The 167,486-nt window shown below is 63.1% G+C and carries 155 protein-coding genes, 5 tRNA genes and 1 pseudogene (1 of these 161 cut by a window edge); 75 read left to right on the top strand and 86 right to left on the bottom strand.

The window, feature by feature from the left end:
* Together QQK18_RS25195 and QQK18_RS25200 are read right to left on the bottom strand one after the other, a co-directional pair.
* Positions 1-96 carry the beginning of a D-alanyl-D-alanine carboxypeptidase family protein gene (locus QQK18_RS25195; protein ID WP_284343148.1) on the bottom strand. It extends 1,059 nt beyond the left edge of the window, so only the first 96 of its 1,155 coding nucleotides appear in the window; it begins with the start codon at positions 94-96; the stop codon falls past the left edge of the window.
* Between the two features lie 65 nt (positions 97-161).
* A complete protein-coding gene (locus QQK18_RS25200) occupies positions 162-1,190 on the bottom strand; it encodes a septal ring lytic transglycosylase RlpA family protein (RefSeq protein WP_379995051.1) in 1,029 nt (342 codons plus the stop codon).
* 241 nt (positions 1,191-1,431) lie between these two features.
* On the opposite strand from QQK18_RS25200, the gene metH reads away from it, so the two are divergent.
* The 3 genes from metH to QQK18_RS25215 all read left to right on the top strand — a co-directional run bounded on the left by metH (position 1,432) and on the right by QQK18_RS25215 (position 6,073).
* Positions 1,432-5,202 carry a methionine synthase gene (gene metH / locus QQK18_RS25205; RefSeq protein WP_284343149.1) on the top strand — a complete coding sequence of 1,257 codons (3,771 nt, stop codon included), beginning with the start codon at positions 1,432-1,434 and terminating at the stop codon, positions 5,200-5,202.
* Positions 5,199-5,561, top strand: a complete 363-nt coding sequence (locus QQK18_RS25210) for a hypothetical protein (RefSeq protein WP_284343150.1) — start codon at positions 5,199-5,201, stop codon at positions 5,559-5,561. The genes metH and QQK18_RS25210 overlap by 4 nt, the downstream gene beginning before the upstream one ends.
* A 128-nt stretch (positions 5,562-5,689) precedes the next feature.
* Complete coding sequence (locus QQK18_RS25215) at positions 5,690-6,073, top strand: VOC family protein (RefSeq protein WP_284343151.1); 384 nt, start codon at positions 5,690-5,692, stop codon at positions 6,071-6,073.
* Positions 6,074-6,103: 30 nt separating this feature from the next.
* On the opposite strand, the gene folD is transcribed toward QQK18_RS25215, so the two are convergent.
* The gene (folD, locus tag QQK18_RS25220; protein ID WP_284343152.1) at positions 6,104-7,006 is read right to left on the bottom strand and encodes a bifunctional methylenetetrahydrofolate dehydrogenase/methenyltetrahydrofolate cyclohydrolase FolD; all 903 of its coding nucleotides are present in this window, start codon (positions 7,004-7,006) and stop codon (positions 6,104-6,106) included.
* A gap of 122 nt (positions 7,007-7,128) precedes the next feature.
* On the opposite strand from folD, the gene QQK18_RS25225 reads away from it, so the two are divergent.
* From QQK18_RS25225 to QQK18_RS25235, 3 genes are all read left to right on the top strand, one after another.
* Positions 7,129-7,731 (top strand): DUF1176 domain-containing protein, encoded by a 603-nt coding sequence (locus tag QQK18_RS25225; RefSeq protein ID WP_284343153.1) that lies wholly within the window; start codon positions 7,129-7,131, stop codon positions 7,729-7,731.
* A gap of 16 nt (positions 7,732-7,747) precedes the next feature.
* Complete coding sequence (locus tag QQK18_RS25230; RefSeq protein ID WP_284343154.1) at positions 7,748-8,179, top strand: DUF1801 domain-containing protein; 432 nt, start codon at positions 7,748-7,750, stop codon at positions 8,177-8,179.
* A 327-nt stretch (positions 8,180-8,506) separates the two neighbouring features.
* A complete protein-coding gene (locus QQK18_RS25235; RefSeq protein ID WP_284343155.1) occupies positions 8,507-9,982 on the top strand; it encodes an AMP nucleosidase in 1,476 nt (491 codons plus the stop codon).
* Here the strand turns inward: QQK18_RS25235 and QQK18_RS25240 are convergent.
* From QQK18_RS25240 to QQK18_RS25250, 3 genes are all read right to left on the bottom strand, one after another.
* Positions 9,951-10,952, bottom strand: coding sequence for an NAD(P)-dependent alcohol dehydrogenase (locus tag QQK18_RS25240; RefSeq protein WP_284343156.1), 1,002 nt, complete (start codon positions 10,950-10,952; stop codon positions 9,951-9,953). The genes QQK18_RS25235 and QQK18_RS25240 overlap by 32 nt on opposite strands.
* A 19-nt stretch (positions 10,953-10,971) precedes the next feature.
* Positions 10,972-12,249: a phosphopyruvate hydratase gene (eno, locus tag QQK18_RS25245; protein ID WP_284343157.1), complete on the bottom strand. Its 1,278-nt coding sequence runs from the start codon at positions 12,247-12,249 to the stop codon at positions 10,972-10,974.
* 101 nt (positions 12,250-12,350) lie between these two features.
* Positions 12,351-13,307 (bottom strand): NAD-dependent epimerase/dehydratase family protein, encoded by a 957-nt coding sequence (locus QQK18_RS25250; RefSeq protein WP_284343158.1) that lies wholly within the window; start codon positions 13,305-13,307, stop codon positions 12,351-12,353.
* A gap of 132 nt (positions 13,308-13,439) precedes the next feature.
* Here QQK18_RS25250 and QQK18_RS25255 point away from each other — a divergent pair, with 132 nt between their 5' ends.
* Both QQK18_RS25255 and QQK18_RS25260 read left to right on the top strand, forming a co-directional pair.
* Positions 13,440-13,871, top strand: a complete 432-nt coding sequence (locus QQK18_RS25255; protein ID WP_284343159.1) for a VOC family protein — start codon at positions 13,440-13,442, stop codon at positions 13,869-13,871.
* A gap of 78 nt (positions 13,872-13,949) precedes the next feature.
* Positions 13,950-14,879, top strand: a complete 930-nt coding sequence (locus QQK18_RS25260; protein WP_284343160.1) for an ornithine cyclodeaminase family protein — start codon at positions 13,950-13,952, stop codon at positions 14,877-14,879.
* 2 nt (positions 14,880-14,881) lie between these two features.
* Here QQK18_RS25260 and QQK18_RS25265 read toward each other — a convergent pair whose 3' ends face one another.
* Together QQK18_RS25265 and QQK18_RS25270 are read right to left on the bottom strand one after the other, a co-directional pair.
* Positions 14,882-15,058, bottom strand: coding sequence for a DUF4169 family protein (locus QQK18_RS25265; protein WP_284343161.1), 177 nt, complete (start codon positions 15,056-15,058; stop codon positions 14,882-14,884).
* Between the two features lie 30 nt (positions 15,059-15,088).
* The gene (locus tag QQK18_RS25270) at positions 15,089-16,024 is read right to left on the bottom strand and encodes a phytanoyl-CoA dioxygenase family protein (RefSeq protein WP_284343162.1); all 936 of its coding nucleotides are present in this window, start codon (positions 16,022-16,024) and stop codon (positions 15,089-15,091) included.
* A gap of 31 nt (positions 16,025-16,055) precedes the next feature.
* Here QQK18_RS25270 and QQK18_RS25275 point away from each other — a divergent pair, with 31 nt between their 5' ends.
* Positions 16,056-16,937 (top strand): helix-turn-helix domain-containing protein, encoded by an 882-nt coding sequence (locus QQK18_RS25275; protein WP_284343163.1) that lies wholly within the window; start codon positions 16,056-16,058, stop codon positions 16,935-16,937.
* Positions 16,938-17,076: 139 nt separating this feature from the next.
* On the opposite strand, the gene pyrG is transcribed toward QQK18_RS25275, so the two are convergent.
* From pyrG to tpiA, 3 genes are all read right to left on the bottom strand, one after another.
* Entirely contained in the window at positions 17,077-18,705 is a 1,629-nt protein-coding gene (gene pyrG / locus QQK18_RS25280; protein WP_284343164.1) for a CTP synthase, read from the bottom strand.
* 108 nt (positions 18,706-18,813) lie between these two features.
* On the bottom strand, positions 18,814-19,305 hold the full coding sequence (gene secG, locus QQK18_RS25285; RefSeq protein WP_284343165.1) for a preprotein translocase subunit SecG: 492 nt from the start codon (positions 19,303-19,305) through the stop codon (positions 18,814-18,816).
* Between the two features lie 115 nt (positions 19,306-19,420).
* Positions 19,421-20,176: a triose-phosphate isomerase gene (gene tpiA, locus QQK18_RS25290; protein WP_284343166.1), complete on the bottom strand. Its 756-nt coding sequence runs from the start codon at positions 20,174-20,176 to the stop codon at positions 19,421-19,423.
* Between the two features lie 143 nt (positions 20,177-20,319).
* Between tpiA and QQK18_RS25295 the strand changes: the two genes are divergently transcribed.
* The 8 genes from QQK18_RS25295 (at position 20,320) to lexA (ending at position 28,797) form a co-directional block, all read left to right on the top strand.
* Positions 20,320-22,194 carry a peptidylprolyl isomerase gene (locus tag QQK18_RS25295; protein ID WP_284343167.1) on the top strand — a complete coding sequence of 625 codons (1,875 nt, stop codon included), beginning with the start codon at positions 20,320-20,322 and terminating at the stop codon, positions 22,192-22,194.
* A gap of 18 nt (positions 22,195-22,212) precedes the next feature.
* Entirely contained in the window at positions 22,213-23,721 is a 1,509-nt protein-coding gene (gene trpE, locus QQK18_RS25300) for an anthranilate synthase component I (RefSeq protein ID WP_284343168.1), read from the top strand.
* 129 nt (positions 23,722-23,850) lie between these two features.
* Positions 23,851-24,450: an anthranilate synthase component II gene (locus tag QQK18_RS25305; RefSeq protein ID WP_284343169.1), complete on the top strand. Its 600-nt coding sequence runs from the start codon at positions 23,851-23,853 to the stop codon at positions 24,448-24,450.
* Complete coding sequence (trpD, locus tag QQK18_RS25310; RefSeq protein WP_284343170.1) at positions 24,447-25,460, top strand: anthranilate phosphoribosyltransferase; 1,014 nt, start codon at positions 24,447-24,449, stop codon at positions 25,458-25,460. The genes QQK18_RS25305 and trpD overlap by 4 nt, the downstream gene beginning before the upstream one ends.
* Positions 25,461-25,465: 5 nt before the next feature.
* The gene (gene trpC / locus QQK18_RS25315) at positions 25,466-26,275 is read left to right on the top strand and encodes an indole-3-glycerol phosphate synthase TrpC (RefSeq protein WP_284343171.1); all 810 of its coding nucleotides are present in this window, start codon (positions 25,466-25,468) and stop codon (positions 26,273-26,275) included.
* Positions 26,275-26,760 (top strand): cyclic pyranopterin monophosphate synthase MoaC, encoded by a 486-nt coding sequence (gene moaC / locus QQK18_RS25320; RefSeq protein WP_284343172.1) that lies wholly within the window; start codon positions 26,275-26,277, stop codon positions 26,758-26,760. Before trpC ends, moaC begins: the two co-directional genes overlap by 1 nt.
* Positions 26,757-27,965, top strand: coding sequence for a molybdopterin molybdotransferase MoeA (locus QQK18_RS25325; protein ID WP_284343173.1), 1,209 nt, complete (start codon positions 26,757-26,759; stop codon positions 27,963-27,965). Before moaC ends, QQK18_RS25325 begins: the two co-directional genes overlap by 4 nt.
* A gap of 112 nt (positions 27,966-28,077) precedes the next feature.
* Positions 28,078-28,797 (top strand): transcriptional repressor LexA, encoded by a 720-nt coding sequence (lexA, locus tag QQK18_RS25330; protein WP_284343174.1) that lies wholly within the window; start codon positions 28,078-28,080, stop codon positions 28,795-28,797.
* A 72-nt stretch (positions 28,798-28,869) separates the two neighbouring features.
* Here lexA and QQK18_RS25335 read toward each other — a convergent pair whose 3' ends face one another.
* Positions 28,870-30,699, bottom strand: a complete 1,830-nt coding sequence (locus QQK18_RS25335) for an IlvD/Edd family dehydratase (RefSeq protein ID WP_284343175.1) — start codon at positions 30,697-30,699, stop codon at positions 28,870-28,872.
* Between the two features lie 266 nt (positions 30,700-30,965).
* Here QQK18_RS25335 and QQK18_RS25340 point away from each other — a divergent pair, with 266 nt between their 5' ends.
* From QQK18_RS25340 to QQK18_RS25350, 3 genes are all read left to right on the top strand, one after another.
* Positions 30,966-31,895, top strand: coding sequence for a 2-dehydro-3-deoxygalactonokinase (locus QQK18_RS25340; protein WP_284343176.1), 930 nt, complete (start codon positions 30,966-30,968; stop codon positions 31,893-31,895).
* Between the two features lie 89 nt (positions 31,896-31,984).
* Positions 31,985-32,599: a 2-dehydro-3-deoxy-6-phosphogalactonate aldolase gene (locus QQK18_RS25345; RefSeq protein WP_284343177.1), complete on the top strand. Its 615-nt coding sequence runs from the start codon at positions 31,985-31,987 to the stop codon at positions 32,597-32,599.
* On the top strand, positions 32,596-33,471 hold the full coding sequence (locus QQK18_RS25350) for an SMP-30/gluconolactonase/LRE family protein (RefSeq protein WP_284343178.1): 876 nt from the start codon (positions 32,596-32,598) through the stop codon (positions 33,469-33,471). Before QQK18_RS25345 ends, QQK18_RS25350 begins: the two co-directional genes overlap by 4 nt.
* A 7-nt stretch (positions 33,472-33,478) precedes the next feature.
* Here QQK18_RS25350 and QQK18_RS25355 read toward each other — a convergent pair whose 3' ends face one another.
* On the bottom strand, positions 33,479-35,575 hold the full coding sequence (locus QQK18_RS25355) for a ComEC/Rec2 family competence protein (protein WP_284343179.1): 2,097 nt from the start codon (positions 35,573-35,575) through the stop codon (positions 33,479-33,481).
* A gap of 273 nt (positions 35,576-35,848) precedes the next feature.
* Between QQK18_RS25355 and gltX the strand changes: the two genes are divergently transcribed.
* Positions 35,849-37,267 (top strand): glutamate--tRNA ligase, encoded by a 1,419-nt coding sequence (gene gltX, locus QQK18_RS25360; protein WP_284343180.1) that lies wholly within the window; start codon positions 35,849-35,851, stop codon positions 37,265-37,267.
* Positions 37,268-37,428: 161 nt separating this feature from the next.
* Positions 37,429-38,718, top strand: coding sequence for a citrate synthase (locus QQK18_RS25365; protein ID WP_284343181.1), 1,290 nt, complete (start codon positions 37,429-37,431; stop codon positions 38,716-38,718).
* A 144-nt stretch (positions 38,719-38,862) separates the two neighbouring features.
* On the opposite strand, the gene QQK18_RS25370 is transcribed toward QQK18_RS25365, so the two are convergent.
* From QQK18_RS25370 to QQK18_RS25475, 22 genes are all read right to left on the bottom strand, one after another.
* Complete coding sequence (locus QQK18_RS25370) at positions 38,863-39,987, bottom strand: lipid-A-disaccharide synthase (protein WP_284343182.1); 1,125 nt, start codon at positions 39,985-39,987, stop codon at positions 38,863-38,865.
* Between the two features lie 6 nt (positions 39,988-39,993).
* Entirely contained in the window at positions 39,994-40,809 is an 816-nt protein-coding gene (lpxA, locus tag QQK18_RS25375) for an acyl-ACP--UDP-N-acetylglucosamine O-acyltransferase (protein ID WP_284343183.1), read from the bottom strand.
* Between the two features lies 1 nt (position 40,810).
* On the bottom strand, positions 40,811-41,293 hold the full coding sequence (fabZ, locus tag QQK18_RS25380; protein WP_284343184.1) for a 3-hydroxyacyl-ACP dehydratase FabZ: 483 nt from the start codon (positions 41,291-41,293) through the stop codon (positions 40,811-40,813).
* Positions 41,293-42,315, bottom strand: coding sequence for a UDP-3-O-(3-hydroxymyristoyl)glucosamine N-acyltransferase (gene lpxD, locus QQK18_RS25385; protein ID WP_284343185.1), 1,023 nt, complete (start codon positions 42,313-42,315; stop codon positions 41,293-41,295). The genes fabZ and lpxD overlap by 1 nt, the downstream gene beginning before the upstream one ends.
* 75 nt (positions 42,316-42,390) lie before the next feature.
* Positions 42,391-44,553, bottom strand: coding sequence for an outer membrane protein assembly factor BamA (bamA, locus tag QQK18_RS25390; protein ID WP_284343186.1), 2,163 nt, complete (start codon positions 44,551-44,553; stop codon positions 42,391-42,393).
* 183 nt (positions 44,554-44,736) lie between these two features.
* Positions 44,737-45,873: an RIP metalloprotease RseP gene (gene rseP / locus QQK18_RS25395; protein ID WP_284343187.1), complete on the bottom strand. Its 1,137-nt coding sequence runs from the start codon at positions 45,871-45,873 to the stop codon at positions 44,737-44,739.
* Between the two features lie 39 nt (positions 45,874-45,912).
* The gene (locus QQK18_RS25400) at positions 45,913-46,767 is read right to left on the bottom strand and encodes a phosphatidate cytidylyltransferase (RefSeq protein ID WP_284343188.1); all 855 of its coding nucleotides are present in this window, start codon (positions 46,765-46,767) and stop codon (positions 45,913-45,915) included.
* On the bottom strand, positions 46,764-47,525 hold the full coding sequence (gene uppS / locus QQK18_RS25405) for a polyprenyl diphosphate synthase (RefSeq protein ID WP_284343189.1): 762 nt from the start codon (positions 47,523-47,525) through the stop codon (positions 46,764-46,766). The genes QQK18_RS25400 and uppS overlap by 4 nt, the downstream gene beginning before the upstream one ends.
* A 35-nt stretch (positions 47,526-47,560) precedes the next feature.
* Complete coding sequence (frr, locus tag QQK18_RS25410; protein ID WP_284343190.1) at positions 47,561-48,121, bottom strand: ribosome recycling factor; 561 nt, start codon at positions 48,119-48,121, stop codon at positions 47,561-47,563.
* A 24-nt stretch (positions 48,122-48,145) separates the two neighbouring features.
* On the bottom strand, positions 48,146-48,856 hold the full coding sequence (pyrH, locus tag QQK18_RS25415; RefSeq protein WP_284343191.1) for a UMP kinase: 711 nt from the start codon (positions 48,854-48,856) through the stop codon (positions 48,146-48,148).
* 199 nt (positions 48,857-49,055) lie between these two features.
* On the bottom strand, positions 49,056-49,982 hold the full coding sequence (gene tsf / locus QQK18_RS25420) for a translation elongation factor Ts (protein ID WP_284343192.1): 927 nt from the start codon (positions 49,980-49,982) through the stop codon (positions 49,056-49,058).
* A 73-nt stretch (positions 49,983-50,055) separates the two neighbouring features.
* Entirely contained in the window at positions 50,056-50,838 is a 783-nt protein-coding gene (gene rpsB / locus QQK18_RS25425) for a 30S ribosomal protein S2 (RefSeq protein ID WP_284343193.1), read from the bottom strand.
* A 379-nt stretch (positions 50,839-51,217) separates the two neighbouring features.
* A complete protein-coding gene (gene dnaE / locus QQK18_RS25430) occupies positions 51,218-54,673 on the bottom strand; it encodes a DNA polymerase III subunit alpha (RefSeq protein ID WP_284343194.1) in 3,456 nt (1,151 codons plus the stop codon).
* Between the two features lie 434 nt (positions 54,674-55,107).
* Positions 55,108-56,259, bottom strand: coding sequence for a Gfo/Idh/MocA family protein (locus tag QQK18_RS25435; protein WP_284343195.1), 1,152 nt, complete (start codon positions 56,257-56,259; stop codon positions 55,108-55,110).
* Positions 56,252-56,752: a GyrI-like domain-containing protein gene (locus QQK18_RS25440; RefSeq protein WP_284343196.1), complete on the bottom strand. Its 501-nt coding sequence runs from the start codon at positions 56,750-56,752 to the stop codon at positions 56,252-56,254. Before QQK18_RS25440 ends, QQK18_RS25435 begins: the two co-directional genes overlap by 8 nt.
* Positions 56,753-56,763: 11 nt before the next feature.
* Complete coding sequence (locus QQK18_RS25445) at positions 56,764-57,819, bottom strand: sugar phosphate isomerase/epimerase family protein (RefSeq protein WP_284343197.1); 1,056 nt, start codon at positions 57,817-57,819, stop codon at positions 56,764-56,766.
* Between the two features lie 248 nt (positions 57,820-58,067).
* Positions 58,068-59,210, bottom strand: a complete 1,143-nt coding sequence (locus QQK18_RS25450) for a Gfo/Idh/MocA family protein (RefSeq protein WP_284343198.1) — start codon at positions 59,208-59,210, stop codon at positions 58,068-58,070.
* Between the two features lie 5 nt (positions 59,211-59,215).
* The gene (locus tag QQK18_RS25455; protein ID WP_284343199.1) at positions 59,216-59,962 is read right to left on the bottom strand and encodes a sugar phosphate isomerase/epimerase family protein; all 747 of its coding nucleotides are present in this window, start codon (positions 59,960-59,962) and stop codon (positions 59,216-59,218) included.
* Positions 59,963-60,068: 106 nt separating this feature from the next.
* Positions 60,069-61,163, bottom strand: coding sequence for an ABC transporter ATP-binding protein (locus tag QQK18_RS25460; protein WP_284343200.1), 1,095 nt, complete (start codon positions 61,161-61,163; stop codon positions 60,069-60,071).
* A gap of 4 nt (positions 61,164-61,167) precedes the next feature.
* Positions 61,168-62,103, bottom strand: coding sequence for a carbohydrate ABC transporter permease (locus tag QQK18_RS25465; RefSeq protein WP_284343201.1), 936 nt, complete (start codon positions 62,101-62,103; stop codon positions 61,168-61,170).
* Positions 62,100-63,032 carry a carbohydrate ABC transporter permease gene (locus QQK18_RS25470; RefSeq protein WP_284343323.1) on the bottom strand — a complete coding sequence of 311 codons (933 nt, stop codon included), beginning with the start codon at positions 63,030-63,032 and terminating at the stop codon, positions 62,100-62,102. The genes QQK18_RS25465 and QQK18_RS25470 overlap by 4 nt, the downstream gene beginning before the upstream one ends.
* Before the next feature lie 95 nt (positions 63,033-63,127).
* Positions 63,128-64,369 carry an ABC transporter substrate-binding protein gene (locus QQK18_RS25475; protein WP_284343202.1) on the bottom strand — a complete coding sequence of 414 codons (1,242 nt, stop codon included), beginning with the start codon at positions 64,367-64,369 and terminating at the stop codon, positions 63,128-63,130.
* Positions 64,370-64,592: 223 nt separating this feature from the next.
* Here QQK18_RS25475 and QQK18_RS25480 point away from each other — a divergent pair, with 223 nt between their 5' ends.
* The 5 genes from QQK18_RS25480 to QQK18_RS25500 all read left to right on the top strand — a co-directional run bounded on the left by QQK18_RS25480 (position 64,593) and on the right by QQK18_RS25500 (position 69,747).
* Complete coding sequence (locus QQK18_RS25480) at positions 64,593-65,657, top strand: LacI family DNA-binding transcriptional regulator (protein WP_284343203.1); 1,065 nt, start codon at positions 64,593-64,595, stop codon at positions 65,655-65,657.
* Between the two features lie 74 nt (positions 65,658-65,731).
* Positions 65,732-65,808 (top strand) — tRNA-Arg (locus QQK18_RS25485).
* Between the two features lie 786 nt (positions 65,809-66,594).
* Entirely contained in the window at positions 66,595-67,155 is a 561-nt protein-coding gene (locus QQK18_RS25490; protein ID WP_284343204.1) for a hypothetical protein, read from the top strand.
* A gap of 281 nt (positions 67,156-67,436) precedes the next feature.
* Entirely contained in the window at positions 67,437-67,580 is a 144-nt protein-coding gene (locus QQK18_RS25495) for a hypothetical protein (RefSeq protein ID WP_284343205.1), read from the top strand.
* A 1,009-nt stretch (positions 67,581-68,589) separates the two neighbouring features.
* Positions 68,590-69,747, top strand: a complete 1,158-nt coding sequence (locus QQK18_RS25500; protein ID WP_284343206.1) for an AI-2E family transporter — start codon at positions 68,590-68,592, stop codon at positions 69,745-69,747.
* Between the two features lie 166 nt (positions 69,748-69,913).
* Here the strand turns inward: QQK18_RS25500 and QQK18_RS25505 are convergent, their stop codons facing one another.
* The gene (locus tag QQK18_RS25505; protein WP_284343207.1) at positions 69,914-70,546 is read right to left on the bottom strand and encodes a tyrosine-type recombinase/integrase; all 633 of its coding nucleotides are present in this window, start codon (positions 70,544-70,546) and stop codon (positions 69,914-69,916) included.
* 277 nt (positions 70,547-70,823) lie between these two features.
* Between QQK18_RS25505 and QQK18_RS25510 the strand changes: the two genes are divergently transcribed.
* On the top strand, positions 70,824-70,934 hold the full coding sequence (locus tag QQK18_RS25510) for a hypothetical protein (RefSeq protein ID WP_284343208.1): 111 nt from the start codon (positions 70,824-70,826) through the stop codon (positions 70,932-70,934).
* 45 nt (positions 70,935-70,979) lie between these two features.
* On the opposite strand, the gene QQK18_RS25515 is transcribed toward QQK18_RS25510, so the two are convergent.
* The 3 genes from QQK18_RS25515 to QQK18_RS25525 form a co-directional block, all read right to left on the bottom strand.
* A complete protein-coding gene (locus QQK18_RS25515; RefSeq protein WP_284343209.1) occupies positions 70,980-71,294 on the bottom strand; it encodes a hypothetical protein in 315 nt (104 codons plus the stop codon).
* Between the two features lie 457 nt (positions 71,295-71,751).
* Positions 71,752-72,120, bottom strand: coding sequence for a response regulator (locus QQK18_RS25520; protein WP_284343210.1), 369 nt, complete (start codon positions 72,118-72,120; stop codon positions 71,752-71,754).
* Between the two features lie 176 nt (positions 72,121-72,296).
* Positions 72,297-73,445, bottom strand: a complete 1,149-nt coding sequence (locus QQK18_RS25525; protein WP_284343211.1) for a sensor histidine kinase — start codon at positions 73,443-73,445, stop codon at positions 72,297-72,299.
* A 953-nt stretch (positions 73,446-74,398) separates the two neighbouring features.
* Here QQK18_RS25525 and QQK18_RS25530 point away from each other — a divergent pair.
* The 4 genes from QQK18_RS25530 to QQK18_RS25545 all read left to right on the top strand — a co-directional run bounded on the left by QQK18_RS25530 (position 74,399) and on the right by QQK18_RS25545 (position 76,785).
* Complete coding sequence (locus QQK18_RS25530; protein ID WP_284343212.1) at positions 74,399-74,620, top strand: PilZ domain-containing protein; 222 nt, start codon at positions 74,399-74,401, stop codon at positions 74,618-74,620.
* A gap of 1,099 nt (positions 74,621-75,719) precedes the next feature.
* Positions 75,720-76,022, top strand: a complete 303-nt coding sequence (locus QQK18_RS25535; RefSeq protein ID WP_284343213.1) for a hypothetical protein — start codon at positions 75,720-75,722, stop codon at positions 76,020-76,022.
* Between the two features lie 99 nt (positions 76,023-76,121).
* A complete protein-coding gene (locus tag QQK18_RS25540) occupies positions 76,122-76,304 on the top strand; it encodes a CsbD family protein (RefSeq protein WP_284343214.1) in 183 nt (60 codons plus the stop codon).
* Positions 76,305-76,521: 217 nt separating this feature from the next.
* On the top strand, positions 76,522-76,785 hold the full coding sequence (locus QQK18_RS25545) for a DUF4287 domain-containing protein (protein WP_284343215.1): 264 nt from the start codon (positions 76,522-76,524) through the stop codon (positions 76,783-76,785).
* 70 nt (positions 76,786-76,855) lie between these two features.
* On the opposite strand, the gene QQK18_RS25550 is transcribed toward QQK18_RS25545, so the two are convergent.
* Together QQK18_RS25550 and QQK18_RS25555 are read right to left on the bottom strand one after the other, a co-directional pair.
* Positions 76,856-77,083: a hypothetical protein gene (locus tag QQK18_RS25550; protein WP_284343216.1), complete on the bottom strand. Its 228-nt coding sequence runs from the start codon at positions 77,081-77,083 to the stop codon at positions 76,856-76,858.
* Entirely contained in the window at positions 77,083-77,334 is a 252-nt protein-coding gene (locus tag QQK18_RS25555) for a hypothetical protein (protein ID WP_284343217.1), read from the bottom strand. The genes QQK18_RS25550 and QQK18_RS25555 overlap by 1 nt, the downstream gene beginning before the upstream one ends.
* A gap of 698 nt (positions 77,335-78,032) precedes the next feature.
* On the opposite strand from QQK18_RS25555, the gene QQK18_RS25560 reads away from it, so the two are divergent.
* From QQK18_RS25560 to QQK18_RS25580, 5 genes are all read left to right on the top strand, one after another.
* A complete protein-coding gene (locus QQK18_RS25560; protein ID WP_284343218.1) occupies positions 78,033-78,266 on the top strand; it encodes a BrnA antitoxin family protein in 234 nt (77 codons plus the stop codon).
* Positions 78,267-78,334: 68 nt separating this feature from the next.
* Positions 78,335-78,595, top strand: coding sequence for a GlsB/YeaQ/YmgE family stress response membrane protein (locus QQK18_RS25565; RefSeq protein ID WP_284343219.1), 261 nt, complete (start codon positions 78,335-78,337; stop codon positions 78,593-78,595).
* A gap of 78 nt (positions 78,596-78,673) precedes the next feature.
* A complete protein-coding gene (locus QQK18_RS25570; RefSeq protein ID WP_284343220.1) occupies positions 78,674-78,910 on the top strand; it encodes a hypothetical protein in 237 nt (78 codons plus the stop codon).
* Between the two features lie 152 nt (positions 78,911-79,062).
* Entirely contained in the window at positions 79,063-79,248 is a 186-nt protein-coding gene (locus QQK18_RS25575; protein WP_284343221.1) for an excalibur calcium-binding domain-containing protein, read from the top strand.
* Between the two features lie 76 nt (positions 79,249-79,324).
* A complete protein-coding gene (locus QQK18_RS25580) occupies positions 79,325-79,828 on the top strand; it encodes an SH3 domain-containing protein (RefSeq protein WP_284343222.1) in 504 nt (167 codons plus the stop codon).
* A gap of 119 nt (positions 79,829-79,947) precedes the next feature.
* Here the strand turns inward: QQK18_RS25580 and QQK18_RS25585 are convergent.
* From QQK18_RS25585 to QQK18_RS25610, 6 genes and pseudogenes are all read right to left on the bottom strand, one after another.
* A pseudogene (locus tag QQK18_RS25585) lies at positions 79,948-80,775 on the bottom strand (YHS domain-containing protein); the annotation flags it as partial.
* 141 nt (positions 80,776-80,916) lie between these two features.
* Positions 80,917-81,729: a FadR/GntR family transcriptional regulator gene (locus QQK18_RS25590; protein ID WP_284343223.1), complete on the bottom strand. Its 813-nt coding sequence runs from the start codon at positions 81,727-81,729 to the stop codon at positions 80,917-80,919.
* A gap of 5 nt (positions 81,730-81,734) precedes the next feature.
* Positions 81,735-82,541: an ATP-binding cassette domain-containing protein gene (locus tag QQK18_RS25595; RefSeq protein WP_284343224.1), complete on the bottom strand. Its 807-nt coding sequence runs from the start codon at positions 82,539-82,541 to the stop codon at positions 81,735-81,737.
* On the bottom strand, positions 82,538-84,331 hold the full coding sequence (locus QQK18_RS25600; protein WP_284343225.1) for a dipeptide/oligopeptide/nickel ABC transporter permease/ATP-binding protein: 1,794 nt from the start codon (positions 84,329-84,331) through the stop codon (positions 82,538-82,540). Before QQK18_RS25600 ends, QQK18_RS25595 begins: the two co-directional genes overlap by 4 nt.
* Positions 84,328-85,275 (bottom strand): ABC transporter permease, encoded by a 948-nt coding sequence (locus tag QQK18_RS25605; protein ID WP_284343227.1) that lies wholly within the window; start codon positions 85,273-85,275, stop codon positions 84,328-84,330. The genes QQK18_RS25600 and QQK18_RS25605 overlap by 4 nt, the downstream gene beginning before the upstream one ends.
* 76 nt (positions 85,276-85,351) lie before the next feature.
* The gene (locus QQK18_RS25610) at positions 85,352-86,917 is read right to left on the bottom strand and encodes an ABC transporter substrate-binding protein (protein ID WP_284343228.1); all 1,566 of its coding nucleotides are present in this window, start codon (positions 86,915-86,917) and stop codon (positions 85,352-85,354) included.
* 150 nt (positions 86,918-87,067) lie between these two features.
* Here QQK18_RS25610 and QQK18_RS25615 point away from each other — a divergent pair, with 150 nt between their 5' ends.
* On the top strand, positions 87,068-87,712 hold the full coding sequence (locus QQK18_RS25615) for a DUF1028 domain-containing protein (RefSeq protein WP_284343229.1): 645 nt from the start codon (positions 87,068-87,070) through the stop codon (positions 87,710-87,712).
* A 30-nt stretch (positions 87,713-87,742) separates the two neighbouring features.
* Here QQK18_RS25615 and QQK18_RS25620 read toward each other — a convergent pair whose 3' ends face one another.
* Together QQK18_RS25620 and QQK18_RS25625 are read right to left on the bottom strand one after the other, a co-directional pair.
* Positions 87,743-87,883, bottom strand: coding sequence for a hypothetical protein (locus QQK18_RS25620; protein WP_284343230.1), 141 nt, complete (start codon positions 87,881-87,883; stop codon positions 87,743-87,745).
* A gap of 169 nt (positions 87,884-88,052) precedes the next feature.
* Positions 88,053-88,406 (bottom strand): ArsR/SmtB family transcription factor, encoded by a 354-nt coding sequence (locus QQK18_RS25625; RefSeq protein ID WP_284343231.1) that lies wholly within the window; start codon positions 88,404-88,406, stop codon positions 88,053-88,055.
* A 194-nt stretch (positions 88,407-88,600) separates the two neighbouring features.
* Between QQK18_RS25625 and trhA the strand changes: the two genes are divergently transcribed.
* Complete coding sequence (gene trhA / locus QQK18_RS25630) at positions 88,601-89,290, top strand: PAQR family membrane homeostasis protein TrhA (protein WP_284343232.1); 690 nt, start codon at positions 88,601-88,603, stop codon at positions 89,288-89,290.
* Between the two features lie 3 nt (positions 89,291-89,293).
* On the opposite strand, the gene QQK18_RS25635 is transcribed toward trhA, so the two are convergent.
* On the bottom strand, positions 89,294-89,779 hold the full coding sequence (locus QQK18_RS25635) for a DUF192 domain-containing protein (protein ID WP_284343233.1): 486 nt from the start codon (positions 89,777-89,779) through the stop codon (positions 89,294-89,296).
* Positions 89,780-89,876: 97 nt separating this feature from the next.
* Entirely contained in the window at positions 89,877-90,491 is a 615-nt protein-coding gene (locus QQK18_RS25640) for a cold-shock protein (protein WP_284343234.1), read from the bottom strand.
* Between the two features lie 209 nt (positions 90,492-90,700).
* Between QQK18_RS25640 and QQK18_RS25645 the strand changes: the two genes are divergently transcribed.
* From QQK18_RS25645 to QQK18_RS25685, 9 genes are all read left to right on the top strand, one after another.
* Positions 90,701-91,117 carry a VOC family protein gene (locus QQK18_RS25645; protein WP_284343235.1) on the top strand — a complete coding sequence of 139 codons (417 nt, stop codon included), beginning with the start codon at positions 90,701-90,703 and terminating at the stop codon, positions 91,115-91,117.
* 182 nt (positions 91,118-91,299) lie between these two features.
* Positions 91,300-91,764 (top strand): YcbK family protein, encoded by a 465-nt coding sequence (locus QQK18_RS25650; RefSeq protein WP_284343236.1) that lies wholly within the window; start codon positions 91,300-91,302, stop codon positions 91,762-91,764.
* Between the two features lie 73 nt (positions 91,765-91,837).
* Positions 91,838-91,912 (top strand) — tRNA-Glu (locus tag QQK18_RS25655).
* A gap of 50 nt (positions 91,913-91,962) precedes the next feature.
* Positions 91,963-92,037: transfer RNA gene (locus QQK18_RS25660), tRNA-Glu, on the top strand.
* Positions 92,038-92,174: 137 nt separating this feature from the next.
* A complete protein-coding gene (locus QQK18_RS25665; RefSeq protein ID WP_284343237.1) occupies positions 92,175-92,546 on the top strand; it encodes a SpoIIAA family protein in 372 nt (123 codons plus the stop codon).
* 358 nt (positions 92,547-92,904) lie between these two features.
* Positions 92,905-94,521, top strand: coding sequence for an OpgD/OpgG family glucan biosynthesis protein (locus tag QQK18_RS25670; RefSeq protein WP_284343238.1), 1,617 nt, complete (start codon positions 92,905-92,907; stop codon positions 94,519-94,521).
* Positions 94,511-94,666: a hypothetical protein gene (locus QQK18_RS25675; RefSeq protein ID WP_284343239.1), complete on the top strand. Its 156-nt coding sequence runs from the start codon at positions 94,511-94,513 to the stop codon at positions 94,664-94,666. The genes QQK18_RS25670 and QQK18_RS25675 overlap by 11 nt, the downstream gene beginning before the upstream one ends.
* 30 nt (positions 94,667-94,696) lie before the next feature.
* Complete coding sequence (gene mdoH, locus QQK18_RS25680) at positions 94,697-96,406, top strand: glucans biosynthesis glucosyltransferase MdoH (RefSeq protein WP_284343240.1); 1,710 nt, start codon at positions 94,697-94,699, stop codon at positions 96,404-96,406.
* Between the two features lie 41 nt (positions 96,407-96,447).
* The gene (locus QQK18_RS25685; RefSeq protein ID WP_284343241.1) at positions 96,448-97,671 is read left to right on the top strand and encodes an OpgC family protein; all 1,224 of its coding nucleotides are present in this window, start codon (positions 96,448-96,450) and stop codon (positions 97,669-97,671) included.
* Here the strand turns inward: QQK18_RS25685 and QQK18_RS25690 are convergent.
* The gene (locus QQK18_RS25690; protein WP_284343242.1) at positions 97,668-99,608 is read right to left on the bottom strand and encodes a DUF5054 domain-containing protein; all 1,941 of its coding nucleotides are present in this window, start codon (positions 99,606-99,608) and stop codon (positions 97,668-97,670) included. The two genes, QQK18_RS25685 and QQK18_RS25690, sit on opposite strands and share 4 nt — an antisense overlap.
* The gene (locus QQK18_RS25695) at positions 99,605-100,660 is read right to left on the bottom strand and encodes a LacI family DNA-binding transcriptional regulator (protein WP_284343243.1); all 1,056 of its coding nucleotides are present in this window, start codon (positions 100,658-100,660) and stop codon (positions 99,605-99,607) included. Before QQK18_RS25695 ends, QQK18_RS25690 begins: the two co-directional genes overlap by 4 nt.
* A 281-nt stretch (positions 100,661-100,941) precedes the next feature.
* Between QQK18_RS25695 and QQK18_RS25700 the strand changes: the two genes are divergently transcribed.
* From QQK18_RS25700 to QQK18_RS25740, 9 genes are all read left to right on the top strand, one after another.
* Positions 100,942-102,276 (top strand): ABC transporter substrate-binding protein, encoded by a 1,335-nt coding sequence (locus QQK18_RS25700; RefSeq protein WP_284343244.1) that lies wholly within the window; start codon positions 100,942-100,944, stop codon positions 102,274-102,276.
* Between the two features lie 55 nt (positions 102,277-102,331).
* Positions 102,332-103,228 carry a carbohydrate ABC transporter permease gene (locus tag QQK18_RS25705; protein ID WP_284343245.1) on the top strand — a complete coding sequence of 299 codons (897 nt, stop codon included), beginning with the start codon at positions 102,332-102,334 and terminating at the stop codon, positions 103,226-103,228.
* 2 nt (positions 103,229-103,230) lie between these two features.
* Positions 103,231-104,076 (top strand): carbohydrate ABC transporter permease, encoded by an 846-nt coding sequence (locus QQK18_RS25710; RefSeq protein ID WP_284343246.1) that lies wholly within the window; start codon positions 103,231-103,233, stop codon positions 104,074-104,076.
* Positions 104,077-104,126: 50 nt separating this feature from the next.
* Positions 104,127-105,515 (top strand): CehA/McbA family metallohydrolase, encoded by a 1,389-nt coding sequence (locus QQK18_RS25715; protein ID WP_284343247.1) that lies wholly within the window; start codon positions 104,127-104,129, stop codon positions 105,513-105,515.
* A gap of 337 nt (positions 105,516-105,852) precedes the next feature.
* A complete protein-coding gene (locus tag QQK18_RS25720; protein ID WP_284343248.1) occupies positions 105,853-107,001 on the top strand; it encodes an extracellular solute-binding protein in 1,149 nt (382 codons plus the stop codon).
* A complete protein-coding gene (locus QQK18_RS25725) occupies positions 106,998-107,891 on the top strand; it encodes an ABC transporter permease (protein WP_284343249.1) in 894 nt (297 codons plus the stop codon). Before QQK18_RS25720 ends, QQK18_RS25725 begins: the two co-directional genes overlap by 4 nt.
* 2 nt (positions 107,892-107,893) lie before the next feature.
* Entirely contained in the window at positions 107,894-108,721 is an 828-nt protein-coding gene (locus tag QQK18_RS25730) for an ABC transporter permease (protein WP_284343250.1), read from the top strand.
* Positions 108,722-108,735: 14 nt separating this feature from the next.
* Entirely contained in the window at positions 108,736-109,827 is a 1,092-nt protein-coding gene (locus tag QQK18_RS25735; protein ID WP_284343251.1) for an ABC transporter ATP-binding protein, read from the top strand.
* Positions 109,820-110,683, top strand: a complete 864-nt coding sequence (locus QQK18_RS25740; protein ID WP_284343252.1) for a glycerophosphodiester phosphodiesterase — start codon at positions 109,820-109,822, stop codon at positions 110,681-110,683. Before QQK18_RS25735 ends, QQK18_RS25740 begins: the two co-directional genes overlap by 8 nt.
* Before the next feature lies 1 nt (position 110,684).
* On the opposite strand, the gene QQK18_RS25745 is transcribed toward QQK18_RS25740, so the two are convergent.
* The 8 genes from QQK18_RS25745 to QQK18_RS25780 all read right to left on the bottom strand — a co-directional run bounded on the left by QQK18_RS25745 (position 110,685) and on the right by QQK18_RS25780 (position 120,006).
* Entirely contained in the window at positions 110,685-111,497 is an 813-nt protein-coding gene (locus QQK18_RS25745; RefSeq protein ID WP_284343253.1) for an inositol monophosphatase family protein, read from the bottom strand.
* A 200-nt stretch (positions 111,498-111,697) separates the two neighbouring features.
* Positions 111,698-113,314 carry a threonine ammonia-lyase, biosynthetic gene (gene ilvA / locus QQK18_RS25750; protein ID WP_284343254.1) on the bottom strand — a complete coding sequence of 539 codons (1,617 nt, stop codon included), beginning with the start codon at positions 113,312-113,314 and terminating at the stop codon, positions 111,698-111,700.
* A complete protein-coding gene (locus QQK18_RS25755) occupies positions 113,241-114,965 on the bottom strand; it encodes an ABC transporter ATP-binding protein (RefSeq protein WP_284343255.1) in 1,725 nt (574 codons plus the stop codon). Before QQK18_RS25755 ends, ilvA begins: the two co-directional genes overlap by 74 nt.
* 95 nt (positions 114,966-115,060) lie before the next feature.
* On the bottom strand, positions 115,061-115,876 hold the full coding sequence (locus QQK18_RS25760; RefSeq protein ID WP_284343256.1) for an ABC transporter ATP-binding protein: 816 nt from the start codon (positions 115,874-115,876) through the stop codon (positions 115,061-115,063).
* Between the two features lie 24 nt (positions 115,877-115,900).
* Entirely contained in the window at positions 115,901-116,953 is a 1,053-nt protein-coding gene (locus QQK18_RS25765; RefSeq protein ID WP_284343257.1) for a FecCD family ABC transporter permease, read from the bottom strand.
* Positions 116,953-117,942 carry a FecCD family ABC transporter permease gene (locus tag QQK18_RS25770; protein WP_284343258.1) on the bottom strand — a complete coding sequence of 330 codons (990 nt, stop codon included), beginning with the start codon at positions 117,940-117,942 and terminating at the stop codon, positions 116,953-116,955. Before QQK18_RS25770 ends, QQK18_RS25765 begins: the two co-directional genes overlap by 1 nt.
* A 41-nt stretch (positions 117,943-117,983) precedes the next feature.
* Entirely contained in the window at positions 117,984-118,946 is a 963-nt protein-coding gene (locus QQK18_RS25775; RefSeq protein ID WP_284343259.1) for an ABC transporter substrate-binding protein, read from the bottom strand.
* 97 nt (positions 118,947-119,043) lie between these two features.
* Complete coding sequence (locus QQK18_RS25780) at positions 119,044-120,006, bottom strand: ABC transporter substrate-binding protein (RefSeq protein ID WP_284343260.1); 963 nt, start codon at positions 120,004-120,006, stop codon at positions 119,044-119,046.
* A 162-nt stretch (positions 120,007-120,168) separates the two neighbouring features.
* Between QQK18_RS25780 and QQK18_RS25785 the strand changes: the two genes are divergently transcribed.
* Together QQK18_RS25785 and QQK18_RS25790 are read left to right on the top strand one after the other, a co-directional pair.
* Positions 120,169-121,080, top strand: a complete 912-nt coding sequence (locus QQK18_RS25785) for an ABC transporter substrate-binding protein (protein ID WP_284343261.1) — start codon at positions 120,169-120,171, stop codon at positions 121,078-121,080.
* Positions 121,081-121,103: 23 nt separating this feature from the next.
* Positions 121,104-122,021 (top strand): ABC transporter substrate-binding protein, encoded by a 918-nt coding sequence (locus QQK18_RS25790; protein ID WP_284343262.1) that lies wholly within the window; start codon positions 121,104-121,106, stop codon positions 122,019-122,021.
* Positions 122,022-122,183: 162 nt separating this feature from the next.
* Here QQK18_RS25790 and QQK18_RS25795 read toward each other — a convergent pair whose 3' ends face one another.
* The 6 genes from QQK18_RS25795 to QQK18_RS25820 all read right to left on the bottom strand — a co-directional run bounded on the left by QQK18_RS25795 (position 122,184) and on the right by QQK18_RS25820 (position 130,390).
* A complete protein-coding gene (locus QQK18_RS25795) occupies positions 122,184-123,302 on the bottom strand; it encodes an SAM-dependent methyltransferase (protein WP_284343263.1) in 1,119 nt (372 codons plus the stop codon).
* 278 nt (positions 123,303-123,580) lie between these two features.
* Positions 123,581-125,368, bottom strand: a complete 1,788-nt coding sequence (gene recJ, locus QQK18_RS25800; RefSeq protein ID WP_284343264.1) for a single-stranded-DNA-specific exonuclease RecJ — start codon at positions 125,366-125,368, stop codon at positions 123,581-123,583.
* Between the two features lie 84 nt (positions 125,369-125,452).
* Positions 125,453-126,439 (bottom strand): class II fructose-bisphosphatase, encoded by a 987-nt coding sequence (gene glpX, locus QQK18_RS25805; RefSeq protein WP_284343265.1) that lies wholly within the window; start codon positions 126,437-126,439, stop codon positions 125,453-125,455.
* A gap of 61 nt (positions 126,440-126,500) precedes the next feature.
* Positions 126,501-127,841, bottom strand: coding sequence for a homoserine dehydrogenase (locus tag QQK18_RS25810; RefSeq protein WP_284343324.1), 1,341 nt, complete (start codon positions 127,839-127,841; stop codon positions 126,501-126,503).
* Positions 127,842-128,092: 251 nt separating this feature from the next.
* On the bottom strand, positions 128,093-129,067 hold the full coding sequence (locus QQK18_RS25815; RefSeq protein ID WP_284343266.1) for an iron-siderophore ABC transporter substrate-binding protein: 975 nt from the start codon (positions 129,065-129,067) through the stop codon (positions 128,093-128,095).
* Positions 129,068-129,169: 102 nt separating this feature from the next.
* Positions 129,170-130,390: an LL-diaminopimelate aminotransferase gene (locus tag QQK18_RS25820; RefSeq protein ID WP_284343267.1), complete on the bottom strand. Its 1,221-nt coding sequence runs from the start codon at positions 130,388-130,390 to the stop codon at positions 129,170-129,172.
* Between the two features lie 488 nt (positions 130,391-130,878).
* On the opposite strand from QQK18_RS25820, the gene QQK18_RS25825 reads away from it, so the two are divergent.
* The 4 genes from QQK18_RS25825 to xth all read left to right on the top strand — a co-directional run bounded on the left by QQK18_RS25825 (position 130,879) and on the right by xth (position 135,360).
* Complete coding sequence (locus tag QQK18_RS25825) at positions 130,879-132,213, top strand: glycosyltransferase (RefSeq protein WP_284343268.1); 1,335 nt, start codon at positions 130,879-130,881, stop codon at positions 132,211-132,213.
* Positions 132,214-132,280: 67 nt separating this feature from the next.
* On the top strand, positions 132,281-133,414 hold the full coding sequence (locus tag QQK18_RS25830) for a serine hydrolase domain-containing protein (protein ID WP_284343269.1): 1,134 nt from the start codon (positions 132,281-132,283) through the stop codon (positions 133,412-133,414).
* Positions 133,415-133,432: 18 nt separating this feature from the next.
* Complete coding sequence (locus tag QQK18_RS25835) at positions 133,433-134,551, top strand: serine hydrolase domain-containing protein (protein WP_284343270.1); 1,119 nt, start codon at positions 133,433-133,435, stop codon at positions 134,549-134,551.
* A 29-nt stretch (positions 134,552-134,580) separates the two neighbouring features.
* Positions 134,581-135,360 carry an exodeoxyribonuclease III gene (xth, locus tag QQK18_RS25840; RefSeq protein WP_284343271.1) on the top strand — a complete coding sequence of 260 codons (780 nt, stop codon included), beginning with the start codon at positions 134,581-134,583 and terminating at the stop codon, positions 135,358-135,360.
* Positions 135,361-135,378: 18 nt separating this feature from the next.
* Here xth and QQK18_RS25845 read toward each other — a convergent pair whose 3' ends face one another.
* The 6 genes from QQK18_RS25845 to QQK18_RS25870 all read right to left on the bottom strand — a co-directional run bounded on the left by QQK18_RS25845 (position 135,379) and on the right by QQK18_RS25870 (position 143,674).
* A complete protein-coding gene (locus QQK18_RS25845; protein ID WP_284343272.1) occupies positions 135,379-136,188 on the bottom strand; it encodes a tetratricopeptide repeat protein in 810 nt (269 codons plus the stop codon).
* A gap of 498 nt (positions 136,189-136,686) precedes the next feature.
* Positions 136,687-137,694, bottom strand: a complete 1,008-nt coding sequence (locus QQK18_RS25850) for a CorA family divalent cation transporter (protein ID WP_284343273.1) — start codon at positions 137,692-137,694, stop codon at positions 136,687-136,689.
* 115 nt (positions 137,695-137,809) lie between these two features.
* Positions 137,810-140,545: a valine--tRNA ligase gene (locus QQK18_RS25855; RefSeq protein WP_284343274.1), complete on the bottom strand. Its 2,736-nt coding sequence runs from the start codon at positions 140,543-140,545 to the stop codon at positions 137,810-137,812.
* A 116-nt stretch (positions 140,546-140,661) separates the two neighbouring features.
* Positions 140,662-141,351 carry a DUF2497 domain-containing protein gene (locus QQK18_RS25860; RefSeq protein ID WP_284343275.1) on the bottom strand — a complete coding sequence of 230 codons (690 nt, stop codon included), beginning with the start codon at positions 141,349-141,351 and terminating at the stop codon, positions 140,662-140,664.
* Between the two features lie 159 nt (positions 141,352-141,510).
* Entirely contained in the window at positions 141,511-142,881 is a 1,371-nt protein-coding gene (locus tag QQK18_RS25865) for a TolC family outer membrane protein (RefSeq protein ID WP_284343276.1), read from the bottom strand.
* A gap of 136 nt (positions 142,882-143,017) precedes the next feature.
* The gene (locus tag QQK18_RS25870) at positions 143,018-143,674 is read right to left on the bottom strand and encodes a protein-L-isoaspartate O-methyltransferase family protein (RefSeq protein WP_284343277.1); all 657 of its coding nucleotides are present in this window, start codon (positions 143,672-143,674) and stop codon (positions 143,018-143,020) included.
* A 195-nt stretch (positions 143,675-143,869) separates the two neighbouring features.
* Between QQK18_RS25870 and QQK18_RS25875 the strand changes: the two genes are divergently transcribed.
* A complete protein-coding gene (locus tag QQK18_RS25875; protein WP_284343278.1) occupies positions 143,870-144,316 on the top strand; it encodes a universal stress protein in 447 nt (148 codons plus the stop codon).
* 95 nt (positions 144,317-144,411) lie between these two features.
* Here QQK18_RS25875 and QQK18_RS25880 read toward each other — a convergent pair.
* Positions 144,412-144,485: transfer RNA gene (locus QQK18_RS25880), tRNA-Cys, on the bottom strand.
* A gap of 637 nt (positions 144,486-145,122) precedes the next feature.
* Here QQK18_RS25880 and QQK18_RS25885 point away from each other — a divergent pair.
* The 6 genes from QQK18_RS25885 to QQK18_RS25910 all read left to right on the top strand — a co-directional run bounded on the left by QQK18_RS25885 (position 145,123) and on the right by QQK18_RS25910 (position 149,884).
* The gene (locus tag QQK18_RS25885) at positions 145,123-145,860 is read left to right on the top strand and encodes a Crp/Fnr family transcriptional regulator (protein WP_284343279.1); all 738 of its coding nucleotides are present in this window, start codon (positions 145,123-145,125) and stop codon (positions 145,858-145,860) included.
* A gap of 109 nt (positions 145,861-145,969) precedes the next feature.
* The gene (locus tag QQK18_RS25890; RefSeq protein WP_284343280.1) at positions 145,970-147,190 is read left to right on the top strand and encodes a benzoate/H(+) symporter BenE family transporter; all 1,221 of its coding nucleotides are present in this window, start codon (positions 145,970-145,972) and stop codon (positions 147,188-147,190) included.
* A complete protein-coding gene (mobA, locus tag QQK18_RS25895; RefSeq protein ID WP_284343281.1) occupies positions 147,187-147,810 on the top strand; it encodes a molybdenum cofactor guanylyltransferase in 624 nt (207 codons plus the stop codon). Before QQK18_RS25890 ends, mobA begins: the two co-directional genes overlap by 4 nt.
* Before the next feature lie 96 nt (positions 147,811-147,906).
* Positions 147,907-147,982, top strand: a tRNA-Asn gene (locus QQK18_RS25900).
* Positions 147,983-148,193: 211 nt separating this feature from the next.
* Entirely contained in the window at positions 148,194-148,655 is a 462-nt protein-coding gene (locus tag QQK18_RS25905) for an SRPBCC family protein (RefSeq protein ID WP_284343282.1), read from the top strand.
* A gap of 179 nt (positions 148,656-148,834) precedes the next feature.
* Entirely contained in the window at positions 148,835-149,884 is a 1,050-nt protein-coding gene (locus QQK18_RS25910; RefSeq protein WP_284343283.1) for a cysteine synthase A, read from the top strand.
* Positions 149,885-150,150: 266 nt separating this feature from the next.
* Here QQK18_RS25910 and aroA read toward each other — a convergent pair whose 3' ends face one another.
* The 11 genes from aroA to QQK18_RS25965 form a co-directional block, all read right to left on the bottom strand.
* Entirely contained in the window at positions 150,151-151,428 is a 1,278-nt protein-coding gene (aroA, locus tag QQK18_RS25915; RefSeq protein ID WP_284343284.1) for a 3-phosphoshikimate 1-carboxyvinyltransferase, read from the bottom strand.
* 72 nt (positions 151,429-151,500) lie between these two features.
* Positions 151,501-151,893: a Fe-S cluster assembly scaffold SufA gene (gene sufA / locus QQK18_RS25920; RefSeq protein WP_284343285.1), complete on the bottom strand. Its 393-nt coding sequence runs from the start codon at positions 151,891-151,893 to the stop codon at positions 151,501-151,503.
* A 42-nt stretch (positions 151,894-151,935) separates the two neighbouring features.
* The gene (locus QQK18_RS25925) at positions 151,936-152,355 is read right to left on the bottom strand and encodes a VOC family protein (RefSeq protein ID WP_284343286.1); all 420 of its coding nucleotides are present in this window, start codon (positions 152,353-152,355) and stop codon (positions 151,936-151,938) included.
* Between the two features lie 2 nt (positions 152,356-152,357).
* Positions 152,358-152,759, bottom strand: a complete 402-nt coding sequence (locus QQK18_RS25930; protein ID WP_284343287.1) for an SUF system Fe-S cluster assembly protein — start codon at positions 152,757-152,759, stop codon at positions 152,358-152,360.
* A 15-nt stretch (positions 152,760-152,774) separates the two neighbouring features.
* Complete coding sequence (locus tag QQK18_RS25935; RefSeq protein ID WP_284343288.1) at positions 152,775-153,995, bottom strand: cysteine desulfurase; 1,221 nt, start codon at positions 153,993-153,995, stop codon at positions 152,775-152,777.
* 20 nt (positions 153,996-154,015) lie between these two features.
* On the bottom strand, positions 154,016-155,230 hold the full coding sequence (gene sufD, locus QQK18_RS25940; RefSeq protein ID WP_284343289.1) for a Fe-S cluster assembly protein SufD: 1,215 nt from the start codon (positions 155,228-155,230) through the stop codon (positions 154,016-154,018).
* A complete protein-coding gene (gene sufC, locus QQK18_RS25945) occupies positions 155,230-155,979 on the bottom strand; it encodes a Fe-S cluster assembly ATPase SufC (protein WP_284343325.1) in 750 nt (249 codons plus the stop codon). Before sufC ends, sufD begins: the two co-directional genes overlap by 1 nt.
* Positions 155,980-156,026: 47 nt before the next feature.
* Positions 156,027-156,530, bottom strand: coding sequence for a cupin domain-containing protein (locus QQK18_RS25950; protein ID WP_284343290.1), 504 nt, complete (start codon positions 156,528-156,530; stop codon positions 156,027-156,029).
* Positions 156,527-156,721, bottom strand: coding sequence for a hypothetical protein (locus QQK18_RS25955; protein ID WP_284343291.1), 195 nt, complete (start codon positions 156,719-156,721; stop codon positions 156,527-156,529). Before QQK18_RS25955 ends, QQK18_RS25950 begins: the two co-directional genes overlap by 4 nt.
* A 22-nt stretch (positions 156,722-156,743) precedes the next feature.
* Positions 156,744-158,276, bottom strand: a complete 1,533-nt coding sequence (gene sufB, locus QQK18_RS25960) for a Fe-S cluster assembly protein SufB (RefSeq protein ID WP_284343292.1) — start codon at positions 158,274-158,276, stop codon at positions 156,744-156,746.
* 60 nt (positions 158,277-158,336) lie between these two features.
* Complete coding sequence (locus tag QQK18_RS25965) at positions 158,337-159,491, bottom strand: cysteine desulfurase family protein (protein ID WP_284343293.1); 1,155 nt, start codon at positions 159,489-159,491, stop codon at positions 158,337-158,339.
* A 234-nt stretch (positions 159,492-159,725) separates the two neighbouring features.
* On the opposite strand from QQK18_RS25965, the gene QQK18_RS25970 reads away from it, so the two are divergent.
* Both QQK18_RS25970 and tyrS read left to right on the top strand, forming a co-directional pair.
* Positions 159,726-160,388 carry an alpha/beta hydrolase gene (locus tag QQK18_RS25970; RefSeq protein WP_284343294.1) on the top strand — a complete coding sequence of 221 codons (663 nt, stop codon included), beginning with the start codon at positions 159,726-159,728 and terminating at the stop codon, positions 160,386-160,388.
* A 120-nt stretch (positions 160,389-160,508) separates the two neighbouring features.
* Complete coding sequence (gene tyrS / locus QQK18_RS25975) at positions 160,509-161,759, top strand: tyrosine--tRNA ligase (RefSeq protein ID WP_284343295.1); 1,251 nt, start codon at positions 160,509-160,511, stop codon at positions 161,757-161,759.
* A gap of 56 nt (positions 161,760-161,815) precedes the next feature.
* On the opposite strand, the gene QQK18_RS25980 is transcribed toward tyrS, so the two are convergent.
* A complete protein-coding gene (locus tag QQK18_RS25980) occupies positions 161,816-165,235 on the bottom strand; it encodes an AsmA-like C-terminal domain-containing protein (protein ID WP_284343296.1) in 3,420 nt (1,139 codons plus the stop codon).
* 203 nt (positions 165,236-165,438) lie between these two features.
* On the opposite strand from QQK18_RS25980, the gene QQK18_RS25985 reads away from it, so the two are divergent.
* The 3 genes from QQK18_RS25985 to QQK18_RS25995 form a co-directional block, all read left to right on the top strand.
* The gene (locus tag QQK18_RS25985; RefSeq protein WP_284343297.1) at positions 165,439-165,915 is read left to right on the top strand and encodes a peroxiredoxin; all 477 of its coding nucleotides are present in this window, start codon (positions 165,439-165,441) and stop codon (positions 165,913-165,915) included.
* Between the two features lie 183 nt (positions 165,916-166,098).
* Positions 166,099-167,148 carry a M23 family metallopeptidase gene (locus tag QQK18_RS25990; protein WP_284343298.1) on the top strand — a complete coding sequence of 350 codons (1,050 nt, stop codon included), beginning with the start codon at positions 166,099-166,101 and terminating at the stop codon, positions 167,146-167,148.
* 200 nt (positions 167,149-167,348) lie between these two features.
* A partial coding sequence (locus QQK18_RS25995) for a helix-turn-helix domain-containing protein (RefSeq protein ID WP_284343326.1) occupies positions 167,349-167,486 on the top strand: 138 nt, incomplete at its 3' end.

Genomic DNA, 167,486 nt, shown 5'->3' on the forward strand with positions numbered 1-167,486 from the left:
TCTGGCGGCTGTCTCGAACTGCACCTGAGCCACCGCTTGGCCTGACACGCCGAACACGGCAACGAGTATCACCAGCACTTGCGACACGTATCGCATCAACCACCGTCCGGCGGGGAGCATGGTGGCCCTGCCCGCATCACCAACTACCGATAGGGCAGATATTACAGGCTGATGTCATTGAGGCCAAGGCCGCGGGCAAGGCCGAGAACATCGTCGCCGGCAACACCGGGCTTCAGATGTGTCAGCGTCAGACGCGTGGCTGGCGCACCGGCGATCTCCACCTGCTCCTCATCGACGGCGCCAAGAACCGCAAACGCCTCGGCGACGGCAACCGCCCCGTCGGGATTAGCGAAGACGCCGAGAGCAATGCCGACGGCACGGGCATCGGCATCGTAGGCCCGCATCGCCTCGCGCAGCTCGAACGCCTCACCGGCCATCGCATTGACCGCGGCATGGGCGCTGGTGATTGCGGCATCCTGCTCCTCGGGCGTCGTTTGCGCATAGGAGAAGAGATCGTTGATGAAGTTGGTCGTCATGCCGACGAGCGAACGGTCGCCGGCTGAGGCGACGCGCGTCGGGCCGGTCTCCTGATAAGCCGGTCCGGAATAGCTGGCGACGAGCATGCGGGTATCGTCGCCATTGAGCGGCGCCGGCCCGACATATTCAACCTGGACGTCCGTCGAACCGTTGCCGACATACCCCAGCATACTGGCGGCGCGGTAGGAGAGGTCGATGATGCGGCCGGGCATATAGGGCCCCCGGTCGTTGACGCGCACGACAAGCGAGCGGCCGTTGCGCTGGTTGGTTACGCGCACATAGGACGGGAGCGGCAAGGTCGGATGCGCGGCGGTGATGGCATTGGCCGAAAAGATTTCGCCATTGGCGGTGCGGCGGCCGTGGAAGTCGGCTCCGTACCAGGAGGCTTCGCCAGCGGCGGCGTAGTCGGAAGGGTTCTCTTGCGGGTGGTAGGTCTTGCCGCGGACCGTGTACGGTTTGCCAACGAGGTGGCGGCCGCCACCCTTAGGTGGGTTGGGATCGCGCGTAACGCGCGGCGAAACGGCGACGCCATATTCGGACGAAGAAAAGGCGGCGCGCTTGACAGTCGGCCCAAGACCCATACCTGAACAGGCGGTCAGGACCGTTGCGGCCGCGGCCGTCAGGACAACAAGGCGGCAGGTGCGGTAGGACATGCGGTTTGGCAAAGTACGCTCGGATTGAAATGCCAGCAATTTAACTCAATGGCGAAGAACGAGCGCGCATAGAAGCCGCTAGTGGTTGAAAGGTCGTTAAGGGGGCAAAAGTTTGCGTGCCCGGCGGAGGGTTTGGGAACGCTGTCTCGGCTCCGCCCTTGTGGCTAAAGTGATATAAAGATATCTTTATGTGATCCGCCGGAGATGGTGGAGCGAAATTCTGGAAGAAAGACGAATATCCATGAGCACCCACGGCGAGAGCGCACGATACTCGGCAACCGCCCTACCCGATGGGGCGGAGGTGCGTGAGGCAATCACAGCTGCTGCGCGCGAACGCATCCTAATTCTCGACGGCGCCATGGGTACGATGATCCAGCGCTTGAACTTCACCGAAGAGGACTTCCGCAGTGAGCGATTCAAGGACTGGCACCTGCCGTTGCGTGGCAATAATGATCTGCTGATCCTCACCCAGCCTCAGGCCATCGAGGATATCCACTACGCCTATGCCAAGGCGGGGGCCGACATGGTCGAGACCAACACGTTCTCGTGTACCAGCGTCGCGCAGGCCGACTATGGGCTCGAGGACTATATCTACGAACTCAACCTCGAGGGCGCGCGGGTAGCGCGGCGGGCTGTCGAACGGGCAACCGCCGAGGATGGCAAGCGCCGGTTCGTCGCCGGTGCACTCGGGCCAACCAACAAGACGTCGTCCATGTCGACAGACGTCAACAATCCAGGGCACCGCTCGATCACCTTCGATGGACTTGTCGAGGCTTACGGAGAGGCCATCGAAGGGCTGCTCGACGGTGGCGCCGATACGCTTTTGTTCGAGACGATCACCGACACGCTCAATACCAAGGCCGGCATCTTCGCGGCCGAAAAGGTATTCGCCGAGCGGGGCCGCTGGCTGCCGATCATGATCTCGGGCACGATCACCGACCTTTCCGGACGTACGCTTTCGGGGCAGACACCGACGGCTTTCTGGCACTCGGTGCGGCATGCCAAGCCACTGACTATCGGCCTCAACTGTGCGCTCGGCGCCAATGCCATGCGCACACACATCGGAGAGTTGAGCGAGGCGGCCGACACCCTCATCTGCGCCTATCCCAACGCGGGCCTGCCCAACGAGATGGGTCAGTATGACGAAAGCCCGGAATTCATGGCCGAGCAGATCGAGGCTTTCGCGCGTGACGGCTACGTCAATATCGTGGGCGGTTGCTGCGGTTCCACGCCCGATCATATTCAGGCCATCGCCGAAGCTGTCGGGAGGCATGCTCCTCGGCAGGTGCCGCAGGTTGAGACGCGGCTGCGGCTTTCCGGGCTGGAACCCTTCACGCTCACCAACGACATTCCGTTCGTCAACATCGGCGAGCGCACCAACGTGACGGGATCAGCGCGCTTCAGGAAGCTTATCACCGCCGGAGATTACGCTGCCGCTTTGGAAGTTGCGAGAGATCAGGTCAGCAACGGCGCCCAAATCATTGATGTCAATATGGATGAGGGCCTGATCGACAGCCAAAAGGTGATGGTCGAGTTCCTCAACCTGCTGGCTGCCGAGCCCGATATCGCTCGCGTCCCGTTGATGATCGACTCCTCCAAATGGGAGGTGATCGAGGCGGGCCTCAAATGCGTGCAGGGCAAGGCGCTGGTCAACTCGATCTCCATGAAGGAGGGCGAAGAGGCTTTTCTGCACCATGCCCGGCTGGTGAGGTCGTATGGAGCCGCCGTGGTGGTGATGGCCTTCGACGAGGACGGCCAGGCCGACACGCTCGAGCGCAAGGTCGCCATCTGCTCCCGCGCCTATAAGCTCCTGACCGAAGTGGTCGGCTTCCCACCTGAGGACATCATCTTCGATCCCAACGTCTTCGCGGTTGCGACTGGCATCGAGGAGCACAACGGCTACGGCGTCGCCTTCATCGAAGCGACGCGGCAGATCACGGCGACCCTGCCCCACGTCCACATCTCGGGCGGTGTTTCCAACCTCTCGTTCTCGTTCCGTGGTAACGAGCCGGTGCGCGAGGCGATGCACTCGGTGTTTCTCTACCACGCCATCCAGGCTGGCATGGACATGGGTATCGTCAACGCCGGGCAGCTTGCGGTCTACGAGACCATCGATGCGGAATTGCGCGAGGCCTGCGAGGACGTAATCCTCAACCGGCGCGAGGATGGGACGGACCGGCTGCTGGAACTTGCCGAACGCTACAGGGGACAGGCTGGCGGCGAGGCCAAGGCCAAGGATTTGTCATGGCGGCAACTGCCTGTCGGCGAGCGCATCAGTCATGCACTCGTCAATGGCATCACCGAATTCATCGAAGCCGACACCGAGGAAGCGCGTCAGCAGTTCGACCGGCCGCTCCATGTGATCGAGGGCCCGCTGATGGAGGGCATGAACGTCGTCGGTGACCTCTTCGGCTCAGGCAAGATGTTCCTGCCGCAGGTGGTCAAGTCCGCTCGGGTGATGAAGCAGGCGGTTGCTTACCTCCTGCCCTTCATGGAGGCCGAGAAAGAGGCCAATGGCGATACCGGGCGCAAGAGTGCCGGCAAGGTGCTGATGGCGACGGTCAAGGGCGACGTGCACGACATCGGAAAGAACATCGTCGGGGTCGTCCTCGCCTGCAACAATTACGAGATCATCGATCTCGGCGTCATGGTGCCAACCCAGAAGATCCTGGAGACGGCGCGCAATGAGAACGTGGACGTCATCGGTCTTTCCGGCCTCATCACACCCTCCCTCGACGAGATGGTGCATGTGGCTGCCGAGATGGAGCGCGAGGGCTTCGACATCCCGCTGCTGATCGGCGGCGCGACAACCAGCCGCGTACATACGGCGGTCAAGATCCACCCGCGCTACGAGCGCGGCCAAACGGTCTATGTCAACGATGCCAGTCGCGCCGTCGGCGTCGTCTCGAACCTGCTGTCGGAGCAAAAAGACAAGTTCGTTGCCGGTGTGCGGGCCGAGTACGCCAAAGCGGCGGCCGCTCATATGCGAGCCGAAGCCGAGAAGCAGCGCCTGCCGCTTGTCAGGGCGCGCACCAACGCCTTCAAGCCGGATTGGGTGGGCTATACGCCGCCCACGCCGAAGTTCCTCGGCACGCGCGTCTTCGAGAATTTCGATCTCGCCACTCTCGCCCGCTATATCGACTGGACGCCCTTCTTTCAGACGTGGGAGTTGAAAGGCCGATTCCCCGCTATCCTTCAGGATGAGAAGCAGGGTGAGGCGGCGCGCCAGCTCTATGAAGACGCGCAGCGCATGCTGTCGCAGATCATCACCGATAAGTGGTTTCAGCCGCGGGCGGTGATCGGCTTCTGGCCCGCCAACGCTGTTGGCGACGATATCCGGCTTTATGCGAACGAGGCGCGCAAGGACGAGCTCGCTACGCTGTTCACGCTCCGCCAGCAGCTCACCAAGCGGGATGGCAAGGCCAACATGGCGCTCGCCGATTTCGTCGCACCGGCCGAGAGTGGTAAGGCCGATTTTGTCGGTGGATTCGTGGTGACCGCGGGCATCGAGGAAGTGGCCATCGCCGAGCGCTTCGAGCGGGCAAACGACGACTATTCCTCGATCCTCGTCAAGGCATTGGCCGATCGCTTCGCCGAGGCACTGGCCGAATACACGCATGAGCAGGTGCGGAAGGACTATTGGGGTTACGCCGCCGATGAGGCGCTGAGCGCCGACGAGCTCATTCTGGAGAATTATCGGGGCATCCGCCCTGCCCCCGGCTATCCGGCTCAGCCCGACCATACGGAAAAGACCACGCTCTTCGAACTGCTCGATGCCGAGAAGGCCGTCGGTGTGACATTGACCGAAAGCTATGCGATGTGGCCCGGCTCGTCGGTTTCCGGCCTCTACCTGTCGCATCCGGATGCCTACTATTTTGGCGTTGCCAAAGTCGAGCGCGACCAGGTGCTCGACTATGCGGCGCGCAAGGGCATGGCGGTCGAGGACGTCGAACGCTGGCTCGGACCGGTCCTCAACTACATTCCCGGCCCGGCGATCCAGGCGGCTGAATGACCAGCGGCCCGTTCGACATAGGCGGACGCAAGATTCCGGTCACGGTAGTCGGGCCGGGCGGCACGATGTCCCTGCCCGGTCCCGGTGTTGCGGTGCTGCAGCTTGGGCCCGAGGCGGACCATGCACACGGCAATGGCGACTTCTGCCCGGCCTGCGAAGCGCGCACGGACGTGCGGGCGCTGCTCTTCGATCTGCTGGAGGCTGCGCGCCAAGGCCTGCGGCCGCCGTTCGGCGCCGTGCTGCTGGATGCGAGGGCGGTCGGCGATGTGGAGCCAGTCGTTGCGGCGCTTGAAGGACGCATGCCGGCCCGAGCAATGCGCGACCATACCGTGGCTCGGCGATTCAGGCTGGCAGGGTAAGTTCATACGGACGAGTTGACGATCCTCAGGCAGCGGTATTCGATGGGTCGGCTGCTCGGGCAGCGAAGCGCCGGGTTTCGTGACAACGGTCCAGACTGAGTCCGAACCCCCACGTCGGGAGGGGTCGTATGGAAACGATCAGTGTTCGCTATATCGTCGAGGACGCCGCGGAGGCGGCAGGTTTCTATAGAGACATGCTCGGCTTCAACGTGGAGGCGAACCCAGGGCCCGGATTTGCCATGCTTTCGAAGGGCGCACTGAGGTTACTGCTCAACGCAGCCGGGGCCGGAGGAGCGGGCCAGCAGATGCCGGATGGCTCGAGCCCGCAACCCGGGGGCTGGAACCGTATCCAGCTTCAATCCGACGATCTCGAAGCCGAAATCGAGCGGCTGAACGGGCTAGGCGCCAAGTTCAGGAACACCCTCGTCCAAGGCCGGGGCGGCAAGCAAATCCTACTGGAGGATCCCTCCGGCAACCTCATCGAACTCTTCGAGCCGGCACGGCAGCCCTGACGGGGCCGTACGCTTCCTTGGCAACCATGGCTAAACTGTCAGATCGCTTGGCGGCTCCAGTCCGTTGATCAGCGAGGCGCAGGTGACGGTATTGGCCAAGAGGCAGGCGATGGTCATCGGACCGACGCCGCCGGGCACCGGAGTGATCGCGCCGGCGATTTCGACGGCGGCAGCGTAGTCGATGTCGCCGATCAATCGCGTCTTGCCCTCGCCCCTCTCCGGCGCCGGCACGCGGTTGATACCCACGTCGATGACCGTCGCGCCCGGCTTGATCCAGTCGCCCTTGACCATCAGCGGACGGCCGACGGCCGCAACGACGATGTCTGCCCGGCGCACGACCTCGGCGAGGTCGCGGGTGCGCGAATGGGCGATGGTGACGGTGCAGTTTTCGCGCAGCAGCAACTGCGCCATGGGCTTGCCCACGAGGTTGGAGCGGCCGAGGACGACGGCATTCAGCCCTTCCAGCGACCCGAGGTATTCACGCAGCAGCAACAGGCAGCCAAGCGGCGTGCAGGACACCGGGCCCGGCAGGCCGATCTGCACCTTGCCGACATTGGCCGGCGTGAAGCAGTCGACGTCCTTGTCCGGCGAAATGGCGTCGATGACCTTGTTGGGGTCGATATGAGCCGGCACGGGCATTTGCACAAGAATGCCATGCACTTGACTGTCTTCATTCAACTTATGGACGAGTGCGAGGAGCTCTGCCTCCGGCGTCTCTGCAGGCAATTCGTATTTGAACGAGGCCATGCCCACCTCGACGGTCAGCTTGGCCTTGCTTGAAACGTACACCTGGCTGGCCGGATCTTCGCCGACGATGACCACGGCAAGACCCGGAGTAAGTGCATGTTCGGCCTTCAAGCGTGTCACGTGACCGGCAACCCGTCCGCGCAAAGTCTCTGCAAAGCTCTTGCCGTCGATAATGGTCGCCGCCATGGTTGCTCTCCGCTGTCGCCGCTCAATATAGAACAGATAATCTATTGATGGGTCGATATGGAACGAATCGTCCGGCGACACAAGCCCATCGGCCCTCGGGGCCTTCAAATAGGGAAACACAAATGATCCGTCCATGGCTTTGCGCTTTGCCGCTCCTCGGTGCGTTGATTGGCACTCCCTGCGCCGACGAACTCGACAAGCAAGCGGAAAAGGTATTCGCAGCAAGCTATGGCGAACGGTGCACATGGTACGTCGAAGACGAGGAGAGACCGGCGCCGGAGCGTTATAGCTTTTCCTATCCCGGCTACGATGAGCAGACAGACGAGGTTACGGTCTTTCGCTACTTCTGCATGAGCGGGGCCTATAATGTAATCCATGCCTATCTCATTGCCAGGGAACATGACGCCGTCTTGCCTCTGCAGTTCCCTGCGCCGGACTTCGATGCCAAAATGGAGAATGACAGCCTGGAAGCCGCGCTCGATAGCCTGACCGTGACGGGCATGACCGTGGAGCCGGTGCTGGTCAATTCCGAGATCGACGCGGAAACGGGCACGATCAGGAGTTTCAGCCTCTGGCGGGGCCTCGGCGATGCGAGCTCGAGCGGAACCTGGGAACTGGCGGAGGACCATTATGTCCTCACCCACTACGAAGTCGACCCGAGCTATGACTCTGAGATGAATCCGGTGGTGGCGGTGGACTTCCCGTCGCCGCCCGTCACACCGTAGATTGCGGGAGGCGCCGATGGCCGGGCAAAAGACGGTTCCAACATCGACCGACATCGACAGCTTCATCGCCGCCATTCCGGACGAGCGCCGGCGCGCCGATGCGCAAACGCTCGTCGAGCTGATGGGTCGGGTGACCGGTGAACCGCCGATCCTCTGGGGCTCGATGGTCGGATTCGGGCGCTATCACTACAGGTACGCGAGCGGACACGAAGGGGATACCTTCCTCATCGGTTTCGCGCCGCGCAAGAACGAGTTCAGCATCTATCTGAGTTGCCTCGAGGCGTCGGAGAATGAGGAATGTGCCGACTTGTTCGCCCGACTTGGCAAGCACCGCATGGGCAAGGGATGCCTCTACGTCAACAAGATCGCTGATATCGACCTCAACGTACTGCAGGACCTCGTGCGCGTGTCGATCGCGACGATCGAAAGGATGTATCCCAGCAAATAGAAAGGGCCACGTCGCATCTCTGCAGGCGTGGCCCCAAATGGGAAGAGTTTCACCGCGCTGTTGAGGGCTTGGGGGACAAGCGGTGAAAGGAACTTCCCTCATTCACCGGTGCATGGGTCGCTTGCTTGGCCAGTGAACTGCATTCAAGATGGTGCGCGAATACGGCAGGAAAAGAGCCATCACCGAAAGGTGAATGTCATTTTTGCCAGCCGTCGCGGCTTGCCGCCGCCCGTGATTGCTGGCATGCCGGATGCACAAGGCGAAATCCGCGATAATCCCCGCACTTACCGGAGACGAGGGCCGCCAGCCGGCCTCGATGAGACACCGATGACGACCATCAGCCCGCCCCCGCTCGAAAAGAAGTCATTCACAGAACCGGCCGCGGCCTGGGAGTATCTGGCCCATATCTATCACCGCAACACCGCGTTCGTGCGCGATAAGCTCGAAAAGCTCAGCCGGGGCATCGTTCCCGAGGGGCGGGTGCGAGCGTGCTATCCGCAGGTCGAGGTGCGCTCGACGAGTTTCGGCAAGAGCGAGTCTACCCTGCCCTACGGATATCTGCATACTCCCGGCATCTACCGCACGACGGTGACGGCGCCCGAACTCTTCCGCACTTATTACGAGGAGCAGTTCGCCGTTATTCTCAAGAACCACGGCGGCACGATCGACATCGGGGAGTCGCAAACGCCTGTTCCCCTGCACTTCGCGCTGGCCGCCAACGCGCAGATCGACGGTGCGGCACTCGCCGGGCAGGGCCTTCCGTTGCGCGACGTGTTCGATGCTCCCGACCTCACCCATACCGACGACGAGATCGCCAACGGCACGTTCGTGCCGCCCTATGGCGGGCCCTACCCGCTGGCCGCGTTCACCGCGCCGCGCGTCGACTATTCGCTCTACCGGCTCAACCACTATACGGGCACGGAAGCGGAGCACTTCCAGAACTTCGTGATCTTTACCAACTACGCGTTCTATATCGACGAGTTCTGCCGGGTAGCCTACGAGCACATGAAGGCCGGGCACCCGCACTATGACAGCTTCGTCGAGCCCGGCAACTTCGTCACGCTGAACTCCCGGCTGGGCGGCGGCACCGTCGGGGCGCCGGCGGGGCGCACGCCGCAGATGCCTGCCTATCACCTGAAGGCAGGCCGCAGCCGCGGCATCACCATGATCAATATCGGCGTCGGCCCTTCGAACGCCAAGACGATCACCGATCACATCGCGGTATTGAGGCCCCATGCATGGATCATGCTTGGGCACTGCGCGGGCCTCAGGAATTCCCAGGAGCTGGGCGACTACGTGCTGGCGCACGCTTATGTACGTGAGGACCACGTGCTCGATGCAGATCTTCCGCTCTCGGTGCCGATCCCGGCACTCGCCGAGGTGCAGGTGGCACTCGAGGAGGCCGTGCGGGACGTAACCCAGCTCGAGGGGCTCGAGACCAAACGGATCATGCGTACCGGAACGGTAGCGACGTTCGACAACCGCAACTGGGAGCTGCGTGACCAGGTCGAGATCATCCGGCGCCTCTCGCAGTCACGCGCCATCGCGCTCGATATGGAGAGCGCGACGATCGCGGCCAACGGCTTCCGCTTCCGCGTGCCTTACGGCACGCTGCTCTGCGTCTCCGATAAGCCGCTGCATGGGGAATTGAAGCTGCCCGGCATGGCCTCGGATTTTTACCGCACGCAGGTCAACCGGCACTTGCTCATCGGGCTCAAAGCCATGGAGATCCTGCGCGACCAGCCGGCTGAGCGGCTGCATTCGAGGAAGCTCAGGAGCTTTGCCGAGACGGCGTTCCAGTAGCCTCAGGCGTCGGCATGGTGATGACGACCTTGCCGATGGCAAGTCCATCGCCCAGCCGGCGGAGAGCCGCAGCGCCTTCGGCCAGGGGCCAGGTGCTGTCGATGACGGGCTTCAGTTCCCCTTTCACGCACCGGGCGGCGAGGTCGTCGAGGTCGGCAACGGCCGGCTTGTGCATGAGGAGTTCGAGACGCTGGCCGTGCTTGCGGCCGACCATCGAACCGAGTGCGGCGACCTGCAGGAGCGTGCCGATGCTGCCGCCAATGACCACTAGGTGGCCGCCCGGCGTCAAGACACGGGAAAAGGCGAACACCGAGCGGCGGGCCACGACGTCGAGCACGAGATCGTAGCGTTCGCCTTCGGCCGTGAAATCGTCCTCGCGATAGTCGATGAAGCGGTCGGCACCGAGAGCGAGGAGCGTCTCGCGCTTTTCGGCACAGTCGACGGCCGTGACGTGAGCGCCGGCAGCCTTGGCGATCTGGATCGCGAAGGTGCCGACACCGCCTCCGGCACCGTTGAGAAGAACCCGATCGCCAGCTTTCAAGGCGCGTCTCTGCAGACCCTTCAGTGCCAGGAGCCCCGCCTGCGGCAGCGCCGCGGCTTCGGCGAAGCCGAGCGTGTCGGGCTTGAGGGCAAGGGCATCGGCTTTGGCCGCGACGTATTCGGCAAATCCGCCCCAATTGCCTTCGGAAAGGTCGCCGAATACAGCGTCACCGGGCTTCAGCCGCTCGACACCCGTTCCGACAGAAACGACGGTGCCGGCGATGTCGGCGCCGAGCACCTTGCGCGGTGGCTTAAAGGGACTGCCGATGCGGCCGAGTGGCGAGCCGACCATCAGGTCCCAGTCCCAGGAATTGATCGAGGCGGCCACGATGCACACCAGCACTTCGCCGGCTTCCGGCTCGGGGACGGGCACGTCCTCGAGCCGCAGAGTTTCCGGAGGGCCGTAGGCCGTGTAAATGAGCGCCTTCACGGCCCCTCCCCAGCCGTCGTCAACGGCCCTTGACCACTGAGAAGCCTGCGTACCTCGCCGACGAACCCAGCATTTCTTCAATGCGGATCAACTGGTTGTATTTGGCCAGCCGGTCCGAACGCGAGAGCGAGCCGGTCTTGATCTGACCGCAGTTCAGGGCGACGGCCAGGTCGGCGATGGTCGAATCCTCGGTTTCGCCCGAACGGTGCGACATCACCGAGGTATAGCCGGCGCGGTGGGCCGTATCGACGGCGTTCAGGGTCTCCGAGAGCGAACCGATCTGGTTGACCTTGACGAGGATCGAATTGGCCACGCCCATCTTGATGCCGGAGACGAGGCGCTCGGTGTTGGTGACGAAGAGATCGTCGCCGACGAGTTGCACGGTCTTGCCGATAGCGTCGGTCAGGTTCTTCCAGCCTTCCCAGTCATCCTCGGCCATGCCGTCCTCAATCGAGATGATCGGGAAGCGCGAGGCCAGGTCCTCGAGGAAGCGCACGTTCTCGTCCGAGGAGAGTGTCCTGCCCTCGCCTTCCATGACGTACTTGCCCTCCTTGAAGTATTCGGTCGAAGCGCAGTCGAGACCGAGGAAGACGTCCTCACCGGGCCGGTACCCGGCCTTCTCGATGGAGGTCATGATGAAACCGAGCGCATCTTCGGCGGATTTGAGGTTGGGCGCGAATCCGCCCTCGTCGCCAACGGCAGTGTTGTGACCCTTGGCAGCGAGCCCTTTCTTGAGCGTATGGAAGATCTCGGCGCCAATCCGCACGGCGTCGGCGATGCTCTCGGCACCGACGGGCAGGATCATGAATTCCTGCATGTCGATGGGATTGTCGGCGTGCTGGCCGCCATTGATGATGTTCATCATCGGCACCGGCAGGATATGGGCGTTGGGGCCGCCGATATAGCGGTAGAAGGGCAATTCGCTCGATTCGGCGGCCGCCTTGGCGACGGCCAGCGACACGCCGAGAATGGCATTGGCGCCAAGCTTGCCCTTGTTGTGGGTGCCGTCGAGCTCGATGAGCGTCTGGTCAAGCCCAAGCTGATCGAGGGCGTCGAGCCCCTGGATGGTGTCGGCGATCGCAGTGTTGACGTTCTCGACGGCCTTGGTGACGCCCTTGCCGAGATAGAGCTTACCGCCGTCACGCAATTCCACGGCCTCATGCGCGCCGGTCGACGCGCCCGAGGGGACCGCAGCGCGCCCGAAGCTGCCGTCATCGAGCACGACATCGACCTCGACCGTCGGGTTACCCCGGCTGTCAAAGATCTGTCGGCCGGAAACGTGGATGATGGATGACATGAACAAGCCCTTCCCGCTGGATCACCTATGGTTTCGCAGCTTGTCTAGACGTGGTGTGTGACAAGGAAAAGAGGGCGCGGCAAAAAAAGCGGCGCTCACCGTCATTGCGCGACCTGACCATCGGAGATGAGCCAGGTCACCGCCTCCTCGACCGCCTCAAGCGAGGTGTAGCGCGGCTGATAGCCGATGCGTGTGCGAGCTTTGTCGATCGAGCAGTTGGGACTGCGGGCGATGTGATCCCAGGTGGCCCGAGCTTCGTCTGGATCCTGACGTTTGGCCCACTCCTCGAAGGGCTCGAAGACCAGATCGGGCTTTTGTCCGAACCAGGCAGCCATGGCTTCAGCATAGCCGCGCAGGGTCATGGCGGCGGGCGAGACGGCATGGAACGCCTCGCCTATCGAAGCCGCCCAGTTGGAGATGGCGCACATGAAGACCTGTGCCACGTCATCGGCATGGACGTGATGGACCGTCTCCATCCCGAAATTGGGCAGCGCCAGCTGTTCCCCTCGCGCCAGGGTTGTGAAGACCCCGGGATTGAAGTGACCGGCGGGATTGAGCGGCGCCCAGCCCGGGCCGACGATGTGGCCGGGATGGACGATGGTCGCGGGAAAGCCATGGCGACGCGCCTTGGCGAGAAGGAAGCTTTCTATGGCGGCCTTGTGGGTGCCGTATTCGCCGAACGGGTTCTTGGCGATATCCTCGGGCGTCGGCACAACCGTCGCGTGGCCGTGTGTCCAGATCGTTCCGGTATGGAGAAAGTGCTGGACCGACCCGTCCAGTGCTTCCACCAGATGCTGCGCGCTTTTAAGCGTGAAGCAGATCATGTCGATGACGATGTCGGCGTTGAGGTCCTTGATCCGCGAGCCGAACTTTCCTTCCTTCTCCAGTGCGGACCGGTCGAGCACGACGTGCTCCACCTCCGCCCAGGAACTGGCAGGCCTGTAAGGCCGGGAGCTGCCGCGGGTGACCGCCACGACCTCGTGCCCGGCGGTAACGAGCCTCGGCACCAGGTAGGTCCCGATGTGACCGGTCGCTCCGATGACGACAACACGCGCCATGTCATTCTCCTCCAAAGATCAGGTGCACCGAAACTAATGCCGACTCGTAGGCGTGCAAAGCGGCGACTCCAGTCTCGCCAACGCGCCGGATTATCGTTAATACTCGCTGCACAAATCCCGGAGGAGCTGCAAGTGTCCAAACCCCTCGTCAAGCAAATCGCCCATGTCTGCATCTTCGCCCACGACCTCGACGAGACCGAGGCATTCTACCATGACGTCCTGGGAGTCCCCACGGCCTTCACGTTCCTCAGGGGCGAGAAATCGATCGGTTATTACCTCGATTTCGGCGGGCGCAGTTTCATCGAAGTCTTCCAGAAGACCGAATCGAGCTTTGCCGAGAACAACCAGATCAACCATATCTGCATCGAAACCGAAGACCTCGACGCGCTGGTCGCCCATGTGCGCGCCAAAGGCGTCGAGATCACCGACAAGAAGCTCGGCGTCGACGGCACTTGGCAGGCCTGGACCAAGGATCCCAATGGGGTCAAGCTCGAGATCTTCCAATATACCGACAAAAGCCAGCAGTTCGTGCCGCATGGTGGGGAGTGCCAGGTGAACTGGTAGGTGTCGGGTAGGAATTCGCTTTACCTCAATCGCGACTGAGGTCGTAGAAGCGGGGATCGATAGGTCGAGGAGTTCTCGATGACGACGATTCTAACAGACGACGACCTCTTCAGCCCCGCGCTCATGCCGGCGGCGATCGAAGCGGTGGAGTCGGCCTTGAAGGCGCGTGCGGCCGGGAATTTCGTCTCTCCCCCTCGCCATGCCGTCGCGTTCGGCAATCGCGGCGAGCTCCACTTCACCACCGGCGGCAGCCTGGCAGACGCCGGACATGCCGGCTTTCGCGTCTACGACACGTTCGCGGGCGGCGGTACGCACACGCAGATCGTTGCCGTTTGGTCGCTGGGTTCGGCCGAACTTGAATGCATCGTTCTGGGGTCACGGCTGGGAGAAATCCGCACCGGCGCGATCGGCGGGGTCGCCATCCGCCACATGAGCGCACCCGATGCTGAGACCGTCGGGATAATCGGCAGCGGCCGACAGGCCCGCATGCAGCTTGAAGCTGCCGCTGCGGTGAGACGTTTGCGTTCGGTACGCGTGTTCAGCCCGAACCCCGCCAACCGAGAGCGTTTTGCCAAGGAGATGGGCGAGCGGCTGAACCTGTCCATCCAACCAGTTGCCGCGGCCAGGGACGCCGTGGACGACGTCGAAATCGTCATCTGCGCGACGACGAGCCGTAGTCACGTCCTGGAAGCTGGCTGGCTGCGTCCCGATGCCCATGTCTCCACTGTGGGGCCCAAGACGGTCGACGGTCACGAAATCGGACTGGATGTCGCCGAATGGGCCCGCACCATCGCCACCGATTCTCCCGAACAGACCCAGGCCTATCGACCGCAGTTCTTTCTGGATGGATCAAGACACTCGAAGCGCATCGCCGACCTCTCGCGACTGCTCGACGGATCGCTGCGTACACGTTCGTACCGAAATGAATCGACACTTTTCTGCTCGGTTGGCCTCGCCGGCACCGAGGTGCTGGTCGCCGCCGCTCTACTGCCTCTGATCGGCACATAGGCCTACTCGTCGCGCTTGTGCGCCTCGATCCGCTTGTTGGCCAGGGTCTTTTGAGCTTCCTCGCGCTCACGCTCGGCTTTGGTACGGCCGAACCTGACACGGTTCTCGGCGGCCGTTACCTCCTTTTCGGAGCGAGCCTTCTGTTTACGCGCCCGGCGCAGGTTCACGATGTCGGCCATAGAACGTCTCCGGTTTACCGGCAGCATAGCCTAGAGCATGTCGTCGAGCGACCAGTGGTTGGCCCAGCGCGGATCGATCTCATCGCGCACGTTCTGGTAGCGGATATCGCAGGAAAGGCGAACGCGGCCTTCCTCGTCCTCGTTGATGGTGGCGGCGTGGATCATGTACGGGCTGTGTAGGACGACGTCTCCGGCATCGTAGTCAGCAACGAGCCAGCGCGCATCGAAGCGCTCAGCCATGTCGGGCAGGTCCTTGGAGACCCATCCGCCTTCGGTCATGTTCCTGTTGTAGGCGCTGATGCGCTCCTCGGGTGAAAGGTCGGCATTGGCTTCCGAGAATTCGCGCTCCATGTCGACGCCGAGGGCGTGAGACCCTTCCAGATAGACAAGACCGCCCATCTTGCAGGGAATGTCGCCAATAGGAATCCAGGCGGTGACGATGCGGTCCGTGCCACCGCGTAGGTAGACGAGGTCGTAGTGGGCGGGCGTCGAGCCCGGCGAATGCGGGAGCGTGTAGCGCAGAAGCTTGCGCTTGTGGAGGTAGGAGACCCCGTCCAGGAAGGCATCCATAAAGCGAAAGAGCCGCGGTTGTACGCAAAAAGACTCGAAAGCGGCCGAGCGCACGATCTCCATCAGCAGCTTATTGACCGTGTCCCGCCCCGGCGGTTCGGCGGCCGCTATCCCGACTACCGGATCCGTGTCCGGCGCGAGGAGGCCGGCCTCATTGAGGTGGGAAAGCGTTCGGGCGCGGAATGCCAGCACCTCGTCACGATCGAGGACACCCTTGAGCCAGAGGTAGCCGTCGCGACGGTAAGTCGCGAGGAGGTTCTCAAGATCGTCACCGGGATCACTGGGCGTGAGATGGCCAATGCGGATGGGCGCGGTGGAGAGCGCCCTGCCCCCGGCGCGCAGCATCGGCATCGTCAAATGGTTCTGAGTTGCCATCGCATACAACAATTCGATCATGTTTGTAGGTACGCCAATAGGCGAGATCTTCTTGTTGCATTGGGTGGAAGTAAATGGACATAACCGAGAGATGGATTTTTCGCTCAAATCGGGTGAGCCGTTTGCCAGCTATCGGACGCCGGCAGGTCCCGCAGCACTAGCACCGGTCGCGGTGCTGGGTGTCGGGCGGCAGAGGGCAATGAGGCCCGTGGTGCGCCGGCGTCTGTCGAGCTATGCAATGGTCCTGATCGAGAGTGGGAGTGGAACTCTATGGACCGAGGCGACCGGCAAGCTGTCGGTCGAGGCTCCTGCCCTTTTCTGGCTCTTTCCGGAGATCGAGCACACCTATGGGCCGAGCGAGGGCGAGGCGTGGCAGGAGCACTGGGTGCTGTTCGATGGAAACTTGTCGCGGGATGCGTGGCGCTGCGGATATCTGGCGGCCGAAAGGCCGATTGAGCCGCTGCGAGGCGACGCGGTCGCTTTACGGCTGTTCGCGCAGATCATAGAGGCGTTGCTTGCCGACACACAGGAAAGCGACGCGTTGGCGGGCCTTGCTATCCATGAGTTGATCGTCCGGCCGCGCCGACGCACCGCGGTGCGCGGGACCAGCACTGATGTGGCGGAAAAGATCGCCGCGCGTCTGCGGGAAGATATCGCGGGCCAAGTCGATTTCACCCATCTCGCCGGCGCGTTTGGCCTATCGCCGGCTACGCTGCGCCGGCAGTTCTTGGCTCGTTACGGCATGGCGCCCAAGGCCTTCCACCTGCAGCTGAAGCTCGATCAGGCCAAGGAGATGCTGGGGATGACCGATATACCCGTCAGCGAAATCGCCGGCCGGTTGGGCTTCGAGGATGCCTACTACTTCTCCCGGCTGTTCCACGCACGTGAAGGATGCCCGCCGCGTGAGTTCCGGCACAGGCATCGCCGCAGCTAGAGCCTTTCCCGTTCCGATTGAACCGGAGCGGGAGCTCTAAATCTTTGAATTGCCGCGTTTTCGAACCGCAAAAGTGGTGTCCATCCCGGATCAAGTCCGGGACAGGCTTTTGCTGAAAACGCTCCAGAGCGCGCGCTTGCTACACCAACCGGCTTTGCACCACGGCCGCCTCGACGAAGCTGGCAAACAGCGGATGCGGCTCGAAGGGCTTCGATTTCAGCTCCGGGTGGAACTGCACGCCGATGAACCAGGGGTGGTCGGTACGCTCGACGATTTCGGGGAGCCTGCCGTCCGGGGAGACGCCGGAGAACAGCAGCCCGTTCTTTTCCAGGAGCTTGCGGTAGTTCATGTTGACTTCGTAGCGGTGCCTGTGGCGCTCGGAAATGCGAGTGGTGCCATAGATGTCGGCGACGCGGCTGCCCCGCGTCAGTTGAGCGGGATAGGCACCCAAGCGCATGGTGCCGCCGAGGTCGGTCGCCTCGCTGCGCATTTCGGTCTCATTGCCCTTGGTCCACTCGGTCATGATTCCGACGATCGGCTCGCGCGTCGGGCCGAACTCGGTCGATGAGGCGTTCTTGATGCCCGCCGTGTTACGGGCCGCTTCGATGCAGGCCATCTGCATGCCGAAGCAGATGCCGAAATAGGGCACGTTCTTGATGCGGGCGAACCGCGCCGCCTCGATTTTGCCGGCCGAGCCGCGCTCGCCGAAGCCGCCGGGGACGAGGATGCCGTGGATGTGCTCAAGCCATGGCGACGGGTCCTCGCGCTCGAAGATCTCGCTATCGATCCAATTCAGATTGACCTTGACCCGGTTGGCGATGCCGCCATGGGTCAACGCTTCCGAAAGCGACTTATAGGCATCCTTGAGGCCCGTATACTTGCCGACGACGGCGATGTTGACCTCGCCCTCGGGATTGTGCAGGCGCTGCGAGACCTCCTGCCAGGCCGAGAGATCCGGCTCCGGCGCATCGGCAATGCCAAACGCGGCCAGCACCTCTCGATCAAGCCCTTCCTTGTGGTACGCAAGCGGCACGTCGTAGATCGAGGCGACGTCCAGGCCCTGGATAACCGCGCTCTCGCGCACGTTGCAGAAAAGCGAAAGCTTCTTCTTCTCCCCTTCAGGGATTGGCCGGTCGCAGCGCACCAGCAGCACGTCGGGCGCGATGCCGATCGAGCGCAGTTCCTTGACAGAGTGCTGGGTCGGCTTGGTCTTCAACTCGCCCGCGCTCGGGATATAGGGCATCAGCGTCAAATGCACGTAGACGGCATGATTGCGCGGCAGTTCGTTGCCGGTCTGGCGTATGGCCTCGAAGAACGGCAGGCCCTCGATATCGCCGACGGTGCCGCCAATCTCGACGAGAACGAAGTCGTAGTCCTCATTGCCGTCGAGGATGAAGGCCTTGATGGCGTCCGTGACGTGGGGAATGACCTGGACGGTGGCTCCAAGATAGTCGCCACGCCGCTCCTTGGCGAGGATCTCCGAATAGATGCGGCCGGTGGTGACGTTGTCCCTTTTGTTGGCCGAGCGGCCGGTGAAGCGCTCGTAGTGGCCAAGATCGAGATCGGTCTCGGCGCCGTCGTCGGTGACGAACACCTCCCCGTGCTGGGTCGGCGACATGGTGCCCGGATCGACGTTGAGGTACGGGTCGAGCTTGCGCAGCCTGACCTTATAACCGCGCGCCTGCAACACGGCGCCTAGAGCCGCCGAGGCCAAACCTTTTCCCAAAGAGGAGACCACGCCTCCGGTGATGAAAACGTACCGAGCCATGGGCGCTCACCTTACCAAGTCCACGTCGATTCGCCGAGCCTTGAGAGGAACGGCACAAAAGAAGAAGGGGATGTTTCCATCCCCTTTTCCGTTTCGCCTTGCGGCGGGTCAGTTACCCGAGGGCGCAGCGGGCGTTTGAGTGCCGGTCTGGTCGCCGGAGGACGTCTCCTCGGCGGGCTGCTGGGCCGGCGTGTCGGGTACGGCGAGATCGAGCGCGTCGATGTCGGTCGGAGCGGTGGTTTGCTCTGCCGGAGCCTGCTGCGCGGGGGGAGCCGGCAGGTCCGAGGTGCTACCGCCTTGGAGGCTGTCGAGCGCGTCGAGCACGCTGGACGGCGTCTCGCCCTCGGTTGCCCGTTCGAGAATGCCTGATGTTCCCCGGTCGAACTCGTTGAGAACGGTCAGTCCGATGGCGGTGGCGAAAAAAAGCGCCGCCAAAATCGCCGTGGTGCGGGTCAGCAGATTGGCCGAGCCGCGCGCGGTCATGAAACCGCCCCCGCCCCCGCCGATACCGAGCGCACCGCCTTCCGAGCGCTGCAGCAGGATCACCACGATCATCGCCAGAACGATCAACAGATAGGCAACAAGAAGGACGTTCGCCATGCGAGTCTCAAGTCCTCGGAGAATTCAAGAATGCGGCGTCATACACGCCCGCCCAAACAAATACCAGCCGATCGCGCCGCTTTTTTCGAGGGCGACCAGCAGGAGAAGCTCGGAGCTACACCGCCGAAATAATAGTATAGAAGTCATTTGCCAAGAGGCTGGCACCTCCGACAAGGGCACCATTGACGTCATTGATGTCCAAAATCTCGCGCGCGTTGATCGGTTTGACCGATCCGCCGTAGAGGATCCGGATTGTGGCGCCGCGCTCGCCGAACCGGTTGGTCAGGATATGGCGGATGCCGTTGTGCATGGTGGCGATCTCGTCGTAGGTCGGTGTGCGTCCAGTGCCGATGGCCCAGACCGGTTCATAGGCGATGATGATCTCGTGCTGGCCCCCGGCCTCGGGCACGGAACCGGCCAGTTGCGCAGCCACAACGTTCTCGGCTTTGCCGCTGTCGCGCTCGTCCTCGGTCTCGCCAACGCAGATAATGGGCTTCAGGCCCGCACCAATAGCGGCCTCGACCTTGGCGCGCACCATATCGTCCGTCTCGTGGTGGTCGGCGCGTCGCTCGCTATGGCCGACGATCACGTATTGCGCCCCGGCATCGGCGAGCATTCCTGCGCTGATATCGCCGGTATGGGCGCCATGGGCTTCCCAGTGGCAGTCCTGCCCGCCGGTAAGGATGCCGCTCAGGGCGCCCTGGGCGCTGGCCGCCGCGAGCATCGTCGCGGGCGGACAGACGACGACCATCGCGCGGGGCGCCTCTCCGGTGGTCAACAGAACGGCGAGCGCCTGCAGTTCGCTCAAGGACGCCATGGCGCCGTTCATTTTCCAGTTACCGGCAATGAGAGGGGTTATGGTCGTTGTCACTTGCTTTTGCTCCTGCCACTTGCGCCGGGGTGCGGATTGCCCTAACCCGGCTCGATCGTGCGCCTTGCGGCGCTTTGACGTCCCTGTCTAATATCCCGCGCCTTGTGGGGTAAAGCCTAGAACGGATTATTGGAACGCCCGAAATGCTCGATGGTTTGCGTAACTTTGCAAAGTCCGGCCCCGGCAAGATCCTTGGGGCGTTTCTACTGGTTGGTGTGGCCGGCTTCGGCATCAACAACGTGATCCTCGACCTCGGCAGCAACACGGTTGCCCGTGTCGGCAGCGAGGAGATCTCCTCTGTGGAGTTCCAGCGCGCCTACCGGAACGAGATCAGTCGTTTTGCCCAGCAGTTCGGCTCGTCCCCGACGCCGCAGGAAGCAACCAACATGGGCTTGCCGTCGCGTGCTCTGCAGCGCCTCTCTCAGGACGCAGCGCTCGACAATCTCGCCGGTCAGCTCGACCTCGGCGTTTCCGACGAGAGGCTCGGCCAGATGCTGCGCGAGGATCCGTCCTTCGCCGGCACGCTCGGCACGTTCGATCCGCAGGCTTTCACCCAAGTGCTCCAAAGGAGCGGAATGACCGAGGCGCAGTATTTCGCTGACCAAAGCAAGGCTGCCGGCCGCGAGCAGCTGGTCTCGGCACTGTTTGCCGACACGCCGCTGCCGCAGACGGCGGCCAGTCTTTTGGCGCGCTACATCGGCGACACCCGCACCATCGACTATTTCGTCGTCGCCGAGACGAGCATTCTGCCACCCGACGAGCCGACCGATGCGGACCTTGCCGCCTATCTCGGGGAGCACCAGGCCGAATTCCGTACCGTCGAGACGCGCAATGTCGACATCCTCTCCTTCTCTCCGCAGACGCTGGCCGAAACGATCGACGTCTCGCAAGAGGAGGTTACCGTCGAGTACGAGGAGAGGCGGGATAGCCTCGCCACGCCCGAGCGGCGGACGATCGAGCAGGTGGTGCTGGCCAATGATGAGCAGGTCGGCGCGTTCGAGGCAGGCCTTGCGGCTGGCGAAAGCTTTGAGACGCTGGTCGCCGAGGCGGGGCTGACGCCCACCGCGCTCGGCACTCTCGCCCGCGGCGAGATCACCGACGCGAGCCTTGCCCAGGCTGCCTTCGGTCTCGAAGAAGGCGCCTTTGCCATCATCCCCGGCGCCGCCGGACGACGCGCCATCCACGTCTCCGCCATCGAACCCAGCCATGTGCCGTCGCTCGAGGAGGCGCGCGACCAGATTGCCCAGGAGCTGGCGCTCGCGGCCGCACGCAACCAGTATGCTGAGATCCTCGATCAGATCGAGGAACTGCGTGCCGCCTTCCAGCCGCTTACCGATATTGCGGTCCGCTACGGGTTGGAGGTGACGCAGCTTCCGGTCACGGCGAGCGGCGCGGCCCTGGCCGAGATCGAGGATATTCCGCAGGCCGAACGCGCTCGCGTCGCGCAGGCGATCTTTGCGGCCGAGCCGGAACGGCTGACGCCGGGCATCGCGCTGGGCGGCAACCACAATATCTGGTTCGACCTCAAATCGGTCGAGCCAGCGCGCGACCAGACGCTCGAGGAGGTGCGCGAAGAGGTCGCGGCAGCCTGGACCCGCGAACAGACCGAGGCGGCGATCGCCGCGCAGGTCGCCGAGATCACCGACCGGCTCAATATGGGCGAATCACTGGCCGATCTGGCGGCTGCCTATAATCAGTTCCCGCAGATCTCTTCGCCCTTCACTCGGTCGGGCGAGGCTGGCACGGCGATCGACTCGACCGTTGCCAACGCGGTCTTTGCTGGCGGGCCGGAGCATCATGGCTCGGCGGTCAACGCCGAGGGTGAACATGTCGTCTTCGAGGTCGTCGATGTCGCGCCCGATACCGACGGCCTCGACGAGCAGACCCTTGAAGCCCTCGATAACGAGAGCCGGCTGGACCTTGTTGGAGGATTCGTTACCGGCGTGCGCGAGGACGCGGACATGAGGATCAACCAGCAGGCTCTCGAGCAAGCCATGGCGCTCGCGACCGGACAATAATTCGGCAACGGAAACCAGATGGGCGACGATTTTTATCGGCAATTCGCGGAGCAGTACGACTTGGGCAATGCCCAAATCGTCTGGCGCCGCGTGGTCGCCGATCTCGAAACGCCCATAGGAACCTACCTTAAGCTCGCTGAGGGGCGGCGCAACACGTTCCTGCTCGAGTCCGTCCAGGGCGGCTCGGTGCGCGGGCGCTATTCGATCATCGGGCTGGAACCTGACGTGATGCTCAGGGTCGAGGCGGGGCGGGCGCGGATCAATCGGACGGCGTTGAGTCGCCCGGATGCATTCGAGGACATTCCGCAAACGCCGCTCGAGGCGCTGCGCGAACTGGTGGCGCAATCGCGCATCGAGATGCCTGAAGGGATGCCGCCGCAGTCGGCAGGTATCTATGGCTATCTCGGATATGAAATGGTGCGCTACATGGAGGTTCTGCCGGACAGCAATCCGGACGACCTCGGTCTGCCTGAAGCGACGCTGATGCGGCCATCGCTGCTCGCCATCTTCGACACGCTCAAGGACGAACTCTACCTAACAGCCCCAGTCTATCCTCGCGAAGGCGTTTCCGCCCGCCAGGCGTTCGAGGCGGCAGAGGCACGGATCGACGAGGCCACGGCCCGACTGGCGCGCGCCTTGCCCTATTCCAGCGATCTGGCCGATCTGGCGAGCCTTTCGATCACGAGCAATACGAGCGTTGCCGAATATGACGACATGGTCGCGCGGGCCAAGGAGTACATCAAGGCAGGCGACATCTTCCAAGTGGTGCTGAGCCAGCGGTTCGAGGCCGAGTTCGGTCTGCCGGCTACGGCCCTCTACCGGGCGCTGCGGCGCACAAACCCTTCACCCTATATGTATTTCCTGGATTTCGGCGAGTTCTCGGTGGCCGGATCCAGCCCCGAAATCCTCGTGCGTGTGCAAAACGGGCAAGTGACGATTCGCCCGATCGCCGGTACACGCAAGCGCGGCGCGACCCCGACGCGCGATCGGGAACTGGCTGAGGAACTGCTCTCCGACCCCAAGGAACTGGCCGAGCACCTGATGCTCCTCGACCTCGGGCGCAACGATGTCGGGCGGGTGGCGAAGATCGGGACGGTCGAGGTCACAGACAAGTTCTTCCTCGAATACTATTCGCATGTGATGCACATCGTCTCGAACGTCGTGGGCGAACTCGACCCGGAATTCGACTTCGTCGATGCGCTCTCGGCCGGATTTCCGGCCGGAACCGTTTCGGGCGCGCCCAAGGTCAGGGCGATGGAGATCATCGACGAACTGGAGAAGGCCCGGCGCGGTATCTATGGCGGGTGCGTCGGTTATTTCGGGGCGGACGGCACGATGGACACCTGCATCGTCCTGCGCACCGCTATCGTCAAGGACGGCAAGCTCTACGTGCAGGCCGGCGCCGGCATTGTTGCCGATAGCCGCCCAGAGCTCGAGCAGCTCGAATGCGAAAACAAGGCTCGCGCCCTTTTCAGCGCAGCCGAGGAAGCATTACGCTACGCCGGGGAGGCGAGGATCGGGCAATGATGCGTTTGAATATCTACATTCCGGCGAAAGCCGCGATATCCGTCCATCGATGGCGGAGCTGGTTCTGAAGCAGAACCTCTCGCTCCCGCGGGAGAAGCCCGTGACAGAAACCAGCGCTGGAACAAGGACATGACCAGAACGCTCGTCATCGACAACTACGACAGCTTTACCTACAACCTCGTGCACTTCCTCGGGGAGCTCGGCGCCGACATTACCGTGCGGCGCAACGACAAGATCACCCTCGATGAGATCGAGGCGATGGCCCCGCAGGCGATCGTGCTTTCTCCGGGCCCCTGCACGCCCAACGAAGCGGGCGTGTGCCTTGCGCTTATCGACCGGTTCAAGGCAGAAGTGCCGGTCCTCGGCGTCTGCCTCGGCCATCAGGCGATCGGCCAGGCCATGGGTGGCGAGGTGATCCGTGCGCCGCAATTGATGCACGGCAAGACCAGCCGCATCAACCACACCGGAAAGGGTGTGTTCCGTGGCCTCAATTCCGGATTCGACGCCACGCGCTACCACTCCTTGACGGTGAGGCCCGAGACGCTGCCGGCAACGCTGGAGGTGACGGCGACCACCGATGACGGCGTGATCATGGGGTTGCAGCACCGTGCCCTGCCGCTGCACGGAGTGCAGTTCCACCCCGAGAGCATTGCCTCGGAAAACGGGCACGCGCTTTTACAAAACTTCCTCAACATCGCGCGCGACTTCAATCTCGGAAAGGCCGCGTGATGGACATCAAGGCAGCACTGGCAAAGATCGCGGACCACGACGACCTGACCGGCGAGGAGATGCGCTCGGTCATGACGCAGATCATGGAGGGCGAAGCGACGGCGAGCCAGATCGGCGCGTTTCTCATGGGCATGCGGGTCAAAGGCGAGACCGTCGGGGAAATCGCCGCCGCCGTGTCCATCCTCAAGGCCAAGATGGTGCCTGTCGAGGCTCCGGAAGGCGCCATCGACATTGTCGGCACGGGCGGGGATGGCGCAGGCACGCTCAATATCTCGACCACGAGCGCCATCGTCGTCGCAGCGGCCGGCGTACCGGTCGCCAAGCACGGTAACCGGGCGCTCTCGTCCAAGTCCGGCGCGTCGCAGGCGCTGGAGGCACTGGGGGTCAAGGCCGACCTGTCGCCCGAGCGGATATCGCAGTGTATCTCCGAAGTCGGCATCGGCTTTATGTTCGCTCCGCAACACCACCCGGCCATGAAGCACGTGGGGGCAGCGCGCATGGAGATGGGGGTGCGAACCCTGTTCAATCTCCTCGGGCCGCAGTCCAATCCGGCCGGCGTGCGCCGCTATGTGCTCGGCGTCTACGATAAGCAATGGGTGGAGCCGGTGGCGGCCGCGCTTCTGGCCAACCGGACGCAGAAGGCATGGGTGGTCCACGGTCACGATGGGCTCGATGAGCTCTCGATCTCCGGCCCCTCGTTTGTCGCGCAGATTGCCGATGGGGATCTGAGGAGTTTCGAGGTGACGCCAGAGGACGCGGGACTGCAGCGCTCGCGGCTCGACGACATCCTGGGCGGCGACCCGCAACACAATGCGGCCAGGCTCCGTTCCTTGCTTGATGGCGAAACCGGGGCCTATCGCGACATCGTGCTGCTCAACAGCGCGGCGGCGTTCGTCGTTGCCGACAAGGTCGCCGACCTCAAGTCGGGCGCATCGCTGGCGGCCGAGATGATCGACAGCGGCAAGGCGAAGGCCACGCTGGATCGGCTCGTCGCCGTATCCAACGGATAGGGGTCATGACGGACATCCTTAAACAGATCGAGGCCTACAAGCGCGAGGAGATCGCTGCGGCCAAATCCATGCGCCCCTGGGCCGAAGTGGTGGCGCAGGCGCATGACCAGACGCCGCCGCGCGGTTTCGTCAAGGCGATCAAGGCCAAGCGGGCGGCAGACGACTATGCGCTCATCGCCGAGGTCAAGAAGGCCAGTCCTTCCAAGGGACTGATCCGGCCGGATTTCAACCCGGCCGAGATCGCACGCTGCTACGAGCTGGCGGGCGCCGCGTGCCTCTCGGTTCTCACCGACAGGCCCTCGTTCCAGGGATCGCCGAGCTATCTGATCGAGGCGCGTGCGGCCACGCAGCTGCCTGTCCTGCGCAAGGATTTCATGTTCGAGACCTACCAGGTCGCCGAGGCGCGTGCCTGGGGCGCGGACTGCATCCTCATCATCCTGGCGGCGGTGGGCGACGATGCTGCCCGCTACCTGCTCGATGCGGCAGAGGAATGGGGCATGGACGCACTGGTTGAGGTGCACGACCAACTCGAGCTCGACCGGGCCTTGGCGCTCGACGCCAGGTTCATCGGTATCAACAACCGGAACCTGAGGACGTTCGAGACGCGGCTCGAAACCTCCATCGACCTCGCCGTCGGCGTTCCGGCAGGAACGCTTCTCGTTTCCGAGAGCGGTATCATGAACCACGAGCACCTGCGCACCCTCGAGAAGGAAGCCGGGATCGGCGTCTTCCTCGTCGGGGAGAGCCTGATGCGGCAGCCTGACGTCGTGGCAGCCACCCGCGCGCTGCTCGTGGGCGAGAAAGTCCCAGGCTGATGACCGCGCCCACGCTCACCCACCTCGATGAGCGCGGGCAGGCGCATATCGTCGACATCGGCGAAAAGTCGGCAACGCGCCGGCGGGCAGTGGCTGAGGCGTTCGTCATCGCCGAAAGCGCGACCATTACCGCCATCACCGGCGGGACTCTCAAGAAGGGCGACGCGCTGGCCGTGGCGCGAATCGCCGGCATCATGGCGGCCAAGAAGACCGCCGAGCTCATCCCGCTTTGCCATCCGATCGCTCTCACCAAGGTGACGGTCGAGATCGAGCCGACTGAAGAAGCAAACAGCCTGCACGTCGTTGCGACGGCCGAGACGGTCGGGCAGACAGGGGTCGAGATGGAGGCCCTGACCGCCGCTTCGATCGCTGCCCTGACGCTCTACGACATGGCAAAGGCCATCGATCGGGCGATCACCATCACCGATTTGCGGCTCGTCGAGAAGAGCGGCGGCAAGTCGGGCGATTTCGTGCGCACGCCATGAGCCTGTTACCGGTCGACGAGGCCCTGACGCGGATCCTTGCCCGCGTGCCGCAAGCGCGGGGTGAGACGTTGGCGCTGGCCGAGGCGAACGGGAGGGTTCTGGCCGCCCCGCTCATTGCCGGTCACAACCAGCCGCCATTCGATGCCAGCGCCATGGATGGCTATGCGGTGCGCGCGGCCGACATCGTCGAGGGCCACGCGCTCGAAGTGATCGGGGTTTCACAAGCCGGGGCCGGCTACGAAGGCGCCGTCGGACGCGGTCAATGCGTGCGCATCTTCACCGGCGCGCCGGTACCTTCCGGGGCGGATGCGGTCATCATGCAGGAGGAAGCGCAAGTCGACGGGCGACTGGTGCGGTTCAGCGAGCGGCCGAGACCCGGGCGCAGCATCAGGCCCCTTGGCAATGACTTTGCCGCCGGACAGACGCTGCTGCCGGCCGGAACACTGATGACCCCCTTTGCCCTGGCGATGGCAGCAGCGGCCAACAACCCGGCGCTCATCGTGGCCGAGCGGCCGCGGATTGCGGTGCTGGCGACGGGTGACGAACTGGTCCTGCCGGGAACGCCGCTTGCACCGGGGCAGATCGTTGCTTCCAACAGTTATGGCCTCGTCCCCCTGCTCTCGCCCTACGCCCGCGAGATTTCGGACTACGGCATCGTCGGCGACGACCGAGCTGCACTCGCCACCCGACTGGAAGCGATCTTCAGTTCGCAAGCCGACATGCTGGTGACGACCGGCGGGGCAAGCGTTGGAGACCGCGACATCGTCCAGGAGGTGCTCACCTCGCTCGGAGTCACCGTCGATTTCTGGCGGATCAACATGCGACCGGGCAAGCCCCTGATGTTCGGCACGCGCGGCAAGACTCTGGTCTTCGGACTGCCGGGCAATCCAGTCTCGGCAATGGTCACGGCGAGTGTCTTCATCAAGCCGGCACTGCGCAGGTGGCTGGGTCTCGCCGATCCGCGCGGCCCCGCGCTCCGCCTGCCGCTCGCTGCCCCTACCCCGCCCAATGGCGCGCGGCGCCATTTCATGCGAGCGAATCTGACGATGTTTGAGGACCGGTCGTTGGTGATGCCCATCAGCGAGACCGACAGCGGGCATACCTCGTCCCTCGCTAAAGCCGATGTGCTGATCGTCCAGAGCGAGAACGATCCGGGCCAGCCGGCCGGGGCGATTGTCGACGTCGTGCTCCTCGCCGGCTTCTGACAAAGCTTCAAAACTTGCGCTGGTAACGTGATATTCACGCCTCTATTGCAGAACATAACTGGAACACGTACTATCGTTCAGTCTTTGTTCTGATTCCGGCCGAGGGGCAATCATGCTGACGCGCAAACAACACGAGCTCTTGATGTTCATCCACGAACGGATGAAGGAAAGCGGCATACCTCCCTCGTTCGACGAGATGAAGGAAGCGCTCGACCTGGCATCGAAGTCGGGCATCCACCGGCTGATCACGGCGCTCGAGGAGCGCGGCTTCATCCGACGCCTGCCCAACCGGGCGCGGGCGCTCGAGGTGGTGAAGCTGCCCGACTCGATGAATCCCTCGCTCGGCGGGCGCAAGGCACGGTTCGAGCCCAGCGTCATCGAGGGCAATCTTGGCCGTGTCGCCACACCTCCGCCGCGTGCAGAGGCAGCCAACGAGAGTGATTCCGGACGGCCGGTATCGGTGCCTGTGATGGGCCGCATCGCGGCCGGCGTCCCGATCGAAGCGATCCAGACCCATTCCCACACCATCGCCGTGCCGCCCGAGATGCTGGGCGTTGGCGAGCATTTCGCCCTCGAGGTGCGCGGGGATTCGATGATCGAAGCCGGCATTTTCGACGGCGATACGGTGCTGATCAAGAAGCAGGACACCGCCGGTACTGGGGATATCGTCGTCGCCCTCGTCGACGACGAGGAAGCAACCTTGAAGCGCCTGCGCCGCCGCGGCAACTCCATTGCCCTCGAAGCAGCCAACCCCGCCTATGAGACCCGCATCTTCGGGCCCGAACGGGTCAAGGTGCAGGGCCGGTTGATCGGCCTCCTGCGCAAATATTGATGGACCCGGCATACCTTGGACAGTGACAAAGGCCCGCCGTCTGGCGGGCCTTTTGTTCTCATGCCGCGGCGATCAGTGGTTGTCGCGCGGCACACCCCGAGTCTGGGCGATGCGCTGATAAGCGACAGCGGGCTTGAGGACCGCACCATTGCCGAGCTGATCAACGATGCCACGCTGGATTTCCTGCCAGGGAGTCTGGTGGTCAGGGAACTTATATCCCCCAGCTTCGGCCAGTTCCTGGCGACGACGAGCGATTTCCTCGTCGGAGATGAGGATGTTCGCCTCGCCTTTGTTGAGGTCGATCCGTACGCGGTCGCCGGTCCTGAGCACCGCAAGGTTGCCGCCTGCGGCCGCTTCCGGCGAGGCGTTGAGGATGGAGGGTGAGCCGGACGTGCCCGACTGGCGACCGTCGCCGATGCAGGCAAGCGCGGAGACGCCCTTTTTGATGAGATAGTCAGGCGGGCGCATATTGACCACCTCGGCGGCACCGGGATAGCCGATGGGACCTGCCCCGCGCATGAACAGCAGCGTGTGTTCGTCGATGTCGAGTGACGGGTCGTCGATGCGGTGGTGGTAGTCTTCCGGCCCGTCGAAGACCACTGCCTTGCCCTCGAAGGCATTCGGGTCGTTCGGATCAGACAGGTACCGCTCGCGGAATTCCGGGCTGACAACGCTGGTCTTCATGATTGCATTGTCGAAGAGGTTGCCGCGCAGCACGATGAAGCCGGCCTCCTGCTTCAGGGGATCGGCGAAGGAGCGGATGACTTTGGGATCCTGAATGTGCGATTCGCGGCAGTTGTCGCCCATGGACTTGCCGTTGACGGTCGGCGCATCTTCGTGGATCAGCCCCTGCTTCATCAGCTCGTTGACGACGGCCGGCACTCCGCCGGCGTGGTAGTAGTCCTCGCCCAGATATTCGCCGGCGGGCTGCAGATTGACGAGTAGCGGCACCTTGTGGCCATGCGCCTGCCAGTCATCGATCGAGAGCTCGACGCCGATGTGGCGGGCGATGGCGTTGATGTGGATGGGGGCGTTGGTCGAACCCCCGATAGCCGAATTGACGACGATCGCGTTGAGGAAATTTTCCTTGGTCAGGATATCGGACGGCTTCAGGTCCTCGTGCACCATCTCGACGATGCGCTTGCCGGTGCGATACGAAATCTCCTGGCGGTCGCGATAAGGCGCGGGAATGGCGGCGGACCCGGGCAGCTGCATGCCGAGCGCCTCGGCCAGGGAGTTCATGGTCGTTGCCGTGCCCATGGTGTTGCAGTAGCCGGTCGAGGGCGCCGAGGAGGCGACGAGCTCGATGAACTGTTCGTAACCGATCTCGCCGGCGGCCATCATCTGGCGCGCCTTCCACACGATCGTGCCCGAGCCGGTGCGCTCGCCGCGGTGCCAGCCGTTGAGCATGGGGCCGACCGAAAGGGCGATGGCGGGGATATTGACGGTGGCAGCGCCCATCAGCATGGCAGGCGTGGTCTTGTCGCAGCCGATGGTCAAGACCACTCCGTCGAGCGGATAACCGTAGAGCACCTCGACAAGGCCGAGATAGGCAAGGTTCCGGTCGAGCCCGGCCGTCGGACGTTTGCCCGTCTCCTGGATGGGGTGCACCGGAAATTCGATGGCGATGCCGCCCGCTTCGCGGATGCCCTCCCGCACACGTTCGGCAAGCACGATGTGGTGACGGTTGCAGGGCGAAAGGTCCGAGCCGGTCTGGGCGATGCCGATGATGGGCTTGCCGGACTGCAACTCCTCGCGCGAGACCCCATAGTTCATGTAGCGCTCGAGGTAGAGCGCGGTCATGTCCGGATTGTCCGGATTATCGAACCAGGCGCGCGAGCGCAGCTTTTTGGGCGCAACCGATTGTCCGTTCGCGGGAACGTCGGCCTTGCTTGCAGTCATCGGAAATACCTCGCATCGTGCCGCCAGGATGCGGCAAGCTCCTCAAAACAGGCTCTTCTAGCCCGGTCACGGGCCTCAGGGAAACAGAATTCGTTGCGAATTTCAAAGTTTGCGATGCAAATCCAAAAATCGGGTTTGCACCGGTCGCTGAAACTCATGCCGCTGGCGGCCAGCGGCATGAACAGTAACAATCTTGGACCGATTCGCACGGATCGGTTATGTGGTGTTGCAGCCTGCGGCGGGTGCCTGGGGCGACGGGGGAACGAGTGAGTACGGCAACGAGTTGGATTGCGGTCGACTGGGGTACGTCGAACCTGCGGGCCTGGGGCGTCGGGCTGAATGGCGAGGTGACATTCGCGGCAAGTTCCGACAAGGGCATGGGTCGGCTCGAGCGCGACCAGTTTCCGGCGGCCCTTACCGAAGTCATCGAAGCAGGCGGGTCGAAGGCCAATGAGCCGGCCGAGGTGCTGATCACCGGCATGGCTGGCGCGCGGCAAGGCTGGATGGAGGCCCCCTATCTGGACGCTCCCACGGACCTGCGTGGGCTTGCCGCCGGCGCCGTTTCACCGACCGTGCCCGAAAGCGCGCTTTCCGTACGCATCCTGCCGGGTGCCTGCCAGAAAACGCCCTGTGCCGAAAATGTCATGCGCGGCGAGGAAACCCAACTCCTGGGGCTCAGCCGCCTCCTGCCCGGTTTTTCCGGTGTCGTGTGCATGCCCGGCACCCACTCCAAATGGGCCGTGCTCGAGGGTGTGCGCCTTGAAAAATTCGCGACGGCCATGACCGGGGAGCTCTACGAGGTTCTGCGCCAGCATTCGGTGCTTCGCCACTCGCTCAACGGAGACGTCAACGGACCGGGACGCGCCGACGGTTTTCGTGCCGGGCTCGAAACCGGGCTTGCGCGGCCTGACGTCCTCACGGGGAATCTGTTTACCGTGCGGGCAGCTTCGCTGCTTTCGGGCAGGCAAGCGGATTGGTGCGGCGGCTATCTCTCCGGCCTTTTGATCGGCAGCGAAGTCGGCGGCCGTAGGGATTGGATCGGCGACGAGGAGGTGCCGCTCATCGGCTCGCCGGACCTGTGCGCTCTCTATGCCGAAGCGATCGCGAGCATCGGCGGCAGGACCCGCACGATTGACGCCACCGAGGCGACCCTTGCCGGTCTTAAGGCCGCGCGTGAATTCGACAGTCAATCCTGAGAACGACCTGACCATGTTTGTTTGCAGCGTTTTCGACCCGAAGAAGTGGCTGCCGCTTTTTCCGACAACGCTTTAGGAACGGAGCGCCCATGTCCGACCACCGTCATATCATCGCTATCCTGCGCGGCATCACCCCGCAGGAGACTATCCCGGCATGCGAGGCCCTGATCGAGGCCGGCATCACGATGATCGAGGTCCCGCTCAACTCGCCTGAGGCATTGACCAGCATCGCTCTGGCCTCAAACGCCCTCAATGATCGGGCGACCATCGGCGCGGGAACGGTGCTGAGCAAGAAACAGGTGCGCGCCGTGGCCGAGGCGGGAGGCATTTTCATCGTTTCACCCGACACCAACAAGTCGGTGATCGAGGAGACGGTCGCTGCGGGTCTTGGCTCCTATCCCGGCGTCTTTACACCGAGCGATGCGTTTCGCGCGATCAGGGCGGGCGCGACGGGCCTCAAATTCTTCCCGGCCGAAGTGCTGGGCCCCAAGGGTATCAAGGCCATGAAAGCCGTTCTGCCGTCCGAGGTGCCGGTCTATGCGGTCGGCGGAGCGGCACCCGACAATTTTTCCGAGTACTTCGCGGCAGGCTGTACCGGCTTCGGGCTTGGCAGTTATCTCTACAAGCCCGGCACGAGCGCCGCAGACATAAGAGAGCGAGCAGCGGCGGCGGTTGCCGCTTATGATTTGGGAGCGGGATCATGACGTTGACGGCGGAACTGCTTGTCGATTGCCGGTGCGAACTTGGGGAAGGTCCGTTCTGGCACCCATTGCGGCACGAGCTCTTCTGGTTCGACATCAATGCGCGCCAGATGCTATCAGCGACCGCTTCGGGCTCGATGGTGCAGACCTGGACGTTCGATGAGGCGGTGTCGGCGGCGGCGGTGGTCGACTACGACCGCCTGGCCCTCGCCACCGAGACGGGACTCAAACAGATGGATCTCACCAGCGGCCGGCAGGAACTGGTGATGCCGATCGAGGCGGAGGATGCCAGGACCCGCTCCAACGATAGCCGGGTCGACCGGACCGGCGGCTTCTGGATCGGCACGATGCGCAAGCAGGAGGACGAGCCGGGCGGTGCGGTCTACCGCTACCGCGCGGGTGCACTGATGCCAATCCTCTCCGAAATCAAGATCCCAAACGCCATCTGCTTCTCGCCCGACGGGCGGACTGCCTATTTCAGCGATACGCCGAGCAAGCGCATCCTCAAATGCCCGACCGACGCCGAGTCCGGCTTGCCTCGCGGCGACTGGACGCTCTTTGCCGACGTCTCCGACCATCGCGGCTATCCGGACGGAGCGGTGACCGATAGCGAGGGGTTCGTCTGGAATGCCCGTTGGGGCGGGAGTTGCGTCGTGCGCCACGCGCCCGATGGCGCCATTGACCGCGTCATAGAGCTGCCGGTCAGCCAGGTCACCTGCCCCGCCTTCGGTGGCCCCGACTACAAGACACTGTTCATTACCTCGGCGAGCAAAACCCTGAGTGCCGAGCAGTTGGCCAAAGAGCCGCGTGCCGGCAGCGTCTTCGCTGTCACGCTCGACGTACCGGGGTTGCCCGAGCCCGCCATCTTACTCTAGGCACGATTTACGGGATGGCGATCCGCCACGGCCGCTCGGGATCGTCGATAGCCTGGCGAACGTCGAACCGGGATACGGTGGCGTTCCACCTCAACCAGTGCACGCCGTCCCGATCGAGATCGCCGATGTCGACGACCTGGGTGAGCTCGCGGCAGATATGAGGGGCCCGCAGGCGGGTGACGACAAGATTACTGCGAGCGCAATCCTCGGCAAAGGCGTCGTGAGCGCGGACAAGGGCGATGGAGAATTCCGCGCCCTCATGGATGCAGCCGAGGCTGTCGCAACGGAGTTCATTCAGCCCTGGCGCGATGTCACTGCCGAAGTGCTCGGACCAAACATCGGTTGCGAAGCTGCCCGTGCGGCCGGCTATAAGTCCCATCGCCTGCCCCTCGCGTACCGCAACCGCTTGTGTCGTATCGGCAACGAGCACGTCCGGACGCTGGTCGAAGCCGAGCAGGACGATGACCGGCAGCGCCAGCAGCGGTCCCGCGAAGCGCCAGGGGCTGGCCAGGAATGCGAACCAGGCGAGCGCGGCGAGGCCAACGATGAGCGCTGCGGGGGTCAGCAGCGGGTTGGTTTCCAATCCCGCGCTCCAGCCGGTAACCAGCACCGCAATTTCGATCATGCGGGCGATCCCCCACCCCATCGCAACAAGGAAGGGCTGCTCCAGCCCGAAGGGCATGGCCAGCACCGAGAACACCCCGAACGGCATGATCACGGCCATGAGGACCGGCAGCACAAGCACATTGGCGACAACACCGAGCGGCGCGGTCTGCTGGAAGTGATAGGCGGCAAAAAGGAGGGTCGCGAGGCCAGCAACGAGGCTGGTCCACGCGGTAGTCAAGACCACATCCCACCCCCGCCGCACTAGGCTGGGCTGACCCTCGCGGGGCAACCGCGGCAGTTCATAGACCCCAATAAGGACAACCACCGCGGCAAAGGAGAGCTGGAAACTGGCGCGAAACACATCGGCGGGATCGACGAGCAAGATGACGAGCGCGGCGAACGCGACATTGCGCATAGTGAGGGCCCTGCGGCCCGCGAGTACCGCGCCGAAAATCAGCACCAGCATGAGGGTCGAACGGAACGCGGGCGTGTTTGCGACGCCACCGGCCAGCAGCAGGTAGCCCAACGCGGCCGCGATCCCGGCCAAAGCAGCGATCTTCTTGGCCGGCAGATATCCGGCAAGGCCGGCAAAGGCGGCCATGAGCGCACGCACGACGAAGAAGACGCCGCCGGCGACGATCGAGAGGTGCAGGCCAGAGATCGAATAGATATGGGCGAGGCCTGAGGCCGCCATGACGTCGCGTATCTCGTCGCTGATGCCACTTTGGTCGCCGACCAGCATCGCCCGCGCGATGGCAGCGGGCGGGCCTTCCAGCGTGCCGTCGATCTTCTCAGCGATGCCGCGGCGCAGGCCGTCGACGCTGCGGACGAGGTCAAGGCCTTCGCCCGGCGCCACGAGTGCGAAGTTGCCGGTGACATTACCGTAAGCGCCTATACCTGCGAAATAGGCGTGGAACTGGCTGTCGAACGCGCCAGGCAAGATGGGGGCAGGCACGCGGGCAAGGCGGAGATCGGCACGGATGCGATCGCCAGGCGCGACTTCGGGTTCGGCAGGAACTATGATCCGAGCGCGGCGGACATCGACCGGTCGGGCGTCGCCAAGGGGGTGGATCTGCGAGACGACGATGCGGCGCCCACCATCGAATTCAGAGAGGACTTCGTCGATGACGGCCTCGTAGGTGCCGTAGGCAGGGAAGGCCAGCATCGGGGATCCCCAAAGCATGCCGTGGAGCGGCAGAAGGCCGGCGCCGATTGCCGCCGCAAGCGCCAGCGCAGATACACGCCGCAGCCTGGGTCTGGCCGGCGAAACGGCAAGGAGCACTGTGCAGACAAGCACCAGGGCCAGCAACACGCCGTGGTTCGGCTCGGTCGGCAAATCGGCATACGCAATCAAGCCGGCAATCATGGCGAAGGGTATGAGGACCAGCAGGCGTCGCGATTCAAACGCGTCGGCAATGGCTGCCAGAAGCGAGGCGTGCCAGGCCGTACCGCCGCGGGCGCGCAACTGCGGCAGGCGTGGAGGCGCAGGAACTTGCATTCGCTCCCTTGCAAGCGCCTCGAGGGCATCCGGCAGCGCAGTCTGATCCGTCAATCGTCCGAGCCCCCGCCTCTCGCCCCTGAGGCTATGCTATCTCGCGAAGGCGTCCCATTGTTTCGAGAAGACGGGGCGGCAATGCATGGTCAAACCTGAATAACACCCATAGTTCGCTGACGGCGCTTTGGCGTTATCCCTGCAGGCTGCCGGTGCCGTACTTGCGCTGTCGGCAACCTATGCTACACACGGGACCGAATTCGTCCAACCATTCACGCGTTGATGTCACAGATCGTCACTCGTTTCGCTCCGTCTCCCACGGGATACCTCCATATCGGCAGCGCCCGAACGGCGCTGTTCAATTGGGTCTATGCGCGCAAGACCGGCGGCAAGATGCTGCTGCGCGTCGAAGATACCGACCGCGAGCGCTCCACGCAGGAGGCGGTCGAGGCGATTTACGACGGGCTAAAGTGGCTGGGGCTCGACTGGGACGACGAGCCGATCCTGCAGTTCGCTCGGGCAGCGCGCCATGCCGAGATCGCCAATGAGCTCCTTGCCCGCGGCCAGGCCTACAAGTGCTACTGCACGCCCGAAGAACTCGCCCAGATGCGCGAGGAGGCGCGGGCCGCCGGGCTGCCGCCGCGCTACAACGGCTACTGGCGCGACAGGAACCCGGCCGAGGCACCCGAGGGTGTGGCGCCGGTCATCCGCATCAAGGCGCCGCTTTCAGGCGAGATCGTGGTCGATGACCATGTGCAGGGCAAGGTCGTCTTCAAGACCGAGAACCTCGATGATTTCATCATCCTGCGCTCGGACGGAACGCCGACCTATATGCATGCCGTGGTCGTCGACGACCATGACATGGGGGTGACGCACATCATCCGCGGTGACGATCATCTGACCAACGCTGCCCGGCAGATCGTGATTTACAACGCCATGGGCTGGACGGTGCCGGAGATGGCGCATATCCCGCTGATCCACGGGCCGGACGGTGCCAAGCTCTCCAAGCGGCACGGCGCGCTCGGGGTTGGCGCCTATCGGCAGATGGGTTACCTGCCCTCGGCGCTGCGCAACTACCTGGCCCGCCTCGGCTGGAGTCACGAGGACGACGAGCTCTTCTCGACCGAGCAGATGGTCGAGTGGTTCGACCTCGACGGCCTCAACAAGGGGGCGGCGCGCTTCGATTTCGTCAAGCTCGAGAGCATCAACGGTCACTATATCCGTGAAGCGGCGCCCGAATATCTCTTCGAGGTGATGGTTGCAACCGCGCTCGAGACCGGGCGAGAGGCGGACCACGAGGGTCTTTCGAGCAATAAGGAAACGGTGCTGGCAGCCCTGCCCGAACTGCAGCCGCGCGCCAAGACGGTGCTCGAACTCATCGACCTTGCCCAGTTCATCTATGCGGTTCGTCCGATCACCGTCGACGAGGCAGCCGAAAAGCTGCTGACCTCCGACGCGCGGGTAACGCTGAGAGATGTCCACGAGCTGTTGAGGGGGCTCAACGAATGGACGGTACCGGCGATCGATGCGGCCATGCGCGGATTTGCCGAGGCCAAGGGCTTGAAGCTCGGCAAGATCGCCCAGCCGCTGCGGGCAGCGATCACCGGGCGCACCGTCTCGCCGGGGATTTTCGAAGTCATGGTCCTGATAGGAAAGGACGATAGCCTTTCGCGCTTGTCCGACCAGATCGAGGCTTGACGACACTTCAAGATGGGTAAGCCATGCTTACCCATCTGTTGCCTGGACGGGGTAAAAGAGATACCTCAGAGGGCGGAATTGAACGGCCGATCCCATATTGGCCCCGCCACAAGACGCGCCCTTCCCTATTCAGGGTTTGCGGGGCCATCGAGGAGAGCTAAATGACCGAAAAAGTCGCCAAACTCACGCTCGGAGATCAGACCTTCGATTTCCCCGTGCTGCAAGGTTCGGTGGGGCCCGACGTCATCGATATCCGATCGCTCTATGCCAAGACAGGACTTTTCACCTACGACCCCGGCTTCACCTCGACGGCTGCCTGCGACAGTTCCATCACCTACATCGACGGCGACAAGGGGGAACTCCTCTACCGCGGCTATCCGATCGACCAGCTCGCAGAAAAGAGCAGCTATACCGAGGTTTGCTACCTGCTGCTCTATGGCGAGTTACCGACCAAGGCGCAACTGGCCGAATTCGACGATCTCGTTACCCGCCACACCATGGTGCATGAGCAGATGCACTACTTCTTCCGGGGGTTCCGGCGTGACGCGCACCCAATGGCGGTCATGACCGGCGTGGTCGGCGCTATGGCAGCCTTCTATCACGACTCGACCGACATCACCGATCCGCAGCAGCGCGAAATCGCCTCGATCCGCATGATCGCCAAGATGCCGACGATCGCGGCGATGGCCTATAAGTATTCGGTCGGTCAGCCGTTCGTCTACCCGCGCAACGACCTCGATTACGCCTCCAACTTCCTGCACATGTGCTTTTCCGTGCCGGCAGAGCAATACGAGGTCAGTCCCGAGATCGCGCGGGCGATGGACCTGATCTTCACCCTACACGCCGATCATGAGCAGAACGCGTCTACCTCGACCGTCAGGCTCTCGGGCTCGTCGGACGCCAATCCCTTTGCCTGCATCGCAGCGGGCGTTGCATGCCTGTGGGGACCTGCGCATGGCGGGGCGAACGAAGCCGCGCTCAACATGCTACGCCAGATCGGCACGGTCGAGCGCATCCCGGAGTTCATCGCTCGTGCCAAGGACAAGAACGACCCGTTCCGCCTGATGGGCTTCGGCCACCGGGTCTACAAGAACTACGATCCGCGCGCCAAGGTGATGCAGGAGACGGCCAAGAAAGTGCTGGACATTCTCGGCGTCGAGAACAATCCGACCCTGCAGGTTGCCAAGGAGCTCGAGCGCATCGCGCTCGAGGACGAATATTTCGTCGACCGTAAGCTCTATCCAAATGTCGACTTCTATTCGGGCATCATTCTCAATGCGATCGGCTTTCCGACCTCGATGTTCACCGTGCTTTTCGCAGTGGCGCGCACCGTCGGCTGGATCGCGCAGTGGAAGGAGATGATCGCCGACCCGCAGAAGAAGATCGGCCGCCCGCGTCAGCTCTACAATGGCTCGCCGGCACGCGAATACCAGTCGATAGACGCGCGTTAGAGCAACGTGCGCAAAGGTGGATACCGGCTTTGCGCAAAAAACGGCGCGACAACAAAAGACTAGAGCCGGCGTTCTGATTACGTCAGAACGCATAAAGCTCTAGGTCTGTCTACGCGATCTCTACGGGCGGCTGCGCAGCGAATGTCAGCGGTGCCAATGGGCCAGGACCCGCTCGGCGGGATCCTGGCGGGCTGCCTCGGGCGCCCCGTGCGTCATCAAGCGCGCCAGCTCGCCGAAGGCATCCGCCTGATCCTGACGGATTGTTCTGTCATCGAGGAGGTCACGCGCGGCCGCGATGACGGCTGCGGGTTGGGGAGCCCGCGAGATGATTTCCGGAATGACGAGTCGGTCGAGGATGATGTTGGGTAGGCCGACCGCCGGCCGGCCGAGCTTGCCGAAAACCCGGGCCTGATGGCCGTCCATGACGTAAGTGGTGACCATCGGCACACCGGCCAGTGCCAGTTCCAGGGTTGCGGTGCCGGCAACGCTGATGGCGAGGACCGTACGGGCGTAGAGCTCGGCGCGTCGCCCGCGATCGGCAACGATCTCGACGCTCACCGGCCAGTCTGCCGTTTCTGCGGCCAGCATTTCAGCCAGTGCCGGCAAGGCCGGCAGGAGGAAGCCATCGACGGCGCTGTCGCCGGCCAGCGCCTCGGCGACAGTCCTCATTAACGGCAGATGGCGGCGCAGTTCGCCCTGACGGCTGCCGGGCAGCAACGCCACGAGACCGGTATCGCTCAAGGCGGTAGCGCCGATTTCAGCGAGAGCCGGATGGCCGACATAGGACGTCGGTGGCCCGCCAAGTTCGCGCATCACCGCCGGTTCGAACGGCAACACTGCCAACACCTCGTCGAAAAGCGGTTTGATCCTGGCGGCGCGGTGGGGTGAACGGGCCCACACCGACGGGGCCACGTACAGCAGCACCGGGCGATCGAACTGCCGAGCCCGCAGACGTCCCGCGACGAGCCGGGAGAACTCCTGCGCATCGATGAGGACGACGACATCGGGTCGGCTTCTGACGATGGCGCGGACGGTTTCCTCCACGCGCCAGAGCAGCAATGGCAGGCGCCTGAGAACATCGGTGATGCCCATGACCGCCAAGTCCTGCATGGGATAGAGCGATGCAAGGCCTTCAGCCGCGAGCTCGTCGCCGCCTACCCCCGCCAGTTCGACTGTCGCGCGCTCGCGCAGACGGCGCACGAGATCGGCGCCGATGCGGTCGCCGGATGGTTCGCCGGCGAGGATGAAGAGCTCCAGCGGCTCGGACATCTGGCGTCAGCTCTCGCTGCCGCCGTTGCCATTGCGGGGCACGAGGATCGGACGGTCCGCGGCCGAGGTGATGAAAGTCACCACGTCCTGCACCATGGCATCGTTCTTGAACAGCTCGGCTGCGTCCTCGGCACGCTCGCGCAGCGTCCGCTCGTTGGAAAAGATCATGCGGTAGGCGGCGCGCAGGCGGTGGATGGCGTCCCGGTCGAACTGGCGACGCTTCAGCCCAACGAGGTTCAACCCGGCGAGCGCCGCACGATTGCCGACGGCCATGCCGTAGGGAATGACGTCGCCATCCACCATACTTTGGGCGCCGATGAACGCGTAAGCACCGATGCGGGTGCGCTGATGGACGACGACCGTCCCGCCGAAAGTGACGTTGTCCCCGATATGGCAGTGGCCGGCAATACCGACATAGTTGGCCAGGATGACGTTGTCGCCAATGATGCAGTCATGGGCAACGTGGGCGCTGGCCATGATGAGGCAGTCGTTGCCGATGCGCGTCACCATGCCGTCGCCGGCTGTGCCGGGATTGAGGGTTGCCGCCTCGCGGATGACGCAGCGCTCGCCGATCTCGAGGCGCGAGGCTTCGCCCTGGTATTTGCGATCCTGCGGCTGGTGCCCGACCGAGGCGAAGGGAAAGATGCGGGACCCTGCCCCCACATGGGTATGGCCTTCGACGCAGACGTGGGAAATGAGTTCCACGTCTGCATCGAGGACGACGTTCTCGCCCACCACGCAATAGGGCCCGATTTTGACGTTGTGGCCAAGGCGCGCGCCGGGAGCGACGATGGCGGTTTGGTGGATGCTGACCGAACTCACTCTACTCGGCCTCGACCATCATGGCCCCGATCTCCGCTTCGGCGACGACGGCCCCGTCGACGATGGCCTTGGCTTCATAGCGCCCGACATTGCGACGGCGTTGGATCTTGCGGATATGGTATTCGAGCCGGTCGCCGGGTTCGGCGGGCTTGCGGAACTTGGCCTTGTCGATGGTCAGCATCAGGACGATGTTCTTCTTGCCTGACATGGCGTCGTTGGCAATGACGATAGCACCGGCGGTCTGGGCCATGCCTTCGATGATCAGCACGCCTGGAAAGATGGGTTTGCCGGGAAAATGTCCCTGGAAGATCGGCTCATTGAACGTGACGTTCTTGATGCCGATGGCGGTCTCGTCACCGTTGATCTCGATGATGCGGTCGATCATCAGGAACGGATAGCGATGCGGCAGGCACTCGAGAATCCTGGCGATATCGAGGCTTCCCAACTGTGCACCTTCCCCTGTCCGGGCCAGGTCTGCATCCATCACCGTTGGTCCCCCTTACTTAACCGCCGCACTGTCGCAATCTCTTTCCAGAAGTCTCTTATATCCTGCGCGGGCGCCCCGGCAAGCTTGGACCCGGGCGGCCAATCCTTGGTGACCGCTGCCCGTGCATAGACCATTGAGCCGTCGCCAATCGAGAGGTGCCCGGAGGTACCTACCCCCGCACCCATGACGACTCCATCACCGACAATTGTCGTACCGGCAAGGCCCGTGGTTGGCGCCAGGAGGCAATTGCGGCCGAGACGCGAGTTGTGACCGATGACTACGATGTTGCCGAGCTTGGTTCCCTCACCGATCACCGTATCCCCGAGCGCACCGCGGTCGACGGTGGCGTTGGGTCCGATCTCGCATCGATCCTGCACGATCACCCGGCCGAGCTGTGGAATCTTTCGGTTGGTCGCGCCGTGATCCAGCCAGCCAAAGCCTTCCGTGCCAATGCGCGCACCGGGGTGGACGATGACGTTGTTGCCGAGGTGCGCGCAATGAATGGTACAGTTGGCCGCGATAATACAGTTGCGCCCAATGGTGACACCCTGGCCGATGACCGTATTGGCGCCGACCACGCTGTTGCGGCCAATCTCGACCCCGTCGCCGATGACGACGTTCTCGCCGATCTCGGCGCCCTCCTCGATGAACGGAGGCGTGTCCCCACCACCCTTGCCGGCGGCGATCGCTCGCGTCGCATCCGGGTAGAGGTGCTCGAGAATATCGACGAAGAGTTCGTGCGGTTTGTCGGCGACCACGGCCACGGTGCCGACCGGCACCTCCTCGGCGAGCGCCGCCGAGACGATCACGGCACCTGCCGAGGTATCGCGCAGCTCTTCGACGTAGGCCTTGCTGGCCGCAAGCGCGATCGACTGTCGGGCGGCGGTCGTAAGTTCGTCGGCACCTGCGATGATCAATGAACCGCCACGGGGATCGCCGGCCTCGGCGAAGCCGACGGCCGCGAGCAGGTCGGCGAGGGTTGCGGGCGGCGAGGCCGGAAAGAAGCGCGTATCAACCATGAGAGTCACTTGCAAAGACGAAGGCCGCGGTGCGTTGCGCCCCGCGGCCTGACCGACTATAGGCCCGCGGCCCGATCAGAGCGAGTTCTGCATCGTCAGCTGGAACACTTGCGTTCTATCCGTATCCGATTCGCTGAGGACGTGGGCGAAGTCGCCCCGTAGCGGGCCGAACGGCGAATCCCAGATGATCGAGGCGCCGACGGACGTCCGTAAGGGCTCATTTTCGCTGGCGGGATCGATGGGAAGTCCAAAGCTGTCTGCCGCATCGCCAATCCAGCCCGCATCCGCCCAGACGGCGCCGCTCAGTCCATAGGTCTCGGGCAGGACGGGCACCGGGAACTCGATTTCGGCCGAGATACCCGCGTACATCGTCGTGCCAACGGGCTCGCCGCTGGTCAGGAGGCGCGGACCCATGCCGCGTGACTGGAAGCCGCGCACCAACTGAGAACCGGGGTAGAAGGCTTCGAGAGGATGAACGCCATCATCGCCCAGGGCATGGATGACGCCGGCCTGGCCGCGGACGCTGGCAATGATGCCGCTGTCTTCGATCAAGGGCATGTAGTAGCGGGCGCGAGCCTCGGTCTTGAGGAGGTTGAAGTCCCACCCGACATACTGCTGGGTAAAGGTCGCAAGCAGGCCCGATGTCGGGTTCCGGCGATCGTCCACGCCGTTGTAGGTCAAGGTGTAGCCGACGAAGTACTTCCAGACCTCGTCACCGTCGTCGACGAAGGCCGAGGCACGGGGATCGGGCACTTCCGGCGTCGCATCATTGTCATCGTCATCGAATGTGTCGGTATCGTCGATGACCTTGCGCTCGAGGCCGCCAAAGCCAGTGACTGAGAGCGAGCTGGTCAACGGCACGCCAACACGCAGTTGACCGCCGGTCGCCTGGTAGCCGTAGAAGTTGCGCGTAGTCTCATTGACGATCCGGTGATAGACATCGACGCCGGTGGCGATGTCGAGCCCCATGAAGTGCGGTTCGGTGAACGAGAAGTCGAAGGTCTGCCCGTTCTCGGATGCGCCGATCGCTGCCCGCAGATACTGACCGCGGCCGAGGAAGTTGCGCTCGGTGAGCGACAGCTCGCCTAGCACACCGTCGGAGGTCGAATAGCCCACCGTTGCGCCATACTCACCCGTCGACTGCTCGGTCAGGGCGATGTTGATGACGACCTGGTCGGGCGCACTGCCCGGCTGGGTCGAGATGTCGACAGCCGAGAAGAAGCCGAGATCCATGATCTCTTCGCGGGCGCGGTTGACCATGGACCGGTTGAAGGGGTCGCCTTCGGCAAAGCCGAGCTCGCGGCGCACGACGAAGTCGCGGGTCTTCTCGTTGCCGGTAACGTTGATTCTCTCCACATAGATGCGCGCGCCTTCGTCAACGAGATACGTCACGTTGAAGGTGCGGTTGGCAATGTCGCGCTCGAGGCGCGGGCGCACGTCGGCGAAGGCATAGCCCTGGGCGGTGGCCTCGAAGGCCATGTCCTGCACGCTGTCCTGCAGGTTGCTGATGGAGTAGTTGCTACCTTGCGAGGTCTGGATGGCGCTACGCAGGACATCGGCATTGAGGCCCGGAATACTGGTCTCGATGCCCACATTGCCGAAGCTGTAGCGCTCGCCCTCGTTGACGGTGAAGTTGATGAAATAGGCGTTTCGCGAGGCATCGAACTCGGCGACCGAGGTGACCTGGACGTCGGGGAAGCCACGATTGGAGTAATAAAGGCGGATCAGCTCGCGGTCGATGGCTAGCTTCTGCTCGTCATAGCTGTCGTCGCGGAAAAGCCAGCTGAGAATGCCGCTTTCCTTGGTGCGGATGGCGCCCTTGAGGTTGCCGGCGCTGATCGAGTTGTTGCCGGTGAAGTTGATCGCGGCGATACCGGCGCGGTCGCCCTCGTTGACCACAAAGGTTACTCGCACGCGCCCGGCCTCTGCCGCCTCGACCCGCGGCGAAACAGAGACGCCGTTGAACCCATCGCGGACATAGGCCTGGCGGATGCTTTCGGCATCGGCATTAGCGCGCTGCGGAGTGTAGATGCCGGTGGTCGCCACATCGACCATGGCCTGCAGCTGCGCGTCCGAAAAGCGGCGGTTGCCCTCGAAGAGCACGGAAGAGACGAGTTGCTCCTGGGCAGCAACGGCCTGAACGCCGACAACGGGAAGGTTCGCCCCCGCAAGCGGCGCGACTCCCAAAAACGCAAACGCAAGGATTAAGCCGCGCATCAGCTTGGTGGGTTGGATCATATTATTTTAGCCTTCTGCGACATGGCCAGGGAATCGCCACGCACAGCGCTCCCCCAAGCTAACTCCATTGAACGGTTTTACTGTTTTTTTAACCAAGGGCAAGGCGGAAGCCGCCGCGAGGTTAGCAAATGATTGGCGCACGTGTATTCGTGCAACACCTTGCGAACGAAGGTTAACAGGGCATTACCCGACAGCCCGGAGGTAGGCGAAGAGGGTGTCATTGAACAACGTGAAAACCATCAAGGCGAGAACGAGAGCGAAGCCGAAACGAAACCCGATCTCCTGTACACGCATGCTGAGAGGTCGGCCGCGAACGGCTTCGACCAAATAATACAGCAGATGTCCCCCGTCGAGCATGGGCACGGGTAAAAGGTTGAAAATTCCTATATTTAATGAAAGCAGGGCGGTCAGGTTGATGAGCGCGACGACACCTAAGGTTGCCACCTCGCCCGAGACGCGCGCAACCTTGACCGGGCCGCCGAGCTGTTCGACGTCGCCTCGCCCGACGAAGAAGTCGCCGAGGAACTCGCCGGTGCGGATGATGATGAAGCGAATCTCCTCAACGGTCATGCCGAGGGCCTCGACCGGGCCTGGCCGATAAAGCGTCAGATCGTCCTCGGCGACATCGCGCATCACGCCGATCCGGCCGATACGCTGGCTGTTGCCGAAGCGATCCTCGACCCGGGTTGCCTCCGGAACAAGGCTCAGGGCACGGGTCTCCCCTGCCCGCTCGAGCACCACCGAGATCGGCCGCTCAGGACTGGTCGCGACCAACCTCTGGAAATCCTCGAAGCCGTGCACCGCGAAGCCATCGACGGTCAGGATGCGGTCGCCGGATTCGAGCCCGGCCTCTTCGGCCACGGAACCCGCAACAACTTCGCCGAGGACAGGCGGAATGGTGTAGCGCCCGTAGCCGAGCAGCAGTGCATAGAGAATAAGGAATGTCAGGATGATGTTGGCCGCGGGGCCGGCCGCCACGATGGCGATCCGCTGCCAGACCGACTTGTTGGCAAAGAGGCGCGGCGCAAGCGACGGATCGGCATTCTCGACGACGTCCCGGTCCGGTACGCTTGCCGCATTCATGTCGCCGACGAAGCGCACATAACCGCCGAGAGGAATCGCGGAAACGCGCCAGCGCGTGCCGCTGCGATCATTCCAGCCGAAGAGCTCGCGCCCGAAGCCGATGGAAAAGGTCTGGATGGCCACGCCATTCCAACGGGCAACGAGATAGTGGCCCATCTCGTGGACGAAGACGATGACGGTGAGCACCGCCAGGAACGGCACCACATAGGACAGGAGCCAGAGGGGGAAATCGATCATCGTATCCCTTTCGGCCGGTCGAACGGCACGACTAACGCGTTACCAGTAGAGGAAGCCTTCGGCAACCGCTCCCTGTCCGGCGTGCAACAGACCAACAACGGTCAGGAAGATTACGCCCAATGTGAGGCTGTCGAGCCGGTCCATCAAGCCGCCATGGCCCGGAATGATGTCGCCGCTGTCCTTGATGCGAAAGCGCCGTTTCACTGCGCTCTCGGCAAGATCGCCAAGCTGACCCAGTACGCTGATGGCAATGGAAAAGAGCATCCCCAGCCAGAGTGGGGAGTCGGTCACTACTGTCCAGACGATCGTGCCGGCAACGGTTCCAAGTGCCAGCCCTCCCAGCGCTCCGGACCAGGTCTTGGACGGGGATATGTCGGGGGCAAGCTTTTCTCCGCCGATCTGGCGGCCGGTAAAAAACGCCGCCGAATCCGTCATCCACACGACCGTGCCCAGATAGAGACCAGCCCAGATCCCGGCTGTGCCGGCCCCGCGCATAGCGAGGGCCGCGGCAACCACCACGCCGAGAAACACCAGACCGGCCATGCGCCAGCCGATTTCATCGCGACCAGAAACGACCGCGACGCCGCAGGCAAAAGCGATAAGCGTCGCGGTGCCGGCGACGCCGGCCAACGGAAAGACCAGTCCGGCGCAGGCAACCAGTACGATCATAATCCAGGACGCGATGGTCGGCGGCGCTCGGGTGACCATGGTCTCCCATTCGCGATAGACTCCGGCAAAGACCGCTCCGACCAACGCTGAAAACACGTAGCCGCCGACAGCAAGAGCCGTGGCGGTCAGGGCGACGAGCACGATTGCCGAAGCAAGACGCGGTCCGAGGTCGGCCCAGTTGCGCCGAGGCTTGTGGATGGGCTCCGATTGGCCACCGTCGCTCAAGTGATACGCGCCTCGATGCCGCCAAAACGCCGGTCCCTCAGCGCATAAGTCTCGAGGACCCGCAGGAACGTCGCCTCGTTGAAGTCGGGCCAATACTCATCGACGAAGACGAGTTCGGCGTAGGCAGCCTGCCAAAGCAAAAAGTTGGAAATGCGCTGCTCGCCGCTGGTGCGCACGATCAGGTCGGGATCGGGGAGACCGGTGGTGTAGAGGGAGGCGGCAATGGTTTCTTCGGTTATTGATTCCGGATCGAGTTCACCGCGCGCGACCGCCCGGGCAACAGCCCGCGTCGCCTCTGTCAATTCGGCCTTGCTGCCATAATTGAAGGCGACGATGAGATTGAGCCCGGTATTGGCAGCCGTCTTCTGCTCGGCATCCCGGATCAGACGCACAAGAGATGGGTCGAGTCCCTCGCGCGAGCCGATGACGCGCACATGCACGTTGTTGCGAATAAGTGACTGAAGGTCTGATGCAACAAATCGGCGTAACAGACTGAAAATGAAGCTTACTTCCTCCGCCGGACGCGACCAGTTCTCGGAGGAGAAACTGAAGACCGTGAGGTTGGGGACCCCATAGTTGATACAAAGTTCGACAAGGCCGCGTAGGGCGCGCACGCCGGCCAAATGCCCTTCGGTGCGCTTCTTGCCGCGGGCAGTAGCCCATCGCCCGTTGCCGTCCATGATCACGCCCAGGTGGTTGGGAATCCGCAGGCGCGGTGCTGCGGCCAACTCCTTACTGAAAGCGGGATCGGTGGGCATTGGGGCGCTCTCCCGGCGTATTGAATTGCCAGGTCCTAGACCTGCATGATTTCCTGCTCTTTAGTCGCAAGGATCGTATCGATCTCGGCGACGGCGGCATCGGTCGCCTTCTGCACGAGTTCGGACTGTGCGCGGGCCTCATCCTGCCCCATGTCGCCGTCCTTTTCTGCCTTCTTGAGGACATCCATGCCGTCGCGGCGAACATGGCGCACGGCCACACGCGCCTGCTCGGCATAGTTGTGGGCGACCTTGGTCAGCTCGCGGCGGCGTTCCTCGTTGAGCTCGGGCAACGGCACGCGGATGATCTGACCTTCAGCGGCGGGATTGAGCCCGAGACCGCTATCGCGGATGGCCTTCTCCACGGCGCCAGCCATCGAGCGATCCCACACCTGGACGCTGAGCATGCGCGGCTCGGGCACGGTGACGGTCGCGACCTGGTTGAGCGGCATCCGCGACCCGTAGGCTTCGACCTGAACCGGCTCGAGCAGGCTCGCGCTCGCTCGGCCCGTACGCAGGCCCGCCAGCTCGTCCTTGAGGGAGGAGATGGATTTGGCCATGCGTGATTTGAGTTCGTCGAGTGAGAAGGTCGCTGCCATTTTCTGGTCCTCTTTGTTCTGCGGCTAGCCGACGCGGGTGCTACGCGCCTTGCCATTCAATACACCGACAAGCCCTTCCTTGTCGTCGAGTGCGTAGACAATTATGGGCAACCCGTTGTCTCGGGCAAGTGCGAAGGCCGCCGTGTCCATGACCCGAAGGTCCCGGCCGATCACCTCGTCATAGCTGACGGTCTCGTAGCGCGTCGCATCCGGGTGCTTCTTGGGATCAGCCGAATAGACGCCGTCCACCTTGGTGCCCTTGAGCAGCACGTCGCAATCCAGTTCGATGGCCTTGAGGGCAGCGGCGGTATCGGTGGTAAAAAAAGGGTTGCCTGTGCCGCCGGCGCAGACAACCACATAGCCCTCGTCGAGGGCCGCCTTGGACGCCCGCGCAGTAAAGCTGTCGGCGACAGACGGCATGGTCAAGGCGCTGAATACCTTGGACTTGACGCCCTGGCGGGAGATGGCATTGGAGAGCGCCAGCGAATTGATGACCGTGCCGAGCATGCCCATGAGGTCAGCGGTAACCCGATCGGTGCCGTCAGCGGCAACGGCCATGCCGCGGAAGATGTTGCCGGCCCCGATGACGATAGCGACCTCGACGCCGCTCTTGGCGACCTCGGCGATCTGGCGAGCAACAGCGTTGAGGAATTGTGGCTCGATGCCGAAGGATTGGTCGCCGGCCAGCACTTCGCCAGAGACCTTCAACAGAATGCGCTTGTAGGCTGATGCCATACACGACCCCTAAGCATTACGCATGCCGGGCGCCGACTCCGCCGACGCCGGGCTGACCCTAATGTATCGACGGCGGACTGGGAACTGTCCGTGCCGCGCGCGATACGTGCAAACCTGCACTCGAAGACGATTGTGGCGGGATAGCTGCCGCCGCACAGAAAAAGGGCGGGCTTTTGGCCCGCCCTTGTACTACCAGGGTTCAGCGCGTACCGGCGGTCGCCGCGACCTCGGCGGCGAAGTCGGTTTCCTGCTTTTCGATGCCTTCGCCCAGCGCATAGCGCACGAACTTGGTCAGCTTGATCGGCGCGCCGACGTCCTTCTCGGCATTCTTGATTGCGTCTGCGACTTTGGTCTCGCCGTCAATAACGAAAGTCTGGGCGAGGAGCGTGACCTCTTCATAGTACTTGCGGATGCGGCCATCGACCATCTTCTCGATGATCTCGGCGGGCTTGCCCGACTCCCTAGCCTGCTCGCTAAAGATGGCGCGCTCGCGCTCGACTACGGCTGGGTCGAGATCATCGGGCGAGACCGAGAGCGGGTTAGTGGCGGCGATGTGCATGGCAAGCTGCCTGCCCAACGCGTTCAGCGCGGTCTTGTCGCCACTCGACTCCAGCCCCACGAGAATGCCGATGCGCCCGAGGCCGTCCTTGACGGCCGCGTGGACGTAGCTCGACACCACCCCGTCCGAAACCGAGACGGTCTCGGTGCGGCGCAGGTTCATGTTCTCGCCGATCTTAGCGATAGCTTCGGTGAGCTCGGCCGACACGGAATGTCCAGTGCCCGGATAAGGCATCTCGCCGAGCTTGACGGCATCGCCCTCGGCATCAAGGGCGAGCTTGGCCACGGTGCCGACAATAGTCTGGAACTGCTCGTTGCGCGCAACGAAGTCGGTCTCGGAGTTGACTTCGACGACGGCTGCACTGGTGCCTTCGGTTGCAACGCCGACCAACCCTTCGGCCGCAACGCGGTCAGCCTTCTTGGCGGCCTTGGCGAGACCGCGGGTGCGCAGCCAGTCGATAGCAGCTTCCATGTCGCCGTTGGTCTCGGCCAGCGCCCTCTTGCAGTCCATCATCCCGACGCCAGTGGCGTCGCGCAGTTGCTTGACCATTGCAGCTGTGATTTCCATGGGGTTCACCTCTTGGCGGCCCCGAACCGGGGCCGCAGATTTAAGTCTGAAGATGTAATCCGTGTGACGCGGATCAGTTGGCGGCAGCCTCTTGGCCCGGCTCGGATTCCAGGGCCGGCTCGGCCGGAGCCTCCTCGGCCGCGCCGAGGTCCGCGCCCAGGGCAGCCGACGACCGGCCGATGCCGTCGATGGCAGCGCGCGAGACCAGCGAGACATAGAGCTCGAGCGCGCGGCTGGCATCGTCGTTGCCCGGGATCGGGTAATCGATGAGATCCGGATCGCTATTGGTATCGACGATGGCGACAACCGGAATGCCGAGGCGGCGGGCTTCCTTGATCGCGTTCGCCTCTTTGTTGGTGTCGATGACGAAAAGGAGGCTGGGCAGGTTGCCCATGTCCTTGATGCCGCCGAGGTCGCGCTCCAGGCGCTCCTGCTCGCGGCTCATCATCAGGCGTTCCTTCTTGGTACGACCTTCAAGCCCCTCGGCCTCGAGCGCCTCGAGCTCGCGCAGGCGCGCAATAGAGTTCGAAATGGTCTGCCAGTTGGTCAACATGCCGCCCAACCAGCGGGAATTAACATAGTACTGGGCGCACTGCCGGGCAGCGTCCGCGACGAGCGGCGCGGCTTGTCGCTTGGTGCCAACAAACAGCACGCGGCCGCCGTCGGCCACTGTGTCGGAGACGAGCTGCAGCGCGCGGCTCAGGAGCGGCACGGTCTGGCTGAGGTCGACGATGTGGATGTCGTTGCGCACGCCGAAGATGAACTTTTCCATCTTCGGGTTCCAACGGTGCTTCTGGTGGCCAAAGTGCACGCCGGCTTCGAGAAGCTGGCGCATAGAAAAATCGGGCATTGCCATCTGGCAACTCTCCTTTACCGGTTGATGCCTCCACGAAGCGGTGCGACGGGAACCCCGCCACCGGATGGGCACCCGATCAGAAATCAGGAGGCCGGCCTCGTGTGTGAAATAGCGTCGGGACGCACCCGATCGCGTGCGGGGCTATAGCCCAGACTTGGCGGGAGCGCAAGCATGGTGCACCGCCTCGAGCTTATTCCCTTCGGGATTGCGCACGAGGATTGGTGCCTCTTGCCGCTGCCGACAACCAAGGAATTCTGACTTACGCGTCTTTCATATGCGTGCACGTTAGAGAATGTGCCGCCTGGGTTAGCCCCGAACGCGATGGGGGTGCGTCTTCGATGGTCCACACGGAGGGCGGCTGTTCATATCAAGCGCGCCTTTAGTGGAGCCTGACGTCCGTTACCCCCTCGAGCGCCTTGATGCCGCCGGCGATCTCGGAGGTGAGGCGGAAATTGCCGGGCAGTTCGATCTCGTATTCGCGCGCGCCGCCGTCTCGGATGACGACGAAGCTGACTTGCCCTTCCCCGCCCGACTTCAACTGTGCGCGAATGGGTGGCAGGCATTTGGGGCTGGCGGCAAAGACCGTCAAGCGACGGCCGACCTTTTCGGCGGCCTTCTCAAGAGGCTGGGCGTCAAGGATCCTGAGGCTCACGCCCTCTGCCCGCTCGTCGGCACCAACCTGCAGGAGGACCGAATTGCCCACCTGCAAAAGGGCTCCAAACTCGTTGATCTGCTCGGAAAAAGCGATGCACTCATAGCTGCCGGATTGGTCGGACAGCGTCAGGATCATCATGGGCGTGCCCTTGCGGGTGCGCCGGTCCTGCCGGGCCGAAACCGTGCCTGCCAACCGGCCGGCCGACGCGCCCGCTTCCCTGACCGCACGCTCGAAGTCGCCCCAGCGCTGCACGCGCAGCTTATCGAAGAGATCGGAATAAGCGTCGAGAGGATGGGCTGAAAGGTGAAAGCCGATGGCTGAGAACTCGCGGTCGGCGCGCTCAGCAACCGACCAAGCGGGGACACCGGCCGGCAGCTTGATCGGTTCGGGCGTGTCTGCAGCAAAGAGGTCGACGATGCCATCGGTCTTGTCGGTGGCGGCACGCTGGGCGGTGCCGACTAGGGCATCGATCGCGGCGAATGCCTGCTCCCGACGCGGTACCAACTCGTCGAAGGCACCGGCGTTGATCAGGGTTTCGAGCGTGCGCTTATTGACGATACGCGGGTCGACACGCGTGGCGAAATCGGCAAGGTCTGCAAACAGCCGATCCCCCCGCACCTCGGCGATGTGCTCGCCAACCTGCCGACCAACGCCTTTGACCGCGCAGAGTGCGTAGTAGATCTTGCCGTCCTTGACCGAGAACAGGGCTTCCGAGCGGTTGACGCAGGGCGGAACGACTTCGATGCCCTTCTTGCCCGCCTCATGACGGAAGTCGGCGAGCTTGTCGGTCTGCGCCATGTCGAGCGTCATCGAGGCGGCGTAGAACTCGTGCGGATGGTGCTGCTTGAGGTAGGCGGTCTGGTAGGAAACCCAGGCATAGGCCGCAGCGTGGCTCTTGTTGAAGCCGTAATTGGCGAACTTGGCGAGGAGGTCGAAGATCTGGTCGGCCAGGCTTTCGCTGACGCCGTTGGGACCGGCACCCTGGCGGAAGCGGACGCGCTGGGCGTCCATCTCGGCCTTGATCTTCTTGCCCATGGCGCGGCGCAACATATCCGCCTCGCCCAGCGAATATCCCGACAGGAGCTGGGCGATCTGCATCACCTGCTCCTGATAGACGATGATGCCGTAGGTCTCATCGAGCACAGCCTTGAGCGCCGGGTGGGGATAATCCACCGGTTCGCGCCCGTGCTTGCGGTCGATGAAGCTCGGGATGTTATCCATCGGCCCCGGCCGATAGAGCGCATTCATGGCGATGAGGTCTTCGATGCGGTCGGGCTTCAATTCCATGAGGGCCCGGCGCATGCCCGCGCTTTCAAACTGGAAGATGCCGTAGGTGTCGCCCCGCGCGTAGAGCTTGTAGGTTTCCGCGTCGTCGATCGGAATGGCGTCGATATCGAGATCGACCCCTTTCCGGCGGACCATCCCCACAGCCTGCTTGATGGTCGTGAGCGTCTTCAAACCGAGAAAGTCGAATTTGACCAGACCGGCGGGCTCGACCCATTTGAGATTGTACTGGGTGACCGGCATGTCCGAGCGCGGATCGCGATAGAGCGGCACGAGTTCCTGCAGCGCTCTGTCGCCGATGACGATGCCGGCAGCGTGGGTCGAAGCGTGGCGGAAGAGGCCCTCGAGCTTGCGGGCGATGGCAACGAGGTCGGCTACCGTCTCGTCTTCCTCGGCCATCATGCGGAACTGCGGTACATCGGCGAGCGTGCGCTCGATGGTCCAGGGGTCTGCCGGATTGGCGGGCACCAGCTTGCAAATGCGATCGACCTGCCCATAAGGCATCTGCAGCACGCGTCCGACGTCACGGAGCACCGCGCGGGCCTGGAGCGTACCGAAGGTGATGATCTGGGCGACCTGCTCGCTGCCGTACTTGTCCTGAACGTAGCGGATCACTTCCTCGCGCCGGTCCTGACAGAAGTCGATGTCGAAGTCCGGCATCGAGATACGCTCCGGATTGAGGAAGCGCTCGAAGAGGAGGTTGTAGAGCAAAGGATCGAGGTCAGTGATGGTCGTCGCATAGGCGACGAGCGAGCCCGCCCCTGAGCCACGCCCTGGTCCCACTGGGATATCGTGCGCCTTTGCCCAGCGGATAAAGTCAGCAACGATCAGGAAATAGCCTGGAAACTTCATGCTCTGGATAATTTCGAGCTCGAAGTCCAGGCGCTCGCGATAGTCCGCCTCGGTTTTGCCCGGCGCCAAGCCCGCGGCGAGGCGCTTCTCGAGTCCCTCCTCGGCCATTGCGCGCAGCGCCGCCGCCTCGGTGGCGACAGACTCGTCCTCGCTCACATTGGGGGCTGCGGCGAATTTGGGCAGGATCGGTCCGCGCGTTTTCGGCCGATAGCTCGCGCGCCTGGCGATCTCGACGCTCATATCGAGCGCCTCGGGCAGATCCGAGAAGAGCTCGATCATCTCGGCGCGGGTCTTGAAATAGTACTGGTCGTTGAGCTTGCGCCGGGCGGTCTGGGCGATCACCGTACCGCCGGCGATGGCGAGCAGCGCGTCGTGCGCTTCGAAATCCTCCATGGCCTGGAAGAAGGGTTCGTTGGTTGCCACCAACGGCACGCCATGGCGATAGGCATAATCGATCAGTCGCGGCTCGACATTGGCCTCCTGCGGGCGACCGTGTCGCTGCAACTCGACATAGAGCCGATTTTTGAAGAGACCGCGCAGGCGCTCGAGCCGGCCCAGAGCGTTACCCTCCTGCCCCAGCGCGAAGGCCATGTCGATGGCGCCTTCGGGGCCGCCGGTGAGGCAGAGGACGCCTTCGAGCGTTTCGGGCGAGAGCCAGTCGAGCCGGGCGCGGGCGTGGCCGTTCTCGCCTTCGAGATAGGCGCGGCTGACGAGGCGCGAGAGATTGCCGAAACCTGCTTCGTTGGCGGCCATCAGCACAACCGAAGATTTGCCCTGCCAGCCCTGATAACCGCGTTCGCTCACCCGCTCCTCGGCGGCGGCGAAGTCGATCGGCAACTCGCAGCCGATCAGCGGCTGGATACCTTTCTTGACGGCCTTTTCGGAGAATTCGAGCGCGCCGAATAGATTACCGGTGTCGGCTATGCCGATGGCAGGCTGCTTATCGGCCTTGGCGAGGTCAAGGATGGTCCCGAGCTGCAGCGCGCCCTCGAGCAGCGAGAAGGCGGAATGCACGTGCAGATGGATGAAACCGGGACCACTCATTGGGGCTCTTGCCTGACGCTTCCTTGTGGCAGGCCGAAGGCCGGGAGGAAACCACCGCGCACCCGCTTTCCCCAGATGTCACACGAGTCGGGTTACGACATCCATCCAGGTGAGCGCGCCGATGGTGAACGCGCCGAGAGTAATGAACGCGGCAAGGTCCTTGATGAAGCCGAGCATGACTGCCTCCTCGTTGTTTCTGGTTTGTTCTTATACGTTTCTCATTTGTTCTTGTGAAGAGCGTGGATAGCGGGGAAAGCCGGGCAGTTAACGCGAGGTTAAAATGAGCACCCGCTGCGGTTACGCTCTACCGGAGTTCGTGCCGGCCCGGCGTTGTCCCGAATAAAGCGGAAATGAGCGACCGTTGCTTGGACAAGAAAATGGCGGCCGCAGCCGCCATTTGTCGTGCGATCGATTTGTTCGTGAGCCGGATTGGGTCAAACCTCGGAGAGCTTCACCCACTTGCTCTCAGCCTGGCTCGACTTCACCGAAGCCACGATGAACTGCATGCCTTCGACGCCATCGGCGAGCGTTGGCAGAAGGTCCTCATACTCGGCCCCTTCGCCGCGGATCACGGCGGCGAACTGACTGTAGAGGGTGGCGAAGGCCTCGAGATACCCTTCCGGATGACCAGACGGAATGCGTACATTCATGGCCGAGGCGGCCGAGCCCGAGATGGCGCCGCCGCGGGTCAACAGTTGCTTGGGTTTGCCAAATTCGGTGAACCACATCTGGTTGGGGTTGTCCTGGCGCCATTCGAGGCCGCCCTTGTCGCCATAGACGCGCAGCTGCAGGCCGTTCTCGTTGCCGACGGCAACCTGGCTCGCCCAGAGCATGCCACGCGCCCCACCCTCGAACCGCAGCATGATGTGGACGTTGTCATCCACGCGCCGGCCCGGCACGAAGGCCGTGAGGTCGGCGGCCACTGCCTCGGTCCTGAGGCCGGTGACGAAGCGGGCAAGGTTATAGGCGTGGGTGCCGATGTCGCCGATGGCGCCGCCCATGCCCGAGCGGGCCGGATCGGTCCGCCAGGCGGCCTGCTTGTTGTCCTCGTCGGTGGGTTCGGTGAGCCAGTCCTGCGGATATTCGGCCTGAACCACGCGGATCGTGCCAAGCGCGCCGGATTTGATCAGTTCACGGGCCTGACGCATCAACGGATAGCCGGTGTAGTTATGCGTCAGCAGAAACTTCGCCCCGTTGGCCGGCTTCACCTGCGCGAGGGCGCGGGCGTCTTCGATGGTATTGGAAAGCGGCTTGTCGCAGATGACGTGGATGCCGGCCTCGAGGAAGGTCTTGGCAGGACCGACATGCATGTGGTTGGGAGTGACGATCGAGACGGCCTCGATGCCGTCGGGCCGCGCGGCCTCGGCCCGCGCCATCTCTTCATAGCTCCCGTAGATGCGGTCCTCGGCGAGGCCGAGATTTCTGCCGGATTCCCTTGCCACCTCGGGGCGGGAGGAGAGCGCGCCGGCAACGAGCTGGAAGTCGCCGTCGAGCCGCGCCGCTATGCGGTGCACGTAGCCGATAAAGGCCCCCGTGCCGCCGCCGACCATGCCAAGGCGAATGGGTCTTGCGCCATTCTCACCCATTTTCCAACTCCTCCGGTGTTCGCTCGCGCCATCGCGGCGCATCGTTGCTCTTCAGGCTCAAATAGAGATCGTGCGGCCTATCTTCTCCCGCCGCGGTATAGCCGAAGTCGAGTTTGACGTCGCTGACCGCAAGTCCTGCCGTCTCTGCGTGGGCGTAGAGGGCCGAGAAACCGTCCGCGATACCGGCGAGCGGGCCGGTGTGGACGAGATGCAGCCACTCGCCGGCGGGGATATCCAGCCGACGCATTTCCACCGGGCACGCCGCAGGGGCGTTCTGCGCTTGGACCCCGACGAGTTCGGTATAGACGCCGTCCCGCACGTCGACGCTGACTTCAAGAAAGGACTGTTTTTGACTCATGAACCGACGAAGATCGTCGGCGCGACGGAAGAGCTGACGCCAGGCATCGGGCACAGCCTCAAATAGCTGGTTCCAGGGCGCCTCGACCCGTAAGCCGATCACAGTGATCGGCTCCAGCCGCACCAGTTCGACCACCCGGTTCGACACTAGTCGAGGCCCAGCATCTTGCGGTTTGCCGCCCGGTCGGTACCCGCGGCGGCGAAATCGTCAAAGGCTTTTTCGGTAACGCGGATGATGTGGCTGGCGATGAACTCGGCCCCCTCACGGGCGCCGTCCTCCGGATGCTTCAAGGCACACTCCCACTCCAGCACCGCCCAGCCGGCAAAATCGTACTGCGCCATCTTGGAAAAGATCGAGGCAAAATCGACCTGGCCGTCGCCCAGGGAGCGGAAGCGCCCTGCCCGGTTCACCCAGCTCTGGTAGCCGCCATAGACGCCCTGGCGGCCCGTCGGATTGAACTCGGCGTCCTTGACGTGGAACATCCGGATGCGCTCGTGGTAGATGTCGATGTAGTCGAGATAGTCGAGCTGCTGCAGCACGAAATGGCTGGGGTCGTAGAGGAGGTTGGCGCGCGGATGGTTGTTCACCCGCTCGAGGAACATCTCGTAGGTCACGCCGTCGTGCAGATCCTCGCCCGGGTGGATTTCGTAGCAGACGTCGACGCCGGCTTCATCGAATGCATTGAGGATCGGGGTCCACCGGCGAGCCAGTTCGTCGAAGGCCTCCTCGACGAGACCGGCGGGGCGCTGCGGCCAGGGGTAGAGATAGGGCCAGGCAAGCGCACCTGAGAACGTTGCGTGCTCGGTCAGGCCAAGGTTCCGGCTGGCCTTGGCGGCGTTGAGCATGGTCTTGACGGCCCATTCCTGCCGGGCCCTCGGATTGCCGTGCACCGAAGCGGGCGCGAAGCCGTCGAAGGCGGTATCGTAGGCCGGGTGGACGGCAACGAGCTGGCCCTGCAGGTGCGTCGACAGCTCGGTGATCTCGACGCCATTCTCCTTGGCGGTGCCCTTTAGTTCGTCGCAGTAGTCTTTTGAACTGGCTGCCTTTTCGAGGTCGATGAAGCTCTCGACCCAGGTCGGCACCTGCACGCCCTTGTAGCCGAGATCCGCCGCCCATTTGCAGATGGATGCAAAGGAATTGAACGGCGCCGCGTCGCCGGCGAACTGGGCCAGAAAAATGGCGGGCCCCTTGATGGTGCGCATATGGACCTCCTCTTTGCGCTGCCCCTCCCGGCGCCCTGGTGTACGTACCTCAGGGCCGCTCTGGGGGTGCAGTCTGGTTGAAACGGTTGTGGCGGACCGCCAGCCCGCCATCGCGTTTATCAGTGTGGGCAGACCTTATTGGAGCGGCCTGCCCTGTCAAGCTCAGAGCGCCGGCGGAACCGGCGTCCTTACTCTCTGTCCTCGCATCGGATTCGCCCGAAAAGCGGCATCCACTTTTCGGTCCAATGCTAAGCCTTGAGCAGCGCCTTGGCGTCGTCGGGGCCGAGAGCGAGCGGTCGCTCACAGGTCGTCTGAAGCGTCTGCACCTCACCAGACTCGGCGGCCTTGAGCAGCGAAGTCATGATGTCGACGGCGTGGAGCGCGACGTCAAGGCCGCAACGGGCGGGCCGGCCGTTCTCGAGCGAAGCCATCATGTCGGCGAGACCGGCCGTACGGTAGTTGGCGCGCGGGTTGGGCTTGTCGAGATCCTGGTTGAAGATGCCGAACGGGTGGTTCCACGGTTCGACCGGCTGCTTCTCTCCGGCCGGATCGGTGATGACGAGATCGCCGCCAAAGAAGTTCGGATCCGGTACGTAGACGGTGCCCTCCGTGCCGTAGAGCTCGATGTTGTGGTGGCCGTGGCTGGCGACGTCCCAGCTCGCGCCGATGGTGACGATCGCGCCCGAATGGAACTCGAGAATACCGTGGACGGTCGTTGGCGTGCCCACCTTGATCCTGGTGCCCTGATAGGGACCGGCGGCAGTCACCTCGCGCTCAGTCCGCGCCATGTTGGCAAAGGCGGTGACGCGCCTGACCGGCCCGATGAGGTGGATGAGGTCGGTGACGTAATAAGGCCCGATGTCGAGGATGGGCCCTGCCCCGATCTGGAAGAAGAAGTCCGGGTTCGGATGCCAGTGCTCCATGCCGCGGCTCATCACATGGGTCGTGCCGGAGGTGATCCTGCCGAGCTTGCCGCTGTCGATGATCTCGCGGGCCTGCTGATGGGCGCCGCCCAGGAAGGTGTCGGGGGCGCTGCCGACCGCGAGATTGCGCTCATGGGCGGCCTTGCGCAGCGCCAGGCCCTCCTCGAGTGTCAGAACGAACGGCTTTTCCGAATAAACGTGCTTGCCGGCCGAGATCGCATCCATCGACACCTTGTAATGGGTGGCCGGGATGGTGAGGTTGACGATCACATCGACCTCGCTGTTCTTCAACAGCTCGTCCGGGGTCTGCGCGGCAACACCGAATTCCTCGGAACGCTTCTTTGCCGCCTCCGGCACGATGTCGGCAACCGCGCGTACTTCAAGGCTCTTGAACAGCGGAGCAAGCTTCAGATAGGCGGCCGAAATATTGCCGGCACCCACGATGCCGACGCCATAGGTCTTGGTCATTTGCACTACTTCCAGGCTTTGGCCGTCTCGATCGAACGGCGAGCGAAACGCTCGGCGTCGGACGGATTGTCATGTTCGGCAACGAAATATGCGGCCTTGGTCTTGGCCTTGACGTCGTTGATGAGGTTGTCCCAATCCATGGTGCCGTGGCCGACGTCGGCCCAGCCGTCTTCATCGGCGTTTTCACCCTCGGGCGCGATGTCCTTGACGTGGACGGCAGTGATGCGCTCGCCATACCGGTCCATCCAGGCGCGCGGGTCCTCGCCGCCCTTGGCCACCCAGGCAACGTCCATTTCCCATTCGAGGCTGGCGCCGGTTTCGAGAATGATCTCCATCGGCGTCGAACCGGCTTCGGTCTTCCAGAACTCGAAGTGGTGGTTGTGCCAGCCGAAGCCGTAGCCCTCGGCCTTGTAGGTCTCGGCGAAGCCGGCAAGCGTCTCGGCGAATTCGGTCCATTTGGCGTCGGAATTGCCGAAGAGCTCGCGGTTGATGTGCGGGCAGAAGATGGTCTTGACGCCGATGGTTTCGGCGATCTTGAGGGTTGCGTCCTTGTCTTTCAGTTGATCCGGACCAAAATGGCCGGTGGGCATGGTCAGGCCGTGCTTGCGCAACATCTGGTCGAGCCCGGCAGGGTCGGAATAGAGGCCGCCGAAGCCCTCGACTTGCGTATAGCCGAGGGCGGCGAGCTTGCCGAGGAAGTCGTCGAGCGGTGGAAAGTTGCGGGCGCTATAGAGCTGAAATGAAAGGTCCATGGGTCGCTTGCCTCATTGATGTGCGGGGTGCATCGGGCGACTAGCGTCGCCGGACGCGTTTATCGAGGAGGTGCGTCCGGGAAAACGAGCCCCGGAGCGGAAAGCGTCAGATACGGTTGCTCGTTGCCGTGTCGAAGATCGAGCCGCGGCCAGGATCGAAGCCAACCAGCACGGTCTGCCCGTCGCGAAGGTTGATTTCGCTGTCGGCGCGGAAGGTCAGCGTCTGCCCGGCGAGCTTGGTATAGGCGAGTGTGTCCGAGCCCATGGGCTCGACGATCTCGACCTCAACCTCGGTGGCGAAGGGCATGGCCTTGGCCGCCTCGCCGACGGCGATATGCTCGGGCCGGACGCCCAGCACGCCCTTGACCGCTCCGCCATTGGGAGCTGTCTCGAACGCATAGGTCTTGACCGGAATGACCGTACCGTCATTGGCGCGGAACACCGGCTCGGTCCCGCCCTGCAGTTCGCCTTCGAGGAAGTTCATCGAGGGCGAACCGATAAAGCCGGCAACGTAGAGGTTGGTCGGCTTGTTGTAGATGGTGTGCGGGTCGGCGAGTTGCTGGATAACGCCGTTCTTCATGATGGCGATACGGTCGGCTAGCGTCAGGGCCTCGATCTGGTCGTGGGTGACGTAGATCATCGTGTTCTTGAGGCGCTGGTGCAGCCGCTTGATCTCGACGCGCAGGTCCGAGCGCAGCTTGGCATCGAGGTTGGAAAGCGGCTCGTCGAAGAGGAAGACATCGACATCGCGCACGAGGGCGCGGCCGATGGCGACGCGCTGACGCTGGCCGCCCGACAGCTCGACGGGCTTGCGCTTCAATAAGGGCTCGATCTGCAGGATCTCGGATGCGCGCTTGACCCGGCGCTCGACCTCATCCTTCTGCATGCGAGCGACCCTGAGGCCAAAGGAAAGGTTCCGCTCGACGGTCATCTGCGGATAGAGCGCGTAGGACTGGAACACCATGCCGATGCCGCGGTCCTTCGGCTCCTCCCAGGTGACATTCTTGCCGTTGATGAAGATCTGGCCGTCGCTGACGTCGAGGAGCCCGGCAATGCAGTTCAAAAGGGTCGATTTGCCGCAGCCGGAGGGGCCGAGCAGGACGATGAATTCGCCCTCGGCGATGTCGAGGTTGAGATGCTCGAGCACCTTCACGTGCCCGAAGTTCAGCGACAGATCGCGGATGGAAACGCTATGTTGCATGCTTTTATCCCTTGACGGCGCCGGCTGCGATGCCGCGCACGAAGAGCCGGCCCGACACGAAATAGACGATCAGCGGTACAAGACCGGTCAGGATCGTGGCTGCCATGTTGACGTTGTACTCAGGGCTCCCCTGCACCGAGTTGACGATGTTGTTGAGCTGGACGGTCATCGGATAGTTCTGCGTGCCTGCAAAGACGACGCCGAACAGGAAGTCGTTCCAGATACCGGTGATCTGCAGGATCATCGCCACCACGAAGATCGGCAGCGACATGGGCAGCATGATCTCGAAGAAGATGCGCCAGAACCCTGCCCCGTCAACGCGCGCCGCCTTGAACAGCTCGACCGGAAGCGACGCGAAGTAGTTGCGGAACAGGAGCGTCAGGATCGGCATGCCGAAGATGGTGTGCACGAGGATGACAGCCCAAAGGCTGCCGAAGATTCCGAGCTCGCGCGTGATCATCACAAGCGGATAGAGCATCACCTGGTAAGGGATGAACGAGCCGAAGATGAGGATGGTAAAGAAGATCTCGGAGCCTTTGAACCGCCAGTTGATCAGCGCATAGCCGTTCACGGCGGCAATGAAGATCGACACCAGGGTCGAGGGCACGGTGATCTTGACCGAGTTCCAGAAGCCGGGGCTGAGCCCTTGGCATGTGAGACCCGTGCAGGCGCTGGTCCAGGCCTTGATCCAGGCCTCCCCCGTCGGTTCGATCGGCGGAGCGAAGATGTTGCCCCAGCGGATCTCCGGCATCGTTTTGAACGACGTGGTGATCATCACGTAGAGCGGAAAAAGGAAATAGAGGCAGGCAAAGAAAAGGATCGAGTAGATGACGATCTTGCGTGGGGTGAAGAACGGTGTCGGGCGCGGCCCGCGCGCTTCGACGCGCGCGTCCTGGGAGGCGGTCGGCCCGGCCGAAGAGATGGTTGCGGTCTGGCTCATTTGCGGTTCCCTTTTCCGCCGAATTCGAGATAGGCCCAGGGGATGATGATGATCATGACGGTCAGGAGCATCATGGTCGAAGCGGCGAGGCCCTGGGCGATGTTACCGGCGCCGAACATGTAGTTGTAGACGTATTTGGCAGGCACTTCCGAAGCGATGCCTGGCCCGCCGTCAGTCAGGGCAACCACCAGGTCGTAGAGGCGCACGATACCCGAGCCCACGAGCACGACAGCCGTGACGAGCACGCCGCGCATCATGGGCAGCACGATCGAGAGATAGGTGCGCCATGTGGGGATACCGTCCACCCGCGCCGCCTTCCAGATCTCGCCGTCAATGCCGCGGAGCCCCGCAAGCATCAGGATCATAACGAAGCCGACACCCTGCCAGAGCCCGGCAATCAACAGGGCATAGAGCACCATGCGCGGGTTGGTCAGCCAGTCGAACGTGAAGCCGGTCCAGCCGAGATTGCGCATCGTGCCCTGGAGGCCCAGCGAGGGATTCATGATCCACTGCCAGACGAGCCCGGTAACGATGAAGGACAGCGCAAAGGGGTAGAGCATGATGGTGCGAAATGCGTTCTCGAAGCGGATCTTCTGGTCCATCAAAACGGCGAGGAGGAAGCCGAAGACCATGGTGAAGACCAGCGAGAACGCACCATAGGTCACGAGGTTGGTGACCGAGACGTTCCAGCGCCGCGTTGCGAACAGTCGCTGATACTGCTCAAAGCCGACGAAGTCGCCGCTCGGCAGGAGCCTTGAATTGGTGAACGAATACCAGATTGTCCAGATTGTGCAGCCGACGAAGACGACAAGCACCGTCGCCATCATGGGCGCTGCCGCGATCTTGGCAGACAGGTTGCGAAGGAAGATATTGCGCAGGAAACGCGTCAACGAGCCCGCGCCACCCTTGCGCGCCTGCTCGACCGTCATGTCCGCCATTGTGCCTCTCCATAATCAGCGGCCGGCTTGGAAGACCAGGCCGGCCGCCATGCAGTCAGTGGTGACTGTAGCTTACCATCCAGCTGTCAGTCAGCCGTCTCGATGATCGAGGCATAACGCTCGACGTAATCGTCGACGGTGATGCTGTCGTCGCCAAGGAACTCGATGTTGAGATCCTGTAGCTGCTGCTGGGTGTCGCTGGAGAGGGCGAAGTCACCGGAAGGCAGCAGGCCGTTCTCGAGGAGCTTGAGCGCCTTCTGCATGCAGGCGTTGGCTTGCGACAGATCGACGTCCGTGCGGATCGGCATCGAACCCTTCTTGAGGTTGAAGGCGAGCTGCGCCTCCGGCGAGATCAGGATCTTGGCGAGCTCGGTCTGGGCCTCGAGAACCTCCGGGTCCGTGCCCTCAGGCAGGACTGGGAAGTAGAAGGCGTCGCCGCCACCGGTAAGCTGATCGTTCATGCCGAGCGCCGGAAGGCATTCATAGTCCTCTCCCGGCACGCCACCGGCAACCTGCAGGTCGCCCTGGAGCCAGTCACCGTGGATATTGCCGGCCGCTTCGCCCGCCAGGATCTGGTTGCCGACGTCGGCGAAGGCAGGGACCATGGTATCGGGTGAAACGACGCTGCGGATCGCGTCCATGGCCTCGGCCACCTTGCGGAACTCGGGGCCACGCACGGCTTCAACGTCCTTGTCGCGATTGACGGCGAGAACGAGCTCGCTGCCGCCGATGCCCGAGAGCAACACGCCCGGAACGCCAGCGATCGGCCAGCCGGTAGCAAGGCCGAAGGGCAGGATGCCGGCTTCCTCAAGCGCAGGCCAGGACGCGACGTATTCGTCCCAGGTGGTCGGCACGGGCTGGCCGATCTCCTCATAGGCGGCAGTCGAGAGCCACAGCCAGTCCCACGAGTGGATGTTGACCGGGAAGCAATAGATGCGACCCTCATAGGTGCACGGCTCCAGCAGAGACTGGTCGACGTAGAACTCGTTGATGTTGAGCTCTTCGGCGATGTCGGTCAGGTCGCGCATCAGGCCGGCCTGGATCAGTTCCTCGGCGTCGCGGCCCGTGTTCATCTGCGTGGCGCCCATCGGATCGCCGCCGATAATGCGGCTGATGATCACAGGGTTGGCACCGGTACCGGAACCAGAAAGGGCGCTGTCCACCCAGGTGTGACCCGTCTGTTCCTCGAACACGCGGGCGAACTCGGCAACGGCCGCGGCCTCACCTGCGGACGTCCACCAGTGGGTGACTTCTAGCTCAGCGGCGTTGATCGCCGTGGAGCTCAGGAAAGCGGTCGCCATGGCAGCAACCACTGCGTATTTCTTCATAGGGTCGTCCTCCCAACGTTCACTTGGAGCCGAGGCTCCCGCGAAGCGGCCAGCCGCACGCACCTTCTCGAGAGGCGTCCGCGCTGGCTGCATGTAATCGATTGCATGGAGGCGCTTCGAGCCCTCTGCAATCGATTTCATTACTTTCAGCCGGTTGTTGCGCTGCTGTCAAGTTCCATTTATTGAAGTTGAAGTCCTGACAGCGAAAGGGACGCTGGCAGCCATGGCGCTGACGAGAAAATCGCCGACGATTCAAGATGTTGCGCGCCATGCCGGCGTGTCGACGGCAACTGTGAGCCGTGCGCTCTCGATGCCGGAAAGGGTTTCGCAGGCGACGCGCGAGCGGATCGCGGTGGCCGTCACGGCGACGGGTTATACGCTCAACCAGGCGGCCCGGTCGCTGCGCCGTCAGCGCGCCGGCACTATCGTCATGGCCATGCCCAATGCGGGCAATCCCTATTACTCGACCATACTGGACGCGGTGCTCGCCGAGGCAGGCCATCGCGGCTATGGCGTCCTCGTCTCCAACAGGGTCCAGGGCGACCCGACCATATGGCTGCGCGACTATTTCCTGTCGAGCCGGGCCGACGGCCTGCTGCTGTTCGACATCACGCTCGACGTTTCGGGCATGCGGCGCTTCATGGAAGAGCGCGGCAACCTGCCGATCGTGGTGGTCTGCGACGAGATAATCGAGCCGGGCTTCAACCTTGTGACCAGCGACAATCGCGAGGCGACCGGCCGGGCCGTCCAGCATCTCGTGGACCTGGGACACCAGCACATCGGGCTGGTCGCCGGTCCTACGATCCACGACTATCCCAACGAACGCACGCTGGGCTTCCGGCAGGCGCTCGCCCGCCACGGTCTAGCCATGCGCGAGGACTGGATCATTGCCGGAGACCACTCCATCGGCAGCGGATACCAGGCCGGCTCACAGTTCGTTGCACTCGACGAGCGGCCAAGCGCGGTGGTCTGCGCCAATGACGAGATGGCTCTCGGCTTCATCTCAAGCGTGCAGCAGGCGGGCCTCCATTGCCCGCGGGACGTCTCGGTGGTCGGGTTCGACGACATCGACATGGCCCAGTATGTCTCGCCGGCACTGACCACCATGCGGCAAAAACGAGCTGAACTGGCCACGATCAGCACCAGCGCGCTCATCGACATCGTCGAGGGCGTGCGCGATCCGGCAAAGCCGGTGCGAATCATCCTGCGCTGCGACCTCATCGCGCGGGCGAGCACCGCCCCGCCAAAGGGGGCTGCCGTGCGTCCGGCACGAGAGTTCCGATTCTGAGAGGCTGCGGGCTTGCCCACTCACGCGAGGGGGTTGGGTCGCGCGCCCGCTTGCGCTAAAGGAGGCACCACTACGGTCCCGTAGCTCAGCTGGATAGAGCAGCAGCCTTCTAAGCTGTTGGTCGCAGGTTCGAGTCCTGCCGGGATCGCCATTCCCAGTGTTGAATTGCTATTGGTTTTGTCCAAACGGATATGCCAGGGGCGGATTTTCGGCAGTTTTTTGCGCTTGGTCATGCACCTAGCCTACTGACTATTGGTTTGACCCAAGACGCAATTTCCGGCACTGACGTGCGGGGTGGCGATCTACGTCGAGATCGTCTTGCCGGGCAAGCGGGCTGGGATACGGAAACTACACGGTCACATCAATTGGTGCGAAGAGGCACAAGCCCAAAGCGCGACTCTTGCGGCGCGACCACGCATGAGGGTGAAACCACATCGGAATTGTTTGTGAGCGCCACATGAGGATGGTCAGAAGTCCGATTTGTGCGCACTCAATGTTCACTTCAGTTGGCCTCAACTTTTGATTGAAAGCGAAAGCCCCGGGAAACCGGGGCTTTCTCATTTTTGGGCTGGATCGCAAGGGGGCCGCGACCGGCTGGTGTTCAGCATGCGGATGTCGTGACACCACTACTCCGCTTGCTCCGCCGTTGGGAGGTGAGACGTGTGACGCGACCGATAGAATTTCCATAATTCGGGCGGTCGTTCCCATTATCGAACCGGTAGTTTTTCCATAGAAACTCAAAGGCCCCGGAATCCCGGGCCTTGGCTTCGACAGGACCATGGGAGCGCCTAGGCATTTCGATTTCCTGAAGACAGTCGGTCCGGTTAGCGTCTCGCCAGCGACGAAAGCGGGGTGGTTAGCTTACAACCCGCGTTGAACCAGATATCGAGAATAGGCGACGTTTCGTTGGCGCGTGTGGCCGCGATGAGGGGGTGTTATGATTTTCGGATGGCGACTGGGCGGCAAGCCACGGAGACTAGCGAATGCGACTGCCGACTATCTCAATATTGAGCACAACCTGTTCGACAGCGCCTTGCTCGAGCGAGGGATCGGATGGAAGTGGTGGGAGCGTTTCGTCGAAAAAGACGTTGAACCAATGCTTCTTGCATGGGAAGTCCGTGAGGAATTGATCGCTGGTCTGGCTCACCTGGAGAAAAAGTGGGGGCAGCAACCTCAGATTGAGCATGCCAAGCTGCAGATCGACCGATTGCTCGGCGTGGCAAAGGATCCCGATACCATTTCGGACGCCGTTCGCGAGGCTCGCGAGGCAGCCATCTTGGACTGGGTCGATGCCTTCGAAGTGCCGGGAGGCTACGTAGGCGCTCAAGTCCTTTCCGTTTTCTACCCGCACCACCAGAACGCTTGGGCTGCGGCGACGTTCTTCGCCGAGAGCTTGCGCAAGGACATGGCTGAAGTGGTGCCAGCTCTACACTCGCTAACGAATTCGGGGCGCGTTGATGAAGCCAGAGATGGGCAGGATGTGCCAATCATAGGCTGACCGAAACGGGCAAAGAGCTCGCCGAGGCCCAAGCTGCGACGTGGTCGGCTATACAGAACATGTACCGCACGGATGCCGACATACCGAAGTGAGCGAATGTCACTGAGGCGATAAAGGACCGCACCGGGGTATCCACAAATGCGGCTGCGGGCGACCGAAATGGGCCAGCTAATCGGTGCCGCAAACGCGCGGGTTCCCCCCTCTCCTTGCCGAAGCCAGCAGTCGGGCACTGCGTCACTCATTTCGAACCTCACCTGCCCTTGGAAACTAAGGAAATTCAAATGCCGAAGGACGGGTACGACCTCGTCACTCAGCTTCTTGAAGGGGCCGCGCATCTCTCGGAACGCCGCGATGTCCGCGAGCGGACGGTTCCCTCGAAAGTAGTCGTTCCCCTGCGCCTCAACGTCCCGAAAGTTGCGCCATGATCGTAATGAGGAAAGCAACTGGTCTAGCTCAGTCAATTCACCCCCCGAATAGCTGAAGTCAGAACTTTGGCTCTTGCCTTCCCGTTATCATTGCGGTCGTAGCCGCCGTATTCGCCACGATCTTGTCGGGCCGAGATAGCACCCCGCCGATGGCTAACGGAAACAATCCGGACAGCATCAGACCGAGCCCCGGCCAGACGACCACGAGCCGTGCCAGTACGTCCATCCCAGTCAGCTGAGCGCCGGAACGGGCAAACAGGATCAGTCCTGACCACGCTCCCCTAGAACTATAGCCAGCCAGCCGAGCGCGTTAAATACGTTGCCATTGATGCCCCTATCCGAACTATCGTCTAGTCGAAGTAAACGACCGCTACCCGCCTTTCTGACGCCAAAGCGGTCGGGCGGCTTACGGCCCCGATGCGGTCATTCCGCAGCCGCCGATCTCTGGCGGCTGTCGGACCGCGTGCGGACTGTCTGCTTCTGGCAGCAGACTTTGAGCACCGGACATTCAGAACGGTGCAGTCGTGACCTGACCGAAATCGGTCATTGCCGTACGGCGGCAATGATGTCAGAGGGTCGTAATCTCAGCCGTAGCGGTTCGTGAAAGCTCCCGTTCGGCTATCCCGTCCGCCACCGCCGCCACGACCGATCAGGCGCCAGCCGTCGCAGCGATAGACCTCACCGGTATGCAGCGCCACGTCCTGGTAAAAACAAGATAAGCGGCATGCGCCGTATTCGTGGCATCGCCGCGCGGCGACCTGAGCAAGCGAGTTGCCCCGTTCAGAGCGTGAGACGAGTGCTATCTCCGCTTCGGCGAGGACGCACCGGTGGCCAGGACCGGTCAGGCAGCTTTCGGCTGAACTGAGTGGGCAGCGGTTGTTTGGCAACAACGCGCAGCAGCCTTATCTCAGTCGCTGCCGGAGGTGTCCTTGAGGTATATAGGTGGCGCTAGGTTCCCTCATTAAGCCGGAAGGAGCCGAACCATATCTGGCAAAGGCGGACCATCCAGATGTCACCACCTACCGCCCAAGGCGCAAGCTTCGTTGCCATGCTAGTCATCGTGACTGCGGCCTTCGTCTGGCTGATGCTGCCGTTCTATGGCGCCGTACTATGGGCCGTCATTCTCGCGATCCTGTTCAACCCGCTCCAGCGCAGGCTCGTTCAGCGTATGGGCGGCCGCAGGAACTTGGCAGCGGCGATTAGCACCTTTGCCTGTATCTGCATCGTCGTCATACCGGGATCAATGGTCCTGGCGGCATTGGCCCGGGAAGCCAACAGTCTGTACAATCGCGTTAGCGATCCGGAATTTGATGCCGTCTCCATCTTCGAGGGGATTTATGCCGCAATGCCTTCTTTCCTCGTTGAGGCCTTGTCGGTTTTCAGCCTTAGCGAATTCCACGAAATCCAATCGCGCCTGACGGCGTTTCTGGGGGAGGCGGCGCAAACCATCGCCACAAGCGCTTTGACTATTGGGCAGAGCACGGCTCAGCTGATCATTAGCCTGGGAGTAATGCTTTACGTGCTCTTCTTCATGTTCAGGGATGGCTCCCGACTGGCGATCGTAATTCGCAAAGCCAGTCCGCTCAGCGACTATCAGACGGAACACGTACTGCGTAAGTTCACCACGGTGGTGCAATACACTGTCCGGGGCAACGTCATCATCGCTGTGATACAGGGGGTTATCGGCGGGGTGACTTTCTGGCTGCTCGGTATCGAAGCGGCAATCCTGTGGGGCGTCCTGATGGCCGTTCTCTCGCTTCTTCCCGCGGTTGGAGCCTTTCTGGTCTGGGCGCCGGCTGCGGCCTATCTGTTCCTATCAGGGCAGCTACTTCAAGGCGGTGTCCTACTGGCGGTCGGCGTTTTGATCCTCAGCACGATCGACAATCTCCTGCGGCCGCCGCTGGTGGGCCAGGGAACGAAGCTGCCTGACTACATGGTACTCGTGTCGACGCTAGGCGGTCTGTCATTGTTCGGTATCAACGGTTTTGTCATCGGACCTCTGATTGCGGCCCTGTTTGTAGCTTTTTGGTCGCTTTACACGGATGAACACTCGGACTCGGTGGACGGACGGCTCATGGTGGATTCCAGTGTCGATCAGGTTGCGAGTGCGCGCGCCTCCACGAGAAAATCGTCACGATCCGGCAAAACTCGGCGCATTCGGAAATGAACGATTCCATCTCATGTGAACCGAGCCCCTACCCAATCCCCGCAAGGGGAGCGCGGTGTGCTGAACGAATGACCGGTTTCGGGACGGTGGCTTGACGTGTCGAACGACTTAGCTGCGGGCGCGTTGCCGAAACGCGGCCCCGCTATGTTCAGCGAGGCCGTGCGGGTCAGATTTCTGTTGTCTCGGCCAGCGTCAATGCGTCATCGATATCTACACCGAGATATCGAACCGTATTTTCGATCTTGGTGTGTCCCAGCAAGATCTGAATAGCTCGAAGATTGCCGGTGGCCTTATAGATCAGGGCTGCCTTGGTACGGCGGAGCGAATGTGTTCCGTATTCCTCGGGACGCAGCCCAATCGCCGTAACCCATTCGTCGACCAATCGCGCGTACTGTCGAGTGCTGAGGTGCCCTTTGCGGTCGACTCGGCTTGGGAACGCGTTGTCGTCGATACTACCACCACGGCGTTCGAGCCACGCTAGCAGGCTTGCCATCGTGTCTGTGGTGATCTCGAACTGGACGGGCCGGCCGGTCTTCTGTTGGATCACCATTGAGCGGGAGCGAATTGACGTGCCGGAAACAAGCGATCCGATCTTCATTTTGACCAGGTCGCAACCGCGAAGCTTGCTGTCGATCGCGAGGTCAAATAATGCCCGGTCGCGCATCCGCCCTTCGCGATCCAGAAAGAAGCGGATCAGCCAGATTTGCTTCACTTTAAGCGCTCGTTTGGCGCCGACCTGCTTGCCTGCATTCCAGGCTGGCCGCCCTTTAGCGGCTGGGTCATACCGTGAGATACCCATGACATTTCTCCCTTTGGCCAACATGGCCAGCAGAGAGATAGTGTGGGGCCGGTAGCAGTCTGTCCGCTCCTAGGTGCCATCATCGAAATAGCTGCCATTCCGATAGCTCGGCTCATAAAGACGGAGCGACGCGCGGGCTGCGCCTGCGGATCGTCTATCGCCGGACGGGTCCGAGCCTGCTGGAGGTGGAGGGGCGGCTGAACATCAAGGGCCAAGCGGTTGTGTATAGCGCTCGAAGACCTGGCGCGGGAAGGTCGCCGCGCCAGTCTTCCTGCTGGTGCCGCAGGTCAAGCTGCCGAAGCGTCTTGATCTTGACCGCGACGCCGAGCGGGCGCTCGACAGCGTGCCTGGGCTGATCGTGGCGAACTGGGTGGAGGGAAAACTGTAGTCGCTCCGTATCGGCGTTGATGCCAGGATCCGAAGGGGCTCCGGCTCAGCGTCGACCGAGCTTGCCGAATTCACTGTCGAGCAGCGACCGGATCTTCTTTGCGCCGCCGCGCAGGGCCGCTTCGACAGTCGCATCGTTATGGGTGACCGTTTGCGGCTGCATACCCTCGGGCCGCGCCTCGATTGTGCAGCGAATGTCACCGGTGCCGCCCTTGGCGGCGTTGACATCGGCCAGATGTACCTCGATCCGCGACAACCGGTCCGTCAGATGCCCCAGCGCTGAAGCGATCGTCTGTCCGGCCACCTCGGCGAGGCGGTCGTCCCCCTGGATGTTGGCGTCGGTATTCAGCTGGAACTGCATGTCGGGTCTCCTGTGTGTGTGATCACCTAACATGAAAGACCATGAAGATGGGTGATCCAGCGAAGTTCATCTGCACGATCAGTAGAAACGCTTGCCTCGCGCGCGACAGCCTGGCCATTGTCAAATCGCGAGCGGACCGTCCGCTTTAGGTGCTCGCCGAAGGTAAGTGAGCGGCCGGTATGGGCGGCGCAGAGCGGACAATCGGCCTCGGTGGCCGACCGTGTTCACGTTGTGCAACATTAATCTAAGGCAGCGGCGCTGTCCGTATTGGGACGAACATACGTCACTTCTCTCAGCTGCGCCGACGAACACGAGGCTGACCCCGTCCTGAAATCTCGAGCGTTCACGATGATATGAGTTCCTAGCTTCGAGTGGGAGCCATGAACGGCGGAGCAGCGGCCCGGTTCGGATTGAAGTCGCCACCCACCCTTGGCGCAATTGGCGGCTCGGCGCCCAGCTAGGAGACCATCAGCCTGCGGATACCATCTGTGACTTCGTGGATGTTGTAGGGCTTGGCATAGTAGAGGGCGCCTTCAGGAAGCTCGTCGCGCCCGAGCGTTCTCTTGCCGGAAACCAGAACCAGCTTCACCGGCGGCCACTTCTCCCGCACCGCATGCGCCAGCATGAGGCCATCCATCGATCCTGGCATGTCGATGTCTGTGACAACGATGCGAATGTCGTCTCGGCTCTCAAGAATGCGGATTGCCTCGTCCGCATTGGCCGCCTCGATGGTGGCGAACCCTGCCGCTTCAAGCATGTCCAGCATATCGAGCCGGATGAGGAACTCATCCTCAACGACCAGGACGACGGCGGCATTCCCTTGCATTCTACGCTCCCTCTGCGCCCTCGCGGTCGCCACGGATCGGGCGGAAGCCACAAGCCCGCGAATTATCTACAACCGGACGCAATCGGAGATGGTTGCAGGCCGAATGGCATTTGCTGGCGCCCAACCCGGCCATACGTCGGAGGCCCGCTCCCACGGACACCCTCGGGATTAAGCTCCTACGCCTCTGAAATGGCGAACTCGACAGTGAGGGTCGTGCCCCCGGAGGAAGTCCAATCTGCCTCGGCGCCCAACTGCCGGCATAGCCCCCTGATGATCTGCATGCCGGTGCCGGTCCCACGCCCGGCGGTTCCACCGGCTGCGGGCATCCCTTTCCCTGTATCGGACAGCCGGAGGCGGAGCCGATCCTGGGCCAGGGGCTCGGCGCTGATCCTGATCTCGCCCTCCCTGCCGTCGAAGGCGTATTTGAGGCTGTTGGTGACAAACTCGTTGACGATCAGCCCGACGGCTATCGCCTCTTCCGCCGACACGGTCACAACTGCAATGTCGGCCGCCATGCTGATCTCAACGAGCTCGTGCTCATGTAGCTTCGCCAGGCCGTCCAACAGCCCCGAAAGATAATCCCGCAGCTCGAGGCTGTCCAAATGAGAGCCCAAGTAGAGCCGTTCGTGGACGAGCCGGAGCGTTTCCACCCGTTCGCCGACCGCTCTCAGGTCCTGGCGCGCCTCCTCGGAACTGGCATTGCGCGCGCGCATCTCCAATAGGCTCCTGATGACGGCAATGTTGTTCTTGACGCGGTGCTGGAGCTCCCGCATCAGCTGCTCGTTTCTCTCAAGCGCTTTGGTGAGGTCGTGCACCTTCTCCAGCCTGTCGATAACCGGGCCGAGGATGGTCGCATAGGTCCGCAGGAACTCGATGTCATGCTCGTCGAACATCTGTGGCTTGGTGTGATCGACCTGCAGCAGTCCGTAGGCCTTGCCGCCGTGCAAGAACACCGGAACGTTGGCAATGGAGATCACGCCGTGCTCGCGCATGAAGTGTGGAAACTCGAACCGTTCTTCGGCCTCTATGTTCTGCGTGATGACGGGTTTGCCATGGTTCAGCGCGAACGCCTCCGACGAGCGCTCATTGAGTTGCAGCGTCGCCTTGCCAACGATAGCGGGGCCCCAGCCGACACCGGCCCGCACCAGCGCCGTCTTCCCGTCGTCCTGGAGTTCGAGGACCTTGGCGAACTCCGTTCCGAGTGCCCGTGCGACCAGCCGGCACGCCTCCTGCAGTACCTCCTGCAGGTCCTGGCTTCTGAGCGCAAAGTCCCCGAAATCCGCCAGCACCTGCTGTCGTTCGAACATCTGTTCCAGGCTTGGCATCAGTTTCCCCGGTTCCCTGCGACATTATTTCAGCACAAGCAGGCAGCTGAATCGAGTCGGCAGTCGAGTGCTGGATAGGCTGGTTGCTGCGGCGATGCCCCCTCATCTTCGAGCACAACAAAGGCCGCCCAGTCCGGGGGAGGGACTGAGCGGCTGGGGGTGACCTTCGTACCGGGCCACTTGTGCGCCCTCAACTGACTGCCCGCACATCTGGTTCCCCTCGGTGGAGTGCCCCGGGGTACATCGCTTAGACGGCTACTGTGCTTGGCACAGCTTTGGGCCGATTGTTGGTCGCAATTAGGTGAAGCCGGCTATATGTTCTGCGCCATGGATCCAAACAAATCACCACTCGAGCGGGCCTTCGAGTTGGCTCGGTCAGGGCGCTATCGAACTGTGTCCGAGGTCAAGCGTGCCGTGTCGGCGGAGGGCTACTCCTTGGACCAGCTTGAGGGCCGCGCCTTGTCACGCCAGCTGAGCGACCTAATCAAAGCAGAAGTGACCCAGAGTGGGGCAACTTGACGCGCCGCTGGCGCTGCCAAAAATCAGTTCTCGGCTTTGATCGCTAGCCAGAAGTAGCTTCCGAGGGTTCTTGGAAGTGCGCTCGGGCAGCAGTGTTCCGATCAGGCTCCGGAGAGACTGGTTTTGCGCAGAGTGTGGCTCCTGCGCCAGGAACGTAGCCAGGTCAAGAACATGCCGACCGCCGCCGGACGAAGGACTTGGTCGGTGCACTACGGATATGACGCCATCTTCGTCTCGGACGAGCAGCCATTCGTCTCCGTTCTCGCTGGTGTAGAACGTCCGCATCGCCTCTTCCATTGTCATCTCCTCACCGATGGAATTGCTTGAACACCATCCGCGGCGCATCGTTCCGAACCTCGTGGGTGCCGCACCCGGCCATCGCTTACCCAGCTCCTTCCGAAAGGTTTAGCGACTTTGTTGGGGAAGTCTCAGCTATGGCGGCTGCATTGGTGGTGCATGCACCACTCCTAGAGCGACGCAGGCATCCCCGGAACACGTGTCACACCGACGCGACGGTTGTTCTGGACGAGGGCCTGACCCGGCTGCCGGCGGACATCGTCGATATTTCCCCGGCTGGAGCCAAGCTAGAGCTACCGGAGGTACTCGACCTGCCGCGAAAATTCTACATGCTGTTCAACCACCAGATCGCGCCTTAGCGCCTCGTGTGGCGCGACAGTCTCGCCGCAGGCATTGCCCACCGAGAGTAGCTCCGGAAGACCGCCCGTCGGCTTTCGGCCGGCGGGCCGTGGATCGTCCATGTTCCGATTGACGAACTGCAGGGTGGCAGTTCGCCGAGCTACCCACCGATGCCATCCCTTCTAGGTCACGCGTACGCACTTCTTTCCCTAGGTCCCCTTTCGTGATTTGACCCGGCACGGTTTCAGGGCTTTCAATACGATGGTGATCTCCAAGAGCGGCTCCGGCCTCACCCTACATTTGGTGACGCCGGGGCTCTTTTTGTGGCTGAAGTTGGAGACGGGCGTAAGAGCGTGGTCGCGCCCGCGGCGGCGGACCTTTACCGAGGGCTCTTGGACGGCTGCTGGGTCGCCTGTTCCCGCCGGCTGGGGCCGACCGAGGTTCTGCCCTCGTAGCGCTCTGGCTCCAGTAGCTCTCCCCAATCCGGGTTCGACCCCGCTCCCGGAGCCATTGCTATCATCACCCTATCCAGATTGCAGATTGCACGCAGTTCCTCTGCACTCTCTAGACCGATGTGTCTACAACTGGTCGATCGCAGACGAACGTGCTTTAGCCTGAACTAATAGGGAGGGGGCGTTCCCTCCCTTATCTCACTTGCCCCCGGAGATGCATCAACGCGGCCCAGGAGTGTATGTCTGCCTTTCCCCTCCGCGTCATTAGAAGCCGCCCGACCGCTTCCCACCACCCAGCGAAGCCATCTATGGTTGTACCAGTTGGGGCCGTTATACGGCACTTGCACCGGCACCCAAAGGACCGCAGGTGAGGAACGCAGCCGTCGGGCAGAGGCAATGGTCGATCGATCAACTGCGTATCCTTCTTTTCTCGCATGTGCATTGCGTGGATCCCCCGGCCCATTCTTGGGCGACGGAGAGATTTGTTCGACCGTCGCCGGTCCGAACATTCGACGCGCGAGTACACCACCCGCGGCCGGAGGCGTCACGAAGGTGGGGCTCAAACCTATCGGAAAGGGCATCGAAAATCTGGCGCTGTGTGGACAAACGTCTCTCCCGGATCGGATAGGCTTCGATGCCGTTATCCCCCCAAAAGGAGGGTCACGACATGAACAACGCAAATCTTCAGCTCGAAGGCCTCTATCTCGCCATTGCAGCAATAACCAACGCATTGGAGGCCAAGGGCGTGCTGACCAAAACGGAGATCCAAGACGCTCTCAAGCGGGCGGAACAGGCCGCGCTTGGCGAGGACCGGTCGATCGAAGACTTGAGCCCGGCTCATCGTGACGCGATGGCGTTCCCTGCACGTTTCCTAATGGTTGCCAACGCTGCGCCTGCCGAGAACCTGTCGTTCTACGCCCTAGCCAAGCAAGTGGGCCAGACGAAAGGTCCGCACAACGATCAGCGGTAGTCATCCCTGCAACACGATCTAGCCGGATATCAAATTCTCCCGTGACCAGAACGAGCCATCTGAACCCTCGTTATCTGTGAACCTCGAAAGAAGGACGAGATGCCCCACAAGGATGAAGAAGGCTCGGCCAAAGAGGCTCGTGGCAACGTCAAAGAAGCCGCCGGCAAGATGACCGGTGACGAGAAGCTCCGCACGGACGGCGCCGCCGACAAGGCGGAAGGCAAGGTTCAAAAGGGCGTGGGCAAGGCCAAAGAGGCCGCTCGCGACGCTCTGAAGCACTGACGCCAGTTGGCCACGCGAAGAAGAGCCGCCCGATGCACGGGCGGCTTTCCTGTTACCCGGCCTTCTTGTCGTCCGCCAGCCACTTCCCCCTGCCATCGGCATCGAGGGCGTTGAAGGCCTGGGCCTGCTCCTTGGTCCGTAAAACTCAAAGCGAGTTCGTGTCGAAACTGGCGTAGGCCATTCGTCGCTTAGGCGAGCAACAGAGGAGAACCACCCCATGTCATTCCAAGCCTACCTGGACGCGGTCGAGGCGAAGACCGGCAAGACGCCCCGCCAGATCATAGACTTGGCGAAATCCAAGGGCTTTGACGCTGAAAGCGTGAAGGCTGGCCAGATCCTAGCAAGGCTGAAATCCGAATATGATCTCGGCAGAGGTCACGGCATGGCATTGGTTCATGTGATCAAAAAGGGCGCAGAGATCGACCCCAAGTACGTCGGCACCAGCGGCGTTCATAGAGACGAAAGCAACACTCTGGCTTGACGGCGTAGCCACCAAGCCTCGCTGAGAGGCGTGAGCGACCGGAGCAAACCTCCCCGGCCGCTCAAGGCGGTCAGCGCCGACGCTTCAGTTCCGCTTCGATGGCCGAATTGGCTTCCTCGCCATTGCTGATCGGATCGTCACGGAGCTTGGACGCCAGAGACCGACGCTCCTGCCAGGTGAGCTCGCGCCAGTTGTCCGGAATGGACACGGCCGCGCGGGTCGCGTCAGTTTCGGCCGTACGGGTGGTGCTGGCACCACCTACCGGCTCATCGCCCACGATCTTCTGAGCGCTAGGCATTACGGCCTCGCCGGCCTGTGGTGGCTGGTGCCTTCCGGATCGGGCTTGAGGGGCTCGATATCGGCCAGAGCGGACGAGGACGTCCCTGATGCCTTCTCGGCCTGCTCTTCCATCTTGTCGAAGGCGTTGGCGAGACGGTCGACGGCGCTGCCGCCCATGCGGTTGGTGCGGGAGCGCAGGATCTGCGCCCGGCTCTCATCGCGGCGAGCAATCGCCTCCGCCAGCAGCGGATCATTCTGATGATCGGTCATTGTGTCAGTTCTCCAGATTGAGGGGTGGAATGGAGAGCGGCCGGAGCCCCTACCCTCAGCCGTAAGTGACGACGGCGACCATGCGGACGAGCTTCGGATCGTAGACCCGCGTCCAGTTCGTGCCAGTGGCGAGTTCGGCATCGGTCACGCCGGAAGCCGACGCCGGCGTGCCGGAGAAGGCAACGCCGCGGGGTGCATGACCCAGTGGCGGCGGTACCAGACCGTCTCGACGCCTTCACCGTTACCGGCGGCCGCAACGCTGTCGATCTCGACCGGCTTCTTCGACCCGCCCTCACCAGTTGCCTCAGCATAGCCAGTGGCGCCATTGCGAAGAGGTAGGAGGTGTACTTGAAGCCCGAGATAGCGCCGGCCATTCGCGTGCTCTGATACGGCCGATGTGTGTTACGTTGAGCAAAAAGGGTGTGACCATGACCAGCCTCCCGCAGCGCGAATACACCGTCGAGTCGTACAGCACAGATCCCGAAGGCCGTCCGCAACAATCCGACGTGCAGAAGGTGTCTGCCACCTCTCCAGAGGCCGCCGCGATGAAGGTGTCGAACGAGGACCTACACACCCATCGGCAATGCGCAGCGTCTACGAGCTCGCGTTACCCACGTGAGCATCTCAGGCGTCGATAAGGTCACAACGCTGTACAGTAAGCTCTGATCAGCCTCTTCAATAGCAGCAAGGACTTCCCGATGGCCCAACCTCCCCGCAGACGAATCAGCGCCACGGAGACCGCTGAAGCGGCGTTTAAGGCGGCGGCGACGAAGAAGGCCGACCCCGCGCCGCAAGCGAAGGTTATTCCCGCCGGCAAGGAGTTGGTCTCGCTGCGCATCGACCGGGATGTACTAGAGCACTTCCAGGAAGACGGCACCGGCTGGCAGGATCGCATCAATGCCGCTCTGCGTGTCGCTGCAGGACTGGACTGAGTGCTGCCGTCCCGCGCAACTGCTTTGCTAACGGGTGCGTTACGGCGCAACAAACCTTGGAGGACGCAATGGCTTTCGACGGCGTAGGCGTATTGGCAGCAATCATCATCGGCGGGCTTGCCGGGTGGCTCGCGGGCAAACTCATGAACAGCAAGACCGGCGTGTTGATGAATATTGTTCTGGGCATCGTTGGTGCGATTATCGCCAGCATTCTGCTGGGGCTTCTCGGCGTCTCGTTCGCGGGTTGGCTCGGCTACTTACTCGCCGGCATAATAGGCGCCTGCATACTCATCGCAGTAGCTCGCGCGGTCAGCGGGCGGAAGGTTTAGCATCTGGGGTCAGGCGCTCGCCCATGAGGAACGTTGTTTGCGGTACCAGCCCCATTCGCCTCGAACTGGAGACGACACATGGACAAGATCATCAACACCTATGAAGCATCAGCTGCAGATGGCTCCAAGGTGACCGTCTATGAAGTCCAGGACATGGACCATGCCGGGACCATGTTGGATCCGAATCGGAAGCAATCTGGCATCACGCGGATGCAGCTTTCCGATGGACGCCCGTTGAAGATGCTTGGCGATCGAGAGTTCAAAATCGAAGGAACCGACGAGGTCTTCTTGCTTGACCGACCATATGCACCGTAACTCTTCACTGCATGGCGTGATCTAGTACAGCCCAGCCACAGTAGTCGAGGTGGTCTGCGACTCGCGATGAACCTGCTGTTGTTGGATGCCGCGGTTTGACTCTCGGCGGGGCCCACCCATCCTCCCGGGCTACTGGGGGGACACCATGAAACTTGTTTGCCGCGGCACTTGCCGCGCTCATCGCCATAACCGTTCCAGCTTACGCCCAGCGCGATCTGGACTGCTCCGACTTCAGCTCGTGGCGAGAAGCCCAGGACTTCTACGAGGCAAACGGGCCGGGCGACCCACACCGCCTCGATGCCGACAATGACGGCATAGCCTGCGAGCGCTTAAACTAAGCAAGATCCTCGGCCTCCGCTGTTCAGGCGCGGTTCAGTCGGTCCCGCCTATCACTGGTGCACAGAGGAAGCCCAAATGCTCGATCATAAAGTGCTCCTATTCGCGGCAGTCGCCGGTCTGTCGTCGCTGGCCAGCATCGGCTCCGCTTCCGCGCAGGTCGTTCAGGGCGAGGAGCATTGCGTCGTCAACGTCATGCCGTCGGACGTTCTCAACGTCCGGTCGAGGAACAGCGCCAGCAGCAAGATTGTCACGACCCTGCGCTATGGCCAGTGCGGTGTGATCGTGGTCGCCGAATGCCGGGGCTCTTGGTGCCCGATTGAGGACGGTCACAACGCGGGCTGGGTGCACAGCAGGTTTATCTCCATGGTTTCGCCGGCAATGTATTGCGTTGCCGGCGTTTCTGCCGGTTATGTGCTCAACCTCAGAGCTTATCCATCGGCAAGATCCCGAGTGGGCACGGAACTGCCGCGCAACGAGTGCGATATTGCCTTCCTGCCCTACTCCACTGGGGATTGGCGGAAGGTGCGTGTCAGTGGCTATGAGGGCTGGGTAAACCGCTCGTGTTTGTCAGGTCAATAAACAGTGGGTGCGGGCCTAGGTCTCACCTTCTGGACACCCGTCGCTAATATAGCCCCGCCACCGTTGTCGAAGTCGTTTGCGCTTGTCGGACCGCTCTGCATCCCGGGCGAGCTGCTGCCGGGGGCGAGATCGAGCAGCGCCCTGATGGCCCCCGAGGTCTGCTCTCTTGCCCGCAACTCCAGCACCTGCCCTAGGAGCGCCAGCGCGGTGATCACAGCTGCCGCCTCGAAATAGACCGGCACGCCACCACCCATCTCGCGCATGCTTGCCGGAAAGGCACCCGGCAGCACCGTCGCCACCAGGGAATAGAACCAGGCCACCCCAATGCCCATGCCGATCAGGGTGAACATATTGAGGCTGCGATTGCGAACGGAGGCGACGCCGCGGTCGAAGAAAGGCCACCCGGCCCACAATACCGCGGGCGTTGCAAGCACCAACTGTGTCCAATTGAGCCCCTGTCCTGAGATCCACTGGTGCAGGTCAATCAGGTGCGAAGTCATTTCCAGGACGAACACCGGGAGCGCCAATGCCGACGCGATCCAGAACCGGCGGGTCATGTCGACCAGTTCGGGGCTTGGACCGGTTTCCGCAGTAGGCAGTTCCGGCTCGAGCGCCATACCGCAGATCGGGCAGGACCCAGGCTCGTTGCGCCGGATCTGGGGATGCATCGGGCATGTCCAGATGGTGCCCGGCTGCGCAACCTGAGGTGGCGCAGCCGTTGATTCCAGGTAGCGGTCGGGGTCGGCCATGAACTTGTCGCGGCAAGCCTGTGAGCAGAAGTGGTAGGTCGTGCCCCGGTAGGTCGCTTTGTGCTCTGCCGTGTCCGGATTGACGGTCATGCCGCAGACGGGGTCTTTGGTCACGTCGCCTGCGCCCTCATTCGCACCATGGGTGCGGCCATGGGTGGGGTGGTGATGCTGGTTTGAATTCGCTAAATCCGAAGACATCGCACTCTCCTTTTTGGAAAGTGTGCACCTTGCCACGGTGGTAAGGTCAAGCAGAACGAAGGCTGTTATGCAGCCGCGGGGCGCGGCCAAAGTTCGGGTAAACCTGGCGTCACCTTAACCGATCGCCTCGAAGGGCAGGAGCTAGTGACGCTTTCGTCCCGGCTCGGGCCGATCCTCGAGGAACCGCGCCTCGATGCGCGCTTGCAACCCCAGCATCTGTTGCTCGGCTTCGGCCATATGCCGGGTGAGGATCGCGTGAACCGCCTGCGCGTCCCCTGCCCGCAAGGCGGCAATGAGGTCACGCTGGTGCTGGATGCCCGACTGGCGCATCACGGGCTCTGGCTGCACGTAGATGTCGTGGCAAATGGCAAGCTCCTTCAACAGCCGCTGCAGGAAGCGGCAGGTGAAGGCGAGGATCGGATTGTCGGAATATTCGGCGACGATGGCGTGGAAATCGAGCTCAGCCATGCGCTGGTTCCAACGTTCCTCGGCATCGGCCGGCTCGTGGTCATAGATGGCGATGATGTCGTGGAGGCGCCTGAAGCCGGCTTCGTCGATGTTCGCGATGGCGCTGACGGCCACCAACGGCTCGAGCACCTTGCGCATCTCGTAGATGTGGGAGATCGTCAGGTCCTTGGCGAACAGGAAATTGGACAACAGGCTCATCGCCCGGCTCTCGGACATGCGCTCGATGAAAGCGCCGCCGCCGGGGCCGGTGCGGATACGGATGAGCCCCTGCACCTCAAGCGATTTCAGCGCCTCGCGCACGGTGCCCTTGCCGGCCTGATACTGAGCCATCAAGTCCTTTTCCTGCGGCAGCCGGTCGCCAGGTCCGAGACCATGCTCAACGATCATGCGCTTGATGGCGTCGACGATGGTGTCGGTGCGCTTGCGGCGCGCCGGCCCTGGCGCGGGCGTCTTGTCTTCGGTCCGGTCTTTAAGTGCTTGCGTCATGGCCCTCAGCCGGCCCGCGCGTGGTCGAGACGCGGCGCGCTCATCAGCAATGTCTTCGTGTACTCGTGCTGCGGGGAGGCGAACAGGCGCTCGGACGGCCCCGTCTCCACCACCTGCCCCTGATACATCACCGCCACGCGGTCGGAAATCGATTCGACGACCGCCAGGTCATGGCTGATGAACAGGTAGGAGAGAGCGAACTCGGCCTTGAGGTCCTCGAGCAGAATCAGGACCTGCGCCTGCACCGACACGTCGAGAGCGCTCACCGGCTCATCGAGGACAAGGATCCGCGCGCTCGCCGCCAGTGCCCGCGCAATGGCGATCCGCTGCGCTTGTCCCCCGGAGAACTCATGGGGGTAGCGCTCGAGCGTGTCCTTTGGCATTTGCACGGCATCGAGCAGTTGGTGCATACGGCGCTTGCGGTCAGGTCCGCCGTGGCCGGCGAGCAGGCGCAGCGGCACATCAAGGATTTGCTCTACGGTCTTGCGTGGATTGAGAGAAGCGACCGGGTCCTGAAAGACATACTGGATCATGCGTCCGAAGGCGCGAGGCCCGGTTCCGGCAAGCTCGGCGGCGTCCCGTCCGTCGATAGCCATGTGACCCGACGTCGGCCGCTCGAGCCCCACCAGCATGCGCGCCAGCGTTGACTTGCCGGATCCGCTTTCCCCTACTACGGCCAGAGTTTCCCCCTCAGCTACTTTGATAGAAACGCCGCGTACGGCGTGCACGGCATGCGTGCGTCCCCCGAAAAGGCGGCGCGTTCCTCCGAACGTTTTGGTGATGTTGTCTATGACGATGGCGTTGCCGCTCATGCTTCGGTCTCCTGCCGCTGGGGCGCAAAGAGCGGCCGCACGTTGTCGAGGAAGCGTCTGCCTTGACCGAGTTCGGGCACGCAGGCGATCAGGCGCCTGGTGTAATCGTGGCGCGGGGCATCGAGCACGGCGCGCGTGTCACCCTGCTCGACGATCTCGCCGTCCTTCATCACTGCGACGCGGTCGCACACTTGCGCGACCACGCCGAAATCGTGGGTGATGAGCAGCAGGGCCAGACCGCGTTCGCGACGCAGCGTCCGGAGCAGGTCGAGGATGCGAGCCTGCACCGTCACGTCGAGCGCCGTCGTCGGCTCGTCGGCGACGATCACGTCCGGATCATTGGCAAGCGCCATGGCGATGCCGATGCGCTGACGCTGCCCGCCGGAGAGCTCGTGAGGATAGGCACTGGCCCGTTCCCGGGCGTTGCGAATGCCGACAGTCTCCATCAGCGCCACGGCCCGAGCATGCGCCTCAGAGGCTCCAAGCGCATTGTGCGCGGTGATCGCCTCGGCGATCTGGTCGGCGACACGGTACAATGGGTGGAGTGTGGTCAGCGGGTCCTGGAAGACGTAGGCGACTCGAGCGCCGCGTTGGGCGATGATCTGCTGTTCGCTCTGGGCCAGGACGTCCCTGCCGCCGAGATAGACTGCCCCGTTGCGGATGACGCCGGGCGGGGAGGCAACGAGGCCGAGCAGCGAAAGTGCGGTCACTGACTTGCCCGATCCGCTCTCGCCGATAAGGCCAAGGCATTCGCCCCTGTCGAGCCGGAAGCTCACGCCCTTGACAGCCAGCGTCAGGCTCCTGCCCGAGCGGAACCCGGTCTCGAGACCATCGACTTCGAGCAAAGCGGCACCGGGCCGTTCGGCGGGCTGCTCGCGTTCGCGCTCGATGCTGGTCACCGGCATCGGCCGGTTGAGCGCACCCGAGCGCAGGCGCGGATCGAGCACGTCACGCACGCCGTCGCCGAGCAGGTTGATGCTCATGACAAGGGCGAAGATCATCAGCCCCGGGATCATCGAGACGTGCGGGGCGGTAAACAGCTGGGCACGCCCCTGCCCCAGCATAGAGCCGAGGTCGGCCTGCGGAGGCTGCGCGCCGAGGCCGAGGAAAGAGAGGCCCGCTGTCTCGAGAATCATCCAGCCGACGGTCGTCGACATGGTGATGACGATGACCGGCAAGACGTTGGGGAGCACTTCGGTGAAGAGAACTGCCGTGTGTCCCTTGCCGGAGAGCCGGGCTGCGTCGACGAACTCGCGATGCCGGATCGAAAGCGTTACCCCCCTGATATTGCGGGCAAAGAACGGGATGTTGACGAGCGCGATGGCGTAGAGGGCGTTGAGGAGGCCGGGACCCAGAACGGCAACGATGGCGAGAGCGAGGAGGATGTAGGGGAAAGCCATCAGCATATCGATGAGGCGCATCATGACGTCGTCGACGCGCCCGCCGGTATATCCGGCCACCAGCCCGATGAGCGAACCGAAGAAGGCGGCGATCGCCGTCGCCGAGAGGCCGACAAGAATCGAGACCCGAGTTCCCCAGAGCAGTCGCGAAAGGATATCGCGCCCCAGATGGTCAGTGCCGAGCAGGTGCCCCGGGCTGAATGGCGGGTGCAGGCGGTTGGGTTGGTCAGTGATGTTGGGATTTGGCAGAGGCAGCCATGGAGCCAGCGCCGCGAGCAGCAAGATGGCGACAAGTACGAAAAGGCCAGCGGCGGCCAGCCGGTTCGTCATCAGCAATTGCCAGCTGGTGAGGCGGGTGGACCGGATCTCCGGTGCGATGGCAACGCTCATGACTTCAGCCTCGGATCGAGCATGGCCTGCGCCACGTCCGCGGCAAGATTGACCAGCACGTAGAGCGCGGCCGCGACCAGAACACCCCCCTGCACCAGCAGCAGATCGCGGGTCGAGACAGCCTTGACGAGCATTGCGCCAAGACCCGGCCACTGGAACACCGTTTCGATATAGACCGAGCCACCGAGTACGAAGCCTGCCTGCACGCCGATCACCGGAATGATGGAGACGAGCGCTGCGCGCAGGGCGTGCCGATAAACGACGGCGCGCTCGTCGAGGCCTTTGGCGCGGGCGGTGCGTACGAAATCCTGCCGGAGCACCTCGAGCATCGCCGCGCGGGTCAGCCGGGCGACAACGCCCGTGGCGACGATGGCGAGGGTGGCGGCTGGCAGGATCAAGTGGCGGATGAGGTCGGACAGATCGCCGCCGCCATAGACCGCATACATCCCCGAGGCGGGCAGGATGCGCCACTGCACCGCGAACAGCAGGATAAAGATAAGCCCCAGCCAGAACGCCGGCATGGAAATGCCGATAAGGACGAAGAAGGTGACGACCCTGTCGGTCCACCCGAACTGGCGGACGGCCGAAACCACTCCGGCCAATATTCCAAAGATCGAGCAAAGAACGAGCGCGGTGCCGGCCAGGATCATCGTTGCGCCCAGCCGCTCCAGCACCTCGTCGATGACCGGCCGGTTGAGGATATAGGAGCGGCCGAAGTCGCCCTGTAGCAGATTGGTGATCCAGATGAGGTACTGCTCGGGCAGCGGGCGGTCGAGCCCTAGGTCGCGATTGATCCGCTCGACGTTTTCCGGCGTGGCGTAGGAGCCCAATATAGCGAGCGCCGGATCGCCCGGGATCATCGCCATAATGAGGAAGACGATGACCGACAGGCCAATGATCACCGGAATGGCAGTCAGCAGGCGCTTGATGATGTAGGCCGTCATGGCACCACTCCGGGATGTGGCCGGTCTGGCGGAAATCGCGTAAGGGCGTGCCGCAGCTGCGGCACGCCCGACTTGGTCAGTTCTTGCTTACATTGCGCAGCACCAGGCTGAAATCGGGCTGGAGCTGGAACCCTTCGACGTTGGCTGTCGTCACTGCATTCTGCTTCCAGTTGGCGACGAACAGCCACGGCGCATCCTCGTGAACGATCGCCTGCACCTCTTTATAGAGCTCGGCCCGCTCGTCCGGATCGGTCGACGTGCGTGCAGAATTCAGCAGTTCGTCGACTTGCGGGTTTGAGTAGTAGCTCGAGTTGAAGCCTCCGTTCTCCGGCCAGGCCTCTGTACGCAGCGTCAGGTAGGGGAGCGTATCCGGATCCGAAGTCATCCAGGCCATTTCGGCCATATCCGCCTTGCCTTCCAGACCTGGATTGACCTCAGCAAGAAAGGTGTTCCACTCGTAGGTCTCGATATCGACCTCGAGCCCCACCGCCGCCAGGTCTGCCTGGATGGCCGTGCCCATCGGCACAGGATCGAGCATGCCCGAACCGCCCTCGGTGACGTAGAAGGTCAGCTCGGCCCCTTCGGCCCCCGCTTCGGCCAGCAGTTCGCGCGCTCGCTCGGGATCATAGGGGTATGGTTCGACCTCATCGTTGTGGGCCCAGTTGAATGCGGGCGGAATGGGTCCTGCGGAGACCTCGGCAGTGCCCTGCAGCACATCGTCGACAAGGCTCTCCTTGTTTACGGCATAGTTCACCGCCTGGCGAACGCGCTTGTCGGCGAACGGCCCTTCCTTCACGTTCAGCATGGCGTACCAGACATGCGGGCCGACAGCCTCATGGACTGTGAAGTTCGCGTCCTGGCGGAACGTTGCGACATTGTCCGGGGGCGTTTCGACGAGGACATCGATGCCGCCCGAAAGCATTTCGGCAACGCGCGTATTGGCGTCGGTAATCGGCCGGAAGACGATTGCCTCGAGCGAGGGCGCGCCGTTCCAATAGGCGTCATTGCGCGAAACCACGACACGCGCGTTCGATTCCCATTCCTCGAATTTAAAGGGCCCCGTGCCCGAAGGATGTCGGCCGTAGTCCTCGCCAAACTCCTCGACCGCGGCGGGCGAAACGACAAGTCCTGTCGGCGAGGCGAGGTTCGACATGAACGGCGCGAAGGGCTCGTTCAGTGTAAACTCGACGGTCATCTCGTCGACGACCGTCACATCCTCGACGGAAGCGAAATTGAACGACAGAGGAAACGGGCCAGTCTCGTAGAACGGGTGTGTCTCGTCCAGCATGCGATCGAAATTGAACTTGACGGTCTCAGCGTCGAATGGCGAGCCGTCGTGGAACGTCACCCCTTCGCGTAAGCTGAAGGTATAAGTCAGTCCGTCTTCAGAAATGGTCCAGTCGGTAGCGAGGGCTGGCTCGATCTCGAGCGTGCCGGGCTTGTTGCGCACTAGGCCATCATAAATGTTGACGTGGATGCGGAAATCATTCGCCGCGGTCGACACGTGCGGGTCGAGCGAGGCAGGTTCGGCGATTTGGCCGACGACGAGGACGTTGGGCGGGGTCTGGGCGGCTGCAGGGCCGGCAAGCGCCAGCGCCAGGGCAAGGGTCGCGCTCGCCACTCCCCTCAGGATTGCATTCATGACGGACCTCCTTGTGGCATCTCGTTGGGCACGCTGCCTCGCGGACACCTGGAGGCAACCGACCTTGCCTTAATTTATCAGTATAAATTTGTCGCGCAATCAATTTATGCCTATAAATGGAGACCACTGCATCGCGGATTTGTAGCCAAAATGACCTTTTCCATCGTCGCCCGCGATCCCGCGACGCGAGCCCTCGGCGTCGCGACGGCGACGGGTGGGCCGGTGGTCGGCTCGCTGGTGCCGCATGCGCGCGCGGGGGTCGGCGCCATCGCCACCCAGGCCAGCACCAACGGCCTTTATGCCTATGACGGACTGGATGCGCTGGCCCGCCCCGGGGCCGATGCGCAGACGGTTCTCGATCAATTGGTAGCCGGTGACCCGCAACGCGAAAGGCGGCAGTGCCTGATCATTGATTTTGCCGGGAGTGCCGCTGTCTGGACAGGTTCCGCCTGCGAGCCCTATGCCGACGCGCGGATCGGCAGCGACGTTGCCGTCGGCGGCAATCTTCTGGCCGATGCGGGCGTTCTCCAGGCGATGTTGGAAGCCTTTGCCGCGACCAGTGGAGCGCTGGAGGACAGGTTACTGGCGGCTCTGACCGCCGGCGAGCATGCCGGCGGTGACCGGCGCGGCACGCGTTCGGCGGCTCTCAAGGTCTATACTAACGACCCCTTCCCGGCCACAGATCTACGTGCCGATTGGTCCGAGCAGCCGATCGCCGATCTTGGCGCGATACTCGCCGCCACGCGCGAACCGGGCTACGCCGATTTCTTCAATCGATTGCCGAGGCGCGTGTAAGGGCTGACGCCGTGTTGTGGGTTGCAATCCTCAGGCGAGGAGCGAGGCCAGCCAAAGCAGGGTCAAGAAGAACGCCCAGGACAGCGCGACGAGCAGGGCAATGACCAGCAGGCGGCGCTGGATTAGGAAGTGGGCGAAACGGTCGTGCCAACGTATGGGTGCCCAGCGCATCAGGCTGCGTTTGTCCAGGAGCTAGATTCGAAGATCAAAAGGCCAGTCTCCTGCAGGTGCTCCGCCGGGGGGACGCCGGAAAACCCGCCTAACAGTTGCCGTTGCTTACCGCGCGTTTTAAGTGCCGTCGGCCATGCTCCTAATGCCCTTCAACTGTGGTCAATGTCTGTCATAGGTCCAGCTCCATCTGGCCGGCCCGCGTCGGAAGATGAGCGGGGGCCGCTGGTTTCTGCCGCATCGGCTGAGGCTGATGAGATTCTGCGGGGAAGACCCGGCCAATCCACTCCAGCGTCGGGCTCAGCTGCTCGCGGCGCAGGGCGTAGAGGTTCTCGCGCCCGGTCTTCTCCTCGCGCACGATCCCGGCCTCGCGCAGGACCCGCAGATGACGGCTGACAGCCGGGCGGCTGACAGTAAAGCATTCGGCCAGGGCATGGACAGGCATCGCGCCGAGGGCGAGGAGTTCGACGATGCGGCAGCGGATGGGATCGCCGAGCGCGGCGAGCTGTAGGGCATGAAGGGACATCGGCGGGTAACGCAAGTGTTAGGGATTGAGGCGTTGCCGCTGTACAGACCGGGGGCGCCTGCGGCAAGCCGCTTGCCGGCAATCGCTTGTCAACCGTGTCCGTTTTCCAACGGTTGATGACGATCGGCGAGAGTCGATGGGCGCCCCTTGTCTCGTTGCCAAGTTTTGCCACCTTGATATGCAAGGAGGCTCGCATGACAGGAACTCAAATCAAACAAAACTATTCTTGGTGGAGCCGCGAGCATCGACCGTTCACATTGGGTGAACTAGTCGCGGACGGCATCGTCCATGTCGTCGGCCTGATGCTAGCGGGCGCGGCAAGCGCTTTCCTGCTTGTTTACGCTGTCCAGCACACGGCGCAGGAGGAGCTTCCCGCCCTCATTGTCTATGTGGGCACCCTCAACGCGGTGCTTGGCGTGTCGCTGGCCTACAACCTCTGGCCGGTCTCGCCGATCAAACGCATCCTGGCGCGGCTCGACCAGGCTGCGATCTTCCTCTTCATTGCCGGAACCTATACGCCGTTCCTTGCCGTCCTTGGCGCAACGCCCACGGGAATGCTGCTGACCAGCCTAGTCTGGGGCGCCGCCCTCGTCGGCGTTGCCTTGAAGCTCATCGTGCCACAGCGGTTCGGGCGGCTGGCGATCCTGCTCTATCTCGGCATCGGCTGGAGCGGCGTCATTGTCTTCAGGTCCCTGGCCGGCGCCCTGCCCGCCTCGACACTCTGGCTGCTTCTTGCCGGCGGCATCGTCTACTCGCTCGGCATCATCTTCCATCTCTGGGAGAAGCTGAAGTTCCAGAACGCCGTCTGGCACGGCTTTGTGGTCGTCGGGGCCAGCCTTCACCTCTGGGCGGTGATCGACTGCATGGTCGTCAAACGCCTTTAGCGGTTATGGCGCCTTGCTTCCGATGCGCGGGTGCTCGACCGTATCGCCGGGTTCGAGGCCGATCTCTTCGGAGCGGCCGCCGGGAATCTCGAGAACGAACTGCACCGGGACCTGCGAGGGAATGGATGTCGGGTCCTGGGGCCGAGCGTTGACGTGGACGGTTTTGACCACCCCGTCGGCACCGATGAAGATCATGTCGAGCGGGATCAATGTGTTCATCATCCAGAAGGACACCTCACGCTCCTCCTTGAAGTCGAAGAGCATTCCGGCATCGTCTGCCAGCTCCTGGCGGAACATCAGCCCGCGCGCCCGTGTCTCGGCCGTGTCGACGACCTCGACTGCAAAAGCATGCGCCCCGCTCTCGGTATTGAGGATCAGCCGACCTTCATCGCTGCAGGCGGCAAGCGGTAGCATGGCGAGGGCGATCACCGCCAACAGCCCCGCCCGCGTCGGCCGTGCCCGGACCGCTACCTGCCAATTTCCGACCATATCCAGATTCCAGTCAACGTTCCGATTGCCGGCGGATGGCCGGTGGGCGCGACAATGCCCGCGAGTGCGCGCTGGTTCAATCCGATTCGGGGAACGGCTAGTGAGAAGAGGGCGCCTCACCCCACCCATCCGGACGAATCTCGGCAACCATCAGACCCTTGGGGCCCTGCCCGTAGCGCACGAGCACGTGCTGGCCGGGACGCAATTCGGTGATGCCGAAGCGCCGCAGGGTTTCCATGTGTACGAAAACATCGGGCGTGCCCTCGCCGGCCGATAGAAATCCGAACCCGCGGATGCGGTTGAACCACTTCACTTCGAGCCGAACCATGCTCGACGTCGGCTCGACAGTTACGTGTGTGCGGGGCGCGGGCATCTGAGCGGGATGCCGGGCAGTGGATTCGTCCATGGAAAGGATGCGGAAGGCCTGCAGCCCGCCAGGACGATTCAGCGCCTCGACAACGATGCGGGCGCCCTCATAGGCCGTGTGGTAACCATCGCGCCGCAGGCAGGTCACATGCAGCAGGACATCCGGCATACCGTTATCGGGCACTATGAACCCGAAACCCTTGCCTGCGTCGAACCATTTGATGGAGCCGACGACCTCGATGGTATCGGGGGTATGATCGGCTCCCGCCGTCCCGCCGACCTTGTCATCGACACCCTCGGGCGTGGTGTCCGGCCGTCCACCGCTGTCCGTTTGCTTGCCCCCCATCGCACCCAATGCCTTTTTGCACTCCCCCCGCCCTCAGCGGGGTACTCCACAGACTTGGATTCACTTTGTCCGATTCAGCAGCAAAAGTTAAGGAGGCGTTGACAATTTGTTTGGGCTTGGTCGGGCCATCGTCGCCGTTGCCGTTCGGGATGCGGGTTGCTAGACCTTTCCGGCAATCCTCTCCTTCCAATCCTGACAAGGAACAACCCATGCAGTATCTGCACACCATGGTGCGCGTCACCGACATCGAGGAAAGCCTGCGGTTCTATTGCGAGGGTCTCGGTCTCGAGGAGGTGCGCCGCAGCGACAATGAGAAGGGGCGCTATACCCTCGTCTTCCTCAAGGCACCGGGAGACACGGGCGGCGAAGTGGAACTCACCTACAACTGGGACCCGGAAGTCTATACAGGCGGGCGCAATTTCGGGCACCTCGCCTACCGGGTCAAGGATATCTACGGGCTCTGCCAGCACCTGATGGACCTGGGCGTGACCATCAACCGTCCGCCGCGCGACGGCCACATGGCGTTCGTGCGTTCGCCCGACGGTGTCTCGATCGAGCTCATCCAAGACGGGCACCTGGCTCCGCAGGAACCCTGGGCCTCGATGCCCAACACCGGTAGCTGGTAGGCCCGCATAGTCGCGGCGTGGTGCGAAATCCGGTTCCCCTTTTGCATGCCGCCACAGCGTCAACCCTTCGCTAACCAGCATGATTAGCTGCTGGTTAGCGAAACCAGCGGTATTTTAGCGACTTCGACAGACCGGCCGGCCTTTGTTGCGCCGCGGCCACATCCGGTACTGGGAAGACGCCGATGCGAATGCTCCTCACCGCCCTCACCTTCGCGCTCGCTCTCGGCGGCTGCGTGCCGCTGGCCATGTTCGCCGACGGATCGAGCTCGTCCTACAGGGGCTTGCGTTCCGACTGGGGGACGTATGTCTCGAGCCGCGAGGTCAATGCTCTCTGCCTTTCACCCAAATTGCGGCTCGCCATCTGGGATTTCGAGGGACGTTTCGGGCGCAAGGTGGTGATGAGCTCGGGCTACAGGGACAGCCACCACAATGCGCAGGCTGGTGGAGCGAGCGATTCCTATCACACCAAGTGCATGGCGGCTGATTTCCACATTCCTGGCGTGCCCAAGGAAGAGCTCATCGCCTTTGCCATGCGCAACGGCTATGTGGGCGGGCTCGGCTGCTATCCAGGGCGGAAATTCATCCATATCGACGTACGCGACCGTCCGCGCGGTTACACCCGGCCGGTCACCTTCAGCGGCTGCTGAATTTTCTCCACAAGCCTCCCGCAAATGGGGTTGCGCGATGGGGGCAACCTCACTATACGGACGCAGCGCTCAGGCGCCCTTCGTCTATCGGTCAGGACGCCACCCTTTCACGGTGGAGAGAGGGGTTCGATTCCCCTAGGGCGTACCAACCCTTGCGGAGAGCGGCACATATATAGTAGTAGACCGAGCTTGGTTCAGGCGCCCATCGTCTAGCGGTCAGGACACCACCCTCTCACGGTGGGGACAGGGGTTCGATTCCCCTTGGGCGTACCAAGCCACTTCTCTCGAAATCCCCGTCCCATCCGCCCACCTAGGCGCCGCTTGATGCAGGCGAGGCGGGGAACGTGGCGTTGCTGCGCACGTTCCGTCGGTTGCGGCAAGGCCGCGCTTCCAGACCGACGGAGAAAACCATGATCCAAGTCCTTGCGGCCCCCGGGCACGTCGCCGCCTTTCATCTGGCCGGGACCGTCACTGCCGGCGACTACGACCGCATGCTTCCCAGGATTGAGGAGAAACTCGAAACTCACGCAGACATCGGCGTGCTGGCTGACCTGACCGGGTTCGGCGACATGAGGGCCGGAGCAATCGTGCGTGATTTCCAGTACGGGCTCGGAAAGCTTGGACAAGCGCACCGGTTCCGGCGTGCCGCAGTGATTTCCGACAAGCAGTGGATCAAGGCGGCAACCGAGATGACAGACAGGCTCTTCCCGCAGATCGAATCCCGGGTGTTCCCGGAGGACGAGCAGGACCTGGCCATGCGCTGGGTGGCGGACATCCAGTAGCCGGATTTGGCCTCAAGCGTCCCGCGGACCCCGCGTCGTGCTTAAAAACGCCTCCATTTTCACTAACTGTCAGATGCCACTTGGGAACTTTCGAGCGCCGGCCCGCATTTCCATGCGAAATCGGGCCGCAATGAGGCCCGGACACAAATTGGTCATATCTCTCGGCGAAGTCGCCGGCTCCGGGCCGAGCCGAGCCTGGACCTGTTTGTCAACCGGCTGCGCTAATGCGCTGATTATGAGAAAAAAATAGTAAATGCAATTGGTGCATATCTGCCATGCGAGAACCGCTTCATAAATCCCGGAGTTAGTCGATATCTGCTGGCATAAGAAGCTGCCTGCCACCCAACAAGAGCATCAAGTGCAGTCCACACCCCCTTCCCCCTCCCTGTCGCGCCGCGCCCTGCTCGGGGCGTTCGGTTTTGGCGCCGCCCTCCTTTCATCAACAGCCCTCACGCGCCTCGCCTTCGGGCAGGACGCCGAGGCTCCTCCGGAGCCATTCGAATTCTCGTTCGATATCCTGACCGAAGCCATGCGGCAGCGGGCCGAGACCGAGTACCGGCCGGTCATCGAAGAGCTTCCTGATTACGTCGAGGAGCTCGACTATGACTCCTACCGGCGCATCCAGTTCCGGCGCGAGCGCGGTAAGTGGGCCGACAGCGACAGTCCCTTCCACCTGCAGGCCTATCACCTGGGGTGGCTGTTCAAGGAGCCCGTGCACGTATTTGAGGTCAATGACGGCAAGGCGGGCCCATTCGTCTTCACGGCCAACGACTTTGAATTCCACGATCGGGCTGTTGCGACCGCCGCCGACGGGGTCGTACTGCCGGGCGTCGCCGGGATACGGCTCAATTACCCGCTCAATACGCCTGAGACATTCGATGAGTTGATCTCGTTCCTCGGCGCCAGCTACTTCCGCGCGCTCGGGCGCGGTAACGCATATGGGTTGAGCGCTCGCGGACTCCTGCTCAATTCCTGGCGCGACGGGCCCGAGGAGTTCCCGCGCTTTACCGACTTCTACGTCGAACGGCCGGTGCCGGGCGAACCGATGACGGTCTATGCCGCCCTCGACAGCCAGAGTGTCACCGGCGCCTACCGCTTCGTCATCTCGCCACCCTCCGAGGAGGTACAGGAGACCGTCGTTGAGGTGACGGCGCGCCTCTTCTTCCGCCAGGATGTGGCCGAGCTCGGAATTGCGCCGCTGACGTCCATGTTCCTGTTCGCCGAAAGCAATCGGTCCGATTTCGACGACTATCGGCCGCAGGTGCACGACAGCAACGGCCTCTTTCTACGCCGCTCCAATGGCGAACCCATGTGGCGGGCGCTCAACAACCCACCAACGCTAGGCAATTCCTATTTCGGTGACGTCAATCCCCTGGCATTCGGCCTCGAGCAACGAGGACGCTCCTTCGAGGAATATCAGGATTCCGGCGCCCATTACGAGCGCCGCCCGTCGCTGCGCGTCGAGCCGGTCGGTGAATGGGGCGAAGGGGCCGTGCGGCTCATCGAGGTTCCGGCCGATCTCGAAGCAGAAGACAACATCGTCGCCTTCTGGGTACCGGCAGAGCCTGCAACCGCAGGCACCTCTCGGGAGTTCTCATATCTGCTGCGCTGGGGCGATCTGCTGCCCGATTCCCCCGATTGGGGGCATGTGGTGGAGACTCGCACCGGCCAGGGTGGCGTCTCGGGCGTCGAGAATGCGGAAACCTTGCGCAAATTCGTCATCGATTTTGCCGGCGGACCGCTCGCCGATCTCGACCCGGAGGCGGAACCGGAGCTTGCTGCCGAAGTCTCGGGTGCCGAGCTCCTGCATGCGACAGTCTCACGGATCGATGCGAACGGGGTCTGGCGTGCCGTCATCGACGTCGATGCAGAAGGCAGCGATCTCGTCGAGCTTGTCGCCTCGGTGCGTGACGATTCCGGTCGCAAATTGACCGAAACCTGGCTCTATCAGTGGAGAGCGCGGCATGAAGCATGACTTTGGCGACCTGGACGTAAAGCCCGAGTACCAGTTGCCGGATGCTCCCCTGCCCATGCCCACGCAAGTGCTGGAGCACGCGCACAGCAGATCCTGGTTCGAGCACCTGCGATCTCTCTGGGTACTCCTGGCAATTCGCAACTAACCGGTCGCCAAGGCGAGAGAAGGTTCCTAGATGGCTTCCGCCGCTGCAAACAGGGCAAGGCTGATCGCTGCTTCGGCGACGGTCTCGCTCCTGTCCACCTGGCTTTTCGTGCAGTTCAGCGCGCCCGGCGGGTTCAACACGCTCGACGGGCTGCGTGTGGCATTGGTGGCGATCAGCACCTTCTGGCTGAGCTGGGGCGCGCTTCTGGGCATAGCCGGACTCTTCTACCGCCCCAAGAACTCCGCTCCCCTCCCCCTGTCGCCTCCCGTCGGTCGCTGTGCGGTGGTGGTTCCCATCTACAATGAGGATCCGGTCGCCACCTTCTCGCGCATTGCCGCCATGAGCGCGGGGTTGAGCCGACTGGGCCTCCACGACCAGTTCGATTTTGTCGTGCTCTCGGATACGAATTCGCCCGAGATCACTGCTGAGGAAATCGAATGGTTCGACCGGCTGGCGAGCCAGGCAGAGGCCCGGGGCCATTTCTTTTATCGGCGGCGCTCCGAGAACATCGGCCGCAAGTCCGGCAATGTCGAGGACTTCATCCGCCGATCCGGCGCGGCATACACCTATGCGGTCATTCTCGACGCCGACAGCCTGATGAGTCCCGAAACCCTGGTGCTGCTGGCCAGGCGCATGGACGCAGACCCCACTCTCGGGTTGCTGCAGACCGTGCCCAAGATCATCGGCGCACGTACGTTCTTCGGCCGCATCATCCAGTTCGGCGCCAGCTACTATTCATCGACGTTCGCGCGCGGAACCGCCCTCATCCAGGATGCTCAGGGCCCGTTCTGGGGGCACAACGCAATTGTGCGGATGACGGCATTTGCGGACAATTGCGGCCTGCCGCGGCTTTCCGGCAAGCCGCCGTTCGGCGGGCAGATTCTCAGCCACGACTATGTGGAGGCTGCGCTACTTTCCCGGGCGGGCTGGAAGGTGGAAGTCGACCCTGACATCGACGGTTCCTTCGAGGAAGGGCCGGAAAACATCATCGAATATGCCAAGCGCGACCGGCGCTGGTGCCAGGGCAACCTCCAGCACGCCCGGCTGCTGACGGCGCCTGGCCTCCACTGGTGGAACCGCTTCACGTTCCTCCAAGGCATAATGGCTTATCTCGGCTCGCCCATCTGGCTTGCGTTCCTGGCGGCCAGCATCCTGTCGGTCGGCATGCCGCGCACGAGCTACATCACCTTCAGCCAGCAGGTCGCCTCCAATATTGCGGCCTGGAGTCTGGTGGGGCTGATCACGTCGCTTCTGGTGCTGCCGAAGTTCTTGATCGTCATCTCGAGCGCTCTGAACGGAACTAACCGCAAGTTCGGAGGCATGCGGGCGGTCCTCGCATCAGCGGGCACCGAGATCGTCTTTTCGAGTCTTATCGCACCGATAACGCTCCTCATGCAGACCCGATCGGTCTTCCAGGTCCTGTTCGGGATCGACGGCGGATGGCCGGCGACGAGCCGGAACGAGCGGAGTCTGACCCTCAAGCAGGCCTGGGAAGCCAGCTACTGGATCGTGATGATCGGTGCGGTCGTGCTTGCCGTCACCCTCGCCATTGCGCCCAATCTCTTCCTCTGGCTGCTGCCGGTCATCGTCCCGATGGCCCTGGCGCCCATGCTCATCGCCTACAGCTCCATGGTTTCGGACGGTCGTGACGGTCTGCTGCTGATGACGGCAGAGGAATACAACGTCGTGCCGACCATCGATGCGCGCGACCGCGTGCGCAGCCACTGGCAGAGCGCATAAACCCCGCAGAGAACCAATCCTTGACGCACGAGCCCCAAGACATGCGCACCCTGTCGGCCGCCAGCACGACCCGAGCCGCCGAGAGCGGTGAAACCACGCTCGCCGACTACATCCCCGCGGCGCCAGCCGTGCCGGCGGCTCTCGCTGCCGGACGCGATCTGCGCCTTGATATGTTCCGTGGCCTCGCCCTGGTGATGATCTTCGTCAACCACGTGCCGGGGACGGTTTACGAGCGGCTGACCAGCCGCAATTTCGGCTTCTCCGACGCGGCCGAGGCGTTCGTACTGATGTCGGGTATCGCGGCCGGGCTTGCCTACTCGCACGGATTTGCCAACGGGCTCAACTGGCCGGCAGTCGCTAAGGTGTGGGCGCGGGCGCGTCAGCTCTATCTGGTGCAGATCACCATCACACTCTTGGCGCTCGCCGTGTTCGCCGCCGCGGCGCTCTGGTTCGACCGGCCCGAGATCCTGGCAAAGAACAACGTCGCGGCGCTCTTCCAGAAGCCGCTATCGGTCATGATCGGCATCCCGACCATGCTGCACCAGTTGGGCTACTTCAACATCCTGCCGCTCTATATCACGCTGCTGTTGGTGACGCCGGTCCTCATCCTCGTCGGCCTGCGCCGACCCTGGCTGCTGCTCGGCCTGTCGGTCGCGCTGTGGATCGCGGCCGGCCAGTTCCGCCTCAACCTACCGAACTTCCCCAACCCCGGCGGCTGGTTCTTCAACCCCTTCTCCTGGCAGGTGCTGTTCGTGGTCGGGCTCCTCGCCGGCGTGGCGATGAAACAGGGACGGACGTTCTTTGCCTACAATGCCACGCTCTTCTGGGTCGCCGTCGGGTATCTCGTCCTGGTGCTGATCTGGGCGCGCGTGCCGGCAACGGCCGATATAGGCTGGGCGGCGCTGAACGGGCTGAGGAAGCTCGGCGCCCCGTTCTATCTTGTCGGCTTCGATAAGACGTTCCTGTCCCTGCCCCGCCTCTCCCACATCCTGGCGCTCGCCTACGTGCTGGCCTCGCTTGGCAGCATCAAGGCTTTCGCCGGCACGGCCTATGCGCAGCCGCTGATTCTCATGGGCCGCTATGGACTGCCGGTCTTTGCCACCGGATCGGTGCTCAGCATGGTGCTGCAGACCGTCAGGTCCGGCACGACCGCCAATCCGTTAAGCGATGGAATGATCCTTGCCGGCGGCCTTGCCGCGCAGCTGGCCCTCGCCTGGTGCCTGTTCAAGACCAACGAGATGCGCGCAGCCGGGCAGAAAGCCTAGCCGATCGTCAGCACGAAGCGAATCACAAGGTCGCCCTCCCACCACATGGTGAAATTCGTGCCCCACTTGTTGTTGTGGAGGTTGAAGCGGATGCCGGCGGAGAGGTCGGGTGGCGCGGCCGAGAACGGCATGAAAGCTCTTCCCGCGGGCCCGACCAACGGCGCATCAAGCGGCTCGACCATAAAGGTTCCGGCCGACAGGGTCATAGCCACCGCTTCGACAGCCTGAAGCTGTCCGCCGCCGCGGTGGGCCACGCGGTCACCCGGCTGCCAAAGATCGAACTTGCGATAGCGCCAGCCGGTCGCGCCTTCGGGCGTGACCGAGAGAAAGCTCGCTTCGGGCATGCGGTTGGCCGGCTTGTTGCGCAGCGTCAGTTTCAGTAGCAAGCGCCTGTCGTCGAGAGCTTCTGCACCCAGTTCGATGCGCTCGGGCGCCCCGAGTATCCGATGTGCCTCATCGGGCATTGCCATAACCGACACCGGATTGCCGTCCGACCAGCCGCCGCCGATACGTCCCGGGGCAAACGTCTCGTGGCGCGCTGTCCGCGCTCCGGAAAGCCCGGGTTTGTCGTGGTCGAGGATCGCCCATTCGTCCCGATGCTGAAGGTAGGTGTCGAGGTGGGCCTCAAGCGCGGCGCTGTCGTAGCTTTCGTAGCGATAGGCGACCAGTGCGCCGTCCTTGCCCGTCAGGACGGCTCCGCCAGGCGCAACAATCTGCGTCACATCACCGGTCGTTGCGTCCAATGCGAGCGTCCAGCCGCCGATCTCCAAGAGCCGCTCGTCTTCGTCGACAATATCGGGCGTTGGCTTGGGTAACAGCTCATCGAGCCGCATGTGGGCTGTGCTGCGGTCTGCGGGAGCGAGTTCAGCGATCGCCTTGTCGATATAGGCTCGCTGCTCAGCCCAGGAGGCCTCGGTGAAAGCGAAGCGGTAGTCGCCGGCGCGGGCTGCTTCGAAGTCGGGGCGGTCCCAGGCCGTCTCGTCCCGAAGGTACGTCTTGATGTCTACGCCCCAGGTATGCTCGGCCACCAGCGTCAGACCACGCCCGAAAGCGCGGCGCTGCGGCGTCAGATCGGCTTCGAAAGACTCGTAGAGCCGCTGCAGGGCCTTAAAGCGGGCGAGCTTGATGGGGTCGCTCGCTGCGCCGTGGATCCAGCTGTCGCCGATCTCGAGGTCGACGACTGGGAACTCCTCCCGCCGCTCCCACATCAGCACGCCGAAGGCATCGAGGGTCGACGCCCTGACCTCGACATCGGGGTGCTCGTGCACCATGTGGCGGTGCACCTCGACCGTCTGACCCACGCTTTGCGGGCCCATATTGTCGTTGGTGTGGGCAAAGCTGAGCCCCACCTCCCCGCTTGGCGCAAACTGCGTCGCTCCATAGGAATTCTGGTACATGACGACGATCTCCTCTCCCGCGGGCGTGCGCCAGCGAAAGAGATCGGGGACATCAGGGACTGGGCTTGCTGTGTTGACTCCGAGGTGCAGGAAACGAACGCCCGCCTTGGCCAGGATCGGCACCATGCCCAGCGTGTGGCCGGGCACATCGGTCATCTTGGCTGCTATCGTCGCGATGCCGAACCGCTCGTCGAGCTCGCGGCCGATGGAAAGACCGGCCCGGAACAGGGCCGGCGACATCAGCTCTGTATGGGTGGTGAACGGCAGGGCATGCCAGCGGATGAGGCCGCGCTCGATGGCGCGCTCGAGCCGTGCGACCTTTTCGGCATCCTGAGTGTTGAGGTGGTCCCAGATCAGCCAGGCGCCGGTCGTCCAGACGAAGCGAGGATTGGCGGGATCTTCGGCATGGAAGTGCTCGCCGGTTGTCAGCGCCTGCGGGATGAACTGCTCGTGGTACTGACGCCGCACCCGTTCGGCATGGTCGGTAAAGCCGATGTCGAGATGGGTCTTGAAGACGAGATGGATGGATTTTCCGGTCATGATGCCGATCCGCGCTTGCCCACCGTGCCGCGTACGACGAGACGGGTTGGCACTGTCTCCTCCAGGGCCGGCGCACGCGGATTCTTCAGTCGGCGCAGGATGAGGCGGACAAGCGCGCGCACGCGCAGGTCAAGGTCGATCTTGACGGTGGTCAGGTTGTAGCTCTTCCAATGGGCATGATCGATGTCGTCGAAGCCGACAACCATGACATCCTCGGGCACGCGCAGCTTCAACTCGTGCCGCAAAGCATCCATCACGCCGAAGGCGCCGACGTCGTTGGCGGCAAAGACCGCGTCCACGCCTTCGCCCATGCGGAAGAGATCGAGCGTGGCCGCATAGGCAGTGTCGTATGTGAAATCGCCGGGGATCATAACCGGGGCCGGCAGGTTACGTTCGCGCAGGACGGTGCGCAGCGTTTGCTCGCGCGCCACGCTCGCCAGCGATCGCTCCAGCCCCGAGAGATAGCCGATGCTGCGCGCGCCATAGCCCTGCATCATGGCAATGGCCTGCTCGATGCCGTCGCGGGCAAGGACATTGAGGCTGTCGAAAAGATGCTCTCCGTCCGGCGCTTCGCCCACCTCAGTCCCGGTGGGATACCCGATATAGATCGGCACGGCATGGCCGAGCACCTTGGCGAGGGTCTGCGGCCGCACATTCTCGGTGTAGGCGATGACCGAATCGAGGTTGAAGCCACGCATGTAGGCGAGGAGCGTCGGATCGATGCTGTAATCGGTGCGCGTCTTGAAGAGCAGCGTGGCAAAGCCCTCGTTCTGCAGCGCCTTGGTCAGCGCGTCGATCTCCTGGCTTTCCCACGGACTGCACACGTCGGGCACAATGACGCCGACGAGGTGTGAGCGGCGTGTCACCAGGGCACGCGCGGCCCGGTCGGGCGCATAGCCCAGCGTCTGGGCCACGTCGAGGATATGGGCGCGCTTGTCGGCCTTGATCGAGGCCGCGGGATTGAAGGCACGCGAGACAGCCACACGCGATACCTTGGCCACCTTGGCCACCATCTCGGCGGTCGCCCGCGGCGGGCGTTCGGGTGCGTCCAATTTTGGTACCCTTCGTCGTCGTCATAAATGCAAGCGTGTTCAAAATCTGGAAACGTCAAGCCCTTGCACGGCCCGAGATCCGGACCGGACGTGTGACATGTGCAGTGATATGCACCACTTTTCATGAACTTTCCATGACATGTTCATGCTCATGAACCGGGTTGACGAATGAACACGTGTTCATTCTACTGTCATGCGGACGGCGTATGGGAGGCGCCGCCGCTGCGACAGGCTCAAATGCCTGCGCGACCAATCATTCCTGCGGGAGAGGGAACAACATCATGAAATCGGTTTTTTCTGTCAGCCTGGCGACCCTTGCCACGGCGCTGATGGCCGGCACGACGCTCGCTGCCGACCTGCGCATCCTGACTGCCGTCACCGGCGGCAAGGACGCCGCCGAGCACGAGCAGTTCGTTGAGGAGCTGGAGCAGCACCTGGGCCTCGATATCGAGATGATCAAGCCGGCCTCGGACTACAACAACGTCCTTTTCACCTCGCTTGCGAGCGGGGAGCGCTACGACCTCATCTATGGCGATTCCGGCATGTTGGCAGGCCTCGTCGAGCAGGGCGCGATCCAGGACATGACCGATATGGTGGCCGCTTCCGCGGTGCTCTCGGACGTCACAGTCATTCCCGAAGCTGAATGGGCGCTCTTTGACATCGACGGGCGCAAGTGGGGCGTACCCAACAAGTTCGAGGGCGGCACCCTCCCCACCGTCCGCCAGGACTGGCTCGAGGAGTTCGGCATGGAAGCGCCAGTCACGCTCGATGACTGGACGGAATTCTTCCGCCGCGCCAAGGAGGAGAAAGGCGCCTACGGGCTCTCGACCTCCAAGCTATACGACATCCAGGGCTTCATGTCGGCCAACGGCGTCAAGGCCGGGTACGTCATGGTCGACGGCAAACGCACCATTCCCTACGCCACGGATGCCGCCGCCGAGATCTACGATTGGTTCGGCATGCTGGCCAAGGAAGGGTTGCTTGATCCCAACTTCACCACCAACGGCTCGGGCGAGTTCCGTAACCTATTCATGACGGATCGCGTTGCGGCGGTGACCTACTGGGATGCGTGGGTCGGCCTCTTCAACAACATCATGGCCACGGACAACCCCGAGTCGGGCTTCGAGGCCAAGGGTGTCGCCGGTGTTCCGGGGCCCGACGGCGAGATCATCCTGCGGCGCGGCAACGCCTCGCTCTGGATGATGCCGGCCAACGCCGAACATCCCGAGAACGCCATGAAGTTCCTCGAGTTCTGGCATTCCGAACCGGGCTACATCATGGGCACGCTCGGCATCAAGGATGTCGACTATACGATGACCGCCGACGGCGAATACGAACTGACCGAGCAGGGCCAGGCGCACGGCATGGATCACGGCGCCCCGCGCGTCGCCTCGACCACCTGGGAACCGCCCTTCCCGCCCCTGCCGGGGGTCGAGGAGGCCCAGGCGATCATCATGGAACATGCCACGACCGAGTTCCTGCCGGCTGAATGGCCCGAGGCGCAGGCCATCATCGAAAAGCATTCGTTCCCGGCAATGCTCGGTGAGACCACTGGTGCTGAAGCGGTCGCCGCCATGCATAACGAGTTGCTGGCCGCCGGCCTTATCGACGAATAAGCACAAGTGGACCGCAGGCTCCCGTCCTCTCTGGCGCGGGAGCCTGCCAAAGCCCATGCAGCGAACGCCCCTAATACTCGCCCAAATCCAGCGCCACTGGTTCCTTTACGTGCTGATCGTACCGATCATCGCGTATTTCTGCGCGTTCCTTTTCTATCCGATGGGCCAGGGTATCTACCTCTCGTTCCAGAAGGCGGGGCTTCTGGGTCCGGTCGGGTTCATCGGGCTCGATAACTATCAGAAGGTCTTTTCGACCCCGATGGTGTGGCAGACTATCTGGAACACGCTGATCCTGGCCGCCGGCATCACCTTCTTCGGCGTCATCCTGCCGATCATTCCGGCAATCGCGCTCGTCGAGGTCTTCCCGGACTGGCTGAAGCGGTCCCTGCAGACGATCATTTATACGCCCTACCTCTTCTCCTGGGTCATCATCATCGGCATCTGGTCGAACACGCTCTCACCTATCGGTCTCGTCAATTCGATCCTGACGCAAACGGGCCTCATTGAGCAGCCCATCACCTTCTTTGCCAGCCCCTTCTGGGCGAGGCCGATGGTCATCGGGCTGACCGTCTGGAAGGACATCGGCTTCCACGCCCTCATTTATCTCGCCGCCCTGCTCTCGCTGAGCTCCGACGTCCTGGAAGCGGCCGAGATCGACGGGGCGAACGGGTGGCAGAAGATCAAGGACATCGTGATCCCCCACCTGATGCCCATGATCCGGGTGGTGTTCATCATCACGCTGCTCGGCTCGCTGCGTACTTTCGATTCGGCATTCCTGATGCTCAACGGACGCACCGCCGACCAGATCAGGACGCTCGCCATCTTCACCTACGAGCGCGGCATCCTTAATTTCGATCTCGGGGTCGCGAGCGCTGCCGGTGTGGTGCTGCTCGCCATTTCGCTCGTCATCGCGGGCCTTGCCCGGCTCCTCATCCGCGAGGAGCGCGACTGACGATGCTCAAGAGCCGCTCGATCACAGTCATTTCCTTCCTGGTGCTGTTCGCGCTCGCCGCCATGATGATCGTGCCGCTCTGGTCGGTCGTGGCCACCGCGTTCTCGACCAAATTCGGCTCGCTGCAGCCGGGCATCATCCTCTGGCCGGACCCGTGGTCGCTCGCGGGCTACGACACGCTGTTCCGCCGCCTCAACTTCCTTTTGCCCTTCGCCAATACGTTCTACGTCACGGTCGTCGGCACCACGCTGCACGTGCTGCTCTCGGCGATCGGCGGTTACGTCCTGGTGCATGAGGAACTGCCGGGCCGACGGATCATCGCCGGCATCATCCTGTTGACGCTGACGATCCCCTCGCAGGTGATCCTGGTGCCGCTCTTTGTCGTATTCAAGCAGTTCCACCTGCTGAACACGCTCCTCTCGCTGATCGTATCGGAGCTCGTCTCGGCCTTCTCGATCCTGCTGATGAAGACCTATTTCGAGCAGGTTCCCAAATCAATGATCGAGTCCGCCCGCATGGACGGAGCCGGACACTTCAAGCTGCTCAAGGATTTCTATTTTCCGTTGGCATTGCCCGGGGTCGTCACCGTCGCGGCTTTCCAGATCGTCCACAAATACAACCTCTTCATAGAGCCGCTGCTCTTCATCAATGACCCGCAGAAAGTGACGCTGCAGATCGCCTTGCAGGCGGTGATCCTCGGAGAGAGTTCCACCTCGACCAACGACTTCATCGCCCCCAACGTCACCATGGCGGCCATCGTCGTAGCGCTGGTGCCGCTCCTCATCTTCTATCCCTTCATGCAGCGCTATCTGATCCGCGGCCTCACCATCGGCGGGGTCAAGGAGTGAACACCCCGTCTATGCCTCAGCAGTCCAAACTATCGGCAGCGACCGTAACCGTGACCATCACGCCGGCCGACAGGGCCGCCGATCCCTATTTCTACGTGCCGTTCGATGTGCCCGCGGGAACGAGCCGTATTGATGTGACCATGGCCTATCCCAAGGCCGAAGACTGTGTGATCGACCTCGGCGCCTTCGATCCGCGCGTCACGGACTACCCCTCGACCGAGGGGTTCCGCGGCTGGAGCGGCGGCGCGCGCGACCGCTTCTTCATCGCGCTCGACGATGCGACCCCCGGCTATGTGCACGGCGAGATTCCACCCGGTCGCTGGCAGGTGGTGCTGGGGCTCTACAAGGTGCCCGAACGCGGTGCGACGGTGACGCTGACCATTGCGCTCGACGATGCCCCCCGCCCGCTCGCCCCGCAGCCGGTGCGTCTGCGGCCGGTGCGGATCGGTGCCGGCTGGTACCGGGGAGACCTCCATTGCCACACCTGGCATTCCGACGCCAAGGGATCGCCTGAGCTGCTGCATGCGGCGGCAAAACAAGCTGGGCTCGATTTCCTGGCCGTCGCCGATCACAACACCACTACCCAGCGACGTTATTTCCACCAGCACTCCTCGCCCGACCTCGTCTTCGTTCGCGCCATGGAGGTGACCACCGCCGAAGGGCACGCCAACGTCTTCGGCGTCGACGACTGGATCGATTTCCGCATGACCAGGCCTTCCGACGCTCACACTCTGGCGCGCATGGTGCACGAGCGCGGCGGCCTGCTCTCGGTCAATCACGACAAGCCGCCGATTCCGTGGGCCTATGACTTGCCGGTCATCGACTGCATGGAGGTGTGGCAGGCCAACTGGTTCAACTGGAACTGGTCTTCGCTCGAGCGCTACCAGCAGCGTCTGGCCTCGGGCCTGCGCATCTCGGCCATCGGCAGCTCCGACTACCACCAGCCGGACCGGCTCATGCCCGAAGGCCCGTTCGTTCTTGCCCGGCCGACGACCGTACTGTGGCTGCCCGAGCTTTCCGAAGATGCGGTTCTCGCCGCAATGAAGGCCGGGCGCGGCTATGTGACCGAAAGTCCGACAGGCCCGCACCTCGCCATTGGCATCGCCGGGCACCCGATGGGTTCGTCGGTACCCGGAAGAACGGTTACCGCCGAAGCGGAGGTCAACGGAGCGGCGGGCGATAGATTGGTCTGGCTCGATGCGACGGGCGTCGTCCACGAGGAGACCGTCGCCAGCGACTTCTGGAAGAGCGAGTACTCCGGAACACCGTCCCGATTCCTGCGGACCGAAATTGTGGCCGAGGCCAGTCGCCAGCGACTTATCGCAGATTTCACCTCTGAGCTTGGAGACAAGCCTCTGCCCTGGGGCATTACCCCGGCCGACGTGAAAACGCGGCCGCTGCGGCGGGCGCTCTCCAATCCGATCTACATCGATGGGTGATCGAAAATGGTCCGAAGGGTCGCCATTTTTGGAACGTTCGTTCCAATCGAGAAAACTCGACTATTCACAGTCAGTTGAACGAGGGAGTTCAGGCTTGATGAGAGAGTTTGAGTTTTTCCAACGCTTTGGAGGGAATTGCTCGCGGGGTGTAACAATAGTGTCTTGGAGTTGTGTTTAGTCCCACCATCGCTGCCGGCAATATCCTTAAATTTCAGCTTGCAGCCGTGGTTCGTCGGTCCATACTCTAGGGGTAAGAGCCGGCGGAAGATCGGTCGAAACTGGTGGCGGAATGGTCCGGCGCCTGGAACAAACGTTCGAAGAAATAAGGGAGAACAACATGAAACGGCGTGAATTCATGCTTGCGGCCGGCGCGGTCGCCGGCTCCACGATGCTGCCCCGCCTCGCTTTCGCCGAAGCCGGCCGCATCGACTGGTATACGGCATCGGACTCCAACATCCTCGATTTCTGGACCAATACGGTCAAACCAGCCTTCGAGGCAGCCAATCAGGGCATTACCCTCAATCTCGTTGATGCCGGTGACGGCAGCGGCCTCACCGCCATTGCCGAGCGCGCCATCGCCGCCATGGACACCAACACAGATCCTCAGGCCGACATGTTCGAGTCCCACGATCCGCTGGTGCCGGCAGGCGCGGTCGAAGCCGGTCTCTGGGTCAATGTCCGCGAGGCGGGCCTTTCCAACGTCGACAAGGTCAACCCCGCCGCCTGGCAAACCGACTACTCGCTTCCCTATCGCGGCTCGCAGGTGCTGCTCGCCTACGACACCACCAAGCTCTCGCCGGCCGATGCTCCCAAGAACTGGGACGACCTCGTTGCCTGGATCAAGGCGAACCCCGGTCAGTTCATCTACAACCGTCCTGACAAGGGTGGTTCGGGTGGCAACTTCGTGCGCCGCGCTATTCATCAGGCCAATGGGCTCGATCCCGCCGCCTTTACGCTCGACAACTATACTGACGAGTTTGCTCAGGAGGCACTCGGCAAGGCTTGGGACATCCTCGCGGATATCGCCCCCTCGCTCTATGACAACGGCGCCTACACCTCTGGAAATACGCAGTCGATCCAGCTCCTCGCCCAAGGTGTGGTCACGATGACTCCCGTCTGGTCGGACCAGGTGCTGCAAGCCATGAACGAGGGTGTCCTGCCCGAGGACACCGGCCTGGTACAGCTGCAGGATCTGGCGCTGGTCGGCGGCTTCTCGGCGATGACGTTCCTCTCCAATGGCGTCAACAAGGATGTGGCGCTCCAGCTCGGGGATTTCATGCTGAGCGAGGAAATGCAGACGGCGATTCTCACCGAGATCGGCGGCTTCCCCGGCGTTTCCTGGGACTACGTCTCGCCCGAACTGCGTGAACGTTTCGCCGACATCGTGCCGACCTCCATCCCGACCTTCCCGGGCGGACCGTGGGGCGAAGCCATCAACGATGGCTGGTACCGCAACGTCGCACCGAACGTCCCCCGCGACTCATGAGTGCAGCCGGGGGCGCGGTGCAGGCACAGCCGGAGCCGCTGGACGAAAGTGAAACCCGCAGGAGGCCATATGGCCTCCTGCTTGTCGCCGCCCCAGTACTCCTGGTTGGCTGGCTGGTCATCTGGCCAATTGTCTCGGCGGTCATACGCACCTTATGGCAGCCGGCGGACGACGGTGGTTACGAGTTCACTCTCGAAACCTATGTGTTCTTCTTTTCCGACCGTTACAGCCTCGACAACCTGACAGTGACGCTGTGGACGACGGGAATGTGCGCCCTTTTCCTGCTCGTTATCTGCCTGCCGATCTCACTCTACCTGCGTTTCTCCGTCGGGCGCCTGCCAGCCTATGTGCAGAGCCTCGCGATCTTCCCGATGTTCGTGCCCTCGATCATTCTTGCATATGCGTTCATCCGTGTGCTGGGCCCCAACGGCATGGTCGACATCCTGTTGAATGCGGTTGGCCTGCCCAAAATCAGAACGCCCTACCTCACCCCGTGGGGACCGGTCATCGGGCTCGTCTGGGACAACATCCCGCTGACCGTGCTGATCCTGCTGTCCGGCCTGGGCAACGTCTCGAACCAGGCGATCGAAGCGGCCCGCGATGTCGGCGCGCGCTGGCTCCAGGTGCTCTGGTACATCATCCTGCCGCGCATCGGAAATTCGATCCTCGTCGCGCTGTCCTTTTCGGTCCTCGGAATCTTCTCATCCTTCACGCTTCCCTATGTGTTGGGTCCGGCGGCGCCCGAGATGATGGGGCCATTCATGCAGCGCACCTTCCGGGATGTGAACGATCCGCAGATGGCCATCACCCAGGCCGTGATCACCTTCGGGTTCTGCATCGTCTTCGGCCTGTTCTATGTGCGTTCAGTCGCGCGCAACCGGGGGAAATAGCGATGGCAGAGACCCTCACAATCCCCCGCGGTCGGATCGATTTCCCAGGCATCGGCTTTGCCATTGTGCTGTCCGCCGTCATCATCTTCCCGCTGATCGTCGTCGGAACCTGGGCCTTCACGGAGGTCTGGCGCTATCCCAACGTCGTGCCGCAGCAGTTTGGTCTCAGGTTCTGGAACCAAACGCTTTCTCGGGCCGATGTGTGGTCGGCACTGACGCTCAGCCTGCAGCTCTCGACCGTCGTCACCCTCCTTTCGGCGGCGATCTGCCTTCCGGCAGCCTATGCGTTTGCGCGCATGACGTTTCCGGGTCGGAATGTGCTGTTCTTCTCGTTCCTTGCCGGCCACGCTTTTCCCAAGTTCGGTCTCCTGGTCGCTATCGCGGCGATCTTCCTGCAACTCAATCTCATCGGCACGTTTTGGGGCGTGGTGTTGATCCAGCTTGTCGGCACGCTGCTGTTCATGATCTGGATTCCCGTCGCCGCCTTTCAGTCGGTCGATCGGCGCATGGAAGAAGCCGCACGCGATGTGGGCGCTTCGCCGCTACGCGTCTTCTGGTCGATCACACTGCCGCAGGCAGGGCCGACTATCGCAGCCGCCGTCCTGCTCTCGTTCGTCGGCACCTTCTACGAAACCGAAGGCGCCTGGCTCATCGGCGCGCCCGGTATCCGCACCATGCCGGTGCTGATGATCACCTTCATCAACAATCAGATGGTCATCCAGTACGGGGCGGTACTGTCCGTCCTGCTCTGGGTGCCCTCGTTCATTGCCCTGCTCTTTGCGCGCCGCATCATTGGTGGTGGCGCCTTCGCGCGCGGCTTCGGCGGCTAAAGGGAGAAACCGACATGGCACGCTTGGATATCGCCAACGTCACCAAGCTCTTCGGCGCCACCAGGGCCGTTGACGACTTCTCCATCACCGTTACCGACGGCGAACTCGTCTGCCTGCTGGGTCCTTCGGGCTCGGGCAAGTCGACGCTTCTACGCATGATCGGCGGCTTCGAGAAGCCGACCTATGGGTCGATGACTATCGATGGCGAGGAAGTCATCCACCTGCCTCCCGAGAAGCGCCCGACAGGCATGGTGTTCCAGAGCCATGCGCTCTGGAGCCATATGAACGTGTTCAAGAACATCGCCTTCGGGCTGAAGCTGCGCCGCCTGCCGAAGGCTGAGATCACTCAACGGGTCGAGGCCGTGCTCGATCTCGTCGGTCTCAAGGGCTTTGGAGAGCGCCTGACGCACCAGCTTTCAGGCGGGCAGCAGCAGCGCGTGGCGCTTGCCAGGTCGCTGGTCCTGGAGCCCAAGATCCTCCTGCTCGACGAACCGTTCGCCAGCCTCGACCAGCACCTGCGCGAGCGGCTGCGTGAGGAGGTGCGCGACATCCAGCAGCGCCTGAAGATCACCACCCTCTTCGTCACCCACGCTCAGGACGAGGCACTGTCGGTCGCCGACCGCATCGTCGTCCTGCGCGACGGGCGTACCGAGCAGATCGCCAAGCCCGCCGAGGTCTACCGCACGCCGGCGACACCGTTCGTTGCCGGTTTCATCGGACAGATGAACCTCATTTCCGGCGTGGTTTCCGAGGGCGAATTCGGCCACTCGGCGTTCAACGTGCCTGTTGCGGTCGCCGATGGTCCGGCAACGCTCGCCGTGCGCCCGGAAGCGTTGACGCTGAAACCGGCAAGCGGCGTCGGTATGGGGCACGTTCACCGGGTCACTGACTACGGCACCCACGCCATGATCGACGTCGAACTGCCCGACGGCGAGCGGCTGAAATCGATGATGCCGACCGCTGACGAATGGTCGTCCATGCAGCAGGTGGACCTCGTGCCCGGTGCTTTCGCGCTTTATCGCGACAATGCGGCCATCTATCGGGCCGACGTCGGCACCCCGCCGCGCAAAGCGCCCAGCAGGACACGCGGCACCGTCAATGCATAGTGACATCTTCATCGATCGCGATGGCCATCGCACCTGGTTCAAATGGCATCGCGCCCGGCGCCACGGCAGCGACCCTGTTTTTACCGGCCGGCGCATCCTCGAGGGCATGCAGCTCGGCGCCAGCGTCGAGGTCGACCTCGTCGTCCATGCCGATCGCGGCATGGCTGTGTTGCACAACCTGACGCTCGAGCGTGAGACCACAGGCAATGGACGCGTGCGCGATACTTCCGCGCAAACGCTGCGTGCACTGAACCTGCGCGGTAACGACGGTGCGCCGATCGCCGACAAGGTGATGCTGCTCGAGGATCTCGCGGCGCTTCTCGCCCGTGACGGCGCGCATTCGGACGCTCTGCTGCAACTCGACTACAAGGAGGATGCTGCGGCGCTCGACGCGCAGACCGTCGCCAATTTCGCCGCGGCGCTCGCGCCGGTGGCGCGGCACTTCATCATTTCCTCAGGCGATGCGGCGTCGGTCGCGATGCTGTCGGCCGGCCTGCCCGACCTCGATATCGGCTACGATCCCTGCCATGGCGGGACGCTGGCAGAGCTGCGCGCAACCGGCAACTATGCCGCCTTCGTTGCCGACGCAATTGCTGCGGCGCCGAGGGCTACGCTCATCTACCTCGCTTATCCCGTCGTGCTCGAGGCGGAGGAAGCCGGCTTCGATATGATTGGCGCCTTTCATGCCCACGGCCGTCGGGTCGATACCTATACGCTGCAGCGTGCCGATGTCGAAGGGATTGCCATCGCCGAACGGCTGATCGCGTTGAAGGTCGACCAGATCACCACGGACGATCCGCACGGGCTGGGTGCGGCACTGGCGCTACGGGCGAATACGCCGGCGGTTACAGTCTGATTTATTTCGGATCCTTCCGCGGCGCGTCCCTGAGCTTTTCGAGCAGATAGGCGTGGCACTCGGGGTTGGCGACGATCACTACACCCGTCTTCTCGTAGAACTCTGGGCCCCTTCCCCACCAGTCGGTGACGACGCCGCCGGCCTCCTGAACGAGCAGCACGCCAACGGCCCAGTCGACGAGCCCGGACTCCTCGAAATAACCAGTCAGCCGTCCGCAAGCGACATAGGCGCAGCTATTGGCGCTGGAGCCGACGATGCGCACTGCCCCGATCGGGTCGCGGATGCGGTCGAGCCGTTCGTAAGCGCCCGGATAGAGGGCGAGATTGCTGGTCGGCAGGCCTGTGCCGACCGCGAAGAACCTGGCGTCGGCCTGTTTGCTGACCGACAGCCGCTCGCCGTCGAGGTAGGCGCCCTCGCCCTTGATGACGGTGAACATCTCTTCTGCGACGGGATTGTAGAGCGCCCCACACACCGTCTCGCTGCCACGCCGCAGCGCGATCGAGATAGTATAGTGCATGCCATTGATGAAGTTCGTGGTGCCGTCGATGGGGTCGACCAGCCAGCGGTATTCGGCATCGGTACCGGTGACGGGGTCAAACTCCTCACCGGTGAAGCTCCAATCGGGATATTTGCCGATGAGACGCTTGCGGATGAGCAGTTCCGACTCCTTGTCCGCATCGGAGACGAAGTCGGCCGGGCCTTTGACACCGATCTCGATCTCGCGGAAGCGCTCGAAATGCGTCTGCGTCAGCGCGCCCGCTTCGCGCGCGGCCGCCACCATGTCGGCCAGCACGGCATCGTAAGCAATCGGCATTGGAATCTCCCCGGTCGATGGCAGCCATGCCGCCATGAAAGCGCTTCGAATGCAAGGGCTTGGCGTCAAGTTTGCCACGCCCACGGGGTCATCCTCGCGAACGCGAGGACCTCTGTTTGCGATCTACGGGAACTCAACGGAGGTTCCCGCTTTCGCGGGAATGACCCGGTGGGTAGACCGGGTTTGGTGCCAACTCCCAGCTATGCACCCCGGCTGTCGAGGAAAAGCCGGTAGGCCGGGTTGGCGGTTTCCTCGGAATAGTCGTAGCCCAGCCGGTCAAGTGCGGCGAGGAATGCCTGCCGTTCTGCCACCGGCACCTGAATGCCGGCCAGCACCCGTCCATAGTCGGAGCCGTGGTTGCGGTAGTGGAACAACGAGATATTCCAATCCGGCTGCAGGCCTTCGAGGAAATCGAGCAGCGCGCGCGGCCGCTCGGGGAACTGGAAGCGGTAAAGCACTTCGTCTTCGGCATCGGCTGCCCGCCCGCCAACCATATAACGCACATGGAGCTTGGCGAGCTCGTTGTCGGTCATGTCGACCACAGACAGGCCTTCCCCGGCCAGCAGGTCGAGGATCTGCTGCTTTTCCCGGTCCCCGCCCTTGAGTTTGACGCCGACGAAAATCTGCGCGGTGCTGCCGGTCGCGTATCGGTAGTTGAACTCGGTGATGGCCCTGTCGCCGAGCAACCGGATGAAGGCCTTGTAGCTGCCCGGCTGCTCGGGGATGGTCACCGCCAGCAATGCCTCGCCACGCTCGCCGATCTCCGCCCGCTCTGCCACGTGCCGCAGCCGATCGAAGTTGACGTTGGCGCCCGAGTTGATGGCAAGGAGCGGCCCGGCCGGCGCCGCGCCGTCGGCCACATGCCGGCGCAACCCGGCGAGCGCCAGTGCACCGGCGGGTTCCGCGATGGCGCGGGTATCGTCGAATATGTCCTTGATGGCGGCGCAGATCTCGTCGGTCGTGACCGTCACTATGCCGTCAAGCAGTGCATTGCAGAGCCGGAAGGTTTCATCGCCGACCCGGCGAACCGCGACACCGTCGGCGAAGATACCGACCCGGTCGAGCGTAACGGGATGGCCGGCAGCAATGGCCGCCTTCATGCTGGCAGCATCCTCCGGTTCGACCCCGATGACTTTCACCTCAGGCCTCAGGAATTTCACGTAAGCGGCTATGCCCGCTGCCAGACCGCCGCCTCCGACCGGTACATAGATGGCGCCCAGCGGCCCCGAGTGCTGCCGCAACAGCTCGACACCGATGGTTGCCTGCCCGGCGATGACATCAGGATCGTCGAAGGGATGCACGAAGATCAGCCGTTCCTGCTCGGCAATCTCGCCGGCATGGGCCCGCGCCGCATCGAAATTGTCTCCGAACAGCACAACTTCACCGCTCATAGCCCTGACAGCCTCGATCTTGATCGAGGGCGTGGTCTTGGGCATGACGATCACGGCGCGCGTACCAAGGCGAGCGGCCGAGAGCGCTACGCCTTGGGCATGGTTGCCGGCGGAGGCGCAGATGACGCCGCTTGCTCGCTGTTCGCCTGTAAGCGCCGCTATGCGGTTGTAAGCACCACGGATCTTGAACGAGAACACCGGCTGCAGGTCCTCGCGCTTCAGCAGCACATCGATGCCCAGGCGCTCGGAAAGGCGCTCCATGCGCTCGAGCGGTGTCTCGACGGCGATGTCGTAGACCGATGCTGACAGGATGCGGCGGATGTAATCGGATTCCACGCGGGTTCTCCTCGCTTCACGCCACCAGCGAACCGAACTGCGCGTTGTGGAGGTGCGCGTAGGTGCCGCCGCTGGCGAGGAGCTCGGCATGAGTGCCCTGCTCCACGATCCCCGTCTCGTCGACGACAACGATGCGGTCCGCGTTCTGGATGGTCGCCAACCGGTGTGCGATGACCAGCGTGGTACGGCCTTGTGCCAGCTCGCCGAGGGACTTCTGGATCGCCTGCTCGGTCGCGGTATCCAGCGCTGAGGTCGCCTCGTCGAGAATAAGGATAGGCGGGTTCTTGAGGAACATGCGAGCGATGGCGACGCGCTGCTTCTGACCGCCCGAGAGCTTGACGCCACGCTCGCCGACGACCGTATCGAGCCCTTCAGGCAGCATGTCGATCACTGGTTCCAGCCGCGCGCGGCGGGCGGCATCCATGATCTCGGCCTCGCTCGCGCCGAGACGCCCATAGGCGATGTTGTCTCGCAGGGTACCGCCGAAGAGGAACACGTCCTGCTGGACAACTCCGATCTGACTGCGCAGTGACGTCTGCGTCATGTCGCGGATATCGATGCCGTCGATGGTGATGGAGCCCTCATCGATCTCATAAAAGCGCGGCAGCAGCGAACAGATCGTCGTCTTGCCGGCACCGGAGGGACCGACAAAGGCCAACGTCTCGCCGGCCTTCACTGAGAGATTGAGGTCGCTGAACACCTTGCGTTCGCCCGTGTAGCCGAAGCTCACTTTGTCGTAGACGATGTCGCCCCTGAGGTGGTCGACGGTACGAGCGCTCTTGCGGTCGGCGATATCCGGCTCGGTGGCGAGCAGGTTGAGGTAGCGGCGAAAGCCTGCGACGCCCTTGGGATAGGTTTCGAGCACGCTGGTGATCTTGTCTATCGGCCGGAAGAAGACGTTGATCAGCAGAAGGAAGCTGACGAACCCGCCATAGCTGAGGCTGCCCTCAATGACGAACCAGGTGCCGGCGACCATCACCATGACGTAGATGAGGCGGGTCGCCAGGTATGTCATGGTGGTCGAGGCAGCCATTGCCCGATAACCCTCGAGCTTGGTGCGCCGGTAGCTCTGGTTGTCGGTTTCGAACATCACACGCTCATGGTCTTCGTTGGCGAAGGCCTTGACCACGCGGATACCACCGATGCTTTCCTCGATACGGGTATTGAAGTCGCCGACGCGGCCGAAGACCTGCCGCCAGACCGAGGTCATCCGCGCTCCATAACGGCTTGCAAGCCACGTCATGAACGGCACGACCGTCGCGGTGATGAGCGCAAGCTGCCAATTGATCGAAACCATGAGCAGCAGAGCCCCGATGAACGTCATCACGGCGATGAATAGGTCCTCGGGCCCGTGATGGGCGACCTCGCCCACCTCCTCCAGGTCCTTGGTGACGTGGGTGATGAGATGGCCGGTCTTGTGGTTGTCGAAGAAGCGGAAGGAAAGCTTTTGCAGGTGGTCGAACGCCTTGCGGCGCATATCGGTCTCGATGCCGATGCCGAGCGCATGACCCCAATAGGTGACGACGGCCTGCAACACTGCGCTCAGGGCGTAAACCGCAAGCAGCACGCCAGCAGCGACAAGAATCAGCGGCCAATCACCGCTCGGCAGGAGCCGGTCGATGAACACCTGCACGGCCATGGGGAAACCGAGCTCGAGCAGGCCGACGACAATGGCGCAGCCGAAATCGAGAAAGAACAGGCGCTTGTAGGGCGCGTAGTAGGCGAAGAACTGACGGATCATCTGGTAATAAAGCAAAGTGGGGCAATGACAATTGCCCTACCCCCTATCACCACCGCTCCGCAAGGTCAGCTAAAAGACGATTAAAGCGATCATCTTTATGCGTGCTCGCGCACTTCGGCGTGATGGCGGCCGATGGGCACGATCATCGGCGTGTGCGAGACTGGGTCGAGCACTACCCGGCACGCCATTGAAAAGACCTCGCGCACCAGGTCCTCGGTCACGACATCGGCTGGACGCCCCTCGGCGACGAGCCGTCCGGCCTTCATGGCCACGATATGATCTGCGTAGCGGCAGGCGAGGTTGAGATCGTGGAGAACGACCACGACCGTGCGGCCGCGGTTGCGCACGAGGTCGGTCAGCAGGTCCAGCACCTCGACCTGGTGGTTGATATCGAGAAAGGTCGTCGGCTCGTCGAGCAGCAGCAGGTCGGTTTCCTGGGCAAGCGCCATGGCAATCCAAACGCGCTGACGCTGCCCACCGGAGAGCTCGTCCACCGGCCGCTTGGCAAGCTCGAGCGAGTCGGTGGCGGCCAGCGCCTCGGCGACGGCCGCGTCGTCCTCCGTGGACCATCGACGGAACCAACCCTGATGCGGATAGCGCCCGCGCCCGACGAGATCGGCAACGAGGATGCTTTCTGGCGCCGTCGGCGATTGCGGCAGCACGCCAAGGATCGTCGCCACCTCCCGCGTCGGCATCGCGTGGATGGACTTTCCGTCGAGCAGCACGGTGCCATGCGTTGGAGCCAGAAGGCGGGCAAGCCCGCGCAGCACCGTGGATTTGCCGCAGGCATTGGCGCCGACAATCACCGTCAGTTTGCCGGGCGGCACGGCAAGGTCTAGATCGGCGACGACCTCGCGCGTGCCATAGGCAAGGTGCATGCCCGTGGCGGCAAGAGAATGTCGGGTGCTCATGTGGGCATGGCTCCGGTCAGGTGTTCATGCGACCCGCCCCTCGCGGCTCGAGGCTGCCAGCAGCCAGAGCAGGAAGCCAGCGCCGAATATTCCGGTGACGACGCCGACCGGCAGCTGCGTTGCCGGCAGTGCGTGCTGGGCGACCATATCGGAGCCCAGCATGACGGTGGCGCCGACGAGTGCCGATTGCAGGAAGCCGCCCCCGGCCCCGGCCAGCAGGAACCGCGCAATGGGGCCAGAAACGAAGGCGACAAAGGCGACGGGACCGACGGCCGCGGTGGCGAATGCCGCATGGCCGACAGCGACGAGAATGAGGCCAAGCCGCGTCCACTCGACCCGATTGCCGAGGGCCATTGCCGCATCGTCGCCGAGCTGCATGACGTCCAGTCCGCGCACGAGATAGATGGTCGCCGGGGTCAGGACAGCAAGAGCTGCGGCCAGGGGAATGATGTTGTTGAGACTGGCGGCGTTGAGGCTGCCAACCAGCCAGGCCAGCGCCTCCTGCACCTCATTCAGCCGGGCGCGGGTGAAGAGGTAGCTGATAACCGCGCTCATGATAGCTGCCATGCCGATACCGACCAGAACGATGCGGTAGGCGGTGACGCCGCCGCGCCAAGCGAGCCCATAGATGGCAAGCGCGGTCGCCAGCGCGCCGGCGAGAGCGCCGAGGGAAACGCCGATGCCGCTGATGCCCAAGACCACAATGCAGACGACGGCGGCGGCGCTGGCGCCGTGGGAAATGCCGATGATATCGGGACTTGCGAGGGGATTGCGCAGGAGGGTCTGGAAAATGGCGCCCGAAAGGGCGAAGGCGATGCCTGTGAGGATCGCCAGGACCGTGCGCGGCAGCCGCACGCTTAGGACGATGAAATCGACTCCCTTGTTGACGTCGCCGGTCACCGGCGAGAGCAGCGAGCGCACGATGTCGGCGGGCGCAACCGGATAGTCGCCGAAGTAAAGCGAGGCAGTGATCGCGACAAGCAGGGCAACGAGCAGAATCACCGTGACGCGCCGGCGGCGGGCTGCCAGGCTGCGGCGAATGGCGTGGATACCGTCTGAGCCAGCAAGTACTGTCATCAGAGCGCCGCCAGCTTCCGCCGCCTGACCAGTGCGATGAAGAACGGCGCGCCGAGTGCTGCCGTGACGATACCGACCTGCACCTCTCCCGGTGGAGCGATGACGCGGCCGATCACGTCGGCGCCGAGCAGCAGGATGGGCGCCAGCAGCATCGAATAGGGCAATATCCAGCGGTAGTTGGGCCCGGTCACCGCGCGCGCCACGTGCGGTACGGTAAGGCCGACGAAGGCGATGGGACCCGCCGCGGCCGTCGCGGCGCCGGCCAACACGACCGCCGCGAGACCAGCCACGCCGCGCGAGAGGGGAACGTTCTGGCCGAGCGAGCGGGCGACGTCCTCACCCATCGAGAGACCGTCGAGCATACGGGCGGTCCTGAGCGCCAGCACCACGCCGAAGGCGAGGAACGGCCAGACCTGGATCAGGATGCTCATGTCACGGCCGGCGAGCGACCCGACCTGCCAGAAGCGAAGCTCATCCAAGGTGCGCGGACTGGTCAGCAGTACGGCACTGACCACGGAGGACAGCGCCGCAGTCAGCGCGGCGCCGACGAGAGCGAGCTTGACCGGGGTTGCGCCCTCGCGGCCGAGCGAGGCGATGCTGTAGACGACGACCATCGCCGCGCCCGCACCCATGAAAGCCAGCCACACATAGGCGCTCAACTGCCCGATGCCGAAGACGGCGATGCCGATGACGACGAAGACGGCGGCGCCGGCATGGATGCCGAGGATCGAGGTGTCGGCGAGCGGGTTGCGCGTCGCGCCCTGCAGCACGGCGCCGGAAAGACCGAGCGCGGCCCCAACCAGGAGCCCGATCAGCGTGCGCGGCAGGCGCAAATCCCAGACGATGCGATGATCGGTCGAATTGGGATCGAACGCCGTCAACGCGGTCCAGACCTCGGCAAGCGGGATGGCGCGCGCGCCGACGGTCACCGAAAGAAATCCGACCGTCGTCACGATGAGGACCAGCCCCACAAGGCCGAGTCCCAGCATGCGCTGTTGGTTTCCCACGTATGTCCGCACGGTGGACGCCATCACTCCTCGACCAGGTTCTCGTCGGCAGCGGTGACGGCGGCCGTCAGCTTGTCGAGTTCGGCGGCATAGGAGGTGTAGTTGCGCAGCCAGAATGCTGGCCACTCACCGACAGCGCCTTGCTCCGCCGCCTTCATCGCGGTCCAGGTCGGCTGTGCGAAGGCATTCTCGCGGTTGGTCGCGATGCGGTTGTCGATGAGGATCAGGTCCGGCTGATACTTGTCGGACTGCTCCCAGCTCACTGTCTCCCAATAGCCGCGGTCGTTGGCGGTCTCGGGGGTGATGATGTCGAGGCCCCAGCTGCGCAGGTCCATAAGCTCGGCCGCCCCTTCGGGTGCGGCGACGTGAAGCGCATCGATGCCTGCCCAGACAGCGAGCGCGGTCAGGTTCGGTTTGGCCGCCACGGCCACTCGGAAGGCATCGCGGGCACGCTCGAACTCGGCCTTGTCGGCTGAGATCTGCGGGGCAGAAAGATCGGCGCCGAGGCTTGTTGCCAGTTCCTCGTAGTCTTCGATGAGGGTCACGATGCTGTCGGCCTGAGCTGGTCCGGTCACTGGCGCGAGATTCCGCAAAGGGCTGCCCTCTCCCGTCACCGCCTTCCCGCCGGCCCAGGCCTGGTTGATGGGATAAAACTCCGCGACGACGAGGTCGGGTTCGAGCGCAGCGACCTTTTCGATGTCGATCTCGTTGAAGGCCGTGCCGACCATCTCGATTCCGGTGAGGTCGAGGCCGATGAGCGGCTTGTTTTCCTCGGCAACACTGTTGGCGAAGATGCCGACCGGGCGGATGCCGAGCGGGATCAGGGCTGCTGCGGCGACAGCGCTGGTGATGAGGCGAGTCGGCACCTCGTTGAGAGTGATGGTCGCGCCGGACCCATCTGTATAGGTCCACTCCTCGGCATGCGCGGATACCGGCATCGAAAACTGCGTAGCCGCAAACAACGGAACAATCAGCAGGCGTTTCATGAGGCTCTCCCGCCTTTCGGTGATTTCGACCTCACCTATCGGGCACAAACATGAACAGTCAAGTCAAGTTTGTCGCGGTCGAGCTAGGACGAAACCGCTAATCGACGAGGTTTTCATCGGCCGCCGCGATCGCGGCGGTCAGATCATCAAGCGCGTGGGCATAGGCGCCGTAATTGCGCAGCCAAAACGCCGGCCAGGCTGCGACGGCACCGGCTTCAGCCGCCTTCATCGTGGTCCAAGTCGGCTGGGCGAGCGCGGTCTCGAGAGTGGACGCGGCGCGGTCATCGACGAGGATGAGATCGGGCTGGTACTTGTCCGCGCGCTCCCAGCTCAGCGTTTCCCAATAACCGCGATCGTCCGCGACTTCGGGCGTGATGATGTCGAGCCCCCAGCGCTGGAAGTCCATGAGTTCGGCGGCGCCTGTCGGTTCCGCGACATAGAGCGCATCGGGAGCCGCCCAAACAGCCAGAACCTGAAGGCCTGGCTTGGCCGCCACCGTTTCTTCGAATTGTGCACGGGCGGTCGCGAAGGCGGCCTTGTCGTCGGCGATCGGTTGCGCTGCGAGGTCGGCACCAAGGCTTTCGGCGAGCTTTTCGTAGTCCTCGATCAGGGTTAGGATGGAATCGCCAACCGCGGGACCGGTCACCGGCGCCAGGGCGCGCAACGGGCTGTTGGGGCCGGTGATCGTTTCGCCGCCGCTCCAGGCCTCGTCCAGAGGCCAGTATTCGGCAATGACGATTTCGGGTTCTAGCGCGGCAACCTTTTCGATATCAATTTCGCCCCAGGCCTCGCCGACGATTTCGATCCCCGCAAGGTCGAGACCCTGCAAGGGCTTGCTGTCGGCGACGGGGCTGTCGGCATAGATGCCGACCGGCCTGATGCCCAATGGAATGAGGCCGGCGGCCGCGTCGGCGCTGGCGATGATCCGGGTCGGCACCTCGTCGAGCGTGAGCGTTGCGCCTGAACCATCGGTATAGGTCCAGGAAGCGGCGGTAACGCTTGCGGGGACGGCGAAAGCGGCCAACGCCAGAGCGGCGGCAAGAAGAGCGCGATGCGGCATGGCGAAACCTGATTGTCCGGCACAAGAATTGCGCACCCTATCTCGCCCCGGCATTGCGGTGTCAAGGCCAGCACGACATAAAACCGGATATTGACAGTCATATTCAATTCTGACTGTCTTGCCGGTACCGATCCGACCGCAACCGACTGAGAGCTCCCAAAAATGCGTCCTGCCCGTTCAATGGTGGCGGCCTTCGTCACGTTGGTCGCCATCGCGTTCGTGCCCTTCGCCGAGGCACGTGAAGTTACTCATGCCATGGCCGTGACGGATGTGCCGGATGCGCCGCAGCGGATCGTGATCCTCACCAACGAAGGCACGGAAGCTCTGCTGCATCTCGGCGTTGCCCCGATCGGAGCAGTTCAATCCTGGTACGGAGACCCGTGGTACGACCACCTTGCCGAAGGGCTTGTTGCGACCATTCCGCTCGGCACCGAAAGTGCCGTCGATCTCGAACGGCTCGCGGCGCTCGAGCCCGATCTCATCATCGGCTCCAAGGTTCGCCAGGAGAAGATCTACGGTCAGCTCTCGGCCATCGCCCCGACAGTCTTCTCCGAAACCATCGGCGGCGTCTGGCGCGAGAACTATGCGCTCTATGCCGATGCTCTCGGGCTTGCCGACGAAGGCGCTGCCGATCTTGCCGCGTTCGACCAGCGTGTTGCGCGTTTACGCCAATCGCTCGGCGAAGCGGTCGACGAGGACATCTCGCTGGTGCGGTTCTCGCCGGGCCGCACGCGGCTTTATTTCCGCGACACCTTCGCGGGCGTCATTCTTTCCGACATCGGCTTCAAGCGCCCGCCTGCGCAGGACAAGCCGGGCGTTGGCGAGGAGATCGGCAAGGAAAGGATTCCGGATATGGCCGGCGACCGCATCTTCTATTTCGCGGACGCAGATGCCGAGTCCGCCGCCTATCTCGCCGACTGGACCAGCGAGCCACTCTGGCAGGGCCTCCCGGCGGTCGAGGAGGGCAAGGCCCATGCGGCCGACAACCTCATCTGGAACGCCGGCATCGGCATCTACTGCGCGCACATGCTGCTCGACGATATTGCTGAGGTCTACGGCGTCCCCGCGCCCTGACCTGGGCCTCATGGGAGACCAAAATGCTCAATCGACTGATCGTGGGAAGCAGCGCTGTCATCGGTCTTTGCCTTGCCACCATGCTTGCTGCCACGGCCGCAGAAATCACCCATGCCATGGGCGTGACCGATGTTCCCGACGACCCGCAGCGGGTGGTGATCCTGACCAATGAGGGCACGGAAGCGCTCGTCCATCTCGGCGTCATCCCCATCGGGGCGGCCCAGTCCTGGGACGGCGACCCCTGGTACGAGCACCTGGCCGAACCGCTTGCCGACACGGTCTCGCTCGGCACTGAGACGGGCATCAACCTCGAGCAGGTCGCCGCGCTCGAGCCGGACCTTATCATCGGCACAAGGGTGCGCCAGGAGAAGATCTACGGGCAGCTCTCGGCGATCGCCCCAACGGTATTTTCGGAAACCCTTGGCGAGACCTGGCTCGACAACTACCAGTTCTACGGAGAAGTACTGGGCCTTGGCGAACTGGCGGCGGCCAATGTGGGGACGCTGAAGGCGCGCGCCGCGACATTGGGCAGTTCGCTTGGCGAGGCGATCGACGAGGAAGTGTCGCTGGTGCGGTTCTCACCCGGACGCACCCGCATCTACTATCGCGGCACCTTTCCCGGTGTCATCCTCGACCTCGTCGGCTTTCCCCGTCCCACGGCGCAGGACCGCGCCGACAGTTTCGAGGAGGTGCAGAAGGAGCGTATTGCCGAGATGGCGGGCGACCGCATCTTCTACTTCTCCAACGATCTCAATCCCGAGGATGCCGTCGCCAACCTCGAGGATTGGACGAGTGATCCGCTTTGGAACAATCTCGAAGCGGTCAAGGCCGGCCGGGCCTACCGGGTCAGCGAGATGATCTGGAACGCGGGAGGCGGCATCCTTTGTGCCCACATGATGCTTGACGATATCGCCCGCATCTACGGCGTGCCGGCACCCTGACCATTAGAGCACGAGGCGATTTGATGGAATCAAATCGCTTCGGGCTCTAACCTTCCGTTGTCGCGGGATTGCTCGCGAAAAACCGGTTCCCACTTTTCGCATCCCGCTCCAGCAGAAAGGGTGGTCGTTCGACCGCCCTCCCCGATTCGTCTCTTACGGCACTCAGGCCGGCTTGCGGTATTGGTAGATGCCAACGTCGATCGAGCCTTCGGTGAAGCCTGCCTCGCAATAGCTGAGGTAGTACACCCACTTGCGCTTGAAGTGCTCGTCGTAGCCGAGCGGCGCGATCATCGGCCAGCGCTCGAGGAAACGTTCGCGCCAGAGCGCAAGGGTTTTGGCGTAGGAGAGGCGGAAATGCTCGGCGTTCTCGAGCACCAGCCCCACCTTATCGCCAAACTCCTTCATCACCGTCTTGGTCAGCAACATGCCGCCGGGGAAGATGTAGCGCTGGATGAAGTCGGGGCCGGACTTGTAGCCCTCGAAATCGGCCTCGTTGATGGTGATGGCCTGGATGGCGGCAGTGCCTCCCGGCTTGAGCCGATCATAGAGGGTCTGGAAATAGCCCGGCCAGTTGTCCTCGCCGACCGCCTCGATCATCTCGATCGAGGCGATGTGGTCGAACTGGCCCTTAGTGTGCCGGTAGTCCTCGAAGACGAGCTCGGCAAACGTGTCGAGACCTTGGCTCCGCAACCGCTCCAGCCCGAACTTCAGCTGTTCGGCCGAAAGGGTGATACCGCGCAGCTGCGCCTTATAGTGGCGGGCAACGGTCTCGGCGAAGCCGCCCCAACCGCAACCGATCTCGAGGACGGTCGAGCCTTCGGTAATGCCTGCCATGTCGGCCACCCGCCGATATTTGGCAAGTTGCGCCTCTTCCAGGCTCTGGTCGCCGGAGGTGAAGACCGCCGAGGAATAGGTCATCGACGGGTCGAGCCATTGGCCATAGAAATCATTGCCGAGGTCGTAGTGCTCGGCGATGTTCTGCTTGGAGCCTTCCAGTGTGTTGCGGCGCGACAGGTGGTAATGCAGGTCGTGGGCCGCCCGGCGGAACATGCCCGGATTGGCCTTTTCGAACATATCGCGGTTCTGCAGGAAGAAGCGGAACAGCGCTGTCAGGTCGTCGCTCTCTATGTCGCCGTTCATGTAGGCGGCCGCAAATCCGACCGTGCCCCGCTGCATGGCTTCCGAGAGCACGTTGAAGTTGTTGAGTCGCAGCACAGCGTGCTGACCCGTTGCGGGATTGCCGAGTGTGCGCGTACGCCCGTTCGGCAAGATAGCGGTCAATGCGCCATGTTTCGGTCTACCGATGAGGCTCACCCCTGCCCATTCCACGAAACGCGCAAAAAGGTGGGTCCAAAGCGATACACCGCTGCTGGAGTGGTCTACGGCTGTCTTGCTCATATTGTCGGTGGGTCCCAACTTGCGCGGCCCGGAATTCTGATCCGTTCGCTGTCCGCTGAGTTGCAGGGTCGACGAAGCGCACCGGACAGCGATTCAGTGCCTTTCCGGTGCAGGCCTCAATAATAGTTTAACTGGCACAATTGGATATGCAAGATGCAGTTTCAAGGGCGGGCGATGTCGACCACCCGCATCTGCACCTGCTCGCGCCCCTGCCAGTGGTCTATACCGAGGGTGCCGGCAACGTGCAGCGGCGGGCCGCCTTCGCCGCGCAGCAGCGCCTCGCCGATGGCGTTGCCGGCGGCGCGGAAGGCGATGGCCTTGAGGCGGGCGCCGTCCTCGCTGATCAGCGCAAAGCTGACATGGCCACCCTTGCCCACGACCTGGGCGAATCGGGCCCGATGGGCCGGAAAAGCGAAGATCGGTGTCGGGTTGCCCGCGCCGAACGGCCCTGCCCGTTCCACCTCATGCACGAGGTCCGGGGTTGCGCCCCGCGCGGTCAGCGCGGCGTCGATCTTGAGCGCGGTGGCGGCGCGCGCCGCGGCGACAGCGTCGGCGAGGCTGGTATTGAGGTGGGCGCGCAGCGCTGCGAGCTCCCCATTGCGCAGGGTGACGCCAGCCGCCATGGCGTGCCCGCCGCCCTTGACGATGAGCCCTGTCTCGACCGCCTCGATTACCGCGCGGCCAAGGTCGACGCCGGGCATGGAGCGGCCCGAGCCCGTGCCGGTACCGTCCGGATTGAGGGCAACGGCAACGACGGGCCGCTCGAACCGTTCGCGCAGCCGCGCAGCGACCAGCCCGACGATGCCGGCGTGCCAGTTGGCGGAAGCCAGCACCAGAACCGGCGGTCCTTCGCCGGTTCCGATTTCCGCTTCGGCGGCGGCCACCGCTTCTTCGACCGCCTCGATCTCGATGCGCTGTCGTTCGTTGTTGAGCTCGTCGAGGCGAGCGGCGATCGCCAGCGCCTGGTGCTCGTCCTCGAGCGTCAGCAAGCGCGCGCCGAGCGCGGCATCGCCGATGCGCCCGCCGGCGTTGATGCGGGGGCCGATCAGGTAGCCGAAATGATAGGGATTGACCGGTCCGTTGATTCTGGCGGCAAGGGCAAGGGCGGACATCCCCCGGTTGCGGCCCATGCGGGCGACGTCCAGTCCGCGTACGACGAAGGCACGGTTGAGCCCGGTCAACGGCACCACGTCGCAGACAGTCGCGAGCCCGACGAGATCAATGAGGCTCATCAGATCCGGCAACTTCGCATCGCCGCGCTGGCGCAACAGGCGACTGACAGCCACCAGCACCATGAAGGTGACCCCGGCCGCGCACAGATAGCCGAGCCCGGAAATATCGTCGGGGCGGTTGGGATTGACGAGAGCCGTCGCCGGGGGCAGCTCATGGTCGGACAGGTGATGATCTATGACCAGCACGTCGGCCCCCCGCGTGCGGGCATGGGCGATGGGAGCATCGCTGGTGGTACCGCAGTCGAGGGTGATGATGAGCGTGGCTCCGGCATCGATCAGCTTGTCCATGGCCGCGATGTTGGGCCCGTATCCCTCAAAGATCCGGTCAGGAATATGGACCTGCGCCGTCACACCGAAATGCGCCAGGTAACGCGTCATCAGCGCGCAGGAACAGGCGCCGTCGACATCGTAGTCGCCAAACAGCGCCACCTGTTCGTTGTCGGTGATCGCCTTGACCAGCCGGTCCGCAAGCGCGTCCATGTCGGTCAGTGTCGACGGGTCAGGCATCAGTTCGCGGACCGTCGGCTCGAGAAAGCGTTCCGCCTCCTCGATGCCGACGCCGCGTGCCGCAACGATCCGGGCGAGGATTTCGGAAAGCCCGGTTCGCTGGCCGATAGCTGTGGCGATGCGTCCGGTCGCACCATCGAGGCGGTCGATCCAGGCCCTGCCGGTGACCGAGGCCCTGACGTCGAGAAATTGGCGAGGCGTATCGAGCATGGCGGCAGCTAAGCCCGAGGCAGGGCCGCGGTCGAGCCCTCCACCGAGCTTAGCTGTGCAAATCTCGCAGTTGCAGCTTGAAGATCAGCGCATGTGTCGGGCGTTCACCCAGCGCATAGTCTGCGACCAGGAACGCATGACGATGGTGGAGGTCTCGACGCAGTCGCGGCGCAGCTTGACGCCGGGGAGCATATTGCCATCGGTCACGCCGGTCGCCGCGAACAGCACATCGCCGGCGGCAAGATCGGTGACCTCGTAGATCCTTGCCGGATCCTCGATGCCCATACGCCGGGCGCGGTCGCGCTTTTCGGACGTGTCGAGGATCAGCTTGCCCTGCATCTGGCCGCCCGTGCAGCGCAACGCCGCGGCGGCCAGCACGCCTTCGGGCGCTCCACCGGAGCCGAGATAGATGTCGATGCCGGTATCTTCCGTCTGGGCCGCGTGGATGACGCCGGCGATGTCGCCGTCGCTGATAAGCTTGACGGCGACCCCGCAGGACCGCAGCTCGTCGATGAGGGCGGCGTGGCGCGGGCGGTCGAGGACGCAGGCGGTGACCTCGGAGAGCGGCACGCCTTTGGCCTCGGCAAGTGCACTGACGTTCTCGGTCGCCGTGCGGTCAACGTGCACGAGGCCGTCGGGATAGCCGGGACCGATGGCAATCTTGTGCATGTAGATGTTGCGGGCAACGTTCAACAGCCTGCCGCGCTCGGCCAGCGCCAGTACGCAGATCGAATCGGGCTGGTTTTTGGCGCAGAGCGTGACGCCCTCGAGCGGATCGACGGCGATATCGACCTCGGCGCCGCTGCCCGCGCCCACTTCCTCTCCGATATACAGGGCCTCGACCTCGTCACGCTCTCCCTCGCCGATGACGATGCGGCCCCGGATCGGCACCTTCCCCAGTTCGGCGCACATGGCCTCGACGGCAGCCTCGTCGGCCGCCTTCTCGTTGCCCTTGCCGCGCCAATAGGCAGCAGCGATGGCGCCGTGCTCGGTCACCCGCACGAGCTCGAGCGTCAGGCTGCGATCGATATGGGCAGGCGTCCTGTTAGCATCCGCCTTGGTCAGTTTCATGCCGCTTTCCTCCCGCCTCGCCGTCCGTCCGACTTTTCCGGCTTAGTTGCCGGTATGAACGCTAGAGCGTTTCGATGCGGATCAGCTGCGGCTGACCGACAATGAACCCGTCCGCGGCAATCAGCGCAAGCGATTCCCGTACGTCCGCCTCGAGCGTATCCTGGGTCAGAAGCACTACTGTGCGGGTCGGCGTGGTTTCGCCGGCCGGGTCGGTAACATGCAAATCCGGACGCTGTATGACGCTTTCGATCGAGATCGAGCGTTCGGCCATGCGCGTGGCGATGGCGGCGAGCGCGCCAGGGACGTCCTTGGCATTGAGACGGATATAGTAGCCGCCCTCGTGGGCGCGCATGGGTGCGGCCTTATAGGGCAGGAGTTCGGCGCTCGGCACGCCGAGCGGCGGCACCTTGGTCCCCCGGGCGATGTCGAGGATGTCCGAAAGGACCGAAGAGGCGGTCGGCGGGCCGCCGGCGCCGGGACCGGCGAGCAGCAGTTCATGCACGTGGTCGGTCTCGAGGGCGACCGCATTCATCACCCCATCGACGCCCGCGATGGCGCTGCCCTTGGGCACGAGCGTCGGGTGCACCCGCTGCTCGATGCCGCCGTCGGAGCGCTGGGCTATGCCGAGGAGCTTGATCTTATAGCCGAGATCGGCGGCAACCTTGATGTCGGCCTGGGTGATCCGGGTGATTCCCTCGACATGTATCCTGTCGGGTGCGATCTCGTAACCGAAGCAGAGCGTTGCCAGGATCGCCAGCTTATGGGCGGTGTCGAACCCCTCGACGTCAAAGGTCGGATCGGCTTCGGCATACCCCAATTCCTGCGCGTCCTTGAGGCACTCAGCGAAAGAGATACCTTCCTCGCCCATGCGGGTAAGGATGTAGTTGCAGGTGCCGTTCATGATGCCGTAGACGCGCTCGATCGAGGCAGAGCCCAGCCCTTCGCGCAGCGTCTTGATCACCGGGATACCCCCGGCGACCGCTGCCTCGAACCCAAGTTGCGTACCCGCCTCCTCGGCCACCTTGGCCAGGCCCACGCCGTGCTTGGCAAGCAGCGCCTTGTTGGCCGTCACCACCGGCCGGCCGATCTCCAGAGCAGCCTTGACCGCCGCAAAGGCCGGACCGTCCTCGCCGCCGATCAGCTCGACGAAGAGATCGATCTTGTCGGATTTGGCGAGCGCTACCGGATCGTCGAACCATTCAAGACTCGAGATGTCGATGCCCCGGTCGCGTGAGCGCGAGCGCGCGGCGACGGCCGTCACCACGATCTGCCGGCCGAGCTTGCGGGTCAGTTCCACCCCGTCCTTTTGCAGGATGCGTACCAGCGTCGCACCGACATTGCCGAGTCCTGCAACCCCGATCCTCAACGGGGCGTCGCTGCCTGCGTCGGCGAATTCCTGCATGGCCTTGAGGATGCGCATGCGCGTGTCCGAGCGCGGCTCGCGACCCTCGCGCAGGTCGAAAACGAAAAGCGGGTCGCCTGCAATGGTCCGCCCGAACCTGGTCGGTGTCCAACCGCGCGTGGAGATGAAGGACTCGACTGTTTGACGAAAGGATTGGATGTCGCTCATGGCGGCGACACATGCATAGGAAATTGCCTAGCCGTCAATAGGAGTTTGTACAACCGTTGGCATCATAGGGAATGCCCGTAGGATCAGTTGGTGACGTTGTTTGCGGCTTTGGCCAGCACACTGAGATAGGTCGCAAAGCCCCAGCGCAATGACAGTGCCGACGGTGGTGAGACGGCGGCGACGTTCTCGGTGCCGACGAGCGCGGCGAGCCCCCCGTTTTGGATCGGCGGATACGTTTGCGCGTAGGGTTTGGCGAGGAATGCGTCGAGCGCGGCCTCTTCTTCATAATAGGTCACGAAGATGTCCGTCTCGAGCTCATCGAAGAGCTCGTAGCTCAACGAATAGTAGAATTCGCCGTCGCTCGGGGCGAGCGCGGCGACGCTCGGGGCCATCTTGAGGCCGAGATCGGTAAGGAACTTCATGCGCGCATCGAAGGGCGCGTAGACGGCGATGGAGCCTCCATAGTCATTGGCGCCGGCGAAGGTGACATCCTTGAGCGCCGGGTATTTCGCCACCTCGCCGTCGAGCCACTGCTCCGTCTCGGCTACCAGAGTCTCGGCCTCCTCCGGCTTGCCTATGGCCTTGCCGACGACCCGCGTCACCTCCTGCCAAGGCCTCGACCAGGCCTCGCCCTTATAGGCGATGGTCGGCGCGATGGACGAAAGCAACGCGTACTGCTCCTGCGTGATCCCCGAATAGGCAGCGATGATGAGATCCGGCGCGAGCGCGGCGATCTGCTCGACGGGCGGCTCGCCCGAGTTGTCGAGCATCATCGGCTTTGCGGCGCCCATTGCGGCCAGGGCCTCCTCAATCCAGGGCTGGACGCCGTCCTCGCCCCCACCATAGGACTGGAAGGGCATCGCCACCGGAATCACGCCAAGCGCGATTGCCGCATCCTCATTCCCCCAGCCCCAGGTGACGATGCGCTGCGGCGCACGCTCGAGGATGGTCGCGCCATAGACATGCTCGAGGGTGACCGGAAAGGCATTCTCCGCCTGTGCCCCAGCGTTGAGAACGACAACGACGCCTACTGTCGCGAGGCGGCGGAGGAACATCATGACACACACTCCGTGATGGATCGCGCGATCCATACAAAAGCGGAGTCTTGTTGTCATGTATTATTTCACCGCCCTCCCGTGGAGGGCGGCGCGACGCAGGTGCTACTTGTTGACCGCCAGCGGAACCACGTTACCCTGCCCGGCCTTTGAGCCCAGCAGCTTCTTGATGTTGCGGGCTGCCTGTCGGATGCGCTGCTCGTTTTCGACGAAGGCAAGGCGGACGTACTGGTCGCCATATTCGCCGAAGCCGACGCCGGGAGCGACGGCGACGCCGGTCTCCTTGACTAGGAGCTTAGCGAACTCGAGCGAGCCCATATGCGCGTACTGGTCCGGAATCGGCGCCCAGGCGAACATCGTCGCCTTGGGCAAAGGGATAGTCCAACCTGCGCGTCCGAAGCTTTCCACCATCACGTCGCGGCGGTGGCGATAGATGCGGCGCACTTCCTCGATCACCTCGTCCGAGCCGTTGAGGGCGGTGGCCGCCGCCACCTGGATGGGGGTGAAGGCGCCGTAGTCGAGGTAGGACTTGACCCGGGCGAGCGCAGCGATCAGCCGTTCGTTGCCGACGGCGAAGCCCACGCGCCAGCCCGGCATGGAATAGGTCTTGGACATCGAAGTGAATTCGACGGCGATGTCCATGGCGCCAGGTATCTGAAGGATGGACGGCGGCGGTTCCGCATCGTCGAAATAGATCTCGGCATAGGCAAGGTCGGACAGGATGAAGATGCCCTGCTCGCGACAGTACCTGACCACCTCGCCGTAGAAATCCAGGTCGGCTGTATAGGCAGTCGGGTTGGCCGGGTAGTTGAGGATCAGCGCAATGGGCTTGGGGATCGAGTGGCGTACCGCCCGGTCGAGCGAGCGCAGGAAATCCTCGTTGGGCTCGGCCGGCATGGAGCGCACGACGCCGCCCGACATGATGAAGCCGAAGGAGTGGATCGGATAGGTGGGGTTTGGCACCAGGACCACGTCGCCCGGCGCGGTGATGGCCTGCGCCATGTTGGCAAAGCCTTCCTTGGAGCCGAGAGTGGCCACGACCTGCGTGTCGGGGTTGAGTTTCACCCCGAAGCGGCGGCCATAGTAGCTCGCCTGCGCCTTGCGCAGCCCCGGGATGCCCTTGGAGGTCGAATAGCGATGCGTCCTGGGGTTGAGCACCGTCTCCTGGAGCTTGGCGACAATATGGTCGGGCGTCGGCAGGTCCGGGTTGCCCATCCCCAGATCGATGATGTCGACACCCTCGGCCCGCGCCTTGGCCTTGATCGGGTTGATGTGCTCGAACACGTAAGGCGGCAGGCGGCGGATACGGTGGAAGTCTTCGCTCATAGCTGTCCTCGGCGGGCCGGCAAGGCCCTGGCTCTCTCGCGATTCCCAAAGGGTGCGTCTATATCCAAAAGAGACGCCTATTATCGCGGAATTGTGGTTGTCGCGGGGTTAAGTGGCAGAATCCGGAGGTCTCGACGGTTGCGCCTTGGCGCTCGTTGGGATCGAGACCGGCCGCACCAATCTGCCGCCGGCTGGATCGTTTTCGGCTCTTCCCGGCCACGCTGTGGCCCCGCGGGAAGAGCTAACGAGCGTTTGCCCTCGCCTGCCAACCCCTTGAAAAACATGCTAAGGCCGCCGACATCCGGTTACCGGCGAGCGTTGCTCCAACCAGAACGGAAACAGCGGGGGATGGCATCTCTCTTGCCCTTCGACAGCGATTTTTGTAATGAAACCAGCTAGTGAGAGGCCGTTCTTAATTGCACCCGAATGCAATGTAAATGGTCCGGGAGCAGCGGCTCTCGGATTGGACGGCGTGTGGTGAGGATCGAATGGTAAAGCGCATTGCCGTGTGCACTATCGGCACGCAAGGCGACGTTCAGCCTTATCTAGCTCTTGCAATAGCGCTCAAGGCAAGAGGATATTCCGTGGTTCTCGGCGCGTCCGAGGACTTCCAGGACATGATCGAGGGCTACGGCATCGAGTTCCAGTCGCTCGGCGCATCGATCCAGAACTTCCTGCAGCAGTCCCGGTTCGAGAACGCGATGAGCCAGTCCATGCTCATCAACGGTCCTTCGCTCCTGCGCCAGGGCCAGCAGATCGTGGACATCGCGGCGCGGCGCGCCTGGACCATGTGCCAGGGGGCGGACGCCATCATCCTCAACATGAACACGAGCTTCGGCATCGACATCGCCGAGGCCCTGCGCATACCAGCGATCATGTCGGCGCTGCAGCCGCTCAACTCGACCAGCGAATTTCCGCTCTGCATGTACTATGTCGGCTCGGATTTCGGCAAAGCCTTCAATCGGCTGACCTACACGGCGATGACCGTGCAGCAGATCTATTACAACCTGCCGCGCAACAAGCTGCGCCGTGAGCTGATGGGCCTCGACGCGCGCCTGATGGGGGGCTTGTTCCGCAACACCGACGGATCGCCGCTGACGACCCTCTATGCCTATTCGGCGATCGTTTCACCACGTCCGCGCGACTGGCCCAAAACGGCGATCGTCACCGGCTACTGGTCGTTGCACGACCGCAGCAATTGGCAACCGTCACCGGAATTCCAGGCCTTCCTCGCCAAGGGCGAGGCGCCCGTCTATATCGGTTTCGGCTCCATGCCGTTCGGGGCGCAGCGCAACACGCAGATCCTCAAGGAGGCCGTGCGTGCCTGGGGCGGCCGGGCGGTGGTCGCGCGCGGCTGGGGCGGCATCGATCCCTCAGACCTGCCCGAGAACATCTTTGCCATTGAAAAGGCGCCCCACGACAAGCTCTTCAAATATGTCAGCGCCGTCGTCCACCACGGTGGTGCCGGCACTACATCGGCGGGGCTACACCTCGGACGCCCCACCTTCGTCGTGCCGCAGGCGGTCGACCAGCCTTATTGGGGCCGGCGCGTCTACGAACTCGGCTGCGGCCCAAAGCCCGTACGCCTGCGCAAGCTGACTCCGGAAATCCTGGCCGAAGCACTCAAGGACCTGACCAGCAACGTCTCCTACCGCAGGCGGGCGGCGGCGGTGGCCGAGGAGCTTCAGGCCGAGGATGGTACAGGCAAGGCGATCAGGGTCATCGAGCGGGTGATGGACAACCATCAGCCGCACCTGCGTCCCCTCAATCCGCTCACAGCCTTCACCAACCGCCCTCGCCGCAGCGCCGCCCGGGCGTCCTGACCCTATCGGGCTCTGTTCCCGGGCATGCCTGCACTAATCCTCTCATGCCTGACTCCGGAGACGATTCATGGATATCGCGGCACGGATCGACCACGCGGTGGCTGCCGCGCTCGAGGACAAGCGGGTCGTCGGATCGGTGGTCATCGTCAAACGTGACGGCGAGACACTTCATCGACGCGCCGCCGGACTTGCCAACCGCGAGACCGGTCGCACCATGCAGCCGGACGCGATCTTCCGGCTCTCATCGCTGACCAAGCCCATCGTTGCAACGACCGTCCTGGCGATGGCCGAACGCGGGCTGCTGAGGCTTTCCGACCCTGTGACCCGCTATCTGCCCGACTTCCGGCCGAAGCTGGCCGATGGCTCGGCGCCGGACATAACCTTGCAACACCTCATCACGCATACGGCCGGGCTTGGCCCTATGCCACCGCTGTTCGAAGACGAACGCACCGACCCCGAGTTCCTCGCCGTCGGCCTCGACCGCTGGCATCTTTCACTCGAGCGCAATCTCGCTCGCCTAATGCGCGTCCCCCTGCAGTTCGCACCCGGCGTGGGCTGGGCCTACTCGGCGGGCATCGACGTGCTCGGCGCGGTCGCTGCCACACTGGTCGGCGGCACGCTGGGCGATGCCGTCGCGACCTATGTCACCGGCCCGCTGGGGATGGGCGACACACGCTTCTCGGTCACCGACGTTTCGCGGCTGGCCGCGCCCTATGCCGACGGACCGGAGGGCCCCGTGCTAATGGGCGATCCGCATGAGGTTGCCAATCCCCGGGGAGGGATCACGACCTACTATCCCGGCCTCATCCTCGATCCGAAAGCCTATCATGCCGGTGGAGGCGGGATGGCCGGAACTGCCGACGATTTCATGACCCTTCTCGAGATGCTGCGCACCGGCGGCGGCGCGATCCTCAGCCCGCAAATGCTGGCCGAAGGCGCCGCCGACCAACTGGCTGCAGACGTTCATCAGTCGCCGGGCTGGAAATTCGGCTATTTCGGCGCCGTCCTTGTCGACCCGGTGCTTGCCGAAAGCCCGCAGTCGGTCGGCACCTACCGTTGGGGCGGTATCTATGGCCACAGCTGGTTCATCGATCCGGCCGAGGAGTTGTCGGTGGTCGCCATGACCAACACCGGGCTGGAAGGGAGCGACGGGCGCTTTCCCATCGATATTCGCAACGCCGTCTACGGGCGCAATCACTGAACGTCAGGGGGTTTGGTCATGCAGAACGCTATCGATCGCGTCATCGACAACGCTCTTGCCGCCCGGCGCATTGTCGGCACAGTCGTACTGGTGGCGCGCGATGGCGAGACCGTTTATCGCCGGGCTGCCGGCCTTGCCGACCGCGAAGCGGGCAAGGTGATGGAGGAGAACACGATATTCCGTCTCGCCTCAGTCACTAAGCCGATTGTGGCGGCGACCGCGCTGGCGCTTATCGACCAGGGAGGTCTCGGCCTCGACGACGCTGTCGAAACCCACCTGCCCTATTTCACTCCTCGCCTTGCCGATGGACGCCGGCCGGCGATTACCATCCGGCAGCTTCTCACCCACACGGCCGGACTCGCTTATGCCTATTCCGACCCGATGATCTCCACGGGCTTGGGTAGTACGGACTTCGATTTCGAGGCCAACTTCACCCGCGTCGCTGCCCTGCCGCTCTCCTTCGAGCCGGGCACCGCCTGGCAATATTCGATCGCCATCGACGTGCTCGGAGCCGTGATCGCCGCGGTTGAACGCGTGACGCTGGACGAAGCGGCCAGACGCTACGTCACCGGACCACTTGGCATGGCCGATACTGGCTTTCTCGTCACCGATCCGGCGCGGCTCGCCGTACCTTATGGAGATGCCGAGCCGGAGCCGGTGCGGATGGGAGATCCGCATGTGGTGGTCGGCACCAATGGCGAAAGCACCCTCTTCTCGCCCGGTCGAATCTTCAATCCGCGCGCCTTCCATTCAGGTGGCGCTGGCATGGTGGGCTCGGCCGGCGATATCCTTGCTTTCCTCGAAGCCCTGCGGCGCGAGGGCGATCCGATTCTTTCCGCCGGGGCGACGACGATGGCGATGCGCAACCAGATCGGCGCCCTGCCCCGCGACGCACCAGGCATGCGGTTCGGATATCTCGGCGCTGTGCTCGACGATCCCGCGGCGGCCGGCTGGCCGAGTGCGCCCGGCACCGTCAACTGGGGCGGCGTTTATGGACACTCCTGGTTGATCGATCCGGCCAATGGCCTGTCGGTCGCCATCATGACCAACACGGCGCTTGAAGGCTGCACCGGCCAGTTCCCCGCCGATGTGCGCAACGCCGTCTACGGCGTTGCCCCAGAGGCGGTGGGCGGCTAGCTTGTTGTGGCAAAAAGAGGAGCGTTTCCATGCGCATCGCCACCTGGAACATCGCCGGTATCCGCGCCCATATCGGGACGTTGCTCGATTGGCTCCGCCAGGAAAAACCGGACATCGTGGTGCTGCAGGAAACCAAGACGGTCGACGAAACCTTCCCGCGCCTCGAGATCGAGGCCTTGGGCTACAATGTCGAAACGCACGGACAAAAGAGCTGGAATGGCGTGGCCATCCTCTCGCTGGTGCCGTTCGACGAGGTGCACCGGGGCCTGCCCGGAGACGACGCCGACGAGCAGGCGCGACTGATCGAGGGGGTCTTTTCGGTTGAGAGTGGCGCCATCCGCGTCTGCGGCATCTACTTGCCCAACGGCAACCCGGTCAATTCGGAGAAATTTCCTTATAAGCTCACCTGGATGGAGCGGCTGGTCCGCTTTGCCGAGCAGCGTCTCTCTTTCGAGGAGCCGTTCATCCTTCTGGGTGACTTCAACCTCATCCCGGCCCCGGTCGATGCACACGACCCGGACGCCTGGTGGGGCGACGCGCTCTATCGGCCTGAGAGCCTCGAGCGCTTCCGCACCCTTGTCAATCTGGGCTTCACCGATGCGGTGCGGGCCGTCAATTCGGCCCCGGCGTATACGTTCTGGGACTTCCAGGCGGGCGCCTGGCGACGCGACGCCGGCATCCGCATCGACCACCTGATGCTCTCGCCGCAGGCAGCCGACCGATTGGAAACCGTCACGATCCACAAGGATGTGCGCGGATGGGACAAGCCCAGCGACCATGTGCCGGTCGAAGGACAGTTCAGCTTCTAGAGCTTTTCCCGTTCTAGATCAGAGCCCGTCGAACTGGGGCGAGATCTGCGCTGCCAGCTCGGTCGCCTCCGCACGCGCCTCAGGCGTGGCGAGCGCGAGGTACTTGTTGAGCACCTCGGTTACCCAAACTTCATCGGCGGTCCCGGCGACGCGATCACGCGCCATGGTCATCCACATCAGCCCTTCGACGGGCTGCGCCTCGATACCCTTTATGCCGTTGAACATCAGCTCGCCGAGCTGGGCCTGAGCCGGCCCGTGTCCCTTGCGGGCTGCCAGCGACAACCAGCGAGCGCTCTGCAGCGGGTTGTAACCGAGCCCGTCGTCCTGGAGGTAGAGCAGGCCGACGCGGTACTGCGCGTCGGCATCGCCGAAATAAGTCGCAGCATGCAGCAGCAGGGTGTGCGAACGTTCGCTGTCGGCGGGAATGCCGGCGCTCGGCAGGCCATCGCGGTAGTATTCGCCGACCTTGACGAAGGATTGTGCGACAATATCGGCCTCGACGCCGCGCGGCGGCGTATCGGCGTGCTGATTGGCGATCTGCGAGAAATAGCCAAAAGCCTTGACCGGATCCTTGGCCACGCCCTCGCCGTTCTCATACATAGTGCCCAGTTGCCAGAGCGCCATCGGCTGGCCAGCCTCGGCCGCCCCCTCCAGCGCCGACAGGAGCGCATCGCCCGACACGCCGCCGCCTGCACCATCCAAAGTGTTGGCCATTTCCAGCGCTGCATCGGCGGCGGTCTGCGCGCGTGCAGGCAGCGTGGTCACCGTCAATGCCAGCAGGGCACTTACTGCAACGGAAATCAGGGATATGCCCCGAAAAGCCGTCATCTTACTCCTTCTCGCCCCGACCGGCGCTATCGCCAACCCGGGCGTACTCGATCTCGCAAAAACTGCCCGGCAGCGGCACCTTTGTATAGGCGCCCGCTTATCCAACGGCAGCAGCATGTTTGTTAGGACTATAGTAATGATTTGTGTTCGGATTGAAGCAACACGATCACGCTGCCGTGCCCGGTCGGTCACTTGGCCGGGTATCCGGTCGACTGCATTCTTGATGCTTCTGGCGTTCATGCCTAGTTGTCCCACTCGGCCGAGGGCACGGCCGTTGCAAGGATTGCGACATGAAACTCCGGTCTGCACGATCAGCGTGCGCCGCGGTTTCTCCATGCCCCATCCGCAACCGTTCTTATCCCGGTTTCCGGTCAGATTGTGGCGTCAATATCGCCAAATGGTTGATGGGACCAGCGGGTCGCGGCAATTGACAGGCGTTGTTGCTGAATCAGCACACGCACATGCTGAAGCGCAGCCTCTATCCATGCTCGATCGACATTATAGCCAGCGGCGACCGCGCATCCACCAGACGAGAACGGCCGCAATGGCGACGAGCGCTCCAGAGACGGCGGCGAACGCCCATGGTGCCGCGGCAAAGGGTATGCCTTCCACGTTCATCCCCAGCGCTCCGGTTATCAGCGTCAGGGGCATGAAGACCACCGTCACCGCTGCCAGGACCAGCATGTTGCGGTTCATCTGCTCGGAGCGCTGGTCAAGGATCTGCTCGTGGACGAGCACCGCGCGCTCAGAGAGCGTCTGCAGCTCATCACCGAGCCGCGCGGACCGGGCGGACGCTTCGCGCAGGCGCATCCGGTCGCGGCCGGAGAAGAAAGAAATGTCCTCGACCTCAAGGGTGGTGAGGACGTCGCGCTGCGGCCAGATGAGCCGCCGGAAACTGATGAGGTCGCGGCGCAACTGCGCCAGCCGTGTCTGGACACGCGCATCGTTGTCGAAGAGCAGTTGCTCCTCGATATCATCGAGTCGGTTGCCCAGTGCTTCGACCAGCGGCTCGATGCGGTCGGATGCCCGCAGCGCCAGGCGCGCGACAAGGTCGGCTGGCGAGACCGGCGCGTGCTGGGTCTGCTGCCACTGGCCGACGCCGAGCAGTTCAGGGATGTTGAGCTCGGAGGCGACGATCACCTGCCCCCGCTCGATGCGCATGGTCAGCAATTGCCGACCGATATCGTGGGGTTCGGCACCGGGGCGTACCACCCGCATCACTACCATCGCCCGGTCGTCGGCCACCGTGCAGCGCGAGCGGGTATTGGGCACGGTCAAAAGGTCAGCGTTGAAGGGACCCACGAACTTGTTGAGCCAAACCTTGAAAGCGGGAGAGCGCGAGTTGCCGCTAATGAGCATGAAGCCGCGCTGCGGCATGATATGCTCGCTGTCGAGCCCGCCAACGCCCGTCACGCCGCCCTTGCCGTCGAAGACGACGATCATGCCGGCGTTGCCGGCGTCGGTCTGACCCGGCAGTTCGGTGCGCACTGACATGGCGTCGTTCATTGGCCCCTCGCTTGCCGTCCAAGGCGCCCGTTCTGATTAGAACGGGAGCTCTCTAAGTTATTGAACTGTCGCGTTTTCGAACCGCAAAGGTGATACCCACCTTTGCTGAAACGCTCTAGTTGAGACGGGCAATGGCCTCGGCGATCTTTCCGCGGCGACTCACCGCTGCCTCACGGCGCGACCGCTGCTCTTCGATTACCTCCTCAGGCGCCTTGGCCACGAACTGCTCGTTGGCGAGCTTTCTGTCGATACCGGCAATCTCCCCGTCAAGCTTGTCGATCTCCTTGGCCAGGCGGGTCTTTTCGACATCGATATCGATGACACCCCCTAAAGGCAGTGCCCAGGTGGCCTCCCCGACAACGAACTGAGCGGAGCCAGGGGGAACCGACGCCATGGGAGTGATCGCTTCGAGCCTAGCCAGGCGGGTGATGAGCGAGGTGCTCTCGACGAGACGGCGCATGGTTTCGGTGCTGGCGCCCACCACGACCAGCGGGAGCTTGGCGCCCGCCGGCACGTTCATTTCCGTCTTGACCGAACGGACGGTGGAAATCAGCTCCATCAGCCAGGTCAGCTCTCCATCGGCCTGCGGATCCTCGAGGCCCTGCATCTGCGGCCACTCGGCCAAGATCAGCTGGCTCTCGCGAACAGGACCCGCCTTACCCGTCTCCCCCCACAGTTCCTCGGTAACGAACGGCATGAACGGGTGCAGCATCTTGAGGATGTGGTCGAGCACGTAAGCGGCCGTTGCCTGCGTTTCGGCCCTGGCCGCCTCGTCTGCACCGTTCAGGACCGGTTTGGAAAATTCCACGTACCAATCGCAGAACGTGCCCCAGACGAAATCATAGGCGGAGTTGGCGGCCTCGTTGAACCTGAATTCCTCGATCCCGCTGGTGACGGCCGCCAGGGCACGGGCGGTCGCGCCGACGATCCAGCGGTTGAGCGGCAGCTTATTGGTTCTGGGATCATAGCCGGCAACCCGCCGGCATTCGTTCATCTCTAGGAACCGCGCCGCATTCCAGAGCTTGGTCACGAAGTTGCGGTAGCCCTCGACCCGGTTGATCGACAGGCGCAGGTCCCTGCCCTGAGCGGCCATCGCCGCAAGGGTAAAGCGCGTCGCGTCGGCTCCGTACTCCTCGATGAGCTGCAGGGGATCGATGACATTCCCCTTCGTCTTGCTCATCTTCTGGCCCTTCTCGTCACGCACGAGTGCGTGCATGTAGACGGTGTGGAATGGCTCCTCGTCCATGAATTCCAAACCCATCATCATCATCCGGGCGACCCAGAAGAAGATGATGTCGAAACCGGTGACCAGCACGTCGGTCGGATAGTACCGCCGCAATTCGGGCGTGTCCTCCGGCCAGCCGAGGGTCGAGAACGGCCAGAGGCCCGAGGAGAACCAGGTGTCGAGCACGTCCTCGTCGCGCCTCAGCTCCACCGGTTTGCGGTAACGGGCTTCGGCCGCGGCCATTGCGGCAACTTCCGTCTCTTCGACGAACGCTTCGCCGTCTGGACCGTACCAGGCAGGGATACGGTGGCCCCACCAGAGCTGGCGGGAGACGCACCAGGGCTTGATGTTCTCCATCCAGGCAAAGAACAGGTTCTCGTATTGCTGGGGCACGAACTTCATGCGGCCCGCGCGCACCGAGGCCATTGCCGGCTTTGCCAGCACGTCGGCCTTCACCCACCACTGGTCGGTCAGGAACGGCTCGATGACGACGAGTTTGCTCTTCTCGTCATGGGGAACCATGATCTTCTTGTCCTCGACATGGTCGAGAATGTCCTGAGCCTCGAGGTCTGCCAGCACCCGTTTTCGCGCTTCGAAGCGGTCGAGGCCACGGTAGGCTTCAGGTGCGTTGTCGTTGATCTCGGCGCGGGTGGTGAAGATGTTGACCTGCTGCAGGTCATTGCGAGCACCGACCTCGAAGTCGTTGAAGTCGTGCGCGGGCGTGATCTTGACGGCACCCGAGCCCAGCGACGGATCCGCATAGGCGTCAGCAACGATCGGGATGCGGCGGCCGACCAGCGGCAGCGTGACGAATTTGCCGACAAGGCCTTTGTAGCGCTCGTCGTCCGGATGAACGGCAACGCCGGTATCACCGAGCATCGTCTCGGGCCGAGTCGTCGCCACGACGATATAGTCGCGCGTCTCATACTCGACCGGCTTGCCGTCCTCGTCGAACGCGACCGGGAACTCGTAGGTCACACCGTCGGCCAGCGGATAGCGCAGGTGCCACATGTGGCCCTTGATCTCGAGGTTCTCGACCTCGAGGTCCGAGATCGCCGTTTCGAGCCCTGGATGCCAGTTGACCAGGCGCTTGGCGCGATAGATGAGGCCGCGCCTGAAAAGCTCGACGAACACCTTGGTGACGGCGCGCACCATCTGGTCGTCCGGCTCGCCGCGCTCGCCCATGGTGAAGCGCTCCCGCGAGAAGTCCGCCGATGCGCCGAGGCGCTTCAACTGGTTGATAATGGCGCCGCCGCTCTCGTCCTTCCACTGCCAGACCCGCTCGACGAACTTTTCGCGCCCCATTTGGCGGCGGCCCGGCTCCTGGCGTTCGGCGAGCTGGCGCTCGACGATCATCTGGGTGGCGATGCCGGCGTGGTCCATGCCCGGCTGCCAGAGCACGTCCTTCTTCAGCATCCGATTGTAGCGGATGAGAATGTCCTGGATGGTATTGTTGAGCGCATGGCCGATATGGAGCGAACCCGTCACATTGGGCGGCGGAATGACGATGGTGAAGGTTTCGGCGCCCAGTCGCGCACCTGCACCCGCGGCAAAAGCGTCAGCTGCAAGCCAGCCGTCATAGATGCGGTCTTCAACGGCACCGGGCTCATAGGTCTTCTCAAGCATTCGCGTCACTCGCAACGGCAACGACCCGCGCGAACGCCTAGAGGGCTTCGTGCGGGCCGAAATCAGGATTGGCTGTCTTCAAGCAAATGCTGGCGGCACGGTCAACCGCGCCGTGACTACTCCCCGCGCGAAACGCGGGCGATTTCCTTCTCGACCATGCGCTCGACGACGCTCGGCAGGTTTTCGTCCAGCCACTCCTTGAGCATCGGACGCAACATCTCGCGCACCATCGCTTCGACAGTCAAGCCCTGGGTGCCGAGGCCAAGACTGTTGAGGCGGGCAAAGTTGCTGCGTACTGCAGCATTGGTAGCCGGCTCCAGCAGCTGATCGGCCATATCTTCGCTGAGCGTCGGGTCCGGCATAGCGGTAGGCCGGGGAGCTTCGCGCGGAGGCGGGTCGAACGCGACGGGTTCGGGCTGCGGCTGCGGAGGCTCTTGCGCGTCGGCGGTAAAAGCGCGGGTTTCTGTGCCGCCTGGCTCGAAGGCGACGTCTTCCGGATCGACGAGATCGACGGCTTCGTTGGCGGTATCGGCAAGAAGTGCGTCGAAACTGACGTCGTTGCCGTCCGTCTCGTCGTCATCTTCTAAGATCTGCGTCGAGGAAAGCGTGAGCGGTTCCTCGTCAGCCTGATCGGACGCGTCGACACTGTCGGCGGCCATCGCGGCCGGTGCAGCCTCCATGGGCGGTGGCGCGGAGTGAAGGACAGGTCTGCGCGAGACGCCCGCGGCGTCATCGTCCGCGATGATCTGCCGAATGGACGAGAGGATTTCGTCCATCGAAGGTTCTTTTGGCGCGGGCTTGTTCATGTCGGCCTCTCGAGACTTTCCCGGTTTCGCCGGCCGCACAAAAGAAACAGTCACGGCCGCGAATCATCGGTTCAAGCCTAGACCGCCAATGCCGATTTAGGAATCATTGCCGGTAGCACAACCGCGTCTTCCACGGAAAGTTGGGTCGGCCGAACGATTTCAGTCGACGGTGCGCAGTTCCTGCCAGACATCCTGCACGGTCGCCGTGTAATCGTCGGCCGACTTGATCTCGACCGGCAGGCCGAGTTCGGTCGCTGAGAGGCGTCCGGTGGCGGCCAGGAGCGAGAAGGTCGCAACAACCCTGTTAGTGGTCGCCTGAATGAGGCCTTCGCGTTGCGTGGTCAGCTCGGCCTGCGCGTCGAGGACGTCGAGCGTGGTACTCGCGCCCAGGTCGCGCTCCTGGATGACGCCTTCGACCACCTGTTCCTGCGCCGCAACGGCAGCCTGCGCCGATTCAATCTGGGCACTGGCGTTCTGGATGCCGCTCCAGGAGGTAATGACGGCTTCGCGCACCTGGTCGTAAGCGGACATGGCCGAAACTTCCGAGCGGATCTGCTCGATATTGGCCTTGCGCACGCTCGCGCCGATGGCGCCGCCCGCGTAGATCGGCACGGTCAGGCTGATGCCGACCTGCCCGCTGACGCCTTGTGCCCCCTGGAGGGCGGTCGGATTGCTGCTGAAGGCGAGCCCTGTGCCGACCGAACCGTTGAGCGTGATCGACGGGCCGAAACCGGCTTGGGCGGCGTCGCTGCCCGCTTGGGCGGCGCGGATCGAGGCCTTGGCTGAGAGAATTGCAGGGTGCTGTACCTCGGCCTGGGCTAAGGCATCATCAAGCGCCGGCGGCACGAGACCGGTGTAGCTGTGGCTGGCGCTCAGGCTCTGCGGGCGAGTCCCCACATAACGCTGGTACGTGGCCTGACTGGTCTGCAGGCTGGCGATCGCGGCCCGGTGGGAGGCAACGCCCTGGGCCAAGCGCGCCTCGGCCTGGGCGACGTCGATACGCGTCCCCTCGCCCACTTCCAGGCGGTCACGCGAGGACTGGAGCTGGGCTTCGTAGAAGCTCACATTCTCCTGGCGTAGTTGCACCAGTTGGCTGTCGCGCACGACGCTCATATAGGCGTCCACGACCGAGAGCAGCACGTTCTGCTCGGTATTGCGCATCGAATACTTGGAGAGTTCCGCCAAGGCGCGCGCCTGCTCGATCTCGGCGTCGGTTCGGAAATTGTCGAAGATCGTCTGGTTGTAGGAAATGCCGGCTGTATAGCTCGAGGAGTCGTTGAACTGCCCGCCGGCCGTCGACCACTGATAGTCGCCACTAAGCGAGGCACCGATCGTCGGGCGTGTGCCAGCCTGCCGCAACGCAATGTCCTCGGCCGCCGATTTTACCGACAGGAACGCCGAGGCCAGTTCGGGGTTGTTGGTGTAGGCGGATGCCAACGCTTGCGTGAGCGATTGCGCCTGCACGCCGGTCGGCAGCCACGCCAAAGTCAAGGCGAACGCTGCGACGGCCAATGCGCGGAGTGACAACATAACTTCTAGCCTCCAGTCCCCGAAATACGCCCCGGATGTGGGAGCGGCAACCGGCGACGACAATGTGGGCCGGCGCCAGGAAACGATTTACTAAACTGTCGTGCTTTCCGGGCAACACTTAGCCGGATAGCGGCTTTTAGAACACAAAATCCTCTCTCGGGCGCGGAGCCTCGAGGGGGGGCAGGTTGGCATTGAATTCTGCCCGGCTGGTTACGGTCTTGCCGGCCTTGACGAAAAGATGCGCGACAGCTGTGACGCCGGTCTGCACCAGGGCGACAAGGCGGCCGTCCTCCCCGAGGCTCGTAAAGAAAGCCTCAGGCACGCTGGTAACGGCACCCTCGAGCACAATGACGTCGAAGCGGCCTTTCGGCGCGCGGTCGTGCGCACCTTCGACGACTTTCGCGTTGGCGATGCCCAGGGACGCGAGGTTGGCTCTCGCCTGTTCGACAAGCTTGGCCTCGCGTTCGACGCCGACGACCTCTGCGCCAAGGGCGGCAAGCACCGCGGTCGAGTAGCCGGTTCCCGCACCGACGTCGAGGATGTGATCGCCTGGTCCGATCTCGGCCAATTGGACGAGCTTGGCAAACGGCGATGGCGCGGGCAGGAAGCGGCCCGGCGCCAAGGCACCGAACCCATGGCTTTCGTCGATATAGGCGATGGGCCGGCGCGCTTCCGGCACGAAGTTCTCGCGCGGAATCCGCCCCATTGCCGCCAGAATGCGCCGGTCGGTCACGTTGGTGGTGCGCAGCTGGCTGTCCACCATCGCCCGGCGCGCATGTTCGAAATCGACCATAGGTCCCCGATCCGCCTGCCCTCGATATGCCGGTTGTGAATATCGTCAGTGGGTGACGGGTGCAAGACGCTACAGCGCATAGCGACAATTTGTAATGTGCATCAATAGTTCAGCGAGCGACGGACGCTTGATCTTGATCACAACCCTTCCCCTCCCCACGTGCGAGTGGAAGGGCGATATCCTGGAGGCACAACGATGTACACCCGCATTCTCATCGCAACCGACGGCTCGGAACTGGCGCGCAGGGGGCTCGACCATGGCCTTGCGCTGGCCAGGCGGCTCGATGCCGACGTTACCATCGTGACCGTGACGGAACCGACGCTCCCAACGGCGTCTGCAACGACGGCGGCCTGGGTCCCGACCTTTGATCCGACCGAGATCGACAACGCCAAGTCAGCATATGCCAAGCAGGTGCTGGACGAGGCCAGTAAGGCCGCCGAGGCGGCCGGCGTGCGAGCGACAACCGTCCACGTTCCCAACCGCTATCCGGCCGAAGGAATCGTCGATGCTGCCGAAGAGCGCGGCAGCAATCTCATCGTCATCGCCTCTCATGGGCGGCGCGGCCTTGGACGGTTGCTGCTAGGCAGCCAGGCCACCGAGGTGCTCACACACAGCAACATTCCCGTACTGGTGATAAAGTAAGATGTGGCGACCGCGGCATCAGCAGCCTTGGCGTGTGCCGGAGGCGTCGACTGACGCGTCACGGGCAGCAAATGCTGACTTTTGGAAGAAGGAGTTGGAGGCCACGTCCGGAATCGAACCGGAGTACACGGATTTGCAATCCGCTGCGTAACCACTCCGCCACGTGGCCTCTGGGCCGGAGTATCTACGGTGGCGATTGGGCTTATGCAAGAGCCTCAGCCGGCGATGTCTAATTTTCTGAACATGGCCCCACCCATCCCTCTGACTCTTCCCGAGCGCATTGTTCGCTCGTTTGCCCGCCGCCGGTGATGCAAAGGGACCAGCGGGCTTCAGGGCAAGTTGAGTCAAGGCTCTGGAGCAGCCCAGGCACCTCGAGTGCCTTACATGATCGCAGCAACGCGTGCATCAAATGACCTAGCGGGCGCTTCCCAGCCCGTCTACCGTGCTCCAAACGCTGGCTCGAACGCCAGCGGGTGTACCCTCATGAGGTGGTTCTGCCTCACCTTCTTCGGAGACCCGTGTGTTCAACTCGGACGTCAACTCGGCCATGGTGGTATGCCTGCGCTGCAGCACTCATAACCATCTGACTGCGGCTCACTTGCCTATCTATACGTCTGTCTCATGCTCGCATTGCGGGGCAAATCTCGGCTTTTGGGGAAGTCTTATCACCAAGAGCGGTGAAATCCTCTTCCGCGAAAGCAGACCCGTGGCCCGCCTGCCACTGAAAACAGGTGGTCTCGGCAGCTGAAATCTTCCATCATCGGCAGATCTGGGCTCGGCGTTGGCGCCCTGACCTGGAGATGCTTATGGAAATCGCCGACCTGTTGGTAAAAAAGCTCTCTCACAGAAGTCCGCTGACCATCGTGGAGCGTGAGATACTGAGCCGGTCCATCGCGAGAACAAGGAAGATCGCGGCCGACGATGACATGGTCGCGGAAGGATCGAAGCCAGCGCACAGCACGCTCCTCGTCAGTGGTTTTGCGGCGCGGTATTTGCATGTCGCCGATGGCAGCCGCCAGATCGTAGCGATCCATGTTCCCGGCGACTTCGTGGACCTGCACAGTTTCCTGCTCAAGCGAATGGATCACGGAATCTATGCCATGAGCCCGTGCACGGTCGCCATGGTGCCCCATGAGCGCCTGCTGGAGATCACCGAGGGCTTTCCCCATCTGACACGTCTGCTTTGGCTGAGCACGCTGATCGATGCAGCTATTCATCGGCAGTGGCTTGTCGGCATGGGGCGCAGATCCGCATCGGCACGTATCGCCCACCTGCTTTGCGAGCTCTATGTGAGACTGGCCGTCGTCGAGCTGACAGACGGGTCGCAGTTTGCGTTGCCCATAACGCAGGAAGAACTGGCCGACAGTCTTGGAATGTCCCTGGTGCATCTCAATCGGTCGATCCGCGAGCTCAAGAACCAGGGCCTGTTCGAATGGCAGCGTGGTGGCGTAGAGATCAAGGACTGGGATGGGCTCCGGCAACTGGCGGAGTTCGATCCCACCTATTTAAACCTCGAGGCTGACGTTGTACGCACCACACTTTGAAAGCGCTGTCCCTCGGCCGGACCCTGCTGGCGTGCCATCAGCGCATGAGCCCGGCTACTGACCGGTCGGCGCAATCCGATTTATAGAGCATTGAGAGCAGGAAGGTCCCGTGTCGGACGTATCTGGGACTGAACGCAGGGTTGTGGGTGCGGGCGTCAATCCGCAGCCTTTGATCGCGGGGTTGCTTGCCGCTGTCGTTGGTTATGCCAGCACATTCGCCTTGGTGCTGGCTGCGCTGACAGCGGTGGGGGCATCGGCGTCGCAGGCCGGTTCGGGACTACTTGCGATCTGCGTGGCAGTCGGCATTCTCAACATTGCTGTTGCCTGGACGACGCGGAAACCGGTGAGCTTTGCCTGGTCGACGCCCGGGGCGGCCTTTCTGTTGACGGTCGGAGAACCGGCCGGCGGCTATCCCGCGGTCGTCGGTGCCTTTCTGGTCGCCGCAGCACTCATCGTGCTTTCGGGACTGGTCCGTCCCCTGGCCCGCGCCGTCGCCGCGATACCAGCGCCTATCGCCAATGCCATGCTCGCCGGCATGCTGCTGACGCTTTGCCTCGCGCCCTTCCGCGCCATCGAGGAGGCGCCCGCGCACGCCCTGCCGATACTCCTCGCCTGGGCGCTGGCCTTGCGTTTCACGCGCCGCTATGCCGTTCCCATTGCGGTGCTCGTCACCGTCATCGTACTCGCCACGACGACGCAGGTGCCGCAGGGGGGCGTGGCGATCGTCTGGCCGATGCCCATCTGGATCATGCCAGCGTTCACCTTGGACGCCATCCTGCGCATCGCGCTGCCGCTCTATATCGTGACCATGGCATCGCAGAACCTGCCGGGGTTGGCAGTCATGAAAGCGAACGGCTTCGACCTCAAGGCTGCACCGCTCTTCATACTCACCGGCGCCGCCAGTGCAGCGACCGCACTTTTTGGCGGCCATACCGTCAACCTTGCGGCTATCACCGCCGCAATCGCCGCCGGCCCCGAAGCTCATCCCGATCCGGGCCGGCGCTGGGCCGCACCCGTGGCCGCCGGTGGCACCTATATAGTCTTTGCAGCAGCCGCCAGTTTCGCTGCCGCGTTTATCGCCGCATCGCCGCCCATCCTCATCCAGGCAGTGGCGGGTCTTGCCCTGCTTTCGAGCCTTGGAGCCGCGCTTTCGGGCGCGCTCGTCAACGAGGAGGCGCGGCTTCCCGCCATTCTGACGTTCGTTGCCACGGCGTCGGGGGTCACCATCCTCGGGGTCGGCGCGCCGTTCTGGGGGCTGGTCGGCGGGCTGGCGTTGATGATGGTGCTGCGGCTCGGCCAGCGGTCCAAACCCGAGCTCGTCGGAAAATGACGCGAATCGCGGCTGTCGTCCTGGCGGGCGGTCGAGGCGAGCGGCTGGGTGGCGTACGCAAGGCGGGGCTGAAACTGTGGGGCCGGCGGCTGATCGATCGCACGCTTGCCAACCTGTCGCGCCATTGCGCGCCGGTGCTGGTTTCGACTGGTCGGATCGACCCCGCGCTGTTGCAGCTGCCGGACGACGTTGTTGCGATTGCCGATCTCGATCTGCCGATCGCCGGGCCGCTCGCCGGCCTCCTCGCTGCGGCTGACTGGATGGGTAAAGAGGCGACGGCGCCAGACCTGCTGGTCTCGATTGCGGTCGACACCCCTTTCGTGCCCGATGATTTCGTTCCGCGGCTGGCCGCCGAACTGCCGGAGGGCGCGTTGGCCGCCTGTGCGACATGCGGGCCCGCCTTCTACCCGACCAATGCCGTCTGGCGTCGGGAAAGCCTTGCCCGGCTCTCCGCACGCATCGGCGAACAGACCTTGCCGCGCAGCCTTCGCGCCTTTCTCGAGGAGATCGGGGCGCACGCCGTCGACTGGCGGCCGGACGCAGACGGCGATCCTTTCAGCAACATCAACACACTTGCCAACCTCATTGCGCTCAGCCGCCGCCGGGCGTCCGACGACTGACGACACGTGATGTTCACAAGGACGAATTTGGCTCTTGGCAAAGCGGGGCAAAGCCGCTAAACGGACCTCGCTCTCACCGAGAGCCACCGAATGTCTTCCGCGATAGCTCAGTTGGTAGAGCAAGCGGCTGTTAACCGCTGGGTCGTAGGTTCGAGTCCTACTCGCGGAGCCATTCGTTCCCAGGCCCGTCCCGCTTTTCCCAGCATCGACATCAACTCGGCACGATTGACGCTCGCCAGTCTTCGCCGGCATGAGCTCGCCTTGAGCCCTTCCCGTTCTGATTCAATCAGAACGGGAGCACCAAATTTTGAAGTGTCGCGTTTTCGAACCGCAAAAGTGGTATCCACTTTTGCTGAAAACGCCCTAATGCAGGCACAGCCATCATGACTTACGATCCCACCGGTCCGGAGAGCCAGATCACGCTCACCCGCACCATCGCGGCGCCTGTTGAGGATGTTTTCGCCGCCTGGACCGATCCTGCGATTCTCGAGCAGTGGCAGGCCGACGAAGTGGAGAACGAACCCTTCGAGGGGGGTGAATACCGTTACCTCCTGCAGGGCGACGCCGAGGACCCGACGGACCGGGTGGTGACGGGCCGGTATCTCGAATACGTCGAGAACACGCGCCTGGTCATGTCCTGGCTGGTATCGGCTGACGAAGACGAACGCGAAACCGACGCCGAGCAGATTTTCGTCCTCGAAGTCGACTTCCGTGAGCTGTCAGGCGGCTCGACAGCGATCACTATCATCGAGCGTGGCGCAGCCCATGCCGATCCGGAATCGCGGATCTTTTCGATCGAAGCCTGGAGCCTTGCCATCGAGCATCTGGCCGAGCTCATCGAATAACCCCGGCCGAACCGTTCCCCACAATTGGAATGGACTTGCGGGCCTTCCCCTCGCAGGCAACATGCCTTGCGCCAAACGCGCCGGTGGCGAAAAGTCGTGCCGTTTTAGACCTTTGGCCCTTGTTCCGATCCTAAGGCGTCCATACGATCCGCCAGCGTTGCAACAGAACCGATCGATAAATGGCCAAGCACCAGGACCTCATCTCCGCCATCGGCAATACGCCGCTTATCCGTCTCAACCGAGTTTCCCAGCTCACGGGATGCGAGATCTGGGGCAAGGCGGAGTTCCTCAATCCGGGGCAGTCGGTCAAGGATCGGGCGGCGCTCTTCATCATCCACGATGCCGTCAAGAGCGGCAGGCTGAAGCCCGGCGGCACCATTGTCGAGGGAACCGCGGGCAATACGGGGATCGGGCTGGCACTCGTTGCCAATTCGCTCGGTTTCAAGTCAGTGATCGTCATTCCCGAGACGCAGAGCCAGGAGAAGAAAGACGCCCTGCGGCTCTATGGCGCCGAGCTCATCGAGGTGCCGGCCAAGCCCTATCGGCATCCCAACAACTACATCAAGGTTTCCGGCCGGCTTGCCGAGCAGTTGAATAAGGAACTGCCGAACGGCGCCATCTGGGCCAACCAGTTCGATAACGTCTCCAACCGCCGTGCGCATATCGAAACGACGGGTCCTGAAATCTGGAACGAGACCAACGGACACATCGACGGGTTCATCTGCGCGGTCGGCACGGGCGGCACGCTGGCCGGTGTTGCGCAGGCGCTGCGAGCACGTAGCAAGGACATCAAGATCGGTCTTGCCGATCCGGAAGGCGCTGCTCTTTATAGCTATTTCACTACCGGCGAACTGAAGCCTTCAGGCGATTCCATCACCGAGGGCATCGGCCAGGGCCGCATCACCGCCAACCTTGAGGGGTTGACGGTCGATTTCCCCTACCAGATCCCCGACACGGAGGCCCTGCCCTACGTCTACGACTTGCTCGAGCACGAAGGCTTTTGCCTCGGCGGGTCGAGCGCCATCAACATTGCCGGCGCAGTGCGCATGGCCCGGGACCTCGGCCCGGGCAAGACGATCGTCACGATCCTTGCCGATTACGGCAACCGCTATCAGTCCAAGCTCTTCAATCCAGCGTTCCTTCGCGCCAAGAACCTGCCGGTACCGCCCTGGCTTGAGCAGCGGCAGCCGATCGACGTGTCGAGTGCGCTGGAACGTCATCCGGCTTAGTTCTTCCTGTTGAGTCGGCACTGAAATCCAGAGCTAACCACGAAACCACCACCCACTCGAAGTCATTCCCGCGAAAGCGGGAACCTCCGTTTCGCCTTGCTGGCATCGCCAACAGAGGTTCCCGCTTTCGCGGGAATGACCCGGTGGGAGGGGATGGTTGAGGGCATTTCAGCAAGAGTGGCTGAAAGCGCTATGAGCTCGTGCCTAGCGTGAGGGCACGACTCCTCCGCGACTGGAATGGTGCGAGCGGGCGAACGCCATCACTCTCAGGCCGGCCGCATGTCGACGCCCAGGCTTTTGAGCATATCCCAGTAGCCCGGGTACGTCTTGCCCGCGCAGGCCGGATCGAGAATGGTGATGCCGTCGATCTTGAGGCCGGCGAGCGCAAAGCTCATGGCAATGCGGTGGTCAGCGTAGGTCTCGATGCGGGTCAAATGGTTGCGCCCGGCGAGCCTGCCGGCGAGATCCGGATTGGATTCGACGACAAGGTCGTCCCCCTCTTCCCTGGCAAGACCCGGCGCGATGCGCGAGAGTTCAGTCGCGAGCGCCGAAACGCGGTCGCATTCCTTGACGCGCAGATTGGCGATGCCCACGAACCTGACAGGCGTGTTGTTGAAGGCGGCGAGCACGGCAAGGGTCGGCACCGCGTCCTGCATCTGCGCCCCATCGATCACCGCCGGCATATCGGGAAACTGCGCAATCACCGCCTGCGCCTTGGCGTCGGGCTGGGTGAAAGCGTCCGACGCCACGCCGAGGTCGATTCTGCCCGAGGTCAGAGCTTCGGCCGCCCAGAGATAAGTGGCCGCCGAAGCGTCGGGCTCGACAAGGAAATCCGCGGCTCTGTAGCCGGTCGGCGCGATCTGCCAAGTCCCTTCGTCGGTCTGCTCGACCTCAGCTCCGAAAGCGCGCATGGCGGCGACGGTAAGGTCGACATAGCCGCGCGCACCGATCTCGCTGCCGGTCAAGGCAACCTCAACCGGTCCGTCTGCAAGCGGAGCAACCATCAGGAGTGCGGATACATACTGGCTGGAGAGCCCCCCGTCGATCTCGACGCGTCCGGCGGGGAAGCGCCCGGTGCCATTGACGACGACCGGCGGGCAGCCGGTCTCGCTGGTTGCATCGACGCCGGCGGCTCGCAGCGCATCGACCAGCGGCGCGATCGGGCGTTTGTGCATCTCCTCGTCGCCGTCGACGACAACGGTTCCGTCGACCGACGCCACGGCAGCGGTGAGGAAGCGCGTCGCCGTCCCGGCATTGCCGAGAAAGAGCGGCGCGGCGGGCGGCAGGAGCCGGCCGGTGCTGGTGACGACGAAGCTTGTCGCATCAGGCTCCTCGACCGTCACGCCCATCTGCCGCAGGGCCGCGGCCATCAGGGTCGTATCCTTGCTTTTCAAGGCTCCGCTAAGGTGGCTGGTGCCTTCGGCGAGCGCTGCCAGCAATAAGGCGCGATTGGTGATCGACTTAGACCCCGGTGGCGAAACGCGCCCAACCAGGGGACGGCCGGGTGGGACGATGGTCAGCGCCGAGGGCAATGGCGATGTCATGGAAATCTCTTGAGGCGGGCGTGGGAATGCACCTGCCTGTTAGGACAACTCCGCGCCCGACGCAATCTGCCTTTAGGGATGCACGCCCTCGGCGGAACGGGCGTCGGCGAGCGCCTTGAGGTCGGCAGGCTGCAGCTGGACGCTTTCACCGCAGCCACAAGCACCGGTCTGGTTGGGGTTCTTGAAGGTGAAGCCCGAGGTCATCTTGGTTTCCTCGAAGTCCATCACAGTCCCCAGCAGGAAAAGCGTTGCCTTGGGCTCGACATAGACGTCGACGCCCTTGTCCTCGACATGGTCGTCGCCGGCCACCGGTTCGGTCACATAGTCGAGGGTATAGGCCATGCCCGCACAGCCGGCATTCTTGACCCCGACGCGGACCCCGATCACCGGCTTATCCGCATCCTCGATGATCTCGGTGATACGCTCGGCGGCGGCATCCGTCAGGCTCATGATCTTGAAGGCCATAAACTTCGTTCCTTTTGAAGGCATCTACTTTGCAGCCGATGCCTAGTAGTTCTTCCAGACCCCCGGCGTGATGAGTTCCACCAGCAGGCGATCGGGATCGCGGAAATAGAGGCTGTGACCGCCCTGCGGCCAGTCCACAACGCTCTCGATCTCTATATTTAGACTTTCGAGGTAGGTTTTCCAATCCTCGAAGGCCTCGCGCGGCACGCCGAAAGCGAAATGCTGTTCGCCATCAGCGTCGTGGGGCGGAATGAAACTGCCGGCGATCGGCACCGGCTCGAGGGTTCCTCCCCGGCGAAAGAGAATCAGCACCTGTCCCGGCTTGACGGCGAGCGGCTGGATGCGCTCGTTGCCGCCCAATGGGGTAAAGCCGAAGACCTGCGCATAGAAATCCCGGCTGGCCTCCACGCTCTCGACGTAAAGGCAGGTTTCGACCACGCCGTCGAGGACCGGACGCGTCATGCCTACCACCAGTTGAGCGCGACCTGAGCTTCTTCGCTCATCATCTCGGCACTCCAGGGCGGATCGAACACCATATTGACCGTCACGTCCTGGACGCCCTCGACACCGCGCACGGCGTTCTCGACCCAGCCCGGCATTTCGCCGGCGACTGGGCAGCCCGGGGCGGTCAGTGTCATGTCGATGGTCAGGTTCCGGTCATCGTCGAGATCGACCTTGTAGATGAGCCCGAGCTCGTAGATGTCGACCGGGATTTCCGGATCGTAGACGGTCTTCAATGCCCCGACGAGATCGGTGGTGATGCGCTCCACTTCCTCGGGCGGAAGCGAGCCCGAATGGGCCGTCGAAATGCGCTTATCGACCGCTTCCGCTGCTGCTTCGGCCGTATTTTCCGTCGTATCGCTCATCGTGTTACCTTTCGCTTACGCGAAGAACTTTCTTGCGCGCTCGATGCCGTCGACCAGCGCGTCCACGTCGTCCTTGCCGTTATATAGGGCGAGCGAGGCCCGGCAGGTAGAGGTGGTGCCGAACCGCGCCAGCAAGGGCTGCGCGCAATGCGTTCCGGCTCGAACGGCAATGCCGTAGCGGTCGAGGATGGTTGCGACGTCATGGGCGTGGGCACCGGAAATCTCAAAGGCGAAGATGCCGCCCTTGCCCGGCGCCGTGCCGAGAAGGCGCAGCGAATTGATGCGCGAGAGCTGCTCCTGCGCATAGGCGGCAACCTCCGCTTCGTGAGCTGCGATCGCCTCGCGGCCGAGATCTTCCATGTACACGAGCGCGGCGCCGAGACCGATCGCGGGGACGATGGGGGGCGTGCCGGCCTCGAACCTGTGCGGCGGATCGTTATAGGTGATGCCGTCGCGCGTGACCGTCTCGATCATCTCGCCGCCGCCCTGATAAGGGCGCATCCCGGCGAGGAGCTCGTGCCGTCCGTAGAGGATGCCGATGCCGTTGGGGCCATAAAGCTTGTGGCCAGTCATCACGTAGAAGTCCACGCCGAGATCCCGGACGTCCACCTTGGTGTGAACGGCTCCCTGGCTGCCGTCAATGAGCACCGGGATGCCCTTGGCATGGGCAATTTCGACGATCTGTTTGACCGGCGTTACCGTTCCGAGGACGTTGGACATGTGGGTGACGGAGACGATCCGCGTGCGCGGGGTGAGCGCCGCCTCGAAGGCGTCAAGATCGAAGCTGCCGTCATCCCTGACATCCACCCACTTGATGACGGCGCCCTTGCGCTCACGGTGGAAGTGCCAGGGCACGATGTTGGAGTGGTGCTCCATGATCGTGATGACGATCTCGTCGCCCTCGCCGATCCGCGGTCCCGCGAAGGCATCGGCGACGAGGTTGATGGCCTCGGTCGCCGAGCGGGTGAAGACGATCTCCTCGAGCCGGCTGGCGTTGAGGAACTTCATCGCAGCGACGCGCCCACCCTCATAGGCTTCGGTCGCGCGGTTGGCGAGGGTGTGGAGACCCCGGTGCACGTTGGCATATTCGTGCCGGAAGGCGTGGTCCATGCGGTCGAGTACGGCTACGGGCTTCTGGGCCGAGGCGCCGCTGTCGAGATAGACCAGCCGGTTCCCGTGGATCTCCTCCTTGAGGATCGGGAAGTCGGCGCGCACTTTTTCGAGGTCGAAGGTCATCGGATGTCCTATGCGGGTGCTCAGTGCAGCCCGCCAACCAGCCACTGGTCGATCACGCTCGCCAGAGCCTCGCGCAGTTCGTCGTGCTCGATGGGATCGATCAGTTCTTCCAGGAACCCGCGCACCAGCATCACCTCGGCGTCGGCCTTGGTTACGCCCCGGCTCATCAGGTAGAACAGCATCTCCTCGTCGATCTGCCCGCAGGTCGATCCGTGGCCGCAGACCACGTCGTCGGCATAGATCTCGAGTTCGGGCTTGCTGAGGATCTGCGCCTCGTCCGAGAGCATCAGGCCCTGCATCATCATCTTGCCGTCGGTCTTCTGGGCGTCGCGCGACACGACGATGCGGCCCTGGAACACGGCAGTCGAACGCCCGCGGGCGATCTGCTTGTAGAGTTCCTTGGAGCCGGTATTGGGCACCGCGTGGTTGATGTCCATGGTGATGTCGCAGTGCTGCCCATCCGAAACGAGATTCAGCCCGGTGAAGTCGGCATGGCTGCCCTGGCCTGCAAACCGCGCGAAGACGTGCGCGCGGCTGAGATTGGCGCCAGCATGGATCACCAGCGAGCGCAGCTGTGCGCCTTCGCCGAGGTTATATTCGTTGGTGGCGAAGTGGGTTGCGGGCCTCGCCGAAAGATCCACGGTGATGTGGGTGAGCCTGGCATTCTTACCGAGCGCGATGTAGCTGGCGTGGTTGGAGAGATGCGCGGCTTGCGAGCCCGAATAGGTCTCGATGATGGTGGCCTCGGAGTCGTCGGCGAGATAGATGCGCGCCGAGCTTGCCGAGTGGGCTGCCTCGCCCTCGGTACGCCGGTCGATCTGGATGATCGGATCGATCTTGCCGTCGAGATTGAGGTTGAGGCTCTCCCGGGCCAGAGCCGTGTTGATGTGCACCAGCATATCGTCGCGCAGCGTCAGCGCCGGCCCTTCGGATTTGCCGACGATAACGCCGGCGGGTGCGGTGCTGTTGTCCTGCACGATGCCGTTTGCGATCATGAGCTGGAAGGCGCCCGGAACGCGCAGCGCCGGGGCGCTCGCCTCATTGGCGGGCGCGGCCAGCGGCGGCACCGCCTTCAGCAGGGTCCGCAGATCAGTATAGTGATAGCTCTCGACGCGGCGGCTCGGCAGGCCGGCAACGGTGATCCGTTCGGCCTGCGCATCGGCGCCTGCGGCCTTCAGCTGCTCGACGAGCGTCGTTTCGGCGGCTGAGAGCCGCACGGGCATTGTCGGCTGCATTACGCGACGTCCTTCTCGTAATCGGCATAGCCGCGAGCTTCGAGCTGCAACGCCAGGTCCTTGTCGCCGCTCTCGACGATGCGCCCGTCGGAGAACACATGCACCACGTCCGGGACGATGTGGTTCAACAGCCGCTGGTAGTGGGTGATGACCAGCATCGAGCGCTCGGGCGAGCGCAGGGCATTCACCCCCTTGGAGACAATCTGCAGCGCGTCGATATCGAGGCCGGAGTCGGTTTCGTCGAGGACGCAGAGCGTCGGCTTCAACAGGGCCATCTGCAGGATCTCGGCGCGCTTCTTCTCGCCGCCCGAGAACCCGACGTTGAGGGGGCGCTTGAGCATGTCGCTGTCGATGGCGAGCTGGGCGCCGGCTTCCTTGACGGCCCGCATGAAATCGGGTGTCGAGATCTCGCTCTCCCCGCGGGCCTTGCGCTGAGCGTTGATGGCGGCCTTGAGGAAGGTCATGGTGGCGACGCCCGGCACTTCGACGGGGTACTGGAAGGCGAGGAAGAGGCCGGCGACGGCACGCTCGTCCGGCTCCATCTCGAGGACGTTTTGGCCGTTCAAGAGGATCTCGCCCTCGGTGACCTCATAGTCTTCCTTGCCGGCGAGGACGTAGGAGAGGGTCGACTTGCCCGAGCCGTTGCGGCCCATGATCGCGTGCACTTCGCCCGCTGGCAGGACGAGGTTCACGCCCTTGAGGATTTCGCGATCTTCCACGCGCACATGCAGGTCGCGGATTTCGAGGATGGGTGTGGTCATTAAGTAGTCTCCTGGTGTTGGACGTGAGCGGCGCTTCAAGCGCCCGGCTCGCCGTCCCAATATTCGAGATGGTTCTGTCCTTCGCGGCCGCAGTGGCGCAGGCGCCGGTTGGCGTCGATGCGACTGGAGACCTGGAACTTGCCGGAGTCCGGATATTCGCAGACCTCGGTCTCCGCGTTGTTGGCGACGCCCAGATATTCCAGCACGGTTGCACCGGTGTTGATGATCTGGTGGGCCGTTTCCCTGCCGCCCGTCGGAGCGCCGAGCACGTCACCAGCCTTGAACGGAAGACGCTCATCGCCGAAGCGATACGTCCCTTCGCCTTCGAGGATGATGAAGAGTTCTTCCTCGACGTGGTGGTTGTGGAACGGGCAGCTGGACTTGCCCGCCGGCACTTCATTGTAGCTGATGCCGAGCCCCTTGAGGCCCATCTGCTTGCCGAAGGAGATATCGGCGGACTCGTAAAGCGTGCCCTGCTCCCAGCGATCAAGCTCCAGGGTGGAGAGGCTGACGACCGGGCGGGTTTTCGCTTGGCTCATGCCGCGCCTCCCGCGATCAGCGAAGTCACGAGGAACGCTGCAACCGCCGAGACGGCGCCGGCAACGATTGCCGCGCCGGCGCGAAAGCCCAGGCCGAGCTTCTTCATGCTGGGCACGAAGCTCCAAAGGGCAAACAGCCCCAGAGCGACGGCGAGACCGTTGGTCAACGAAGGCACCATGTATTCGCTCATGTCACTTCCTGCGGCTCACGGATCAGCCGACGCTCCCCTCGAGGCTGATCGAGATGAGCTTTTGTGTCTCGACCATGAACTCCATGGGCAGCTGCTGCAGCACATCGCGGACGAACCCGTTCACGATCAGCGCCACCGCTTCCTCATCGCTGAGGCCGCGCTGCTGGCAGTAGAACATCTGGTCGTCCGAGATCTTCGAGGTCGTCGCCTCGTGCTCGAAGACGGCACTGGCGTTGTGACTCTCGATGTAGGGCACGGTGTGCGCACCGCACTTGTCGCCGATCAGCAGGCTGTCGCACTGGGTGAAGTTGCGTGCGCCCTTGGCCTTGGCATGGGCCGACACCAGTCCACGATAGGTATTGTCCGAGAACCCAGCAGCGATACCCTTGGAGATGATGCGGCTCGAGGTGTTCTTGCCGAGGTGGCGCATCTTGGTGCCGCTGTCGACCTGCTGATAGCCATTCGAGATGGCGATCGAATAGAACTCGCCGCGCGATTCATCCCCACGCAGGATGCAGCTCGGATACTTCCAGGTGATGGCCGAACCCGTCTCCACCTGCGTCCAGGAAATTTTTGAGCGCTTGCCACGGCAGTCGCCGCGCTTGGTGACGAAGTTGTAGATGCCACCCTTGCCGTCCTTGTCGCCCGGATACCAGTTCTGGACAGTGGAATACTTGATCTCGGCATCATCGAGCGCAACGAGCTCGACGACCGCGGCATGAAGCTGGTTCTCGTCGCGCATGGGCGCCGTGCACCCCTCGAGATAGCTCACATACGAGCCCTCTTCGGCAATGATCAGCGTCCGCTCGAATTGGCCGGTATTGCGCTCGTTGATACGGAAATAGGTCGACAGCTCCATCGGGCAGCGCACACCCTTGGGGATGTAGACGAACGAGCCGTCAGTGAAGACTGCCGAGTTCAACGTCGCGTAGTAGTTGTCGGACACCGGTACGACAGAGCCCAGGTACTTCTGCACGAGCTCGGGATGCTCGCGGACCGCCTCAGAAATCGAGCAGAAGATGATGCCTTTCTTGGCCAATTCCTCACGAAATGTGGTGACGACGGAGACCGAGTCGAATACCGCGTCGACCGCGACGTTTCCCGAATAAGGTGCCGCCGCGTCAGGGCTTGCGCCCTCGACACCGGCCAGGATTTCTTGCTCTTTCAGCGGAATGCCAAGCTTCTCATAGGTCGCGAGCAGTTCCGGGTCGACCTCGGCAAGGCTCTTGGGTCCCCCCTTGAACGCCTTGGGTGCGGAATAATAGCTGATCTCCTGGAAGTCGATCTTGGGGTAATGCACCTTGGCCCAGGTCGGCTCGGTCATGGTCTGCCAGCGCTGAAAGGCCTCGAGCCGCCACTGGAGCATCCAGTCAGGCTCGTTCTTCTTGGCCGAGATCAGTCGCACGGTATCCTCGTTCAGCCCCTTCGGGGCGACATCGGACTCGATCAGCGTCTCAAAGCCGTATTTGTACTTGTCGACGTCCAGCGCCTGGACCTTCTCGACCGTATCGAGATCGATGTTCTCCTTGAGCGTCGGAATATCGAGCACGTTCATTCTTCTTCTCCAAACCATCCCGAGGCTCGAGAGCGTCGGGTATTAAACTCTTTGGCAGCCTCAGGCTGCCCTGCCGTGCCGGCTGCGATGCCTGGCCAGAACCGTCTCGAAAGCCGCAACGAAAGCGGCCACATCCGACGGTTGCGAATTCCATCCGAGGCTCGCGCGTAGCGCACTCTCACTAAGCGCCCGCTCGACACCCATGGCCGCCAGCACGTGGCTTGGTCCCACCTTGCCGGAGGAGCATGCCGACCCTGACGACACCGAAACGCCCGCGAGGTCGAGCCCCATCATGGCGACCGCGCTATTCAAACCCCGCACCGCGAAATTGACGGTATTGCCGATCCGCGGGGCCCCGTTGCCGAAAACGACGGTCTCGGGCGCAAGCGCCTTCAACCCCGCCTCCAACTCCTGCGCAAGCCCCTCAACGGCATTGCTGTCATATCGCCGGCCGAACGCCTCGGCCGCTGCACCGAAGGCAGCGATGGCCGACACCGGCTCGGTACCGCCGCGCCGCCCCTGCTCCTGCCCGCCACCCGGCACGAGCCTGACCGTATCGGCATGCGCCTTGACCAGGAGCGCCCCGACACCGGCAACTCCGCCGATCTTGTGTGCACTCACAGCCATCATATCGGGTGCCGATGCGGCAAAATCGAGGGGGAGCTTGCCGAAAGCCTGCACCGCGTCGACAAAGAGGAAATGACGGGAGGCGCCGACAAGCGCGTTCATCCGTTCCATCGGCTGCACGACGCCCGTCTCGTTGTTGACCCAATGCAGCGTGACCAGAAGGGTTTCACCCGCCGCATCGGCGCGGCTCAACTCGCCGGCCAACTGATCGAGATCGATCACGCCTCTGCCGTCGAGGGCAATGGTGCGCACCGGAAGTCCCGTCGCTTCGGCTGCCCGAAGCGTAGCCGTGTGTTCGCCCGCGCTGACGACGATTGCGCTGACGCCAAGTTCGCGTGCACCGGCGACGATGGCCTGGGTGATCGCCTCGGCGGCCGAACCGGTGAAGACCACCTGGCGCGGCTCAGCCCCGGCAAGCCGGGCAACATGCGCCCGCGCGGCCTCGACGACCTCGCGCTGCGCGCGCCCGTGCGCATGCACGGAGGACGGATTGCCAACGATATCGAGCGCAGCAATCAGGGCTGCCCGCGCTTCGGGCAGAAGCGGGGACGCAGCGTTGTGATCGAGATAGATCGCCGGTCGCGTCATTGCTTGCATCCTGGTGGCAGAATCACCACTTCCGCTTCTTCACGCAGCCCGCAGGGCCGGATCAGCGGAATCACTTCTTGAAATTTCGCGCGCACTTTCATTACAAGGAGCGCTCTTGTCCGCCTGCCTGGCGGCCGAAAACCCGTTTTGAATAATTCTAAACTGGATTTCGGACCCATGTTTTAGGTAGCGCAGCGCGCTTAGTCAAGCCGCATAGCCCATGGAAGCGAACCAATGCCGGAAGTGATTTTCAACGGGCCCGAAGGCCGTATCGAGGGGCGGTACCAGCCGGGCAAGGAGCCGAACGCTCCTGTCGCCATCGTGCTGCACCCGCACCCCCAGTTCGGCGGCACGATGAACAATCAGATCGTCTACAATCTCTTTTATATGTTCGCCGAACGCGGCTTTGCGGTGCTGCGATTCAACTCGCGCGGCGTCGGGCGCTCACAGGGCGTGTTCGACCACGGGATCGGCGAACTTTCGGACGCAGCGGCAGCGCTCGACTGGCTGCAGATCGTCAACCGCGAGAGCCGCGGCTGCTGGATCGCAGGCTTCTCGTTCGGTGCCTGGATCGGCATGCAGTTGCTGATGCGCCGGCCGGAGGTGGAGGGCTTCATTTCCGTCGCGCCGCCCGAAAACCTCTATGACTTCTCGTTCCTTGCACCCTGCCCCTCGTCCGGCCTCATCATTCACGGCGACAAGGACCGGGTTGCGCCGCCGCAGTCGGTCCAGAAGCTCGTCGACAAGCTCAAAACGCAGAAGGGCATCACCATCGAGCAACAGCTCGTCGAGGGCGCCAACCATTTCTTCGAGGGGCAAATCGACGAGTTGACCGGACGCTGCGCCGACTATCTCGACCGCCGCCGGGCCGAGATCGCCGCCGGCGGCGGACGCTGATCCCTGCGATCGACCGCTCATCCCGGGCCTGGGGAGCCCGCGATCAAGGGATGGGATTTCGAGCAGCCGTCCGGCGCTAAGACGCCGGATTTCAGACAAGCTCAGGAATCTCAAACGAAAATGACGAAATTCAAGTCCGACTTCCTTCGTGTTCTCGATGAACGCGGCTTCATTCACCAGATCTCCGATCCCGAGGGTCTCGATGCCCTTGCGGCCAGGGAAACCATCACCGGCTATGTCGGCTACGATGCGACTGCGACCAGCATCCACATCGGCAATCTCATCACCGTCACCCTGCTCTACTGGTTGCAGGAGACCGGTCACAAGGCGATCAGCCTCATGGGCGGCGGCACCTCGATGGTCGGCGACCCCTCGTTCCGGGACGACCAACGCCAGCTCCTGACGCCCGAGCAGATCGAGACCAATATCGAGGGCATCCAGAAGGTCTATTCGCGGATCCTGCGCTATGACGGCCCCAACCCAGCCATCATGGTCAACAATGCCGACTGGCTGTTGAAGCTCAACTACGTCGAATTCCTGCGCGACGTCGGCCGATATTTCTCGGTCAACCGCATGCTCTCGTTCGATTCGGTCAGGCTGCGTCTCGAGCGGGAGCAGTCGCTCTCCTTCCTCGAGTTCAACTATATGATCATGCAGGGCTACGACTTCGTCGAGCTCAACCGGCGCTATGGATGCGTGCTGCAGATGGGCGGCTCCGACCAATGGGGCAATATCATCAACGGCGTCGATCTCGGCCACCGCATGGGCAGTCCGCAGTTCTATGCACTCACCACGCCGCTGTTGACCAAGTCCTCGGGTGAGAAGATGGGCAAGTCGGCCTCGGGCGCCGTCTGGCTCAATCCCGATCTCTTCAGCCCCTATGACTTCTGGCAGTACTTCCGCAACACCGAGGACGCCGACGTCGAAAAGTGGCTCAAGATCTTCACCCGCCTGCCACTCGATGAGATCGCAAAGCTCTCGGCACTCGGCGGCAACGAGATCAACGAGACCAAGAAAGTGCTGGCAACGGAGGTGACGGCGATCGTTCACGGCCGCGCGGCGGCCGAGGAAGCCGCCGAGACCGCACGCGCCACATTCGAGGCCGGCGCCATCGATCTGTCACTGCCGACGGCCTCGGTGCCGCAAGGCGAGCTCAAGTCGGGCATCGGTATTCAGGCGGCCCTCGTCCAGGCGGGCCTTGCCGCCTCCAACGGCGAGGCCCGCCGCCACATCGCCTCGGGAGCGGTACGGGTCAACGACGGCCTGGTCGAGGACGAACGACTTTCGCTTTCGGACAGCGCCCTGCTGCCGGAGGGCGTGATCAAGCTCTCGGTCGGCAAGAAGCGCCACGCGCTGATCAAGCCGGCTTAAGCCTGCCCGCTCCGCGAATGAGAGGCCCGATGCATGCATTGCATCGGGCCTTTTTGCTACTGCGTCTGCGTTTGGAACTCGAAGAGTTCGCGGAAGACGCCGGGCAGGAGCGCCGAGAGCGGATTGATGCGGAATTGCGGATTATCCAGCGGTCCGCGTACGGCAAACGTGACGCCGACGAGCCCCTCCCCTTCGCGCCCGCCCAATAGCGGGCCGATCAGCGGGATCTGCCGGAAGGCGTTGTTGAGACCGAAGAGCGGCACGTAGGTGCCGGTCAGATCGTATTGGCGCTCGTTGGTAAAAATGAACCCGCGCAGGGTGCCGCCGACACTCTGGCCGCTGAGCACGCCATCGGTCACCTCTATGCGGTCGTCCCGACGCACGAAGGTGACCTGCCCCCGCTGGAAATCCAGCCGGTTCTCCCGGGCGATCAACTCGCGCGAATCCTGGTGGTTGCCCAGGACCTGAGCCACATTGGCCTCGTCGATGAGGGAGAAATTCTGCAGCTGCAGCTCCCCCAATTCCATATCGCGCTCGGCATTGCGGTTGAGCACCAGGCTCCCCTGCCCGCCGGCAAGTTGCGAGTAGACGCCAAGCAGCCGCAGGATGGTGCCGGCATCGTTGAACGCCATCGACATGATGCGCCCTTCGGGCGTGGTATTGGTGGTGACGGCCAGGGCATTGCCTTCGCTGAAATTGGCCGAGATGTTGGCGCGGCGCAGGTCCGAGCCCGACAACAGCAGGTCGAGATCGACGTTGAAGGCGGTCGTCTGATAGAAGCCGACCGCCCGTTCGAGCTCGATATCGAGGGCGAAGGTGTCGTTGAACTGAGTGGTTTTCACCCCACCCGTTCCCGCTCCAAGGCCGAAATAGCGACGCAACATCGGCTTCAGGTCGAACTGGCTGCCGCGCATGATGAGCGCGTAGCCACCATTGATTGGCTGCACCTTCAGTGTTGCGCTGTCGCCTTGGCTGAGCTGGAAAGTCGAGAACTCGGCCGATTGCAGACCCTCGCTCGCATGGTAGCGCAAGGCACCGACCAGGTGCGCACTGCCGAAAGCGAGGTCGATGTCACGCAATTCGGTGACCTCGTTGCCCGGCACAGCCACGGCGCGGAGCGTACCCGGTACGCCGGCCGGCTTGCTGATGCCTAGATCGTTCAGAGTGATTTCGGCATTGGTCAGGTCGACGATCACCTGCAGCGTACCCTGCGCGTCGGGCTGGGCTACGACGCGGACCTCACCGTCGAAGAACTCGCTAGCATCAAAACCCATTTCGGCGAGGTCTTCGGCCGAAACGGTCGAGGCCAAGCGTAGCACAGGCTGGGTTCGCGGCGTACCGGCCACCTCGATTTCGGCTTCCTTGCCATCGATCGTGGCTGTGCCGCCAATCTGGAAACTTTCTTGGGAAGCGCTGAAAAGCAATTGGCCGTCGTTGATTTCGTGCTCGAGGACCGGTTTGCTGCTGGCAAAGTCCGCAACCGTGCCGTTGACTACGTAGTCGAGCCGGAATGGCTCCTCCTCGTCCGCGTCGGCAAGAGTGATCGTGGTCAGGATGCCGGCGTCGACGTCGCCTTCGAGCGCCCCAAGGTCGACGGGAAGGTCCAGGTTCTCGAGCAGCTCCGGCTGCCGCTCGCGCACCAGTGCCAGCAATGCGGGTATGCCCGAGCGGATGTCGGCGGAGATTTCGAAGATGTGCGCGCCTCCGACCGGTGTTTCCATGACGAGCGCGGGGTTGGAGACCATGACAGGCCCCGCCGCGGTTGACACTCGTCCGCCGGCGGCTGAGACGCTGAGATCTTCGTCGCGCAGCCGCAATCTCACTTCGCCGTCGATATCGATGGCCGCCATGCCCGGCATCGGGGCGACGGCCACGTCGGTCCCCACCATATCGACGGATATGGAGCCCTCCGGCAACGGGCGATTGTCCTCCTCGCCAACGGCGACGGACCCGACCGGGAACGAAAAGCTCATCTGCGCCTGCTTTATCGTTCCCTGCGGCACATTGGCGACGAGCCAGTCACGGCTCTCTCCAGCCATCAGGTAAGGCCAGAGACGCTTGAGGTCGTCAGCGCTGATGTCGTGGCCGGACAGGTCGAGATCAAAGCCCATGCCGGCGCGCAGCATATCGATGCGTCCCGACATCTCCACCCGACCGTCGCCTTTCGTCGCCACCAAGCGGTCGATGCCGGTCGCGCCATAGAGCGGTGCCGACCAGCCGTTGAACACCACCTCCTCGAAGGAGCTTGCCGGGGCCTCCATGTCACTAGGGTGCAGGGAAAGGTTCCTTGCCCTCATCGAAAGTCCGATCGTCGGGCCATAGGCCGCGTCGAGGCCAAGGGCAAACACGCCGGAAAGGCGTGCGGAGCTCTCCCCGATGCTGACGGAGGCCTCGGACATGGCGAAGGTTGCAGTGGGCGGCGACCACGCGACGTCGATGATCGAGCTTGCGACCGGAAAGAAATCGTCCTTGATCCTGAGATCGAGGCCGGTGAGATCGAGCTTGAAACGCCCTTGCTCGGGCTGTCCCGTTTCGGGCGAGAACTGCACATCGATGGATATTGCCCCGGCTCCCCGGAGGGCGGCGATGCTATCGGGATCATCGATGAAAGGCAGGAAGGAAGCAAAGTCGATATTGGAGATGTCGGCTTCGAGCCGAACGCCGCCATCCGCCTCGACCGTCCGGGCGAGCGAACCGGTCATGGTGCGGCCGCCGAGCCGGGCCGAGAACGTTCCATGGGTCTCCCGGCGATCGCGGCTGGACGCAACGTTCAGCGATATGTCCTCGAAGCGCCGGAAAAGACCGTAGACGGAATCGCTCATCTCCACGGTGCCGTCGCGCACGACCAGGCGCGAAAAGCGTCCCATGGCCACCTGCTCGACAATCTGCGCCATGGAGGCCTCGGCAGCGGTCAGGTTATAGATCAGCCAGTCGTTGTCGGACCGCAACTGCACCGAGCCCTCGGTCGTCGTATCGCCATTCACCGCCACGCCTTCAGCGGAGATGTCGACGGCAGGAAAGGCCGTCTCTCCCTCGAGTACGCGCACGGTGGCGGGCCCGCCCTGTGGATCCTCGACCAGTTCGAAGCGGGCAACGCGCGGACCGAAGAGGTCCTGCACGATCTGGACGCGCGGGCCGACCATGGTCACGGTGGCGCCGGGCTGTCCGAGCAGCGCGCGAATGGGCGAAAAGCCGATCTCGAGCGCATCCATGGCAATACGCGCGCCGGTCTTATAGTCGGATAGGACGACCGAGCTGAATTGAAGAACTGGCAGGATGCCGCCTTCGAGAGCAAGCCCCATGTCGCCGAGTTCGAGGTCGGTGCTAGGCGCCATGGTGGACATGGCCAGTGCCCGCGCGCCGTTGCTGACAAAGGGCAGTCGTATGGGGGTTACCAGCAAAATGGCGTAAATGAGGATCAGCAGGGCACAGGGAAACCCCAGGACCCAGACCGCGATTTTGGCGGCAAGACGCAAACGCGGCTTTCGGCGCGCCGGGATTGACGGCGTGTCAACGTTCGCGGTCAGTTGTGACGCCTTCACTTGCTCGCTTGTCTAGGGTCGGTCGATATGGCTGGCACCCCAAGAATCAACCGCTCGGGTCTCTTGCCCAATGATACCGGCTGGAATATGGCACCAAAAACTGAAAAAACCCCTGCTCACTCGAATGGAATAGGTCCATGAGCACACTGGCGATCGGCTCGGCCGCTCCCGATTTCACCCTCAAGACCGATGCGGGCACGACCTTCCGCATGTCGGACCATCGCGGGCGCCCCGTTGTTCTGTTTTTTTATCCTCAGGACGATACCGACAATTGCACGCTCGAGAACCAGGAGTTTTCAGCGGCGGCGGCGGATTTCCACAGTGCAGGTGCAGTGCTCGCGGGTCTTTCGCCCGATACGGTCGAGGCCCACTGCCAGTTCCGCGACAAATACGGGCTGAAGGCACTGCTCATTGCCGATCCGGAGCACAAGGCGATCAAGCCCTATGGCGTCTGGCGTCTCAAAAAACTCTATGGACGCGAATACATGGGGCTGGTGCGCACGACGTTCATCATCGGGGCGGACGGCGCGATTGCCGCGATCATTCCGGCCACGCGCATCAAGGGTCATGCCGATCGGGTGCTGAAGACGCTTCGCGAGATCACCGCAGCCTGATTTTACGCGTTGTCAACCATAACGCGCCATACTCCGGTAACCATGACTGGAGTGGTGCGGAGGGGTTGCGTGAGTAGGCGGCATCGAGATGGCAGCGCGGCCGGCTCCGAACCACGGAAAGCATCGCCGTTCGCACCAACCGGCATACCGGCGCCGCTCTTTTATGGGCTCGCAGGCCTTTTGATGCTGACCAATGCACTTACCGTTGCCGCCTTCCTGATGAGCCCGGACATCGCCCGGCTGATGAGCGGGCAGAATGAGGATGTCGTGGCAGCCTATGAAGAACGCGTCACACAGTTGCGCATCGAGGTCGACCGCCTCTATTCACGCAGCTATGCGCAGGCGGGCGACCTGAACCTGCAGCTTCAGGAACTGTCGCAACAGCAGGAATTGCTCGCCGAACAGCACGAACTGGTCAAGGCCCTCGTGACCAAGGCGGACGAGCTCGGTATCGAGGCGGCTGCCTTGCCGACGCCCGGTTCGGACGCGGATCTGGAGACCAGCTCGCTCTACCTGCCGAACACCGGTAATCCCGATATTGACGCGGTGGCGCGCTCGCTTGGGGATATGATGAGCGACTCGCGTATCGCCATGACCACCATTTCGCGGACGGCGGCGGGTAGGACCGCAAGCATCCTTGCCGAGTTCGACGCGCTCGGCATACCGGTCGAACTACCGACGGAACCGCTCACGGGGATCGGCGGCCCGCTGTTGCCTCCGGTTGGCGAGGATGCCGCTTCCGACCTTGTCGACGACGCCAACGCCGTGATGGCGGCGCTTTACCGCTACCAGGCGGCCAAGGGGATCATCGAGCGGGCGCCAGTCCACATGCCCATCGCCGGTTCATTCCGGCAGAGTTCGGGTTTCGGCAACCGCAAGGACCCGTTCACTGGAAGGCGCGCCTTTCATGCCGGCCTCGACTTCGCGGCGGCATCGGGAACCGCCGTGCTCAGTGCCGGCGCGGGCACGGTCAGTTTTGCCGGCCGGCAGGCAGGTTACGGCAATGTCGTCGAGATCACGCACGCGGACGGACTGGTCACGCGCTATGCACACCTTTCGGCCATTCTCGTCAGCAAGGGTCAAGACGTGCAGACCGGCACCCCGATCGCCCGCGTCGGCTCGACCGGCCGATCCACCGGCCCCCACCTGCATTTCGAGGTCCGCCGCGCCGATGCGCCGCTCGACCCGAAGCCCTTCCTCGACTCCGGCCGGCGCCTGCAGCAACTGATCTGAGCGCAGGAGCGCCGGCCGATGCTCCGGCATTTCACGTTCCGATTGAATCGGAGCGGGAGCTTTGAATAGCCCCGAAACATCACTAACTCGGCGTCATTCCCGCGAAAAGCGGGAACCTCTGTTGGCAGAGCCGGCAAAGGAAACGGAGGTTCCCCTGAGTTCACGCGGCAAGTGCAACACCTGCTAAGGTGTTGCCTGCAATGGGACAAAATTACCAACAGTTGGGTCTGCGCGAGCGGATCGAGATCGAGATCTGGCATCGGCGTGGGTGCTCGAGGCAGGCCATCGCCCGCCACCTGGGTCGCTCGCCATCCACCATCAGCCGGGAGCTGAGGCGG

The organism is Devosia nitrariae (assembly GCF_030160115.1).
Lineage (GTDB): Bacteria > Pseudomonadota > Alphaproteobacteria > Rhizobiales > Devosiaceae > Devosia > Devosia nitrariae.

Excerpts from the sequence above, each read along its gene's own strand:
- QQK18_RS25200 (WP_379995051.1), bottom strand. The coding sequence starts at position 1,190 with ATGTCCTACCGCACCTGCCGCCTTGTTGTCCTGACGGCCGCGGCCGCA.
- metH (WP_284343149.1), top strand. The coding sequence starts at position 1,432 with ATGAGCACCCACGGCGAGAGCGCACGATACTCGGCAACCGCCCTACCC.
- QQK18_RS25210 (WP_284343150.1), top strand. The coding sequence starts at position 5,199 with ATGACCAGCGGCCCGTTCGACATAGGCGGACGCAAGATTCCGGTCACG.
- QQK18_RS25215 (WP_284343151.1), top strand. The coding sequence starts at position 5,690 with ATGGAAACGATCAGTGTTCGCTATATCGTCGAGGACGCCGCGGAGGCG.
- folD (WP_284343152.1), bottom strand. The coding sequence starts at position 7,006 with ATGGCGGCGACCATTATCGACGGCAAGAGCTTTGCAGAGACTTTGCGC.
- QQK18_RS25225 (WP_284343153.1), top strand. The coding sequence starts at position 7,129 with ATGATCCGTCCATGGCTTTGCGCTTTGCCGCTCCTCGGTGCGTTGATT.
- QQK18_RS25230 (WP_284343154.1), top strand. The coding sequence starts at position 7,748 with ATGGCCGGGCAAAAGACGGTTCCAACATCGACCGACATCGACAGCTTC.
- QQK18_RS25235 (WP_284343155.1), top strand. The coding sequence starts at position 8,507 with ATGACGACCATCAGCCCGCCCCCGCTCGAAAAGAAGTCATTCACAGAA.
- eno (WP_284343157.1), bottom strand. The coding sequence starts at position 12,249 with ATGTCATCCATCATCCACGTTTCCGGCCGACAGATCTTTGACAGCCGG.
- QQK18_RS25250 (WP_284343158.1), bottom strand. The coding sequence starts at position 13,307 with ATGGCGCGTGTTGTCGTCATCGGAGCGACCGGTCACATCGGGACCTAC.
- QQK18_RS25260 (WP_284343160.1), top strand. The coding sequence starts at position 13,950 with ATGACGACGATTCTAACAGACGACGACCTCTTCAGCCCCGCGCTCATG.
- QQK18_RS25265 (WP_284343161.1), bottom strand. The coding sequence starts at position 15,058 with ATGGCCGACATCGTGAACCTGCGCCGGGCGCGTAAACAGAAGGCTCGC.
- QQK18_RS25270 (WP_284343162.1), bottom strand. The coding sequence starts at position 16,024 with ATGATCGAATTGTTGTATGCGATGGCAACTCAGAACCATTTGACGATG.
- pyrG (WP_284343164.1), bottom strand. The coding sequence starts at position 18,705 with ATGGCTCGGTACGTTTTCATCACCGGAGGCGTGGTCTCCTCTTTGGGA.
- secG (WP_284343165.1), bottom strand. The coding sequence starts at position 19,305 with ATGGCGAACGTCCTTCTTGTTGCCTATCTGTTGATCGTTCTGGCGATG.
- QQK18_RS25295 (WP_284343167.1), top strand. The coding sequence starts at position 20,320 with ATGCTCGATGGTTTGCGTAACTTTGCAAAGTCCGGCCCCGGCAAGATC.
- trpE (WP_284343168.1), top strand. The coding sequence starts at position 22,213 with ATGGGCGACGATTTTTATCGGCAATTCGCGGAGCAGTACGACTTGGGC.
- QQK18_RS25305 (WP_284343169.1), top strand. The coding sequence starts at position 23,851 with ATGACCAGAACGCTCGTCATCGACAACTACGACAGCTTTACCTACAAC.
- trpC (WP_284343171.1), top strand. The coding sequence starts at position 25,466 with ATGACGGACATCCTTAAACAGATCGAGGCCTACAAGCGCGAGGAGATC.
- moaC (WP_284343172.1), top strand. The coding sequence starts at position 26,275 with ATGACCGCGCCCACGCTCACCCACCTCGATGAGCGCGGGCAGGCGCAT.
- QQK18_RS25325 (WP_284343173.1), top strand. The coding sequence starts at position 26,757 with ATGAGCCTGTTACCGGTCGACGAGGCCCTGACGCGGATCCTTGCCCGC.
- lexA (WP_284343174.1), top strand. The coding sequence starts at position 28,078 with ATGCTGACGCGCAAACAACACGAGCTCTTGATGTTCATCCACGAACGG.
- QQK18_RS25335 (WP_284343175.1), bottom strand. The coding sequence starts at position 30,699 with ATGACTGCAAGCAAGGCCGACGTTCCCGCGAACGGACAATCGGTTGCG.
- QQK18_RS25345 (WP_284343177.1), top strand. The coding sequence starts at position 31,985 with ATGTCCGACCACCGTCATATCATCGCTATCCTGCGCGGCATCACCCCG.
- QQK18_RS25350 (WP_284343178.1), top strand. The coding sequence starts at position 32,596 with ATGACGTTGACGGCGGAACTGCTTGTCGATTGCCGGTGCGAACTTGGG.
- QQK18_RS25355 (WP_284343179.1), bottom strand. The coding sequence starts at position 35,575 with ATGCAAGTTCCTGCGCCTCCACGCCTGCCGCAGTTGCGCGCCCGCGGC.
- QQK18_RS25365 (WP_284343181.1), top strand. The coding sequence starts at position 37,429 with ATGACCGAAAAAGTCGCCAAACTCACGCTCGGAGATCAGACCTTCGAT.
- QQK18_RS25370 (WP_284343182.1), bottom strand. The coding sequence starts at position 39,987 with ATGTCCGAGCCGCTGGAGCTCTTCATCCTCGCCGGCGAACCATCCGGC.
- fabZ (WP_284343184.1), bottom strand. The coding sequence starts at position 41,293 with ATGGATGCAGACCTGGCCCGGACAGGGGAAGGTGCACAGTTGGGAAGC.
- lpxD (WP_284343185.1), bottom strand. The coding sequence starts at position 42,315 with ATGGTTGATACGCGCTTCTTTCCGGCCTCGCCGCCCGCAACCCTCGCC.
- bamA (WP_284343186.1), bottom strand. The coding sequence starts at position 44,553 with ATGATCCAACCCACCAAGCTGATGCGCGGCTTAATCCTTGCGTTTGCG.
- rseP (WP_284343187.1), bottom strand. The coding sequence starts at position 45,873 with ATGATCGATTTCCCCCTCTGGCTCCTGTCCTATGTGGTGCCGTTCCTG.
- uppS (WP_284343189.1), bottom strand. The coding sequence starts at position 47,525 with ATGCCCACCGATCCCGCTTTCAGTAAGGAGTTGGCCGCAGCACCGCGC.
- frr (WP_284343190.1), bottom strand. The coding sequence starts at position 48,121 with ATGGCAGCGACCTTCTCACTCGACGAACTCAAATCACGCATGGCCAAA.
- pyrH (WP_284343191.1), bottom strand. The coding sequence starts at position 48,856 with ATGGCATCAGCCTACAAGCGCATTCTGTTGAAGGTCTCTGGCGAAGTG.
- tsf (WP_284343192.1), bottom strand. The coding sequence starts at position 49,982 with ATGGAAATCACAGCTGCAATGGTCAAGCAACTGCGCGACGCCACTGGC.
- rpsB (WP_284343193.1), bottom strand. The coding sequence starts at position 50,838 with ATGGCAATGCCCGATTTTTCTATGCGCCAGCTTCTCGAAGCCGGCGTG.
- dnaE (WP_284343194.1), bottom strand. The coding sequence starts at position 54,673 with ATGAGTGGTCCCGGTTTCATCCATCTGCACGTGCATTCCGCCTTCTCG.
- QQK18_RS25435 (WP_284343195.1), bottom strand. The coding sequence starts at position 56,259 with ATGGGTGAGAATGGCGCAAGACCCATTCGCCTTGGCATGGTCGGCGGC.
- QQK18_RS25445 (WP_284343197.1), bottom strand. The coding sequence starts at position 57,819 with ATGCGCACCATCAAGGGGCCCGCCATTTTTCTGGCCCAGTTCGCCGGC.
- QQK18_RS25450 (WP_284343198.1), bottom strand. The coding sequence starts at position 59,210 with ATGACCAAGACCTATGGCGTCGGCATCGTGGGTGCCGGCAATATTTCG.
- QQK18_RS25455 (WP_284343199.1), bottom strand. The coding sequence starts at position 59,962 with ATGGACCTTTCATTTCAGCTCTATAGCGCCCGCAACTTTCCACCGCTC.
- QQK18_RS25460 (WP_284343200.1), bottom strand. The coding sequence starts at position 61,163 with ATGCAACATAGCGTTTCCATCCGCGATCTGTCGCTGAACTTCGGGCAC.
- QQK18_RS25465 (WP_284343201.1), bottom strand. The coding sequence starts at position 62,103 with ATGAGCCAGACCGCAACCATCTCTTCGGCCGGGCCGACCGCCTCCCAG.
- QQK18_RS25470 (WP_284343323.1), bottom strand. The coding sequence starts at position 63,032 with ATGACGGTCGAGCAGGCGCGCAAGGGTGGCGCGGGCTCGTTGACGCGT.
- QQK18_RS25475 (WP_284343202.1), bottom strand. The coding sequence starts at position 64,369 with ATGAAGAAATACGCAGTGGTTGCTGCCATGGCGACCGCTTTCCTGAGC.
- QQK18_RS25480 (WP_284343203.1), top strand. The coding sequence starts at position 64,593 with ATGGCGCTGACGAGAAAATCGCCGACGATTCAAGATGTTGCGCGCCAT.
- QQK18_RS25490 (WP_284343204.1), top strand. The coding sequence starts at position 66,595 with ATGATTTTCGGATGGCGACTGGGCGGCAAGCCACGGAGACTAGCGAAT.
- QQK18_RS25495 (WP_284343205.1), top strand. The coding sequence starts at position 67,437 with ATGCCGAAGGACGGGTACGACCTCGTCACTCAGCTTCTTGAAGGGGCC.
- QQK18_RS25500 (WP_284343206.1), top strand. The coding sequence starts at position 68,590 with ATGTCACCACCTACCGCCCAAGGCGCAAGCTTCGTTGCCATGCTAGTC.
- QQK18_RS25505 (WP_284343207.1), bottom strand. The coding sequence starts at position 70,546 with ATGGGTATCTCACGGTATGACCCAGCCGCTAAAGGGCGGCCAGCCTGG.
- QQK18_RS25515 (WP_284343209.1), bottom strand. The coding sequence starts at position 71,294 with ATGCAGTTCCAGCTGAATACCGACGCCAACATCCAGGGGGACGACCGC.
- QQK18_RS25520 (WP_284343210.1), bottom strand. The coding sequence starts at position 72,120 with ATGCAAGGGAATGCCGCCGTCGTCCTGGTCGTTGAGGATGAGTTCCTC.
- QQK18_RS25525 (WP_284343211.1), bottom strand. The coding sequence starts at position 73,445 with ATGCCAAGCCTGGAACAGATGTTCGAACGACAGCAGGTGCTGGCGGAT.
- QQK18_RS25530 (WP_284343212.1), top strand. The coding sequence starts at position 74,399 with ATGGCGGCTGCATTGGTGGTGCATGCACCACTCCTAGAGCGACGCAGG.
- QQK18_RS25535 (WP_284343213.1), top strand. The coding sequence starts at position 75,720 with ATGAACAACGCAAATCTTCAGCTCGAAGGCCTCTATCTCGCCATTGCA.
- QQK18_RS25540 (WP_284343214.1), top strand. The coding sequence starts at position 76,122 with ATGCCCCACAAGGATGAAGAAGGCTCGGCCAAAGAGGCTCGTGGCAAC.
- QQK18_RS25545 (WP_284343215.1), top strand. The coding sequence starts at position 76,522 with ATGTCATTCCAAGCCTACCTGGACGCGGTCGAGGCGAAGACCGGCAAG.
- QQK18_RS25550 (WP_284343216.1), bottom strand. The coding sequence starts at position 77,083 with ATGCCTAGCGCTCAGAAGATCGTGGGCGATGAGCCGGTAGGTGGTGCC.
- QQK18_RS25555 (WP_284343217.1), bottom strand. The coding sequence starts at position 77,334 with ATGACCGATCATCAGAATGATCCGCTGCTGGCGGAGGCGATTGCTCGC.
- QQK18_RS25560 (WP_284343218.1), top strand. The coding sequence starts at position 78,033 with ATGGCCCAACCTCCCCGCAGACGAATCAGCGCCACGGAGACCGCTGAA.
- QQK18_RS25565 (WP_284343219.1), top strand. The coding sequence starts at position 78,335 with ATGGCTTTCGACGGCGTAGGCGTATTGGCAGCAATCATCATCGGCGGG.
- QQK18_RS25570 (WP_284343220.1), top strand. The coding sequence starts at position 78,674 with ATGGACAAGATCATCAACACCTATGAAGCATCAGCTGCAGATGGCTCC.
- QQK18_RS25580 (WP_284343222.1), top strand. The coding sequence starts at position 79,325 with ATGCTCGATCATAAAGTGCTCCTATTCGCGGCAGTCGCCGGTCTGTCG.
- QQK18_RS25590 (WP_284343223.1), bottom strand. The coding sequence starts at position 81,729 with ATGACGCAAGCACTTAAAGACCGGACCGAAGACAAGACGCCCGCGCCA.
- QQK18_RS25595 (WP_284343224.1), bottom strand. The coding sequence starts at position 82,541 with ATGAGCGGCAACGCCATCGTCATAGACAACATCACCAAAACGTTCGGA.
- QQK18_RS25600 (WP_284343225.1), bottom strand. The coding sequence starts at position 84,331 with ATGAGCGTTGCCATCGCACCGGAGATCCGGTCCACCCGCCTCACCAGC.
- QQK18_RS25605 (WP_284343227.1), bottom strand. The coding sequence starts at position 85,275 with ATGACGGCCTACATCATCAAGCGCCTGCTGACTGCCATTCCGGTGATC.
- QQK18_RS25610 (WP_284343228.1), bottom strand. The coding sequence starts at position 86,917 with ATGAATGCAATCCTGAGGGGAGTGGCGAGCGCGACCCTTGCCCTGGCG.
- QQK18_RS25615 (WP_284343229.1), top strand. The coding sequence starts at position 87,068 with ATGACCTTTTCCATCGTCGCCCGCGATCCCGCGACGCGAGCCCTCGGC.
- QQK18_RS25620 (WP_284343230.1), bottom strand. The coding sequence starts at position 87,883 with ATGCGCTGGGCACCCATACGTTGGCACGACCGTTTCGCCCACTTCCTA.
- QQK18_RS25625 (WP_284343231.1), bottom strand. The coding sequence starts at position 88,406 with ATGTCCCTTCATGCCCTACAGCTCGCCGCGCTCGGCGATCCCATCCGC.
- trhA (WP_284343232.1), top strand. The coding sequence starts at position 88,601 with ATGACAGGAACTCAAATCAAACAAAACTATTCTTGGTGGAGCCGCGAG.
- QQK18_RS25635 (WP_284343233.1), bottom strand. The coding sequence starts at position 89,779 with ATGGTCGGAAATTGGCAGGTAGCGGTCCGGGCACGGCCGACGCGGGCG.
- QQK18_RS25640 (WP_284343234.1), bottom strand. The coding sequence starts at position 90,491 with ATGGGGGGCAAGCAAACGGACAGCGGTGGACGGCCGGACACCACGCCC.
- QQK18_RS25645 (WP_284343235.1), top strand. The coding sequence starts at position 90,701 with ATGCAGTATCTGCACACCATGGTGCGCGTCACCGACATCGAGGAAAGC.
- QQK18_RS25650 (WP_284343236.1), top strand. The coding sequence starts at position 91,300 with ATGCGAATGCTCCTCACCGCCCTCACCTTCGCGCTCGCTCTCGGCGGC.
- QQK18_RS25665 (WP_284343237.1), top strand. The coding sequence starts at position 92,175 with ATGATCCAAGTCCTTGCGGCCCCCGGGCACGTCGCCGCCTTTCATCTG.
- QQK18_RS25675 (WP_284343239.1), top strand. The coding sequence starts at position 94,511 with ATGAAGCATGACTTTGGCGACCTGGACGTAAAGCCCGAGTACCAGTTG.
- mdoH (WP_284343240.1), top strand. The coding sequence starts at position 94,697 with ATGGCTTCCGCCGCTGCAAACAGGGCAAGGCTGATCGCTGCTTCGGCG.
- QQK18_RS25685 (WP_284343241.1), top strand. The coding sequence starts at position 96,448 with ATGCGCACCCTGTCGGCCGCCAGCACGACCCGAGCCGCCGAGAGCGGT.
- QQK18_RS25690 (WP_284343242.1), bottom strand. The coding sequence starts at position 99,608 with ATGACCGGAAAATCCATCCATCTCGTCTTCAAGACCCATCTCGACATC.
- QQK18_RS25700 (WP_284343244.1), top strand. The coding sequence starts at position 100,942 with ATGAAATCGGTTTTTTCTGTCAGCCTGGCGACCCTTGCCACGGCGCTG.
- QQK18_RS25705 (WP_284343245.1), top strand. The coding sequence starts at position 102,332 with ATGCAGCGAACGCCCCTAATACTCGCCCAAATCCAGCGCCACTGGTTC.
- QQK18_RS25710 (WP_284343246.1), top strand. The coding sequence starts at position 103,231 with ATGCTCAAGAGCCGCTCGATCACAGTCATTTCCTTCCTGGTGCTGTTC.
- QQK18_RS25720 (WP_284343248.1), top strand. The coding sequence starts at position 105,853 with ATGAAACGGCGTGAATTCATGCTTGCGGCCGGCGCGGTCGCCGGCTCC.
- QQK18_RS25725 (WP_284343249.1), top strand. The coding sequence starts at position 106,998 with ATGAGTGCAGCCGGGGGCGCGGTGCAGGCACAGCCGGAGCCGCTGGAC.
- QQK18_RS25730 (WP_284343250.1), top strand. The coding sequence starts at position 107,894 with ATGGCAGAGACCCTCACAATCCCCCGCGGTCGGATCGATTTCCCAGGC.
- QQK18_RS25735 (WP_284343251.1), top strand. The coding sequence starts at position 108,736 with ATGGCACGCTTGGATATCGCCAACGTCACCAAGCTCTTCGGCGCCACC.
- QQK18_RS25740 (WP_284343252.1), top strand. The coding sequence starts at position 109,820 with ATGCATAGTGACATCTTCATCGATCGCGATGGCCATCGCACCTGGTTC.
- QQK18_RS25745 (WP_284343253.1), bottom strand. The coding sequence starts at position 111,497 with ATGCCGATTGCTTACGATGCCGTGCTGGCCGACATGGTGGCGGCCGCG.
- ilvA (WP_284343254.1), bottom strand. The coding sequence starts at position 113,314 with ATGCCGAGCTCCTCGCCAGCGGCGGCACCTACGCGCACCTCCACAACG.
- QQK18_RS25755 (WP_284343255.1), bottom strand. The coding sequence starts at position 114,965 with ATGATCCGTCAGTTCTTCGCCTACTACGCGCCCTACAAGCGCCTGTTC.
- QQK18_RS25760 (WP_284343256.1), bottom strand. The coding sequence starts at position 115,876 with ATGAGCACCCGACATTCTCTTGCCGCCACGGGCATGCACCTTGCCTAT.
- QQK18_RS25765 (WP_284343257.1), bottom strand. The coding sequence starts at position 116,953 with ATGACAGTACTTGCTGGCTCAGACGGTATCCACGCCATTCGCCGCAGC.
- QQK18_RS25770 (WP_284343258.1), bottom strand. The coding sequence starts at position 117,942 with ATGCTGGGACTCGGCCTTGTGGGGCTGGTCCTCATCGTGACGACGGTC.
- QQK18_RS25775 (WP_284343259.1), bottom strand. The coding sequence starts at position 118,946 with ATGAAACGCCTGCTGATTGTTCCGTTGTTTGCGGCTACGCAGTTTTCG.
- QQK18_RS25780 (WP_284343260.1), bottom strand. The coding sequence starts at position 120,006 with ATGCCGCATCGCGCTCTTCTTGCCGCCGCTCTGGCGTTGGCCGCTTTC.
- QQK18_RS25785 (WP_284343261.1), top strand. The coding sequence starts at position 120,169 with ATGCGTCCTGCCCGTTCAATGGTGGCGGCCTTCGTCACGTTGGTCGCC.
- QQK18_RS25790 (WP_284343262.1), top strand. The coding sequence starts at position 121,104 with ATGCTCAATCGACTGATCGTGGGAAGCAGCGCTGTCATCGGTCTTTGC.
- recJ (WP_284343264.1), bottom strand. The coding sequence starts at position 125,368 with ATGCTCGATACGCCTCGCCAATTTCTCGACGTCAGGGCCTCGGTCACC.
- glpX (WP_284343265.1), bottom strand. The coding sequence starts at position 126,439 with ATGAAACTGACCAAGGCGGATGCTAACAGGACGCCTGCCCATATCGAT.
- QQK18_RS25810 (WP_284343324.1), bottom strand. The coding sequence starts at position 127,841 with ATGCAGGAATTCGCCGACGCAGGCAGCGACGCCCCGTTGAGGATCGGG.
- QQK18_RS25815 (WP_284343266.1), bottom strand. The coding sequence starts at position 129,067 with ATGATGTTCCTCCGCCGCCTCGCGACAGTAGGCGTCGTTGTCGTTCTC.
- QQK18_RS25820 (WP_284343267.1), bottom strand. The coding sequence starts at position 130,390 with ATGAGCGAAGACTTCCACCGTATCCGCCGCCTGCCGCCTTACGTGTTC.
- QQK18_RS25825 (WP_284343268.1), top strand. The coding sequence starts at position 130,879 with ATGGTAAAGCGCATTGCCGTGTGCACTATCGGCACGCAAGGCGACGTT.
- QQK18_RS25830 (WP_284343269.1), top strand. The coding sequence starts at position 132,281 with ATGGATATCGCGGCACGGATCGACCACGCGGTGGCTGCCGCGCTCGAG.
- QQK18_RS25835 (WP_284343270.1), top strand. The coding sequence starts at position 133,433 with ATGCAGAACGCTATCGATCGCGTCATCGACAACGCTCTTGCCGCCCGG.
- xth (WP_284343271.1), top strand. The coding sequence starts at position 134,581 with ATGCGCATCGCCACCTGGAACATCGCCGGTATCCGCGCCCATATCGGG.
- QQK18_RS25845 (WP_284343272.1), bottom strand. The coding sequence starts at position 136,188 with ATGACGGCTTTTCGGGGCATATCCCTGATTTCCGTTGCAGTAAGTGCC.
- QQK18_RS25850 (WP_284343273.1), bottom strand. The coding sequence starts at position 137,694 with ATGAACGACGCCATGTCAGTGCGCACCGAACTGCCGGGTCAGACCGAC.
- QQK18_RS25855 (WP_284343274.1), bottom strand. The coding sequence starts at position 140,545 with ATGCTTGAGAAGACCTATGAGCCCGGTGCCGTTGAAGACCGCATCTAT.
- QQK18_RS25860 (WP_284343275.1), bottom strand. The coding sequence starts at position 141,351 with ATGAACAAGCCCGCGCCAAAAGAACCTTCGATGGACGAAATCCTCTCG.
- QQK18_RS25865 (WP_284343276.1), bottom strand. The coding sequence starts at position 142,881 with ATGTTGTCACTCCGCGCATTGGCCGTCGCAGCGTTCGCCTTGACTTTG.
- QQK18_RS25870 (WP_284343277.1), bottom strand. The coding sequence starts at position 143,674 with ATGGTCGATTTCGAACATGCGCGCCGGGCGATGGTGGACAGCCAGCTG.
- QQK18_RS25875 (WP_284343278.1), top strand. The coding sequence starts at position 143,870 with ATGTACACCCGCATTCTCATCGCAACCGACGGCTCGGAACTGGCGCGC.
- QQK18_RS25885 (WP_284343279.1), top strand. The coding sequence starts at position 145,123 with ATGGAAATCGCCGACCTGTTGGTAAAAAAGCTCTCTCACAGAAGTCCG.
- mobA (WP_284343281.1), top strand. The coding sequence starts at position 147,187 with ATGACGCGAATCGCGGCTGTCGTCCTGGCGGGCGGTCGAGGCGAGCGG.
- QQK18_RS25905 (WP_284343282.1), top strand. The coding sequence starts at position 148,194 with ATGACTTACGATCCCACCGGTCCGGAGAGCCAGATCACGCTCACCCGC.
- QQK18_RS25910 (WP_284343283.1), top strand. The coding sequence starts at position 148,835 with ATGGCCAAGCACCAGGACCTCATCTCCGCCATCGGCAATACGCCGCTT.
- aroA (WP_284343284.1), bottom strand. The coding sequence starts at position 151,428 with ATGACATCGCCATTGCCCTCGGCGCTGACCATCGTCCCACCCGGCCGT.
- sufA (WP_284343285.1), bottom strand. The coding sequence starts at position 151,893 with ATGGCCTTCAAGATCATGAGCCTGACGGATGCCGCCGCCGAGCGTATC.
- QQK18_RS25925 (WP_284343286.1), bottom strand. The coding sequence starts at position 152,355 with ATGACGCGTCCGGTCCTCGACGGCGTGGTCGAAACCTGCCTTTACGTC.
- QQK18_RS25930 (WP_284343287.1), bottom strand. The coding sequence starts at position 152,759 with ATGAGCGATACGACGGAAAATACGGCCGAAGCAGCAGCGGAAGCGGTC.
- QQK18_RS25935 (WP_284343288.1), bottom strand. The coding sequence starts at position 153,995 with ATGACCTTCGACCTCGAAAAAGTGCGCGCCGACTTCCCGATCCTCAAG.
- sufD (WP_284343289.1), bottom strand. The coding sequence starts at position 155,230 with ATGCAGCCGACAATGCCCGTGCGGCTCTCAGCCGCCGAAACGACGCTC.
- QQK18_RS25950 (WP_284343290.1), bottom strand. The coding sequence starts at position 156,530 with ATGAGCCAAGCGAAAACCCGCCCGGTCGTCAGCCTCTCCACCCTGGAG.
- QQK18_RS25955 (WP_284343291.1), bottom strand. The coding sequence starts at position 156,721 with ATGAGCGAATACATGGTGCCTTCGTTGACCAACGGTCTCGCCGTCGCT.
- sufB (WP_284343292.1), bottom strand. The coding sequence starts at position 158,276 with ATGAACGTGCTCGATATTCCGACGCTCAAGGAGAACATCGATCTCGAT.
- QQK18_RS25965 (WP_284343293.1), bottom strand. The coding sequence starts at position 159,491 with ATGACGCGACCGGCGATCTATCTCGATCACAACGCTGCGTCCCCGCTT.
- QQK18_RS25970 (WP_284343294.1), top strand. The coding sequence starts at position 159,726 with ATGCCGGAAGTGATTTTCAACGGGCCCGAAGGCCGTATCGAGGGGCGG.
- tyrS (WP_284343295.1), top strand. The coding sequence starts at position 160,509 with ATGACGAAATTCAAGTCCGACTTCCTTCGTGTTCTCGATGAACGCGGC.
- QQK18_RS25985 (WP_284343297.1), top strand. The coding sequence starts at position 165,439 with ATGAGCACACTGGCGATCGGCTCGGCCGCTCCCGATTTCACCCTCAAG.
- QQK18_RS25990 (WP_284343298.1), top strand. The coding sequence starts at position 166,099 with ATGCTGACCAATGCACTTACCGTTGCCGCCTTCCTGATGAGCCCGGAC.